Raw genomic sequence first — 230,686 nt, 5'->3', positions numbered from 1 at the left:
AGGTCGCGGCTTACGCCTGGCAGGAGCCGGGCGGCGGCGATTCGATCGCGATCTGCGGTCTTGCCGGCGGAGCGGTGGTCTGGTTGCTGGCGCGCCGCAACCAGGCAAGTCGTTGGGACGTCGCTGTCCTGGCGTGTTACGTCGGCGCGTTGACGGGATGGGGATTCCTGGGCATCCGAGCCGCCGCGGTGGGAGCGGTCACCGCCGCCGTGGCGTTGTACGTCAACCGACGCATCGCACTCGCCGCCGCCGCGGTCTGCGCGACGGCGCTGGCGGCCCACGCCGATCTGCACGGCGTGTCCCTGCTGTCGGGGATGGCGATCGGGTTGCTCCTCCTGGTGATCCGCGTCGGCCCGCCGCGGGCGGGACGCGCGGCAGGCCGGTGTCGAGGCGCTGTCTAATTCCGCGTGACCTGGATCGGCCGCATCATCTCGTTGTCCTCGTGATCCAGGATGTGGCAATGCATGACGTAGCGGCCAGGCAGATCGAACCGCGCCGCCACCCGAGTCGTCTCCCCCGGGTACACGAGCACGGTGTCCTTGCGACCGGTCTCCCACGGCTCCGGTGGCCGGGGCACTCCGTTGGCGCGGCGCCGGTCGACGACCTGGAACTGCACCTGATGGATGTGGATCGGGTGCGCGTCGTGGGTGAAATTGGTGAGCTCCCAGACCTCGGTGGTGTTGACGGCAGGTGACTCGGTGACGGCCGCGCCCCACCCCAGCGGCTGGGGGCTCCCATCCGGTCTGACCGTGCCGAGCATCGCGCCGATCATCGCCTGCTGGTAGTAACGGGATGTCGTCTCGTTGAGCGAGATCCTCCAGGTACGCGCGGCCGCGCCCAGCGGCTGTGCGGCGGGCAGGCGCAGCTGGGCCGGCTCCACACTGGTGTCTGGCGATCTCCGCGGCGCCACCACGAATTTCATCATCTGTCCGGTGGTGGTCGGATCGGCCGGCGCCGTCCCCGGCACCCCGCTGAACGCCCGGTCCGGACCCTCATTGATCAGGTAGAGCTCGCTGCCCGCGCGTACGCCGGTGAAGTCGACGATCAGGTCGGCCCGTTCGGCCGGGGCACACAGCACCTGTCCCAACCGTACCGGCCTGGGCAGGAAGCCGCCGTCCGCGCCGATCTGCCAGCAGGACAGCGCCGCCGGCGCCGGCCGGGCGGCGAGCGGGTTGGCGGCGATCTTGAGCAGCAGGGTCCGCGCGTTGCAGGCGTTGAGCACCCGGAACCGGTAGCGGCGGGCTTCGACCGTCAGCACCGGCCAGCTACAGCCGTTGACCACCATCACGGCGCCGAAGGTCTGCGGATTCCACAGTGGAGGGACATCGCTGAACGGCACGAACCGGGCGCCCGGCGGAATGTCCGCCGCGAATCCCCGTGTCGGCGGGAAGAAGAGCGAGCCGTCCGGGGCGAAGGAGCGGTCCTGGAACACCAGCACGATCTCGTGTGGGCCGGCGGGCAGCACACCGGCCGGCAGATCATGCCGGCCGCCGCGAACGACGTAGCAGCCGGACAGCCCGGCGTACTGGTTCAGTCTGGTCATCCCCAGCGTGTGGTCGTGATACCACAGCATTGTCGCGGGCTGGTCGTTGGCGTACTGGAAGACGGCGGTTCCGGGACGCCACCGCACGCGCAGCCGCTCGGCCGCCTCGTCGCGGTGCGCGTCGTAGTAGGAGCCGATTCGCGCGTATCCGGGCGGGATGTCCGAGGCTTGGGGCAGGTACCAGGCCGAGGGGTAGCCGTCGCTGTCTTGGGTGCTGTGTCCACCGTGCAGGTGCGTGACGATCGGCACGGGTCCCCGGTAGTCGGGCGGCGTCGTCGCGAACATCGGGTGCGTGTCCCGGTCCGACCGGCCGCCCGCTGGGTTGGCCCAGTGCAGGGTCTGGTCGACGGGAAGTAGGTGTGGCAGGTAGTGCCTGTGGCGGTCGACGAGGCGGTTCACCCAGCTGACCCGCACCGGACGCCCGTTGTGCGCCTCGATGGTGAAGCCCGGGCTGTGTGCCGTCTTTGGGCGATTGGCTGATCCGTAGCCCCACACGGTGGTGCTGGGAAAGCCCTGAGGGAGTACTTGTTGCCTGAACTGCCACACGTTGATGGCGTAGCCGTCGACGTCTCGGGTGGCCCAGGAACGGGGCATGGTGGGCAGAACAGGCAATGGGGTGACGTACTTGGGGATCCTCGCCGGGTCGAGCAGGCCGCTGTTGTCGTCGCTGGCCAGCAGCGGCGTTGTCGTCGCCGTGGAGGTGGAGGTCACGCCGATGGACAGTGACGCGGCGACAGCGCTTCCCAGTTTCACCGCTCTGAGCACGGATCTCCTGCCGAGCTGGTTGGCGGTGGCGTCGTCAGCTGGCAGTGGTTGGTCCGGTTCATCCATGGGGCCTGCTCGGTCCTCTGTCTCGCGGATTGATCGCTGAGTCGTCGGCGGGTCCTTGAGGGCGGGTGAGGTCAGGCTTCACTACGCGCGAGTCACATCCAGCGTTCGATGACATCGACACAGCACGACTGAGACCCCACCCGACGACCTCGTGCATGGGAGGGATCACGACCGGGTGTCGACGATCTTGGTGTAGGTCGTGCCGCCCTCCTTGCCGACCGTCGAGCGACAGGTCTGTCCATCCCGATGATCGCCGGGTTGGTGACTGAGGTGGGCTCGGTCTGGTGTTGGGGGCGCCCGGTCGTGGCCGGTTGTCGGGCGAGCGCATGACACGTTCTCCTGTGAACGTGCCGGACTCCGTGAAATCACGGTGCAAGGCGGTGGTCGGAGCGGTCAACAAGTTTCGGCCCGCGAAATGGTCCATGCCACATATTTCTTCCTACGAAACGATTATCCACCATCACACCCGGCTGCTAGCGTCTGCCAAAGGCCCCGTCGGAGCTCATTTTCCTTAACTCGAAAGGTCTTCCATGTCCGTGTCAGACGAGCTCGCCTTCAGCGACGTGTTCCCCATCACGAATCCGCAGCCCAAGCCACGCGACACCGGGCTCACCGAGGTGCGCACCGCTGCCCGGTCGCTGTCCGACATCCGCGGTTACACGGACACGCTTGCCCCGTACCTCGACAGTGTCAAGTGGACGGTCGGCACTCAGCGCCTGCTGCGCCGCGAGCAGGTCAGCGAGATCAACTCATACCTGCACGAGCACCAGATCGAGGTCTCCAGCGGCGGCATGATCGAGACGGTCATGCCGTACGGGGCGAAGGCGATTCGCCGGTACCTGGAGCAGTCCAAGGAGTTGGGGTTCGACATCATCGAGATCTCCTCCGCGATGGTGGCGATCTCCGTGGAGGACAAGTGCCGGATCGTCAAGGAGGTCCTGGACGTCGGGCTCAAGCCCAAGCCCGAGGTGACCGCGTGGACGCCCGGTGATCGCGGCGTGGTGAGCACGGACAAGGCCGTCCGAGAGACCGAGATGGTGCTGGCAGCGGGCGCCTGGAAGGTGATGGTCGAGGAGGACGGGATCTTCAGCACCGCCAACACCGGCGATCCCAGGGAGAAGTGGAACCAGGACCTCGCATGGCGGCTGGCGACGCGAATCCCGCAGGAGTTCCTCTACTGGGAAGCCAGCTCCCTGGACATCGTGATGTGGTTGATCAACAGCTTCGGACCGGACGTCAACCTCTTCGGCGGCGACGAGCACCTCGGGTACATCTCGTCATTCCGCGCCGGTGCGTTCGTGCTGAACACCGCGGCGATGCGCGACTGACCACCGACATGGCCATCGTCCAGACCAATGCCGGCACCATCCGTGGTGAACGGGATGCCGGTCTGCACGTCTTCCGTGGGATTCCCTACGGGGAGCCACCCACTGGTCCGCACAGGTTCCTCCCGCCTGAGCCACGCAGGCCATGGCCCGGGGTGCGGGACTGCGTGCGATTCGGCCCGTCCTGTCCCCAGGATGAGGTTCCCCCGGTAGCTCGGAGACTTTCAAACATGGTCCGATAGGGTCTGAAGGGAGTCATCCGTGGCAGCACCGAAGAAGTACCCCGACGAGCTCAGGGCCCGCGCGGTCCGGCTGTACCGGGAGTCGGATCCGAAGCCGGTGATCCGCCGGTTGGCCGAACAGCTCGGCGTGCACCCCGAGGCGGTGCGCAACTGGATCCGCCAGGACGAGGCCGACCGCGGCGAGCGGGACGACCGGCCCACGACCAGCGAGTCAGAGGAACTGCGCCGGCTGCGGCGGGAGAACGCGGAACTCAAGCGTGCCAACGAGATCCTTAAGGCCGCGAGCGCTTTTTTCGCCTCGGAACTCGACCCGACCCGGCGACGGTCGTGAAGCTCGTGGGTCAGCTTCGTGGCCGCTTCGGGGTCGAGCCCGTCCTCCGGGTCCTCGGCGTCGCCTCGTCCACCTACTACGGCTGGCTACGCCGCCAGGCCGACCCGTCGCCGCGTCAGCGGCAGGACCAGGCGCTGGTCGCCGAGATCGTCGGCATCCACACCACCTCCGGCGGCACCTACGGCAGCCCGCGAGTACACGCGACGCTGCGCCGGCGCGGGGTTCGGGTGTCCCGCAAGCGGGTGGAGCGGCTGATGCGCGCCCACGAACTGCAGGGCGCGTTCCTGCGTAAGAAGTGGCGCATCCCCTCGACCCGGCGGGATCCTCGGGCCACACCGGCGCCGGACCTGGTCAACCGGGACTTCACCGCCTCGGCGCCGGACCGGCTGTGGGTCGCCGACGCCACCCGCATCCCAACCGGTGCGGGCGCGTTCTGGCTGGCCGCGGTCCGTGACGCGTTCTCCAATCGAATCGTGGGCTGGAAGACCAGCGACCGTTGCGATACCAATCTGGTGCTGGGAGCGTTGGAGTACGCGATCTGGTCGCGCGACGTGCGAGACGGCCAGTTGATCCACCACAGCGACCGCGGCTCGACCTACACGTCGTTCCGGTTCGCGCAACGCTTGGCGGACAACGGGATTCTGCCGTCGATGGGCTCGGTGGGTGACTCCTACGACAACGCGTTGATGGAAAACTTCTTCTCCACGCTGAAGATCGAGTTGGTGTATCGGCACTCGTGGCGCACCCGCGAGGAGGCCGAGAACGCGATCTTCGGCTATGTCGACGGCTGGTACAACACCGACCGTATCCAGAAGCAGCTCGGCTGGCTCAGCCCTGACGAGTACGAAGCCGCCTGGCACACCACCCAAACCGGACACGGCGAGCCATCTATGATCCCTGGGACCTCGACAAGAGCCAGGTAACCAATCCCTCCGAGATTTCGGGGGAACCTCAGGACCCGATGTCGGAAACCGAGCCTGGCCATCCACGCCAGGACGCCCCAGGCGTGGATGGCCAGGCTCGGTTGGCCGGCTGTCGAACAATGGCAGAGCGAGGACTGCCTCACGCTCAACGTCTGGACACCGGCCCTCGGCCCGACGTCCAGACCGGTGCTCGTTCGGTTCCACGGCGGCGGATTCCGAGCGTGGTCGAGTTCGGCGCCGTCGTACCACGGCGCCGAACTGAGCCGGTACGGCGACGTCGTTGTGGTGACGGTGAACCACCGCCTCGGCGTGCTGGGGTATCTCTACCTCGGCGACGGCCCCGGTGTTCGTCTACGTCGTCGCGTGGGGCAGTGCGGCCGAAGACGGCTGGATCAAAGCGGTGCACACGATCGACGTGCCGCTGACCATGCGCACCGCCAAGGCAGCGGCGCCGTGGATCGCCGACGCGCACGATCACCGGAAGCTGACCGAACGGATGAGCCGGGCCTGGCTCGCCTTCGCCCACACCGGCGATCCGCACGAACCCGTCAACCCGCCGTGGCCGCCGTTCACCTCGGCCCATCGGCACACGATGATCTTCGACATCGAGCCCTACGTCGCCGAGGATCCGTTCGGCGACTCCGTCGTGTTCCCAGCCTGAACACGACGGACGTCAGGCGAGGTGCGACAGGCGGCCGGCGCCCTGGACCTGAGGCGGCAGCAGCGCGCTGATCTCCGCGGCCGTCCGCACTACCTCAGGCGCCAGCCGCCCTTCCAACTCGGGCAGGCTCACGCGCTGCACCGAGACGGACAGGTTCACCGACGCGACCGGGTGCCCCGTGGTGTCCAGGATCGGCGCCCCGACCGACCGGTGCTCGATGGTCGTGCCCTGGTCGTTGAGGGAGTATCCGCGCGCTCGAGTCGCCGCCAGCTCGGCGGCCAGCCGGTCCTTCCGCACCGATTTCCCGGTGAGGCGCGCGGGTTTGGCGGCACGGACGATCTCGGCGACCACGTCCGGCTCCTCCCACGCCAGGATCGCGCGCCCAAGGGAGGAGATGGTGGCGGGCATCCTGCTGCCGATATAGGTGGTCGTGCTCGGGTAGGACAACGAGGGCACGCGAGCGACGACCACCACCTCCGGTCCGGTCGGGATGGCGAGCTTGATGGTCTCGTCGGTCCGGTCCCGCAGCGCGACCAGGTAAGGTTCGGCGAGCTCCGGCAAAGTCATCGCCGACAGGGTCGCCAGGCCGACGGACAAGGCCCGCGGGCCCAACCGGTATCCCTTGGTGCTCGGATTGCGCACCAGGTAGCCGGCCTCGATCAGGGTGAACCCGATCCGCAGCGCGCTGGGTTGCGTGACCCCGGCGGCCTCGGCCACGTCCCGAAGCGCAAGCTCTCGCCGGTGCGGGCCGAACGCGTCCAGCACCGCCAGGCCCCGCGCCAGCGCGGTGATGCGGTACTCGGGCCGTTTGTCGGTTCCCTTGGCGGGCCTGCCCATGCTCTGCTCCTCCGTAGCCGCCACGCCATTTCTTTGTGCGCAACGGCGTGGCGCTATGTGTATCCCAGTGTAGTGGCCTGGGCGCGTCGGGGGCATGGCTGCGCAGGCACAAACGCAGTCAAGGAGTGGCGGTCCACCGCGTCAAATAGTTTCGCAGGACGAAATACCTCACCGGGCCGGGTGAATGCGATTGCCCGCGCGGGTTGTTCGGCGGGGCGCCTGTTTCGGCAGGCGTAACGAGTCGACCGAGCGATCTTCGTGGTGTTACGTTCTGCGCCATCGACCAGATCTCTTTGACAGGTGTTCCATGGCCTCTGTGAGTGGTCCTCAGGAGAAGCGACCCCAGCGGGAGCGCAACCTCATCCCCGACGTCGAAGGACCGATCACTGGGGGACGCCACGGCCGGCCGTTCGCCAGCTGGCCCGATCAGTTGGGTGACTTGGCGGCGCTCGGCTACCGCGAGGAGGAGTACTTCGTCTCGGGTGAGGCACAACGGTTCGAGGCGGTGGGCGATCTCGGCTCGGACGGGCGGTGGACCGTGCGTCGCACAGCCGCGGCGGCCTACCGAACACGGATTCTCGTGCGGCGCCCCGAGGACCCGGCCCGGTTCAACGGCACTGCTGTCGTCGAATGGGTGAACGTGTCGAGCGGGTTCGAGATCCCGTTCCTGCAGACGACGGGAATCCTGGACGGGTTCGCGTACGTCTCCGTCTCGGCGCAGCCGGTCGGGGTGCACGGCTTCGCCCACGATTCGCAGGGACTCGTCGCGTGGGACCCGGACCGTTACGGCTGCCTGCACATCGCCGACGAGTCACTGTCCTACGACATCTTCACCCAGGTCGGCCGGCTTCTGCGCGCCGCGGGGACCGCGCCGTTGGGCGGGTTTCCGGCGCGCAGGCTGATCGCGACGGGCGGGTCACAGTCGGGCTCACGCCTGGTGGCTTACCTCAACGCGATCCAGACGGGGGAAGGCATGTTCGACGCCGTTGTGCCGATGCTGGTGGCGGGCCGTGGCTCCGACTTCCTCGCCGACACCGCGCACCACGATCCACGGGATCGTTCCGCTGCCCGACGCGGCCAGGGTTCGCGTGCGGTCACCACCCAGGTTCGCGACGACCTGACCACACCGGTGATCATGGTCAACACGGAGTCCGAGGCGCAGATGAACCACCCGGTGCGCCGCGATGACTCCCCGTCCTTCCGTTACTGGGAAGTGGCCGGCGCCACGCACGGCCCGCGCAGGCAAATGGAGCTGTACATGGCGGTTGCACGGCGCGACGGGATCGCCGTTCCCGGCCCGGCGCGGCGGAAGGGCAGTCTCGTGGACTGGCTGCCGGTCGCCGACGCAGTGCTCCACCAGGTCCACGAGTGGATCAACGGCGGCGAGCCGCCGCTGTTGCAGCCGCGGTTCGAGATGACGACCGGGCCCGACGGCAAGCCGGAGTTCGTGCGGGACTCGCACGGGCTCGTCGTGGGCGGCGTTCGCCAGCCCGAAATCGAGGTTCCCCTTGCGCGCAACGGAGGCGACGTGACCTCCGGGGCTGGTGGATTCCACGAGCCGTTCTCCGCCGACGAGCTGCGGGCGCTGTACCCCTCCCGCGAGGACTATCTCGCCCGGGTGCGCAAGGCCGCGGCCGCGGCCCGCGAGCGCGGCGTGATCCTTCCCGCGCGGGCGGACGCCTGCGTTGCGGAGGCGGAAGGCGCACCAGTGCCCCCGCAATGAGTCCATTGCGGGGGCACCGCCACGTTTCCCTCGGCTGTCGGCCGCCGGACCTGTTCCCCGGCGGCCGACATCGTGGCATCAGCCCTGGGCGCGCGGGCCCTTCTCAGCGTCGGCCAGGTACTCCTGGCCGCACACCGGCAGCAGCAGCCCGCTCATCTGGCAGTCGTCCACGGCCGCCCGGACAGCGTCGACGTAGTGCTCGTCGGTCGGATACAACGTGCGCAACTGCTCCTGGGTGAACGGCTTGCGCACACCGGACACGGGGTTGCTCACGGTCTCGAAAGTCGCCGTCGGGACCGCGATCTCGGGCATCCGCACCCCGCCGAGAGCATTGCCGTGCGCGTCAGTCACAATCGCCCGAGGGTCGGTGCCGCGCAACAACCGGGGCTGCCGCTGCAACGGCGCCCCACCACCGATCCAGTCCACCATCGTCACCGCCGCGGCCTCCATGATCGGCATGAAACGCACCATCCGCTGCGCCGACCCACCGAAGCTGAAGGGATCCACGACCCCGTCCCGCGCCGAGATGTCGCCCCGATAGCCGGTGTCACAGGCGGACCCGTGCACCGTGCCAGCGACCTCCCACACCCGCAGCCATGCACTGTCCGGCTGCGGCTGGACCCGGAACATGCGGGCCTCCGTCTCGGACAGCACAATGAGCACCGGGACCTCGACGTCGTCCCGGATCGTGGTGTTCACGATCCGGGAGTAGAACCGGCGATTGTAGTCCTCTTTGGACTCTCCGGGGATGATCTCCGGGTTGTGGAGCTCGCTGCCACCGCCCACCAACACGCAGGGCATGAACCCGGAGAAGAACCCGGCCAGCGGGTGCACGGCGTTGATATAGGTGGCCAGCCGCGCGGCCGACTGCGACTCGCCGGTGGCAATGCAGTGCCGCACGTCCAGCCCTGGCAGCGGATCCGCGCCGGTCCGCGACCTCGCCGAGGCGAGCGCGCGGGCGACCTGAGTGAAGATGTCGTAGGAGTAGCCGTCACCGGGGATGTGCAGCGACCCGTACCGCTCCGGGTCCCACCTCGTCAGGCCCGTGTCCGGGTAGCGGTCGAGGCCTTCGATCCCCATCTTCTGGGCGGAGATCGCGGCGTAGGCGAATCCGGACTTGTAGAAGCGCTCGTTCACGGCGTTGGAGATGTCGATGAACGCGGACACGTTGGTCCACTCGCACAGCACGATGCCATTGAACTTCGCCGGGTCCTTGGGCCGGTGCACGACCACCCTGGTCCTGTAGTCGGTGTGTCCGTCGGGCACCACCCGCCATTTCCCGTCGGCCGACAGCTCTCCGACCGGCCGGTACATCTCGGCCACGCCGGAGACGAAGTACTCCTCCTCGACATAGCCGTGCTTGTCCAGCCCGTCACCGAAGAATCCGCCGAACACCTGATCGCGCCGGCCCCCGGTGACCGGACCTTCCACATGCGCCACTGAATGCCCTCTTCCCGTTGGGGCGGCGCCCGACGACGTGCCAGGCGCCGCCTCCGCGACACCTCACGCTCGGGCACATCCCCCGACAGCGTCAAAATCTTTCGCCGTACGTAACGGTCGGATCCGCCGCCGTTTCTTCTGCCGAGACGATTTGACAAGATCCGCGACCTGACGGACCGGTAGAACTAGATGCGCCTGGCGGATTCGCGCACACGGCGCCGCCGCAGAACGAGCAGTACGAGCGCCGCGGTGCTGATCAGGCCCGAGGCGCTGAACAACAGCGGGGTTTGCCAGTCCGATGGCGGCTGCTGTTCGGCTGCCGGCTTCGGCGGCGCGGGCGTGGTATAGCCGGACAGCTTCAGCGTCGGGGCGGGAAACTCGTCCGATGAGTTCGGTTGGTCCCAGTCCACGACGGTGCCGTCGGAGTAGGTCTGGTGCGCGGCGAAGGCGATCGACGGCTGGTCCGGCAGCATCGCGGCCCGAACGGTGAAGTCCGCGGCCTGGTCCGGCCCGATCGCATCGCGGGCGTCGGCCGTCCACACGATCTCGCCGGCGCCCTGCCGCACGGTCCAGCCCGGCTTGGGGTCCACCGAGCTCACGGTGACGCCGGAGGGGATGCGCACCGACACCCGGACCGTGGTCGCCACCTCCTTTTCGCTGGGCACCCGGAAATCCAGCGTCGCCGGTTGGCCGGCCACCGCCTGCGGCGCGGACACGCGCACGTGCGCTGCGGCGGTGCCGGCGGCGAGCAGCATCAGCGTGACGACGCCGCAGGCGGTCAGCACGGAACGCATGTCAGCAGCAGCAATCGCAGTAGAAGAGATCGGCCGCGGTCACGGCCTGCGCGTCGTCGGCGGTGGACACCGGCCGCTCGGTGCCGCCGATCGGCACGATCGCCACCGACGTGCCGTCGAACTGCGCGAACGCCAGCACCTGCGGCGCGTTGCCATTGCCGTCGGTCGCGAACGTGACGACCTTGGTCCGGGTGCCGTCGGCGGCCATACCGTAGGCCTGGTAGGTGGTGCTCGGCCGCAGTCCCCGTGCCTGCAGATCGATCATGTCCAGGCCGGCGACCGGTCGGATCGTCGCCTCCAGGGCGCGCCCCTTGACCGGGTCCATCGTGTCGCCGGGCGTGCCGTCGGGCAGCGTGGTCGGCACGTTGTGCGCCTGCTGTCCCAGTCCCTGACGGCCGAGATTCGGGGCGCCACCGTTCGGCGCCGCGTCGGGCACGTACACCAGCGCCTGCGGCTCCTGCCCGACCGCGATCGTGTCGATCACCTTGTTCGTCGCGGTGTCCACGACGTCGACCGCATCCGACTTCTCCAGACCGATGTACAGACGGCTGCCATCACCGCTGGGCCACACGCCGTGCGGGGCGTGGCCGTTGTCCTGGATGGCGCCGACCAGCGCCGGGTTGCCGCTGGATCGCTTGTACACCACCGTCTTGTCGAGTCCACCGACCGTGACGTAGGCGTACTGGCCAGCGAAGTTCGGGTGGTTGGTGTCCGGCCCGGTCTTCAGTACCGTCTTCACCTTGCGGTGCACCAGGTCCACGACCGTGGTCAGCCCGGCTCGCTTGTGCGGCACCCACAACTCGGCGCCGTCCGGTGAGATCGCCAGGTCGGAGGAGAACGCGTCGCCCAGGCCGGTGATGTGGTCGACGACGCGGTGCGACGCGACGTCCACGACGGTGATCTCGGCCTCGGTCAGGTGGTTGACGTAGGCCAGTTTCCCGTCCGGGCTCATGACCACTTTGGACGGATTGGCGCCCACGTTCAGGTCCGTGACAACACCGCCGTGCACCGCGTCCACGATCGTCACGGTGTCCCGGCCCCGGTCGGCGACCCAGAACTGCTTGCCGTCGCGGGTGAACCAGCCCTCGTGCGAGGCCCGGCCGACGTCGGTGTGGTTGAGCACCTTGTTGGTCGCGGTGTCGACAATGTCCACGGTGTCACTGCCGATGCTGACCACGGCCAACTTGCGGTGGTCGTCGGAGAACGCCAGGCCGTGCACGTTCTCGTCGCCGAGGTACTGCGGGTTCAGCGTGGTGGACAGCCGCTGGGCGCCCAGCGCGATGGTGCCCAGCACCTTGTCCGTGGACGGGTCGATCACCGTGACGGTGTTGGACGTCTGGTCCGCGGTGTACACGCGGTCGCGGGAACTGACCGGGATCGGCGTGCTGCGCACCGGCTGCGGCTGGGCCGCCGACTGAGCGGTGGCCGCGCCTGCGGCCAGCAGCGCCGCGCCGGCCGCGGCGACCGCTAGCGCACCGCCCGCGATCAGGCCGATTCGGTTGACACGCATAAGGTTTTCCTCCTGTTGATGGGCGTGCGGCAGCGCCGGGCCTGCCGGTCCGGTGCCGTGTCGGTGTGGGATCAGCCGGTGGTCGGCGGGGAGACGGGGATCCGGGCGACCGGTGTGGCCCCCGTACCGTCCATGATCAGCAAGGTCGCGATGGCGTCCCGGTTCATGGACGTGACCATGCGGGTGTGCACGGGCTGGCCGGTCGGTGACTGCACGCTGCCGGCCGGCGCGCGGCGACCGGTGGCGTCCTCGGTCACCATGTCGTAGCTGCGGCCCGGTTCCAGACCGGACAGCGCGACCGGCACTTCGGTGCCCCACGAGTGCTGGATCATCGAGCCGTCCCGGCTCAGCGCCACCACGCTGGCCGGCCCGGACGCCGGCAGCGTCGTCGGGAGGATCACGATCGCGGCAATGGCCGCCGCGGCGGCCAGGCCGAGCGCGGCCCGGCGACGGTTTCGACGCCGCCGCGCCGTCGCGACCTGCCGGCCGATGCGGGCGCCAAGGTCCGGCGACGGTCCGGGCAGGTCGTCGTGTGGCGGCCGCCATCCGGCCTCGGCCACCGCCGGGTCGGCGCGCCCGAGCACGTCGGCGATCTCGGCGATCTCCCGGCGCTCCCGGCCGCACTCGTCGCACTCGGCCAGGTGCCGGTTCAACCGCCAGGGCAGCGGCTGGCCGAGCATCAGCAGTTCGGTCATCTCCGCGCGTGCCTCGCGGCAGCTCACGCTTGCCATCCGTGCTCCTCAAGGATCAGCCGCAGTGCGCGGACCCCGTAGTACAGCCGACTGCGCACCGTGGAGGCTGGCAGTCGCAGCTGCCGGCTCAGCTCGGCACAGCTACGGCCGTTGAAGTGGACCTCGACCACGGTCTGGCGGTGCTCTGGACTGAGCCCCTCCAGCGCCTCGCTGACCTGGATGCTGGTCAGCAGCCGGTCGACCGGGTCGTCGTTCGACGGCTCGGTCGCGGCGCCGGCCGAGGCGTGTCCCGCGCGCCGCCGCGCCGCGTCGGAAACGACGTTGCGGGCGATCGCGAACAGCCAGGTGCGCAGTGAGCCCCGCTCGGGATCGAACCGGCGGGCCGCCTGCCAGGCCTTGACGAAGGTCTCCTGCACGACGTCCTCGGCGAGCTGCCGGTCGTCGAGCGCGCCAAGCGCGAAGCCGAACAACTCGCCCGCGTAACGCTCATACGCCTGCTGGACGTGCCGCTCGGTCCGCAGCGACTCCGGCACCACTCGCTCCGGGTCTCGGGACCACAGCCTGCGCACCGCCACGTGACGTTCCCTGTCCTCGTCCACTTACTTACGCAGGGGGATACCGAACAGACAGCCGGTATCGACGAACCCACAGTGTGTGACACCGAACACACAGTCTATTGGTGACCCGCCAAGACAGACAGCCCACTCGCGGGATGGCGGGTCGACGCCGCCGGAATGCCTGAAAACGATTACCGGCGGATGGACGCCGTAGACTGCGCCTAGTCTCATGGGAAAGCGCTTACCAAGGGAGTCTGGTGTCGACTGTGCTGAGCGATCGGATCGGGCTGTGCTCGGTGACCTTCCGCGCGATGCCGGCCGGGCAGGTGGCGCAGGACGCTGCCGCAGCCGGACTGCGCATCGTCGAATGGGGCGCCGACGTGCACGCGCCGCCGCACTCGGCGGACGACCTGCGCCGGGTGCGTGAGCAGACCTCCGCAGCCGGCTTGACGACCTGTTCCTACGGCTCGTACTGGCGCGCCGGCCGGGACAGCGCCGAGGAACTCGATGCCCTGACAGCGGCCGCGTGCACACTCGGCGCGGCGCGGATCAGGGTGTGGGCCGGTGTCGAAGGCTCCGCCGACGCCTCCCGGTCGACACGCTCGCGCGTGACCGCGTCCCTTCGCGAGGCGGCGACGATCGCGGCCGCCCGGGGACGCTCGCTCGCGCTGGAGTTCCACTCCGGAACGCTGGCGGACAGGCCGGAGGCGGCGCTGCGGCTGCTTGACGACGTGGGGCACGACGCGCTGTCCACCTACTGGCAGCCCCCGGTCGACGAACCGGACCACCGCGCGCTGCGCGGCCTGAGCCTGATGCTCGATCGCGTGAGCGCGATCCACGTCTTCTCGTGGTGGCCGGGGCAAACCCGGCTACCTCTGCGCGAACGCGAGCGGTTGTGGCGGCCGGCGCTCGAACTCGTCGCGCAGGCCCGGCCGGTCGACCTCCTGCTCGAGTTCGTCCCGGACGACGACCCAGCCGTGCTGGCCCGGGAGGCCGGGGATCTGTCGCGCTGGCTCGGATCGTGAGCGGGAAACAGGTCGTTGTTTCCAGGCTCAGACCCGGGCCAGCCAACCGCGCAGCAGGGCACAGAACTCGGCCGGTCGCTCTTGGCGCAGGTAGTGGCTGCCGACCGCGCCGTCAGCCAGGTACATCGAGTGGTACAGCTGCGCGAGCACTCGACCGTCGGCACCGTAGGCCGGCGCGTCCATTACCGGTCAATCCACTGTGGCGAGCAGGAGGCAGGTGAGTTCGCCAGCGGCGTCGCGCGCTTCGAAGCCGGTGAGCGTGATCCCCTCCTCAGGGACCGGAAACGCCATCACATTCGCGCCGGACTGCTGGTCGGCGACACCGTTGAACCAGTTTCCCTTCCTGGCAAGGGCTTCCTCGGTTAGGATCGTTCTCTCGACGTTGAGGATGAAGCCGCTCTTTTCGGCGCCGTTGAACGCCCAGTGCGGGAGCGTCGCCCGCGATGCTCGTTCGTCCCACAAGCAGGCGTAATTGTCAATCTCCATGTAATCATCGTATCCCTCGTCCCATTCGGCCCCGACTATCCTTTCGGGCTCGACAATCGGCATGACGAGTGTGGTCGCACGATATTCCACACTGTCCTCGTTCCGGTATGCGCGGCTTCCAACGTAAACGGGGTACACGCCGACGGGCACATCATGGACAAACGGAGCGTCTCCCGAAAGCTCGGGTGTCATCCAGCCCACCGTGCCGTCGACCACAACGAGGTCTCCGGCATAGTCGAACCACTCAGCCCCAGCGGCCCCACCTCCCGTGAGCTCAGTGCACAGCGGTCCACCGACATGCCACACGAGTTGGTCTATTTCTGCACTCATGGAATGTGATCCTCTCAACCAGGAAGGTGATGTCACGAAATTGAAAAGCTCGCCCGGACACCTACATAGCCGATTGCAAACGGCGGCGCAACACGTGGATATCGCGAAATACGTCCGGTTCGGTCTCGGACGTGGCGTCCATCATGCGCTTCGCGCCGCGCGTCGGTGTCGACCTCCCACTGCGAGCCTGTGCGCGGGCCGCACGGCCGTCCCGTGCAGTTCGTCGGCGTGCGTCACGGCAGCTGATCATGACAGCGGACGTGCGAGATCCACGTGAGACACACTGGTCACGGATCTGGCCCAGCTACCCGGAATGCGGTTGTCGGCCGAGGGACATCCCGGCGAGCATGGCCACATGCGGCACACCCGGCTCGGCTCGTCCGGCCTGCGCGTCTCCCGGATCTGCCTCGGCATGATGAGCTACGGCGCTCCCCCGGAAGCCGACTGGATGCTCGACGAGCAGGCCGCGGAGCCGATCGTGCGGCGCGCGGTAGACGCCGGCGTCACCTTCTTCGACACCGCCGACATGTACTCCGACGGCGCCAGCGAGGAGCTGACCGGCCGCCTGCTACGCAAGCTGTTCGCCCGCCGCGAGGACTACGTGCTGGCTACCAAGGTCTACTGGCCAACCGGCCCCGGCCCCAACGACCGCGGCCTGTCCCGCAAGCACATCACGGACGCCATCGACGCCTCGCTGCGCCGGCTTGGCACGGACCACGTCGACCTGTACCAGATCCACCGCTGGGACTACGAGACACCGATCGAGGAAACCATGGCCGCGCTGGATGACATTGTGCGGTCAGGGAAAGCACGCTACATCGGCGCGTCCGCCACCTACGCCTGGCAGCTCACCAAGGCGCAGTACACCGCCCGGCGGGGCGGCTGGACCAGGTTCGTGTCCATGCAGAACCGCTACAACCTGGCCTACCGGGAAGAGGAACGGGAGATGATCCCCTGCTGCCTCGACCAGCAGGTCGGCGTCCTGCCGTACAGCCCGCTGGCCCAAGGGCTGCTGGCCGGGAACCGGGACCGGTCCGGCCGGCACACCGCCCGCGCCCGTCGCTCCCGCGCCACCGACCACGACGAGATGGACTTCGAGGTGGTCAACGCCCTGCGCGCGGTCGCCGACCAGCGAGGCCTCCCACCGGCCCAGATCGCGCTGGCCTGGCTGCTCGGCAAACCCGGTGTCAGCGCGCCGGTTGTGGGCGCGACCAAGCTGGCGCACCTGGACGACGCGGTCGCGGCCGTGGAGGTGACGCTGACCGACGAGGAGGTCGCCATCCTGGAGGCCCCGTACCGGCCCCATCCGATCCTGGGCCACTCCTAGAGCCTTGGGGAGCCGAGGACGGCGCACAACATCTGTCCACCGCGGACGCTGGACTTGGTCGCACTCACCGAAGCGTTCCGGAAGCCAAGTGCGGCTCGGAGAGCAGATCCCGGCCGGGCGCCATTTACGCAACGCAGGCGGGTTGTCCTTCCCGCGGCACCGCCACGCCCAGGTCCCGCCATCGACGTTGAGTCATCGAACCGATCACCGCCAGCAGCAGGATCAGGCCCGCGACAGGAAAGAACGGGATCGGCCCGAACCGGTCGACCACGAACGCGCCGAATGCGACGGAGACCGGGAAGATGCCGAAACCGGCCAGCAGCAACAGGCCCATGACCCGGCCGAGCAGGTTCGGCGGCGCCCAGCGCTGGAGCGCGGTGATCATGACTACGTTGGCCATGCCGTTGAACAGCCCGTAGCCGAACAGTCCGACCCCCACAGCGATCGCACCGCCCAGGTAGGGCGTGACGGCGATCATGCTCGCCTCCGCGAGGCACACCGCCGAGCAGAGGACCGCCGGTCGCCGAGGCCGACTCAGCTGGGCGGCGCCCAGGGTTCCCAGCAGGGCGCCTGCTCCCAGCGCGGCGATCAGACCGCCGAAACCGACCGCTCCGGTGTTGAGCGGGCCGTGCGCCAGCGCTGGGACGGCGACCTCGCTGAGCCCACCGGTGCCGAAGTTGCCGGCCAGCGTGACCACGAGAACCACCAGCAGCGCCGGCTCCCCTCGGAGCAACTGGCGCAGCGTCGTCCTGGCCGGGACGGCGTTGCCGGAATCCGCTGCCGGGGCGGGCGTCGAACGGCGTTTGGCCGACCGAATGCGGGCGAGTGAGAGCGCCGAGAGCGCGAAGGTCGCCGCGTTGACCACGAACGCGGCTGCGATGCCGAGCGATCCCACGACGACGCTGGCAACCGCGGGCCCGATCAGCAGAGCGAGTTGGGTGCCGCCGGCGGTGAGCGCGTTGCCGGCCGGTAGTTCCCGGTCCGGTAGCAGGGTCGGCGCGATCACGAACGACGCGGGGAGGAACAGCCCTTGCCCGGCGCCGAGCACGATCGCGATGGGCACCAGCGACTCAGCCCGTGCCGGACCGAGCAGCGCGACGACCGCCAGCGCGGCCGCGCCGACCGTGCGCACGACGTCCGAGGCCATCATCACGGTCCACGGCCGCCACCGGTCGCTCGCCGCGCCGCCGAACGCCATCAGCACGGTGCGAGGCAGGCCGTAGGCGACCAGCACGGTGCCCAACAGCAGAGTCCCGCCGCGCTCGGCCAACACGTACCAGGGCAGGGCGACCGCATAGCAGGCGTCGCCGATGTTCGAGGCGAGTTGCCCGGAAACCAGATATTGGAAGTCGCGGTGGCGCAACGGCGCCAGGCTGCGCGTCATCCGCATCGCGTCGAAACCTCCGCTGATCTCTCGGAACTTCTCGACGGCCGCAATGGCCAGACAATCCGGCACACCGGGACAGTATTGCCACTGGCCATCGCTTCGCCACCGGCCGTTCGGGCACATCGGCGTGCAACCACGATTGTTCGTTCGAGCAGGCGTTTACGGGAACTCGATTGGTCACGAGGGCAGACCTCTGCCCGGCCGCCGACGGCCGGATGTATTTGTGACCGACGCAAGTACGATCGGCCGAGATCCCGTCACCGGTGCAGTGACGGTTGGGGCGAAAGAATTTCGACACGGACTGGAGCACAGATTGAGCACGGCTATCCAACACGGGCCGATCGCTGTGGTCGGTATCGGCTGTCGATTTCCCGGCGGAGTCACCGGTCCCGACAGCTTCTGGGACCTGCTGACCAGTCGGGTCGATGCGATCGGACCGGTGCCACCGGACCGATGGGACGTCGAGCGCCTGTTCGCCACGGACCACCGCGTGCCGGGCCGGATCACGATGCGCGAGGGCGGGTTCCTCGACCGGGTGGACGCGTTCGACGCCGGATTCTTCGGCCTCTCCCGCCAGGTGGCCGCCCAACTCGACCCGCAGCAGCGACTTCTGCTCGAGGTCGCCTGGGAGACGTGCGAGGACGCCGGCATCCCGATGGCGGATCTCGCCGGCGTGCGCACCGGCGTGTTCGTCGGCGCCAGCAGCCAGGACTACGCGCAGATCCAGACCGCGGCGGGCGAGGGCGAGGCGATGGGGGCGCACGCCGCCACCGGCATGTCCACCAGCCTGTTGGCCAACCGGATCTCGCACGCCTTCGACCTGCGCGGGCCGAGCATGGTGATCGACACCGCCTGCTCCTCCGCGCTGGTCGCGACGCACTCGGCCTGCCAGAGCATCTGGGCGGGCGAAGTCGACGCGGCGCTGACCGGTGGGGTCAACCTCATCCTCACACCCGGTTTCGGGGTGGCGCTGAGCCAGGCCGGCATGCTCGCGGCCGACGGCCGGTGCAAGGCGTTCTCGGCCGCCGCCGACGGCTTCGGCCGCGGCGAGGGGGCCGGGCTGGTGCTGCTCAAGCCGCTGGCGCACGCCCAGCGCGACGGGGACCGGATCTACGCCGTCATCCGGGGCACCGCGGTCAACCAGGACGGGCACACCCTCGGCATCTCGCTGCCGAGCGGCCCGGCCCAGCGGTCCAATGTGGACACCGCGTTGCGGGTGGCCGGGATCGACGCGGCCGAGGTCGGTTATGTGGAGGCGCACGGCACCGGAACCGCGGTCGGCGACCCGGTGGAGGCGACCGCCCTGGCCGCCGTGCTCGGCAACGGCCGGTCGGCCGACCGGCCGTTGCTGGTCGGCTCGGTCAAGACGAACATCGGCCATCTCGAGGCGGCGGCCGGGATCGCCGGCCTGATCAAGGCGGTGCTCGCGGTCGGCCGCCGCCAGGTGCCGGCCAACCTGCACTTCGACGAACCGAACCCCGAGATCGACTTCACCGGTCTCGGCCTGCGCGTGCCGACCGCGCTCACCCCGTGGCCCGAGCACCTGCCGACTGCGGTGGCCAGCGTCAACTCGTTCGGTTTCGGCGGCACCAATGCCAACGTGGTGTTGGCTGAAGCCCCGCCGGTTCCCACGGCCGGCCCCGGTCGGGTGGACAACCGTCCGGCGCTGCTCACGTTCAGCGCCCGCAGCGAGACCGCGCTGCGCCGACTCGCGGCCGTGTACGCGGACCGACTGACCGGTTCCGAGCTACCCGGCGGGGACCTGGAAGGGTTGGCCGTGCTGCTGGCTCGCCGGCGCGGTCACCACGGGCACCGGCTGGCGGTGGTGGCCGTCGACGCGGCGGACGCCGTCACCAAGCTCCGTGGCTACGCCGACGGCGACACCCGCCCCGGCGTGTTCGCCGGCGCACCGACCGGCCGCCCGGCCGGCAAACTCGGCTTTCTGTTCAACGGACAGGGCCCGCAGTGGTGGGCGATGGCCCGGTCGCTGATCGAGACCGACGAGGTGTTCCGGTCGACCGTGCTCCGGTGTGACGAACTGGCCCGCCCCCACCTGGGCTGGTCCGTGCTGGACGCGCTGCTGGCCGACGAGTCGGGCAGCCGGGTCAACGAGACCTTCTGCCTGCAGCCGACCGTGTTCGCGGTCCAGGTCGCGCTGGCCGAGTTGTGGCGCAGCCAGGGCGTCAGCCCGGACGGCGTGCTCGGCCACAGCGTCGGTGAGTACGCCGCCGCCTATCTCAGCGGTGCGGTCGATCTGCCGTCGGCGGTGCGCCTGATCTGCCGCCGGGCGCTGGTGCATTCCCGTGCCGACGGCCGCGGCGGCATGATGTTCGTCGCGCTCGGCGCCGACGCGGCGCGGAAGGTGTGCGCCGAGACCGGGAACCAGGTCTGCGTGGCGGCCGAGAACAGCCCGCGCGGGTCGACGCTGTCCGGCTCGCACCCGGAGTTGGACCGGGTGGCCACCCTGCTCGAACAGCGCGGTGTGTTCGCGCGCAAGCTGCGCGTCGCGTGTCCCTGCCACAGCCCACAGATGGACCCGCTGCGCGAGGAGCTGGTCGGTGAACTCGCCGGTGTCGCCGGCGAGCCGACCACGATCCCGATGTACTCCAGCGTGCACGCCCGTCGGATCGCCGGCGGCGAACTGGACACGGACTACTGGTGGCGCAATTTCCGCCAGCCGGTGCTCTTCGAGGGCGCGCTGCGGGCCATGCTGGACGACGGCTACGACGCGTTCGTCGAACTCAGCCCGCATCCGGTGTTGCTCAACGCGGTCCGCGAGATCCTCGACGACACCGGGCACGCGGCGGTCGCCGTCGGTTCGCTCCAGCGCGGCGGCGACGACCGGGTGCGCCTGCTCGAGTCGCTCGGCGCGCTCTACGCGGCGGGCCGGGAGGTCGACTGGACCCGCCGGCACCCCGGCCCGGTCCCGGCGGCGGCGTTGCCCGGCCCGGTGTGGCAGCACGAAGCGCACTGGAACGAGACGCCGACCGCGCGGGCCCGGCGCACCGGCGGCCAGCCGCACCCGATGCTCAAGCCGGTCGACGCGGCCCGGCCGACCTGGGAGATCCGCTGGGACGACCACCGCCTGGCCTGGGTACGCCAGCACGAGCTGTTCGGCACGGTCATCGTGCCGGGCGCCGCGTACCTGGAGGCCGCGCTGGCCGCCGCCCGCGAACACCTCGACGCCCCGGCCGCGCTGGAGTTCGTGGACTTCGAGCGGTCCTGCGCGCTCCAGCCGGACGACGTGCAGATCGGCCGGATCGAGCTGGACCCCGAGGACGGCACCTTCGAGCTGCACCACCGCTCGTTCAACGGGGACACGTGGGCACGCACGGTGCGCGGCCGCTACCACCGCGAGCCGGCGCGCGACCACCGGGTCGACCTCGACGCGGTCCGGCGGCGATGCGCCACCCGACACTCGCACGATCAGGTGTACGAGGCGTTCAGCGCGTGCGGCTACGTGTACGGACCCGCGTTCCGCGGCATGACCGAGCTGCGCACCGGCGAGGGCGAAACCCTGGTCGACCTTCTCGTGCCGAACGAACTCGCGGCCACGCTCAAGCACTACGTGCTGCACCCGGCGCTGCTCGACGTCTGTATCCAGACCGCCGTGCTGGACGGCAATGCCCGCCGGGCCGCCGATCTGATCCCGGTCAACTACGTGCCGTCCGGAGTGGACGCCGTGCGGGTGTATAGCGACGGCACACCGGCCCACGCCCACGTCCGGGTGCACACCAGGGACGCGTACGCCCTCCACGCGGACATCGCTGTGCTGGACGCCGACGGCGTCGTGCTGGCCGAGCTGATCGGCATGCGTGGCGCCCCGGTGCCGCGGCCGGAGAACCCGGACGGCGCGGTCCAGGACCACTTCTACCGGATGCGCTGGCGTTCCTCGGTCCGCCCGCCGACGAGCGCGGTCACCCTCGGCGCCGAGGCCGCGGTGGCCGAACTGCGTCTGTTTCCCGCCGCTCTGGCCGGCGACAGCTCGCAGTACCGGGCCGACCTGCGCGAGCTCTGCGCCGCGTACCTGGCCGACTGCTTCGCCGGCTTCGGCGCCGAGCTGGCCACCGGCCGCACGATCGCGGTCGACGACCTGGTGGGGCTGCTCCCGCTCTACCGCCCGGCGGCGGCGGGCTTCCTGCGCTTCCTGGCCGACGGCGGGATCCTGGCCCACCGCGAGGACGGCTCGTTCCGGGTGCTGTGCGACGTCGCCCCCGACCACGCCGTCCACTGGGCACGGATGGTGGCGGCCTACCCCGACTCGCTCGGCGAACTGCGCCTGCTCAACAAGACCGCGAGCCACCTGCATGCTGTGCTGACCGGCACGACAGACCCGCTCCAGCTGCTGTTCCCCGAGGGCGACCACGGCGAAGCCGAGCGGTTCTTCCAGACCTCCAAGGCGGTCCGCTTCCACAACGACGTCGTCCGGCAGGCCCTTGAGCGGATCTCGGCCGCCGCGACGCCCGGCCGCACCCTGCGCATCCTGGAGATCGGCGCCGGCACCGGCGGTCTGACCGCGGCTGTGCTCCCCGTGCTGCCGCCGGGGCGCACCGAATACGTGTTCACCGACATCTCAGCCGCGTTCACCGAGCGGGCCCGGGACCGCTTCCGCGACTTCCCGTTCGTCGAGTACCAGGTGCTCGACCTGGACCGCGACCCCGTCGACCAGGGCTTCCAGCCGCACTCGTTCGACCTCGTCCTCGCGTCCGACGTCGTGCACGCCACGCCCGAACTGCGCCGCACGCTCGGCTCGCTGCGCGGCCTGCTCGCTCCCGGCGGTCTGCTCGTGCTGGCCGAGGTGATGCCCGGCCGGATCTGGGCCGACCTGACGTTCGGCCTGACCAAGGGCTGGTGGTCGTTCACCGACCGGGACGTGCGCACCACCGGCCCGCTGCTCAGCGCCGACCAGTGGGTCGAGCTCCTGCGTGACGGAGGATTCTCCGAAGTCGCCGCGGTCGAGGACCGGACCGGCAACGACACCGCCCCGCACACGGTCCTGTTCGCCACCGGACCGTCGATCGGCCGGCCCGCCTCGCCGCCGGCGCCGCCGGCCGCCGACTGGGCGATCCTCGGCGACGACGCCGCGCTCGCCGCCGCGCTGGCCGTCCGGGTCCGCGAGCATGGTGGCCGCGCCCGGATCGTCCCGCCCGGCGATCCGGTCGATTTCGGCGACCTGCGGCCGTCTCACGTCGTCCAGTTGTGGAACACCGGCGACAGCGACGCCGCCGACCCCGGCGCCGTGATCCAGGACCGCTGCGTCGAGCTGGCCGATGTGGTTCGGGCGTTGCGGGCCGTTCCGGTCGAGCAGAGCCCCCGGTTCGTGCTGGTCTCCAAGGGCGCGCACAGCCTGCACGGCGAGCCGGTCCGGCTCGGTGGTACGTCGGCGTGGGGCATCGGCATGGCCGCCCGGCTGGAGCTGCCGCACACCCGCGCCGTGATGATCGACCTGGATGCGACCGCCGGCGGCGATCTCGACCAACTGTGGGCGCAGCTGTGCCTGGACGACGGCGAGTACGAGATCGCGCTGCGGTCGGGCGAACGGTACGTGCGCCGCATCGTCCGGCACCCGGCCTCGGCGGTGCTCGACCGGGTCGACGCCCGCACGCTGCCCGAGGACCACGCGCACACCCTGGTGACCGACCACCCTGGCCAGCTGGACGAGCTGCGGTGGGCGGCCGAGCCTCGGAGGACCCCCGCTGCGGGTGAGGTCGAGATCGAGGTCGACGCAGTCGGCCTGAACTTCCGCGATGTGCTGGTCGCGCTGGGCCGGATGCCGTCGACAGCCGGCGGCCGCGGGCTGCGGATGGGCGCCGAGTGCGTCGGCCGCGTCACCAGGACCGGCACCGGCGTCACCGGGCTGCGGGTCGGCGACGAGGTGGTCGCGGTCGACGCGGCGATGAGCACGCTCTGCTCGCACGTCACCGTGAACGCGACGTGTGTGGCGGTCAAGCCGGCTCGGCTGTCCACCGCCGAAGCGGCCACGGTTCCACTGGTGTTCCTCACCGCCGCGATCGGACTCGGCCGGCTCGCCGCGCTGCGCCCCGGCGAGCGGGTGCTGATCCACTCCGGCGCCGGCGGGGTCGGGCTGGCCGCGATCCAACTCGCCAAGGAACTCGGGGCGGAGGTGCTGGCTACCGCGGGCAGCCCGGAGAAACGGGAGCTGCTGCGCTCGCTGGGCGTCAAGCACGTGTTCGACTCGCGCTCGCTGCGCTTCGCCGACGAGGTTCGGGCGGTAACCGACGGCGCCGGGGTCGACGTCGTGCTCAGCGCGGTCGGCAGCGAGGCGACGGCACGCAGCATCGCCTGTCTGGCACCGTACGGAAGGTTCGTCGAGATCGGGCAGCGCGACCTGCGGGCCGACCGGCGGCTCGGGTTGCGGCCGTTCACCCGCAACCTGTCCTACGCCAGTTTCGACCTGCAGCAGATGATCGCCGAGCGGCCGGCCGTGGTCGCCGAGGAACTGCGGGCGCTGCTGGCCCGGTTCGAGGACGGGACGCTGCGGCCGCTGCCGCACCGGGTCTACCACCCGTCGCAGGTCCGGGCCGCCTTCCGGCACCTCGCCGCCGGCGAGCACATCGGCAAGCTGGTGCTGGCGATGAGCGAGCGCGACCTGCCGGTGACGCCGCTCCCGCCGCCCGGTCCGGAGCGGTTCGCCGGCACCTGGCTGGTCACCGGCGGCCTCGCCGGCATCGGCCTCGAACTGGCCGGCCGACTCGCCGAGGCCGGGGTCCGGCACCTGGTGCTGGTGGGCCGCCGCGCGCTGCCGAGCCCCGGGACCGAGGAAGCGCTCGACCGCCTGCGCGCGGCCGGCGTCGAAGTGCTGGCCGAGGCGGTCGACGTGACGTCGGCGTCCCAGGTCGACGCGCTGATCGCCCGGATCGACCGGGAGTTGCCGCCCCTGCGGGGTGTCCTGCACTGCGCGATGGTCATCGACGACGGCCCGTTCACCGAACTGGAAGAACGCCGGTTCCGCAGGGTTCTCGAACCCAAGGTGCGCGGCGCCTGGAACCTCGATCGGGCCACCGCCGGTCACGACCTCGACGCGTTCGTGCTGTTCTCGTCGACCACCTCGCTGCTCGGCAACGCCGGCCAGGCCAACTACGCCGCCGCCAACGCGTTCCTCGACCAGTTCGCCGAGTACCGCGCCGCGCTCGGCCGTCCGGTGCTGACCGTCAACTGGGGAGCCATCCACGGGGCCGGCTACCTGACCCGCAACGAGCACGCCGCGCGGGCGCTGGCCGCGTCCGGGGTCGGCCACCTCACCACGGACCAGGTGTTCGAGGCGATGCGGTCGCTGTGGCGCGGTGGCTCGCCCCGGGTCGGCGTCACCAAGGTCGACTTCGCCCGGATCATCCGCCACTTCGGCCTGGACGCCGACCACGAGCACCGGTACGCCGAGGTGCTGGCCGGCGACGAGCTGGGCCGGCGGACCGACGCCGACGGGCGGTCGACCGTCCAGCGGCTGCGGGCGTTGGACCGTGACGCCCAGGTCGAGCTGCTCACCGCTCGGATCAAAGCCAGGTGCGCGGCCCTGCTCGGCGTGCCCGAGCCGGAACTGCCGCCGGACGCGCCGCTGACCAGCATGCACATGGACTCGCTGCTCGCGGTCGAGATCAGTTCGTGGATCGAACGGGAACTGGGCGTCACCGTCACGACGATGACGATGATGCGCGGCCCGAGCGTCACCGAGCTGACCGCGCTCGTGCTGGACGGCCTCGATCTCGGCCCGGAGGCCGAAGCCGCCACCCGCACCACGGCGGAGCCGGCGCCCGTGGTCGCCGTCCGACCGGTTCCCGAGCGGCGCCCGGAGGCACCCGACGTCGACGACGAGCCGATCCCGCTCACGGAGCTCCAGGAGGCGTACCTGGTCGGCCGGTTCGACGGCCTCGGCCTCGGCGGCGTGTCCAGCCACGCGTACGGCGAGTACACGATGGCCGAGCTCGACGCGAACAGGGCGATCGTGGCCTGGGACGAGATCGTGCGCCGGCACGCGGCCCTGCGGATGGTCGCCACCCTGGACGGTCGGCAGCGTGAGATCACGCCGACCGCCGCCTGGCAGGTGCAGGTCGACGACCTGCGTGACGATCCGGCGGCGGCGGAGAAGGTCGCGGCCACCCGGGCGCGGATGTCCTGCCAGGTGCTGGACGCCTACCGCGGGCCGTTGTTCGAGTTGCGACTCACGCTGCTGCCCGGCGAGGTGCGCGTCCACGTCAGCTTCGACCTGCTCATGCTGGACGCGCAGAGCATCTTCGTGGTGATCCACGAATGGGGCCTGCGGTACCGGGGGCTCTCGCTGCCGCCGGCCGCGCCGGCCGAGGCGTTCCGGACTTTCGCCAGGGATCGGCGGCGTCGGCTCGACGAGATCGCCAACGGGCCGGACCGGGCCCTGCTGGCCCGGTTGGCCGACGAGTTGCCGCCACCGCCGAAGCTGCCGCTGGCGCTGGATCCCGAAACCGTGCGCCGCCCCGAGTTCACCCGGCGCACCGCCGTGCTCGACCAGGCGGACTGGCGGCGGCTGCGCGACGCCGCGGCGGCCCGGGGAATCACCGTGTCCTCGCTGTTCGGCGCCGCTTTCACCAGCGTGATCGGCCGGTTCAGCGGTGACGCCCCGTTCACCCTCGGCGTGCCCGCCTTCGATGGCCCGCAGGTCGGCCTGTCCGCCCCGGCGATCGGCGAGTTCACCAGCGTGCTGCTGGTCGCGTCGCGGCCGGGGCCCGGTGCGTTCGAGGACTACCTGCGGACGTTCCAGACCTCGTTGCTGTTCGCGCTGGAGCACCGCGAGCTGGGCAGCGTGACGGTGCGCCGGCAGCGGTCGAGGTCGCAGGGCCGACCGCGGCTGCCGGAGTCGGTGGCCCCTGTCGTGTTCACCAGCATGCTGGACAAGGACATCGGCAAGATGGACTGGCTGGGCCGCCGCCTGCACGGCCTGTCGCAGACCCCGCAGGTGTGGCTGGACCACCAGGCCATGCGCTGGGGCGACGACGCGGTGCTGACCTGGGACTCGGTGGACGCGTTGTTCCCCGACGGGCTGCTCGACGAGATGTTCGACGCGTACCTGTCGCTGTTGCGCGGCCTGGCCGCCCGTAGCGACTGGACCGCTGATCCGGCGACGCTGAGCCGGCCGGAGCCGGTGCACGTCACCGAGTCGCCGCGCCTGCACGACCTGGTGCTGGCTCGGGCCGCGGTGAGCCCGAACGCGATCGCGATCCGCACCGACGGGCGATCGTTGAGCTACCAGGAGGTCGCGGACGCGGCGGAGAAGGTGGCGGCGGCGCTGATCTCGGTCGGCCTGTGCGCCGGCGACATGGTCGCGGTCGGCCTGCGCACCGGCTGGGAGCAGACCGCCGCGGTGCTCGGCGTGGTTCGGGCCGGCGGCGTCTACGTCCCGGTCGACCCGACCGCGCCGACCGGGCGGCTGGAGTTGCAGCTGCGCGACAGCACCGCGAGGTTCGCGCTGACCAGCCGGGCCACCGCGGGCAACTGGCCGTCCGGCGTCCGGCTCATCGAGTTCGAGGACGTGCTGGCCAGCGGTTCGGCCGTGGTCAGGGAGCCCGGCACCACCAGTGCTGACCTGGCGTACCTGATCTACACCTCGGGCTCGACCGGGCGGCCGAAGGGCGTCGCGATGGAGCACGGCGCGGCGGTCAACACGATCACCGACATCAACGAGCGGTTCACCGTGGGGCCCGCCGACCGGCTGCTCGCGCTCACCCCGCTCACCTTCGACCTGTCGGTGTACGACGTGTTCGGCACCCTGTCGGCGGGGGCGAGCCTGGTCGTGCCGAGGGCCGAGCACCGTTCCGACCCGAAGCACTGGGCCGACCTCATGGTCCGGCACGAGGTGACGATGTGGAACTCGGTGCCCGCCCTGCTGCGACTGCTCACCGAGACGACCGGCGAGGACATGGACTGGGCCGCCCGGCTCAGCCTGATCATGCTCAGCGGCGACTGGATACCGGTCGAGCTGGCCCGGCGGCTGCGCGGGCGGCTCCCGCACACCCGGCTGATCAGCCTCGGTGGGGCCACCGAGGCGGCGATCTGGTCGGTGCTGCACGAGGTCGAGCAGGTCGATCCGACGTGGCACAGCATCCCCTACGGCAAGGCGATGCGCGGCCAGGGCGCGGTCGTGCTGACCGAACGGCTCGAACCGGCGCCGCCGGGCACCGCCGGCCCGCTGTTCCTGTCCGGCGCCGGACTGGCCCGCGGCTACTGGGGCGACGACGAGCGGACCCGGCGCAGCTTCCCGTTGCGGCCCGGCACCGGCGAACGGCTCTACCGCACCGGTGACCTGGCCAAGGTCGGCCCGGACGGGGTGCTCGAACTACTAGGTCGGGAGGACCAGCAGATGAAGATCCAGGGCCACCGGATCGAGCCCGGTGAGATCGAGAGCGCGCTGGCGCGGCTCGGCGGGGTCCGCGACGCGGTCGTCGGCGCCGAGGGCGCGCGCGACCAGGACCGCCGGCTCGTCGCGGTGGTCCGGTCCCGTCCCGGCGCGGTGCTCGACCCGACCCGACTGCGGGCCGAGCTGGCCGGGGAGTTGCCCCGTTACCTGGTGCCGGATCTGATCAGAGTGGTCGAGGACTACCCGCTCACCGCGAACGGCAAGGTCGACCGGGGCGCCCTGTTCGGCGAGGGGCCCGCACCCTTGGCTGCCGGGACCGACGTGGCCGACAGGGTGAACTCGGTCCTGACAGCGGTGCTCGCCGGCACCGAACTGGACACTGGTGATCTGTCCCGGATCGACTTCGGCGCCGTGGGGTTGACGTCGATGCACCTGATCCGCATCGCGAACGGCCTGTCCTCGGAGTTCGGCTCCCACCCCAGTCTCGAGATGCTGTACGAGATGCGCTCGGTCGACGACCTGGCCGCTTTCTACGCCGGCGACGCCCCCGCTCCGACCGAGGAACCGGCGCCGCAACCGGTGCTGTTCGACGCGGAGGCTCGGGAGGAGGCCAAGGAGCAGGCTCGCCGCCGGCACGCCACGCAGCAGGCCGGCATCGGCCTGCCAGCCGGCGCCGCCCCGGACCATCGCCGGCGCAGCGTGCGCAAGTTCAGCGGATCCAAGATCCGGCTGGACGCGTTCGGCGGACTGCTCACCCAGCTGCGGCAGTGGACCGAGGAGGGCGTCGTTCGGCGGGCTTGGGGCTCGGCCTCGGGCATCTACCCGGTCGACGTCTACGTCCAGGTGCACAACGCCGGGGTGAGCGCCCTCGCCGACGGCGTCTACCGGTACTCCCCCGATGAACACCAGCTCGTTCCGGTCAGCGACGCGCCGCTGGTGCAGGCCGGGCACCACCGCACCAGCGTCAACCGGGAAGCGCACGAGACCGCCGGATTCGCGCTCTTCCTGGTCGCCGACACCGCCGCCCTCGAGCAGCTCTACGGCGAACGGGCCGAGCCGTTCTGCCTGCTCGAAGCGGGCGCGATGGCCCAACTGCTGACCACGGCGGCGGCCGACCACGGCATCGACACCTGCCAGATCGGCATGGTCGACTTCCGGGACGCCAAGGCGGCGCTCGGCCTCGGGGAGAGCGAGAAGCTGCTCTGCACGATTCTCGGCGGTTCACAATGACCCTGTTGGCGCCGCCGGAAGCGTTGGACGTCACGGTCCAACAGCGCTCGCTGTTGACGGCCAGCACTCGGCTGGCCGCCGAGAACCGGGCCAACACCATCGCCCAGTACGTCGAGATCCACGGCCCGTTGGACGCGCGGGCCCTGGAGGCGGCGGCCCAGCACGTGATCGCGCAGACCGACGCGTTGCGGGTCCGGTTCGTCGAGCGGGACCTCGTCCCCAGGCAGGAGATCCTGCCTCGGCTGCGGTGGCGGCTCCCGGTGGTGGACGTGTCCGGCGCCAGCGATCCCGAAGCCGCCGCAGCGGAGTGGGCGGACGCGGAGCACCGCGCACCCATCCGGCCCGGCGACTCCCCGCTGTTCTCCACCGCGCTGCTCCGGCTCGGCGCGGACCACTTCCGGTGGTACCTGCGGTTCCTGCCGATGGTGATGGACGCCTTCAGCGCGGGTCTGCTGCTGCACCGGGTGGCCGAGGTGTACGCGGCCATCCGCGCCGGCGCGGAACCCGGCCCCAACCCGTTCCGCCCACTCAAGGCACTGCACGAGGAACTGGCGGACTACCGGGCGTCCGGCCAGTACGCCGAGGACCGGGCGTACTGGCGCCGCCGCCTGGCCGACGCGCCGGCGCCGGTGCGCCTCGGGTCCGACCGAGCCGACGCCGAGGCGACGACCGGCATCGGACTGCAACCGCCGGCTCCGCACCGGATCAACGCCATCGCGCAAGCCGCCGGGACGGCTTGGCCGGACCTGATCCTGGCGGTGGTCGCCGCCCATGTCGCTCGTGAGCGGGCCGCCGAGGTCGTGACCCTGACTGTGCCGGTGTCCAACCGGTTGACCCCGCTCGCCCGGAGCGTGCCGACGTACCTGGCCAACCGGTACCTGCTGACCGTGCCGGTGGGGCCCGACACGACGTTCCACCACCTGCTCCGCCGGACAGCCGAGGACAACCGGGCGGATGTGGCGCACCAGCGCCTGCCCTGCGAGCAGGTTCTCGCCGACCTCGGTGATCGGGGCACGCTGTACGGCGGGGGCGATCCGAGCGTGAACATCACGCCGTTCCACACCGAACTCACGCTGCCCGGCTGCACCACGGCGGTGCACCAGCACCGGCGCATGGGCGCCACGGGTTTCGACCTTTTCGCAGCCGGCGCCCCGGACGCGTCCGGACTGCGGATCAGTCTCGTGATGCTGGCCGCCCCTGGGGACCGACATCTCGTGCTGGCACAGGAGGAACGTCTCATGCGGCTGTTGGCGTGGGTCGTCGACCACCCGAACCGGCCCCTGCGTGAAGCAGGGACGCCATGAGCGGCCGGCAGTTGCTGGTGGGACTCGTGGGCGCGGGACGGCAGGGGCGAGTCCTCGCTCGTGCCCTCCGCGAGGTGGCCAGCGTCCAACTGGCCGCGGTGGTGGATCCACGAATCGAATCGGCGTGGCGCATCGCCACCGAGTGGAAGCTGTCGGGTAGCGCGGTTCACCTGTCTGTCTCCGAGTGCGGCTCGTCCGGCGTGCACGCCTGGATCATCGCCACGCCGCCGAGCTCGCACCTGACTAACCTCACCGAGCTGTTGCGGCTGCGGACTCCGCCGAAGGCGGTGCTCTGCGAGAAACCAGCGGCGTGGTCCCTCCATGACGTCGCACGGATGGCCCAGCTGGCCGAGCACGCCGGCGTGCACCTGCAGTTCGGGCTGCACCTGCTGGCCGCCATACCGCCCCCTGTGCTGTCCTGGCTCGACGGCGGCGGCCTCGGCGACCTCGTCGAGGTGTCGGGCGAGTGGCTCCGGGCCGACGGTGATCCCGACTGGGGGCACTTTCGCGACGTCGACTGTCCGGGCTCGGCCTTCGATCTGGGCCCGCACCTGCTCGGGGTGATCTTGCCCGTGCTCGGACAGCGGTCACCGGTCCGTGCCGTCACGACGAAGATGACCTCCTCCCCCACAACGCCGCCGCTCGGCGCCGGGCCGCTCCATCGCGACTCCTCGACCGAGATGGAGCTGTACCAGCTCCGGCCCGGCGGATACGACCTGGCCGGCCGGGTGTCCATCGCGTGGTCCGGCGGATCCGGCACCGGACTCACGATTCGGCTTGGTGGCACCGAAGGCGTCTTCACGATGCGGTTGGACGAAAGAGGCGGTGACGCCGTGGTGCGCGTGCGGCTGGACGGTCGATCGGCGCGGGCCGCTGGGGTGGCCGGAACGTGGGAGACGCCGGTGCGGGACTGCTACCGGCGACAGCTGAAAAACCTTGTGACGGTCGCGGACACAGGTGCGGCGGACTGCGTGCCGCCTGGGGCGCGCGTCGACGCCGCCGTGGCGAGCACGCGACTGATCACCGCTGCCTACCGGTCGGCCAACCAGGGAGGTGAGCTGGTCTCATGGTGAGCACCCCGGCCGAGAACTTGCTTGCGACATCGGCGATTCTCACCGCGGCGAGGCGGTTCGACGTCGTTCGGGAGTCGATCGCGCCGCCGGACCGGGATTCCGTCCTGCTGCGTGTGACGCGAACTGGCGTCTGCTCGGGTGATGTCGACCGGTGGCGGCTCGGTGCACCGCCCCTACCGGTCCGTCTCGGGCACGAAGTCGAGGCGGTGGTGTGCGCCGTCGGAGAGAACGCACCCGTGGACCTCTCGGGCCGGCGCGTGACGGCCTGGGTCCCCGGCGGCGGTTTCGCCCAGTACGTGTCGGCGGAGTCGGCGCACGTCGTCGCCCTGGAACCCGGGGTCGACGGCGTGTTGGTCGAGCCGTTGGCGTGCTGCCTCAACGCATGGTCCTGCCTGCCCGCGGTCACCGGCGAGACGGTCGTGGTCGTCGGGGCCGGGTTCATGGGCGAACTCATGACCCGGCTCCTCGACATGAGCTGGTTCGCACAGGTCCTCCAGGTCGGACGCGGGCTGTCGGAACGCGGATCCGTTGTCGGCGCCCGAGCCGGCACCGTGGACGAGGTGGACGCCCAGGAGGCCGTCAGGCAGCTGACCGGTGGCCGAGGTGCGGACGTGGTCGTCGAACTGACCGGGACCCAGTCCGGCCTCGACCTCGCCGGCCGCCTGGTGCGGCGAGAGGGAGTGCTCGTCATCGGGGGCTATCACCAGGACGGCCGCCGGAGCGTGGACCTCGGGGCGTGGAACTACGAGGCCATCCGCATCGTGAACGCCCACTTCCGCGACACCGGGCGCGTGGTCGCCGCCATGCGCTGGGCCACGAACCTGCTCGCCCGGTCCGCCATCGGCCTCGGCGACCTGTTCACCCACCACATCCACCTGGACGACCTGAACGCGGGATTCGAAAACCTCGACGAGCTACGGGGAAGCTACCGAAAGGGCGTTCTGGTCGTGCCGGACCGCTGACGGCTGCGTCAGTCGTGCGCGGGTTGTCTCCGTTCGTCCGCGGTTGTTTCCGCGGCGATGCGGCTCAGCGGGTAGATCAGTCGCAGCAGCGGGCCGGTCATCACGGTGGTGAGCACGGCCATGACCACCATCAGTGAGTACAGTTCGCCGTCCAGCACACCGAGTTGTAGGCCGACGGTCAGGATGACCAACTCGGTGAGGCCACGCGTGTTCATGAGGGTGGCCAGGGCCGCGGCCTGGCGTGGCGGGATGCGGCAGGAGCGGGCGGTGGCGAAGGTGCCCACGAGCTTCCCGCCGACCGCGGCGACCAGGATCAGGGCGAAAACCGTCAGCATCGAGGCGTCCACATGGGACAGATCGACGCCCAGGCCGGCGACCACGAAGTAGACGGGCAGCAGCAGCGCGCTCGGCAGCTGCTCGACCCTGGCCCGCAGGTCGGCGCGGAACCGTCCGAGCCCGTCCTTCGGCACGAGCAAGCCGAAGAAGAACGCGCCGAAGATGAAGTGCAGGCCCATCCATTCGGTCAGCGCACCCGACACGAGCGCGCCGCCCGCCATCACGACGAGCACCCAGTGGTCGAGCCCGCCGTCACCCTGGCGGGCGACGACCAGACGGCGCACCAGCGGCCGCACGACGGCGACCATCAGCACTGCGTACGGGACCAACAGCAGCAGGTGCCAACCGGTCTGACCGCTGCCGCTGACCAGCATCACCACGACCGCCAGCAACGACCAAGCGAGCAGATCGCCCAGCGCCGCCGCGCTCAGCGCCAGGCCGCCCACACTGGTCCGGCTCATGTGACGGTCGTTGATGATCCTGGCCAGCACGGGAAAGGCGGTGACGGCCATGGCCGCGCCGAGGAACAACACGAAGCCCAACTGCTGGCCGTGGGCGTGCTCGGGAGCAAGGACCACGGCCAGCAGGCAACCCAGGCCGAACGGCAGCACCATCGCGCCGAGTGCGACGGTGACGGCGACCCGCCGCCGCCCGCCCAGTGTCGCCGGCTCGAAGTCCAGGCCGACGACGAACATGAACAACGCCACGCCGACGTCGGCGAGCGCGGTCAACAACGGCCGGACGTCGGCGGGGAACAGCGCGCCGGAGATCGCCCCGTGCACGAACGTCGGCCCGAGGAGGATGCCGGCGAGGATCTCACCGACCACCGCTGGTTGGTCGAATCGCCGGGCCAGCATGCCCAGGGCGCGGGCCAGCAGGGCGATCAGGGCGAGGTCGGCGAACAGGCCGACGATCTGGTGGGAGGACACAGTCACCTGCTCGGGTTCTCGATGTGAGGTGTGCTCGTCGACCCGGCGTCCCGGGGCCGCCGGTCAGCCGCCGGCGACCGCCGGGAGGATCATGATGGTCGCGTTCTCCGTGACCGGCGCCTGTAGGCCGCCGGCGTAGCGGACGTCGTCGTCATCGATGTAGATGTTGACGAAGCGGTTCAGCGCGCCCTCGGTGACCAGGCGACCGGAGATGCCGCGGTACCGCGATTCCAGGTCGTCGATCACCTCGGCGATCGTGTCGCCCGTGGCCTCGACGGTGCGCTGGCCGCCGCTGTAACGGCGCAGGACGGTTGGCACGACGACCTTGACGGACATGGGAGTCTCCTCAGCTCGGACAACAACTGGCGGGTCGGACAACAGCTGGTGGGTCTAGCGCGCGAAGGCGGGCCATGGCCGGAGGTCGCGCTCGGGGAGCCACTGACCGCCGATGTGGGCGTACCTCAGCTGCGGCCCTCGCGCGGACAGCACGTGCAACGCACCCACCAGGCGCTCCACGTCCTCGACCGTGTTCCCCAGGCCGAGGCTGGCGCGGACGGCCCGCTGGTGCGCCGATCCCGCCCGCAGCAGCAGCCGGCCGGTGGCGATGTGCGCGCAGAACGCCCCCTCCCGCACCCCGATCCCGTACTCGGCGGAGAGCGCGGCCGCCAGCAGACCCGGATCCTGGCGTTCGACCGCGAAGCTGACGACCCCGACGCGCGGCGCCCCGAACAGGCTCAGCTCGGCCAGCCCGGGCACCGTGGCCAGCCCGTTTCGCAGCTGTCGCAGCAGTTCGGCCTCATGGGCCCCGATCGCGTCCCGGTGCGCCGTCAGCGCCCGACAGGCTGCCGCCAGCGCGTGCACGCCGACCACGTTGGGCGATCCCGCCTCGTGCCGGTCGGGGACATCCGACCAGGAGATCGTCAGCTCGTGGGGCTGCTGGGTCACCTGGGCGGTGGCGCCGCCACCCACCAGGTACGGCTCGGCGGACCGCAGCCAGTCCGCCGGGCCGATCAGGGCCCCGGCGCCGAACGGCGCGTACACCTTGTGGCCGGACAGCACCACATAGTCGACCTGCCACGCCGTGATGTCGATCGGACGGTGCGGCGCGAGCTGCGCCGCGTCCAGCACGACCCGGGCGCCGTGCCGCCGGGCGACCGCCGCCAGTTCGGCGACCGGCCACAGCTCACCCGTCACGTTGGACGCGCCGGTGAGCACCACCACACGGGGGCCGGCGGGGGCCGCGGCGAGGGCCGTGTCGAGCACCCCGACCGTGTCGTCGACCGACGTCGGGGTCTGTAGCCGGATGGTTCCGGGGTTGCGCCAGGGCAGCATGGCCGCGTGGTGCTCGGTGTCGAACACGACCACCGTCGTGGCTTCCGGCAATGAGTGGGCCAGCAGGTTCAACGCGTCCGTGGTGTTGCGGGTGAACACCACGGACGCCGTGGCCGGGGCGCCGACGAATGCCCGCAGCACCTGCCGGGCCGACTCGTACACGCGGCTGGAGACCTGGGAGGCGAAGCCAGAGCCCCGGTGAACGCTGGCATACCAGGGCAGCAGCTCGTTGACCGCGTCCTGGACCGCGCTCAGGCAGGGGGTGCTGGCGGCGTGGTCCAGGTTCGCGTACCGGATCAGCTCGCCGCTCGCCAGCGGCACGAGCAGGTCGGCGCCGACGACCGGCGGGATCGAGGGGGACGTGCGTGACGGCTGGGTGATCGAGGCGAGTTCCATGTCAGACCAGGCCGCCGTTCGCCCGGATCACCTGGCCGTTGACCCATCGACCCTGGGGGCCTGTGAGGAACGCGATGACGTCCGCGATGTCCATCGGGTGGCCGATCCGTCCGAGCGGCACCTGCTTGGCCAGGGCCTCGATCTCCTCGTTGGACCGGTTGCGCAGGAACAGTTCCGTGGCCGTCGGGCCGGGGGCGACCGAGTTGACGGTGACCTCGCGGCCGGCGAGTTCGCGGGCGAGTTCGCGGGTCAGCGACTCGACCGCGATCTTGCAGGCGTTGTAGAGCGCCTGCCCGGGCACGCCCAGCGCCGCCGCGGAACTGGACAGCGTGACGATGGACCCGCCCGCGCGCACCTGGGTCGCGGCCAGCCGCAGCACGTTGACGGCGCCGCGCAGGTTGACGTCGACGACGCGGGCGAAACTCGCCTCGTCGACGCCGGCCAACGGACCCCGCTTCGCCGCGTGTGCTCCGGGGCAGACCACGACCACGTCGACGCCGCCGAAGTTCTGCTCGGCCGCGTCGAACGTCTCCTCGACCTCCCGCGGATCCGCGACGTCGCCGCGGACCGTGATGGCCCGCGCCCCGGTTTCCTCGATCTCGCCGGCTACTTTCCCCGCGGCCGCCGTGTCCTGGACGAAACCGACGACCACGTCGTGTCCGGCCAGCGCCAGTCGGTGGGCGACCCGGGTGCCGATGCCTCCCGAGCCGCCGAAGACAATCGCCGTCATCCCCGCTCACCGTCCCGGATCTCGGTCAGCGCGGCCCGGCCGTGTTCGGCCCAACGACCGCCGTCGGCGCCGTCGAAGCGCTGCTCGTACGACGTGAGGTACTGAACGCGGTCCGACACCGGATCGTCCGGCCGGTTCAGGAACGGCAGGTCGGAGCCGACCATGTAGCGGATCGCCAGCAGCGGGACCGGGCTGCGCAGCGGCCGGAAGTCCGGGTTGTGCAGGCCGCCCTGGTCGCTGGCGGGATGGAACTTGCCGATCATCAGGCCGGCCGCCACGAAGTCGGCCTTCAGCCGGCGGTGCGTCTCGTCCACCATGGCCGGCGCGTCCTGCTCGCTGACGTCCGGCAGGATGACCAGGATCGCCTTCTCCAGCGACTCCGGGCCGGAGACCGGTTCCATCTCCAGGAAGACCTGGCGGAACCGGGCGATCACGGCGTCCACGTCCTCGTCCGTGCGTCCCGCGGTGTGCACGACGGTCAAGGCGATGCGCTGCAGGCCCATGGCCTTCGGCAGGTACGGGCACACCGACCCGCCGCGGCCGAGTTCCGGGTTGGGCCGCATCAGGAACTCGTGGCACCACCGGTCGACTTGTCGCAGGACGGGCAGATCCACGCCCAGGAGCTCGATGTCCCGGTCCCGGTAGAGCGGCGGCATCGGGTTGGCGGTTGTCATCGCGGGTCACCTCCGTGCGACCACGTCACCGAGAGTTCGCTGATCGAATGGGTCACCATGCTGGGATTCCAGGGCACCTGCCCGGCGGGCAGCGCCAGGGCGAGGTCGGGCAGTCCGCGCACCACCGCGCCGAGCGCCTCCTGGATCTGCACCCGCGCGAGCGGCCCGCCGACGCAGTAGTGCGGGCCCCGGCCGAACGACATGTTGCCGGTGTCCGGCCGGTGGATGTCGAAGGTCTCCGGGTCGTGGAACCTGGTGGCGTCGTGGTTCGCCGACGAGATCAGCGGCATGACCCCCTCGCCGGCCCGGATCACGCCGGAGGGCAGCGGCACGTCTTCCAGCGCGAAGCGCAGGAAGCCGACGTCCGCCGGGAAGTCGTAGCGCAGGATCTCCTCGACGGCGCCGGGCAGCAGCTCCGGCTCGGCCACCAGCGCCCGGTACTGCCCGGGATGCCGCAACAGCGTGAACATCCCGCGCCCGATGGTGGTCATGGTCGTCTCGTAACCGGCCAGCAGCAGGGAACGGACGGTGTCGCACAGCTCGTCCTCGGTGAGCCGGTCGTTGTCGACACTCGCGCCGATCATGGCGTCGAGCAGGTCGTCATGTGGTTCACGCCGGTGCTCGGCGATGAGTTCGCGCAGGTAGGCGAAGAACTCGTCCTTGCCCTTGGCCCGCGCGTCGGCCAGGTCGTCGCCGATGCTCATGGCCAGCGACGACCACTCGCGGAACTGGTCGAGGTCGCCGCCGGCCACGCCCAGGATCTCGGCGATGACGCGGATCGGCAGCGGCTCCGCGACCGCCGCGACGAGGTCGCCGGGCGGGCCGGCGACCCGCATCCCGGCCACCAGTTCGTCGGCGAGTTGGCGGATCCGCGGCCGCCACGACTCGATGGCGCGGGGCGTGAACGCGCGGCTGAGGATGCCGCGCACCCGGCTGTGCCGCGGCGGATCCATGTTGATCAGGGTGTCGTGGTCGTCGGACATGTCGGCGCCGGACTGCAGCCGGGGACAGCCCGGCTTGCTCAGGTCCCGGCTGAACCGGGGGTCGGCCAACACCGCCGCCACGTCGTCGTGGCGAACGGCGAGGCGGACGACGTCCCCGCTGGGCAGCGTGACGGAGCCGAGCGGATCGTGCTTGCGCCGGTGCGCGCAACTACGCGGCACCCGGCCGAACTCCTCGTCGGGAAAGGGAAAGCGCTCATGGACGGACGTCATCACGCACCTCCTCACTCGAACGTGAGCAGCGGAACGTCCCACAGGTCCGCGTCGACCGGGCGGCGCATCTGCGGCGAGTCCACCTCGACGACCAGCATCTCGGTCAGGTACTGGACCTTCGCGTTGATCAGGTGGCTGGAGAACGCCGCCGCGGCCAGCTGCTTGAGGCCCACGGTGACGTGCACGTGCGGCACGATGTCCTGCCGCTCCGGGTCCCAGGAGAAGGTGCCGCAGCCCATGGCCTCGACCTTCTCCAGGTACACCGGCAGCCGCACCGGGGCCTCCGGGTCCTCGACGCGGGCGCAGGTGCCGGCGATCTCCGTCTCGTGGAACGCGGCCAGGAACATCGGCAGGTAGCCCTGCCGCACCTCGTTCTCCCGGCAGAACCGGGACAGCGTGGCGAAGAAGTCCTCGCCGTGGTCGAAGTTCACGCCGAAGTGCCGGCCTGTCTTCAGTTCGTGGGTACGCATGCGGAAGTCCTCTCAGGACAGTCGGGTCAGCGGCCCCGGCGTGAACCGCCGGTGCACGTACAGCAGCGGGGCGCCGTCGACCTGCTCGACGTGGCGGACCTCGCCGAACACCACGGCCTTGTCCCCCACGGTCAGCAGGCCGCTCACCTGGCACTCGGCGACCGCGAACGCGTCCTCGTCGAGCCGGGGCATGCCGGAGGCCGAGGTGCGCCAGGACACCTGGCGGAACCGGTCGGCCACGGCGGAGGAGAACACCTCCGCGGCGTGTCGCGCCCCGTCGTGCAACAGGTTGACCGCGAAGCCGCCCTGGGCCGAGACGGCCTCCAGCGTGCTGCTGCCGACGCGCAGGCAGACCAGCAGCGTCGGCGGCCGCAGCGTCACGCTGGTGACCGACGAGCAGGTCATGCCGCGCGGCGTGCCGTCCGGGTGCATGCCCGTCACGACGGCGACGCCGGTCGGAAAGGCGCTCATCAGATCGCGGAAGCGCTGCTCCCGTGGGTCGGTCGTCATGACACGCGGTGCAGCCGCCGCAGGAACTCCTGGTGTGTCGGCAGGGCGTCGATCGCCTCCTGCTGCTTGCGCCGGACCTCGGCGAACAGCTGCCCCGCCATGGCGACGGACTCGGGCTTGTAGTTGAGCACCGGCAGCTTGGTGCGCGGCAGCACGCCGAGGCCGGCGAGGATGCAGTAGTAGCTGCCGTTGGTCCAGAAGTTGCGGAACTCGGCCTCGAAGTTGCCGTAGTAGCTGTTCTCGTCGGTGATCGGCGGGTTCACCGCCAGGCCGGCGCGGTAGGTCTCGACCTTCTCGCGGATGCCCTCGGCCAGCGTCAGCTCCTTGTTCGCCCGCCAGAACGGCGTGTCCGTGCGGGGCGAGAAGTAGTAGTGCGCCTGCAGGAAGTCCCGCGTGTCGTCGAACATCTCCTCGATCTCGCGGTTGAACCGGTCCACCAGCACCGAGTCGAAGTTGCGGTCGGGGAAGTGCTTGGCAAGCATGTGGATCGCCGCGTAGATGAAGTAGATGCCGCTGGACTCCAGCGGTTCCACGAAGCAGGACGCCAGCCCGATGCTCACGCAGTTGCGCACCCAGGCGCGGCGGTTGCGGCCGACCCGGAAGCGGATGTTGTTGAAGGTGGTCTGCTCCGGGTCGAGTCCCCACAGCCGGCTGAAGTCCAGCGTGGCCTGGTCCCGGTCGGTGAAGGTGCTGGAGAAGACGTAGCCGCTGCCGAAGCGGCCGAGCATCGGGATCTTCCAGGTCCAGCCGGCGGGCATGGCGATCGACGAGGTGTAGGGCTCCACACCGTCGCGTTCGTCGTCGTGCGGCACGGCCGTGGCCACCGCGCTGTCGCACAGCAGGTGGTCGCTCATGTCGACGAACGGCTCGCCCATCGCCTGGTTGATGAGCAGCCCGCGGAAGCCGGAGCAGTCGACGAAGAGGTCGCCCTCCAGCAGCCGCCCGGATTTCGTCCGCAGTGCGGTGATGAAACCGCGGTCGTCGGTGAGCACCTCGGTCATCTCGTCCTCGACGTGCTCGACGCCCTGCTTGCCGACGGCGAACCTGCGCAGGAAGTCGGCGACCAGCTGGGCGTCGAAGTGCCACGCGTAGTTGGCCTGCTTGGTGTCGTCCAGCAGCCGCGGCGCCCGCTTGGCGTCCATCATCGCGGGCTCGACGAAGCACGAGTAGTCGAACGGCTCGGTCGTCTCGCCCTCGAGTGTGCTGGCCGCCCAGTAGTGCGACAGCGGGATGTTGTCGGCCTCGCGCAGCAGGCCGAACGGGTGGTGGAAGACGTCGGGCCGGCCGTCGACGGTGCGCGGCCGCGGCGAGCCCGACCCCGGCGTGCGCCAGTTGATGAACTTGACCGCCATCTTGAAGCTGGCGTTGCACTCGCGCATCCACTCCTCCTCGGCGATGCCGAGGTAGTCGAAGAACGCGCGCTGCAGGTTCGGCACGGTGGCCTCGCCGACGCCGATCCGCGGAATGCCGGGCGCTTCGAGCACGACGATCCGGACCGTCCGCTGCAGCGCCTTGCCGAGGTACGAGGCGGTCATCCAGCCGGCGGTTCCGCCGCCCAGGATGACCACGGTCTTGATCCGGGTGTCCATTCGTTCTCCTTGCTCGACAGGTGTTCGGGGGACGCGTCAGGACGTGAGCAGCCCACGGGCGCCCAGGTCCGCGACAACCGCCTCGGTGAGGCCGGCGGCGCGGGCCGCGGCCGGCGACAGGGAGACGGGGATGCTCTGCTCGAACCGGAAGACGTCCTCGGGGTCGTACCGCCGCTTGACCTCCATCAGCCGGGGCAGGCTCGCGCCGTAGTAGGCGTGCAGCCAGTCGGTGAGATCGCGGTCGGGGCTGTTGACGTACGCGCCGCCGGTCATGAACGGCCGCAGCTCGTCGCGGATCCCGGCCAGCCAGCCGAGTTGCTCGGCGTCGTGCTCGGCGCCGTGCCAGTGGCCCAGGTATTCCACGCAGAACAGCGCGTCGCGGTGCGCGAAGGCGGACCGCTTCGCCAGGTCGGCGCCGAGGACGGCGCCGCCGAGCCCGTAGAAGCTGGTCTTCACGCCGTCCGGCGCGGCGCGGTGGTGGCGCTCCAGGATCTTCAGCGCCTCGGCGTCCAGCGGACCGGCGGCCAGCGCGGGCACGAACTTGGCCCGGATCGACGGCACCCGCTGGCTGAACTGGCCGACGCTGTTGATGTAGGCGGTTTCCCGGACCGTGTGCTCCGCGGGCGGGCACTGCTCGAACAGCGGGCGGGCGAGCGACTCCCACTCGGCGCTCGTGCCCTCGAACAGCACGGCCATGCGGCCGCCGCCGGTGCCCGGGGAGAAGAGCGAGAACCGCGCGTTCACGCGTTGGTCGACCTCGACGGCCCAGTGCTGCCAGCGGTCGAGCGCGGTGATGGCGTTGTCGAAGTTCCAGGCGGCCGTCACCAACGTGACGTCCCCGATCGGCCGGGTGTGGAAGGTGTAGGACGTGGCCACGCCGAAATTGCCGCCGCCACCGCCGCGGCAGGCCCACATCAGGTCGGGGTGGGTGTCGTCGTTGACCTCCAGCACCTCGCCGTCGGCGTCGACCATGGTCAGGCCGACCAGGCTGTCCACGAGCATGCCCCGCGAGCGCACCAGCATTCCGACGCCACCGCCGAGCACGTGGCCGCCGATGCGGATGTCCGGGCACACCCCGGCCGGGATGGTCACCCCGGCCGCCCACAGTCCGGAGTAGACGTCGCCGAGCAGGGTGCCGGCGGCGACCGTGCCCCGGGTGCGGTCGTCGTCGACGGTCACCCCGGTCAGTCGGGACAGGTCGATCACGTAGCCGTCGTCGAGCACGCTGAAGCCCTCGACGTTGTGGCCACCGGAGCGGATCCGGAAGGGCACCCCGTCGTCGCGGGCGGCCCGCACCGCGCCGGCGACCTCGGCGACGTCCGCCGGGTAGAGCACCGCCAGCGGCCGGCAGTCGAACCGCTCGTTCCAGATTCGTCGAGCCTGGTCGTAGCCGGGGTCGGCGGCCGTGACGGTCGCGGCTACGCGCTGGGAACGCGACATGAGAAGTTCCTTCGCCAGGTCAGAAGAAGCGCATGTTCAGCTCGGCGAGCGGGGACGGCTCGTCCCCCGGCGCCCGGTAGGCGCCGTAGGTGTGGGCGATGCCGCCGCAGCGGCTCTCCAGGTAGCAGATGATGTTGAGCGGCCAGCCCGCGCTGCGGAACAGGTACTCGTCCATCCGGCTGGGCCGTTCGCTGAGGTTCTGCACGCCCCGCTCGTGCCGCGGGCCGATCCGGTGCCAGTCCGGGTGCAGGTGGATCGAGCCGAGCAGTTCCAGGCCCTCGTCCTCGAACTGGCGGGCCACCCGCAGCAGATCCTGGGCGTCACACCAGAATCCGCGCCGGCCGTCGTCGTACTGGGGGCCGAACTGAGGGACGATCGTCTCCTTGAACTCCTCCAGCGGCACCGGATCGACGGCCCGCACGTTGCCGGCGAAGGCCAACCGCCGCAGTTCCATCGCGTCGCCGTCGACGACGACGCCGCCGAGCAGCCCGAAACTGTTGGGGCGGTGCAGGGTGTCGGTGCCGACCGATTCGCGGCCCATGCGGTATTCCTTGTGCGCGTCCTCGAGGTAGTCGTCGAAGAAGGTGCTGTCCGCGAGCACCACGTCGAGGTCGTTGAGCACAACCACGCCGTCGGCCATGAGTCCTCCTCGTCAGTTGCTGGGTTGCTGTCCGGGGTGTCCGTCAGCGGAGCTTCTCCGCCAGGTCGAGGAAGCGGTCGTTCTCGTCGGCGAGGCCGACGGTCACCCGGACCCCCTCGCCCGGGAACGGCCGGGTCACCACGCCACCGGCCAGGCACTGGTCGGCGAAGCCCGCGCTGTCCGGGCCGAGCGGCAGCCACACGAAGTTCGCCTGCGACGACGGCACGTCGTAGCCGAGTTCGCGCAGGCGGGAGGTCATCCGGTCGCGCTCGGCCACCGTGCGGCGGGCCCGGCGGGTGACCTCGACGACCTCGCCCAGCGCGGCGACGGCGGCCTCCTGCGCGATCGTCGCGACGCTGAACGGTGTCTGCGTCTTGCGGACCTGCCGGATCACCTCGGGTGCGCCGAGGCAGTAGCCGACGCGAAGGCCGGCCAGGGCGTAGGCCTTGGAGAAGGTGCGCAGCACCACGACATTGGGCCGCTCACCGAACAGGTCGACGGCGTCCGGGACCAGCGCCGGGTCGGCGTACTCGCGGTAGGCCTCGTCGACGACCACCAGGACGTCGTCGGGAACCGCCGCCACGAACCGCCGCAGATCGTCCGCCCCGACCGCGGTTCCGGTCGGGTTGTTGGGATTGCAGACGAAGACCAGTCGGGTTCGCGGGGTCACCGCGGCGAGCATGGCGTCCAGATCGAGCGTGTCCCGGCGCAGCGGGACCCGGACGGCCGTGCCGCCGGCGACCGCGGTGAGCAACGGGTACGCCTCGAACGAGCGCCAGCCGAAGATCACCTCGTCGCCCGGCCCGACCACGGCGTGCAGCAGCTGGCCGCACACCTCGGTGGAGCCGGCGCCGACCGCGATCCGGTCCGCGGCGACACCGTGGTGCGCCGCGAGCGCGTCGACGAGCGCGCCGCAGGTCATGTCGGGGTAGCGGAACGCGGCCGCCGTCGTGCCGGCCAGCCGGGCGGCGACGGCCGGCAGCAGCCCGTACGGGCACTCGTTGCTGGCGAGCAGGGCGGCGCCGGGGATCTTGCGGCCCGCCACGTAGGAAGGGAGGCCGATCAGGGACGGCCGGATACGCGGAACCATCGGCGTGCTCCTCCGGATGGTCGATACGGTTCAGAGGTCGATCCGGAGCCCGTTCTGGGCCAGCCAGAAGTTGAGGTCGATCACCATCTCGACGTTGATCCGGGTGATCGTGGTCGAGCTCTCCCCCACCGGGCCGGCCAGCAGCGCGCGCACCGCCGAGGCATCCAGCAGTGGCCGCACCGGCGCGTCCGGATCGGCCATGATCTCGGCCAGCGCGGCGCGCAATGCCCTGGCGTAAGCCGGATCCTGCGTGGCCGGGTAGGGGCTCTTGGTGCGGGCGAGCACCCCCGGGGGCAGGAGGTCCCTGGTGGCGGCCCGCAACACGCTCTTCTCGCGCCCGTCGAACGTCTTGATCCACCAGGGCGTGTTGAACATGTACTCGACCAGCCGGTGGTCGCAGAACGGCACCCGCACCTCCAGCCCGTGCGCCATGCTCAGCCGGTCCTTGCGGTCGAGCAGCATGGTCACGAACCGGGTCAGGTGCAGGTAGGAGACTTCCCGCATGCGGCGCTCGTGCGGCTGCTCGTGCGGCAGCCGCGGCACCTCGCGCAGCGCCTCGGCGTAGCGGTCCCGCTCGTAGGCGACGACGTCGAGTTGCTTGCGCAGCGCGGGGTCGAACAGATCGTCCGGGCGCTGCTCCCGCATCATCACGTGCAGCCAGGGAAAGGTCGGGGCGTTGACGGCCGCCGGCAGGTGGAACCAGGCGTAGCCGCCGAAGACCTCGTCGGCCGCCTCACCGGACAGGGCCACCGTCGAGTGCCCCTGGATCGCCTGGAACAGCAGGTGCAGCGAGGTGTTCATGTCGCCACTGAACTGCGGGTACTCCCAGGCCCGCACGACCTCGGCGCGCACCTTGGGATCGCTGATGCCGGCGACGTCCAGCGGCAGGTCGGTGTGGTCGCTGCCCAGGTGCGCCGCCGCCTCGGCGACGTACGGCGCGTCTGCCGACTCGCGCATCCCGTCCGGCTGGAACGTGCCGGCGAGATCGGTGAAGTCCACCGCGAAGGACCGGATCGGCTGATGCCGGCCGGCCAGCGCGGTGATGGCCGTGGAGTCGAGACCACCGGACAGCAGCGTGCACAGCGGAACGTCGGACACCAGCTGCCGCGCCACGATGTCCTCGAGCAGACCGCGCACCGTGCGCACGGTCGTGGCCACGTCGTCGGTGTGCTCACGGGCCTCCAGCTGCCAGTACCGGCGCAGGCGGGCGCCGGTCCGCCCGACCCGCAGCACATGCCCGGGCGGCAGTTCCCGCATGCCCTGGTAGAGCGAGATTCCCGGAGTCTGCGCGATGGTCAGGATCTCGCGCAGGCCGTCCGCGCCGACCGCGCGGTCCACCAGCGGATTGGCCAGGATCGCCTTCGGTTCGGACCCGAAGATCACGCCGCCGTCCGGGAGCGGGTAGTAGAACAGCGGCTTGATTCCCATCCGGTCGCGGACGAGCACGAGCTCCTTGGTCCGGACGTCCCACACGGCGAAGGCGAACATGCCGTTCAGCCGCTCGGCGACGCCGTCGCCCCACTCGAGATATCCCCGCAGCACGACCTCGGTGTCGCTCGACGTGGTGAACCGCTGTCCGCGGGACTCCAGTTCCGAACGCAGCTCGCGGAAGTTGTAGACCTCGCCGCTGTAGGTGAGCACCGCGGCGCCCTCGGCCCGCATGGGCTGACGGCCGCCGGCGATGTCGATGACCGCCAGTCGCCGATGGCACAGCACCGCCTCCGGCGAGGACCAGACTCCCGCGTCGTCGGGGCCGCGCAACGTCATGGTCGCGGACATCGCCGACACGGTCTCCCGTTCGTCGAGCAGGTTCCTGCTGAAGTCCACCCAGCCGGCAATACCACACATGTGTATCCCCCAGTGTGAGTGAAATGGTCGGACCGGCGGCGGGAACCACCAAGGAAAACAATTCGACCGCCCGGTCGCGGCTTCGGTGACAAGTCAAACAGGGGCGAAGTCGCATGGTCAAGGCAAACAACTACCGATCGACGCGCCCCAAATACGGAGATATCAGGGAATGGACTACGTAGATGGCGATCCGAATCTCCGTAGCCCGCCGTCCCACCTGCGTGACCGTAGCGACCGAGGCGACCAACGGGCGATTCCCGCTACGCCCGTCCGGCGGCGATTGTCGAACTCGTCGAAACTCCGTCCAGAGACGGCTCAGCCACGTATCGACAGTACGTGGCTGAGCCTGCTGGTCGGCCGTAACGTGCGGATGGAACGGGTGTGGTCGAAGGGCGGGCACGGTCTGTTCCTCGGCCGAGCTCGAGCACGGATGCCCGGAACGGGCTCGTGAAACTGGGGGTCGGGGTTGCGCTGCACTGGCGGGGGCCGGAGGTCGGGGACGCCATCGATGATCATGCCCGTCGTCGACACCGGGCCGTGCGGCTCGCGTGCGCCGCTTCGACGGTCGACGCCGCGACTTCGGCGGGTTCGCGTCAGCAGAAGATGAGACGTGGTTGGTCATCCATCTCGCCGGCCGCCCGCTTCGCGGTCCATCGGGTCGGCGACCGAGCCGGGCCGTAGGCCGGGAAGGGCACTTGTATGCTGCCGCTCGACGCGCGGAGCGGTCATCACGACCGGAACCAGACGTGGGACAGGATTCACCGCGCCGCGACCGAAGGCACCGACCCCGACGCCGTGCTCCTGGTGGGCGAGCCCGGCATCGGCAAGTCGACCGTCTGGTCCAGTGCGGTTGCCGCCGCCCGTTCCTCGGGGGCCTGCGTGCTGTCCACGACCGCCGCGGAGGCGGAGTCGTCCATGCCCTACGTGGTCCTCGGCGATCTGCTGGCGCCGGTGGCGGACCGGGTGTTCCCGACGCTGCCCGAACCCCAGCGCGAAGCCCTTGAAGTGGTGCTGCTCCGCGTCCCCGACCTGCCTCGCAGCCCGTCCGTGCGCCTGATCGCCATGGCGCTGCAGACCGCCCTGACCAGCTGCGAGGGGCCGCGCGTGTTCCTCGCCATCGACGACCTGCAATGGGTCGACCCGGAAAGCCAGGCCGTGCTCGCGTTCGCCCTGCGGCGCGCCGCCGACGCCCCGATCCGGACGCTGATGACCATGCGGATCAGCGGCCCCTTCGACTGGCGCATGGAGCCCCCGCCGACCAACGCCCTGGTCGACGTGTTCCGGCCGGACCAGTGGCTCACCTTCGGCCCGATGACGCCGCCCGCGGTCCGGACCATGATCAAGGACCGGCTCGGCATCACGTTCTCACTGCGGGACAGCGAACTGATCTGTGAGGCCACGATGGGCAATCCGGCGTGGGCCGTCGAACTGGCCGGCGTGTGGGCCCGCGACCAGCACCGGCCCGGCGCGCCGGTGCCCGCCCCCGGTTCGCTGCACGCCATGATGATCACCCGGGTCAGAGCGCTGGAACCCGATGTCATCGACGCGCTCTGCGTGGTGTCCGCACTCGGGCGGCCCACCGTGCGGTCCGCGGTGCGAGCGCTCGACGGGCTGGTCGCCGAGCCGGCCCGCGCACTCGACCGGGCGGTCACGCAGGGGGTCGTCGACGCGGTGGAGCCGGGCCGGCTCGCCGCCCGCCCGCTGCTGTCCGACGCCGCCCTGCAGGTCGTCTCGCCCGGACGGCAGCACGAGTTGTTCATGCGGCTCGTCGAGATAGCCGAGTCACCGGAGGCCAAGGCGCACTACATGGCGCGCACGGTCGACGACAGCACCCCGGACGAGATCCGCGGCGAAGTGGCCACGGCCTTCGACGCGGTCGTCGAGAACGCCCGCAGCCGCGGCGCCATCGGGCACGCGGCCCGCCTCGCCGAACAGGCGCTGCGGCTCACCGCCCCGAGCGCGCCCGAGCTGGATCGCCGTCGTATCACCACGGCCCGGCTGCACACCGAATGCGCCAACTTCGATCGGGCCCTCAAGGTGATGGAGCCCGTCGACATCGCCGCGCTGCCGACCCCCTTGTTGGAGCTCGCGCTGCCGACGACGGCGGCGGTGCGCTACCTGGTCTCCGGCCCCGACGCCGCCCGCGCCCTGATAGCCGGCGTGGCGGCGCGGCACGACCCCGACCCCCGCCGCCTCGCCCTGCTGCACACGCTGCTCGCGGACCGCTTCTACGGCGACTTCCCCCGCCGGCACCAGCACGCCCGCGACGCCCTGCACCACGCCCAGCAGGTCGGCCTGGACGGCTTCGGCACCTACCGGGCCTGCCTGCAACTCATCGAGGTCCAGGCCGACTCGGGCGACGGGCTGGACCGGGAGCTCGTGCGGCGGGCGCTGGGCATCGCGGAGAACCTGCCCGAGGTGGCCGCGCCGTTCTCGGTCGACATCTACCTGGCCCGGGCGCTGATCATCACCGACGACATGCAGGGCGCCCGGCTGGTGCTGGCCGACTCGTTGGACAACGCCCGCCGGATCGCCGACGACATGCGCATCGCGGTGCTGTCCATGGCGCTCGCGGAGGCGGCGCTGCTGGCCGGGGACGCCAAGGCCGCGGCGGCCGCGCTGGCCGAGAGCGACGAGGCCGCCGCGTGGATCCGCGGCGAACCCACCCACAAGGCGCTGCTGCGCGGCCGGCTGCTGCTCGCCGACGGCCACGCCGACCAGGTGGAGACGATGATGACGGAGTTGGCCTGGACCGGCTCCGCGCACCGGACCCGGAGGATGGCCGCCGACTACCTCTTCGGCATGATCGCCGCCCAGCGCGGCGACCACGACCACGCGGTGGTCCTGCTCCGGCAGGCGCTCGACTCGGCCGAGTCCTTCGGCCACCACGACACCGGCGCCCGGTTCCGCGTCGACACCGACCTGGGCGAGCAGCTGATCCACGCCGGCCGGTTGCCCGAGGCCGCCGCCATCGGCCACCGGCTGCTCGCCGCCGGGGAACAGGGCAACCGGTGCACGCTGCGCGGCATCGGGCACCGGTTGCTGGGTCTGTGCGCGGCGGCCGAGGGCGACGCCGACACCGCGTGCGGCCGGCTGACCGCGGCGGTGGCCGAGCACGCGCACAGCCACCTCCGCCCGGAACTGGGCCGCAGCCTGCTGGCCCGAGCCCGCTTCGACCTCAACCGCCCGCACCTGCGGCCACGCGCGATGGACGATCTGAGACGAGCCGCGGCGATCTTCACCGACGTCGGACTCGGCCACTGGCACCGCGAGGTCCGCACCGAACTGGAGCACGCCACCCGCACGGAGTCCACCACGTCGTTGCTGACGGCCTCGGAACGCCGTGTCGTCCAGGCCATCCTGGACGGCGCGACCAACCGCGACGCGGCCGAGTCACTGCACCTGGGCATCCGGACGGTGGAAAGCCACCTGGCGGCGGCCTACCGCAAGCTGGGCGTCCACTCACGCCGCGACCTGCGCGCCATGTTCGACTCCGGGGAAGGCGCCCCCTGGTAGTGCGGGCTCAGCCGCGTGCCACCGACACCGGCCTGGGTTCTCGCCCGGCGATGTCGACGAGCCGGGTCAACCGCTCCTGGGTAGGCGTGCCGGGAACCGCCTGCATCGTGCACAGACGCTGCCCCGACCGGCGGCTCACCATCAGCGCGAAGTCGAGGTCCAGCCGGCCGACGCGATCGCCCAGCACGCTCACGATCGCCCAGGATCTCGACACCCGGTGGTCGTCCCACAGCCGCTTGAACTCCGCGCTCGCGGCGCGGAGCTCGGCCACCAACGCCGTCGAGGCCGCGTCGTAGCCACGCTGAGCCACGATCACCCGCAGGTAGCCGACGTGACTGCGCCCGATGGCCTCCTGCTGCTCCGCCGAGTTCACCACCCGCCGCCGGCCCGGCCCGAACCAGCGCCAGAACAGGTTGCCCTCCCAGCCCGGCAGTCCGGCGACGAGACCGAACACCGCTGTGTACAACTTGTTCTGCGCCACGATGGTGGCCAGGTCGTCGGTGATGACCGCGGGGCAGGTCCCGTCCAGCGCCCGCATGATCGTCAGCAGCCCCGAATCGATGCCACAGTCCGGCACCGCCCTGGGCATGGCGTGCCCGGCCAGCAGGTAGAGGTAGGAGCGCTCGTCGACGTCCAGCCGCAACGCCCGCGCCAGCCCGGCGAGGATCGCCGCCGAGGGCTGCGGGCCACGCCCCTGCTCCAGCCGTTCGTAGTAGGTCGTCGACATCGCCGCCAACCGCGCGACCTCGTCCCGACGCAACCCCGGCGTCCGACGCCGTTGACCGGCCGGCAGCCCCACCATCTCCGGCGACAGCGCCTCGCGTCGCCGTCGGAGGAAATCGGCCAGCGCTTCCCGCGTGGTCGCCGCGGCCTGCTCCCGCATCGGCTACACCACCCCACCCAGGCGACACGACACCCACACCGGCGCGACGCCCGATGGACGGACCAGGAATACGAGGCCACGCGAATTGCTGGCGATTGACATACCGAAAGTACTCACAATGACGTCACCAACCCTGCGTAACAAACGGTGACAGACAGCAGTGCATATCGCTTGCCGTCAGCCGCCGCCGATTCGCACCGCACCAACGCTCCACATTTCATAAAGCACGGAAAAGGCCGCTCACACCCTAGTCGGCAACGGTCACGTCCCGGTCGCCGCCTGGTCGCTGGACAGTCTCGCCGAACCTGTGGCACTGTCGCCCGGCTCATGCTTGGACCCGACGAACAGCCCGGCCGTGCGAAGGGGAAGCATTTCGTGCACGAAAGATGGGTATTCCGTCTGCTGGGGCCCCTGGAGGTCCGGTGCGATGGTATCGCGATTCCCGTCACGGCGGCCAAGCAGCGGGTCCTGATCGCGGTGCTGACGCTCGCGGCCGGTGAACCGGTGCCGGTGGAGCGGCTGATCACGTGCCTGTGGGGTGATCGGACTCCGCACAGTGCGCGCAACACCCTGCAGAACTACGTGCTGCGGCTGCGCCGCGTCCTTCGAGTCGATGCCGAACCGAGCCCGCTGGTCAGCTCGGCCGCCGGGTATCGCCTCGCGGTGCCGGCCGACGCGGTCGACGTGCACCGGTTCCGGTCCGCGGTGAGCTCCGCCCAGTCCACGGCGTTGACCGGCCAACCGGAGTCGGCCGCGATGCTGCTGGACGAGGCGTTGGCGCTGTGGCGCGGGGAGCCGTTGGCGGACGTGCCGAGCGACGTGCTGCGCCGCGAGGTGGCGCCGGGGCTGGTCGAGCAGCGGCTGGCCGCCCTGGAACAGCGTATCGACCTCGATCTGGACCGTGGCTGTCACGCCGGACGGATCACCGAACTGATGGCGATGACCACCGAGCACCCGTTGCGGGAACGGATGTGGGCGCAGCTGATGCTCGCCCTGGACCGGTCCGGGCGGACGGCCGAGGCACTGGATGCCTACCGCCGGGCCAGCAGGATTCTCGGCGAGGAGTTGGGCATCAACCCGGGGCCGGAGTTGCAGCGGTTGCACCAGGCGGTGCTGACCAACAGGCCCACCGGCCCGGCACCCGAGCCCACCAGGCAACTCAGGCCTGCGCCACGCGTGGTGCCGCGGCAACTTCCGCCGCCCAGCGCGCATTTTGTCGGCCGCGCGCGGGAGGTCCGCCACCTCGGCGCCCAAGTGACGGCGTTGAGCGGTTCGCCGCTGATGGTGATCACAGCGATCGTCGGCACCGCCGGGATCGGCAAGACCGCGCTGGCGCTGCACTGGGGACATCTGCACGCCGACCAGTTCCCCGACGGCCAGCTGTACGTCAACCTGCGCGGCTTCGACCCCGCCGGCGACCCGCTGTCCCCCATGACCGCGCTGTTCCGGTTCCTGACCGCGCTGGGTGTGCCCGAGCAGAGCGTCCCGGCGGACCCGGACGAGCAGATCGCGCTCTACCGCACCCAACTGGCCCGACGGCGAATGCTGATCGTCCTGGACAACGCCCGCGACACCAACCAGGTGCGGCCGCTGCTGCCCGGCGCACCCGGCTGCCTGGTGCTGGTCACCAGCCGCGACCAGCTGACCAGCCTGGTCGCCCTGGACGGCGCCGTGCCGCTGACCCTGGACCTGCTCAGCCAGGACGAAGCCCGCGACCTGCTGATCCGCCGTCTGGGCCGGGACCGCGTCGCCCGCGAACAGACCGCCGTCGACGAGCTGATCCACCGCTGCGCCCGACTACCGCTGGCCCTGAACATCGCCGCGGCGCATGCCGCCCTGCAGCCGAACCGGCCGCTGGCCGCCTTCGTCACCGACCTGCGCGACACCGGCCACCCGTTGGACGCGCTGACCACCGGCGACGCCACCGCGGACGTCCGCGCGGTGTTCTCCTGGTCCTACCGCACCCTCACCCCGACGACAGCCCGCGTCTTCCGGCTGATCGGCCTGCATCCCGGCCCGGACGTCAGCCTTCTCACGACCGCCAGTCTGGTCGGCCACGATCTCGACACGACCCGCCACGCCCTGGCCGAGCTGACCCGCGCACACCTGATCACCGAACACTCCCCGGGCCGACACGTCCTGCACGACCTGCTGCGCGTGTACACCGCCGAACTGGTCCGCCTCCACGACACCGACGCCGAGCAGCAGGCCGCGCTGCGACGGGTGGTCGACCTCTACGCTCAGACCGGCTACAGCGCCGGGCGTCTCCTGACCCCGCACCGTACGCCGATCAGGCTCGAACCAGCCTCCGGCGCGCAGCCCCAGCCGTTGGCCGACGCATCGGCCGCGCTGGTGTGGCTCGACGCGGAGTACGCCGGTCTGATGGCCGCCCAGCAGGTCGCCGTCACCCACGCCTGGCACGGCCTCGTGTGGCAGATCGCGTGGTCGCTGAACACCTACCAGGTCCGACGAGGCCACCGCCACGACCACGTCGTCGTGTGGCAGGCCGCGCTGGACGCCACCGCCCACCTGACCGACCCCCGCGCCGCCATGTTTGCCCACCGGCGCCTGGGCAGTGCGCTCGCCGATCTGGGACGCCACGGCGAGGCGATCGCGTACCTGCACCGGGCCCTTGCCCTGGCCGAGGAACACCACGACATCGACCAGCAGTTCGAGACCCACCGCGTGCTCGGCTGGGCTTGGCGGAGCCAGGACAACTACCCGCGGGCTCTGGAGCACGGCACCCGCCTCGTGGACCTCAGCCGCACGCTCGGCGAGCCGGCGCGGGAGGCGGCAGCCCTCAACCAGAGGGGGTACTACCTGGCCCAGCTGGGCGACTTCGACGCGGCCCGCACCCACTGCGAGGCCGCCCTCGCGATACAGCGAAGCCTCGACGGCGTCGCGGGCGATGCCGCGACGCTGGACAGTCTGGGCTACATCGCCCACCACAGTGGCCGTCACCGGCAGGCCGTCGAGTACTACCAGGAGGCACTTTCCCGGTACCGCGATCGCGGCCACGACGTCCTTGTCTCCGAGATCCACGAGAAACTCGGCGACGCGCATGCCGCCCTCGGCGAACACGAGCAGGCCCGCGCGCAGTGGCGAAAGGCGCTGGAACTGTTCCGGCAGCAAGGACGCGACCAGGACGCCGACCGCGTCCAGCGACAACTCGACCACTGACATCGAAGCCGCTCCAGCCTGCGCATCACCTCACTTGCGGTGCTCCGGTAAGGCGATGAGGGTGCGGAACGTCTCGCGGCCACGGTGGTCGAGCAGCGGTAGGGCGCGGCCGACGGCGAACTGGTGGAAGTGCGGCGAGTCCAGGTGGGCCGCGAAGGCGTTCTCGTCGGTGTAGACCTCGAAGATCCCGAAACGCGTCGGGTCGGCGGGATCGTGGTACGGGATGTAGGCGAGATTGCCCGGCTCCATGCGCGTGTGTGCGGCGAGTTCGCGCAGCGCCGCGGCTACCTCGGGCTCAACGTCGGCACGCGCGATCCAGGTTGCGCTGACGACGTAGTTCACCGAACCGCACCCCTGTCAGCGTGACGGTCCGACATGATCCGGGGGCGGATGAACTGGGGCTTGCCGGGTGGCGGCGCCAGCAGGACGTCCACCGCATCGGCGCAGTCGTACGGGCCGGCGAGGATCGGTGACGGGTCGAGTGAGCCGTCCGCGATCAGCGCCAGCACGTCCGGGACCAGGGGCGTGGCGTGCGGCGGGCCGGTCACGAGGGTGATGCCGGTGGCGTAGAGGGAGAAGTAAGGGAGCGGGACGTCGCCGAAGTAGATCGATCGGATGACGCAGGTGCCGCCCGGCCGGGTCGACAGCAGCGCGCAGCGGAAGCCGGCCTTGTTGGCCGAGGCATCGACCACCAGGTCGAAATCCCCGTCGACGCGGTCGGGATACTCGGCGAGAGCGAGCGCCGTCGCCCCCAGTTCGGCGGCCTTTGCCAGGCGCCCGGCGTCGGTGTCGGCGTACGTCACGGCCGCGGCTCGCAGAGTTCGGGCACACAGGACGGTCAGCAGGCCGAGACTGGCGGTGCCGCCGACGACGAGCACGCTTGCCGCCGGGTCCGCGCGCAGCACGGGCGCGACGGCACGGAACGCGTCGGTCAGGTTGTCGGCCGACGAGGCGGCCACGCGCGGGTCAACCGTCGCGGGTAGCGCCACGAGGTTGTGCGCGGCCCACGGCACCCGGACGACCTCGTCGAACAGGCCGCCCCACTTTCCTCCTGCCGTGGTGCCGTACGAAGCCAACCGCGGGACCGAACTGCAGGTGCCGGGCAACCCGCGCAGGCAGTTCACGCACCCCCCGCAGCTGATGTGCCACGGAATCACCACGAGATCACCGGGCGCCAACGACCCGGCATCGTCGCCGACCTCGAGCACCTCACCGACCGCTTCATGCCCGAGCGCGAACGGCGGCTCGAACGGCGATCCTCCGGCCACGATGCGGCGGTCCAGGTCGCACGTCGCGGACACGATCGGGCGCACCAGCGCGTCCTGGTCGTCATGCAGCCGCGGCGACGGCACGTCCCGCCATTCGAGGGCGGACGGCCCGGTGACCACCAAGCTCTCCATTGAACGGCTTCCAATCTCTAGAAATATCTCTCTAGAGAGAGCACTCTAGAAGGTGCGTCCGCTAGTTTCAACGCATGGCCCGGGTCGTGCACGACACCGCCGCGCTCCTCGACGCGGCGGTAGGTCTGCTGGTCTCAGGCAGCGTCGCCGACATCACCATGGCCGGCCTCATCCGCGCCGCCGGGGTCTCAAGCGGGTCGGTCTATCACCGGTTCCCGGACCGTGCCGCGCTGCTCGGAGCTGTCTGGAACCGCGCCGTCGAGGGCTACCACGCCGGTGCCTATGCGCTCTTCGACGGCGACCCACGCACCGCCGCCACGCAGCTCGCGCGCTACACGGTCGCGTGGTGCGCCGCGAACCCCGGCGAGGCCCAAGTGCTGCTCGCCGGGCCAACGGCGTTCCTGCCACTGGAATGGCCCGCCGCGCTGCAGCAGTCGCGAGAGGCCGAGCAGGCGCGTTGGGACACCCATCTCAGACACCTGCTTCGCGACCTGCGCACAACAACCGGTCGAGACATGGCTGAGCTCCTGCTGCTTGTCGTGGACCTCCCGTACGCGGCCGTACGCCGTTACCTCTCGACACGCTCGACCATTCCCGCCGATCTCCCGGCCACCGTCGCAGGCATCCTCGACGCGTCACTCGCGCCCGACAGGCACAGACGCAACGGAGCGCGTGGTAGCGCGGACCGTGGCGGAGCAGGTCGCGGCAAGGCCTAGGAACAAGGATGACGGTCGCAGCGCCGACACCGCGGAGACTGGCGAGGACCGCAGGAGGGTGAGGTCCGGCCGCTCAGCGCCGCGTGATGCGGTGGAGCCGCAACGCGAGCTGGACTTCCAACGCCTGCTCGGGTTCCCGCCAGCGCGGCCCCAGCAGCGCGGTGACGCGTTCCAGCCGCTGGGTCACCGTGTTCACGTGGACGTGCAGCACATCCTTGGCACGGTTGAGATTGCCGCCGCAGTCGAAGTAGGCGTGCAGGGTCGTGATCAGCTCAGAGCCGCGCTGGGCGTCGTAGTCCAGCACCGATCCGAGCGTGCGGTGCACGTAGCCGTCGACGTCGGCGCGGTCGCCCAGCAGCACGCCGACAAAGCCCAGCCCGGCGAGGTCCGCGCCCCGGCCGGTGTACCCGAGTTCGAGCAACGCCCGCAGGCAGCGCTCGGCCTCGCCGTGCGCGGCCGCCAGTTCGGCCGGCCCGGCGGTCGGTCCGGCCGCGCCGACGGTGACGGGCCGGTCGAGGGCGTCGCCGAGCTGGCGGGCGAGCTGATCGGCCAGCCCCGCCGGATCGGCGTCGGGAACCAGCAGCACCAACCGGTCGGCGTGGGTGCCGATCAGGCTGGTGCGCGGCACCCGGGCGGCCGCCGCGGTGGCCAGGCGGTGCCGCGACTCCTGCGCCGCGTGCGCGACGACGACCACATGCGGCGCGGTGAGGTCGACACCGAGTCGCTTGCCACGGGCGATCAGGCCGCCGGGATCACGATCCGGTGCGGTGAGCAGGTCGGTGACGAGTTCGCCGCGCACGCGGTCCTCGGTCTCGGCCACCGACTGCCGCAGTAGGAGTAGCAGCGCGGTGACGACGCTGGCGCGCTCGAACAGCCGCCGGTCGGCGTCGCCGAGTTCGCGGTGGCCGGTCAACGTGATGCTGCCCAGCGGTTTCGGGCCGGCGAGCACGGCGCAGACCCAGATCCCGTTGTGGGCCACGGCCCGTCCGCTGGTCCGCGACTCCTCGACGAGGCGCACCGGCTGCGTCATCGGGTCCGCGCCGACGCGCGCGAGTTCGGCGCCGCTCACGTCGTGCACGACGATGCCGCCATGCAGCACCTCGGCGAGCGCGGTCGCCACCTGCACCACATCGCCGCCGCGCAGCACCAGGTCGGACAGCCGGTCGTGGGCGTCCTCGGCACGACGCATGGCCTCGTTGTGCCGCCGGATGGTCTCGTGCGCGGACCTGGCCTCCTCCATGCGCTGCGCGGCGTCCAGTGCGATGGCTGCATGGTCGGCCAGCGAGCCGAGCAGCGACACCTCGGCGGTGGTGAACTCCCGGGGCGCGCGGTCTGCGGCGTACAGCACGCCGAGGACCCGGCTACCTAGTTGCAGCGGCACGCCGAGGATGGCGACCAGGCCTTCGTCCTGCACGGCGGCGTCGATCGCCTCGGTGTGGTCGAACCGAGGATCGGGCAGGTATTCGGTGGTGGCGTACGGTCGCGCCGTCTGACCGACCAGGCCGCCGAGCCCCTCCCCCATGCCGAGGATGACCTGCTGGAACAGGGCGGACGTGCAGCCCTCGGTGACCCGCATGTAGGTGCCGCCCGCGGCGGCGTCGTTGAGGCTGAGATAGGCGACGTGGGTGTGCAGCAGCATCCGGGCCCGGTGCACGATGGCTCGCAGCACGCCGTCGGTGTCACGCAGCTTCGCCAGGTCGCTGGCGGTGTCGAACAGGGCGGCCAGCTCCGCCTCCCGGCGGCGGTGCTGGGTAAGCGTGGCGCGGATCCGCAGCGCGGCCTCGGCGGCCCGCTCGACCTCCGCCAGCTCCTCGTGGCTCAAGCCGGCGCGGCTGGCCGAGGTGGCGACATGCGCGAACTGCTCGGCCGAGCCGCCTCGGTCGAGCAGTTCGAGCAACCGCCACAGAGCCTCCATCCCGTCAGGACTCTACGTCCTCCAGCGAGCCGCCGGTGGTCTCCCGCGACAGCGCCACCGCGAGCACCGAGACGGCCGCGCCGGCCGCGACGTAGATCGCGATCGGCGTCGCGGAGGCGAACGCCGCCAGCAGCGCGGTGGCGATGAGCGGCGCGAGGCCACCGGCCAGAATGGACGCGAGCTGGTAGCCGATCGAGGATCCCGAGTACCGCACCCTGGTGCCGAACAGTTCCGAGAAGAACGCCGCCTGCGGCCCGTACATCGCCCCGTGCAGCACCAGCGCCACCGTGGTGGCCCCGATGATCGCGCCGGTCGAGCGGCTGCCGAGCAGCGCGAAGAACACGAACACCCAGACCGCCATGCCGATGGCCCCGAACAGGTACACCGGGCGGCGGCCGATGCGGTCGGACACCGCGCCCCACAACGGAATCGCCACCAGCTCCACCGCGGATCCGATCAGCACCGCACTCAGTGCGGTCTGCTTGGGCAGCTTCAGCGTCTCCACGACGTACACGAGGATGAAGGAGGTGATCACGTAGTACGAGATGTTCTCGCCCATCCGCGCGCCCATCGCCACCAGCACCTCACGCCACTGCGTCCGCAGCACGGTGACGATGGGCATCCGCTCCACGCCCTCAGCGGCCCGCGAGGCGGCGGCCTGGAACACCGGCGTCTCCGAGACCCGCACCCGGATCCACAGTCCGATCGCGACCAACACACCGGACAGCAGGAACGGGATGCGCCAGCCCCAGGACACGAAGTCCTGTTCGGACTGCACGGCCGCCAGCACCGCGAGCACCGCCGTGGCCAACAGGTTGCCGCCCGGCGCGCCGGCCTGCGGCCACGAAGCCCAGAAACCTCGATGCTTGGCGCTGCCGTGTTCCGCGACGATCAGCACGGAACCGCCCCACTCACCGCCGAGTGCGAAGCCCTGCACCAGCCGCAGCGCCGTGAGCAGCAGGGGCGCGCCGATGCCGATCGAGGTGTAGCCGGGCAGCAGGCCCATCAGGAACGTCGCGCCGCCCATCATCAGCAGGCTCAGCACCAGCAGCCGCTTGCGGCCGAGCCGGTCGCCGAAGTGCCCGAACACCAGGCCGCCGAGCGGGCGGGCGCCGAAGCCGATGGCGTAGGTGGCGAACGCCAGCAGCGTGCCGGTGAGCGGGTCGGCGGTCGGGAAGAAGACCTTGTTGAACACCAGTGCCGCGGCGGAGCCGTAGAGGAAGAAGTCGTACCACTCCACGGTGGTGCCGATCAGGCTGGCGGTGACAACGCGGGCGATTCGTTCTCTGGACGGGGACAGGGTCTGGGTCATCGTTGACTCACGCTTTCCGGTCGGCGGGCAGAGGTCAGGAGGCGGTCCAGCCGCCGTCGACGGGCAGGCTGGCGCCGGTGAGGTGGCCGGCGTGCTCCCCGCACAGCCAGGTGACCAGCGCGGCCACGTCCCGCGGCTCGATCAGCCGCTTGATCGCCGGGCGCTGCAGCAGGATGTCGGTGAGCACCCGGTCGGGGTCGATGCCGTGGGTGGCGGCCTGGTCGGCGAGCTGGCCCTCCACCAGCGGCGTGCGCACGTACCCGGGCGCGACGCAGTTGCTGGTCACGCCGTGCGGCGCTGCCTCAAGGGCGATCACCTTGCTCAGCCCCTCCAGGCCGTGCTTGGCCGCCACGTAGGCCGCCTTGAACGGGCTGGCGCGCACGCCGTGCACGCTGGAGATGTTGACGATCCGGCCCCAGCGGTTGGCGTACATGTGCGGCAGGCAGCGCCGGGCCAGCAGGAACGGCGCGGTGACCATCAGCCGCTGGATGTGCGCGAACCGCTCCGGCGGGAACTCGTGCACCGGCGCGACCGTCTGGATGCCGGCGTTGTTGACCAGGATGTCGACGTCCGACGGCAGCTCGTCGATGCGGGCAGGGTCGGCGAGGTCCACGACGTGCGCGGTGCCGCCCACGACGCCGGCGACCTCCTCGGCGGCGCGGGCGTCGATGTCGACCACCAGCACCTTGGCGCCGGCCCGCGCCAGGTCCTCGGCGCAGGCCCGGCCGATGCCGCTGCCGCCGCCCGTGACCAGGGCGGTTCGGCCGGCGAGTGGGCTTGTCATGGTCGACCACCGTAGGCAGTGATCCGACATCTGAACATGTGTGCCACAACCATGCCGAGCGATGACTTTGTGGCGCGTTGCCCCATGCGCGTCGAAATGGGGCGGCATGTGGCCGTCCCACACCGCGTTGGTGTCGATGCTGGTCCGCTGGGACATGGTCCGGGTCCGGTCGGCGGTCCTAGCGTTGGTCGGCGAACCGTCCACGCGTCGGAAAGGTGCAACGATGCATCCCCTGCCTGCCGATCGTGCCCCGTCCGTCCGTCGTATGTCGTCGATCCGCCGAACACTGGCCTGGGCGGCCGCGGTGCTGGTGGTGACCGGCTCCGCCGTGGCCGTCACTGGCGCAGCCGGTTCCGGCGCGGCAGCGCCGGCCGGATCGTTCAGCCAGGTGACCAACTTCGGCTCCAACCCGGGCCGCCTGTCGATGTACAGCTATCTGCCGGCTGGACTGCCGTCGAACGCGCCGCTGGTGGTGGCACTGCACGGCTGCACGCAGAGCGCCGCGGACTACTACCAGCACTCGGGCTGGGCGCAGTACGCCGACCAGTGGGGCTTTGCCGTGGTGTTCCCGCAGCAGAGCTCGTCGAACAACCCGCAGAGCTGCTTCGACTGGTACACGCCGTCGGACGACGGGCGGGGCCAGGGCGAGGCGGAGTCGATCCACGAGATGGTGTCGTACGCCCAGTCCAGCTACCACGTCGACGCCAAGCGCATCTACGTCACCGGGTTGTCGGCCGGCGGCGGCATGACGTCGAACCTGTTGGCCGACTACCCGGACGTGTTCGCCGGCGGCGCGATCGACTCCGGCCTGCCGGCGCAGTGCGCGACGAGCCTGGTGCAGGCGACGAACTGCCAGTACAGCAACCAGAACAAGACGCCGGCACAGTGGGGCGACCTGGTCCGCGCCGCCGATCCCGGCTACGCAGGACCGTGGCCGCGCGTCGCCATCTGGCAAGGCACCGCGGACACAACCGTGTCGCCGGTGAACGCCACCGAGGAGCGGGACCAGTGGACGAACGTCTGGGGCATCAGCCAGACGCCGTCCAGCACACGGACGCTCGGCGGCGGCACCACCGAGAGCGTCTACAACGACCCGCAGGGACAGCCCGCAATCGAGCTGTACTCGGTTTCCGGCATGGCCCACGGCCTGGCTGTGCATCCGGGCAGCGGCGCGGACAACTGCGGCAGCACCGGCACGTACTACCTGGACTACATCTGCTCGACCTACTACACGGCACTGTTCTGGGGGCTGAACAACGGTGGTGGCACCCCGCCCCCGACGACGACCACCACCAACCCGCCCGTGCAGTGCTTCACAGACAACAACTACGCTCACACCGTGGCTGGGCGCGCCTACCAGAGCGGCGGCTACGCCTACGCCGTCGGCTCGAACGACGCCATGGGGTTGTGGAACGTCGCCGTGATCACCAGCCTGTCCGAGACCTCGCCCGGGTACTACGCCGTCGTGCCGTCCTGTTGACGCGACGGCACGCCTACGGCTTCCGCAACCCGGAGACAAGCAACGGGGCGGGCCCCTCACTCAACGGCCACGCGCATACCCCGCAGTTCGTATGCGGCGATGTCCTCCTTGAAGGCGACCCGGGGCGGGGCGACCATGTGGATCCCTGTGACGGCAAGGAGTTTGTGGAGAAATATGTCGGTTTCGAGGATCGCTATGTGGGAGCCGGGGCATTTGTGGTGGCCGTCGCCGAAGGCGAGGCCGGCGCTGGCGCCGCCGTCGGCCATGGTTCGGTCTGGGCAGAGGTCGAGTGGTTGGTCGCCGACCACGACGGGGTCGAGGTTGGCGGTGTCGATCTGGATGTGCACCAGGGCGTCTTTGGGGAGGTCGACGTCGGGCAGGCGGATCTCGGTTGTGGTGCGGCGGCGTAGTTGGGCGATCACGGGTTCCAGCCGGATGATCTCGTGCAGGACTGCCACGCGTTCCGGTTCCGCCGAGGTGAGGTACTTCGCACGCAGCGCGTCGTCGGTGAACATGTGCCAGGCCGCCAGGACGATGAATTCGCGCGTCGTGACCATGCCGGCGGCGGCGAACGTGAGGCATTCGCCGAGGATCTCCGTGCTCCTGCAGCCTTCGTCGAGCAGATGTGAGATCAGATCGTCCCGACGGCGGGCCTTGCGGGCCTTGACCGCGGGGCGGACGTCGTTGAAGTAGATCCGCGACCAGTTCGCGATCTGCCGGCAGAACCAGTAGATCCCGTGGAAGCTGGTGAATCCCGGGCGGCCGAACTTCTCCGGGAAGAAGCGTTCCAAACGGCGCTGGATGCCGGGTTTGCTCTCGGTCATGCCGATCACGGCGGATGTCACGTCGATCGCCAGTTTGAAGCTGAGGTCGGCCAGCTCGACCGAGCCGGCCGCGCGCAAGCGAGCGATCTGGGCGTCCGCGACCCTCTCCATGATCTCGCGGTAGGCCTCGTCGACGCGGCGCGGCGTGAAGAAGCGGGCGGTCTGGCGGCGGTGTTCGCGGTGCTCCGGTCCGTCGCGGTAGAGGACAGGGCGTCGGATGCTGGACGGCATCTTGTCCACGGTTTCGATGCCCAGGCCGGCCTGCACGGTGCCGGCGGCGCGAAGCAGTGCGCGGCCGGCCGGGTAGCCGGTGACCCGCCACACACCGTTCGCGTCCTGCCTGACCGGGCAACCGACCTCGGTGTCGCCTCGTTCCACCTTGCGAGCGACCACCTGTCCTCCCCTCGAACGCGGCCGCCTCAAGCATGGTCGGCACGACAGGTGGATGGCATCGCCCATTCCCGCGACATCGGTGGCCGGTGCCGTTGAGCGTGAAGTAGCGCAGCGGCAAGCCATCCCGACCGGGTCAGTGGGCGGCGGTCCATTCGGCCACCGTGGTGACGTCGGCCTGGAGGGGGAACACCTTCTCGGTGAGCACGCGGTGCACCTCGGGATCGCCGTCCAGGCAGCCGTCGGCCAGCACCGTGAGGCCGAAGTCCAGGTCAGCGGCCTGACGCAGGGTGGACAGCACCACGCCGCTGGTGGCGATGCCGGTCAGCACGAGGTGATCGATCTCGCCGGCCCGCAGGACCATGTCCAGATCGCTGCCGGCGAAGGCGCTGACGCGCCGCTTGGTCACGACGGTCTCGCCGGCTTCGGGAGCCACGTCCGGATGGATCTGCATGGCCTCGCCACCGCCCGCCGGCTTGGTGGTGGCGAGCGCGCCGAACATCTTGTTGCGCGGGCTGACCTCGGAATACTCCGGGCGGAACCCGACAACGACGTAGATCACTGGCACGTTGCTGGCCCGCGCACCGGCGACCGCCTCGCGCAGGCGCGGAAGGTAGGCGGGATCCGGGTACCGCGCGACCACCGCGCGTTGGACATCCATGACAAGGAGGGCCGGGTTGGTCATTCGCGTCCTTCGAACGAGTCAAGTCATCGAGTGATTACTTAGCTAAGCTACCCGGATCGCGAGCTATGTCAACACGCGATTACTTGTCGCGCTATGCTGCGACCGGCGAACGTGCGGCGTGGGAGGTCACCGGTGGCCGAGGGCAGGACCGACGAGGCCGAGCACAGGCGCCGGAACGCCGGGGCGACGCGCCAGGCGCTGCTGGAGGCCGGTCGTCACCGGTTCCTCCGCCTGGGGTACAGCCGTACGACCCTGCGCGACGTCGCCGCGGACGCCGGCGTCAACCTGGCGCTGATCAAACGCTACTTCGGCTCGAAGGAGGGCCTGTTCAAGGCGGCGCTGGCCGGCACGTCCCGATTCCTGAACGCGTCGGGCGACGAAGCCCCCCGGGACCGGGCCGCCCTCGCCGAGGCGCTCGGCCAACAGCTGGCATCCGGCACGTGGGCGGAGCTCGGCGAGCACCCGGTGCTGATGTTGTTGCGCGTCTCCGGCGACGAACGGGTCGACGGCCTACGCAGGCAGGCCCTCGAGGACTTCAGCCGACGGGTGCTCGACGCCGCCGGCTCGCCGGCAGAACTGGACGGGCGAGAACGCCTGCTGCGCGCGGAACTCCTGGTCGCCCTTGGCGTCGGCGTCGCCGTCGTGCGGTCCGCCGTCGGCCTGCAGCCCCTGCGCGACGCCACCTCCGAGGATCTGGTCGGCCCGCTGCGCGACGTCATCGACGCCCTGCTGCCACCGCCGCGATCGGCTACGAGTTGTTGAGGTAGGTCAGCACCGCCACCACCCGACGGTGTCCGCTGTCGGTGGGCGGCAGGCCGAGCTTGGCGAAGACGTTGCCGATGTGCTTGTGCACGGACCGTTCGGTGATCACGAGGGTGGCGGCGATGGTGGTGTTGTCGTGGCCCTCGGCCATCAGCTCAAGCACCTCGCGCTCGCGGGGCGTGAGCGAGTCCAGCGGCGAGTTCCGGCGGCGGGTCAACAGCTCGGTGACCACCTCCGGGTCGAGCGCGGTGCCGCCGGCGGCGACCCGGTCCAGCGCCTCCAGGAACTCGTCGACCCGGCCGACCCGGTCCTTGAGCAGGTAGCCGACGCCGCTCGCGCCGCCGCCCAGCAGCTCGGCGGCGTAGGTCTGCTCGACGTACTGGGAGAGCACGAGCACCGGCAGACCGGGGATCTGCTCGCGCGCCGCCAACGCCGCCCGCAGCCCCTCGTCCCGAAAGCCCGGCGGCATACGGACGTCGAGCACCGCGGCGTCGGGACGGTGCGTGAGCAGCGCGGGCAAGACCTCCGGGCCGCTCGTCGCCACGGCCGCCACGTCATGGCCGGCCGAGGTGAGCAGCAACACCAACCCCTCCCGCAGCAGGGTGTTGTCCTCGGCGATCACCACACGCACGGCAACTCCACCTCGATCGTCGTCGGCCCACCGGCCGGGCTGGTCACAGTCATCGTGCCGTCCAGGGCGGCGACCCGGCGGCGCATACCCAGCAGCCCGGAGCCATCGGCGCCCTCGGCCTCGGCGCCGCCACGGCCCTCGTCGCGCACCCACACCCGCAGGCCGACATCCGTTCGCGCCAAGCGGACCTCGGCCCGGTCGACGCCACTGTGCTTCGCCGCGTTGGTCAGCGCCTCGGCCACGACGAAGTAGGCGGCGGCCTCGACCGCGGCCGGTGCGCGCAGCCCGTCGTCGTCCCCGTCCACATCGACGGTCAGCCCGCTGCCGGCCGCCAGCGCCCGGACGGCGCCGACCAGGCCGCGGTCGGTGAGGATCGGCGGGTGGATGCCGCGCACCACGTGCCGTAGCTCCGTCAGCGCCTCCTCGGCCTGAGCCTGGGCGTCGTCCAGCAGCTTGCGACCAGCCGCCGGGTCCTTCTCGTACGCGCGTTTGGCCAGGCCGATCCGCATAGACATGGACACCAGCCGGGCCTGCACGCCGTCGTGCAGATCCCGCTCGATCCGCCGCAGCTCGGCGCCGTGCGCGGCGACCGCACCGGCCCGGGTCTCGGCCAACTCCCGGACACGCTCGGCCAGCCGGGCCTTCGGCGGCGGCTTGAGCAACGCCGTCGACCAAGCGGCGTCGAGATCGGCCAGCCGGCTGATCAGCGGCAGCACCACCGCCCGCCGTCGCAGCAGACCGCAGCCGACTCCGTCCACGAGCAGGCCGAGCAGCCACAGCGGCACCGCGAGCACACCCAGCGGGCCGTATCCGTAGTAGGCAAGCATCCAGCGCAGGTCGCCGTAGGTGCAGGGATCGCGGACCGCCGCGCGCAGACTCTCCCGCAGCGGCCCGGGAATGGCCAGGTAGGCCTCGGGGATCGGCCGGCCGGTCCACTCCCCCACCTGACGGCGTTTGGTCCCGGCGATCTTGCGGACCAGCAGCACCGTCTCGGGCACCGCGCCGATCCCGATCACCACCATGGCGCCGGCGGCCGCCAGCAGCAGCATCGTGATGAACACGTACGTGGCCAACGCCAGCCCAGCGGCCCTGGCCAGGTGGGCGGTGGCCCGGCCCGACTGCCACACCGTCTCGCGCATGCCGCAAAGGCTATGCGTCCGTCCGCCCGCCCGCGCCCAGGCGGGCGCCACCACCGTGGTGTAGCGGGCTACACCACGCGTTCGGGTGCGCGCTCCCTCGTTCCGGCCGGCCGCCGGCGGCATCGTTGTCGACATCGCGGATACACCGACCGTCCGGAAAGGACCGTCCCATGAAGACGCTGGTCTCCTCGCTGCTCGGGTTCGCCTTCGTGTTCGGCCTGCTCGGCACGCTGTCCGTCGGCCGGCTGATCCCCGACCCCACCGAGCAGACCATGGCCAGCGTCACCATGGTGCTGGTCTCGCTGGTGGCCGGCTCGCTGCTGGCCCGTCGGGAGCCGGTCAAGTCGTTCCTGGCCTCCCGGCCGGTGCTGTGGTTCCTGTTCCTGTTCAACGTGACCGCGGGCGTCCTGGTCTACCTGTTCGTCGGCGGCGCCCAGGGACTGATGACCGCGATCGGGCTCGGCGTCGTCGGCCTTGGCGCCGGCTCCGGCCTCGTGCTGCGCCGCCGGCCGGTCTGACCTCCGCCCCACGAACCCTCGGGAGAGAACATGAACACCCCTGCCAGCGTTCTGATCGTCGGCGCGTCGGCGGCCGGCCTGTCCACCGCGGAGTCGTTGCGGCGCCAGGGTTATCGCGGCCGGCTGACGCTGCTGGGCGGCGAGCCGCACCTGCCCTACGACCGGCCGCCGCTGTCCAAGCAGGTCCTGTCCGGACAGTGGGCGCCCGAGCGGGCGCAGCTGCGGCCACCGGCCGCACTGTCCGACCTGGACGCGGACTTCGTGCTCGGCGATCCGGCCGTCGGCCTGGACGCCGCGACGCACACCGTGCGGACCGCGTCGGGAAACACGCTCCAGGCCGAGGCGATCGTGCTCGCCACCGGCGTCCGTCCCCGCACCCTGCCGGAATCGGCCGAGCTGGCCGGCGTCCACGTGCTGCGGACCCTCGACGACACCCTCGCCCTCCAACTGGACCTGCTGCGGTCCAAGCGACTCGTGGTCATGGGCGAGGGTGTGCTCGGCGCCGAGATCGCCGCGACGGCCCGCACGCTGGGCCTCGACGTCACCATGGTCGGCCCGCAGCCGGCGCCGATGTTCAGCCAGCTGGGTCCGATGGTCTCGGGCCTGCTCGCCGACGTGCACACCGAGCACGGCGTCCACCTTCGGCTCGGCACGGGTGTCACCGGGCTGACCGGCCGACGGGGCCGCGTCGCCGGAGTGCGCCTGGACACCGGCGAGGAGCTGCCCGCGGACGTCGTCGTGGTGGCGATCGGCGGCATCCCGAACACCGACTGGCTGGCGGGCAGCGGCCTGGCGTTGGACAACGGTGTGGTGTGCGACTCCCGCTGCCGTGCCGCGGAAGGGATCTACGCGGTCGGCGACGTCGCCCGCTGGCCCCACCGGGATGTCCTGCTACGGCTGGAGAATCGCACCAATGCCACCGAGCAGGCCGCCGTCGCGGCCGCCAACATCCTCGGCGCCGACCAGCCCTACACGCCCATTCCCCACTTCTGGACCGACCAGTTCGACACCAAGATCCAGGTCCACGGCACGCTCCCGGCCGACGCCGACGTGACCATTGTGGACGGTGACGTGGCGAACCGTCGTTTCGTGGCGCGGCACAGCGTGGCCGGCCGGGCCGTCGGCTTCGTCGGCTGGAACATGCCGAAGCAGACTCGCCTGCGCCGTCAGGAGATCGTCGACCTACAGCTGGCGAATCACTAGGAGGAAGTCATGAAGGTGAGCATCGACCAGAGCAAGTGCGTCGCCGCCGGATCGTGTGTGGCCGCCGCGGCCGCCGTGTTCGACCAGCGCGACGAGGACGGCATCGTCGTCCTGCTCAACGCCTCGCCACCCGCCGACCTGGCCGACGACGTCCGACAGGCCGCGGCGGTCTGCCCCGCGATGGCCATCACCGTCGAAGACTGACTGTCCGAAGGAGAAGGACATGACCGACGCACTGATCGACTTCCCGTCCGCCCGGACCGCCGGCTGCCCGTTCGCCCCGCCGGCCGACCAGCGTGCGACCGCGGCCGTGCGACCGCTGTCGAAGGCGCGGATCTGGGACGGCAGCACACACTGGTTCGTCACCGGCCACGCCGAGCAGCGAGCCGTGCTGTCCGACCCGCGGGTCAGCATGGACGAGAGGCGCCCCGGCTTCCCGCACCAGAACCTGAACATGGCGGAGAACCTCGACCACCGGCCGCCGACCATCTTCAACACCGACGCCCCTGAGCACTCCCGGTTCCGCCGGCTGATGACGCCGCCGTTCACCGTCAAGCGCGTCGAGGCGCTGCGGCCGGGGATCCAGCGGTTCACCGACGAGCTCATCGACACGATGCTCGCCGGCCCGAAACCGGCCGACCTCGTGCAGGCGCTGGCGTTGCCGCTGCCGACGTTCATGATCAGCGAAATGCTCGGCGTGCCCTACACCGACCACGACTTCTTCCAGCGGCACGCCGTGGTCGCCGTGGACCGCAACGCCACTGCTGAGGAGGGCGCTCACTCCGGCGCGGAACTCGGCGGCTACCTCGCCCAGCTGATCGCGCAGCGGGTCGAGTCGCCGGGCGAGGGCTGGGTGTCCGACATCGCCGAGAAGGTTCGCGCCGGCGAGGTCACCGTGGCCGAGGCCGCGCAGATGGGCGTGGTGCTGTTGATCGCCGGGCACGAGACCAGCGCGAACATGATCGCGCTGGGCACCCTGGCGCTGCTGCAGAACCCCGAGCAGCTGGCCGTGTTCCGGGACAGCGAGGACCCGGCGGTCATCGCCGGCGCCGTCGAGGAGATGCTGCGCTACCTGTCCATCGCCCAGCACGGGCTGCGCCGCATCGCCACCGAGGACATCGAGATCGGCGGCGAGGTGATCCGCGCCGGCGACGGCATCATCGTGCCGCTGCCCATCGCCAACTGGGACCAGCGGGTGTTCCCCGAGCCCGAAAAGCTCGACCTGCACCGGCAGGCCCGCGCGCACCACGCCTTCGGCTTCGGCATCCACCAGTGCGTCGGCCAGCAGCTGGCCCGGGCCGAGCTGCAGATCGTCTACGGCACGCTGTACCGCCGCGTCCCGACCCTGGCGCTGGCCACCGACCTGGACCGGATCGAGTACAAGACCGACCACTTCGCCTACGGCGTCACCGCGCTGCCGGTCACCTGGTGACCACGGGAAGGAGACATGTCATGAGCAACGAGCTGTCCGGCAAGGTCGCGATCATCACCGGCGGCGCGTCCGGCATCGGCCGCGCCTCGGCCGAGACGTTCCTGGCCGAGGGCGCGCGGGTGGTCATCGCCGACATCAACCGCGAGCTCGGCGAGTCCGTCGCCGCGGAGCTCGGCGCCGACGTGCTGTTCAAGCACACCGACGTCGCCGACTCCGACCAGCTGGCCGACCTGGTCGCCTGCACCGTGCAGCGCTTCGGCGGCCTGCACGTCATGTTCAACAACGCCGGCATCCCCACCGCCATGCGCGGCAACTTCCTGGACGACGACTTCGCCGACTTCGACCGCATCATGGCCGTCGACCTGCTCGGCGTCATCCGCGGCACCCAGCACGCCGCCCGGCACATGGCCGCCAACGGCGGCGGCTCGATCATCAACACCACCTCGATCGGCGGCGTCCAGGGCGGCACCGGCGAGCTGGCCTACCGGGCCGCCAAGGCCGGCGTCATCCACTTCACCAAGTGCGCCGCCATCGACCTCGGCCGCTACCAGGTCCGGGTCAACACCATCGCGCCCGGCGCCATCCCCACTCCCATCCTGGGCACCGCCACCGCCCACCTCCCCGACAGCGAGTCCGCGGTGCGTCAGCTCCGGGCGGTCATGAAGGCCATCCGCCCGCTGGACCGGGAGGGCTCCCCCGCCGACATCGCCCAGGCCGCCGTCTACCTGGCCAGTGACCGGTCCGCGTACGTCACCGGAATCGTGCTGCCGGTCGACGGCGGAATCACCGCCGGCCTGGCCGGCAACGCCATGGACGCCATCGAGCGGGAGCAGACCGGCGCATCGGCCTGATCCCGGTCATCGGCCCGGTCGCGGCAGTCAGCCGCGGCCGGGCCGATGACGCCGCTGCTGGTGGCAAGGCCACGTTCCGGCGGTTGGCCGGAAGTCGCACCAGCGTGTCCGCATCCCGCACGGTCCCGGCCGATCAGGCCGTGGACCGGTGATCGTGCCGGCGGATCTGGTACACGCCGTGCGTGGTCGCCACCGTCATGCCGTCCGCGTCGACCAGTTCGGCGTACAGGTCGAAGTCGGCCTTGCCGTGTTCCTCGGCCGTCGCGAGCGTCTCGGCGATCTCCGCCTCGGACAGCGACGCGGTGGCGCGGACGGTGCTGCGGGCCGGCCGGCGGAACTTGATCTGCACCTCCTTGACGATCGGCACGTACTTCTCGGCGTCGAAGGTCACCATGGCGATGGCGCCGCCGAGCACCTCCGCGACGGTGAACAGCACGCCGGCGTACATGGTTCCGACGTGGTTGGTGTTGCCGTCGACGCCGACCACGCCCACGACGTGTCCGGGGCACAGGTCGACGACGCGAACGCCCATGCGATCGGCGATCGGGATGGTGGCGGACAGGATGGTGTTGCCGAGCTCGGTCATGTCGGTCATGGCGTCCCCTGTCGATCTTGCCGGCGACGTCACGGTGATCTCGCCGGCGGCGCGGTGGATAGCGGGCACTGTCGGGGACCGGCGCCGCCGGGGCAACCGGGCTCGGTAGCCGGATTCAGGCTCCGGGCCGGTTCGCGGTCGGGATCGTGATCGGGGTGTACGTCGGCGAGGTGCCGTTGTTGAGGTAGAGCATCGCCACGCCGCGCACGAACTGGTCGAACAGGTAGAAGTCGACGGGCATGACGGGCGACGTCGCCTCCCGGAACGCGACGTAGGCCGGCCAGCCGACCCTGATCGCGGCCGCCGCCACGTAGTCGCGCGGTAACCCGAGCCAGTCACCGATCTCGTCGCTGAGCACGTAACGCACGTACTCGTTGACGAATCCGTTGGCGACCCCCAGGCTGGCCTGCCCGATCAGGCCGAGCAACGTGCGGGCCAGTTCCACGCCCTCGGGTGTCGGGGCGAGGATCGGTGTCAGGACCTGCGCCGACTGCGCTTCCGCGGCGGCCCAGCTCTGGGGGATGAACTCGTCCCGCACGCCGAGCAGGTGCAGCGCGACCTGCCAGCTGTGCAGGAAGGCGTCCTCGTCGGCGGCCGACATCGGGACGTTCCAGTCGCGCAGCCTCCGGTGCGTGTAGGTGCCCAGGCTGTGGAACGTGACCAGGATGTCGCCGTTGCTGATCGGGATCTTCTCGTCGGTGACCGCCTGCCAGTGCGAGGACTTCGGCAGCAGGTGGCGCACCGCGGCGTGCACCAGCCGTGTTTTGGTTGCGGTGACCACGAAGTGGCCAGCGGGGTCGAAGGCGTTGAGCGCGGCCAGGTCGTAGCCGAACGTGAACGTCTTGGCCGCGCGGGCCTTCATGTCGGCCCCGCCCGCCGAGTAGTAGACGTTCCGGGCCTCCCTCGGGATCACCGTGCTCATGATCCCGCTGCCCAGGCTGTACAACATGAACAGGTAGCTGCTCATGCGCCGGTTGAAGTCGGCGGCGAGCTTCAACTTGGCGGGATCGGCCCAGGCGGGCAGGGTGCCGGCCTGCCGCAGGTATGCGGTGAGGTCGGCCGGCAGGCCGCTGGGCAGCGGGTCGCTGTTGTTCACCCACGACTGCATCGCGGTGTTGATCGCCGGCACCTGTCCCTTGTCGAGCAGTGCGGCCATCAGCGGGTCCGTGGCGTCGTCCCAGACCCACCACGGGTCGGCGCCCGTGCCGGCGCCGGCCACTGACGCCGCCGGTGACCACGCCCAGGCCGGGGCGGTGCCCGCCACGCCGACGAGACCCAGCGCGGCACCGAGCGACAGGACACTTCGCCTACTGAGATTGCCCATTTACTTACCTAGCTTCCCTGGTAGGTGTGTAAGAGGCTTTCATCCTGCATCTGCTGTGCTACCAGCGGAGTCACCCGCCTTGAACCTTGTCCGCTTGCGAGATTTCTCGTTAACATAGCGAGGCCGGTCGACCGCCGGCAAGGGCATCTCCATCCCGATCCGGTCCGCCACTCCAGAGGAGCCCGCATGACCAGGGACCAGGGCCTGGCGCAAACCGCCCCGAAGACGAGCAACCGACCCGCGTGGGTCACCGAGCAGGTGCTCGCGCGGTGGTGCGACTGGGTACGGCAGGACGTGAGCCGGCACAACGGCACCGCGCCGGAGCCGGTGACCGCGGTCGCGCCGTGCGACCTGTCGCCGATCGCGCCGGTCCCCACCTGTGCCCCGGAGGACGTCGTGGCCGCTGTCGCCGACGGCCGGGCGGCTCAGCGGGAGTGGGTGGGAACGTCGATCGCCCGCCGTGGCCAAGTTGTGCTCGCCTTCCACGATCTGCTGCTGGCGCGGCAGGACCAGGTCCTCGACCTGATCCAGTGGGAGACGGGCAAGGCGCGCTACCACGCCTGGCAGGAGGTGGCCCAGGTGGCGGCGATCGCCCGGCACTACGCGCGTCGCGCGCGACGCTATCTGGCCACCCGCCACGTGCGAGGGATGGTGCCCGGCCTGACGAAGGTCAAGGAGACGCGGGTGCCGAAGGGCGTCGTCGGCATCGTCTCCCCCTGGAACTATCCGCTCTACCTCGGGGTCGGCGACGTGCTGCCCGCGCTCCTGGCCGGCAATGCCGTGGTGTCGAAGGCCGATTCCCAGACCGCGCTGACCATGTTGTGGACTCGTGCCCTCGTGGCCGAGGCGGGCCTGCCACCCGATCTGTGGCAGATCGTGACCGGTTCGGGGTCCGTGGTGGGGACCGCCCTGGTCGACGCCGTCGACTTCGTCGGGTTCACCGGGTCCACCGCCACCGGCCGCACGGTGGCGGCCCGGGCCGCAGGGCGGCTGGTCGGGGCATCCCTCGAACTCGGCGGCAAGAACCCGCTCATCGTGCGCGAGGACGCCGACATCGCCGCCGCGGCGGCCGGCACGGTGGTGGCCGCCTTCGCCAACACCGGCCAGATGTGCATCCATGTCGAACGCGTCTACGCGCACGAGAAGGTCTACGACGCGTTCCGCGACGAGCTCGTGCGGGCAACCCGGGCGCTGCGACTCGGACATGCCTACGACTACTCGGCGGACGTCGGCCCGCTGGCCTCCGCGGCACAACTGGCGGCCGTCGAGACACACGTCGACGACGCGGTGGGCAAGGGGGCGACCGTGCTCGCCGGCGGCCGCGGCCGTCCCGACCTAGGCCCGCTCTGCTACGAGCCGACGATCCTCGAGGGCGTCACGCCCGAAATGGCCGTCTGCGCGGAGGAGACCTTCGGCCCGGTGGTCGCGCTGCACCCGTTCGCCACCGACGACGACGCCATTTCCCTTGCCAACCAAGGGACCTACGGTCTGTCCGCGTCGATCTGGTCGAGCGACAGCCGGGCCGCCGACCGGATGGCGGCGCTGATCCGCGCCGGCTCGGTCAACATCAACGACGGCGCGGCGGCAGCGGCCGGCAGCATCGAGGCCGGCATGGGCGGCATGGGCGACAGCGGGCTCGGCCGCCGGCACGGGGCCGAAGGCATCCTCAAGTACACCGAAAGCCAGACGATCGCCCGGCAGCGACTCATGCCGCTCGGCCCGTCGCCGAAGACGTCCGTGGCCGGTTTCGTCCGCCGCACCAACCGACAACTGGCGCTGCTGCGCCGTCTTGGCCTGCGATGAGCAGCGACAGGGCGCGAGTGATGGGAGTCCCGATGGCCAGTGCGATCTCGACCGGACGATCCCTCTACGAGGAGGACCACGAACTCCTGCGCGACACGGTCCGCGCCTTCGTCGACAAGCACGCCGCACCCCACGCCGAGCGATGGCGGGCGGAGGGCAAGGTCGACCGCGCGCTCTTCGAGGAGGCCGCGCGGGCCGGCATCCTCGGCTTCACCATTTCCGAGGAGTACGGCGGTGGCGGCATCACCGACTACCGCTTCAACGCGGTGATCGGCGAGGAGTTCGCACGCAACCCCGTTTCGGACGGCCTGGCCGGCGTCGCGCTGTCCAACGACATCGTCATCCCCTACTTCACCGACCTGACCAACGACGAGCAGAAGGCCCGCTGGCTGCCCGGCATCGCGGCCGGAAAGCTCATCGTCGCGGTCGCGATGACCGAGCCGGGAACGGGCAGCGACCTGGCCGGCATCGCCACCACCGCTGTTCGCGACGGCGCGGACTACGTGGTCAACGGCAGCAAGGTCTTCATCTCCAACGGCCAGAACGCCGACCTCGTCGTCACCGCCGTCCGGACCGGCCCGGACCCGCACCGCGGCATCAGCCTGCTGGTCGTCGAAGCCGATCGCCCCGGCTTCGCGCGCGGCCGCAACCTGGAGAAGATCGGCCTGCACGCCCAGGACACCAGCGAGCTCTTCTTCCAGGACGTCCGGGTGCCCGCCGCCAACCTGCTCGGCGAGGAAGGGTCGGGCTTCCTCGGTCTGATGCGCAATCTGCCCCAGGAGCGGATCTCGATCGCCGCCAACGCCGTGGCTTCCGCGGAGGGCGTGCTGGCGCGCACCCTGGACTACGTCAAGCAGCGCAAGGCGTTCGGCCAGCCGATCGGCTCCTTCCAGAACACGCGCTTCGAACTGGCCGAGATGGTCACCGCCGTCCGGGTGAGCCGGAGCTACATCGATGATCTGCTCGCCAAGCACGTCCGCGGCGAACTCAGCGCCGCGGACGCCGCGGCGGCCAAGTTCTGGACCACGGAGCAGTACGTCGGCATCGTCGGACGGTGCCTGCAACTGCACGGCGGTTACGGCTACATGCTCGAATACCGCATCGCCCACGACTACCTCGACTCGCGCATCTCCACCATCTACGGCGGCACCACGGAGATCATGAAGGAGATCGTCGGCCGCGACCTGGGCCTGTAGGCGGCGGGCGTGGTCCACACGCCCGCCGGCCTTGAGCCCGACTCAGATCCGTTCCCGCGCCTGCTTCTCGTCCTGGGCGCGCAGCAGGCTCTTGAGCACCTTTCCGCCCGCGTTGCGGGGAAGTCCGGGGACCGGCACGAGGTCCTTGGGCATCTTGAAGGAGGCGAGCTTCCCGTCGAGGAAACCGGTCAGCTCGGCCAGGGACAGGTCGGCCGCGACGGTGACGAACGCGACCGGCACCTGGCCCCAGCGCTCGTCGGTCCGGCCGATCACGGCAACCTCCAGCACCGACGGGTGCTCGGCGATGACGTTCTCCAGTTCGGCGCAGTAGATGTTCTCGCCGCCACTGATGATCATGTCCTTCTTGCGGTCGACCACCCAGACGAAGCCCTCGTCGTCCTGCCGGACCAGGTCGCCGGAATGGAACCAGCCGCCGGCGAAGGCGGCCGCGGTCTCCGCCGGCTTGTTCCAGTACCCCCGGGTCACGGTCGGCCCGCGGTAGACGATCTCGCCCACCTCGCCCACGGCCACGTCGTTCATGAACTCGTCGACCACACGGCACTGCACGGTCGGAATCGGCCGGCCCACGGAGCCGAGCTTGCGCAGCGAGTCCTCCCCGCGCAGCACGCACGTGATCGGCGAGGTCTCGGTCTGGCCGAACACAGCCACGTTCAGGGCCTCAGGAAAGCTCGCCGCCATGGCCCGCAGCGTCGTGTCGCTCGCCGGCGCGGCGCCCCAGCTGATGACCCGCAGCTTCAGGTCACGCTTCTCGATGTCCGGCTGGGCGCAGATCGAATCCCACTGCTGCGGAACGTTGAACACCACGGTGGCGTCCTCGCGTTCGTAGGCGTCCAGCACGGCCCGCGGGTCGAAGGCGCCCAGTGGGTGGATCACGACCGTGCCGCCGACCAGGAAGTTCGCCACGATCGAGCCCAGGCCCGCGATGTGGAAGAAGGGCGCGGTCAGGAAACCGACATCGGAGTCGTCGAAGATCTCCATGGCCCGGACGCAGGTGATCGCCTGCACCTGGAGATTCCGGTGGGACAGCAGCACTCCCTTGGGCCGGCCGGTGGTGCCCGAGGTGTACATGATCAGCGCCGTGGACTCCTCGCTGACGTCGGGCAGCTCCATCGGCGCGTGGGCGGCCAGGAACTCCTCGTACGGCACGACGTCTTCGGTCACGTCGGACTCGCCGATGACGACCACCGTGCCGATCGACGAGGCGGTCGGCACGGCCCGCAGCAACGGCAGCAGCTGCGCGTCGACGACGACGGCCGACGGCGTGCAGTCGGCCAGGATGTAGTCGAGTTCCAGCGGCGCGAGCCGGAAACTGAGCGGAACGGCCATGGCTCCCAAGCTGTTCGCCGCGAACACGCTCTCCACGAACCAGGGGTGGTTGAGGGTGAGGGTCGCCACGCGATCCCCTTCGGCGACACCTCGGTCGGCGAGCGCGGCGGCCAGCTGCAACGACCGCCGCGACAACTGCGCCCAGGTCGTGGTCTTCCCGAGGTGCCGCAGCGCCGGCTTGTCCGGCCGCATCATCGCGTGGGTGGCCGCCTGCGCCATCCAGTGCTGCCGGAAGGACCAGGCGGGAGCCGCGTCGGTCGACATGGACCACTCCTCAGGGTGCCGGACAAGTGAAGGTCGGACACGTCATTATGAGAGGGAACGAAGCAGCTTGAGAAGGGCTATGTTAATGGAAAGTCACAGTGGTTCACGGACCGGGCCGGCGGGCGGGCTGGTCCCGGGACGCGGGTCGTCTCATGATTGACTGGCAGGCATGGCCCTGTTCCCGCGTACGCCCGCCGGGGTGTTGACGTGACCGCCGAGCCGACCGCGGCCGTCCGGCCACGCAACCGCCGGCAGCTCATCGTCGACGCGGCCGGTCGCGTCTTCAGCAAGCGCGGCTACCACGCCGCGTCCATGGAGGAGATCGCGTCCGGCGTCGGCATCACCGCGGCCGCGCTGTACCGGCACTTTCCGAACAAGTACGCGCTGTTCGCCGAGTGCACGAACGCCATGGCCGACGGCCTCGTCGCCGCGCTCGAGGAGGTGCCGCCGGCCGGGGCCCTCGCCGACGTGCTCGCCGCCGTCGCCCGGGTCACCGTCGCCCATCGAGAGTCGGGCGGCGTGTACCGGTGGGAGGCCCGTTACCTCAACCGCGAGGATCGCCGGGTCCTCCGGGCGAAGTTCGGGAAGGTGGTCGAGCGGGTCGCCGAAACGGTGCGACGTGAGTACCAGGTGCCCGACGAGCACCTGCGAGCCGCGGCGGCCCTCGGCGCGATCGGGTCCATCACGATGCATCACACCTCGATCGCCCAACGCCGGGCCGAGGACCTGCTGGTGGCGTCGGCCGTGCGTGTGGTCGCAACCGATCCGGCGGCGGCCGTCGGCAGTGCGCGCCTGGTCGAGCTTCCCGCCCAGCCCGTGCCGCGGACCCGGCGCGCCGAGATTCTCGCGGCCGCCATCCCCCTGTTCGAGCGGGACGGGTTCGTCAACGTCACGAACGGCCGGATCGCCGAGGCCGTGGGACTGACCCAGTCCGCGCTCTACCGCTATTTCCCGGGCAAGGTCGACATCCTGGCGGCCGCCTGCCTCCAGGCGGCCGCGCTGTTGGCCCAGGCGGTGGAACAGAACCTGCGGGGCGTGACCGGTCCGTATGAGGCCGTCGTCGCGCTGGCCGGGACCTACGTGGCCTACAGCTTCGGGCACACCGCGCTCACCAGCGTCGCCGACGCCGAACTCGTCGGCCTGCCCGCCGACCTGCAACGGCCCCTGGTCATCGCGCAGCGTGAGCACATCGCCGTCTGGGAGCAGCAACTCCGGCTGGCCCGCCCGGACCTCGATCCGCGCCAGGCCCGAGTGCTGGTGCACGCCGGATTCGGCGTCGTCGTCGAGGCCGGCCGCCGCCTGCGGTGGCAGGACAGCCTCGCCAACCGTGACACCGTCACCGCCCTGCTCGTGGCCGCCCTCGGTCTCTAGCACTCCAGCGAGGTCCATCCGGCCTGGAATCAACCATCCAGGGCATCGAGTTGACGCTGTACTCGGTCGGCCTCGTCGTCGCGACCTTGCCGCCGGTACAGCTCCAACGCCTCCCGCCACACCGACCGGGCCTGCTCGTCCTCGCCGAGCGCGGCATGAGGGTGGCCAAGAGCATCGAGGGTGGTGGCAGCGTAGTGAATGTTGCTGAGGGTGCGGCGAAGGGCGAGGGCTTGCCGATAGTGGCCGATGGCCTCTTGATGGTGGCCGCTGTGGTGGTCGATGTAGCCGAGGCTTTCCAGGGCGGCCCCCTCGCCCTCAAGGTTGTGGTGGTCCCGGTGGGTGGCAAGGGCTTCCTGACAGCAATCACGCGCGGTGTCGTAGTCACCTAGCCGGGCTGCGTACCAGCCCATGTCGTTGAGCGCATTGGCTTTCCCCACCGGTCGGTCGAGCATGCGGTGGAGGTCCAGGGCACGGGTAGCGTGTTCCAGAGCTCCTTGATCGTCTCCCTGGTGTGCCCGCGCCCACGCGAGCATGCGGTGAATGTGGGCTTGGTGATCGGTGTCGTGATGCTCCTCGGCCAGCGCGAGAGCTTGCTGCAGATGCTCGATCCCCTCCTGGTGACGCCCCAGGTCCACGTGTACCTGGCCGAGGTACCAGTGCGCGCGGATGCGGATGGCGGGGTCGGGGAGGTGCGCAGAGGCATCCAGCGCGGCCCGCCAGACGGCGAGCCGGTCGTGGCGAAGCCCTTGTCGGAGGTGAAAGGTGGTCAAGGCCCACGCCAGTTGCCACACCGCGGAGTGCCAGGTGTGGGCGGCGGCGGTGTATTGGGCGGCGAGCAAGGCTGGATGTTCGGCGTCGAACCAGGCCATCGCTGCGGGAATGTCGGACAGTGGCTGGAGTCGGACACCAAGGACGGGTAGGGCTAGCTGGATCGGCGGTCGGTTGGAGTTCAGGAGGCGGTCGGCGGTGTGGGCGGTATGGGTGTAGAAGTCCAGGACTCGTCGCAGTGCTGTCTCCCTCGTCTGGTCATCCAGGTCGTTGGCGGTGGTGATGGCGTAGGCGCGGATCAGGTCGTGCATGGCGTAGCGGTCGCGGGCGTGGCGGTTCAGCAGCGACGCCGCCACCAGCTCCCTCAGCACCGTCCGCACCTCCGTCATTCCCAGTCCGGTGAGGCTGGCGGTGGCGGGTAGTCCGATGTCAGGGCCGGGGGCGATGCCGAGCAGGGCGAACACCGTGCGCTGCTGGGTGGTCAGGCCGCGGACGGACCAGGACAGCACGGCGGGCAGGCTGGCAGTCGGGTCGGCGTCGTCGAGTGCGACCAGGTCGGCGTCCCGGAGTTCGGTGGTGAACTCGGCCAGCGGCAGGTCGGGGTGGGCCTGGGCGCGGCTGGCGATGATGCTCAACGCCAACGGATAACGTCCGCACAGGCGGATCAGTTCGGCGACCGCGTCCGGCTCGGCTGCCACCCGCGCATGCCCCAGGCGCTGGGCGAGAAGAGCATGTGCCTCGGCGTCGGTGAGAACGTCCAGGTTCAGGTGGCGGGCCCCGTACCGGGTGACCAGCGGGGTGAGGATGATGCGGCTGGTCACGATCACGGTGCACGAGGGTGTGCCGGGTAGCAGCGGGATGACTTGGTCGGGGGCGGCGGCGTTGTCGAGCACGATGAGCATGCGTCGGCCGGCGATCTGGCTGCGGTAGCGGGCGGTGTGCTCGGCCAGGCCGCCGCTGACGCGTGCGGGGTCAATGCCCAGGGCGTCGAGGAAGCCGCGGACCGCGGTCAAGGGATCGAGCGAGGTGCTGTCAGGGCTGAAGCCGCGTAGGTCGGCGAACAGGTGTCCGTCGGGGAAGCGGTCAGCGTGGGTGTGGGCCCAGTGCAGGGCGAGCCAGGTTTTGCCGATCCCGCCGGCCCCGGCGAGTGCGGAGATCAGCACGGTGTTTCCGTCGGTGATGTCCAGAGCCGCGAGTTCGTTGCTGCGGCCGGTGAATCCCGCGGGTGCCGGGGGCAGTTGGCGCGGCGTCACCTTCGGCGCGGCGGGGATGGTCAACGTCGGGTCCGCAGTCAGGATCTGCTGGTGCAGCTGTTGAAGCCCGGGGTTGGGATCGGTGCCGAGTTGGTCGACCAGCTCCCCGCGGAGGTGGCGGTAGTGGTGGAGCGCGTCGGCTTGGCGGCCCGAGCGGTACAGCGCGAGCATCACCTGGCCGGCAAGGCGTTCGTCCAACGGGTGTTGCGCCGCGTGGGCGATGAGGTCGGCCAGTAGTTCGGTGTGGCGTCCGCAGCGCAACGCGGCGTCGGTGCGGTCCAACTCCGCGGTACGACGCTCCGCCGCCAGCGTCGTTCGCACCGAGGCCAGCCAGGGGCTGTCCAGATCCGCGAAGGCCATCCCGCGCCACAGGGCCAGGGCTTCGTCGAACAGTGCCAGGGCCTGGTTGTCGTCGGTCGAGGCCCCAGCCTGGGTGATCAGCTGACGGAACCGGTGCAGGTCCACCGTTGCCTCGTCGACGCTGAGCAGGTAGCCGGCGGAGCGCCGGTGCAGGGACACGTCCGGCAGGGCTGCCAGGACCGCGCGCAGTCGGGAAACGTAGCTGTACAAGGCATCGCGACCGCGTTGGGGAAGATGCTCGCCCCAGACGTGGTCCACGAACTGATCGACGGGCACAGGATGGTTGGCCTGCACCAGCAAGACGGCCAACACGGCGCGTTGCCTGGTGTGGCCGAGGTCGACGGGGTGACCGTCGTCGAGTGCTTCGACGGTGCCCAACACGCGGAACTCCGCAGCCACCACTTCCCCCACGCCGGATCGGCTCTCCCCGTGTCGGCTTAGCAGACCGGACCACCGGTTTCAAGCTTTCCCGAAGGTTCCGCGAGGGTTGCGAGCGCACCGTCGTGCCGTGCCAGAGCAACACCAAGGTCTCACAGGCAAGGGAGAAGAACGGTGATCATGAGACGGATGGCGGTCTTGGCCGCGACGGTTGCGGCGATGGCCGGCACGGTGCTGACGCTGCCGGCGGCGGCCAGCGCGTCGACCGCGGTGGCGACGCCGTACGTGAACAACCCGTCGCAGTGCCAGGGCGGCGCCGATCCCGGGTGGTTCTGCGCGTACTCCGGCCAGAACTTCACCGGTCAGAGCATCGGCATGTACGACTGCGCGAACTACCTGATTCCGTGGACCAGCAAGGGATCGTGGGACAACGAGCAGACCCCCGGCACCCGGCCGTGGCTGTACTGGGCCAATGGCGCGACCGCCTGGCACATGCCGGCCGCCGCCTCGTACCAGAAGACGAACGTGGACTGGGCGCCGGTCGCCTCGATCACGAACTGCTGAGCAACCCGTCCGGGCTGGTTGTCCTCCGCGCGACGCCCGCGCGGAGGACAACACCGATCTTCCTCAGGCGATGGAGAAAATTGTGATCACGAAACGATTTGCCGTGTCGGTCTCGATAGCCGCCATGCTGATGTCGCTGCCGGCTGTGGCCGGCGCGGCGCCGGCGCGAATCGAGCCCTCCATGGTCAACCTGCCGCAGTGCCAGGGAGGAGCCGCTCCCGGGTGGTTCTGCGCGTACTCGGGTCCGAACCTCACCGGTGACGACATCGGCGTATACGGCTGTGGGAACCTCCCGATCCCGTGGTTGAGCGCAGGTTCCTTCGACAACAACATGCTCGGCACCCGTCCGGTGATCTACTTCGTCGACGGTAGACCCCCATGGCGTCTGCCGGCCGGCGAACAACGTGGCAACATCGACTGGGCGGCCGTCGCCATGATCACCACCTGCTGACCCGCGCCGGCGTCGTCCGAAAGACCCTCGCCAACACCGTACGCACCGCCGTCCGGGCCGTCGGTGTGGGCGGCCAGCCCGAGCATCTCCGCCACGCTCGCCGCCCAGCTGCCGACGCTGGCTGCGCGCGATGAGCCGGCGCAGCCTGGTCAGTCCGGCGCTCTACCTCGTGACGGCACTGGTCGCTCTGGTCAACGCGCCGGCGTCGTTGGCGCTCGACGCCACCACGGCGATCTACTTCGCCCTGCTGCCGGGTTCCGTGCCTCGTGCGTGACTGCCGGGCAAGGACGAACCCACATTCGTGCAGGAGCCTTGACCGTCCGGACGGCTGCCCGCGACGGTAGGAGAGCGCTCTCCCACCTGCCGGTCACCGGTCCTCCAACCGAGCCGGCAGCCCAGAGAGCGCTCTCCCGCCCGTCAAGACGATCGGAGTCCCCCGTGAGCACACCTCTTGGCCGCCGCACGACGGCCCGAGCCGGCGTCGCCGCCGCGACGGTGCTGTGCGCCGTCCTGGGCACGTCGGCCCTCGCGCACGCCGACAACGCGGGCGGTGTGGCGATCGACCTCGGCGGCGCCGGCGGCGACGGTTTCGTGGCCGACACCTACTGGTCCGGCGGCAGCGCCGACACCATGCCCACCGGCACTCCCAGCCTGCCCAACTTCGGGGGCACCGTCACGCACCCGCTGCCCGCCGGCATCTGGGACACCTCACGGGTCGGCGAGTTCACCTACACCATCCCGGGCCTGCAGGCCGGCGCCGGCTACGAGGCCCGCCTGTACTTCCTCGACTGGTACTTCAAGCACCCCGGACAGCGCGAGTTCGACGTCACCGTCAACGGCTCGAAGGTGCTCACCAACTTCGACATCATCGCCGCCGCCATCGCCCGCGGCGCCGACGGCCAGGAGGCGTTCGGCGTCGAGAAGGACTTCCCGGTCACCGCCGACGCCACCGGCACGGTGACCATCGCGTTCACCCGCGACGCCGTCGACCAGCCCCAGGTCAACGCGATCGCCCTGGTGCCGGCGACCTCCTGAGCCGGCGCACGCCCCGGCGGCGGGCCAGCACATGCCACCGCCGGGGCGGAACCGTTGTCCGCACGAACCCGACCAGTCGACCGTGCCGGCAAGCGCGTTCGCCGACTACGGCGCCACGCCCGCGAGCGTGATGTGGTTCGACAACTGGGGTCGCCGAGCCGCGTTCCCCGTGGCCACGGCCGAGGCGCTCTGGCGGCGGAATGTCCTTCCGCACTTCACCTGGGAGCAATGGGATCCAGCACTTGCGCTGACCGACCCCGGCCAAATCAGGTTGGACGCCATCACGAGTGGGCAGTGGGACGACTACATCGCCGCTCGCGGCCGCGAGTTCGCGCGGTACGGCGGCCCCCTGATCGTGCGCTGGGGCCACGAGTTCAACGGAAACTGGTGCCCCTGGGCAGTCGCCACCAACAACCAGAACCCGCGGGCCTACCGTCGCGTGCACGACATCGTGTGCGCCCAGGGCGCTCGCGACGTCCAGTGGTGCTGGGCCTACAACAACGGACCGAGCCCCGCCGCCGACTGGAACGACGAGGCGCTCGCCTACCCGGGCGGCGCGTACGTGGACTGGATCGGGATCGACAAGGAGGAACGCTGGTCGCTCACCCCGGGCCTGCCTGGGCTCCGGGAGCTCGTCGGCGCCGGTGACCACGGGCGACCGCGGCCGGCCGTGCGGCAGCCGCGGTGCCGCGAACCTTCCGGCCACTGCCCGAGCCCGCACCCGAAGCAGCGCAACCGGCGTTCCGGTCGAAGAAGTAGTCCTTCTCCCCGGTCGTGGACTGTCACGCAACTGGCGACAGGACCCGAGCGTCCTAATCCACGGTCTGTGGACGGGGCACAAGGGGCGGGAGCAGAGTTGAACGGGCTTGAGACGGCGGCGGCTGACGGTCACGACCGACCCGTGAGAGGCCGGCTTTGGTTGCCAGCCCTGGTGAATCTCGGCCTCGGGGTGCTCGCCATGGCACCGCTCCACCTGGCCCGGTGGCTCGTGGTCAACTACCTGCCGATGGACTGCAAGAGCGTCGAGGACGTGGCCAGACGGGACCTGGTCAACTGCGACTACACCACCCTCGACCACGCGGGGGTGGTGATGTTCGCGGCGGTCGTCACCGGGGCCCTGCTTCTCGTGCTGGCGTTGACAATCGACGTGCTTCTACCCCTGCGCCGCGGTAGGCGTCTCGGCGCCTGGCTCGGCATGGCGTTGCTGATCCCGGTCCCGTTCGTGGTGTGGCTGTGCCTGACGTGACGAGCTAGCCATGCCTGGTCAGGTCGCGGACTCGATCCGGGCCACCAGTTCACGCACGGCGGCGAGGGTTTCGTCCGGGTGGTCGACCTGCACGTTGTGCGTGGTGCCGGGCCAGCTCAGCAGCGATGCGCCGAGGGCGGTGGCAAGTCGGGCATGGGCTTGCCGGACAGGGTGGTCCGGCTTGCGGTCCGCAGTGATCAACACGCTCGGGAGTCGCGGCAGTTCGGATTCGTGGAAGTCGGCGGACAGCCGGGTGAGGCCGCGGACCGCGCGATCCAGCGTCGGGTAGTCGAGGTCGCAGGTCCGGTCGAGGGCGGCCGCGCAGTCCGGTCGCAGCCGCAGGTCGCGCATCGTCCGTTTGACGGACGCCCGGGTGAGTGCGGTGAGCACCTTGTGCACCGGTCGGATCTTCGCCAGCGGCCCGATGACGCGCACGGCGCGTTCCACCCGCGCGGACAAGCGCGGATCGTTGATCGGGGTCGGATCGAGCATGACGATGCCGGCGACGTTCTCGGGGTGGTCGCGGGCCAGGAGCAGGGCCACCGCCCCGCCCAAGCTCTGCCCGACCACGACCACCGGGCCGCAACCCAGTTCGTTGATCAGCGCGTTCAGGTGGGACGCGGCCGTGGCGAGACTCCCTGGCGTGGCCGAGGTTCCGGTGCCGGGACGGTCGTGCACGACGACGCGGCAGCCGGGATCGGCGACGAGCCCTTCGGGCAGCCCCGGAAAGAAGCCGTCACAGGACTCGGCGCCGCCGGGCAGCAGCAGCACCGGCTGTCCGGCGGCGCCGTGCACACGAACTCCATCGATCGGCATGGGCACTCCTCGGCTGCAGGACGCTAAAGACTTGATTGAACGTCAATCACCAGCGTGATTGTACTACAATCTCAAGCCTGATAGGTCCCCACCTCCGTGTATCGTGATCAGTCAGAGGTGGGCACCAGGTGGATCGAGGGAACATGACCGCATCGTCCGTCAGGTCGGCCGAAGCGCGGACCGCGCCGGAGCGCGTCGCGGCGATCCTTCGTGACGAGCTGTTGGACGGGGCCCATCCGGTCGGCACCCGCTTCCGCGAGGAGGACCTCGCCGAGCGCTTCGACGTCGGTCGCAACACGATCCGCTCGGGCCTGCGGCTGCTCGTCGAGCGTGGACTGGTGGTCCACGAGCGGAATCGAGGCGCTGTCGTCCCGCCGCTGAGCCGGCGACGCATCGACGAGGTGTTCGACTACCGCAAAGTGCTCGAGCTCGGCGCCCTGCGGATGGCGCTGGACGCGAGCGCCGACTTCGGCCCGGTGCTGGCCCAGGTGGAACAGCTCGAGTCGCTGGCCGAGCGGACTCCGAGCCCGCCCTGGCGGGAGTTGACCGAGGCGCACAGCGCCATCCACCGCTCGATCGTCGCGGCGGCGGGCAACCAGCACCTGGTGGACAGCTACCAGCGCTGCGAGGACGAGATCCGCCTGCTGCTCACGTTCGTTCGGCCCGACTTCGACGCCGCCCGGCTGGCCACGGTCCACCGGGACCTGGTCGAGCAGCTCCAGCAGGGCGGACAGGCCGCGGTCGACGCCCTCACCACGGACATCGACCAGGCGGGCCGGGCCGCGCTGCTGACCGCGCTGCGGCGGGCCGAGGAAAGCGCGCGACTGCTCGGCCGCTGACCGAGCATCGGATCAGCGCAGACCAGCGGGCGCGACGAGGCCTCGCAACCAGAACCGATGTCCGTTCAGGCACCGCGTCGAGGCGGAGCCGTGCCCTCCTGGCCATTCCGCCGACGGTCGGCGGCGGGCAACGTCGGCGTGAGCACTGTTCGGCACTGCTGAGGGAGTCGGATGCACGCCAGGAATCGGGAGGGCGACCAGGCGTCGCAGGCGCGCCGGCCCAAGCAGACGGAAAGTTCCCGGCCGGCCGCCACGACGTCCGAGGAAGCGATGCTGGCGTTGCAGCGGTCCATCGGCAACGCCGCCGTCGCCCGGCTGATCACCGCACAACCGCACAGCTGCGCCGACGGCTGCAGCCATGCCCAGCCCGTGCAGCGCTCCACCGTGCCGGACGTGCTGCGCTCGGCCGGCCGGCCCCTCGACGCGCCGTTGCGAGCGGAGATGGAGGACCGGATGGGCGTGGACTTCTCCGACGTGCGCCTGCACACCGGCCCAGCCGCCCAGCGCTCCGCCACCGAGATCGGTGCTCGCGCCTACACCTCGGGCAGCCACATCGTCGCCGGCACCGGCGGTCTCGACAAGCACACCCTGGCGCACGAGCTCACCCACGTCATCCAGCAACGCTCGGGTCAGGTCGCCGGCACCGACCAGGGTGACGGACTGCGGATCTCCGACCCCGGTGACCGGTTCGAACGGGAGGCCGAGGCGAACGCCACCCGTGTCCTGGCCGGGTCGCCCCGGCACGACGAGACCCCGCGCCAGGCGACGGAACCCGCTACCGGCAGTGTGCAGCGAGCCGTGGACGAGGAGCAGGCCGTTCGTCCCAAGGTCCTTGTCGTCTCGGACGTGAGCGGCAACGGCCTCGGCGGGGTGCCGGTGTTCAACATGGAGCTGATCAAGGGCCTCACCGTCAACCACGACGTGACGATGCTGACCGCGGACGAGGCGGTCAACCACGACACCGAGCGGAAATCCGCGGAACACGGTGGCGCCCAGGTGGTGAACGACCAGCCGCCGGTGCGCGCCGACGATCCGACGAAGCGGGTCGAGGGCCGGCTCCACCTTGTCTCGATGGCGAGGCAACGACCCGGCGATTACGGGCTGCCCTCGAAGCCGGACTCGTTCGACGTCATCATCGGGCACTCCCGGTTCTCCGGTCCCGGCGCCAAAGCCATCCGGGACGCGTGGTACCCCCAGGCGCGGCTGGTCCATTTCCTGCACACCAGCCCGGTCCGCCTGGACAAGATCAAGGAGCGGCCGGACAAGGGCAAGCACAACGCCGACATCGAACGCGGGGTGATGCAGCATTCCGACCTCGTCGTGGGGGTGGGACCGCTGCTCACGGCGGAGGCCGAGCGGCTTTCGAAGCAGATCCTGCGTTCCCCGGCCGTGCACGAGTTGGTGCCCGGCACCGATCCGAAGGCGATCAGGGAGCACACCGAACCAGCTCCGCCCCACCAGCCGGGGCTGCGGCTGCCGCGGCCGGTGGTCAGGCTCCTGCTCACCGGCCGCGCCACGGACGTGATCAAGGGGGTCGACGCCGCGGTCCAGGCGGTCGGCATTCTGCGCCGGTTGGGCCTGCGTATCCACCTCACCATCCGCGGTGGCCCCGATCCGAACACGGATGCGGCGAAGCACCAGGAGTTTCAGAACCGTGTCAAGCTGCTGGGGCGGGGCATGGTCACCGTGAAGCCGTTCACGCCGAACGCGGCCGAACTGGACGCCGACCGGGCGAACGCGGACGCCTTGATCATGCCGTCCCTGCACGAGGGCTTCGGGCTGGTCGCGACGGAGGCAGCCGGCATCCCGGTGATGGTCAACGACGAGAGCGGCGCCGCCGAGTTCCTGTCCCGGTTCGAGGAGTTCGGGCAGCCCAACCCGATGGTCGTCCCGGCACCGTACGAGATCGACCCGGCGAGCGGCCGGGAAACCGAGGACGGGACCAAGGACCGAGCTTACGCGTGGGCCAGTGCGATCAAACGACTGTCGAACACCCTGGCCGACCGCCGTGAGGACGCTGGGCAGCTCCAGCGCCTGCTGAGCCGGTACACCTGGCAGCACGCCGCCGACGCCCTGATCGCGGCCGCGATGGCGGCCACACCGGGCGCGACCCGGCCAGGCACCGGGGTGAGCCCCAACCGTGGGCCGATCACCCGTCAGGGACCGGACGGCACGGTGATCGAGGAGCAGGCCCACCGAGCCGACTGGACGCCGGACGAGTACTGGGACGGCACCACCACGCGGCCGCTGCCCGACCGGCAGACCGACGAGGAACGTGCGGCGCGGCTGCGGAACCTGCGGTACAAGGGAATCCTGTGGGAACACCCCTGAACTGATCATGCGGCCACGCCCGTGGGCATGTTCGACTGCCACTGGCGTTCACACGGTGGTTCACCGGGCGACGGGCAACAGGTCGAGTTCGGGCCATTCGTCGCCCGGCAGGGTGGCCATCAGCACGCGTGGCGTGTCGAGCAGGGCCGCCGGCCATTCGCGCTGGATCTTGGGGACCAGCGGTGAGCGAAGGTGCGCCTCGACCGCCTCGTCCCGGTGGCCTTCCAGCAGGTAGAAGACGCCGGGGTCGTCGACGTCGCGGGACCACCGGAACCACAAGTTGCCGGCCTCCGCTCGGGTCGCCTCGGTGAACTCGGCGACGAGGTCGAGCCAGCGGTCGGCCCATTCCGGGCGCACGGCGAACCGGATCGTGATGGCCAGCATTGATTGTCTCCCAACGGAAAGCGGTCGGTGATCGGGCGAGCATAGGGCGGTCCGGGCGCCGGGCTCGCGGTCGCGTCCCGCTCAGCGGGACAAAAAGTCACCGGCTGGTGACTTGGCCGCTAGCGTGGTCACCAGTTGGTGACTTGAAGGGAGGCGGCCATGCCCGCTACCGAAGTTGTGGTCGTCGGCGGCGGTCCGACCGGCATGGCCCTGGCCGGCGATCTGGCCCGGGCCGGCCGGCAGGTGACCGTGCTGGAGCGGTGGCCCGACGTCAATCCGTCGAGCCGGGCGTTCGCGGTGCAGGCCCGAACGCTGGAGGTACTAGACAGCCGCGGGCTGGCGGATCCGTTGCTGGACAAAGGAATCATCACCGACGCGGTGCGACTGTTCGGCGGCGCGACGCTGGATCTCAGCCGGCTGCCTTCACGCTACCGGGGCGTGCTGATCACCCCGCAGACCAACGTCGACCGAGCACTGGAGGGCTATGCCCGCGCGCAGGGCGCGACCGTCCTGCGCGGCGCGGAGGTGACGGACCTGGTGCAGGATGCCGACGGCGTCAGCGTGATCGCGCGCCCCAAGAACGGCGGCGAACCGACGGTCTGGCGGGCCCGGTACGTGGTCGGCGCGGACGGCGCGCACAGCCGGGTGCGAGAGCTGGCGGGGATCGGATTCCCGGGCGAGTCGGTGCTGAGTTCGGTTGTGCTGGCCGACGTGCGCCTGGACCGCGGCCCGACCGAGGGTGGCCTGACCATGGCCAGCACTGGCGAAGTGTTCGGCTTTCTCGCGCCCTACGGCGACACCGGCTGGTTCCGTTCGATGACATGGGACCGCCGCCATCAGCTGCCCGACGACGCGCCGGTCGACCCGGCGGAGGTGGGCGACGTGCTCGGGCGCGCCCTCGGCAGGGACGTCGGCGTCGCCGAGATCAGCTGGAAGTCCCGGTTCCACTGCGAGGAACGGCAGGCCGAACGCTACCGCGCCGGGCGGGTGTTGCTCGCCGGCGACGCCGCGCACGTGCATTCACCGATGGGCGGGCAGGGCCTCAACACCGGCGTCCAGGACGCCGTGAACCTGGCCTGGAAGCTCGCCCTCGCGCTGACCGGCGCGCCGGAGTCCATTGTGGACACTTATCACGCCGAGCGGTATCCGGTCGGCCGGGACGTGCTGGCCCGCAGCGGCGCGATGATGCGCGCGATCACGCAGGCCACCGGGCCCAGGCGCAGCCTCCAGAACCTGCTCGCCCCGCGGCTGCTGGGCATCCGCCGCGTCTCGGACGCCATGGCCGCCGGCTTCGCCGGCGTGACGCTGCGCTATCCGCGGCGCCGGAACGAACACCCGCTGGTCGGCACGCGGGCGACCGAGATTCCCTTGCGTGGACAGCGGTTGACCGTGCTGCAACGCGAACCGGGGTTCGTGCTCGTCCGCGAGTCCGGAGCACGACGGCTCGACACCGACCTGATCCAGGCCGAACGCGCCGATCGCGGACCCGCGGTTCTGGTGCGGCCGGACGGCTACATCGCCTGGGCCGGATCGAGCGCCGCCACCGGTCGCGATGGGTGGCGGACCACGCTGACCGCGTGGACCGGCGACGGCCAGCGGGCGGTCACCGGGCGGTGACCTACGATCGGTCCATGGCACGGACGCGCGACGCCGACGCGACCCGCGCGGACATCCTCGCGGCCGCGCGCATTCGGTTCGGCACCGACGGGTACGACCGGACGACGCTGCGGGCGATCGCCGCCGATGTCGGCGTCGACCACGCGCTCGTGTTCCGGTACTTCGGCAGCAAGCAGGACCTGTTCGCCGCGGCCGTGGACTTCACGGTGGACTTCGCCGACCTCAGCGCGGTGGCTCCCGAGGACTTGGCCGCGGCCCTGATTCCCCGCTTCGTCGCCGTCTGGGAGGACGAGGGCACCTTTCTCGCTCTGCTGCGCGCGGCCATGAGCAGCCCGGTCGCCGCCGAGACGATGCGGACCGTGTTCGGCACGCAGGTCGCCCCTGCCTTCGCCGCGGCCACCACGGACCATCCGCTCGAACGTGCCGCCCTGCTCGGCGCGTTCATGCTCGGACTCGCCACCAGCCGCTACGTGCTACGCACCCCGGGCATTGCCGAGATGGACCACGCCGAGCTCACCGCCTGGATCGGCCCGGTGGTCAGCCAGCTGCTCACCGGACCGGCGCCGGTGGACCGTCCTCTTTGTTGAGTCGGGTTGTTGGAGTTGACCATGTCGCCGCGTTGGGCGCCGGGACCGAGGCATTTTCCGTACTGCGTCACGACTACGCCTCCTCGTCCTTCGGCTACGCGCTCGACGGCGAACTGGTCACCGGATTCGAGCCAGAACCACATCTCACGGACAAACCACCCCGAGGCCGGAAAGTCCGCCATGCCTGTCGGGTCGGGTGGCCGTGTGTGCCGAGCTTCAGCTGAAGCTCCCCCACCCACGCGCACGGTGAGCCCTCGCTACCACGATTCCGCTATACCCTGTTGCTCGACGTCCCCGAGTCGGGGCTCGGGCAAGCGGGACGGGTCATCCCAGAGCAGGCTGAGATGGTTGCCGCAGTGGTCGTCCGCGGCGCCCACGGTGTCGGCCTCCTTGCGGGCTCGTTGCACTGCCTCGGGAAGTCGAGACAACGGCGTCGTTCGGACGAGCTCGGCCAGCTGGCTGTGGTCGGCGTGATCGCCTCTGCACCAGACCACGGCTGGCACGCCGGCCCAAATCGCGGCGCCCAGCACGGAGTCCGCGGCGAAGTGTTCCGGTGGCGGTGTGCCGTGCCATGCGACGCACACTGGTAGGTCGTTGGAAAGTTCGCTGTGGAGGTGCTGCGGGTCGCGGCCGTCCTCCTCGGTGATCCATCGGACGGCCGCGTCCGGGTGCAGGCCGCTGTGCTCCTGCAGCCAGCGCCACTTCGCGCGCCACTGCTGACGCAGTGGCAGCGACGTCGTGCGCAGACGATCCAGGCTGCGCACGACCACCGGGTAGTAGAAGCCGAGCCGGCTGCGGTACGGCGTGCCGGAGGTGATCAGCCACTTGTCCACGGGCGTCACCAGCAGGCGGTGCGGCAGAATGAACTCCACCATCGGCTCCACGGTGCCCGGCACCAGCAGGCTGTCGCAGTCCAGCAGCGCGCGGTCGAGGACGTCCGGGATCTCCTCCAGCGTGTACGAGTGGTCGTCACGTGCCAGCAGCTGGCTGTCGGTGTCCAGCCACAGCCACACCGACACCTGGAACCGGTTGTGGTCCAGGCCGTCCTCCTCGACTTGCACCAGCAGCGAGGCACGCCCGCCGGGCTTGCTGGTGTGGAAGTGCGCGCTCTCCCGCGCCGCGGCCAGCAGCTGCGGCGGCAGTCCGCAGCGCCACACCACGTCCGCGTTCCAGCGCCGCAACGCCTGCGCCGTCTGACCGCGACCGTCCACAGCGGCCGCGAGGTACTCCACGAACACCAGCAGCGGCGGCAGCTGTCCCGGCGGCGTCATCATGTTGACGAGCTCGTCCACCACGCCCAGCAAGTCATTCGGGGCCGACTCGACTTCCAGTGCGTGCGGCCCCATGGCCGCCCGATACAAGCTGGTCAAGTCCACCTCGGACGTCAGCGGCGCCAGCAGCTTGCGCAGGTCCGCGCGCTCGGCGGCGTGCAGGATCTCCAGCGGGATGTGCGCGGCCACCAGTTCCGCCGCCTCGTCCACGCGGTAGTGGCCCGGGCTGATCAGCCGCAACGCGTCCACCAACTTGCGCAGGCCCCCATAATGCCGCTGGCACTCCTCAATCAGCGCGATCGTGTACAGCCGGTCGCTCGCCTGCATCGGCACTTCGAAGCTGGGGCCCAGCCGGTTGCGCAACTCGGACACGAGCAGGCCACGGGTGCTCGGATCGTGCAGGTCCTCCACCTCGAGCAACAGCGCCACCAACCGGTTGCGCACGGGTTCCGGCAGCTGCGGGCGGCCGGCTAAGCTGCCTCCGAAGGATTCCGGCTGTGCCTTGAAGCCTCCGAGGGATCCTGGCTGTGCCTTGCGGACGAGGCCTGAGAGGGTCCGAACGGTCAAATCCCTGACCGGCCCGCCGATGGACACGTCGGTGTCCGGCACTGCCGGCACGATGCGATGGTGACGGTGGCCGCCTACGGTCCAGCTCAGTTCGACCAGTGGCGGGGATGTCGCGGGCACGGTGATTACCGCGTGACGGTCATCGAGCTTGCGGACATCGGGTGATAGGAAGCGCACCCCGTTCGTCCCGGTCGCGAGCGCGACCCGGACGTTTGCGTGGCCTGTCTCGTGGCGTGGCACCAACCATGAGAGATCGTCGGGCAGAGCGTGACTTCCCGGCCGGACGCGGCCGATCGGGATGCCGGTGCGCAGCGTCGTCGCGACTTCGATCTGATGGCCGAGCGGGCTGCCGGTGATCTCCTCCGGCAGCCGCGTCCACGCCTGGGTGACCCAGCGAGCCACCTTCATGCCGCCGTCGGCGTGCGTCACCATGGCCTTCAGCACTGGACGCAGATGCGCTTCGAGGTCGTGGCCACCCGCGACCCACAGCCACACGAGGTCTTCCTCGTGTCGCAGCGTTGAAGGCCAGTTCTGGTGCAGCCGGGCCACCAGTGCACGTGCCCGCCGCCCCAACTCCGGTTGGCCGGCCAGCTGGCGTCGCAGCACGGCGATCGCGTCCGGGTCGAACACCACACCCGTCGCATTGCGGGTCAGCACGATCGGACTGAACCACAGCGCAGCCTCAGCTGCGATCGGCGCTGTCGGCGCCAGCAGAAGCCTGGCATGGCGCAACAGGGCGGGTTCGATCCGAACCGCCAACGACAGAGCGCGGGCGAGTTCGGGGAATCCACCGCACGGCGAACGCCGGACCAGGTCGGCGCCGCGGTCAAGGTCGGCCATGACGGCCTCCGGGGTCGTTCAGGTCGTCCCACCGAACGACCCGCATCAACGGCGTGTCCGGTAGAGCGGATGGGGAGAGCACGACCAGCCACCCACCATGGTCGGCAACCGTCCGAGCGACCGCTTGCCATTCGACAGGGTTGAACCTGCTCTGCACGCCGATGACGACCACCAGCGCGCCCAGTCCGGGGGGCCGCCAGTCTCGAGACGCGCCAGTGAACGGATCGGGGTCGATGCCGAGCAACGGGGTGCCCACGAACGTGTGCAGCTCACTGCCGTCCGGCCCGACCACTTCGAGTAACCGGTCGATGAAGAACGCGACGTCGTGCTGGTAGGGCTGCATTCCCTCGCCGTGGTCGACGAGGATTTGGACCAACGACGCCGGCCGGCGCGGCGCGAGTAGCGGCAGCGGATCGATGGCCCGTGCCTGGGCCAGGCAGTCGACCACGCCCCGTACATCCAGGACCCGCCGCTGACCGTCCACGGTGACCAGGTCAATCATCGATGCACGCACCAGCATCGGATCCACCGGCGGCGGCACCGGGTTCTCCAGAACCGCCTGCGTGGGCACGGCCAGTGCCGGCAGGAGATCGAGCCAGTCCGGTTGCCGCGCCGGCTCGACGGTCGCTTCGCCGATGAAAGGCTGAAAGGGGCCGAGCACCGGATCTGGTTCGGGCTCCGCACCATCGTCGGACGGCGACCACAACGCGTCACCCGAGGGTTCGGGCGGCGCCGTGCGAGCGAACGGCCGCTCCTCCGCCATGTCGTAGCGTGATGCGGGCGACGGCGCGATCAAGCCGAGCAGGTCGAGGACTTCGGCGATGTCCTCGCGGCTCGACGCGCCGAGGCGGGTGATCGCCGCGAGGGCGTCCGCGAACGATATCTCGCCACGGTCGTCAGCCGAGGAGGTCATGGCTCGCCTCCTCGGGCAGCTGCGGGTCCTTCCACAGCGCCGCCTCCATGATCGAGAGCCATGCCGGTTCGCCGGGGCGCACCCCGAGCCGCAGACAGGCCCGAACGGTGTCGACGTATTCCGCGGTGGAGGGCACCCGCCGGCCCAATCGGGTCGCCGCCCGCCGCAGTCGGTGGAAGACGGCGGCCACCTCCTCGTAGAGGGCATCCGATCGGACACCGAAGTGGGCCCGAGCCACGGAGACGAAGAACTCCGTCGAGTCTGGCGCCAGATGCAGGTGCACGCAGCGCCGCACGAACGCCGGCGGCAGGCGCCGCTCCCCGTTGCTGGTGATCACCACCAGCACCTCGTTGCGGGCCGTCACCCGGACGTCGCCGAACGCGGTGAAGGCCCGTTGGTCCAGCGGTTCGAGCAGGTCGTTGGGCAGGTCCGGGTCGGCCTTGTCGATCTCGTCGAGCAGCACGACGGTGTGGTGGACGTCGCCGGACACGCCCTGGCGCGGATCGCTCAATCCGACGCCCGGGTCGATCCCACCGCCATGGCCGCGCCGCACCGCCGACTCGGCGTCGAAGGCCCACCACAGCACGCCCGGCCGTAGATATGCCCAGTCCGGCCCCAGCCGCTGGACCTGCGCGTCGGCGAGTCGGCGGACGAGGTCAGCGCCGCAGGTTAGGTCGGCCAGCTCGGTTCGTGAGGTGAAGACGTGCTCGAGGTAGACCCAGCCCAGCTCGGCCGCCACGCCGCGAGCAAGGCTCGATTTCCCCGATCCGGGCGGCCCGGTGACCAGCAGCGGGCGGCCGACCGCCATGGCGACGTTGACCGCGTTGACGGCCCGCCGCTCGGAGAACCGGTAGACGGGCCGGTCCACCTGCGGGTTCCCGGTGACGTTCGTGAGGTCGACGTCGGTCGTTGCCGGCGCGAACAGCGGGCGGTCGAACATCTTCGGTCCCCTCGGTTGTCACCAGAACCCGTTGGCGGTGTTGAGCGTTTCCCACGCGGCGTCGAAGTCCTCGCACACCTGGTGTTCGGTGGTCTTGGCCAGTTCAGGGAGCACCCACCGGGTGCCGACGACGTCTCGGACGGCGTCTCCGTGCGGGACGAAGTAGATGAAGCTGATCCGGGCGAAGCGGCGTCTGAGCTCGGCGACCACCTCACCGTCGGGCATGGGCAGCGCCACATGCACTCGACTGCCGGATTGACTCAGCCGCCGGTCCACCTCCGCGTCACTCAACGGCGGCGAGCCTGGACTGTGCAGCCGTTCCCGGAACACAGTGCGCAACTCGGCGGCGATGTCCTCGACGGAGTCGCCCGCGGTGATCGCGTTGAGCACGAACACGCGCGGCGGCCGGTCCGGCAGGTGCGCGGCCGACATGTAGTGCTGCAGCACCGGAATCGGTCGTTGGCAGTGTATGGCCAGGTCGGTGTCGGCCAGGAACCCGGACGCCGCGTCCAGGTCCACCCACAGCGGCGCGACCAGTTCGATGATCCGCCGGATGTCCTCGGTGGGGAACGCCTGTCCCAGCTTGGTCAGCGTGCCGGCGATCCGTGAGAGCATCGGCGGCGGCTGGCGCAGCATCCACCGGCCGATCGCCTCGGCCAACGCCCCGTGGTGGTCGTCCAGGTCCAGCGGCAGGCTCCCGCCGTCCAGATCCTCCCAGAGCAGACGACACCGGGTCAGCGGCGCCTTGGCCAGGAGTTGGGCGATGTCCGCGACCAACACGTCGAACGGTGACGGCGCCAGGTCGACGCCCAGCGCGCGCAGGTGTCGCTGGACCGCAGCCGCGCAGCCGACGATGTCGTCCGCCGTGAGCAGTTGGTAGCGGGTCAGGTCGAGGGGCGCCCACGGCGCGAGCGAGCGCAACTTCTGGTCGGTGACGTCGTCCAGCAACACCGGCACCACGGGAAACCGCGGATTGCGCTCACGGCGCCAGGTGAGGATGGTCGCTTCCTTGAGGACCCACCAGCTGTCCAACGCGTCCTGGGTCAACAGGATCACGGCGGCGTCGCAGTGCGCGAGCATCGCGTTGATCCGTGACCGCCAGTCGTCACCGCAGGTGATCTTGTCCCGATCGTGGAGCACGTCGACCGCGTCCTGGCCGGCGCCGAGCGCGGTGACGAACTCCTCAAGTCGGCGGCGCGCCCGCTCCGAGTGCGAGCTGTGGCTGACGAACAGCCGCGCCATCCGCGATCCCATAACCAACGCACGATACGACACCACTGCGGGCCCGCGACCCCGTTTGGCGTTCCGATTCGCCGAATCCGACCCAGCGGCGGGAAGTCCGCCATCAACGGCGACGATCCTGCGATAATTCCCGTCCACCAGCGAGACCCTGCTTCCGACCAAGACGGCGGTGACCTTGTATGGCCGACCCCCAGTCCAACGGCGCTCTGGACGTCGCTGATCTACCTGGCCTGTTCCAGGCGGCGGACGGTGCCTCGGGACAGGAACAGCGGAGCTACTTCCGTTCGACGGCGTTACGCCTGGGCCTGGCGGTGCTCGCGGCGACCAGCGGCGCGGTGACGCTGGAAGTCCAATCGCGCGGGATCGACGCCGCGGCCATCGTGACCACCTTGGCATTCGTCGGTGTGCTTGTCGTCGACGTGTTCGAACTGCAGACCAGGCCGGGTGTCGGCTGGTATCAGGGCCGGGCGCTCGCCGAGTCGGTGAAGACGCTGGCCTGGAGGTATGCCGTCGGCGGCGCGCCGTTCCCGGTCGACCTCCCGCCGGAGGAGACCGAGAACCGTTTCCTGCACCGGCTCGAGTCGTTGCTGCGTGACCTGCCGGCCGTCGTCACCGCACCCAGCCGTGCCCCGGCGATCACCACCGCCATGCGCGACCTGCGCGCACGTAGTCTTGCCGAACGCCGGCAGGCCTACCTGACCGGCCGGATCCACGATCAGCAGAACTGGTACGTCACTCGCGCCGACCAACACGGCCGTCGCGCCAACCGGCTGCAGACGGCTGGGCTGCTGCTGGAGATTCTCGGTGTCGCGGCCGCGCTCTGCGAGGTCCTGCGCATCGTGACGTTCGATCTGGCCGGGATCATCGCGGCGACGATCGCGGCGCTCGCCGCCTGGATGGCCGGCAAACAGTACCGGGCCAACGCGACGGCATACACGCTGGCCAGCCACGAACTCGCGATCATCCACGCCCGTCTCGAACTGCCCGTTCCGGAAGCAGAGTGGAGCGAACTGGTCGCCGACGCCGAAGCCGCCATCAGCCGGGAGCACACCACCTGGCGCGCGTCCCATCGGCATTGAGCCACGTGTGCACGACGTCGACTTCTCTCACTCGCAAGCAGTCCTCCTTGGCGCGGCGCACTACACCAACGGCCTGCCCGACATGCCCGCCGCGCAACAGAGTCTGCATGCGGTGCGGAGCACGCTGATCGGACCCCGATGCGGATGGCCGAGTTCTCGGGTCACGGTGTTCGAGGATCCCGCCGACCACAGGACACCACACATCACCTGGTTGCTGAGTGAAGCAACCGATGCGGTGGTGTTCTACTACGCCGGCCACGGGGTGTTCCTGGAGGGCGGCCGCCTGGGTTTGGCGTTGGCCGACAAGGTGTTGAGGTTCGACGACCTGCGGCCCGCACTGCGCGCCCGAGCGGTGCTGGTCATCCTGGATTGCTGCTTCTCGGACGTCGGTGAGTTCGCCGATATCACCGAGTTGGCGGACCAAGTCGAACGAGCCACCCGTTCGGACGATGCGGTCACGCTGGCGTTCAGCCTGGCCAGTCGGGAGGCGGTGTACGACGACCGCGCGGATGGCTTGACCTACTTCACCAAGGCCGTCGTGGAGACGGTCCACCACGGCTTGCCGGGAATCGGCGCCACACTGTCGGTCGCCGACATCCACCGCGCCGCGGCGGATCAACTGGCGGGTCTGGACCTCGCTGCCGGCGCGCTTCGCCCGGACCCGGTTCAACTGGACGGGAAACCCGCCGGCCAGTTGGCATTTGCCAGCAACGCGCCGTCGCCGCTCCCGGAACACCGGGAGGGCCCAAAGCCACCGGTGGCCAGGAGGGACGAGCTGTTGGCGATCTTCGAGACGCACGCGCCGCAGCGGGTCTCCGTGACCGCCAATCTGCTGTTGGCGGTGGCCGCGGGCGTGTTCGGCTGGGACGCCTGTGCCCTTGCGGTGTCACGGAGCTGGGAGTGGGCGCTGATGGGGATCATGCTGTTCGGGATGACCCTCGGCGAGATCCACGTGCCGTGGTGGGGACGCGCGGCACTGACCGACGAGGGGCTCGTACTGCACCGAGGTCCGGGCCTGGCCGCACGGGTACGGGCCCCCTGGTCCGGCATTGCCGCCGTGCTGTGGCGGGACGTCGCGGTCGAGCGGGTGGTGATCGGGCGGTTGCCGCAGGGCCGCACCCGGGTCACGCTACACATGTCGCCGGAGACCGCGGCCAAGGTGTGGGAATCGGTCCCGTTCAAGGGATATGCCCACTATCGCTACGGGTTCGGCCAGGCCAGGTACCGGGACATGGGTGTCTCCTGGCCGCTGGGCGATGTCGACACGCCGGTCGAGGACGTGGCGACCGCGTTCCGGGCGAGCCTGCCGGAGGACGCCGCGATCGTCGCGGTGCCGGACGACGTCCCGGCGCCCGCCTACCCGCGCCCCCGTGTCTGGGCCGCGGTGATCTCCATCCTGTTCTTCGGCGGCGTCGCCACCCTCCTGGCGCTCCTTGGCTGACGTCTGCGCACCCTGCGGCGTAGCGAAACGATCGCCGTCGCGGCGCGACCGAACCACCGACACACAGAGAAAACAAGGACAAAGGCCACCACCATCCCCACCATCATGACCACGCCGGCACCGGCGCCGATGACCATCCGCACCGGGGCCGCCAGCAGCCACGGCCACCCGTCGAGCACCAGGTCGTCCGGATTGGCGATGAGTGAGCTGGCCCCGATGAACGCGCCGAAGCCGGACAGGGACATGGCCAGCTGCGCCCACGTGACATCCATCGGCGACCCGCGCTCCGGTCGCGGCTCGTCCGGCTGGACGGCCGGCGGCGCGCCGAAGACGGCGTCGTGGGCCACGACCACCTCCCTGACCAACGCCAGCAACCTCGCGATGTGTTCGGCGTGGCCGGGCAGGCGCACCGCCCGCGGCCCGACGTGCAGGGTGAGGTGGTCCGCGGTCACGGTGCCGGCGGCGAGTTCCAAATAGGAGATGAATATCTGGCCGCCGTCGTGTCCGATGTGGACGGCCCGGTCGGTGAGCCACACGCCGGCGACGCCGAAGTCCGACCGGCTGCGCAGCAGCGCGATCACCGGATCGACCGCCACCCACCCGTCCGCCCCGTCGGTCACCACCCACGCGTCCCGATGGGACACCCTGGGCGCGATCCGCAGCTTCACCCGGAACGGACCGGGAAAAGACGGGGGCGCCGCCAGCAGTCTGTCGCGAATGGCCATCGCCCGGCGTTCCAGGAACGCGTCCGAGCTCGGCGCGCCGTCCCGCGCCGAGAAGACCTGTCGGCCACCGACCCACAACCGATAGTCGTTCGCGTCGACCAGCAGCCGGGCGACCGGCCCTCGCCGGCCCAGCCGGAACTGCCGGTCCAGGCATCGCGGGCCACGGCCGACGACCCGCCGCTTCACCAGGACCGCGGCGCGATCACCACGATACGACCGGTACTCGACAGTGTGGCGCTTGCGGCCGTCGCTGACCCAGAGCAGGAACTCCACGCCACCGGTGCGAGCGCGCCGCGCACGCCAACTGGTGTCCGCCGACGATGCCGGCATTGTGCGCTGCCGCCAGCGCCATACCGTGAACCGGCGCCGAATACCGTTGGCCTGCGCGGTGATCCTGGTTCGGCAACCGCGGAGCACCTTGAGTGTCCACGCGACGAGGCGGCCCGGCTGGGCGACGCCCGCGCTGGCATATACGGGCGCCAGCGCATGGGACAGCGTGCTGCCGACCCAGTTGCGTGGGCTGGCCGGCACCTCGCCGCCGTCCAGATGACACAGGTGGGGCGTCCAGTCCGGCTGGAACCAGATCACCGCCTTGGTGTAGGTGTTGGCCCCGATCGCGTGTGTCGCACCGGTCGGTGTGTAGTCCGGCAGGCCACCCCGGAACTCGGAGCCCACCGACTCCCGGAAGTCCCGGTACTGCCTGCTGTCCCTGCTGACCAGCAGGATCACCTCGGTCGGCCGGTCGCGGGCGACGATCTGCTTGACCTCCCAGAGCAGGTTCGGGCCTGGACCGGCCGCCAGCACGACGAGGTTCGCTCGCTTGAGCGCGGCCAGCACCTGCTTCTGCCAGTCCTCGTCCGAGGCGAAGTGGCGCTCCGCGCCAGCCTGGGGCAGCGTCTCACCCGGCCGTCCGAGCGCCACCATCCGGCCGAACGGGGCGAGCGCGCCGGCGATCTGCTCCTCCTCGGTCCGTGTGCTGCCGCCGTAGTCGATGGCCTGCGGGCCGCTCTGCTGATGGGCGAACCCCTCGTCGTCGGAGAAGGAGCGCAGGAACAGCACGATGCGCTGGTCCTCGGGCAGGTCGTCGAGCCCGGTCAGCACCCTCGCCAGGTGACGGCGCCCGGCGCGTGCGGCGGTCCGCCCGAACCCCAGCAGGATCCAGCCCAACGCGCCGTAGACCAACGCCCTTGCCGGCGACGCGGCGGTCTGATCGAACCACGGCAGGTGGTCCTGTCCGGCGCGGGACTGGTCGGCCAGCAGGATCAACAGGCCGAGCACCGCCGTCGGCCAGCCGACCAGCCGCAGCACCCGGCCCCGCGCCGCGGACTGCCGGACCTCGGTGGCCGGCCGCGGCTCGGTCGGTCGGGCCTGTTCGGCAACCATGGCCCGCAATGTAGGAGACGGCGGGCCAGGTCCGCTGGACAACGGCGGTGAGGTCAGCCGTTTGCCGGCACACCGCACAGGAAAGCCGTTAGGGTGGCCACGGCTCGTTGCGGATCAGGGTCGAGGGGGCACCGGTGAGCCAACCAGAGCAGGTGGCGCAGTACAACGCGTTCATCTCCTACAGCCATGGCAGCGACGGCGATTTCGCGCCCGGTTTTCAGCGCCGGCTGGAAGCGTTTGCCCGCAAGGGGCGCAGCGCGCGTGCACTTCGGGTGTTCCGTGACGACGCGAACCTCGCCGCCAACCCTGACCTGTGGCACAGCATCGAGGCAGCTCTGTCCACTTCGGAATGGCTGGTGCTGCTGGCCTCGCCACGGGCGGCAGATTCGCCCTGGGTGGGCCGGGAAATCGAGTGGTGGCTGCGGCACCGCTCGCCCGAGCGCATTCTGATCGGTCTCACCGCCGGTGACCTGGACTGGGACGCCACAGCCGGTGACTTCGCCGCCCGCAGCACCGCTGTCCACCCGGCACTGCGCGGCTGCCTGCGCAGCGAGCCGCGGTGGATCGATCTGCGTGGACTGCGGGAACTGGCCAAGCCCGACGATGACGATCCCCGGGTGCAGGAAGCGCTCGCGGAGTTCGCCGCGCCACTGCGTGGGGTCGAGAAGGACGAACTGATCGGGGAACATCTTCGCTGGAAGCGGCGCGACCGGCGGCGGATCCGGACCGCACTGGCTGTGTTCGTGGTGCTCTTCCTAGTCGCCTCGGTGGCCGGGGTGGTCGCCGTCCAGCAGGGCCAGCGCGCCACCGCGCAGGCTCAGGTCGCCACTGCCCGGTTGCTCGCGGCCACGGCCGTCAAGGACTCCCCGACAGACGCGGCCCTGGCCCGGCTACTGGCCGCCGAGGGCTACCGCATGGAGCGCGACTCGCAAACCGTGGCGGCGCTGTTCCAGACCGTCAACGACAACCCCGACCTGGTCCGCCAGCACACGTTCCCCGCGCCCGTCACCGCACTCACGGCGTCGACCGGCGGAATCGCGCTCGCCGGTACCGCCGACGGCCGACTGATCCGCTGGGACCCGGCGAAGGGAACCACTTCGGAAGGGCGGCTCGGCACCGTCCCGGTGACGGATGTCGCGGTCAGTGCGGACGGCGCCGTGGCCGCCGCTACCGATGGGCAACGGGCGGCGCTCTGGCGGGTGGGTTCGGCGCCGGTCCTCCTCGACCAGGACCAACCGGCACACGTCGCGGTCTCCCCGAAGGGCACGACCGTCGTAGTTCTGAACTCGCCCACGGCTCAGCCCCACCGCCTGGCCACCTTCACTGCCCCGACCGGGTCACGACGTGGAAGCACCGAGCTTTCGGACCCGTACTGGGACGGAGTCGGCTTCCCCGACGAACAGACCATCGCGGTGACCAGCGGCGCGGGGAAATGGCTGCGCCTGCGGCTTGCGGACCTCGCGGTCACGGTCCGGCAAGAGGAGCAGATGGCCCCCACCAGCATGGGCATCTCCGCCACTTCGGACGACGGTTCCTTCACCGGCTTCCTGGCCGGCTGGGCGATGGTCTTCGGCACAGCCACCGACCAGACCGAACCCGGAATCTCCGCGGTCGCGGGCGCCTACACGCCCAACGTCCTGGCAATCCGCCGTGACGGCAAGGAGATCGCCCAGGGCGGCGGTGGTCACCTCTGGTTGTCCGAGGTCGCCGGAATGAACGACAACCGCGGCAACAGGGAACTGGTCGGCGCCGGAGGCGCCGAGCACGTCGCCTTCGTCGGCGACTCGAAGCGGCTGATCACGTCCAAGGGCGCCACCGTGTCGGTCTGGGATCCAGATCAGCGGCCTCGGCTGCGGCTGGACACCAGCAACCTGAATGTCCCCGACACCTCCGCCGCTAGCGGCCCCATCCGCATGGCGGTGTCACCCGACGGCACGCGGGCGCTGCTCGTCGGTGACGGCGGAGATGTGCTGCTGCACAATCTTCGGGGCGGGCCTGACGCCGGTGTCACTGTGACAAGCCCGCAGCGGGACGTCTTTCCCGCCTTCCTGGCCGACGGCACGCCGGCATTGATCGGGAAGGTCGGCTGCGGGCTGTACGCGGTCCGGGGTACCGGCACCGAGAAGTTGCTCAGTGGCCAGGGCGTGGCCAACCTCGCCGCGAGAATCACGTCCGACGGCCAGAATCTCGTGTGTGTCAGCGCATACGGCGGGATGTCGGTGCGCCGACTGAGCGACGGCGAGTACATCTACAGTCATGCCAGCCAGGACCAACTCCTGACAAAAAGCTCCGGCAATGTCGAGGTCGGCCTGGCTGCGATCAGCGACGACGGTCGGTATGCGGCGTGGATCGCGGGAAAGGACAACGGCGGCGGGCAACTGACCGTGGTGGACAGCCAGGAGAAGCGGACCACGACTGTCCCCGGCATTTCCAAGACGGTCGATTTCGCCGGCGACCGGCTCCTTGTCTCGCACGCCGACGGTTCCCTGGACGTCCGGGATCCCTCGGGCAACTTGATCCGCACAATCCCGGGCGGCGTCGACTTCGCCAGCCCGATGAGTTGGGTCCCAGGCTCGCCGTATGTCGGCCGGGTACGCAACGACGGCACCGTCGCAGTCATCAACATCGACGACGGGACAACGCTCGGTGTGCTGCAGTTGGCCCAGGTGAAGGTCACGTTCGCCACCGCGCCCTGGTATGCCACCGCCGTCACCGGGGTAGGCGCGACCGGCGAGCTGCTCACCGCGAACCCCGGGGGCTCCGTCGCTCGATGGGCAGCCAGCGAACAGTCATGGCTCACGCGGGCGTGCCAGTTCGCCGGGCGGGATCTCCAACCCGAGGAATGGCGTGATGTGACGGGGGCCGACGCCCCGGCCGATCTGCGCTGTCAACGGTGACACGGCCGCAGAATCATTGCCGACAGGCGAGATCATCCGGCGGTGAGTCGTTCACTTGTCCGCGCCACTCGTCCACGGTGAGGTCCCGGCCCGCGGTGGCGCAGGCCAGCCGGACCCAAGCACCAGGGTCGAGTTGCCAGCGGACAATCGCGCCGTCCGCCGATGCGCTGACCAGCTCCCGCCCGTCCTGGCTGGCCGCGACCGCCGTGGAGTCCCAGGCGGGTTGTCCGGTTGAGCGGATGGGAAAGGGCAGTGGGAAGGAGCCCAGCGCCGCGCCCGTGTCGCTGTTCCACAGCTCCACGGTGCCCAGGTCGTTCAGACGGGCGACAAGCCGGCCGCCGGGTATCGCCGTGATCACCGGGGTGTAGCCGGCGTCCGCCGGGATCGTGCGTACGAGCTGAGTTCCGGCGGTGTTCCACACTTCCAGGCTGTTGTCGGAACGGGTGACCAGCAGACGGTCGTCAGCCGCCGCGACCGACAGCGCGGCGGAACCGGGCAGCGCGTGTTGCTGGCCGGTCGCGGTGTCCACGACATGGACGACGCTGTCCGAGCCGACCAGGTAGACGGTGGTCAGGTCGGCGCTGATGGCGGCGTAGTTGCGCGTGCCGAAGCTGTTGGCGCCGATCTGCTGTTGGCCACCACCGACACTGGTCAGCACCGCACCGTCGGACATTCGCCGGACCTGGATGTCGCCATGGTCGCTGACCACCACTACGCGCTGGCCATCCGGGGACACTCGAGCGGCGACGGGTGTGTTGGCGTTCGGCGTGTGCCATGCACCCTGGAACTGCCCAGCGGACCACTGGACAGCGCTGTAGCCGGCATCGCTCGCGGAGCCGATCAGCAGCAGTCGGCTGCCGTCCGGACTCCACACCGGAACCGCGTCGGTGAACGGGGCGGTGACCATCACCGCGGGTGGGGATGCGCCGACGTTCTCGACGACGAAGTTTCCCTTGCTGCTCGTCAGCGGGCTGTCGGTGTAGTCACCGGACAGCGCGATGTGCGTGCCGTCCGGCGAGACGCTGATCAACGGCTGGTCGCCGGCGTTGGACGTGTCCGTCGCGTCCACGGCCGGGCCGGTGGTGACACGGGATGTCTGATCGAGATCCCAGAACATCAGCGTCGAGCCGCTCGCTGAGACGAGCTGGTGACTTCCGCCGACAAACGTGATCGCGTCGACGTTGCCGGTTCCGGACAGCTGCTGCGCCGGGTTCTCGCTGTCCCCGCTCGTGGAAGCGACGTAGAGCGCGCCACCACCGGAAACAGCCACCTCCTTCCCGTCGGTGCTCACAGCGAACCGGTCCGGATACGCCAACGGCACCGCCGCGGTTGGGTTCGGGCTATTGCTGGAGCCAGCCGGAGGGCTGGTCTGGTCGGCGATCACGTTCACGGTGTCGTACTTTGCCCACACCGAATAGCCGGCATCGGCTGAAAAGCCACAGCAGTAGTAGGCATCGCTTGGTGTTCCCAGTTGCGCGCCGCTGTCAGTGACCGTCAGCGAGGCCACCGACAGGTGGCTCCAGGAGCCGGCGCCATTCGCAGTGTTCAGGGTGGTGTCGTCCGGCAGGCCGATCGCGAACCATGCGGGGTCTGCCGCGGTGCTGCGGAGAACGTGACCGGTGGCGCCGTCGAGGACGAGCAACTTCCCATCGCCGGACGCGCTCTGCTGGATGGCCGCGATCGTGTTCCCCGATGGCGAGATGGCCAGAAGCTTGTGCTGCTGCGGCAGCGAATCCGACGGCAGAACCTGGGGAATCGGCAGCACGACCGGTTGCGCGCCGTTGTCGCCGTTCCAGATGAAGATCTTGCTGGCGTCAGACGCGACGATCCGCCGGCCGGTGCCGTCGACGGCGATTCCAGTGATCTTTGCGGTGCCCACGCGCACTTGGCTGATGGCGTCATGGTCCAGATCCCAGCGGAGCAACCGGCCGTCATTTGTCCCCGCCACCACCACGCGCGCTGTGCTTGCCCCTGCCACTACTCCCATCTGCGCGCCGATCGGCAGCATCCGCACCAGATGCGGGCTCGCCGTGACAGCCTGGAACAGCGCGGAACGGGTCTGTGCGTCGTCATCCATGCGGTAGGCGGCCACCGCGTACAACTGCGCGAGATCAAAGTGGTTGCTGAGGTCTGACACCGCCAGTGCGGCCAGTTGCCGTGCTGTCGCCACCCGCGCCTGGTTCTGCGCGTTGTTCCGCTGGCTGACCGCGATCAGGGCCGCCACAACGGCGATCACCAGGAGGATGGCCAGGGTGGTCACGCCACCCCGGGCCAGCCGCATCGTGCGGCGATGTTGTCGGATGTGCTCGCCGACCAGGAGGTCCTTGGGGGTGTGCCGGATTGCCGCGGCGACGTCCGCCACGCAGTCCCGCAGTCTCGGGTTGTTCCGGTCGACGTTGGTGGTGTCCCGCAGCCACCGCAGGTCCACCCACCGTGGCTCCTCGGACAGCGTGCCCCGCAGTGCCGGCGGCAGCGAGTTCGTGACAGACCAGTCGACATCCGATCCCTGTTCGTCCCAGGCCAGTTCGCCGCCGGTGAGGACGATCAGCAGGCTCTGCGGCGAGCGATTGGTCAGCCACCACTGCACTTCACGGTCCACCCACGGGGATCCCGCCGCGTCCGGGGACGCCATCAACAGGAACCAGTCCGACCGGGCCAGCGCCTGTTCGATCGATGTCCACAGCCCGGGGTTCGCCGTCAGGCTGGCGTTGTCCCGGAACACCCGTAAGGAGCGAGTTTGGTACCACGGTTTGGCGAACCGCTCCAACTCGCGCTGAAAGGTCGGTGCGAGGACACCGTCCAATGCGTGGCTGTACGACATGAAGGCGTCGTATGTGGTCGGGCTGGCGGCCACCGGACCTCCCCCTCTGCCTCCGTCGGCCATGCCCGCCATGATTGATCATTTCGAGGCGATGTCAATCCACCAATGCGGTCGTCGCGGTGTGTCGCTTGGTGTTCCAGGAGCCAGACCACCGCAAATGCGGGACAACCGCCCGCTGCCGCGTGTCACCATGGTTCATGGCTCGCGTGTACGTCTCGTCGACCTTCATCGACCTGGAGGAGCACCGCGAGGCGGTACGCACCTCCATACGGCGGATGGGACACGAAGACGTCGCCATGGAGTACTACGTGGCGGAAGACAAGCGGCCCGTGGACAAGTGTTTGGCCGATGTGCGTTCAGCTGATCTCTACGTGGTGGTCATGGCGTGGCGGTACGGGTTCGTCCCCGATGGGCACGGCGCGTCGATAACCGAACTGGAATACCGGGCGGCTGTCGAGGCGGACGTGCCGGTTCTCGCGTTCGTGCTCTCCGAGGAGCACCCATGGCCGCCCAAGCTGATGGAGCACAGCCCCGATGTCGTCAGGTTCCGCGACGAGTTGCTCGACGCGCACGTGGGTGGGGTGTTCACCAGCACGGACGACTTGGCCCGGCGGGTGAGCGAGGCGCTGCATCAGTGGGGCGAACTGTCCGCTCCGTCCGTGGACTGGGGCGTGTACAGGCAGGCGATCGTGGAGCACTACCGGTGGGTGCGGCTGTCCGTGATCGCCGGCGCGCACGAGAAGCGGTTGGCGAGGATTCCGCTGACCGACGTGTTCGTGCCGCAACAGGTGGCGCTGGGCCGTCCCGACTACGACCTGCCACAGGACCTCGTGGAGTCCTCCGATGCGCTGCACGTCATCGGGCGCGCCGCACGTCAAGTCGTGCTGGGCGGACCGGGTAGCGGGAAGAGCACCTTGTTCCACGTCACCATGCTTGCCCTCTGCGATCCGGCCGCCTCAGAGGACCGCGTGCCCGTCTTCTTGACCGGACACCAGGTCCCGCTGCTCGTCGAGCTCCGTCAGTACGTGCTCAGCGGCAGTGCGGATTTCGTCGCCTACCTCATCGACACGACGATGGCGACACTCGGCGTGCGGTTGGACGAGGACACCGTGGTGGACCTGCTCCTGGACGGCGAGGCCGTGGTGCTGTTCGACGGTCTGGACGAGATCTTCGAGAGATCCAAGCGTGGTCGGGTGGTCGACCAGTTCCGCGCCTTCGTGCGGAGGTTCCCACGGGCGAGCGTCGTGGTGTCGTCCCGGATCGTCGGCTACGACGAGACGGAACTGGGCCTCGCCGGCTTCGAACACCACACACTGCTGGATTTCGGGCTTCGCGAGGTGCGCGAGTTCGTCCCCCGCTGGTACGAGCACTACACCGTCCAGGGCGAGGACCGGGATGCCAACGGCCTGATCAGGCGCATCACCGACAATCCGCGCCTGCTCGAACTGGCCGGCAACCCGTTGCTGCTGACGATGATGGCGGTCATCTACAAGCACTACGACCTGCCGGAACGACGCTGGCAGCTCTACGCCCGCTGCATCGGCGTGCTGTTGGAGGACTGGGACGTCAAACGGAAGAAGATCGACACCAAGGAGTTGCTCCGGCTCGACTTCGTCGTAGGCGCTGACCAGAAGGCCGAGATCCTGCACCGGGTCGCGGTGCTCATGCTGACGGTCGACGCCACTGATGGCGTCCGGGAGCTGAACGCCATTCAGTACAAGCCCTTGCGCGACACGGTCGCGGCATACCTGGTGTCGCAGTACGACCGGTCCTCCGGCGAAGGACGCGCTCTGGCGACCGAGATCGTGAACCACCTGCGCGAACGCACCTACGTTCTGGCCGAGACCGGTGACGGCGTCTTCGGATTCGTCCATCGGACGTTCATGGAGTACTTCGCCGCGAGCCAGGTCCTGGCGGAGTTCAACCGTCGCAAGGCCGACTACCGGTGGCTGACCGACGAGGTGTACGGCAGGTACGCGCACGACGATCGCTGGCGGGAGCCGTTGCTGCTGCTGTCGGGAATGCTCGCCGGCCAGGGCTCCCCGATCCGTGAGATCGTCGACGCACTGGAACGACTGCCCAACGGCCTGGTGTTCGCTGGGTGGTGTCTGGCCGAGACCGGACAGATCCGCCCCGAGGACCGGCGTTGGGCGTCTCAACTCCTGAGCCGTGTCGTGGCGGCGATCCGGCACGCCGAACCGAGTCACCGCGGCATCGCCGGCGATGTGGACCGTCTGATCGCCGCGTTCAGCCGCTTGGTCGTGTTCACACCCGTTTCGGACGAGGTTCACGCACAGATCGAGATGCTGACCGACTCCAGGTCACCGACCGAACGGGTCGTAGGCTGGCAGCTCAATGTCGCGTTCGGCTCTCGTAACGAGCGGCGCAGGACCGCGATCGCCGGGCTCGAGCACCGCGACGCGGCCATCCGCCAGGCGGCAATCTCCGTTTTCGAACGAGACTGGGCCGGAGACGAGGACGTCTTTCGCGCTTTCCTGCACGTGCTGCACCAGGACCGCAGCACCAAGGTTCGTGAGTTCGTGCTCGTGGCCTTGCACCGCGGATGGCCGCGCAGGCGGATAGTCCTGGAGACGCTGCGCTCCCGGACCGGTCGCGACACGTCCACCTCGCACCTCGCTTGGCTGGCCACGCACCTGGCCACACACTGGGCAGGGGACGCTGTGGCCTGCGAGCTCGTGCTGGAACTCACCCGCCACCCCACCACGGACGAGTGGAGTTCGCAGCGGGCGGCGCTACGCGCAGCTGTTGCGGATGCGCTGGTTGACGGCTGGGCACGGACGGAGGACCTGTGGGACATCCTCAACGACAAGGCAAGGGAAGATGACCTCTCTGTGGCAGGTACCGCTGTCCGCGTGATGCTCAGGGTCAACCGGGAGGGGACGCTCGAATCCCTTTCCCCCTTCGGGCTGCGATCAATCAAGGACGTCCTACCGTACGTGGTGGAGGGATTCACCCGGGATCCACATATCGTAGGCTGGTTGCTCGACCTCGCCTACGACGTGGACATCAAAGATGAACTCGCCCGACTTCTCGTACGGGCCGCGACGCGCGACCCGGACTGCGAGCTGGTACTCCACGCACTGACGTCGATCAAACAACGATCGACGTCGAGGGCGCTCGCGAAGGAAATCCTGGGTGCTGTCGCCTCAAGACATCATCGCCGTGCCGCTGCAAGAAGCAAACGCGACGAAGAGCACTGGATCCACGCGGTGCACGCAGCATCAGTGCTGACGGCTGACGCCGCGACGACGTACTGGTCCAAGCATCAACATCAATTGGCCGCATTGAGCAACGCCTTACTCTCCGCGATTCGATCGGATGACGCCGTCGCCCTTGCCGGACTGATCCAGCTGGTCCGGTCAGTGCTCAAACCAAGTCTGGTCGGTACCGACTTCCAGGCTCTGCGCACCGCGCTGAGCCGAGCGGAAGAGGTGTTCGCCGGCCGGGCGAACGAGCTCGACGTGCCCTCACCGCCAGAAGGCGGACACCGCGGCGGCACAAGCATGCGCCCTCGCAAGGCAATCCCGTGATGGAGGCATCGACGCCGCCCTCCGGTCCAAGGCCAGGGCGGTGGCGGCGACACTCGCCGAGGAGGACGGCCCCGGTCAGGTGCTGCGCGTCGTCGAACGCGTCACGAGTACACGGTGACGACGTCCTGGCCGGTTTCCGCGGCCATGTGCAGGATGTCGTTCACCAGCTCCAGCATCTCCTCCGATTCCGGGTCGTCCGCGTCGGCCAGCGGCTCGTCGCCGGCCTCGTCCAGCGCGGCGACGGCGGCGGCCACCTCGTCCCGGGTCAGCCAGCCCATCGACGGGTAGCCCGACCACTGCGTGCCGGCCAGCGGCCGCTCCACCAGGTGGGCGGCCGCGTCCCGGCCGATCAGGCCGCCGAGCACCTCATCGACGAAGTGGTCGCGGAACCACTCGCCGCCCGCGGAGCTGTGGTCCACGGCGTCCACGGGCGCGCCGAGCTCGCGGAGGTATTCGACCGCGCGCTTGGCGACGACCTCGGTGTCGCCCTTGTCGCCCTGCTCCTCAAGCCGCGCGGTCAGCTCGTCGAGCGGGGCCGTGTAGAACGCCAACGTGTAGCTCATCGGATCCGTCCAGTGCGTCGGGTCAGTGCTGTTCACCGTAGCCGTGCTTGACCTTGACCACAGCGTGGTCCTGCGGATTGAGCGCGGTGCCCACCGGCGTGTACTTCACGGTGCCGTTGGTCTGGGCGTCGAGGATCGTCTGGCCGATGTGGTTGCGGCCGTCGGGGATCTTGGAGTGGGTCATGGAGTGCGCGACGTCGGTCAGGTAGCGCTGGCTGCCCTGGTCCATGCGCATGGGATTGGCCACCCGGTCCGCGTGCGGCCGCAGCTCACCGGTGGTGTGGTCGTACTTCTGCACCCGGCCGTCGACGTCGCCGCCGGTCAGCTCGGAGGTGCCGCCCTTGGCCTCCACCACGTGCAGGTTCCGACCGTCCCAGTGCACGACGTCGGAGACGTTGGCGCCGTTGAAGGCCACCGCGTCCGGCCACGGTTTGCCGGCCTCCATCTTGTACTTCTCCGGGTCGAGCGGGTTGGCCCGGCTGGCGGTGGTCATGCCGATGTTGTCGTTGCCGGTGGTCTTCTTCAGGTAGTCCACCGCCCCGGCCTCACCCATGGCCTCGGAGGTGTTCTTCTTCTGCTTGGACGTGGCCTCGAGGTCGGCGAGGGTCTCCTTGTGCTTGTCGACGGCCTCGTGCTGGAGGTCGGGGTTGACGGTGTCGCCGGCCTTGTAGGTCCTGGGTGTCCTGGTGGAACCGGTGGCGGCGGCGTTGCCCGCGTCGTCGGCGGCCCGCGGGCGCCTCCTGCCGGTCTGGGCCTCGTCGCCGGAGCCGCAGCCCTCGTCGGGGGTCAAACCCAGCGGATCCTTTGCCGCCAAGGGGTTTGCGACGTACGCGGCCGGGTTGGGGGCCGGTTCCAGGCCGAGCGGGTCCTGGCTGAGGTAGCGGCCGGTGGTCGGGTCGTAGTACCGGAAGACGTTGTAGTGCAGACCGGTCTCGTCGTCGCGGTACTGGCCGGGGAAGCGCAGCGGGGTGGGGCCGGCCGGGCCGGCGCCCCAGAGTGTGGTCGTCGCCTGCCAGGCCACATCGCCCCGCTCGTCGAAGAGCCGGGTCGGCGATCCCAGCTGATCGGCGACGATCGTGTAGGACCGGTCCTCCTCCTGTTGGACCAACGGCCGGTCGTCGTCGGGATGGTGGTGCCAGGTCGTCACCCGCCGGCCGGCCCCGTCGATCCGGATCTGCTCGACCAGCACCGTGCCGTCCCAGACGAATTCCACCCGCTCGTCGGAACCGACCCGCTCCTTGGCGATCCGCCGCCCGAGCGGGTCGTACCGGTATGCCCACCGGGTGCCGTCGGGGGTGGTCACGCCGGTCATCCGGTCCAGCGCGTCCCAGCTGTAGCGCCAGCTGTCGGCGCCGCGGCGGCGAGTCACCAGCCGGCCCTGGGCGTCGTGCTCGAACTGCTCGTCACCGGCGCTGACCAGCGTGTTTCCGTCGTACCGCAGGGTGTTGTCGCCGGTGGCGACGAGGTTGCCGGCGATGTCGTAGCGGTAGCGCTCGATGCGGTCCGGCGCGGTGACCTCGGTGACGCGGCCGCCGGCGTCCAGGTCGTATCGCACGGATCCGCCGACGGCGTCGCGGGTTCCGACCAGCTTGCCGTCGGCGCGATAGTCGTAGGACTGGTGGTGCACCTGCCGGTCGGCGACCTCGACGGCCTGGCCGGTCAGCCGCCGGTCGGCGTCGTAGGACTGCCGGACCGTGACGGTGTCGTCGACGATCCGGGTGGTCTCGTGGCCGGCCTCGTCGTGCTCGAACCGCAGCGCGTGCTGGCCGACGGCGAGCGCCGTCGGGTTGCCGTCGGCGTCGAAGGACCACTGGCTGGCCACGCCGGCCGGGGTTTCCCGGCGGATCCAGCGGTCCTGCGGGTCGTAGGCGAAGGAAACCGTGTGGTCGTTGACGGTGTGCGCGACGACCCGGCCGTGGTCATCGCGCTCCACCCGGACGACGGCGTCGTCATTGGCGGCCTCGACGAGCCGGCCGACCGGGTCGTAGCGGTAGCGGGTGGTCTCGGTCGGGGTGCGCCGCTCGGTGACGGCCCCGAGGGCGTCGTAGCCGTACTCGACGACCTCGTTGGCGCCGTTGACCGAGCGGATCAGCTGCCCGGCGGCGTCGTAGGCGTAGTGGAAGCGGCGGCCGTCGAAGTCGGTCTCGTGCACCAGCCGGCCGGCGGCGTCGTGGTGGTAACGCCAGGTCCGGCCGTGCGGGCCGGTGACCTCGGTGAGTCGCAACTCGTGGTCGTACTTGAACGTCGTGCGGGCGCCGGTCTCGTCCACCACGGCGGTGAGCTGGTCGAACGGCCCGTACTCGCGCCTGGTGACCCGTCCGAGCACGCCGACGTGCTCCAGCTCGTTGCCTTCGCCGTCGTACGACCAGCGCTCGTTGCCGGCGGGTCCGGCCCGCCAGGCCGGCTGGCCATCGACCGTCCAGCCGAACCGGGTCTGCCGGCCGAACGCGTCGTTGGTGAACCTCGGTCGGCCGAACAGGTCCAAAGTGGACCGATCTGGCGTGCGCGCGACGGTCGGCGACGCTTCGCCACCGGACCCAAGGTCCTGGATGCCGCCGACACCGATCGGATCGGTCAACGGATCCGGCCCGGTGCTGGCGTCGTAGGTGCGCCGCCAGCCGTCGACCTCAATGGTCAGCCCGCCATCGGCCTCGCGGTGCAGGGTCACCCGGCTGCCGTCCGGGCGGATCACCGCGGTCGGGTCGTCGTCGGTCTCGTACTCGAAGCGGGTGGTGCGGCCGAGCGGGTCGGTGCGCGACAGCAGGCGGTGGTGCCGGTCCCATTCGGACACGGTGATCTTGCCGAACTGGTCCGTCTCGCGGGCGACCTGGCCGGACTCGGTGAACTCGTAGGTGGTGCTGTGCCCCAGCGAATCGGTGAAGGTGGTGCTGCGGTCGCCGTAAGCGAAACGGGAGTCGAGGAAGCCGCCCGAGCCGACGGTCCGCGCGCAGCGGCCGTTCTCGTCGTAGACGTATCGATACCAGGTGCCGTTGCGGTCGTCCCAGCCGCTGAGCCTCCCGTCGGCGGCATAGGCGAAACGCGTCGACCGGCCGGACGAGTTGGTCAGTGTGGTGAGCCGGCCGCGGTCGTCGTAGCCGTAGCGCAGCACCAGCACGTCCATGTCGTCGCCGAGCACGTGCAACTCGGTGACACGGTTCTCCGTGGCGAGCAAGCCGATCCGGTACCCGGCCGAGTGCCGGATGCCGACCGGCGCACCGTCGGCGTAGTCGAAGTCGACGCGGTTGCCGTCGTTGTCGCTGACGGCGCTGATCCGCACCACGCCGGCGTCTGTCGGGCCGGCGAAGTGCAGCTGGCGGCCGGTCTCCGGCACGGTGATCCGGTAGTCGCCCTCGCCGGTGTCGGTGGCCAGCGGCCAGCGCGGGCCGGAGATCGGCACCACGTCCGCGCCGGGCGCGGGATGCGGGTAGCAGAGGATCATGCCGTCCGGCGCGAAGTAGCAGACGCCATCCCGGTCCACCTCCACCCGTTGGTCCACGGTGGACGGCCAGGACGGGCCGAACCAGCCGCCCGCGGTGTAGGACGACAGATACGTGCGCTCGAACACCAGCGCGAGCGGCTCCGGCAGGGTCACGTCGCGTTGCCGGATGATCACCGTGCCGGTCGCCGCGTCCACCGGGTCGGTCAGGCACTTCTTCTTGGCGCCGGGCAGCGAGCTGTCCGTCGGCTTGGGCGGGCGGTTCTTGCCGTTCGGCGGCACGCCCTTCGGCGGCGAGCCCTGGTGGCCGCTCGCGTCGACCTTCGGCGGCTCCTTGCCCTTGCCGCCCTTGCCACCGGCGCCCACCGACTTCGGCGTCCGCTCGCCACCGGAGCCGGGGAGCTTCTTCGTCCTGTCCTCGGGATGGTGCTTGAGCAGGCCGTCGCGGCCCTTGAGGTCGGCGTCTTCGTGCAGGTCACCGGTCTTGCCGAGGTTCTCCCCCGCCTTGCCGGCGACCCGGCCACCCTCCTTGAACACCTTGCCGGTGACCTCCACGCCGCGGCCCATCGCCTTGGCCACCACCGCGCCGACGCCGGACCGGTCGCCGCTGGCGTGCTGCACCAGGTCCTGCCCGGCCGTCTCCAGCTTCTGACCACCCTGCGCGATCTTCTCGCCGAACTCGGACAGCTTGCCGCCCGAGCGCCGTAAGTGATCCGGATTCGTCTCGATCTTGCTCAAGGCCGGCCTCCCCGAAGTCCCGCACCACTTGTATCAGGTGCGGCCGGGCGGCACCGGCGAACACCGGTCCGGGCAGCTCTGAACCGGTCAGGCGGACCCACCGAGCCGCCTGGTCGCCAGGTGGACGACGGACATCGGCACACTCACGCACAGGCCGATCACGCACTGACGACCGTCGCCAGCATCCAGATGCCGGCAACGAGGAACGCGGCCGTGAACGCCAGCCACCAGGCCCCGAGCCGGCGCAGGCCGGTCATACCGTCGGTGACGGGGACGTCCGGGCACTGCTCCCGCACTTGCCGTAAGGGAAGATCGGCCTTGTCGCCCAGCCTTCATCCACAGTGGACGGCGTCGTGAAGTCCGAAAGGGACTTTCGGGCCGAGGCGTGAATGATCGGGCAGTGCCTCGCCGTCGAACTCTCCCCCACCACCGGCCGATGAAACTTTCCTCGGGCATCCCCAGCTCAGCCGGTCAGCGGCCACCGAGTTGTTGAGGGTGGACCACGTGGGCGTCACGCTGCTTGGCACCACTGACAGAGGAGTGACATGGACGCGTTACGCCGCAGGGCATCCGCTCGGCGTCTGGCCGCGGTCCTCGCCGCGCTGGGCGGTCTCGTGCTCGCGGCGATCGTCGTGCCGAACGCCCAGGCAACCAGCGACACATCGACGCCGTCGTGCCAGGTCGCGGACCAGGTCAACCAGTGGGCCGGCGGATTCACCTCCACGATCACGGTGACCAACAACGGCCCGGCCATCGCCGCCTGGACGGTGACCTGGACGTTCGGCGGCGACCAGCACGTGACGTCGGCCTGGTCGGCGCAGGTGACCCAGTCCGGAACTGCGGTCACCGCGACCAACGAGTCCTACGACGGCGCGGTGCCCACCGGAGGCTCCGTGAGTTTCGGTTTCCAGGCAACGAATTCCGGCGCCAACGACACGCCGGTCGACTTCGCGGTCAACGGGCAGCGCTGCGACGGCGGCACCCCGCCGACGTCCACGACCACCACCACGACCACGCCGGTCGGCTCCGGTTGCTCCTCCCCCACCGCGATCCGCTGTGACGGTTTCGAGGACCAGACCGGCCCGGCGCCATCGGGCCGGTGGAGCACGGTGACCCCCAACTGCTCCGGCGCCGGCACGGCGGCGATCGCCACCGCGACCGCCCACGCCGGCACGCATTCCCTGCAGGTCAACGGCGTTGACGGGTACTGCAACCACGTGTTCGTCGACGACACGGCAGACCCGCCGGCCGCGAGCCCGACCTGGTACGTGCGGTTCTGGATCAGGCACACCACGGCGCTGCCCACCGGTCACGTGACGTTCCTGGCGATGAACGACGGCGCGGCCGGGAACACCGACCTCCGGCTCGGCGGTCAGAACGGCGCCCTGATGTGGAACCGCCAGTCCGACGACGCCACGCTGCCCGACCAGAGCCCCGCCGGCGTCGCGCAGAGTGTGCCGCTGCCCGTCAACGCCTGGACGTGCGTGGAGTTCTCCGTCAGCGGGACCGACGGCCAGATCCACACCTGGGTGAACGGGTCCGCGGTGCCCGGTCTGACCGAGGACGGCGTGCCCACCCCGAACATCGACGACCAGTGGCTGGGGCGCACCTGGCGGCCGAGGCTGACCGACCTGAAGCTGGGCTGGGAAAGCTATGGCGGCGGCGGGTCCGACGGACTCTGGTTCGACGACGTGGCCCTCGGCACCAGCCGGATCGGCTGCGGCTGACCGGGACAGCAGCGGAGTTCGACGATCTACTCGTCCGCTGCATGAAAGCTTCACCTAGACGTCGAGCACGAGGCGCGGTGAGCAGGAGCGGGACACGCAGATCATCATCGTGTCGTTCACGGCCCGCTCCTCGTCGGTCAGCACCGAGTCGCGGTGGTCCGGCGTGCCGGACAGCACCGTCGTCTCGCACGTGCCGCACGTTCCTTCCCGGCACGACGACAGCACTGACACGCCCGATCGTTCGACGACATCGAGGATCGACCGGTCGGCCGGCACCCGCAGGACGGCACCGGTCCGCGCCAGCTCGACGTCGAACTCCTGGCGCGGCCCGTCGAGCGCCCCGGTCCTCGGCGCGAACCGTTCGAGGTGCAGCGCGCCGGCGCCGCGGTGCTGTTCGACCGCGGCGAGCAGGGGGTCGGGCCCGCAGCAGTAGACGGCGGTGTCGCCGTCGGGCTCGGCGAGAAACGCCGGCAGGTCGAGCAGGCCGTGTTCGTCCTGCGGCCGGATCTCGACGTTGCCGGGATGGCGCCGTGCCAGTTCCTCCCGGAACGCCATGGACGACCGGGTTCGGCCGCCGTAGAGCAGCCGCCAGTCCCGGCCCGCCGCCGCGACCTCCGCGACCATCGGCAGGATCGGCGTGATGCCGATGCCGCCCGCGACGAACAGGTAGCGCTTCGCCTCGACGAGCGGGAAGTGGTTGCGTGGGCCTTGAACTTCGACCCGGTGGCCGGCGGCGAGAACGTCGTGCACGTGCCGCGAGCCGCCCCGCCCCGACGGCTCGCGCAGCACAGCGACCCGCATGATCGAGGTGTCGCGCGGGTCGCCGCACAGGGAGTACTGGCGGACCAGATCACCCAGGACCAGATCGACATGGGCGCCCGGCGTCCAGGCCGGCAACGGGTGGCCGTCGGGATGCCGCAGCGTCAGGAGCACCACACCGTCGGCGATCGGTTCCTTGCTGTCGAGCAGGAGTCTCACGACACGTGCCTCGCGGAATGATCGAGGAGCCACTCCCACATCTCGACAGGATCGTCGAATTCGCGCTCAGCCGAGCAGTGGCACACCGCGCGGAGACGATCAGTGCCCGGCACCCAGTGCACCCGGACCACGCGGTCGCCCGAAGGCGCGGTCATGACGTCGTGAGCAGTCGCTGGAGCAGCCGCCGCGCGGCGAGCCCGCCGGTGTCGATATTGATCGACAGTTCCTGGTAGCCCGCCGGCTCGGTCGCGATGACCTGCTCGAGCACGTTCAGCGCCTCGACGTCCTGCAGCACGACCGTGCGGTTGCTCTCGGCCAGGAACGTCGAGACCTCCTCGTCGCCGAGCGCGAAATCCCTGGCCACGCACCAGAAGTCGTGCGTGGAGTGTTCGGTCTCCGGCGTGATGGCGTATACCACCTCGACGTGGAACGCGTCCGGGTCGGCGCCGTCCGGGCCTGGCACGGATCCGACCGGCGCGATGCGGCTGTGCAACTGGTAGAGGCACGGCGGCGTGTACTCGATGTCCTGCCAGCGCGCGATCCGGCCCCGCAGGCCGGTCGACTTCGCGTAGAACGGCGGACATTCCGCGTCGTCGATGTGCCGCGAGACGTAGACCACGCCGGCGTCCTCGTCGACCGTGGTCGTGATCGGGGTGGCGGCGACCTCCGGCGTGCCGATGTGCCCGCCGTGCAGGTACGTCTCGTGGGACAGGTCCAGCAGGTTGTCGACCAGCAGGGAGTACCTGGCCCGCAACGGTTCCATGCCGGCGACGGTCGTGTGGTCCGGCGAGACGAGCCACGGCGCGCGGGGGATCCGCGACGCGTCCGCCTTGACCCGATCGCCGATGAAGACCCACACGAACGAGTCCTGCTCCACGACCGGGTAGGGCAGCAGCCGCGCGGTGCGCGGGATGCGGCTCTGCCCCGGCACGGCGACGCACTTGCCGCTCGCGTCGTAGGTGAAACCGTGGTAGCCGCACACCACCTGGTCGTCGACGAGCCGGGAAGGGGCCTGTGACAGGGGGAAACGCCGGTGCACGCACCGGTCCGGCATAGCGGTCACCGCTCCGTCGCGGGTGCGCCAGAACAGGATCGGTTCCCCGCAGATGGTGCGGCTGAACAGGTCGTGCCCGATCTCGGCGCCGTAGGCGGCGACGTACCACTGGTCGCGCGGGATTCTCGTCATCACCAGCTCCTCTCCGACAGGGGGAGTCACAGGCTGACCGAGACCACCGCTCGTTCCGTAGTGGGCTTTCCGGAAAATGGAAGCCTTCAGCCGGGCAGGGCGCGCGAGATGGCCTGCGCGCTGGTGCGCACGAGCCACGCCAGCGCGCGGGGCGTGGCGCTGCCGTGGTGCACGACCAGCGACACCGCCGCGACGACCTCGTCGCGCGCGTCGCGGATCGGCGCGCCGACCGACAGGGCGTCCATCGTGACCTGGCGGTCGCTGACCGAGAAGCCCTTCGACCGGACGTCGGCCAGCATCCGGCGCAGCTGCGTCGGATCGGTGACGGTTTTGCTCGTGTACCGTTCGAACGGGCCGCCGAGCACCTCTTCCTGCACCTCGACCGGCGCGTGCGCGAGCAGGACCAGGCCGACGCCGGTTGCGGTCAGGGCGAACCGGCCGCCCACGCGGGTGAGCACCGGCACCGCACCCGAGCCGGCGAGCCGCTCCACGAAGACGAGCTCCATGCCCACCCTGACGGCGAGCTGCGAGTTCTCCCCGGTGCTTCGGGACAGGTCCTCCAGGTACGGCAGAGCGACCTCACGCAGGCCCGGACCGCGCGGCGCGAGCGAGCCGAGCTCCCACAACCGCAACCCGATGCGGTACAACCCGTCGTCACCGCGCTCGACAGCGCCCCACGCGCAGAGCTCGTGCATCAGCCGGTGCGCCGTCGACAACGGCATGTGCGCCCGCCGTGCGAGCTCGCTCAGCGACAGCTCGCGGTGCTGCGGGTCGAACGCGTCGAGAAGCTGGAGCGCACGGCCGATCACCGGCCCGGTGGGGCCTGTGGGATGCCCCCGCGTCAACGCGCTCAGCTCCGTCCGGTCAGCACCGGGCGAGACAGCTCCACCCCGAACGGCGCGGCGCCGTCGATCCGCGCCGCCAGGAGTTCGACGGCGCGCCTGCCCAGGTCCTCGGCCGGCACGTGCACCGAGGACACCTTGGGCTCGGTCCGCCGCGCCACTTCGTCCGGGCACACCGCGACCACGTCGACCGACGAGCGCGCGCCGGCCACCACGGCCGGCAGCGCGGCTTCGTTGTGCACGACAATCCCGGTGATCTCGCTGTGCTCGGCCAGCAGCCGCTTCGCCGCCAGGCCGTCGGACTCGCAGGCCCGCACCACGAAATTCACTCCCCGGCGCAGGGCCGCCGCACTGAAACCGGCGACGCCTCGCTCGGCGTAGCCGGTGCGCCGCTCGTAGACCGCACGCGGCGCGCCCAGCAACGCGATGTCCAGGTGTCCACGGTCGGCCAGGTGGTCGACGCACATCGCGTACGCGGCCGAGAAGCCCAGGTCGACGCAGCTCAGGCCGCTCGGATCCGTCGGCACGCCGATCAGCACCGACGGTGTCGGAGACGACCGCAGCGCCGGGACTCGCGGGTCGTCCATCTCGACGTCCATCACCACCAGGCCGGCCACCGATTCGGCGGCGCGCAGCACGCCGTCCGCACCCTCGTCGGCGGTGATCACCAGGACGTCCCGGTCGCGCCGGCGCGAGGTGTCCACGACCGCGCGGACGAATCGCATCGCGACGGCCACATTGACGCCCCCACGCAGCGGCAGCAGAACGCCGATGGCGCCGACCGCGGCGGACGACGGCATTCCGCCGCGCGGCCGGTAGCCGAGCGACCGAATGCTCCCCCAGACCCGGTCGGCGGTTTCCTCCGATATCGCGCGCTTGCCGGTCAGCACATACGACACCGTGCTCGGCGCCACCCCGGCATGGCGGGCGACGTCGGCGATCGTGACCACCAACCCACGTTACAGACCACCGACCACGGCGACAAGCGGTTCACAATTGACGAGCCGATCGGCGGACACGTCGAACACAATTCGACGCATTTCATCGAATGACATCGAAAGTTGACATTCGACGAACACGCCCACAACACTTGTTCACACATCCGGATGCGATTCACATTCGCAGAAACTGCTCATCCCATCCTGCTGGAAAAGAGGGTTTCCATGTCCGCAACGCTTCGGCGAAAGGTCGCGCTCGCCCTGCTGCCCGCGTGCGCCGCCTTCGCCGTGAACCTGCTCGCAGGCACCGCACAGGCCGCCACGTCCACACTGGAGGGCTATGGCGCGGGCACGACCGGCGGCGCCGGCGGCACCACGACCACCGTCAGCTCGCTGTCCACCTTCACCGCGGCGGTCAAGGGAGACGCCGCCAAAACCGTGCGGGTGTCCGGCACCATCAGCCTGTCCGGCCAGGTCAAGGTCGGCTCCAACACCACCGTCGTCGGCGTCGGCGCGGCCTCCGGTTTCACCGGCGGCGGGCTCGAACTGGACGGCGTGCACAACGTGATCCTGCAGGACCTGCGGATCAGCAAGGCGGTCGGCACCGACGCCATCACCATCATCCGCGGCGCCAACCACGTCTGGGTGGACCACGACGACCTGTCCTCGGACCTGTCCCACGGCAAGGACTACTACGACGGCCTGGTGGACATCACCCATGCCGCCGACTACATCACGCTGTCCTGGAACCACTTCCACGACCACTACAAGGTCTCCCTGGTCGGCCACTCGGACAGCAACGCCGCCGAGGACACCGGGCACCTGCACGTGACGTACGCGCACAACTGGTTCAGCAACGTCAACTCCCGGCTGCCCAGCGTGCGGTTCGGCACGGCGCACGTCTACGACAACTACTTCCAGAACGTCTCCGACAGCGCGGTGCACTCGCGGATGAACGCGCAGACCCTGGTGCAGAACAACGTCTTCCGCGACACGAAGACCGCCGTCACCACCACGGGCGACAGCAAGGTCGACGGCTACGCCAACCTCTCCGGCAACGACCTGGGCGGCGGGGCCACCGACATCACCCGCACCGGCAGCTTCACCACGCCGCCGTACAGCTTCACTCTCACGCCGACCTCGTCGGTGGTCAGCTCGGTCACCGCGGGCGCCGGCACCGGCGTCGTCGGCTGATCTCCCCGGAAGGCAACAGCAATGAAGCTGTTCATGGCCGCGCTCACGGCCGCTGCCCTGCTCTCCCCACACGCCACCGACCCCGGCCACCAGCCTCTTCCCGGCAAGGACGGCTGGGCCAACGGCACGACGGGCGGTTCCGCCGCCGCCACCGGTCACGTCACCACGGTCACCACCCGCGACCAGCTGGCCGCCGCGGTGTCCGGTGACACGCCGAAGATCGTCTACGTCCAGGGCGTCATCGACGCCAACACCGACTCGTCGGGCCGGCCGCTGTCCTGCCAGGACTACGCCACGGGAGGCTACACACTGGCCGGCTACCTCAAGGCGTACGACCCGGCGACCTGGGGCCGGGGCAAGGTGCCGTCCGGTCCGCTGGAAAGCGCCCGTGCGGCGTCGGAGTCCAGGCAGGCGGCCCGCGTGCAGATCAGGGTCGGCGCGAACACGACGATCGTCGGCGTCGGCACGACCGCCCGGCTGCTCGGCGCCAACCTGGTCGTCAAGAGCGACAACGTGATCATCCGCAACCTCACCCTCGCCAACGCCTTCGACTGCTTCCCCCAGTGGGATCCCACCGACGGCAGCACGGGCAACTGGAACTCGTTGTTCGACAACGTCTCCCTGCAGGGTGCGACGCACGTGTGGGTCGACCACAACACGTTCACCGACGCGCCGTACCCGGACAGCCAGGAGCCGACGTACTTCGGGCGGCCGTTCCAGCAGCACGACGGGCAGCTGGACCTGACCGACGCGACCGACCTGGTCACGGTCGAGCAGAACGTGTTCACCCAGCACGACAAGACCATGCTGGTCGGCAACTCGGACAGCAAGACGTCCGACGCCGGGCACCTGCGGATCACCGTGCACCACAACGTGTTCGACGGGGTGCAGGAACGCGCGCCCCGGGTCCGCTTCGGCGAGGTGCACGTGTACGACAACCTCTACCGGTCCGGCGCCGGCTTCGACTACAGCCTCGGCGTCGGCAAGCAGTCGCAGATCTACGCCCAGAACAACAACTTCCAGTTCAGTGGCGTGACCGCGGCCGACGCTCTGCACAACTGGGGTGGCACCGGCATCCACGCCACCGGCAGCGTGGTCAACGGCAAGGACGTCGACGTCGTGGCAGCGTTCAACGCGGCGAATCCCGCCACACCGCTGGCCACGACGGTCAACTGGACGCCGACGCTCTACATCGGACTCCAACCGGCCTCGGCGCTGCCCGCGCAGTTGCCCGGCAGCGCCGGCGCGGGCCATCTCGGCTGACGGACCGCCGTCCCGCCAGAGGTGCCGGTGCGCCCCCACCGGCGCACCGGCACCCTTACCCGGAAGGACACCCGCGGCGTGAGCAGAGCCAGATGGACGCCGTACCTGCTGATAGCGCCGACGGTGCTGCTGATGGCCGTGTTCCTGGCCTACCCCGTCGGCAGCGTCGCGTACTACAGCCTCCAGCACTACAACGCCACCCGCAGTTGGGCCAACGGCTTCGCCGGCCTGGACAACTTCCGGCAGATGCTGCTGCACGACCCGCTGTTCTGGCAGAGCCTGGGGTTCAGCGCGCAGTGGGTGGTCGTCGAGGTCGGGCTGCAACTGCTGTTCGGCCTGACGCTCGCGCTGATCGTGAACGAGACGTTCGTCGGCCGTGGCCTGGCCCGCGCCCTGGTGTTCTCGCCGTGGGCGGTGTCCGGCGTGCTGACCACCGGCATCTGGATCCTGATCTACAACCCGTCCACCGGCGTCTTCCAGCAGTTGGCGTCCTGGGGCCTCGGCGACCAGGGCACCTCCGTGCTCGGCGACCCGTCCACCGTCTTCCCTGCCACGGTGGTCGCGGAGCTGTGGCGCGGGGTGCCCTTCTTCGCCATCCTGCTGCTCGCCGACCTACAGGGCATTCCCGGTGAATTGTACGAGGCGGCCGCGGTGGACGGCGCGACCCGGTGGCAGCGGTTCCGCATGGTGACCCTGCCGCACCTGCGTGACGCCATCGTGCTGTCGACCCTGCTGCGGGCGGTGTGGGAGTTCAACAACGTCGACCTGCTCTACACGCTCACCGGCGGCGGCCCGGCGGACCAGACCACGACGCTGCCGCTGTACGTGGCGCGCAAGGCGGTCGACTCGCACGACTTCGGCTACGGCTCGGCGCTGACCACCGCGGGCTTCGTCGTGCTGCTGTTCTTCTCCGTGCTGTACCTGCGGCTGTCCAAGTTCGACCGGAGGTGAGGATGCACGACAAGCAGGGCCGGGCCGTCCGGCTGTTCCTGCCGCTCGGCGCCTATCTGGTGGTCACGCTGGTGCCGTTCTACTGGATGCTGGTGTTCGCGTTCCGGCCGACCGGGTCGACCGCGCTGGTGCCGTGGCCGATCACGCTGGACCACTTCCGCACCGTGTGGACGGATCTCGGCTTCGCCGTGTTCTTCCGCAACAGCCTGATCGTCGCGGTCGGCACCCTGGTCGTGGTCAGCGTGTTCGCGCTGATGGGCGGCTACGCGCTGGCACGGTTCGCCTTCCGGGGCAGGCGGGCGTTCCTGCTGGCCCTGCTGTGCTCCCAGTTCGTGCCCGGCGCGATGGTGCTCATCCCGCTGTTCCTGGTGTTCAAGGCGGCACACCTGCTCAACAGCCTGCCGGGGCTGGTGATCGCGGACAGCGCGTTCCAGCTGCCGCTGGCGCTGATCCTGATGAGCGGCTTCGTCCGGGGTGTGCCCGTCGACCTGGAGGAGGCCGCGATGGTGGACGGGTGCGGCCGGCTGCGCGCGTTCCTCGCGGTGGTGCTGCCGCAGCTGCGGCCGGCGCTGGTGGCGGTCGGCTCGTTCGCGTTCATCGGCGCCTGGAACAACTTCCTGTTCGCACTCATGTTCTCCGGCCGCCAGGACAGGTTCACGCTGCCGGTCGGGCTGAGCTACACGCTCGGCGAGTTCAACGTGGACTTCGGCGCGCTCGCCGCCGGCGGTGTGGTCGCGGCGGTGCCCGTGGTGGCGGTGTTCGCGGTGATCCAGCGATTCCTGATGCAGGGACTGACGGCGGGAGCGGTGAAGGGATGAGCGGAGTCAAGACGATCGCACTGGTCCTGGCGTGCGCGCTGGCGATGGCCGCGTGCGGCGACGACGGTGGTGGCGGCGCCGAGACGATCACGTTCTGGGACAACAACGGCGGGCCGGCCCGCACGCCGGTCCTCCAGCACCTGATCGCCGAGTTCGAGCGGGCCAACCCCGATGTCCACGTCGAGTACGTCGGCATCCCCAGTTCCTCGGTGCAGCAGAAGTACGACACCGCGATCGCCGGCGGCGCCACACCCGACGTCGGCGGCATCACCACCTCGTACCTGGCCGACCTGGTCGGCCAGGACGCGCTGGAACCGCTGGACGACCGGCTGTCCGCCAGTCCCCTGCACGACAAGCTGCTGCCCGATCTGGTCGACGACGTCCGCAAGGCCAGCAGTGACCACAAGCTGTACGAGCTGCCGTCCTCGGCGAACCTGGACGTCATCTGGTACCGCAAGGACTGGTTCGCCCGGGCCGGGCTCCAACCACCGTCCACATGGGACGATCTGCTGACCGACGCGGCCGCGTTGACCGACAAGGCCACGAACCGGTACGGATACACCATCCGTGGTGGCGGTGGCTCGGTGTTCCAACTGCTCAGCGAGGCGTACGCCTACTCCGGCGTGCCGAGCTTCTTCACCGCGAACGGCACGAGCACCACCGCCGACCCCGGCAATGTCGACCTCGTGGGCAAGGTCGCCGCGCTGTACGGCAAGGCGACGCCGACCGCGGACGTCAACAACGGCTACACCCAGATGGTCGCCGAGTTCATCGGCGGCTCGGTGGCGATGATGCACCACAACCTCGGCTCGTCCGGCGACCTGCTGAAGGCGCTGGGTCCGGACAAGGTCGGCGCGATCCCGCTGCCCGTGGGCCCGTCCGGCAAGCGCACCGTGGTGCCCAATCCCACCGACGGCTTCGGCGTGTTCAAGGCCAGCGAGCACAAGGACGCGGCCTGGCGGTTCGTCCAGTTCCTGCTGTCCCGCGACAGCAACAGCTACTGGAACCAGCAGGTCGGGCAGATCCCGGCCAACACCGACGTGTACGGCGACAGCTGGCTGCGCGCCGACCAGCCGGTCGAGATGGCGCTCGGTGTGCTGCGCGCCAAGGACACCGTCATGGCGTCCGCGCCCTTCGCCCTGCCGCAGTTCTCCGCCATCACCAAGGCCGACAGCGAACCCCTGTACCAGAAGGTGCTGCTCGGCACCATGTCCGCCGCCGACTTCCTGCGCAAACTCGCCGACGAGCTCACCGCGGCCGAGCGCGACCGGCGTTCGCACAACGGATAGGAACCTTCGCCGATGCTGATCGAAGCAGTGGTCGTCCGAGTCTTCACCACAACGGCGCACACCGCCGTCGACGACGCGGGGCACCGCCATCCGGCGCCTGAGCACGAGGTGCGGGCCGCGCTGTTGGAGATCACCGACCAGGACGGCCGCACCGGATACTGTCAGGTGCAGCCGGATCACCTGCGGGAACCGGTGCTGTCCGAGCACATCAGGCCGGTGCTGATCGGCCGTGACCCGTGGCAGCGCGAGCGCATCTGGCAGGCGCTGTCCCGGCGCCAGCGCGGCGCGCACGGCGGCCTGACCGACCGTGCGCTCGGCTACGTGGACCAGGCGTTGTGGGACCTGCTCGGACGCCGGGCCGGACTCCCGGTGTGGAAGCTGCTCGGCGGCGCCCGCGACCGCGTTCCGGCCTACGCGAGCACGATGTGCGGCGACGAGACACCCGGCGGGCTGAGCTGCCCGGAGGATTACGCGGCGTTCGCCGAGCGACTGGTCAAGCGCGGCTACCGAGGGATCAAGCTGCACACCTGGATGCCGCCCGTGCCGTTCGCCCCGGACGTCCGGCTGGACATCAGGACGTGCGCCGCGGTCCGCGAGGCCGTCGGTCCGGACATCGCGCTGATGCTGGACGCCAACCACTGGTATCGCCGCACCGAGGCACTCGAGCTCGGGCGGGCCCTGGAGCGGCTGGACTTCTCCTGGTACGAGGAGCCGATGGACGAGGCGTCGCTCAGCTCGTACCGGTGGCTCGCACAGCAACTGGCGGTACCGGTGATCGGACCGGAAACCGCCGGCGGCAAGCATCTCGTCCGCGCCGAGTGGATCAGGGCCGGCGCATGCGACATCCTCCGGGCCGGTGTCGACGACTGCGGCGGCATCGGCGCCACGCTCAAGGCAGTGCACCTGGCCGAGGCCTTCAACATCGACTGCGAGATCCACGGCAACGGTTCCGGCAATCTCGCGGTCCTCGGCGCCAGCGACAACCCCCGCTGGTACGAACGGGGCCTCCTGCATCCCCATGTGGACTTCGACCAGGCGCCGCCGCACCGGAACACGATCATCGACACCCTGGACGTCGACGGCACGGTCGCCATGCCGACGGCACCAGGGCTCGGCGACGACTGGAACATCGCACACATCGCCGAGCACACCATCGACACCTGGTGATCGAGACGCTCGGTGGTGGCCGGTGCTCCGGGAGCACCGGCCACTCGGCTCTACACCGAGGAGCACACGGTGCCGTTGAGGGAGAACACGGTCGGCGCCGGGGCCGCCCCGGTATCCGTCCCGTTGAAACCGAGCGACACCGACGTACCGGCGGCGATGGTGCGGTTCCAGTCGGCGTTGGCCACGGTCACCTGTTGGCCGGTCTGGCTCCAGGTTCCGTTCCAACCGGACTGCACCGCCTCGCCCGGGTCCGGCCAGGCGAACGTGAGGTTCCACCCGTTCACCGCGGTGGTGGCTCGGTTGGTGACGGTGATGCTGCCGCCGAACCCGCCGTTCCAGCTGCTGGTGACCTCGTAGTGCACGGCGCAACTGCTGTTGGCCGGTGGTGGCACCGTGAAGGTCACCGGCGGAGACGGCAGCGAGGCGTTGCCGTGAGTGTCGACAGCGACGACGTTGTAGGTGTAGCTCGTGCCGATCGTCAGGCCGGTCAAGTTGACCGACGTGCCGGTGGTCGTGGTGGCCAGCGAGGTGCCCGAGTACACGTCGTAGCGCGCGATCGGGTAGCTTCCCGCGGTCGCCGCCGGCCAGCTCAGCACGGCGCTGCCAGAGGTCAGGTTCGACACCGTCGGCTGGCCGGGAGCACCCGGCGCTGTGGTGCCGGTCCCGCCGCTGCCCGGCACCTGCACCACAGTCAGCGAGTACGGCGCGACGGTGACCGACGTCGCTGACGGCTGGGTGGTGCTGGTGATCGACGTGCCGTTGTTGGCCAGCGTGAACACAGTTGGTGATCCCGAGGGCGTGAAGTTGTTGTAGTTCAGGCCGACCGAGTAAGTGGTGCTCGGATCCTCGTTGTCTATCAGCACGTCCAGGCTGCCGTTCGCCCGGCGCACCGCGTGCGTGCGCACCAACGCGTTCGCCGACGAGGACGTGACCATCTGATCACCCGGCGAGCCCAGCTTCGACAGCATCTGGATCGCGTAGTAGGGCGAGAACGGGGTGTTCACCGCCGGCTCGGTCACACCGCTTCCATTGCCGCCACTGGAGAAGATGCCCTGGTCGCCGTAGTCCTGCGCGCCGTTGACCACGCTCGGAGTGCCGGGGCCGTTGTGCTCGTTCCACCAGTCCACATTGGTGACGCCGTGCTCCAGCCAGCTCATGTACATGTCCGCGCCGAACAGGGCTGCCGGCTGGGTGTCGAGGTCGATCGTGGAGTTGGTCTCGGTGACGACGATCTTCACGCCGGCCGGGTCCACCCCGGCGTACTGCCTGATCTGCGAACGCACGGTGGACATGACGCCGGGGATGTCGTCGGGGTCGGTCAGCATCCCGGCCGTGCTGGAGCCGCCCGGATAGTAGTGCATGATCACACAGTCGGTCTTCGCGCCGAGCGTGGACAACACGGTCTGGTTCCAGGGCTGCGGACTCGTGGTCGTGTTGGTGACACCGTCCGGCCAGAATCCGGGCGTGGTCAGCACCGCGCACACATGGATGTTCGGGCTCGCCGCCTTCATCGCCGTGATGTACTTCAGCACGGTGTTCGCGTACGTGGACGGCCCGCAGTTGTAGGTCTGCGCGGGCTCGCTGCCGATGGTCACCGGTTTGCCCGAGGCGTCGGTGCAATGGCTGTCCGCCTCCCAGTTGGCGCCGTAGGTCCCGTTGCCGTAGACCTCGTTGCCCACTTCCCAGTAGGTGATCCCGTAGTTGTTGGTGACGTCGGCCTCACGCACCCACGCCTGCGCCAGCGCATCCGTGCCGGTGCCGTAGTTGACCGTGATGATCGGGTTCGTTCCCGTGGCCTGCGCGGTCTTCATGAAGTCGGCGAAACTCGTGTTGGGCGCGTCGTATCCGCCCTGGGCCACGTTGGTCTGCCAGTTGTAGATGTCCGCGTAGGAACCGCCGGGATAGCGCAGCGCCGTGATGCCGGCGGCCTTGACGAGTCCGCGGATCGCCGGGTCGTTCATGTGTCCGTCGTAGACGGCGGTGTTCAGGCCGATCGCATTCGACGGTATCGCCCCGAGTCCGCCGGTCGCGTTGACGGAAACCGTGGTGCTGGCCGTCGTCCCGGCGGCGGTCGGACCCGCGAGGCCGGCGGCAGCGACGACCATCACGACCAGCCCGGCGACACCGCGGATCCACTTGGTGCTGCTGTGCATTCGCCACACCCCTTTCAGTCGCTCGCCGTGGTGCACACGGTTCCGTTGAGCGTGAACGCGATGGGCGGCACGTTCGGCCCGGAGTAGCTGGCGACGAACCCGGCGTTCACAGCGGCGTTCGGCGCCAGCGACCCGGCGCCAGTGACGACGACGTTGGTCCCGTTCTGGGTCCACGTGCCGTTCCAGCCGCTGCTGACCTGTTGGAACGGGGTCGGCCAGGTGAAGGCCAGCGTCCAGCCGTCGAGCGTGGCCGTGCCGGTGTTGGTGATGTCGACACTGCCGACGAACCCGCTGGCCCAGTCGTTCGTGTCGGCGTACCGCACCGAGCACGTGCTCTGGGCGGGCGCGGTCGTCGTGAAGGTGAGCGGCGGCGACGACCAGGACACCGCGCCGGCACCGTTACGGGCCAACACGTTCACCGTGTACCGGGTACCCGGATTGAGATTGCCGACGGCCAGGGAAGTGCCGGTCGTCTCCCCCAACTCCTCGCTGATGGCGCCGACCTGGCGGTAGACCTCGTACTTCAGGCCGGTGCCGGACGCCGGCCAGGAGATCGTCGCGGTGCGGTCGGTCACCGCGCCGGCGGAAGGCTGCGCCGGGGCAGCGGGCTGTCCGGTGGTTGGCGCGGCCGGATGCAGCAGCACAATGGTCAACGAGTACGGCGGCAACGTCTGGTTGGTCGCCGTGCCGGCGGAGGTCGTGGTGATGGCGCTCGCGCCGTTGGTGAACGTCGAAACTGTCGGCGCGGCGTTCGACGGCGTGTACCCGGCGTAGTCGATGGCGACGGTCCGGGCGTTGTCCGGGTCCTTGTTCACCAGCAGGAGCGCAAGGTCGCCGTTGGCGCGGCGGACGGCGTACGCGTTGACCGACGGCTGATCGCTGCCGGCGGTCACGAACTGGTCGCCGGGACGGGCGAAGGAGCCGATCATGGACAGCCCGTAGTAGGGCGCGAAGGGCGTGTTCAACGCCGGCTCGCACGCGCCGTTGACACAGGTTGCGCTGGACAGCAGCCCGGAGTCGCCGTAGTCGGTCTGACCAGCCACTGTGGACACTGTCGTGGGCCCGTTGTGGGTGTCCCACCAGTCGACCGTGAACACGCCGTTGGCCAGCAGGCTGGCATAGGTCTCGGCGGCGAACAGCGCGCCGGGCTGGGTGTCCATGCCGACGGCGGTGTTGGTCTCGGTCAGCGCGATGCCGATGTCCCGGCCGCCGGCGTACCGGCCGATCTCCTGCCGTACCAGGTAGATCATGTCGTCGACCTGGTCAGGGCGGCTCAGTTCGTCGGCCGCGGTCGGGCCGGACGGGTACCAGTGCAGGACGACGAAGTCGATGTGCGACGCGGCGATCGACAGCACGGTCTGGTTCCACGTCGCCGAGTCGCCGCTGCCGACCAGGCCGTCCGGCCAGTTCGCCGGGGTGGTGAGCACCGCCCCGATCTTGATCGTCGGGTCGACGGCCTTCATCGCCTCCGAGTACGCCACCACTCCGTTGGCGTAGGCGGTGGGACTCTTGTCGGCGTGCTGGTCGGTCTCCCAGTCGGAGCCGTAGTGGCCGTTGCCGTACAGCTCGTTGCCGATCTCCCAGTACTTCGCCCCGTATCCCTTGGTGACGTTGGCGTACCGCACCCAGTCAGCGGCTTCCTGCGGTGTGCCGCTGCCGTAGTCGGCGATGATGATCGGCTGGGCGCCGGCACGGTGCACGCCGCCCATGAACGTGTCGAAGTCGGTGTTCGGTGCGACGTAGCCGCCGGGGGCGGTGTTGTCCCGCCAGTGGTAGATGTCGCCGTAGGAACCGCCCGGATAGCGCATCATCCCGACGCCGGCCTTGGCGTACAGGTCGGCCACCGGGTCCGTGCCCAGTTGGCTGTCCCACACCGCGTGGTTCACGCCGACGGCGGTGTCCGACACGGTCGCCAGCCCTGCGCGGGCATTGACCGTCACTGTTGCCGACGGGTCGGCCGCGGCCGGCGCGGCGGCGAGCAGGCCCGCGCCGAGCACCGCTGCCGCCGCGATTAGACGGAATCGTCGCGTTGCCAACAAGATCACCATCCCCACCGAAGACCGGATCCGCTGTGCGGGGCCGAGGAAAGCACCGCCGCGACAACACCGTCAACCAGCGAAACCGTCGCCCGGCGTCACGGCGGAAACTTTCACGCCGACCGCCCCCAAACTTGACAGCGTGGCCGCCGGCGCTCGCAGAATCAGCGCATGCACAAGGGTGTCGTGTCCCGACTGACCTCGATCGCCGCGCTCGCGGCGGGGCTGCTGGCCGGCCCGGCCTCGGCCGCGTCCGTGACCGGCAACGCCACGTACTTCGCCGGCCTCGGCTCGCCCTATGGCGGCTGTGGGCTGCCGCAGTCCGAGCTGGACAGTCAGAACTTCTTGGCGCTCAACGTGTTCAACACACCGGGCGACTACGGCTGGCACCAGCGTCCGATCCCGGCGTCGATGTCGAACATCATCGGCTCGTTCGACAACGGCCACAACTGCGGCCGTTACGTCCAAGTGACGATCGGCGACTACTGCACCGGCACCAACGATGGCGCGCCGGGACAACCCTTCTGCCGCAACGGGTCGTGGGTGTCCGACAAGTACGACGGCGCGACGCTCACCATGCTCGTGGCGGACAGCTGCGCCGACTCCAACGCGTGGTGCCGGGACGATCCGAACCACCTGGACCTCGCGCAGAACTCACTCAACCTGTTCGCCAAGGGCGGCCAGCCGGTCGGCGACCTGTATCCGAACCACTGGAACAACCGTCACATCAGCTGGCAGTTCGTGCCGGCGCCGAGCTACGCCGGCGACATCCGCGTCGGTTTCATCCAGTCAGCGCAACCCTACTGGCCAGTGATCGCGATTTCCCATCTGCCGAACGGGATCCACGGCGTGCAGTACTACTCCAACGGCGCATGGCACGCCGCCACCATGGACTCCGACATGGGCCAGGACTACCAGATCGCGCCCACCACCACGTCGCCGTCGCAGGGCACGCAGTACGAGATCCGAGTCGTCGACGCGTCGGACGCGCCCTTGGCCGACGGCCGGACCTATCAGTTCTCGCTGCCCTCGTCCTGCGCCAACGGCTGCGGCCCGGCCTACACCGCGGTCACGTACACGACGTCGTGAGCGAACGTTCCTTCCTTGCCCACCATAAAATTTGCGGCAACGTGGATCTTCTTCGTTGAGGGTCGGGCGATGCGGGGCTGGACCGCACCACCGATCCGGGAGCCGGCTGGCTGAATCCGCTTCCCCTCTCCCCCTCAATTGAGGTAGATCCAAGGTCGGAGGAAGCGGGATAGTTTACGGAGTCAACTTGACGGGTGGGTCAGATGACTCGATGGCAACCGCTTCCTGCTGGTGTCGCGCCGCAGGTACGGCACCTGGTGGACCGACTGCGGGAGCTGAAGGACCAGGCCGACATCAGCACGGTGGCGCTGGCGCGGAAGACTGCTTACAGCAGGTCCTCGTGGGCGCGATGCCTCAACGGGCAGGTGGTGCCGCCCGGATCCGTCATAGCGAGATTCGGCGAGGTGGCCGGGTTGTCCGGGGACGATCTGGCGCGACTGCTGGCGTTGTGGGAGTTGGCCGAGCACGCGGAGGCCGAACCTCTGCCGCCCCAGGAACTCGAGCCCGCGACGGTGGTGCTGCCGCGGCGACTGACAGGCGTATGGCGGCAGCATCGGTGGGCACGGATCGTCGCGGTCGCCGGCACCGCTGCCGCGACAGCGGCCGTGGTCGGGGTTGTGGTGTGGCAGACCACCGGTAGCCCGCCGTCGCCGCCCGCAGCGCGGGTGGCAGTGGCGCCGGCCGGATATTCCTGCGACTACACGAGCCGCGACAGCATGTGGTACGCCGGGCACAGCACGACCTCGACCCACTTGGTCGTGCTCAACTCCGGGGGCCAGGACGTCGTCGAGGTGCAGTGCCTGCTCAAGCACCACGGCATGGATCCCGGTCGGATCGACGGCCTGTTCGGGGAACACACCGAGCAGGCCGTCAAACACCTCCAGAGCGCTGCCAACGCAGCGGCCGACGGGAAAGTGGGCCCGCAGACCTGGGCCCTGCTGCGCACATGACCAGGCGGTGGCGGCCGCTGCCGGACTCGCCGGCCCCGGGAGTCTCCTATCTGGCGGAAGTGCTGCGGGAGTTCGAGGATCGCTCCGCGCTGAGCCCCAATGCGGGGTCGCGCCATGAGTGACAGGAGCCACGTGCCGGACGAGGACGACGATCACGTACGCAACGAGGTGGGAGCCGTCGACGGACCGGCGGTGCTGGCCGGCAACATCCATGGTGGCGTGAACATCCACCACCACGGCACGATTCGCCGGTGGTATCGAGACCCGGCTTTGATGCTGCCCGCGGTCGTCACGATCATCGCCGCGATCATCGCGCTCGTCCCGTACCTCTTCCCCCACCAGGCGCCCGACGGCCTGGGCACCGGTAAATACGTCGACCCCGAGCAATGCCAGACGCTGACCTGGCCCGGGCCCGAGACGCCGGTGGAACCGCAACAGGTCCGAGCCAAAGAAGGCATGGCCGGCAACGGATTCCTCCGACAGACACCGTGCTGGCGGGCACAAACACCTGAACTGTCCGCCCCGTTCACGCCGGAGAGCGGAATCTCGGTGCTCTGCTCGGTCAACGCCGACAACGTGTACGACACCAACGGAATACCGCGTTACGGCTGGTACCTGGTCGCCGACCCGACCCAGCCAGGCAGGACATTGGGCTGGACACCCCAATGGCCCTACACGGCGCCCGCACACGACGTCCCGACCTGCGGCCCACACCCGTCGTCGGCGTTTCCACTGGTCACCATCGCCGCCGCAGCTCTGGCATGTCTCGCAGCAGCTCTCCTCGCTGTAGCGATCGGACGAAGGCGCCGCGCCATCAGAACCGGCCGCCGCCAATGAGCTGGCAGGATTGTTCGCGGCCCACACCGACGCCGCGTCGGGCTCCACATCAGAGGCGGACTCGTGATCGACGCACCCGACTTCGGCCAACACGTCCAAACGGGTCGTCGTCAATGTGCTGACATGGTTCACCACACTCCATTGGCGGTGCGCGGCACGCACGGGTGACACGCGACCGAGCGATGACGTTACCGACCGCAAGGAATATCTCGGTGTCCGTCACCGAGTAGTGGACCGTCGGCGGACCTGGACAGACTCTTTCACCCTCGGTGCGAGATCAGTACGTTTGGTAGTCGCACATCGATTTTCGTTGACATGCAATGAGTTCCGCCCCGCACGCACCGGTACTCGGGGTGCGCGTGACACCCGCCGCTGTGTGCGACCTGACCAAGGAGGAACAGTGACACGGACCCGTCTCCGGGGTACCGCGCTGGGGGTTGTCACCATTTTCGCGTTAGCGACCGTTCTTCCCGCGCCGGCTTCGGCTCAACCACGACAACAACCTGTCGAGTGGACCGCCCTGGGAGATTCCTACACCGCCGGCGTCTTCGTCGGCGACCCGCAACCACCCCTGGGAAGTTCGGACCGCGACGGCTGCGACCGCACCACCAATTCCTACCCTGACGTCGTCAACAGGGCGTTCGAGGCCGACCCGCCGGCGGGGCGACCGGTGAACCTGACCAACGTCAGTTGCGGCAACGCCACCATCACCGAGATCGCGGCGGACCGGCAGATTCCGATCAGCCCGGTTCAGCCACCCGGCGACGGCTGGCCCAGTGTGGCCCCACAGGTGAACCGCGCAGGCATCGGCGCCCAGACCGACGTCATCACGATCGGGGTCGGCGGGAACAGCCTGCCCGTCGGGAAGATCGTGCCCGCCTGTCTGTTCGCGGGCATCGGCCAGCCCGACGAGGCAACCCCGTGCCGCGACGCCTATGAGGCGGGCGGCCCGTTCCTCGACCCCGAATCGATCTACGACAAGTACGACAGGATCACCCGGCAGTACGCGGCCATGCTGCGTGCCGTGCACCAGACGGCGCCCCACGCCAAGGTGATCACGGTCGGCTACCCGACGATCTTTCCCGACGACCCCACCACCTGTGATCGCAGGGACACGACTGAACTCGCTGCCCAGATCAAGGGCTTCGGGCTGGTCTCGGTCACCCACGGGGACATCGCCTGGCTCAACGAGGTGATCACGCACCTGAACGCGATCATTCGCGCCGTCACGGAACTGGCCGGTGACACCTACGTCGACACTGCCACGTCCAGCAAGGGACACGACGTGTGCCAGCCCTCCAGTGTGAAGTGGGTGGAGGGAATCTGCGGCCACGCCAGGGAGTACTGGCCGACGGAACTGGAACTCGGGCCTCTGACGTTGGAGTGCTCCGGCGGCACCCGCGCCACGATTGTGCATCCCAATGCCGCCGGCCACGCCAAGACCGCCGCCCGGGTCGAGACCACTATCCGCGCAGCGCTGAACTGACACTGCCACTGACACGGCGGCCACGTGCGGCGAGTTCGCCTACCGCTGACCATTGCTCGTCGAACATCACGGTCGGCCACCGCGGCAATGCGGTGGCCGACCGCCCCACATCAGCCGTCACGATCGTCATCCGACAAGGCCCGCCTGATGCATCTCGACTTGACGCATACCGATATGGGCATATGATGGCGGGCATGGCACGGGCAGCGACGACGTCGGACGTCTTCAACGCGATCGCCGAGCCGCAGCGCCGGCAGATCCTGATGCTGCTGCGGGCCGGCGAGCGACCGGTGACCGAGTTGGCGCAGGAGCTCGGGATGACCCAGCCGGGAGCGTCCAAACACCTGCGGGTGCTCCGGGAGGTCGGGCTGGTGCGGGACCGCAAGGCCGGCAAGCAGCGCCTGTACGGCCTGGACGCCCGCGGGCTGCGACCGGTCCACGAGTGGACCGGCGGGTTCGAGCGGTTCTGGAACGACAGCTTCGACCGGCTCGACGCGTACGTGCAGGAGCTCAAGCAGGCAAGACAGGAGAACTAGCTGATGAGCACGACGGGACCAGGAGCGCCGGCGCGGTCCGCGACCGCCGACCGCGAGATCGTGATCTCCCGGGTCATCGACGCCCCACCAGAGCTGGTGTTCGAGGCGTTCACCGCGGTGCGGCACCTGTCGCAGTGGTGGGGACCAGAAGGGTTCACCACGACCACGCTGGCGTTCGAGTTCCGTGTCGGCGGGGAGTGGGAGTTCGTGATGCACGGACCGGACGGGACAGACTACCCGGAGTGGATCTCTTGGACCGAGATCGCCCCGCCGGAGCGGATCGCGCTGCGCCACGGTGAGTCCCGCGACGACCCGAACACCTTCGAGGCGGTCCTGACGTTCGCGCCCGACGGTGCGGCGACCCGGATCGAGATGCGCACGGTGTTCCCCACCAAGCAACTGCGCGACCAGGCGGTCGAGAAGTACCACGCGATCGAGGGCGGCCAGCAGACCCTGAACAACCTGGCCGCCTACGTCACCGAGATCGTCCGGACGGGAGCGCAGAGCTGATGGCCGGCACGGTGTTCTTCAGCGTGTCGATGTCGCTGGACGGGTTCATCGCCCCCGGGTCCACGGCGGAGTTGATGGGGCAGCAGTGGATGGAGTTGCAGCAGTGGGTCTTCCCGCTGCGGTTCTTCCGGGAGAACCTGAAGCTCGGCGAGGGTGGCGAGGAAGGCCGCGACAACGACATCGTGCGGGAGACGTTCGAACGCACCGGCGCGAGCGTGATGGGCAAGCGCATGTTCGACGCCGGCGAGCAGGCGTGGCCGGAGGAGGCGCCGTTCCACACGCCGGTCTTCGTCGTGACGCACGAGAAGCGTGATCCCTGGCAACGGCCGGGTGGGACCACGTTCCACTTCGTCAACGACGGCATCGAGTCCGCGCTCGACCAGGCCCGCGAGGCCGCCGGCGACCGGGACGTCCGCATCGCGGGCGGCGGCGCGACGATCCTGGAGTACGTGAACGCCGGCCTGATCGACGAGTTCACGATCGCGCTCTCCCCCGTGCTGTTCGGCTCCGGAATCCGCCTGTTCGAGGGCGTGGACGCGGGCCGCGTGGCCCTGGAGCCGGTCCGCGCGGAGCCGACACACCGGGTGACCCACCTGACCTACGCCATCCGGGAGCGGTAACTGTCTCTCCCCCGCCGAGGCCTCGACGCTCTGAGCGTCAGGAAGGGCGACCGTTCGGGCCGCGATCTCCCTCCGAGAGGGACCTCATGGCGTTGTCGCGGGCGCGAGCAGCCGCCGACGATCATGCTCAAGCCCGGCCGGCCGGTCGTCGACGGCTCCTAGATCGTCCCCAGCCACTCCAGGACCAGCCGCGCGGTCTCGGCGACGTGTTCCCCAGCCAGCATGCTGAAGTGGTCGCCCGCCGTCTCCACGGTCCGGGAATGCGGCGTGTGTGGCGCCCGCACCGGTCGTACGCCGTCGGCGAGGCGGCTGGCGGCGTGCACCGCGAGCACCGGGGCCGAGAGTGTGCCCGGCTCCCAGCCGGCGGTGTGGTCGCCGTAGTGGACCATCGCCGACAGGCCGGCGGAGGTCACCGCGCGGAGGCCGGGCTGCTCGTACATGGCGGCCATCAGGTTGGGCATGAAGGTGTCGCCCAGTGCGGCCCCCGGCTGGTAGGTGTCCAGCAGCACCAAGGCATGCGGGGCCCGGCCCCGGTCGGCCAGCACGCGGGCGATCTCCTGCGCCAGCAGGCCGCCGGACGAGTGGCCGACCAGCACGATCGGGGAGCCGTGCCGTTCGAGCAGGTTCTCGGCATGCCCGGCCAGCAACGCCTCACGGCTGGCGACCAGCGGCTCCGTGTCGGCGAAACCGGGCGTGCCGAGAACGTCGACCGTGTGCGAGCCACGGAACTGGGCCGCGAACCGGGCGTAGACGTCGGGGCCGGTCAGGGGCGTGAGCGGGGCGACACACACCAACGGGACGCCCGGACCATCGACGGCGAGCCGGGAGAAGGTGCTCGCGCCGTCTGGTCCGGTGATCACCGGCCGGTTCGTGGCTACTGCCCGCAGCAGGTTCAAGGCCCGTGCGGTGTCGCCGTCGGCGAACGCCGTACGGCACAGCTGTCCGACCAGATCGGTCTCGACCGGTCGCGGCTGCTCCGCAGCGGGTTCGCGGAGCGCCGCCAGGTGCTCGGCCAAGGCGGCCGGGGTCGGGTGGTCGAACACCAGCGTCGACGGCAGCCGCAGCCCGGTGGCCCTGCTCAGCCGGTTGCGCAGCTCCACGGCGGTCAGCGAGTCGAATCCGCTTGCACCGAAGGAGGTCTGCGGGTCAATCTCGTCCACAGTGGAGTGTCCGAGCACCACCGCCGTGGTCGACCGCACCAGCGTGAGCAGGTCCGTCTCGGCCGGAGCGGTGCTGCGCCGAGCCGGCCGGACGAGTCCGCGCAGCAACGGCGGCACCTCCGCCCCTCGCAACGCCGCCAGGTCCAGCGGCGCCGCCACCACGTGGCCGTGCGGCAGCCGCGTCGCCGCGTCGAACAACGCGAGCCCGTCACGCTCGGACAACGCCGTCAGGCCCGCCCGTGTGATCCGCGCACGGTCCCGCTCGCCCAGGTCTGTCGTCATCTCACTGGCCACATCCCACAACCCCCACCCGATCGACAGTCCCGGCAGGCCGGCCGCGCGGCGGTGCTGGGCCAACGCATCGAGCACCGCGTTGGCCGCCGCGTAACTGCCCTGCCCCGGCCCGCCGAACGTGCCCGCGACCGAGGAGAACAACACGAACGCCGCCAGGTCCCGGTCCTTGGTCAGCTCGTGCAGGTGCAAGGCCCCGTCCACCTTCGGGCCAAACACCTTCCGCACGCGGTCGCCCGTCAACGCCTCCAACATCCCGTCATCCAGCACCCCAGCCGCGTGCACCACGGCGCTTGGCGGGTGCTCGTCCAACAACGCCGCCAACGCCGCCCGGTCGGTGACGTCGCACGACGCCACCACCACCTCCGCACCAAGCTCGGCCAACTCCGCCCGCAGGCCGTCGGCTCCCGGCGTGTCCGCGCCCCGACGACCGGCCAGCACCAGCCGCCGCACACCACGGCTGTGGGCCAGATGCCGAGCCACCGCCGCCCCGATGCCGGTCAGCCCGCCGGTGATCAGCACAGTGCTGTCCGGTCCCCACGGCTCAGTGGCCGCTCCACCGTCGAGGGCCCACTGCCCGGTGGCTTCACCGGCCGGGATTGCCAGGTTCGTCTGGTTGGATGGATTCGGGGGCTGCTCAGTTCCGCGCGCCGTTCGCGCCAGCCGCGGAGCCAGGGCCTTGCCATCGCGCACGGCCAGCTGCGGCTCGTCAGCGGCCAGCGCCGAGACGAGCAGGTCGGTGGTGAGCGTGCCATCGGATTCGATGAGGACGAACCGCCCGGGATGCTCGGACTGGGCGGCACGGAGCAGACCCCACACGGCGGCCGCCTCGACGTGGGGACACTCGGCCGCCACCGCACCGTTGGTCACGACGATGAGCCGGGAATGGTCGTCGGCCAGCCACTGTTGGGCCAGGTCGAGCACACGAACGGCGGCGTCCAGGGCCGAGCTGGCACCGACCGGGACGATCAGATCCACCTCAGGACCGACGGTGTCCACACTGGCGTGCACATCCAGCCCCAGTCCGAGAGCGTCCGTCCCCAGCACGGCGAGCGCGCCAGCGGGCGCGGCGGCCGGCAGCGGCGTCTCGGTCCAGTCGAGGCGGAACAAGGAATCGGTGCGGAGTTCGGCGGCATCGAAGGCCCGCACGGACATCGCCCCGGCGGACAACACCAACTCCCCCGCCTCGTTGACGGCCGTCAGCGCGATGGCGTGGTCGGCGACAGGGGTGAGCCGGACCCGTAGCGTCGTTGCCCCGGTTCGGTGCAAGGTCACGTCATTCCACGCGAACGGCAGCGCAATAGCGGCCACGGTGGACAATCCGACGGCATGGATGGCCGCATCCACCAGCGCGGGATGCACGCCATATCGGCCCGGTTCACCCGGTAGCACGGCCTCGGCGTACACGTCGTCGCCGGAGCGCCATGCGGCCCGCAGGCCCTGGAACAGCGGCCCGTACTCGTAACCACGGTCGGCCAGCTGCTCGTAGAACCCGTCCAGATCAACGGATTCCGCCCCGGCCGGCAGCCACTCGAAGGCCGGCACGGCGGCTGGTTCGTCGGACAGGGTGGCACTGGCGTGCCGCACCCAGCCGTCGGGGCTCTGGGCGTAGACGCTGAGCGCACGGCGACCGTCCTCTTCAGCGGCCGCGACCACCTGGAGCCTGACCTCGCCGGTTTCCGGCACCAGCAACGGTTGTTCGAGCAACAGCTCGTCGACCCGCCGGCAACCCAGTTCCTCCCCCGCCCGCAACGCGAGGTCCAGTAGACCGGTGCCGGGCATCAACACAGCGCCGTGCACGGCGTGATCGGCCAGCCAGGGATGGGTTCGCCGGGACAGCGAGCTGGTGAACACGGTCTCGCCGGTGTGGGCCATCTCCTGCGGCAGCCCCAGCAGCGGGTGCGTCTGGCCGGTCGGGCGGGTGCCGCCGGGCATCAGCCAGTGCCGCTGCCGCTGGAAGGCATAGGTGGGCAGATCCACGTGCCGGCCGGTCAGCAGCGGATTCCAGTCCACCGACACGCCGGCCACGTGCAGCGCACCGGCCGAGAGCAGGAACCGGCGTAGGTCGCCGTCGTTGCGGCGCAAGGTCTCCACGACCGAACCGGCATCCGTTGCCGCGGCGAGCACTGGATGCGGGCTGACCTCGACAAAGGTGGAGATGCCGTCGCGGGCCAGTGCTTGCACGGCGTCATGGAAGCGGACCGTCTGACGGAGGTTGCGGTACCAGTAGTCGCCACCGAAGTCGGCGGTGTCGATCCGATCGCCGGACACCGTGGAGTAGAAGGGAATCGACGGCACGCCCGGCTGAAGTCCACTGAGCCGCCGGGACATCTCGTCGCGGACCGGCTCGACGAACGGGCTGTGCGAGGCGTACTGGATCGGCACGCGGCGGGCCCGGGGATGCTCGGCCAGCACCGCCGCCAACGCCGCCTCGTCGCCGGCGACCACGGTGACGGTCGCACTGTTGACAGCGGCGACGGTCAGTCCCGGGGTCTGAATCCGCTCCACGGGCGCCGGCACGAAAACCAGGCCACCGCAGTCGGTTCCGAGCAGGTCCATGAGGATCTTGCCGCGTTCGCACACCACCCGGGCACCGTCCTCAAGGGACAGTGCACCGGCGATCACGGCCGCGGCGATCTCGCCCTGCGAATGACCGACCACCGCGGCCGGCACGACGCCCACGCCGGCCCACAGGCGGGCCAGCGCGATCATCATCGCGAACAGCGCCGGCTGCACGACGTCATCGCGTTCCAGCGCCGCCGAATCGTCCAGGACCTCGCGCAGCTTCCAGTCCACGTACGGGGTGAACGCCGCTTCGCACTCGGCCATCGCGTCAGCGAAGACCGCCGACTGGTCCATCAGCTCCCGCCCCATGCCGGCCCACTGCGCGCCCTGGCCGGGAAAGATGAAAGCCACCCGCTCCGACGCGGACGCCGGGCCGCCGACCACGATGGCGTCATCAAGCTCGTCCGCGGCCAGCTTGTCGAGCAGTTCCACGCCCTGCGCCGAACTTCCCGTGACCAGGACCGCGCGGTGGTCGAAACGGGTGCGCGAGTTGTTCAGGGTAAAGGCGACATCTCCCGGGGCGATGTCCTGAACGGCGAGGTGTGCACGCAGGCGGGCCGCCTGGGCCCGCAGCGCCGCCGGCGTCCGACCGGACAGAACCCAAGGCACTGTGCCTTTGCCGCGCGTTCCGCGCGGGGCGAGGTCGCTCGGATCCGCCCTCTTCGCCTTGTCCGAAAAAATCGCTGGAAAGACGCGATTTTCCCGGCCCGCGGCTCCAGAGGACGGCGCGACCTCGCGGGAACTCGATGACTCCTCGACGATCACGTGCGCGTTGGTGCCGCTCATCCCGAACGCCGACACCCCAGCCCGCCGCGGCCGGCCCACCTCAGGCCACGACCGCCGTTCCGTCAACAACCGCACCGAACCCGCCGACCAGTCCACATGAGACGACGGCGCGTCGACGTGCAGAGTTGCCGCCAACTCCCTACGCCGCAACGACTCCACCATCTTGATCACACCAACCAGCCCCGCAGCCGACTGTGTGTGACCAAAATTGGACTTCGCCGACCCCAACCACAACGGCTCGACCCGATCCTGCCCATAGGCGGCCAGCAACGCCTCCGCCTCGATCGGATCACCCAACGCCGTCCCCGTGCCATGCGCCTCAACCACATCCACATCGGACGGACGCAAGCCGGCGTCGGCCAAAGCTTGCCGGATCACCCGCTCCTGGGCCGGACCACTGGGTGCCGTCAATCCGTTGGAGGCGCCATCCTGGTTGACGGCGGAACCGGCGACCACTGCCAACACGGGATGCCCCAACCGGCGAGCATCCGACAGCCGCTCCACCAACACCACCGCACAGCCCTCACCCCAGCCAGTGCCGTCAGCGGCCTCGGCAAACGCCTTGCACCGCCCATCCCGCGCCAGTCCCCGCTGACGGCTGAACTCCAGGAAGCCCACTGGCGTGGCCAAAGCGCTGACCCCGGCGACAACCGCGAGCGAGCAGTCCCCCTTGGCCAGCGACGCGATGGCCAAGTGCAGCGCCACCAGCGAGGACGAGCAAGCGGTGTCGACGGTGAGGGCGGGACCACGCAAGCCGAAGGTGTATGCCACTCGGCCAGAAACCACACTCGATGCCGTCGAGGTGATGAGGTAGCCCTCGGCCTCGTCCACGTTGTCGTCGAGCAGGCTGCCGTAGTCGGCCCCCGAGCATCCGACGAACACGCCCGTTTTGCTGTCCCGCAAGGAGGACGGGGTCAGGCTGGCCCGCTCGAACACCTCCCACGTGCCTTCCAACACCATCCGCTGTTGCGGGTCCATCGTCCGCGCCTCGCGCGGCGACACACCAAACAGGGCGGCGTCGAAGTCAGCCAGCCCGTCGACGAAGTACCCCTGGCGGGCATAGGTCTTGCCCTTGGCGTCCGGGTCGGGGTCGTACAGCGCGTCCACGTCCCAGCCGCGGTCGGCGGGGAACTCCGACACCAAGTCCCGCCCGGAGACGACCCGGTCCCACAGGTCCGCCGGCGACTCGACGCCGCCGGGCAGCCGGCAGCTCATCGCCACGATGGCGATGGGCTCCCGCGCCCCGCGCAGCTGGGTCAGCTCGCGGGACAGCCGCTCGTTGTCCTTGACGGCGGCCCGCAGCGCCTGCACCAGCCGCTGGTCAGCACCACTCACGACGGATCACACCTTCCGGGCCTCGGGGCCACGCAGCGCGCGGGCCACCAAGCTGTCCAGATCGAGGTCGTCGACGTCCAGATCGTCGTCGACCGGCGCGGGGAACAGGTCGTCCAGCAGCTTGGCCACCAGCGCCCGCGGTGTCGGATGGCTGAACACGGCGGTCGCCGACAGCCGCACGCCAGTGGTGGCGTTGATCCGGTTGCGCAGCTCGACCGCGCTCAGCGAGTCGAAGCCCAGGTCGCGGAACGGCCGGTCGAGCTCCACCTGGGCCGCCGAGCCGTGGCCGAGCACCGCGGCGACCTCGGTACGCACGAGGTCGGTCAGCATCGTTTCCCGTTCGGCCACCGGCACATCCGCCAGCGACAGCGTGATCGAGCGGGCGGCCCGACGCTGTGTCCGGGTGCCGACCAGGCCACGCCACAGGTGCGGCAGGTCGTCCATCGCCCGCAGCTCCTGCTCGTCCACGTCGATCGGCAGCAGCAGCGCCTCGTCCCGGCGAAGCGCGGCGTCCAGCATCGCCAGCGCCCGTCGGGTCGACAGCGGCCGCACACCCCGGCGGGACATGCGCTCCGCGTGCCCCTTGGTCATGGCGCTGAGCTCGGCCCACATGCCCCACGCCAGCGACACGGCGGGCAGCCCCTGGGCGTGACGCCAGGCGGCGAAGGCGTCGAGGTAGGCGTTCGCCGCGGCGTAGTTGGCCTGGCCGGCGCTGCCCACGACACCGGCGGCCGAGGAGAACAGCACGAACGCGGCGAGCTCGGCGTGCCCGGTCAGCTCGTGCAGGTTGCGGGCGCCGTCGGCCTTCGGCCGCCAGACCGTGCTCAGCCGGCTCGGGGTGAGCGCGTCCACCAGGCCGTCGTCCAGGACGCCGGCAGTGTGGAACACCGCGGTCAGCGGATGCTCGGCCGGCACGTCCGCCAGCACGCGGGCGAGCGCGTCCCGGTCGGCGACATCGCAGGCGGCAGTGGTGACATGCGCGCCCTGCGCGGCCAGCTCGGCTGCCAGCTCGGGGATTTCGCCCCGGCGGCTGAGCAGCAGGAGGTGTCGCACGCCGTGCTCGGCGACCAGGTGTCGCGCGACCAGGCCGGCGATGGTGCCGCTGGCCCCGGTGATCAACACTGTGCCGTCGGTGTCCAGCCGCCGGTCGGTCCGCGCCCCGCCGCGCCGCCCGATCCGGGGCACGAAGACCTCGCCGGCACGGATCGCGAACTGCGGCTCCCCGGTGCCCACCGCGGACGGCAGGACGGGAATCGCGTCGTCGGTGATGTCGGCCAGCACGAAGCGGCCCGGGTGCTCGGCCTGGGCCGACCGGACCAGGCCCCAGATCGCCGCCGCCTCCGGGTTGGGCGCGTGTGTCCCGTCCACCGAGACCGCGCCGGTCGTGAGAATGACGAGCGTCCGCTCCGGCTCGGCCAACTCCGCCTGCACCACGGCCAACGCCTCGGTCACGTCCGCCGGGCACGCCGTGCCGAACCCGGTGGCGACCTCGTCCAGCGTCGCGCTGATCCACTCCAGGTGCAGGAGTTTGGCGCCGTCCGCATCCAGCGCGCCGGCCGACACCGGCCGCGTCACGAGGCGGTCCACCGAGGCCACGGCCGCCCCGCTGTCGTCGGCCAGCAGCACCGAGAAGTCGCCCGACTCGTCCACGTCGACCCGGACCCGCAGTTTGCTGGCGCCCACTGCATGGATGGACACGCCTTCCCACGAGAACGGCAGGCGGCTCTCGCTCGCGCCGGCGAACGCGACCTGGATCGCCGAGTCGAACAGCGGCGGGTGCAGCAGGTACGGCCCGTCCGGCTCGGGCAGGCTGACCTCGGCCCACAGTGTGGAGCCGGCCCGCCAGGCGGACCGCAGGCCCTGGAAGTCGGCCCCGTAGTGGAAGCCGAGATCGGTCAGCCGCTCGTAGAAGCCAGTGAGGTCAAGGGGTTCCGCGTCGCGCGGCGGCCAGTCGGCCAGGCCCGTCTCGGCCGCGCGCTCGATCGTCACCGTGCCGCTGGCGTGTTGCAGCCACTCCCCGTCGGCTGTGCGGGCGTGGATGGTGACCGGCCGTCGGTCGCTCTCGACCGGACCGAGGAACAGCTGCACCTCGGCGGTGTCGTTCTCGTTCAGCACCAACGGGTTGTGCAGGGTCAATTCCTCGATGCGGGAGTAGCTGTCGCCGGCCCGCACGACCAGTTCGACAAGGACCACGCCCGGCACCAGGACCGCGCCCTGCACGACGTGCCCGGCCAGCCAGGGCTGCGCGGCCAGGGACAGCTTCGTGGTAACGAGTGTGCCGTTACCTCCGGCCAGCTCGGTGACCTCCAGCTTGCCGCCCTGCGGCCCCAGCCAGTGCCGCTCGCGCTGGAACGCGTAGGTGGGCAGCGAAACCCGCTGCCCACCGGGGAAAACCGGCGTCCAGTCGATGTCGAAGCCGGCGACGTGCAGGCGGCCGATCGCGGCCAGCAGCGTCTCCGCCTCCGGCCGGTCCCTGCGCAGCGCCGGCACGAACGTGCCCTCCGGCAGCGACCCATCGGCCAGCGCGGACAGCACCGCGTCGGGGCCCAGTTCGAGGAAGTGACGAACGCCGAGCTCGCCGAGCCGGCGGACGCCGTCGGCGTACCGCACCGGCCGGCGCACCTGGGTCACCCAGTACTCGGCCGTGGTGACGTCGCCGTCGGCGATGATCGGGACGGTCGGCGGGCGGAACGTGAGTCCGGCGATCTCGGCGCGGAACTCGTCGAGCATCGGGTCCATCAGCGGCGAGTGGAAGGCGTGGCTGACGGTGAGCCGCCCCGCCTTGCCCGGGAAGCGGTCGGCAACGGCCAGCACGGCGTCTTCCGTGCCGGCGATGACTACGGTGGACGGACCGTTCACGGCGGCGATCTCCACGCCCGGTGTCAGCAATGGCGTGACCTCGTCCTCGCCGCCCCGCAACGACACCATCGCGCCGCCGGCCGGCAGCGCCTGCATCAGCCGGGCCCGGGCCCGCACCAGACGGCACGCGTCGGGCAGGTCCAGCACGCCGGCGACGTGCGCGGCGGCGACCTCGCCGATGGAGTGGCCGATCAGGTGGGTCGGGCGGACGCCCCAGGACTCGATCAGTCGGTACAGCGCGACTTCCAGCGCGAACAAGGCCGGCTGAGCGTTGCCGGTCTGGTCGAGGTCCACGTCCGCATCGAGACCGCCCAACTTGGTGGCGACCTCGTCGTACGCGGCGGCGAAGACCGGGAACCGTTGATGCAGCTCACGTCCCATGCCGGCGCGTTGTGCGCCCTGACCAGTGAACTGCACGGCCAGCAGTGACGGCGACCCCGCCGGCTCGGTGCTGGCAACAGCGGCCAACCGGGCGCGGAAGTCGTCATGGTCCCGGCCGACGACCACGGCCCGGTATTCGAGGTGAGAACGGGTGGTCGCGAGCGAGAAGCCGACATCGACCGGGTTGTCCTTGACATCGGCCAGCTTCGCCGCCTGAGCCCGCAGCGCCTCCGGAGTGCGGGCCGACAGCACCCACGGCACCGCGCTTTCTCCGCCCGCGACGGGCGGGACGAGGTCGCTCGGATCCGGCGCGACCTCGCGGGAGCTCGGCACCTCCTCGATGATCACGTGCGCGTTCGTGCCGCTCATCCCGAACGCCGACACCCCAGCCCGCCGCGGCCGGTCCGCCTCAGGCCACGACCGTCCCTCCGTCAACAACCGGACCGCACCAGCCGACCAGTCCACATGAGACGAAGGCTCATTAACATGCAACGTCGCCGCCAACTCCCGGCGACGCAGCGACTCCACCATCTTGATCACACCAACCAGCCCCGCAGCCGACTGTGTGTGACCAAAATTGGACTTCGCCGACCCCAACCACAACGGCTCGACCCGATCCTGCCCATAGGCGGCCAGCAACGCCTCCGCCTCGATCGGATCGCCCAGTGCCGTCCCCGTGCCATGCGCCTCCACAACGTCCACATCAGACGGATGAAGCCCAGCATCGGCCAACGCCTGCCCGATCACCCGCTCCTGCGCCGGGCCGCTGGGCGCGGCCATGCCGTTGGAAGCGCCGTCCTGGTTCACCGCCGAACCGGCGACCACCGCCAACACCGGATGCCCCAGCCGTCGAGCATCCGACAGGCGCTCCACCAACACCACCGCACAGCCCTCACCCCAGCCGGTGCCGTCGGCGTCGTCGGAGAATGCCTTGCACCGGCCGTCGTGGGCCAACCCGCCGAGGTGGGCGAACTCGGTGATCACCCGGGGCGTCGCCAGCGCGCTCACCCCGCCCACCACCGCGAGCGAGCATTCCTTGCGCCGCAACGAAGCACACGCCAGGTGCAGCGCCACCAGCGAGGACGAGCACACCGTGTCCACGGTGACGGCCGGCCCGTGCAGACCGAAGGTGTACGCCACGCGCCCGGACACCACGCTGGAGGACGTGGAGGTGATCAGAAAGCCGGCGGAGTCGACCGGGTTGCCGTCGAGCAGGGCCGTGTAGTCCGCGGCCCCGGAGCCGATGAACACGCCGGTCTTGCTGCCACGCAACGAGAACGGGGCCAGCCCGGCGCGTTCGAACAGCTGCCAGGTGGTCTCCAGGACCAGCCGCTGCTGCGGGTCCATCGTGCGGGCTTCACGGGGTGAGATGCCGAACAGGGTCGCGTCGAAGCCGGCCAGGCCGTCAACGAAGTGCCCCTTGCCGGTGATGCTGCCCCAGCCCCGGTCGGCCGGGAAGTCGGACAGCACGTCCTGCCCGGCGGCGACCCGGTCCCACAGGTCCTCCGGCGACTCGACGCCGCCGGGCAGCCGGCAGCTCGCCGCCACGATGGCGATCGGCTCCCGCGCCCCGCCGGCCCGGGCCAGGTCGGCCTTCAGGCGCTCGTTCTCCTTGACGGACGCGCGCAGGGCCCGCACCAGCCGCTCGTCGGCATCGCTCACCACAACCACACCCTTCGGTTCTCAGCCCCACACGACCGGCAGCGACTCGACGCCGCGCACCAACTGGCCCTTGCGCCACGGCACTTCGTCGGCCGGCACGGCCAGCCGCAGATCGGGGAAACGGCGCGGCAGCACGGTCAGCACGGTGCGCAGCTCCAGCCGGGCCAGGTGGGCGCCGAGGCAGAAGTGCGTGCCGTGGCCGAAAGCGATGTGCGGATTGGGCATGCGGTCGAAGTCGACCTCGTCGGGCCGGTCGAACACCGACGCGTCCCGGTTGCCGGAGGTGGGCTGCAACACCACCGCGTCGCCCGCGCGGATGGTGACGTCGCCGAGCCGGAAATCCTCGGTGGCAATGCGGGTGAACAGCCCGGTGGCGGCGATGGGCAGCGTACGCAGCAGCTCTTCCACCGCCGACGGCAGGATGTCCGGCTCAGCCAGCAGCCGCTCCCACAGCTCCCGGTTGGCCAGCAGGTGGAACACGAAGTTGCCGATGGCGTTGGCGGTCGTCTCATAGCCGGCGATCAGCAGCGCGATGCCGAAGGAGATCAGCTCGACCTCGTCCAGCCGGCCTTCCTCGTCGCGGGCCTGGATCAGCCGGGTGATCAGGTCCTCCGCCGGCTCGGCCTCGCGCCGTGTGACCAGTTCCTTGAAGTAGCCCCACAATTCGGTGCGAGCCCGCTGGATGGCGGCGATCTCGCCGTTCATGCCGATGAGAGTGGTGACCCAGTGCCGGATGCGGTCGGAGTCCTTGTAGGGCACGCCCAGCATCTCGCAGATGACCTGGGTCGGCATCGGCCACGACAGCGCGGCGGCCAGGTCGCCGGGCGAGCCCTGGACTTCCATGTCGTCCAGCAGCCGTTCGACGACCTGCTCGACCTTGCCGGCCAGGCGGTCGATCTGGCGGGCGTTGAAGGCCTGGGTGGCCAGCCGGCGCAGCCGGGTGTGCTCCGGCGGGTCGGCGGTGAGCAGTGAGATCGGCGACTCCGGCTCGGGCCGGCTGCGCGGCACGTCCCGGCCGACCGCGGCGGTCCGGCTCAGCCGCTGGTCGACCAGCGCGGCCTTGATGTCGTCGTAGCGGGTGACCAGCCAGGCCGTGCCGCCGTAGGGCATGCGCACCCGGGTGATCGGCTCGTGCTCGCGCAGCACGGCGTAGGTCGGGTCCATGTCCAGCCGGCAGGCCGGGCTGAACGGGTAGTCGCGCACCTCGGTCACGAAAGCTCCTGGTGTGTAGGGGATCAGGCGTCGCGCAGGGCGTGCGCCACGAGGCTGTCGACGTCGAGCGCGTCGACGTCCAGCGGCCCGTCCTCGGCCTCCGGCGCGGCGTCCGCGGGGAACAGGTCGTCCATCAGCTTGGCCACCAACGCCCGCGGCGTCGGATGGCTGAACACCGCCGTCGCCGACAACCGCACGCCGGTCGCGGCGTTGACGCGGTTGCGCAGCTCCACCGCACTCAGCGAATCGAAGCCCAGGTCGCGGAACGGCCGGTCGATGTCGACCCGGTCATCGCGGCCGAGAACCTTCGCGGTGTGCCCGAGCACCAGATCAGTCAGCACAGCAACCCGTTCCCCAGCCGGCACATCGGCCAGCGACCGGGTCACGACCTGGGCCGTGGGCCGATAGGTCCGCATCGGCAGCAGGCCCCGCCACAGCCGCGGCAGATCGTCCATGTCCCGCAGCACGGCCAGGTCGACGTCCATCGGCAGCAGCAGCGGCTCGTCGGTCCGCAGCGCCGCGTCCAGCAGGGCGAGCGCGTCGGCGGCGGCCATCGGGCGCACCCCGCGTCGTACGGTGCGGTCGTACGCGTCCTCGGTCATGATCTCGCTGCGGTCGGCCCACAGGCCCCAGGCCAGGGACCGGGCCGGCAGGCCCTCGCTGCGGCGCACGGAGGCCAGGGCATCCAGGTAGGTGTTGGCGGCGGCGTAGTTTCCCTGTCCGGCGTTGCCCAGCACGCCGGCGGCCGAGGAGAACAGCACGAACTCGGCGAGCTCGGCGTCCCCGGTCAGCTCGTGCAGGTGGCGAGCGCCGTCGGCCTTGGCCCGCCACACCCGGTTCAGGCGCTCCGGGGTCAGGGAGTCGACCAGGCCGTCGTCCAGCACGCCGGCGGCGTGGAACACACCGGTGAGCGGATGCGCGGCCGGAATCGAGGCCAGCGCGGCGGAAAGCGCGTCGCGATCGCCCACATCGCAGGCCAGCGCCGTGACGTGTGCGCCCTGTGCGGCGAGATCGGCTGCCAGCTCGGGAACTTCGCCGCGGCGGCTGAGCAGCAACAAGTGCCGCACTCCATGCTCGGCGACCAGGTGCCGCGCGACCAGGCCACCGACGGTGCCGCTGGCCCCGGTGACCAGCACGGTTCCGTTGAGGGATCGGGCACTCCCGGTCGCCTCGGTGCGGGCCAGCCGAGGCGCGAAGGCCTGACCGCCGCGCACGGCCAACTGCGGCTCGCCTTCGGTCGTCAATGCCTCGCCGTCGGTGTCCACCAACAGGAACCGGCCGGGGTGCTCGGACTGGGCGGACCGGACCAGGCCCCAGATCGCAGCGGCGTCCGGATTCGGCGCGGTCCCGTCGACCGTGACCGCGTTCCGGGTGACGACCGCCAGCGGACCTTCCTTCGCCAGCCAGCGCTGGACGTCCGACAGCGCGTCGGCCACCGAGGTGGGCCGGCACACGGGAACCTCCGTCGCGGTCGCCTCCACCGGGATCCAGTCCAGCCGGAACAGCGTGCCCACGGCTCGGGTCAGGGCCGTGCCCACGGGCCGGGACGCGAGGCGGTCCACGGAGGCGACCGGCGCGCCGGACTCGTCGGCGAGCAGCAATGAGAGGTCGCCGTCGGCGGAGATCCGGATCCGCACCCGGAGCGCGCTCGCGCCGACGGCGTGGACCGCCACGCCTTCCCACACGAAGGGCAGGCGGTTCTCTTCACTGTCCATAATGGACGCGTGGATGGCGGCGTCGAACAGCGCCGGGTGCAGCAGGTACGGACCGTCCTGCTCGGGCAGCGACACCTCGGCCCACAAGGTGTCGCCGTCACGCCAAGCGGCGCGCAGGCCTTGGAAGTCGGGGCCGTACTCCAGCCCACGGGCGGCCAACTCGTCGTAGTAGCGCGAGAGGTCGAGCGGGGTACCAGCTGGTGGCCACGTGTCCAGGTGGTCGGCCGGCACCGACGCGGCGGTCAGCGTGCCGCTGGCGTGCAGGGACCACTCGTCCGCGCCCGACCGGGAGTGGATCGTCACCGAGCGGCGATCCCCGTCCGCAGCCCCGACGAGCACCTGCACCGGCACGGCGTGGTGGGCCGGAATCACCAACGGCTGGTGCAACGTCAGCTCTTCCACGCGGGGAGCGCCGACCTCGTCACCGGCCCGCACGGCCATCTCCACGAAGGCGACGCCCGGCAGCAGGACTGTGCCCGACACGGCATGGCCGGCCAGCCACGGCTGCGCGGCCAGCGAAACTTCGGCGGTGAACAGGGTGTCGCCGCCAGCGAGGTCGATGCTGGTCAGCGCGCCGCCGACGGGATCGAGCCAGTAGCGCTGTCGCTGGAAGGCGTAGGTCGGCAACTCGACGGCCGGCCCGCTGACCACGCCGAGCGCCGGCGTCCAGTCGACGGCCACGCCACGGACATGGGCCTCGCCGAGAGCGCGCAGCACCCGGCGCGGGCCGCCGTCGTCGCGGCGGAGCGTGGCCAGGACGATGCCGTTGTCCACCAGGTCCTGGAGGCTCGCCGACAGCACCGGGTGGCCGCTGACCTCGATGAACGTGCCGAAGCCCTGCTCGGCCAACGCCGTCACGGCGAGGTCGAGCCGGACCGTCTCGCGCACGTTCCGATACCAGTACTCGGCATCCAGCTCCGTGCCGGGCATGATCCGCCCGGTCACCGTGGACATGAACGACACCGTGCCGCCTTGCGGGCGCAGCGGCTCGAACGCCGCCAGCAGTTCGTCCCGGATGGCTTCCATGTGCGGGGAGTGCGAGGCGAAGGCGGCGGCCACCCGGCGGGTGTTGTCCGGGAACTCCGCCACCAGCGCGTCCAGCTCCTCGTCCCGGCCGGAGACCACGCACGAGGACGGGCCGTTGACGGCGGCGATGTGCCAGCGGTCCCGCACCCGCTCGGCCGGCAGCGTGACCGCGACCATGCCGCCCTGCCTCGGCAACGACCGCGCGGCGATGCGGCTGCGCAGGCAGATCACGCGTGCACCGTCCTCAAGGGACAGTGCACCGGCGACCACGGCCGCCGCGATCTCCCCCTGGGAGTGGCCCACCACGGCCGCCGGCTGCACGCCGTACGCCCGCCACACCTCGGCCAGCGACACCATGACCGCCCACAGGACCGGTTGCAGCACCTCGACGTCGGCCAGTGCATCCTGATCGCCAAGCACGTCGGTGACCGACCAGTCCACAAAGGACTTCAGGGCCTGCTCGCACTCGGCCAGCCGCGCCGCGAACACCGGTGACGATGCCAGCAGCTCCCGCCCCATGCCCACCCACTGGGTGCCCTGGCCCGGGAAGACGAACGCGACCTGGCCGGGCTGCCCGACCACGCCGGTCACCACCTGGGGCAGCGGCTCCCCGTCAGCCAGCGACGCCAGCCCCTCGGTCAGCTCGTCACGGTCGGCGCCAAGCACCACCGCCCGGTGCGTGATGGCTGAACGAGTCATGGCCAGCGCATGCCCGATCGCGGCCGGCGCCCCGGGAACGTCCAGCAGTACACGCGCTTGAGCCCGCAGGCCCTGCTCCCCCTTGCCCGACACCAGCCACGGCAAGACCTCCGGCGCGTCTGCGACGGTGGTCTCGGCGGCGGCCGGCGGTTCCTCCAGGATCACGTGGGCGTTGGTGCCGGACACGCCGAACGAGGACACCGCCGCGCGGCGCGGACGATCGGGCGAGACCGGCCAGTCGGCGGCGTCAGTGAGCAGGTCCACCGCACCGGCCGACCAGTTCACGTGCGGGGTCGGCTCGTCCACGTGCAGGGTGCGGGGCATCCGGCCGTGCCGCAGGGCCTGCACGAGCTTGATCACGCCGCCGACACCGGCGGCGGCCTGGGTGTGGCCGATGTTGGACTTCAGGGAGCCCAGCCGCACCGGAGTCTCCCGGTCCTGGCCGTACGTGGCGATGATCGCCTGCGCCTCGATCGGGTCGCCCAGCGTGGTGCCGGTGCCATGCGCCTCGACCAGATCGACGTCCGAAGTGGACAGACGGGCGGCCGCGAGGGCCTGCCGGATCACGCGCTGCTGGGACAGGCCGTTCGGGGCGGTCAGGCCGTTGGACGCGCCGTCCGAGTTGACCGCCGTCCCGCGCACGACCGCGAGCACCCGACGGCCGGCGGCCTGGGCCTCGCTCAGCCGCTGGAGCACGAGTAGTGCAACGCCCTCGGCGAAGCCGGTCCCGTCGGCCGCAGCGGCGAACGCCTTGCACCGCCCGTCGGCGGCCAGGCCCTGCTGCCGGGCGATCTCCACGAACACTGACGGCGAGGCCATCACCGACACACCGCCGGCCAGCGCCAACGTGCATTCGCCGCGGTGCAGGGCGGTCACCGCCGAGTGCAGGGCCACCAGCGAGGACGAACAGGCCGTGTCCACGGTCAGCGACGGCCCCTCCAGGCCGAGGGCGTAGGACACCCGACCCGAGATAACGCTTGAAGCGTTACCGATGATGAGTTCCTCGGCGTGGTCGGCGAGCCCGTCGTAGCCCTGGTAGTAGGCGCCGACGTACACGCCGGTGCGGCTGCCCCGCAGCGAGGACGGGCCGATGCCGGCGTGCTCCAGCGCCTCCCACGCGCTCTCCAGCACCAGGCGCTGCTGCGGGTCCATGGTGCGGGCCTCGCGCGGCGAGATGCCGAAGAAGTCGGCGTCGAACTCGGCCACGCCGTCCAGGAAGCCGCCATGCCCGTCCTCGGGCCAGCCGCGCTCGACCGGGAACGGCCCGATGGCGTCACGGCCCTCGTCGACCAGGTCCCACAGCTGGTCAGGGCCATGCACGCCGCCGGGAAACCGGCAGGCCATGCCGACGATAGCGACCGGCTCGCCCTCCAGCTCCCGCACGCGGGCCCGGGCCCGGGACAGGTCGGCGGTCACCAGCTTCAGGTACTCGCGGAGCTTGTTCTCGTCAGCCATCTGGCGCTACCTGCCCATTTCCTGGTGGATGAAGTCGAACAGTTCCTCGTCGGTCGCCTCGTCCAGCCCGGCCAGCACCGCCGCGCCACCACCGCCGCCGACCCGGCCCAGGACGGCCTGCACGCGGTCGAGGACCCGGGCCCGGGCCGACTCGTCGACCTCACCCAGCCCGGCCTCGATCTCGTCCAACTGGCGGAGCAGGTCCTCCGGCGTCACGCCGCCGCCCAGCGTCGACAGCAGGTGCTCGGCGAGCGCCACCGGGGTCGGGTGCTCGAACACGAGCGTCACCGGCAGCGTCAGCCCGGTGGCCGCGCCCAGCCGGTTGCGCAGCTCCACCGACAGCAGCGAGTCGAAGCCCAGCGAGGCGAACGCCAGGTCGGGCTCGATCTCCTCGGCCGAGCCGTGCTTGAGCACGGCCGCCACGTCCGAGCGGACCTGGGCCAGCAGCAGCGCCCGCCGCTCGGCGGCGCCGGCCCGGGCCAGCCGCCCGGGCAGCCCGCCGTCTCCGGCCGTGGCGACCGGCTGCGCGATGTTCGCCGCCGGTAGGTCGGACAGCAGGGCGCTGGTGCCGACCGCGCCGGGCCCGGCCAGGAACCGGTCCCAGTGGATGTCGAACACCGCGACGGTGGTGTCGTCCCGGTTGAGCGCGGTCTCCAGGGCCCGCAGCGCGGGGGCCGGGCTCAGCGGCACCAATCCCAGGCGGGACAACCGTTCCTCACCGACGACGTGCGTGGCCATGCCCTCGCCGGCCCACGGTCCCCACGCCACCGACAGGGCGTGCTCGCCGGCCGCCCGGCGCTCGGTCGCAACCGCGTCCAACATGGCGTTGGCCGCCGCGTAGTTGCCGAGGCCGACGCCGCCGACCGTGCCCGACACCGAGGAGAACAGCACGAACGCGTCCAGTCCCAGGTCACGGGTGAGCCGGTCCAGCACCTGCGCGCCGCGGACCTTGGCGTGAAAGGCGGTCTGGAACCGTTGCGGCGTCAAAGAATCCAGCACGCCGTCGTCGAGAGCCGCGGCAAGATGGAACACCGAGGTCGGCGGGTACTGGGCGAGCAGGTCGGCCACGGCCGCCTCGTCACCGATGTCGCAGGCGCGCACCACGATCTTGTCGCTCGCCGCGCACAGTTCACGGTCCAGTCCGCTGCGGTTGACCACGACGACCCGTTCCGCGCCGTTGTTGGCGGCCCAGCGGGCCACGTGCTGGCCGAGGCCGCCGGTGCCGCCGGTGACCAGCACGGTGCCGCTCGGCCGCCAGGACCGGACCGGCGCGGTCGGCTCGGCCGGCACGAGCCGGCGGCCGAACGCCCCATCGGCCCGCACCGCGACCTGGTTCTCCGTCCGGTCGGCGAGCAGGCCACGCAGGGCCGCCGCCGCCCGTTCGTCGAGCTTGTCGGGCAGTTCGACCAAGCCGCCCCAGCGCTGCGGCGACTCCATGGCCACCACGCGCCCGAGGCCCCACACGCCGGCCTGGTCGACGCTCGGGGCGTCGCCCCGCGTGCCGCACCACAACGGCGCGGTCAGACCGGCGTCGCCAAGAGCTTGGGCCAGCATCGCCACCCGCTCCGGACTGTCCAAAAGGGACAACACGCCGTCGAGAGGACGCAATCCAGCGACCAGGGCAGCGAATTCGTGCCGATCGGCCGGTCCAGGCACGGCGGTCGTGTGCTCACCCAGCGCCTCGGCCACCGCCTCCGCCCAGTCGTCCTCGTCACCGACGACCAGCCACGATCCCCCAACGGCCGGCGCCGGCTCGGGCAGCCGCGCCCAGGACACCCGGTAGCGCCAGGACTCCTGGCTCGGCTGCTCGCCCTCGACCCAGAACCGCTTGCGCTGGAACGGATACGTGGGCAAGTCGACCGGCTCGGCGTCCGGGTACAACGGTGTCCAGTCCACGGGAACGCCGTGCACGTGCGCGGCGGCGAGCGCGCGGTGGAAGCCGGCTGGGCCACCGTCGTCGCGGCGCAGCGACCCGAGCGCCGCAACCGGTACAGAGCCGGCGGTCTCCGTCACGCCGACGGTCAGCACCGGGTGGGGGCTGATCTCCACGAAGACCCGGTGCCCGGCCTCGATCAGCACCTCCGTGGCGGCGGCGAACCGCACGGTCTCGCGCAGATTGGTGTACCAGTACGCGGCGTCCATCCCGGCGGTGTCGATCCAGTCGCCGGTCACCGTGGACACGAAGGGCACCGCCGAGGCTCGGGGCCGGACCGGGGCGAGGTCGGCGAGCAACCGCTCCCGCAGCCGCTCCACGTGAGCGGAATGCGAGGCGTAGTCCACGTCGACGCGCCGGCCCCGCACGCCGGTGGCCAGCAAGGCGTCCAGCGCTTCGACATCACCGGAGACGACCAGTGTGCGCGGGCCGTTCACCGCGGCGAGGTGCACCCGGTCCAGCGGTACGTCCTCGACGGGCATGGTCACCGCCGCCATGCCGCCCGTGCCGGCAAGGCCGTCGGCAATGGCCTTGCTGCGCAAGCAAACCACACGGGCCGCGTCCTCCAGCGACAGCGCCCCGGCCACGCACGCGGCGGCGATCTCCCCCTGCGAGTGCCCCACCACCGCCGCCGGCACGACGCCGTGCGAGGCCCACACCGCCGCCAGCGACACCATGACCGCGAACAGCACCGGCTGCACGACGTCGACCCGGGCATAGTCGCCGGCTTCCACGACGTCCCACAGGGACCAGTCCACGAACGGCGCGAAAGCCTTGGCACAGTCCCGCATCCGGTCAGCGAACACCGGCGACGAAGCCAGCAGCTCCTGGGCCATGCCGCCCCATTGCGCACCCTGGCCCGGGAAGACGAACACCGCCTCACGTCGTTCGGTCGCGACACCGGTGACCAGCTCCTGGGACTCCTCACCTCGCGCCAGGGCCGCGAGCGCATCCGGCCCGAGGCACACCGCCTGGTGCTCGAACGCGGAACGCGTTGTGACAAGCGAGAAAGCCACGTCCCGAGAGTCGGCGGTCACTGTCCCGAGCTGCCGCGCCTGCGCCCGCAGCGCGTCGGCTGACCGTGCGGACAACACCCACGGCGGCGAGTCATCAGACGGCTCTCGGGACGACGCTGCCTCCGCGACCTCCTCCAGGATCAGGTGCACGTTGGTGCCGGAGACGCCGAACGACGACACACCGGCCCGCCGGGGCCGCCCGGTCTCCGGCCAGGGCTCCGACTCGGTCAGCACCGACACCGCACCGGATTCCCAGTCCACCAACGAAGAAGGCTGGTCGACGTGCAGGGTTCGGGGCAGCACCCCGTGCCGCATCGCCTGCACCATCTTGATCACACCGCCGACGCCGGCCGCCGCTGCCGTGTGCCCGATGTTGGACTTCAGCGAGCCCAGCCGGAGCGGGGTCTCCCGGTCCTGGCCGTAGGTGGCGATGATTCCCTGTGCCTCGATCGGGTCGCCCAGGGTGGTGCCGGTCCCATGCGCCTCGACAACGTCCACATCGGATGGTCGCAGGCCGGCGTTGGCCAGCGCCTGGCGGATCACCCGCTGCTGGGACGGCCCGTTCGGCGCGGCCAGGCCGTTGGACGCGCCGTCCTGGTTGATCGCGGAGCCGCGGATCACGGCCAGCACCCGGTGCCGGTTGCGCCGCGCGGCCGACAGCCGCTCCAGCACCACCACGCCGACGCCCTCGGCCCAGCCGGTGCCGTCGGCGTCGTCGGAGAACGCCTTGCACCGCCCGTCGGCGGCCAACCCGTTCTGCTTGGAGAACTCCTCGTAGGCAAAGGGAGTGGCCATCACCGCGACACCACCGGCCAGCGCCAGCGTGGACTCCCCCGACCGCACGGACGCGGCGGCCATGTGCAGCGCCACCAGCGAGGACGAGCAGGCGGTGTCGACGGTGAGTGCCGGGCCCTCCAGGCCGAGGGTGTAGGCCACTCGTCCGGAGATCACGCTGGCCGCCCGGCCGGTGAGCACGAACCCGCCGAGGTCGGCGTTCTTGCCGGTCGCGGCGAGCAGGTAGTCCTGCTGCGAGGCGCCGATGAACACGCCGGTCGCGGTGCGCTTCAGCGATGCCGGGTCGATCCGGGCGTCCTCCAGCGACTGCCATGCCGTCTCCAGCACCAGCCGCTGCTGGGGATCCATGGCCAGCGCCTCGCGTGGCGAGATGCCGAAGAAGCCGGCGTCGAAATCGCCGGCGTCGTAGAGGAATCCGCCCTTGGTGCTGCTGCTGGCGGCCCGCAGCCCGGCGAGGTCCCAGTTGCGGTCGTCGGGCAACTCGGAGATGGCGTCGACCTCGTCCCGCACCAGTTCCCACAGCTGCTCGGGCGACGCCACCCCGCCGGGGTAGCGGCAGGCCATGCCGATGATGACCACCGGGTCGTCGTCGGCGGCCACGGTGCGGCGGACCACGTCGCCGCTCGACGCGGCAGCCAGGTGATCGGCCAGTTCGTCCGGGGTCGGGTAGTCGAACGCCAGTGTGGCCGGGAGGTTCTGCCCGGTGGCGGTGCTGAGGGCCTTGCGCAGCTGCACGGCCGTGACGGAGTCCAGGCCGAGGTCGGCGAACGCTTTGTCCGGCGTGATGGCCGCGGCCGAGGAGTAGCCGAGCACGGCGGCGACATGGCTGCGCACCAACTCCCGCATGGAGCGGTCCGACGAGACGGCGACCGGCTCGCTGACAGCCTGCCGGGCCCAGAACCGTTGACGCTGGAAGGCATAGGTCGGCAGCGCAACCGCGTGCGCGTCAGGGAAACACGGCGTCCAGTCCACGGCGATGCCGCTGGTGTGGGCGACGGCCAGCGATCGCAGGAACCGGTCCAGGCCGCCGTCGTCGCGGCGCAGCGACCCGGTGGTGGTTGCCTCGCCGCCGAGGGCGTCGACGGTCTGCTCCACCCCGAACAGCAGCACCGGGTGCGGGCTGATCTCGACGAAAACGGTGTGACCGTCGGCGTGCAGGGCGCGGATGGCGTCTTCGAACCGCACCGGCCGGCGCAGGTTCGTGTACCAGTACGCGGCGTCCAAGTCGCCGGCACCGATCCACTCGCCGGTGACCGTGGACAGCATCGGCACGCCGGCCGCCTCGGGTGTCACACCGTCAAGCACGTCGAGCAGCCGCTCGCGCATGACCTCCACGTGCACGGAGTGCGAGGCGTAGTCCACGCCGATGGCCCGCGCCAGTTCAGTGCTGGCAACGAATTCCGCGACGGCGTCGGCGTCACCTGAGACCACAGTGGACTGTGGACCGTTGTAGGCCGCGATGTCGAGCCGCTCGCCGTGCACCTGGTCTGCCGGCAACGCCACGGACGCCATGCCGCCCTTGCCGGCCAGCGTCTCGGCGATCGCCTTGCTCCGCAGGCACACCACCCGTGCACCGTCGGCCAGCGACAGCGCACCGGCGACGACCGCGGCAGCGATCTCCCCCTGCGAATGCCCGACCACGGCTGCGGGCTCGACCCCGTGCGAGCGCCAGAGTTCCGCCAGCGACACCATCACCGCGAACAGCACCGGCTGCACGACGTCGACCTGGTCCAGGTCACCGGACGCCACGACCTCCGGCAGCGACCAGTCCACGTACGGGGCGAAAGCCTCGGCGCAGTCGCGCATCCGCGCCGCGAACACAGGAGACGTCGCCGACAGCTCCCGCCCCATGCCGACCCACTGCGCGCCCTGCCCGGGAAACACGAACACCGGCCGCGACTGCCGGGGCGCGGTTCCCGTGACGACGTCGGGCGACGGCTCGCCGGCGGCCAACGCCCGCAGGCCGTCCTCGCCGAACGCCACGGCCCGGTGCGTCAACGCGGCGCGGGTGGTGGCCAGCGAGAGGCCGATGTCCAACGGAGACTGATCGTCCAGATGGGCTGTCAGGCATGCGGCTTGTGCTGCCAACGCTTCCGCCGACTGCGCGGACAACACCCACGGAACGGTGCCGCCGCCAGGAGTGGGCTCCAACGTCTCCTCGGGCACGGATTCCAGCACCACGTGGGCGTTGGTGCCGGAGATGCCGAACGACGAGACGCCGGCCCGGCGCGGCTGGTCGGTGGCCGGCCAGCCCACCGGGTCGGTGAGCAACCGAACCGCGCCGGCCTCCCAGTCCACATGGGACGATGGCGCACCGACGTGTAGCGTCGGCGGCAACGTTCCGTGCCGCATGGCCATGATCATCTTGAGCACGCCGCCGACGCCGGCCGCCGCCTGGGTGTGGCCGACGTTGGACTTCAACGACCCCAACCACAACGGCCGTTCCCGGTCCTGGCCGTACGCGGCCAGCAGCGCCTGCGCCTCGATCGGGTCACCCAGCACCGTACCCGTGCCATGCGCCTCGACAACGTCCACGTCGGACGGTTGCAGCCCGGCGGCGGCCAGCGCGGCGGCGATGACCTTGCGCTGGGCGGCGCCGTTGGGCGCGGTCAGGCCGTTGGACTCGCCGTCGGAGTTGATCGCCGACCCCCGGACCACGGCATACACGCGGTGGCCGTTGCGGCGCGCGTCGGACAGCCGCTCCAGCACCAACAGCCCGACGCCCTCGGCGAAGCCGGTGCCGTCGGCCTCATCGGCGAACGCCTTGCACCGGCCGTCCGGCGCGAGACCGCCCATCCGGGACATCTCCACGAATGTGGCCGGCGTCGGCATCACAGTGACGCCACCGGCCAGGGCCAGCGCACACTCCCGGGATCGCAGCGCCTGCCCGGCCAGATGCATCGCCACCAACGAGGACGAGCACGCGGTGTCCACGGTCAGCGTCGGCCCCTGCAAGCCCAGCACGTACGCGATGCGGCCAGACATAACGCTTGAGGAGTTACCTGGGCCGGACAGCGCGGCCGGGTCCTCCTCCAGCACCGACAGGTAGTCGGTGTGCATGCCGCCGACGAACACGCCGGTGTCGCTGCCGCGCAGCGCCGTCGGATCCAGCCCGGCCTGCTCCAGCGCCTCCCACGAGGTCTCCAGGCCGATGCGCTGCTGCGGGTCCATGGCCAGCGCCTCGCTGGGCGAGATGCCGAAGAAGCCGGCGTCGAACTCGGCCGCGTCCAGCAGGAATCCGCCCCGGTCGGTGGCCGAGTCGACGACGCCCCAGCCCCGGTCGGCCGGGAACGAGGTGATGGCGTCGCCGCCGCTGGACACCAGGTCCCACAGCTGGTCCGGGCCGGTCACGCCGCCCGGGTAGCGGCAGGCCATGCCGACCACGGCGATCGGCTCGGCGGCCTGGCCCAGCTGGGCGCGGGCGGTCCGCAGCTCGGAGGTGACTTCCTTGAGCAGGTGCCGGAGTTTGTCCTCGGTGCTGGTCATGAGATCCCGAACTCCTTGCTGAGCAGGTCGAACATCTCCTCGTCGCTGGCCGCCCCGATGTCCTCGGCCACCACCGGCCGGTCGGGCGCGGCGTCGGCCGGGGCCAGCAGCGTGGTGATGTGGCGGGCCAGCGCCTCCGGCGACGGGTGTTCGAACACGACGGTCGGGGCCAGCCGCAGCCCGGTCAGCGCGTTCAGCCGGTTGCGCAGGTCCACCGAGGTGAGCGAGTCGAAGCCGAGATCCTTGAACGGCTGCCCGGGCCTGACCGTGGCAGCCCGTAGTCCGAGCACCCCCGCCACTTCCGCGCACACCGCGGACAGCACGAGCGCGAGTTGGTCGTCCGGGCGCAGCGAAGGCAACCGGCCGAGCAGGTCCTTGCCGGCGGTGGCGGCCGCACGACGTCCGGCCGACGGCACAAGGCCACGGAGCACGTGCGGCACGGTGCGGTGCGCGCGCAGCGTCGCGACGTCCACCCGCAACGCCACCACGGCGGGGTCGGCAACGCCCATCGCCACGTCGTAGTAGGCAAGCCCGTGGTCGGCGGTCAGCGCGGGCAACCCCGTGCCGGCAATGCGGTCCAGGTCGCGCCGGGTGAGGGCGTCGGCCATGCCGGCCCCGATCCCCCACAGGCCCCAGGCGATGGACAGCGCCGGCAGTCCCTGGGCCTGGCGGTGCACCGCGAGCGCGTCGAGGAAGGTGTTCGCCGCCGCGTAGGCGGCCTGGCCGGCGTTGCCGACAATGCCGGTGCCCGAGGAGAAGAGAACGAACGCGGCGAGGTCGTGGTCCCGGGTCAGCTCGTGCAGGTGCCACGCGGCGTCAGCCTTGGGGCGCAACACAGTCGCGACGCGGTCGGCGTCCAACGACTCGATGAGGCCGTCGTCGACCACGCCGGCCGCGTGGATGACGGCGGTTAGCGGCCGCCCCTCGACCAGCGCCCGCACCTGGTCCCGGTCGCTGACGTCGCAGGTGGCGACCTCGGCCTTGGCCCCGAGCGCGGCCAGATCGGCGACCAGATCGTCGCCGCCGCCGTGTCGGGCGGCCAGCAGCAGGTTCCGCACGCCGTGCCGGGTGACGAGGTGCTTCACCAGCAGCCGGCCGACACCGCCAGTGCCGCCGGTGACCAGGACCGTGCCGTCGGGGTCCCACTGCCGCGGCATGGTCAGCACGACCTTGCCGACGTGCCGGGCCTGGCTGATGTGCCGGAAGGCGTCCCGCGCGTGCCGCACGTCCCAGGTGGTGACGGGCAGCGGGCGCAGCGCCCCGGACCGGAACAGGCCCAGCAGCTCGGCCAGCCGCACGCGGATCTCGGCCGGCGGCAGCTCGGCCAGGTCGAACGCGCGGTAGGCGACGCCGTCGGGAACCTCGGTGCGGATGTCGGTCTTGCCCATCTCGGCGAACCTGCCGCCGCGCGGCAGCAGCCGCAGCGAGGCGTCCACGAACTCGCCGGCCAGCGAGTTCAGCACCACGTCCACGCCGCGACCGCCGGTCTCGGCCAGGAACGCCTGCTCGAAGTCGAGGGTGCGGGAGGAGGCGATGCGCTCCGGCGGCACGCCCATCTCTTGTAGGACAACGTGTTTACGCTCGCTGGCGGTCGCGTACACCTCGACGCCCCAGTGCTGCGCCAGCTGGATCGCCGCCATGCCGACGCCGCCGGCACCGGCGTGCACCAGCAGCGACTCGCCGTGCTTGAGACCCATGAGGTCGTGCAGGCCGTAGTAGGCGGTCAGGAACACCAGCGGCACGGTCGCCGCCTGCTCGAACGTCCAGCCGTCCGGGATCGGCGCCAGCAGGCGGTGATCGGTGACGGCCAACGGCCCGAACGCCCCGTCGCACATGCCGAACACGCGGTCGCCGGGGCGCAGGTCGACGCCGGGGCCAACCTCGACGACCACGCCCGCGGCTTCAGAGCCCATCGGCGTGGCTTCGCGGCGGTTCATGCCCAGCGCGTCGAAGACGTCGCGGAAGTTCACGCCGGCCGCCCGAACGGCCAGCCGCACTTGGCCTTCCGTCAAAGCGGCGGTGGCTTCGGGGGCGGCGATGAGGGCGAGGTCGGCGAGGCTGCCGGCGTTGGTGGTGTCCAGCCGCCACGGCGTGGCGGTCGGCTGGAGTTCGTCGAGTACGGTCAGGCGAGCCAAGAACAGCTGCCCACCGCGCAGCGCGACCTGCGGCTCGTCGCACGCAACGGCCTGGGCGACAACCTCTTCGTCCGGTAGCTCGTCGGTGTCCAGCAACACGAACCTGCCCGGCAGCTCCGACTGGGCGGTGCGGATGAAGCCGCGCGCGGCGGCGAGCACCGGGTCCACGTCGTCCCCCGGCTCGACCGCGACGGCGTTGCGCGTCACCAGCACCAGCGGCGTGTCCGAGGTGCGCGCCTGCACGAGGTCGAGCACCTGCGCCACGACCGCGTGTGTTGCTGTCGCGACATCGCCCGCTGGTGTTTCCAGCACAAGTACTTCGTGCTCGGTCCGGTCCAGCACCGCCGGGCCGGCCAGCTGCCAGCTCAGCCGGAACAGTGGCTGCTCCCGGGTCTGCCGGCCGCCGGCGGGGCGCACCGTCAGCGATTCGACGGACAGCACCGGCAGGCCGGCGGCGTCGACGACATCCAGCGTCACGGTGTCGTCACCGATGCGCCGCAGCCGGGCGCGGACTGTCTCCGCGCCGTGGGCGTGCAGGCGGACACCGCTCCACAGGAACGGCAATCCCTTGGCCACGCCCGTGTGCTCGGCGGCGTGCAACACGGCGTCCAGCAGCGCCGGGTGCAGTCCGAAGGCTTCGCGCTGCACGGTTTCCGGCAGCACCACCTCGGCGTACACGTCGGCACCGTCGGTCCACACCGCCCGCAGGCCCCGGAAGCCGGGCCCGTAGTCGAAGCCGGCGGCGCGGAGCTGGTCGTAGCCGCCGGACAGGTCGACGGCAGCCGTGTCAGCCGGCGGCCACTCCTGCGCCGTCGGCGCGCCCTCGTGCTCGTCGCTCAGCACGCCGGAGGCGTGGCGGGTCCAGGAACCGTCCACACGGGACAGAAACGCCAACGAGCGTCGGCCAGCCTCCAACGGGCCCAGCTCCAAGCGGATCTGCACGTCGTTGTTGACGGGTAGCGGCGCTTCCAGCACCAGTTCCTCGACACGGTGCAGGCCGACCTGATCACCGGCGCGGATGGCCAACTCCAGGAACGCCGTGCCGGGCAGCACCGGCGTGCCGCCGATGGCGTGGTCCGCCAGCCACGGATGTCCTTGTACGGACAGCGTGCCGGTGAACACGCCTGTGCCGGACTCGGGCAGCTCGATGTACGCCGTGAGCAACGGGTGGTTGGTGGCGTCGAAGCCGGGGGCGGTGACCGCCCCGGCGCGCGGCCAGAACCGTTCGCGCTGGAACGGGTAGGTCGGCAGCTCCACCTCGTGTGCACCGGTCAGCGCCGGGCGCAGGTCGACGGAAACGCCATGCGCGTGAGCGGTGCCCAGCGCCCGCAGGAACCGGTCCAAGCCGCCGTCGCCACGGCTGAGGGTGCCCGTCGCCGGCACCGGGGCCATCTGCTGGATGTCGCCCAGCAGCAAGGTGTGCGGGCTCATCTCCAGGAACATCACGTCGCCGAGGGCCAGCAGCTCGCGCGTGGCCTGCTCGAACCGCACCGGCTGGCGCAGGTTCCGGTACCAGTACTCGGCGTCCAGGTCGGCGGTGCCCAGCACGCCGCCGGTGACCGTGGAGTAGAAGGGAATCCGGCCCGAGCGGGCGGTGATCGGCGTGAGCACCTCGATCAGCCGGTCACGGACCGGCTCGACCTGGGAGCTGTGCGAGGCGTAGTCCATCGGGATCCGCTTGGCCCGCGGGTGCGCCGCCAGCACGGCCGCCAACACCTGCTCGTCACCGGCGACAACTGTCGACTCTGGACCGTTGTACGCGGCGATCTCCACGCCCTCGACGCAGATCCGGTCCGCCGCCTCCGGCACCGCCACCACGCCGCTGGTGCCGGACAGGGCGTCGGCGATCAGCCGGCTGCGCCGCACCACTGCCTTGGCCGCCTCCGGCAGCGCGAGCGCACCGGCGACACAGGCCGCCGCGTACTCGCCGAGGGAGTGTCCGACGACCGCCACCGGCTCGACGCCGTGCGCCCGCCACAGCGCCGCCAGCGACACCATGACCGCGAACAGCACCGGCTGCACGACATCCGCGCGGCGCAACGCATCCTCGTCGTTCAGCATCTGCCGTAGCGACCAGCCGGCCTCCTGCCGCAGGATGTCCTCGAACTCGGCCATCGCCTCGGCGAACACCGGCGCGGCGTCGATCAGCTCCAGCGCCATGCCAACCCAGTGCGACCCCTGGCCGGGGAACACGAACACCGGCTTCAGCTCCGCGCTCCGGACGGCGGATGCGCCCTCGGCCACCGCGCGCAGGCCTGCCACGGCGGTGTCGCGGTCGGCCGCGACCACGGCGGCGCGATGCTCGAAGTGCGTGCGGGAAACCGCCAGGGACAAGGCAACATCGGCCAGGTCGGCGACCGCCAGGTGGTCGGCCACGCGCGCGGCTTGGTCGCGCAGCGCCTGCGGTGTACGGCCGCTGACCAGGAGAACAGCGGGGCGGTCAGCGGCAGGGCGCTCGTCCGCGCTTTCCACCTCCGGCGCGGCTTCCAGCACCACGTGCGCATTAGTGCCGGACAGCCCGAACGACGACACCGCCGCGCGGCGGGCGCGGCCGGTTTCGGGCCACGGCGACGGCTCGGTGAGCAGCCGCACGGCACCGACCGACCAGTCCACCTGCGTGGTGGGGGTGCCGACATGCAGGGTGCGCGGCAGCACGCCGTGGCGCATCGCCTCCACCATCTTGATCACGCCGCCGACGCCGGCCGCGGCCTGGGCGTGGCCGATGTTGGACTTCAGGGATCCGAGCCACAGTGGACGGTCCCGGTCCTGGCCGTAAGTGGCCAGCAAAGCCTGCGCCTCGATCGGGTCGCCGAGCTTGGTGCCGGTGCCGTGCGCCTCGACAACGTCCACATCGGACGCTCGCAGCCCGGCGTTTGCCAGTGCCTGCCAGATCACCTGCTGTTGGGCGGGACCACTGGGCGCGGTCAGGCCGTTGGAGGCGCCGTCGGAGTTGACGGCGGTGCCGCGCACCAGGGCGAGCACCCGGTGCCCGTGCCGGCGCGCGTCGGACAGCCGCTCCAGCACCAGCACGCCGACGCCCTCGGACCAGGTGGTGCCGCCGGCGTCGTCGGAGAACGACTTGCACCGGCCGTCGGCGGCGAGTCCGCCCTGCTCGTCGAAATCCTCGAACTCGGCGGGAGTGGTCATCACCACCACGCCACCCGCCAGCGCCAGCGAGCACTCGCCCGCGCGCAGCGAGCGCACGGCGTGGTGCAGGGCCACTAGCGAGGAGGAGCAGGCGGTGTCCACGGTGACGGCGGGACCGTGGACACCGAGCACGTACGACAACCGCCCTGACAGCACGGCAGCTGAGGTGCCGATGCCGACATAGCCAGCGACATCGTCGGCGGTGTGCTGGAGGACGGTGGCGTAGTCCTGGGTGCAGGTGCCGACGAACGTGCCGGCGTCGCTGCCGCGCAGCGTGGACGGCGTGATGCCCGCGCGCTCCAAGGCTTCCCACGCGGTCTCCAACAGCAGGCGCTGCTGCGGATCCATCGCCACTGCCTCACGCGGCGAGATCCCGAAGAAGGCCGCGTCGAAGCGGTCGATGTCGTCGAGGAAGCCGCCGGTCGGCCGGAACGGCCAGCCGCGCTCGACCGGCGCCTCGCCCACGGCGTCGACGCCGCCGTCCACGAGGTCCCACAGGTCGGCCGGGCTCGCCACGCCGCCGGGGTAGCGGCACGCCATACCGACGATGGCGACCGGCTCGGTGTTGCGGGCCAGCAGCGCCCGCGTGCGCCGCAGGTCGGCGGTGACCCGGTTGAGGTAGTCGCGGAGCTTTTCCTCGTTCACTGGCCGTACCCCCTCGGGTGGATCGCGTCCCAGGTCACGGGCAGGCTGACGGGGCCGCCCATCGGGGTGCCGTACTTGAACTCGATGTGCTCGAACGGCTCCGCCAGCCGCAGCGTGGGGATCCGGCGGGTCAGTGTGTCGAGCGTGGCGATCAGCTCCAGCCGGGCCAACTGCTGTGCCACGCACTGGTGCGCGCCGTCGCCGAAGCCGATGTGCGGGTTGCGTTCGCGGCGCAGGTCCAGCACTTCCGGGTCGGTGAACCGGCTCGGGTCGTGGTTGGCCGCGTGCGCGCCGGCGATGACGTACTCGCCGGCGGCAATCGGCACACCGCCGATCTCGGTGTCCACAGTGGCCACTCGCAACGTTCCACTGCCGTTGGACAGGTAGCGGACGATTTCCTCGACAGCGCCCGGAATCAACGTCGGATCGTCGCGCAGGGCGGTGAACTCGGCGTGGCGTTCCAGCAGCAGCACCAGCGCGTAGCTGAGCGTGGTGGCCATGGTGTCCAGCCCGGCCAGCACGAAGCCGACGATCATGTTGACCAGCTCGGTCTCGGTCAGCGGCTGGTCACCGGCCTGCGCGCGTTCGATGAGCACGCTCACCACGTCCTCGCCGGGCTCGTCCCGCCGGGCCTGCACCAGGGCCCGCACCGACCCGGTCACCGCGATCATGGCATCCAGAAAGGTCTTTCGGTCCACGGTGTCGTCGAACAGCGTCTCGGCGGCCTGCTGGAACAGCACGTGCTCCTCGGCCGGCACGTCGATCAGCGTGGCCAGCACCGTGCTCGCCACCGGGCGGGAGTACGCGACGTGCAGGTCCACGGGTCCGGCGGCCAGCGTGTCCACCTGGTCGTTCACGATGTCCTGCACCATGACCCGGAACTGCTCGATCCGCCTCGGCGTGGTGATGGCCGGCGCGAGGACCCGCCGGTAGCGCAGGTGCTCGGCGCCGTCGAGACGGTGGAACGCGCCCTCGACCATGGGGGCGTCCGGCGGCTGGTTGGCCAGCACGTGCCCGAACTGGCCGGAGCGGCTGCTGAACCGGTGCGAGTCGCGCAGCACCTCCTGCACCTGGTCGTAGCCGGTGACCAGCCACGCCTCGATGCCGGTGGGGCACAGCACCTTCGCCACCGGCGACTGCTCGCGCAGCTCGGTCATGGCGGTGGACGGCCGGTACGGGCACTCCCCCGCGCGGCGCAGCGGCAGCGGCCGGACCTCGGCACTGGACGACTCCACAGGTGCTCCCATCACAGGCCCTCAAATTCCCGGTCGATCAGGTCGAACAGCTCCTCCGTGGACACCGAGGCGGGGTCGAACGCCTCGCCGACGGCATCGGCCGGCTCGTCCACGCGTGCGAGCAGGGCGGTCAGCTGCGCCCGCACCCGCGCCCGGTCGGCGCGGTCCTCCAGCGCGGCGGGCAGGCCCGCGGCGACCTCGTCCAGCCGTCGCAGCACGGCGTCGGCCGGCCGGGCCTCGGCGCTGAGGCGGTCCAGCAGGTGCGTGGCCAGTGCCCGTGGTGTCGGGCAGTCGTAGGCGGCGGTGGCCGGCAGCACAATGCCGGTCGCCGCGGCGAGGCGGTCGCGCATCCGAACCGCCGCAAGCGAGTCCATGCCGAAGTCCTTGAACGGGCGGTCGGCGGCCAGTTCGGTGTGGCCTGGCAGGACGAAGCCGAGTTCCCGGCGCACCAACGCAAGGATCAGGTCCGGCCGCTCGTCCTCGGGCGTGGCCGCCAGCTCGTCGGCCAGCCCCGGCACCGCCGCCCCCGCCGTCAGCGTGACCGCACCGGTGTCGCTGAGCCAGTACGTGCGCCGGTCGAACGCGTAGGTAGGCAGCGACACCGAGCGCCCGCCGGCCAACAGCGGCGTGAAGTCCACGTCTACGCCCCGCACGTGCAGCTCGGCCAGCGCAGTGAGCGCCGCCGACTCCTCGTCGCCGTCACGGCCGAGCAGTGGCACTGCGTCACCGCCAATGAGCGCCGACAGCGACCGGTCTGGGCCCGCTTCCAGGAACGTCCGAACACCGTTGGCCCGCAACGTGTCCACCGCGTCGGCGAACAGCACCGGTCGGCGGGCGTGTTCCACCCAGTACGCGGGGCTCGCCAACTCCTCGTCGATCCGCTTGCCGGTCACCGTCGACACCACGGGGATCGCCGCCGGGTGGGCCTTGAGGTCGGCGGCGACCGCCGCCAGGTCGTGCAGCACTGGGTCGACCAGCGGCGAGTGGAAGGCGTGGCTGACCCGCAACTGCTTGCCCCGCAAGCCGGTCAGCGTCTCGCGCACGGCCGGTTCAGGCCCGGCGACCACCACCGAGGACGGCCCGTTCACCGCCGCGACCACCACCGACGGCGGCAGCAGCGGCTCCACTTCGGACAGTGCTGCCTCGACGGCCGCCATGGCCCCGCCCGGCGGCAGCTGCTGCATCAGGCGTCCCCGCTCGGCCACCAGTCGCGCCGCGTCCGGCAGCGACAGCACACCGGCCACGTGGGCGGCGGCGATCTCCCCCACCGAGTGGCCGGCGACGAAGTCCGGCCGCACCCCGAACGACTCGATCAGGCGGAACAGCGCCACTTCCAGGGCGAACAACGCCGGCTGCGCGTACTCGGTGCGAGCCAGCAATTCGCCGTCGCCCATGGCCGCCGCGACGGCGTCGGGCAGGTGGTGCAACACCTCGCGTAGCGCCGCGTCGAACACCGGGAACCGACGTGCGAGCGCCGCGCCCATGCCGGGCCGCTGGCTGCCCTGGCCGGCGAACACCACCGCCAGGCCACCCTCGTCGGCCCGGCCAAGGACCAGGCCCGGTGCCCCTTCCCCAGCGGCCAGCGCAGTCAACCCAGCGCCGTGCTCGGCGGCCAGGACCACGGCCCGGTGCTCGAAGGCAGTGCGCTCAGTGGCGAGCGACCAGCCGACGTCGACGGGGTCGGCGTCCACGGCGGCGAGGCGACGAGCCTGGCCACGCAAGGCGGCTTCACTGCGCGCAGACAGCAGCCACGGCACGACACCCGCGGCGCCGGTACCGTTGGGGGACTCTGAGCCCTGTTCCAGCACCACATGCGCGTTGGTGCCGGAGATACCGAACGACGACACGCCCGCGCGGCGGGGTCGACCCGTCTCAGGCCACGGCGTGGCGGTCACGGCGGGACGCACCCCGGACCAGGACACCGCCGTGGCCGGCGCGGACACGTGCAGCGTCGCCGGCAGCACGCCGTGCCGCATGGCCAGCACCATCTTGATCACGCCGGCGACGCCGGCGGCAGCTTGGGTGTGGCCGATGTTGGACTTCACCGAACCGATCAGCAGCGGCTCCGGCCGGTCCGCGCCGCCGTAGACGGCTTGCAGCGCCTGGGCTTCGATCGGGTCGCCCAGCCTGGTGCCGGTGCCATGCGCCTCAACAACGTCCACATCGGACGGTGCCAGCCCGCCACGGCGCAGCGCCCGGCGGATCACCCGCTGCTGGGCGCGGCCGTTGGGCGCGGTCAGTCCGTTGGAGGCGCCATCGGAGTTGATCGCCGAACCCCGCACCACGGCCAGGATGCGCCGGCCGTCGCGCAGCGCCGCCGACCGCCGCTGAAGCACCAGCACCCCGACGCCCTCGGCGAATCCGGTGCCGTCGGCGTCGTCGGAAAATGCCTTGCAGCGACCGTCGGCGGCCAAGCCGCCCTGCCGCGCGAACTCGGCCAGCACGCCGTCATCCGGCATCACGGTCACGCCGCCGGCCACTGCCAGCGCGCACTCCCCCGCGCGCACCGCTGCTGCGGCCAGGTGCAACGCCACCAGCGAGGACGAGCAAGCGGTGTCCACGGTCAGCGACGGACCGGTGAAGCCCAGGGCGTAGGCGATCCGCCCGGACAGCACGCTGCCAAGGGTGCCGGTCAGCGACGGCGGCACCGGCGACGCGGCGGCATGCCGCAGGCGGGGCCCGTACTCGGCGACCATGCCGCCGACGAACACGCCCATGTCGGTGCCGCGCAGCCGGCGGGGGTCGATGCCGGCGTCCTCGACGCCGGCCCACGTGGTCTCCAGCAGCAGGCGCTGCTGCGGGTCCATGGTCAGCGCCTCGTCGGCGGAGATGTCGAAGAACGCGGCGTCGAAATCGCCGGCGTCGGCCAGGAATCCGCCCTGCCAGTGGTCGGAGGCCCAACCCCGGTTGGCCGGCGGCGTGGTGATCGCGTCGGTCTCGTCCACCAGCAACTGCCACAGCGCTGCCGGCGAATCGACGCCGCCGGGCAGCCGGCAGGCCATGCCAACGATCACCACCGGGTCGTCATCGGCCGGCGCGGCAACGGTTTCCGTCTCGCCATCGGACTCGCCGAGCAGCAGCCCCCGCACGTGCTCGGCGAGCGCCGCCGGCGTGGGGTGGTCGAAGACGACGGTGAGCGGCAGGTCCAGTTCGGTGCTGGCGTTGACCCGGTGCCGCAGCTCCACGGCCGTCACGGAGTCGAAGCCCAGGTCCTGGAAGGTGGCGGCGCGGTGCCGGGCGGTGAGCTCGGGCAGCCCGAGCACGGCGGCGACGTGGCCGTCCACCACCGCCGTGGGATCGAAGGCCATGGCACCGGCCGGCGCATCGGCCGGGTCCGGCAGCGGAATCACTGTCGCATCGGCGAACAGACAGGAGAAGTCGGCGTCGAGGCCTCGCACGCGGAGCTCGGCCAGCGCGGTGAGCAGCGCCTCGTCGTCACGGAAGTTGCGGCGCAGCAAGGGAACCACTCGCTGCCGCGCCTGGTCGCCGAGTACGCCGTGGACCATCGCGGTCAGGGTGCCGCCCGGCCCCACCTCCAGGAAGGTGGTGACGCCGAGGTCCAGCATGGTCTCCACGACGGAGGCGAACAGCACGGGCTGCTCGAAGTGCCGACCCCAGTGCTCGCCGACATCCAGGGCGTGGTCGATGAGGCCGCCGGTCACTGAGGACACGAACGGCAGCGTGGGCGGCGCGCAGTCGACCGCGCCCAGGTTGCCGGTGAAGTGCGTGACGGTGCGGTGCAGGTACGGGGTGTGGAACGGGTTGTCCACCAGCACGCGCCGCGACCGCGCGGAGAACCGCTCAGCCAGGTCGGCGGCCACGCGCTCCAGGGAGTCGTCCGGGCCGGCGACCACGAGCGACCGCGGGCCGTTGAACCCGGCGATGTGCACGTCCTCGCTCAGCACGGCGGTGACCTCGGCCAGCGTGGCTTGCACGGCCAGCATTCCGCCGGGCGGGGCCAGCTGCTCGATGGCCAGCGCGCGGGCGACGATCAGCCGGCACATGTCGGCCACGCCGACCATGCCGGCCACGCAGGCGGCGACGTCCTCGCCGCCGGAGTACCCGCCGACGACGTCCGGCCGCACGCCGAACTCCGCCAGCAGCGCGACCAGCGCGTACTCCACGGCGAACATGGCCGCGTGGGCGTAGCGGGGCTGCTTGAGCAGATCGCCGGAGATGTCCTGCCCACTGAACACGACCTGCTGCATGGGCACGTCCAGCAGCGGCGCGAACTGCGTCGCCACCTCGTCGAAGGCCTTGGCGTACGCGGGAAAGCGCTCGTACAGCGGGCGGCACATGTCCAGCCGGTGCGAGCCCTGGCCCGGGAAGACGAACGCCAGCTTGCCGTCGGCGTGGCCGGACCCGGTGACCACCTCGGCGGCGGGCACGCGGTGCGTGAGCTTGCGTAGCGACCGCGCGGCGTCGGCGGGGTGCTCGCCGGCCAGCACGACCGCGCGGTGCGGACCGGGGCCGGCCGCCGCCAGCAACGAACGGCCGACGTCGGCGACGCGAACCTCAGCGCCGTCGAGGTGCCGGGCCAGCGCCACGGCGTAGCGGTCGACGTCGGCGGCGGTGCGTCCGGTCAGCAGCAGCGGCAGCGCGGTCACAGCACACCTCCCGTGACGACGGACGGGCGGCGGGACGCGCGCAGGGCCGTGACGAGCTCGGTACCGGCGGCCAAGCCGTCCGCGAAGGCCAGCACGCCGTCGAGGTCGCGGGTCTGCCGCGCGCCGCCGATCACGTGGTGCGGCAGGCCGGCGGCGCGCACCAGATCGACCAGCGGGGAGGCGTTGACCTGGCCGGCGGCGATCACAACGGTGTCGGCCGGGGCAGTCCGCAGTTGGCCCTGGGCGTCGGTGTAGTTCACGCAGTCCTCGTCGATACGGTTGACGGCGACCCCGGAGACCACCTCGACTGCGTTGCGGCGCAACGCCTCCAGGGTCACCCAGCGGGTCGACCGGCCCAGTGCCGACGCGAGCCGGTCACTGCGGTGCAAGATCGTGACGGAGCGGGTGTTGTTGTCGTGGGCCGCGTAGTGGGCGACGTCCACGGCGACACCGCCGCCCCCGATGACCACGACGTCGCCGTGCAGCGCGCCGGGCTCGAAGGCGGCCGGGTAGGTCAGCACGTGCGACCGATGCGTGCCGGGGATGTCCACCGCGCGCGGCGTGACGCCGGTGGCCAGCACCAGGCCGTCGAAGCCGCGCAGCAGGTCGATGTCGGCCGACGTCACCGAGCGGTTCAGTCGCACTATGACGCCCAGCCGGTCCAGCTCGGCTGCCAAGTGCGCCACGACGTCGTGGTAGTCCTCCTTGCCGGGAACCCTTGCGGCGAGCCGGAATTGGCCACCGAGCCGTTCGCACGCCTCGAACAGCTCAACGTGGCAGTCGGCTTCGGCCAGGGTGAGCGCGGCCTGGAGGCCGGCCGGACCGCCGCCGACCACCGCCACCGAACGCCGCGTGCGCAACTGGATCCGGGGAAAGCCGAGTTCGCGGCCGGCGCGGGGGTTGACCAGGCAGCTGACTTCCTGGTGGAACAGGGATCGGTCGATGCACGCCTGGTTGCACCCGATGCAGACCATGCTGCCCCGGCCGGCACGGCCCCGGGCGATCAGCTCCGGGTCGGCCAGGAACGGCCGCGCCATGGACACCAGGTGCACGCGGCCGCCGGCCAGCACCGCTTCGGCCTGCGCCAGCCGGTTGATCCGCACGCCGGCGATCACCGGCACGGGCACCGCCTGCGTAACCCGCTCGGCCACCGGCGTCCACGCGGCCGGCGGCACCGTGGCCTGCACGGTCGGCACCGGCGACTCGTGCCAGCCGATGCCGACGTCGAGCGCGTCCGCCCCGGCCTCGACCAGTCCACGGCCGAAGGCCAGCGCCTCGTCCCGATCAACGCCGCCGGGCATCAGGTCGTCGCCGGTGAAGCGCACGATCACCGGAAAGTCCTGGCGCACAACGGCTCGCACGCGGCGCGTCACCTCGACGCCGAACCGGGCCCGCCGCACCGGATCGCCACCCCACTCGTCGTCACGGCAGTTGGTCAGCGGCGACAGGAACTGGTCGACCAGGTAGCCCTCCGAGCCCATCACCTCGACGGCGTCGAACTCCAGCCGCTGCGCCAGCTCCGCGCCCGCAGCGAACTCGTCAACGACGCGACCCACCTCCACAGTGGACAGTTCGCGGGGTTCGCACCGGGAAAGCCGGCTGTAGACCGGCGAAGGAGCCACCGGCCGCACTCCGAAGGCCGACTCCACCGCGTACCGGCCGGCGTGGAACAGCTGCAACGCGATGAGCCCGCCCGCCTCGTGCACCGTGTCCACGACCCGGCGCAGCCGGCGCTGGAACGCGCGGTCGGTCAGCACGCCGTAACGCGCGCCGCCGGCGCCGGCCCGGCTGACCGCCGCGCCACCGGTGACGATCAGGCCCGCGCCGCCGCGCACGCGCTCGGCGTAGAACGCGGCCAGCGCGGCACCGTCGTCGTCCCGGGCCTCCAGCCCCAGGTGCATCGGGCCCATCACCACACGGTGCGGCAGCGCGAGCGTCCCGATCCGCCCGGGCTGGAAGACGTGGCGCAGCTCCAGGGTCATCAGGGCACCAGCGGGGGCGTCAGGTCGGCGGTGTACGGCGGGGCCGCCACGGACAGGCCGCCGTCGACCACCAGCGTCTGCCCGGTGATGTAGGTGGCGGCCGGCGAGAGCAGGAACGCCACCGTGTCGGCCACCTCGGCCAGCGTGCCCGGCCGGCCCAGCGGGATCTTCGACAGCACGGTCTCGATCGGCGCCATGCCCGGCACGCCGTAGAAGTAGTCCAGCGAGTCGGACTGGATCAGGCCGCCGCTCACGCCGTTCACGGTGATGCCGCGCCCGGCGAACTCCACCGCCATGTAGCGGACCATCGCCTCCACCGCGGCCTTGGCCGAGCCCAGCGCGGCGTAGGTCGGGTAGGCGTGCGTGCTGCCGTAGCTGGACAGCGCCACCACGCGGCCGCCGCCGGCCATCAGCCCCACGGCGCGCTGCGTGCCCAGCACGAAGGCGCGCACGTTCATCGCGTACGAGCGGTCCAGGTGGTGCAGCCGCAGGTCCATGATCGGCTTGAACGCGCTGGCCGCCGCGTTGCAGACGAAGTTGTCCAGCCGGCCGAACTCGTCGGCCACGAAGTCGAACAGCCGCTCGATGTCCTCGGGCAGCTCCACGTCGGCGGCCACCGTGACGGCCCGGCCGCCGGCCTGCTCGACCAGCTGCTTGGTCTGCTCGGCGAGGTCGGCGTTCTTCTTGTAGTTCACCACCACCGTGCCGCCCTGCCGGCCCAGCGTCTGCGCCAGCTGCCGGCCGATGCCCCGCGACGCGCCGGTGATCAGCGTGACCGCGCACCGCGGCACCTCGCTTGCGCTCGGTGTCCGCGTTCGCGGACGCTCTGCGCTGAATGATTCGCTCGCAAGCTCGCTCATGCCAACACCTCCCGGGCGATCACGGTCTTCTGGATCTCGTTGGTGCCCTCCTCGAAGCGCTGCGCCCGGGCGTCCCGGTACACGCGCTCGATCGGGCTGCTCTCCCAGAAGCCGATGCCGCCGTGCGCCTGCAAAGCCTTGTCGGTGACACGGCTGAGCATGTCGACGGCGTTGAGCTTGGCCATCGACGACAGCGTGGCGGCCGAGTCGTCGCCGGCGGTCCACTGCCGCGCCGCGTGCAGCGTGAGCTGGCGGGCGGCCTCGATGTCGGTGGCGTTCTCGGCCAGGGCAAAGGAAATCGCCTGCCGCGAGGACAGCGGCTTGCCGAAGGTGACTCGGCCCTTGGCGTGAGCCACGGCCAGTTCCTGGGCCCGCCGGGCCAGGCCGACGCAGGTCATCGCCACCGAGATCCGGCTGGGCGTGAGGAAGCCGCCCAGCGCCACGTCCAGGCCCTGCCCGACCTCGCCGAGCCGGTTGGCCACCGGCACCGGCGCGTGGTCGAACACCAGGTGTGCGTGGTCGGTGCCGCGCACGCCCATGGTGTTGGACATCGACCGCACCAGCACGCCCGGGGTGTCGCGGGGCACCATCAGCGCCACCGTGCCGTCCTTGCCGATCGTGCCCTCGATCCGGGCGAACAGCAGCCAGTAGTCGCAGTGCACGCCGAAGGTGATCAGGTGCTTCTCGCCGGACAGGTAGTAGGTGTCGCCCTCCTGCTTGACGCTGCACCGCAGGTCCGCGCCGGTGCCGGCGGTCGGCTCGGTGAGCGTGAAGGCGACCACCCGGTCCCCGGCGATGGCCGGCAGCACGAAGCGGTTGCGCTGCTCGGCGGTGGCGAACTGGTCGATGGCCCGCCACACCCCGTTGTGCACGTGGACGATCATCCGCAGTGAGGCGTGCGACATCGAGAACAGCTCGACCAGTTCCAGGTAGCGCGGGAAGTCCAGGCCCCGGCCGCCGTACTCCACCGGGGCGGCCAGGCTCAGGTAACCCCGCTCGCGCAGCTCCTGCCGCAGCCCCGCGGGCACCTCGCCGGTGCGCTCGATCTGCTCCGCGTACCGCTCGCCGGGGCCGCGGACGAAGTCCTCGACCTCCTCGGCCAGCGCGCGGAAGGCCGTCTCGTCCATGCTCACGATCCATCCTCGGTGTCGATCAGCTGACGGATTCGGTCGCGCAGAAGGAACTTCTGCACCTTGCCGGTGGGATTGCGCGGCAGCGCCGGCACTTTCTCCAGCCGTTCCGGCCAGTACGGCTTGGCCACCTGGCGGGAGTCCAGGAACCGGCGCATCTCGGCCAGGTCGAACTCCTCGCCGGCCACCGCGAACAGGCAGGCCCGCTCGCCCAAGCGCGGGTCGGGCATGGCCACCACGGCCGCTTCGCGCACGGCGGGGTGGGTGTGCAGCAGCTGCTCGATCTCGGCCACCGGCACCTTCTCGCCACCCCGGTTGACGATGTCCTTGACCCGGCCGTTGATCCGCACGTAGCCGGAGTCGTCGATGACCGCGAGGTCGCCGGTGCGGTACCAGCCGTCCGGGGTCAGCGCCTCGTCCGTCCACTCCGGACGGTCCAGGTAGCCGATGAACGCACACGGCCCGTTGACCTCGAAGTTGCCCTGCTGGCCCGACGGCAGCGGGTTGCCTTCGTCGTCGGTGACCCGCAGCCGGATGCCGCGCAGCGCCCGGCCGTCGGTGCCCCAGGTTTTGGCCGGCTCGTCGCCGGGCGCGGACAGCGAGCCCAGGCAGGTCTCGGTGGAGCCCCAGGCCCCGCAGACGGCCGCGCCCAGCGTGCGGGTGGCCCGCTCGGCCAGGCCACGGGGCACGGCAGCGCCGGTGGCCACGAAGATTCGCAGGTCGGTGGGCTCGTCGCCGGTCTGCTCGACGGCGTCCACGAGGTCGCTGAGGAACGGGGTGGCGGCCTGCACGAAGGTGCCGCGGTGCCGGCGCAGCAGGGCCAGCGCGGTGCGGCCGTCCCACACCGGCTGGAGGATCACCGGCGCGCCCAGCACCAGCGCGACCCACATGCCATAGAGGAAGCCGGTCTGGTGGGCCAGCGGTGACGGCACGAACACCCGGTCCTCGACAGTCAGCCCGAGGTGGCGGATCTCCATCGCGGCGGCCCGGGTCAGGGTGCTCATCCGATGCAGCACGCCCTTCGGCTCGCCCGAGGTGCCGGACGTGAACAGGAGCTGCGCCGGGCCCTCCACGGCCGCGCGCCGGCGGTCGATCGCGGCCGGGTCGGGTGTGACGGCCTCAACCGCCGCCGCGAAGTCCTTCTGCCCCGGGACATCCGTGCCACCAATGACCAGAACATGTTCCACGGCCAAGGTTTTCTCACCGGCCAGCAGCTCGGCGATCTCGGCCGGGTAGTCACGACCGCGGAACTCCCGTGGCACCACCAACACCCGGGCTCCGGACTTGGCCAGCATGAACGTGGTCTCGCGGCGGCGCAGCATCGGCATCAGCGGGCAGCTGACCGCGCCGATGCGGGCCACCGCCAGCGCCAGCGCGACGAACTCGGCCTGGTTGGGCAGCTGGTAGGCGACGGGCTCCCCCGGCGCGACGCCGAGATCCAGCAGCAGCGCGGCGATCCGGTCCACCTGCTCGTCCAGCTCACGCCAGGTCAGCACCCGCTCCACGCCGTCGATCCCCGCGTCGATCACAGCGGTCCCGTCCGGCTGCTGCTCGGCCAGCCGGCGCAGCCGGGTCCCGATCGGCACAGCGGCGGCCTTCGACGGCGTGGGCACGGCCTGCTCGCGGCGGGGCCGGGTCGCGCGGCCGGTGGCCACCGACATGGCCAGCCCGATGTTGCCCATCTCCTCCGGGAAACGCGGGTAGGAGATGCGGTACGCGGTGGGGAAGGTCAGCCGGGTCTCGCCCTCGGCGGCGGTGCCGGCCACGGCCAGCGCCATCAGCACCCGGTGGTCGTTGAACGACGACAGGTCCGCGCCGGTGAGCCGGTCCACGCCGTGGCAGCGCAACTGCTCGCCCTCCTGCTCCAGACGGGCGCCCATCCGGTTGAGCTGGAGCATCGCGGCGACCCGGTCGGACTCCTTGAGCCGGACGTGCGCCACGTTGTCGAAAACCGTTGTGCCGTCGGCCACCGCGCCCAGCACGGACAGCACCGGCAGCATGTCCGGCACCGACCGGCAGTCCACTGTGGCCGGTGCGAGCCGGATGCCGTCGTGGCGCACCCGGACCATGCCGGTGGCCGGGTCGGCGGTCATCGGCAGGCCCATGTCGGCGACGATCTGGAGCAGGTCGGCCTCGGGGTGGTCGACCTCGGTGGCCGGCGCCGCCGGCAGGCCGCGGAACAGCACGTCGCTGGGGTGCAGGGCGGTCGCCGCCAGCCCGAAGGCGGCCGCGCCGATGTCCGGCGGCAGCGTCACGGTGGCCGGATGGGGCTGCTGGTTTCCCTCGATCTCGTAGCGGCGGCCGTCCGGCGACACCTCGACGTGCAGGCCGAACTCCCGCATCATCCGGACCGTCAGATCGACGTACGAACGTTCGTTGAACTCGCCCTCGACCGTGATGACGCTCGGTCCGGTGGAAAAAGGGGCAAGGATCAGCAGTCCGGATATCCACTGGGACAGCGTTCCCTTTATGCTCACGCGTCCGCCGGTCGGACGCCGAGGCGTCACGGCCACCGGCGGGCATCCGGTCGGCGCCGACAACTCGACGCCCATCTGCGTGAGAGCCGCCAGCAGCGGCCGTATCGGACGGCGTTGGAAATAGCGCTGTCCCACAATCGTAACCGGCGACTCCGCCAGGCTGGCCAGCCCGGTGAGGAAGTAGAGAGTGGTGCCGGAACTGCCGACGGAGATCTCCGACCGGCGCGGCGCGTACCGGCCGCCGTGCACGACGTAGTCGTTGCCGTCCACCTCGACCCGCACGCCCAGGCCGCGCAGGGCGGCGATGGTGTGCCGGACGTGCCCGGCGGCGGACAGCCCGACCAGCCGGCTCACCCCCGGGGCCAGTGAGGCGAGAATCAGCCCGCGGTGCGCGTGGTACTTGGAGGTGGGCACCGCCAGCTCTCCCCCGATCCGGTCGGGGGCCTGTTTCACGACCAGGCGCATTCCGCTCCTCGCATTTGCATTCCCCAGGCGAAGTATTCACACTTCGCGATTCGACGAAGATCCGAGGCAACACCGCCCGGACAGCACGGGAAAGAACCGTTGACCACTACCGAACGCGACTGAGGCAACCCTAGACACGATTCAGAGCGGCTGTAAACAACGTCCGAGTTATGATTGCCATCGACGGCAGTGATACCTCGCGGAGGCCGCCGGAACTGCTACGCTCGCCGTGACCACCGGGTCAATACCGGCGTGAATCCACGCCGCACGTTCGGGCCATTCACCGGCGCCACCCCCGATTGCCGCGCCGCCTCCCGACAAGGACGACGCAGTGACCCCACCTGAGCTCACCCAGCCGTACGAGGACCTGCGTGTCCACCGCACCGTCGCACTGCCGACGCCCCGCCGGCTGCGCAACCGACTGCCGCTCACCTACGACCGGGCGACCACGGTGGCCCGCGCCCGCAAACAGGTCGCCGACGTGGTGGCCGGCCGGGACCGCCGGCTGCTGGTCGTGGTGGGGCCGTGTTCGGTGCACGATCCGGCCGCTGCCCTCGACTACGCGCTTTTGTTGCACGAAAAGGCCGAGCTGTTCCGCGACCGGCTGCTGGTGGTGATGCGGGCCTATCTGGAGAAGCCCCGGTCCACGGTGGGCTGGAAGGGCCTGATCAACGACCCGCGGCTGGACGGCTCCGGCGACATGGCCGCCGGCCTGCACGCCGCCCGCGCCCTGCTGCTGGACCTGGTCGGCGTCGGGCTGCCGGTGGCGGTGGAGTTCCTGGAGCCCATCACGCCGCAGTACATCGCCGACACCGTCAGCTGGGGCGCGATCGGGGCCCGCACGGTGGAGAGCCAGGTGCACCGCCAGCTCGCGTCCGGGCTGCCGATGCCGGTGGGCATGAAGAATCGCCCGGACGGCCGGCTGCATCCGGCCGTGGACGCGTGCGCGGCGGCGGCGCGGCCGCACGCGTACCCGAGCATCGACGACAACGGCCGCCCCGCCGTGGTGCACACCCGCGGCAACACCGACTGCCATCTGGTGCTGCGCGGCGGCGACGGGCACACCAACTACGACGCCATGCACGTGGCGGCCGCGACGACGCTGCTTGCCGAGGCCGGTCTGCCGCCGCGGGTGGTGGTGGACTGCTCGCACGGCAACAGCGGCAAGGACCACCTGCGCCAGCCGCACGTGGCCGAGGACGTGGCCCGCCAACTGGCCGACGGGCAACACGGCATCGCCGGCGTGATGCTGGAGAGCTTCCTGGTGCCCGGCCGGCAGAACCACTGCCCCGGCACGCCGCTCACCTACGGCCAGTCCATCACCGACGCCTGCATGGGCTGGGACACCACGGTCGACGTGCTGGCCATGCTGGCCGCCGCCGTCCGCACCCGCTGACCACACCGGAGGACCCCGCACGATGGCGACCGACACCGCCGACCTGAGCCGACCGTCCACCAGCTGGGCCGAGCAGCTGACCGCGGAGCTGATGGCGAACGACGAGCAGCTGCGCGCGCTGCGGCCACGGGACCAGGTGACCGCCGCCATGCACCGGCCGGGCCTGCGGCTGGCGCAGGTGGTGGCCGAGGCGATGACCGGTTACGCGGACCGGCCGGCGCTGGCCGAGCGGGCCACCGAGCTGGTCACCGATCCGCTCACCGGCCGCGCCACCCGACGGCTGCTGCCCCGGTTCGAGACCACCACCTACGGCGAGCTGTGGTCGCGGGTGCGCGCGGTCGCGGCAGCCTGGCGCCATCACCCAACCGATCCGCTGCGCGCCGGCGACTTCGTCGCCACGCTGGGGTTCACCAGTGCCGACTACACCACCGTGGATCTGGCTTGCGTGCACGAGGGCCTGGTCAGCGTGCCGCTGCCGGCCGGCTCGTCAGCCGCACGACTGCGCCCGATCCTGGACGAGACAGCGGTGTCGATCCTCGCCACCAGCGTCGACCAACTGCCGGTCGCGGTCGAGGCGGCGGTCGCCGGCGAGCACGTGCGACAGGTGCTGGTATTCGACCACCACGCCGTTGTCGACGACCACCGGGACGCCGTGCGCGCCGCCCGGCAACGGCTGGCCGCCGCGGACCGGGTCATCGTGCTGGAGACGCTGACCGAGGTCATCGAGCGCGGCGACCGGCTACCAGCGGTGGAACCGCACGTCCCCCAGCCCGGCGAGGACCCGCTGACCACACTGGTCTACACCTCCGGCAGCACCGGCACGCCCAAGGGCGCGATGTACCCGGAGAGCCTGGTGCGCGGGCACTGGCTGCGGTTCCGGCCCGGCTCGGCCGACCTCGCCGTGGTGCGCCTCAACTACCTGCCGATGAGCCACCTCACCGGGCGGACCTGGCTGCTGGAGACGTTCACCGCCGGCGGGGTCAACCACTTCGCGGCCCGCGCCGACCTGTCCACGTTGTTCGAGGACATCGGCCTGGCCCGGCCGGTCGACCTGTTCTTCATCCCCCGGCTGTGCGACCTGCTGTGGCAGCACCACCGCGACACCGACCCCGCCGAGATCCGGGGCACCCTGCTCGGCGGGCGGATCGTGCGCGCGGCCTTCGGCTCCGCGCCGCTCGCCCCCGAGATGGGCGCGTTCGTCGAATCCTGCCTCGGCGTCCGTCTGCACAACGGCTACGGCTCCACCGAGGCCGGCGCGGTGGTCGTGGACGGGCGAGTGGCCCGGCCGCTGGTGCTCGACTACAAGCTGGTGGACGTGCCGGAGCTGGGCTACTTCGGCACCGACCAGCCGCATCCGCGCGGCGAGCTGCTGGTCCGGACCAGGTCGATGATCCCCGGCTACTTCCGGCGGCCCGAGCTGAACACGGAGGTCTTCGACGCGGACGGCTTCTTCCGCACCGGCGACATCATGGCCGAGACCGGCCCGGATCAGCTGCGCTACCTGGACCGCAGGTCCAGCGTGATCAAGCTGTCGCAGGGCGAGTTCGTCGCGGTGTCCCGGCTGGAGCTGCTGTACGCCACCAGCCCGCTGGTCGATCAGCTCTTCTTGTACGGCAACAGTGAACGCGCCCATCTGCTGGCGGTGGTGGTGCCCGCCGAGTCGTCGTCGGGCGACATCCTGGCGTCGCTGCGGGAGATCGCCCGGGAGCACGGCCTCAACGCCTACGAGATCCCACGGGACGTGGTCGTGGCGACCGAGCCGTTCAGCGTGGCCAACGGGTTGCTATCGGACATGCGCAAGCCGCTGCGGCCCCGCCTGGCCGAACGCTATGGCCCGCAACTGGAGCAGCTGTACGAGGAGCTGGCCGCGCGCGAGGACAGCGAGCTGGCGGCCCTGCGGGCCGCCGGCCCGGACCAGCTGGTGTTCCCGGCGGTGTGCCGCGCCGCGCGGGCGCTGCTGGCCGGCGACCAGCCGCTGACGTCGCGGACCCGATTCACCGACCTCGGCGGGGATTCCCTGGCCGCGCTGACCTTCGCCACCACGCTGACGGACGTCTTCCAGACGCCGGTCCCGGTCGCCGCGGTGCTCGACCCGACCGGTGACCTCGGTCAACTGGCCCAGCTGATCGAGGCAGCGGCGACCCGCCCCACTGTCGCCTCGGTGCACGGCCCAGACGTCACCTCGGTGCGTGCCGCCGACCTGACCCTGGACAAGTTCATCGACCCCGAAATCCTTGACGCCGCAAGCACTCTGCCGCGCGTGGACGGTGAACCCCGGACAGTGCTGCTCACCGGCGCCACCGGCTTCCTCGGGCGATTCCTGTGCCTGGAGTGGCTGGAACGCTTGTCCGCCAACGGCGGCAGGCTGATCTGCCTCGTCCGCGGCGACGCCGCTCGGCTCACGGCCGTCTTCGACAGCGACCCCGAGTCGGCCGCGCGGTTCCAACGGCTGCTGGGCAGTGCGGAGATCGTCACCGGCGATGTCGGCGCGCCGGATCTCGGCCTGGCGCCGCAGGAGTGGCGGCGGCTGGCCGAGACCGTCGACCTGATCGTGCACCCGGCGGCCCTGGTCAACCACGTGCTGCCGTACGACCAGCTGTTCGGCCCGAACGTCGTCGGCGCCGCCGAAGTCATCCGGCTCGCGCTGACCGCCCGCCGCAAGCCGGTCGACTTCGTCTCGACCGCGGCCGTGGCCGACGGCCAGCCCGTGCCGCCCGAGGAGGACGGCGACATCCGTGTCACCAGTCCGGCACGGGAGCTGAACTCCGCCTACGCCAACGGTTACGCCACCAGCAAGTGGGCGGCCGAGGTGCTGCTGCGCGAGGCCCACGACCGGTGCGGGCTGCCGGTGACGGTGTTCCGCTCGGGCCTGATCCTGGCCCACAGCCGGTATGCCGGCCAGCTCAACGTGCCGGATGTGTTCACCCGACTGGTGCTCAGCCTGCTCGCGACCGGCATCGCCCCCGATTCCTTCTACAGTGGCGACGGCGGGCACTTCGACGGTCTGCCGGTGGACTTCACCGCTCGGGCGATCACCGCGCTGAGCACACGAACCACCGGTCACCGAACGTTCCACGTGCTCAATCCACACGAAGACGGCATTTCCCTGGACACCGTCGTGGACTGGCTGTCCGCCGGCCGCCCGATCCGACGGATCCCCGACTTCGCCGAGTGGACGGTCCGGTTCGAGGCGGCACTGCGCGGCCTGCCGGATCGCGTGGCCCACCAGTCATTGTTGCCGCTACGGCAAGCCTTCGCCGAACCCGCCGCGCCGACGCCCGGCTCCGGCCTGCCGGCCGACCGCTTCCATGAAGCGGTGCTGGCCGCCGGGATCGGCGACATCCCGCCCTTGTCGGCGGATCTGATCGCCAAGTACGTCACGGACCTGGGGTCACTGTTGCGGTGAGGCGTCTTCGAGTTCCGCCGCCATCTCGACCAGTTGGGCGCGCAGCCACATGTGGTCCGGCTCGGCGACGTGCTTGGGGTGCCAGAACATCGTCTCGTCCACCGGGAACGAGTCGCCGTCCAGCGCGACCTCGCGCAGCCCGCAGGCCGCGCCGTACCGCCGGAACAGCCGGGACGGCACCACCGCCACCAGGTCGGTGCCGACGACCAGGTGCATCGCGGTGGTCATGTAGCCGGCGCCGGAGAACAGCCGCGGAACCGGGCGGCCGCCGAACTCGGGCGGCGGCGCCACCGCCGGGCCCAGGTGCGGCAGGGTCTGCAGCTCCTCCACCGCGATGCGGTCGCCGATGTCGCGGTTGTCTTTGTCCACGACGACAACAAAGTGGTCGAGGAACAGCGGCTGCTGCTGGTAGCCACCCACCTCGACGTGCACCAGCGCGCACGGCGCCACCACCAGGTCGCACTCGATGCGCCGCAGCAGCGACCCCATCCCCCGGCGCGGCGTCACGACCTCCAGCCGGACGTGCGGGGCTTCCTCGGCCAGCCGCACCAGCAGCGGCTTGAGCAGCACCGTGGTGACGTAGTCGCTGGTGACCAGGCTGAACACCCGGTGCGTCGAGGCCGGGTCGAACGGGGCGTGCTTGTTCATCACCGCGTGCATGCCGTCCACGACCTCGTTCACCTGCGTCACCAGCGAAGCCGCCAGCGGCGTCAACCTGAGCTCACGGCCGTCGCGGACCAGCAGCGGATCGTCGAAGTGCCGGCGCAGCTTGGCCAGCGAAGCGCTCATCGCGGGCTGCCCCACGTTGGTTCGCTCCGCCGCACGAGTGACGTTCGCCTCCATCAGCAGCGCCTGCAACGGAATGAGCAGGTTGAAGTCGATCCGGCGCAGCGACGCCGAGCCCTGCTCGCCTGGTTGGTCGGGCATGCTCCTCCTCGGCCGAGATCGGTGTACATAATGGCCTACGCACCGGACCAGCCTGAGGACCAGATCGGCCATGACCTCGCCAGACCTGCTCAACATGGACCTGAACCTGTTGGTGCCGCTGCACGCCCTGCTGGTCGAGCGCAACGTCACCCGCGCCGCCGACCGGGTGTCGGTCACCCAGGCGGCGATGAGCGCCTCGCTGGCCAAGCTGCGCCGGCTGCTGGATGATCCGCTGCTGGTCCGCGACGGCGACCAGTTCGCCCTCACCCCGCTGGCGGAGTCGCTGCAGGCGCCGGTGATGGACGTGCTGGCGATGATCCGGGCGACCCTGGGCCGCGCGGCCAGCTTCGACCCGACCGCCGACAGCCGGGAGTTCACCGTGATGGCCAGCGACTACGCCGTGCTGGTGCTGGTCCGCGACCTGGTGCGGCGGCTGGCCGCCGTCGCGCCGCGGGTGCGGCTCATCGTGCTGCCGCTGCAGGTCGAACGGATCGACCTGGTCCGCCGCGGGCAGTGCGACCTGATGCTGTGCTCGCCGGCCACCGCGGGCGACGGGGCCTCGGGTTTTCCCAACGTCGAACTGCTCACCGACGAGTTCACCGGCGTCGTGGCCGCCGACCATCCCGACGTCGCCGACCGGCTGACCGCCGAGCAGGCCTCGACCCTGCCGTACGTGCACGTGGCCGGGTTCCCGGCGCTGCCGGCGACCCGGCGTCCGGTCGCCACCGTGGAGACCTTCGCCTGCGCCGCGCACCTGCTGACCGGCACCCGGATGTTCACCCTCGGGCAGCGGCGGCTGCTGGCCACCTTCGGCCCCGGCGTCGGACTGCGCGCCGTCGACCTGCCCGCTCCGGTGCCGCCCGACGTCCAGGCCGTGTACTGGCACCCGCGCTTCTCCGGCGATCCCGCCCACCAGTGGCTGCGCTCGATGCTGCTGGAGCGGGTCGGACGGTAAGGACGGGCAGCCGGTCCGGGCCCTTTCGGCCACGCCCGCCGCCACGGCCTTCCCCCGGGACGGCCGCGCCCGGTGGTATGCCACACCGGACACTCGTGAACCGCTGGGGGTTCCCCGTGACGTTCGACCTGAATCTGCTCATCCCGTTGCACGCGCTGCTCAACGAGCGCAACGTGACCAAGGCCGCCGAGCGGGCCTCCGTCGGGCAGCCGGCGATGAGCGCGTCGCTGGCCAAGCTGCGGCGCTACTTCAACGACCCGCTGCTGGTGCGCGAGGGCCGGGGCATGGCCCTCACCCCGGTGGCTGTGTCCCTGCTGGGGCCCGTCGACGACATCATCACCCGGATCAGCGACACCGTCAGCCTCAACGCTCGGTTCGAGCCCAGCGCACAGCGACGGCAGTTCACGGTCGCCGCCAGCGACTACGCCAGCATCATCCTGCTGCGCCCGTTGCTGGCTGAGCTCCAGCGCGACTCGATCGACGTCGAGCTGCGGATCGCCTCGCTGGCCAAGGGTTTCACCGAAGGACTGCGCAAGAGCCAGTACGACCTGGTGATCTGGCCGCCCGCGCTGCCGCACGAGGAGCTGGACAAGTTCAGCAGCCAGCTGCTGTTCAGCGACAGCTTCGTCGCCGTGGTCGACCGGGACAACCCCGACGTCGGCGACGTTCTCACCGCAAAGCAGCTGCGCACCATTCCGTACGTGCAGATCGAGGCGCAGAGCACCACCCTGGCCGACGTCCGGCTCAAGGAGTTGCACACGCCGCCCAACGTGGCCGTCACCACCGAGAACTTCACCAGCGCCGCCTGCCTCGTCGCCGGCACACGGATGACCACCGTGATCCCCAAGCGCCTGCACGCAACCGTGGGCGCCCCCATCGGTCTGCGCGCCGTGGATCTCGAAACGCCGATGCCGCCGCTGATCGAGGCCATGTACTGGCATCCCCAGAACACCGCCAACGCCGCCAACCGCTGGCTGCGTGAGCAGATCCGCCGGATCTCGCTGACCCTGGAGTGACTCCTCGCCGCCGGAGGCGCCGGCGCTGAGATCGTGCGACGGGTTCTGGCACGCTTTCCGGACAGCGTGCCAGAACTACTTTTCGCGTGTCGCCAACGTCGCCTATACGTACAGGTCGGATTCGACACGCTTGAGGTGATGGCGAGCCAGTGCCAGATTCGCCACCTCCCTCTCCAACACCAGATACAGAAACAGTGAATTCTTCGACTTCACGGCGTCCATCAGCCGAATCAGGTGGTACTGCCGGTGCAGCGTGATCAGAATATCCTCGATGCTGTCACTGAGCGCGAGCGTGGACATCGTCCGAAGCTCCGACCGAACGACTTCAGTGTTACCGGCCGCCGCGAGTTCCAGGTTCAGCCAGTCGCCCCCACCACTGACACCGAGCGACATCCCGCTTTCATAGTCAACCAATGCGACGCCCACAGCGCCGGCAATGGACATACATTCCTTCAATGCCGTGTCAATGTTCACCAATCGCCACTTCCCTCAATCAACCGAGGATCGAGGCAGCGCAGCACGTCAGCCCGCACCTCGACCGCATACCGACACACATCCACACGAACCACGCCATGAACGAAAGCGAAAACCAAAGGACGAGCGCGAGCACGAAGCCTCAGCCGGCCCCGAACTCGATTTTCCACGCTCGACAATCACATCCCAGAGGTGACTCCACGTAAAGTCGGGGCTACAGAACCTGAAGTGAATCCGGCAAGCCGGTCACACAATCACGTTTACCCTAACATCGAGAGAGTCGCCGCTGACGTTACTTCCCACCTACGCATTACACGATCGGGTGAATCATTCGAGGACGACCCACACCGCTCCGCCAATGGCTTTGGACAGCACCTCAGATCAGGCGCAGGTTCTCCGTACACAATAAGCAGCAAGGGCCATGCCCACGCTTCCAGGGGGCATGAACCCAGATCGACATCAACTGCACACAGAAAATGGACGAGCGCAAGACGGGATCGGCTCGCTATTGCGGGCCTATCATCGCACCGATGCGGTTCTCGTGTTCCGACGGCTCCTTCCTCCGAATGTCCGTGGGCGAGAGACCGGCTTGATCACCTACGCCGAAGCACAGCTTGAGACGGCGGCCGCCAGAACCGTCATGACGTCGACTCCATCGGTCGCACGAGGAGCACCCGACGTCAGACGCCTTCCAGGGCAACAGGTCGCGGTCATGACTGACAGGCATCACAGTCATCCGCAGTTCGAGTTCGCGGCGACCAGCACGCCCTGGCGCACCCAACACACGATGCCCGCGCCGTTGACTGCCCGATCCAGCAGTACCGCCTCGAACCCGCCCGTCATCCGCACACCCCTTGCCACCAGCAGGCACGCAGGCACCCGCCGACGCGACCGCTCGAAAACCTTTAGACTTAAGGACTTTTGCAAGTCTTCCGTTGCGCGAACCTATCACAGTCACGGGTGAACGTCGACGCCCAAGTCGTCGCACGATCAGCCTTGACCAGTGCACGAGGGCAACGGCATGCCGCGGACCACCAGACCTTCACGGGCGCGGAGGCCGTTGGCACGCAGGAAAATCAGCGAAATCGGCGCGGTCGCCACCCACGAGGTGGCCGACCGCCGACAGGGTGGGGAGGCGCCGGCGAGCCGGCCGAGTTCGGCACGCGACGCGAAAGGACAGACGCCGCTCACACTCCCGAAGCGTGCCAAGTCTTCCCGGAGCACGCGGAGTTGGCGCTTGCCCGGTGGCGCGACCTGCGACGCGGGCGCGGTTGAGTCAGGCCGGGCGACAACACGGAATCCAGACGTAGCAACACAAACAGTCGAACCGGGGTCATGGTCCAGGTCTCGGCCCGCTCCGTCGTGTCGAGCTGGAGCGGCGAGCTCTCCGCGAACAGATCGACGCCGGCTTCCGATCCAGGCCGCGCTCAGGCGGAACGACAAGATCCAGGGCGAACGGCCCAGCTCAGGCTGAAACGTGAGGATTCCACGACGAGCGCCTCGCGCGACCTGCTACGCCGAGCGATTCGCGCACCATCCGGCCAAGGTCATCCCGCCGGACGCTCTGACCACACGCTGGATGGCACTCGGCGGAGTGATCAACGGCACCGGCGAGCCATCTGACCTGACCAGCGAACACCTGGCCACCGCCCACATATCGACTTTGGGCACGGCACAGGATGAACCGCTACTTGTCCGATCCGCCTTTCCTTTCCATCACGTCAGATCGCCGACGCCATTCACAGCCGTCCACCTCCGGGACACAGAGGCTGTGCGTACGCCACGCTTCCAGGTGACCGAAGATAGCCGTACGCCACTCACGACGTTACCGCCAGTGGATCGACCCGCGAGCACCACCTGACTAGTTCACTCCATCGAGTGATCCGATCTACCGTCGCGTAACGGGACGGCAGTCGCGAAGTATTCGACCTGTGACGTTGTCACACCCGCCGAGGAAGTCGCGGCGCATACGCGAAGCAATTTCATGAAGCCCGGGCCGCGTCAGCTCGACAACAGCGCTCGAACACCACAGGGCGTTGTCCGATGCCAACTGGCCGGATATGCGTGCCGGCTTCACGGAGGTGCAGGGAAAGGGAGCCAGTTCCGCCGCGCACACGGGCAGTCGCTCGTGCGCGGCCCGTTGGGCGAGGTGCCGGGACCACATCTTGGCGCGTTTGAAGGAGTGCGGTGACTGACGGTGCGCGAGCTCGCTATCGACCGGAATTCGAGCAACTGGCACATTTGCTGGCCGGGTGCCGAGCAGAGACGCTCACCGGGTCCATACGAGTGGTCGGGATGCCGGGCGCGGTCTTTCATCTGCGAGATGGCGCGCTTGTCGCGGTGGACAGCCCGGGAGCGCCCGGTGCGGACGCGCTGCTGTTGAATTCGGGAAGAATCAGTGAGTCGGATTGGACTGCCGCCCTACGCAGCGGCGCGGAGGCACGCTCGCATCGGGCCGAGCTCGTTGCGGGAGGCAGCATCAAATCCATCGAGCTTCGCGTCATTTCGGTGATGGCCGCCCAGGACGGCACCTTCTCGGCCTACGCGGGCAGGATCGAGCGCTACGTCGTCACCACCGACCGGCTCGACGTCCTGTTGCCGGTGAGCAACGGCATCGACGTCGACTGGCTGATTCGCGAGACCTCGCGGCGGCTGGACGCGCTGGCCTCGCTGCGCGTCCCGGTGTCGCCCTTCCGGGACCGGGTGGCGCCGGCGCCGGGAGTCGACCCGTCCGTGGGGGACCTGCCCACGCTGCGGCGGCAGATTCTCTCGGTCGCCGACGGCCGACGCAGCGCCCGGGACATCGCCTTCCTGATCGGCCGCAGCGTCTACTCGGTGACGGTGGAGATCTCGCGGATGCTCGGCGAGCGACTGCTGCAGAGCGTCCTGACCACGCCGCTGGTCATCCCCGCCACCGTGCGGACCGCGGCGCCGCGCGCGCAGCCCAAGCCGCAGCCGGCGTCGGCCGATGAGGGCGACGCCGCGCGGCCGGCCCTGCCGCAGCGGAGCCCTGGGGCCAGCGGCATCACCGAGGAGCAACTGGGATCCACGTCGCCCGGCTGGCGGCTGTTGCCGCTGTGGCGCAGACGCATAAGAGCCGGCCCACAAGCGTCGGAAACGACCGAAAGTCTCTACGAACCAGAAAGGAAAGACCTTGGACCATGACGCGCTCGGCCTCCAACTGCACGCGTTACGGGAAAAGGTGGCCGGAGTCACGGACACTGTGATCGCCGCGGCCGACGGCCTGCTCATCGCCGCCGACGCCGCACGCGTTCTCGATCTTGACTGCATTTCCGCACTGGCCGCCGCCGATCTCGGACTCGCCCGAAGAACCACTGCCGCTACCAGCCAGGGCAGCTTTCGTCATACGGTCGTCCGCGGCAGTGGCGGATGCATGGCCCTGTATGCCGTCGGCAACGGCGCGCTGATTACCGTACTCGGCGACGAAGGTCTGGACATCGGACGTCTACACATCGAAGCCCAGCCCGTGATCGAGCGCATCGGCTCGATTCTTTCGGCGCGCTGACCACAGCAAGGCCAAGCGGCACAGGCCCTGACAGTCTTGACCAAACCAAACAAGCGAAGAAGAGGAAATTGAACAACATAGGGAAGAGCCACCGTGGCATGTCGGATCAGGTGACCGCCATGGTCAAGCAACTGCGGAAGGAGGTGCCGGACTGCCTGGCCTCCGGCGTCGTCGACATGGCGACCGGAATGCTGCTGACCTACGAGACCACCGACAGCCACCCCACCGAGGTGCTCGACCTGTTAGCGGGCGCCACACTCGATCTGTTCCAGGGCCGCACTGTCACGATGATCGAGGACATCTTCAAGGAACGGCGTGGCATCGCCAGTACCGAGCACTACTTCCAGGAGATCCTGGTCAACAGCAGCAACCTGACCCACCTGTTCGTCCGGAACAACCAGCACGACGACGTCGTCGCCGTCGTGGTGTGCCCGAAATCGGTGAACATCGGCATGCTGTTCGCCGCGACCAGGAGGGTGATCAAGGAAGCCCACGCGTTCTAGGGGGTGGCGTGGCGTGCGGTGGTCCGCCGGTCCGGTCTGGGCCACCGCGCTCTCCGCCGACCTGGTCACGCCGACGGCGGCGCCTCGGGGCACAGGGGGCGGAGTCCTTCCGCCTTGGGGCTGGGACGAGAGACCTGGAAGACATGGCGGGCGGCTTTGTCCTGCCGCCTCCCCCGTCGGCCTCGGTCTCGGCGACCACACCGGCAACTCCGGCCGTCGGCGTGCTCGCGTGCCGGCGATCGGCGTCACGATCGTGGGCTACAACGACCACGTGCTCATTGCCCGCGTTCGCCGCGTCGAGCGGACCCGAACGCCGGTGCGTTTCGCGATCCGGACATCGCCGGCGCGATGCGGCCAGCCAACCGGGACCCGGCGAGATAGCGTGACAGGTGCTCATATTGCGAGGATGCGACGGAAGAACACGACTGGTCGACGACGTCCCAGTGGATGATCGAAACAGCCCGGGTCGGCCATGCGCAGTTCGTCGTGGACGCGTGCCAGCCGCACCTGCCGCAGGTAGCTCATCGGCGACATGGTGACGTGCTGTTGGAATCCCTGCTGCAACCTGCGCACGCTGACACGGGCGACATCCGCGAGCGCGGCAGCGGTGAACGGGTAGGCCGGCTCGGCCTCAATGGCGTCGATCGCACGCTTGACCGGGGCCGGCCGGCACGGCGGAGCTGGCCGGGTCAGCGTCTCGTGGTAGGAGTGGTCCACAGCCAGCAGCAGCCCGGTGATCAGAGCCTCCTGCAACCGGCCGGCCACCACGGGATGACGGACCAACGCGTGCGAGTTGTGTGCGTCCGCGGCGACGATTTTGGCCAATTCAGCCCAGCTGCGCCCAGCACCGCTGGTGACGTCCAGCTGTGGAGCCAGCTGCGGCGGTGTGCTCACCGGAGCGTCCACGAGCCGTTCGAGTTGAGTGTGCAGCGCGGCACTGTCGATCTTGACCGCAAGCATCCGGCAGCCGCTGTTCCACCGGTCCACCACGGTGTCGCCGAAGCCTGGCGCTCGGCTGAAGCAGGTCTACGACGGGGGTGTGGAAGTTCTGGGAGATGACGCGTCGCACCTCGTCGGGATCGGTGGTGCGGTGGATGAGCGGGCGGGCAAGTTCGGCACGAAGCGCGTCATTCATGAAACCCGTTCCCCTCGACGCGGATCCTGGGGTTCGCCTAGTCCAGCGCGCCGCTGGCGCTGTCGGGCTCGCTAGCTGCTTGCTGCGCGGCCAGCGCCGGCTTGTGGCCGACCTCGGCCTCCAGGCGCAGCCGCTCCACCATGTGCGGGTAGTGCAGCTCGAAGGCCGGCCGCTCGGAGCGGATCCGGGGCAGCGAAGTGAAGTTGTGCCGCGGCGGCGGGCAGGAGGTCGCCCACTCCAGCGAGTTGCAGTAGCCCCACGGGTCGTCCACCTCGACGACCTCGCCGTAACGGTAGCTGCGGAACACGTTCCAGATGAACGGCAGCGTGGACGCGCCCAGGATGTACGCGCCGATGGTGGAGATCGTGTTCAGCGTGGTGAAGCCGTCGCTGGCCAGGTAGTCGGCGTACCGGCGGGGCATGCCCTCCGCGCCCAGCCAGTGCTGCACCAGGAAGGTGGTGTGGAAGCCGATGAACGTGGTCCAGAAGTGCAGCTTGCCCAGGCCCTCGTCCATCATCCGGCCGGTGATCTTCGGGAACCAGAAGTAGATGCCCGCGTAGGTGGCGAACACGATGGTGCCGAACAGCACGTAGTGGAAGTGCGCCACCACGAAGTACGAGTCGGACACGTGGAAGTCGATGGCCGGCGCGGCCAGCAGCACGCCGGTCAGACCGCCGAACAGGAAGGTGATCAGGAAGCCGACGCTGAACAGCATCGGCGTCTCGAAGGTCAGCTGCCCCTTCCACATGGTGCCGATCCAGTTGAAGAACTTCACCCCGGTCGGAACCGCGATCAGGAAGGTCATGAACGAGAAGAACGGCAGCAGCACGGCGCCGGTGGCGTACATGTGGTGCGCCCACACCGTCACCGACAGGGCCGCGATGCCCAGCGTGGCGTAGATCAGGCCCTTGTAGCCGAACAGCGGCTTGCGGCTGAACACCGGGAAGATCTCGGACACGATCCCGAAGAACGGCAGCGCGACGATGTAGACCTCGGGATGGCCGAAGAACCAGAACAGGTGCTGCCAGAGGATGACGCCGCCGTTCTGCGGATCGAACACGTGCGCGCCCAGATGCCGGTCGGCCAGCAGGCCGAACAGGGCCGCGGTCAGGATCGGAAACACGATCAAGACCAGAATGCTCGTGACCAGGATGTTCCAGGTGAAGATCGGCATCCGGAACATCGTCATACCCGGCGCCCGCAGGCACACCACCGTGGTGATCATGTTCACCGCGCCGAGGATCGTGCCCAGACCACCGAGAACGAGGCCGGTGATCCACAGGTCCGCGCCGACGCCGGGGGAGTGCACCATGTCGGACAGCGGGGTGTAGGCGAACCAGCCGAAGTCGGCCGCGCCGCCCGGGGTCAGGAAGCCGGCGACCACGATCGTGCCGCCGAACAGGTAGGCCCAGTAGGCGAACGCGTTGAGCCGCGGGAAGGCCACGTCCGGCGAGCCGATCTGCAGCGGCAGCACGAAGTTGGCGAAGCCGAACACGATCGGGGTCGCGTACAGCAGCAGCATGATCGTGCCGTGCATCGTGAACAGCTGGTTGAACTGCTCCTGCGAGAGGAACTGCAGGCCCGGCTGGGCCAGCTCGGTGCGCATGAGCAGGGCCATCGCGCCGCCGACCATGAAGAAGGCGAACGACGTGACCAGGTACATGATCCCGATCTGCTTGTGGTCGGTCGTGTGGAACAACCGCAGCAGTGCGGATCCCTTGACCGTCGTTCGCGTCGGATAGGGACGCGTAGCGACCGGCTGCGGTACAACGGCGGCCATTGCCTACCTCCTGGGCCCGCGAGTCGGGTGAGATGCGTTCGATGTGTGCGGGTGCTGCGGGGCGCAGGGCTCCGCCGACGGTCAGGGCGTCTCGACCAGTCGGTGGGTCAGCGCGTTCAACTCGTCGACCAGCTCGGTCGGCAACTTGTCGCCGATCGTGTCGAACCAGTCCCTGATGTGCGGCAGTTCGGCCCACCACTGTGTGCGGTCGGCCGCGATCGCGGCCCGGACGTCCTCGACCGGGGCGTCCAGGCCGGACAGTTCCAGGGCGGCCGCGGTGGGCACATAGCCGATCGGGGTCACCACGGCGGACGCGGTGCCCTCGATGCGTTCGACGACCCACCGCAGGACGCGGGAGTTCTCGCCGAATCCGGGCCACAGCAGGCGTCCGTCCTCGCCGCGGCGGAACCAGTTGACGAGGAAGATCGTCGGCAGCGCGTCCGACCGCGTGCCCATGTCGATCCAGTGCCGCAGGTAGTCACCGACGTGGTAGCCGAGGAACGGCAGCATCGCCATCGGGTTCCGGCGCACAACGCCCGGATCGCCAGCCCCACCGGAGCTGGTCTCGCTGGACAGCGTGGCGCCGAGGAACACGCCGTGCTGCCAGTCGCGGGACTCGGTGACCAGCGGCACCGTGGTGGCGCGACGGCCACCGAACAAGATCGCCGAGATCGGCACGCCCTCCGGGTCGTCCCACTCCGGCGCCAGGACCGGGCACTGCCGCATCGGCGTGCAGTAGCGGGAATCGACATGGGTGAACACGGTGTTGCCCTGGTCGATGGTGCGCACCGCGTTGGGCTTGGTCGTGTGGTTGGTGCCCGGTGCGACGTCGAAGAACCCGCACCCGGGGTTGACCGCATACAGGCGGCCATCGGCCCCGAACCACAGCCAGGCGATGTCGTCGCCGAGTATCTCGACCTTCCAGCCCGGGATGGTGGGCTCCAGCATCGCCAGGGTGGTCGTGCCGCAGCCCGCCGGGAACGCGGCTGCGACGTAGTAGACCTTGTCCTGTGCGGTCGTCAGTTTGAGGACCAGCATGTGCTCGGCCAGCCAGCCCTCGTCGCGGGCCAGCACCGAGGCGATCCGCAACGCATGACACTCCTTGCCCAGCAGCGCGTTGCCGCCGTAGCCGGAGCCGTAGCTCCAGATCATGCGTTCCTCGGGGAAGTGGCTGATGTACTTGGTGTTGTCGCACGGCCACGGGACATCGGGCTGGCCAGGGGCCAACGGGGCGCCCACCGAGTGCAGGCACCGCACGAAGTCGCGCTCGGCGCCGCTGTCGTCGATGAACGCGTCCAGCGCCGCCGTTCCCATCCGGGTCAGCAGCCGCATCGACACGACGGCGTACGCCGAGTCGGTGATCTCCACGCCCAGCTTGGGGTTGTCGCCGCCGAGTGGGCCGAGGCAGAACGGGATCACGTACATCGTGCGACCGCGCATCGCGCCGCGGAACTGCTCGGTCAAGATGATCTTCATGTCGACCGGGTCCATCCAGTTGTTGGTGGGCCCGGCATCGGCGGGATCGCGGGAACAGACGAACGTGCGGTCCGCGGCCCGCGCCGCGTCCGCGGGGTCGGACACCGCCCGGAAAGAGTTCGACTTCGCCGTCAGCGGCACCAGGGTGCCCGCCTCGACCAGTTGGCCGGTGAGCTGGTCCCATTCCTGGTCCGAGCCGTCACACCACACCACCTGTTCGGGCGTGGTCAGCTCGGCCACCTCGCGCACCCACGCCAGCAGGCGACCGTGGGTGGTAGGCGCCCGGCCCAGGCCGGGGTCGGTGATGGTCATCGGGTCTCCTCGTGAGTGGCCAGCGCGTGAGCGGCCAGGCGGATCACCATGGGAGTGAGATCGGGATCGAACGGGTCGGGCAGACGACGGCCAAGCGCGGTGCACACGGCCAGCGCGTGCGCGCAGGCGTGGAACGTGCGGGCGTCAGGCCGCGCGGCCGGGGTCTGCCACAGCGCCCACAGCAGGCCGGGCAACGCGAGCAACGGCTGCGCCGGATCGTCCACGGTGATCAGCGCTGGCCGGCCACGTCCAGCGTTCGGTTCCAGGAGGAAGCTGCTCCCTCCGAACGGGTCGAACACGGCGTCGGCGCCGCGGGCGATCCGCCGCAGGGGAAAACTCTGCGCGTCGGCCCCGTGCCAGCTGATGATCTCGCCGAGGCCGGCGGCCACCAGCACCGGGCGCAAGCTGGGGATCGCCGTGGGCTCGACGATCACCACCCGCGCGGCGCCGGGCTGCGTGCCGGTCTGGATGAGCAGGGCAAGGAGTTGTCCGGCCAACGCCACGGCGGTCATTTCCTCACGAGTGAGGCAGGGAATGGCCCACTCGGCGGACAGGCCGGCCTGCAGCCGGCGGGCGCAGTCCTGGTCGGCGCCGGCGAGATAGACCGCTTCGGCGTCCGTCGGTAGTTGCCGCTCGGCCTCGGCGACCGACAGGACCACGACGTCGAGGCCAGCAAGCCCACCAGTGAACGCGGGGTCCTGGTCGGGCGCATCGACGACAACGGCGACACGCGGCGCGGGCGCCGGCGCTGGGCCGCGCTCCGCTCGGGCGGCGGTCACCGGTCCTCCTCACCCAGCTGGGCCAGGACATCCGGGGCCACCCACCCGTCGATGTCGATGCCGTGCTGGCCAGCGAGTTCCACGAGGTCGGCCAGCCGTCCCGAATGAAGCCCGGCCTCGTAGGGGTAGCCGGCTTCCCATGCCGCCCGCAGCGCCTGTTGCGCGTCCCGGACCCGGCCGCGCAGCACCGCGACGAACTCACTCACCGATCCCGACCCTTCGTTGGCTCTCGGCGGGCACCCCGCCACGTGAGTAATCCATAGTCTTCGCAGTTAAAGATACGCGCAAGTCTTCAACCGCGAGACGTGGGGTACGCCGAGATCGGGTCACCGCGGCCAGCGGTGGCGGTCCGCGCGCGAATGACCGCGACCGGACACGGTGCGCGATGCGGTGACGGCAAACCCTTGTGCGGCATCATGGTCGCCCGGTCTGGCCCACCCTCGCGGGAGGAACACCTTGACGATCACCGGCCTCGCTGTCGACCCGGACGGCACGGTCACCCCGGTAGCGGCCAAGCGACTGCTTGTGCGGCAGGCAGCTCGCGCGGCGACCGGCGACAGTGCCTCCGTGCAACAGTTGGTCGGTGGCACCGGCGGCGTGAACGCGGTCGCGTACGTCGACGAGGAAGGGTATGCCCGTGGCCTCGTGCCCAACGACCCTGGCTCCCGCATCGCGTGGGCCTGGGACATGATCGGCTACGGGCAGCGACTCCTCGGCGCGGTCGTGTTCTTCGGCTGGGACGCCCGATGCAAGGTCGCACTCGATCTTCCCCAGGAGTTCGCCGACGCGGTGCACCGCGTGACCGGGGCGGGTCCTCGACGCTGAGCTTGTCAGCGCGCTCCGGCCTCGCTCCGGGGAAGGCGGCAGGCGTCAGGTCCGCCCGGTCAGCGGCCGTGACCCGCACGCACGATCATGACCGGAACCGTCGCGCGATGCATCAGCGCGCGGGGAACCGCTCCCCGCACCAGACCGGTGCCACGGCTCCGGCCGCCGCAGCCGACCACGACCAGTTGGGCGCTCTGGCCGATATCGAGCAGACACCGAGCGGCCCGCCGGGTGGTGAGCACGCGCATCACCCGCACCTGGGGGTATCGCTGCTGCCAGCCCGAGAGCCACTGGGCGAGCAGTTGGTCCTGCTTGGCCTCGATGTCCGTCCATGCGCCGCCCATCGCCGCGGCGATGTCGACGTCGGCGGGCTTCGGCCGCCAGGCGTGCACGGCGATCAGGGTCTCCGCACGGGCCGCGGCCTGGTCGAAGGCGTGCCCGATGGCGAGATCGCTCACCGTCGACCCGGTCACACCGACCACCACGGGCCCGGATTCCCGTGGTTGATCACGCACGACGACCACGGGGCAGCGACTGCCGGTGGCCAAGGCCAGCGCGGTCGATCCGAGCGGCAGGCCGGAGAACCTGCTCTGTCCGCCGGCTCCCATCACTACGAGCCCGGCGGTGTGGGACTCCTCCAGCAGCCCGGCCACAGGGTCGACAGGGTGTTTGCGGACGGTCAGTCGCACCGGGGGCGCCGTCTCGTGTGCGATGGCGGCGGCCACCCAGAGGTGCTGCCACACCTGTTCGCGCTGCGGCTCGTCCACCGGACTGTCATGTCCCGGCTGCGGCCGCTGCGCGTGCACCAGCCGCAGCAATACCCGCCGCCGTAACGCTTCGGCGGCGGCCCAGCGCACTGCGTGCAGCGAAGGTGTCAAGCCGTCCACACACGCCACGATCGGCTGGCTGCCGAGGTCGCTGCTCATACCGTTCTCCAGGGACTACAAGTCGTTGCCGGCGTAGGAGAGGTTGAAACTCTTGTTGGCCAACGGGAAGTCCGGGACGATCGTGTCGGCCAACGCGACCGGCAGCGCCGGCCAGTTGACGAAGCTGGGGTCGACGATCTTCACCCGGCTCACAGCGCCGTTGTCGGCGAGTTCGACCCGGTGCACGATCGTGCCGCGCCATCCCTCGACGATCCCCACTCCGGTCCCCGAGACCGTCGGGCCCGCAGTCGCGTCGCCGCCGTCGGCGCCATCGAGCAGGACGGTGATCATCGCGACGGACTCCTGGATCTCGCCGGCGCGGACGAGGAACCGGGACAGCACGTCGCCATCGGTGTGGCTCTGGACGGTGGGGGGCAACGGCGGACTCAGAAACGGGTGGTCGTGGCGGGCGTCCAGGTTCAGTCCGCTGGCGCGGGCGACATAGCCGAGCACGCCGAGGTCCGCGGCCTGAGCCAGGGTGAGCACGGCGGTGCCGGTGAACCGGTCGTTGACCACGCTGTGCTCCACCGCGAGCGCGACCACCTCGGCGACGTCGGAGCCGATCGCCGCCAGTGCGCCGGGGTCAGGCGGCCGCATCAGCGTGGTGGAGCCGGGCCGAATCGCGCCGCGCAGCAGCCGGTGACCGGTCACCCCGTCGTTGATTCGGAGCAGTTGTTCCCGGATCCGCTGGGCGTGGGCGTTGAGGATGCCGTGTCCGACGTCGTTGCACAGCGCGCCGATATCGGTGACATGGTTGTAGAGCCGTTCCAGCTCCAGCAGGATCGCGCGGCTCCTGCGGACCGCGGTCGGCACCGGGATGCCGAGGGCGTCCTCGACGGCCAGGCAGAACGCCAGGGTGTGGCCGACGGCGGTGTCGCCACTGATCCGTTCGGCCAGCTCGACGGCCTGGTCGGCACGCCGGCCCTGGAACAGTTTCTCGATGCCCTTGTGCACGAACCACAAGCGGGCCTTGAGGTTGAGGATCGTCTCGCCGACCACGGAGAACCGGAAGTGGCCCGGTTCGATCATGCCGGCGTGCACCGGCCCGACCGGGATCTCGTACACGCCAGGGCCCTCGACGGTGCGGAACGGGTACGGGCCGTCGACGTCGCCGAACGCGGGCGGGTCGCCGGCGTCGGACAGCATCGGGTACCAGCCTTTCGGCCAGTGGAAGTGCCGGACGAGACGTCGGGGCAACGGGTGGTCGTCGGGGACGATCCCGTACAGGTCGCGCATCTCGCGTTCGAACCGCCCGGCCGGGAACGAGATCCCGGCCAGGCTCGGCACGTGCGGCGACTCGCGGTCCAGCGGCAGGTGCAGCTCGACCCGATGGTCGGTGGCGGCGTCGGTGAACAAGTACACCGCGCGGAGTTGGTCGCCGTCGTCGTGGCCGGCGATCAACGCCACCCGATAGCCGGCGTCCAGCAGCGCCAGTGCGAGGCCGGGCAACTCGTCCGGGGCGATGGTCCGGGCGGTGCGGCGGTGCCCGACGAGGTCGCCGAAGGCGCGTGTCCCACGGGTGTCGGTCATGGCGCTCCCGTCACGATGGTGGCAGCCGAGTGCAGTAGGTCGGTCAATGGCCCGGTGGTAACCCCGAGTGCCGCACACCCGCCCAGCCCCACGAGCAGGGCGGTCGCGGTGAGGGCCGGGAGCCGGGGCGTGGTCGTGGCCGCGCCGGGGCCTTCAGGCGCGGCGCCGAGCAGCATGCGGCTGGTGTGGGTGACCAGGGCGGCGGCGATGATCAGCACGAGCAGCAGGGCCACGCCGGTGGCCCAGCCCAGTCCCGAGGCGAATCCGGCGCGGGCGATCCCGAGTTCGCTGGCGAACACGCTGAACGGCGGCAGCCCGATCAGCGCGAGCACGCCGAACCCGAGGCACCCGGCCAGCAACGGCTGGCGGGCCGCCAACCCGCGGACCTCGTTTATCCGGCTGGTGCCAGTGGTCTGCAAAACCCTTCCAGCACCAAGGAACAACACTCCCTTGGCCAAGCCGTGGCCCAGGATGTGCAGCAACACAGCGGCCACGGCCAGCGGGCTGCCGACGGCGGCACCCAACGCGAGCAGGCCCATGTGCTCGATGCTGGAGTAGGCCAGCATCCGTTTGTAATCGCGTTGGGCCACGATGAGCGATGCGGCCAGGACGAGGGAGGCCAACGCCATCACCACCAGCAGGGCGCCAGCGAACCCGGTGCCCAGCGCGACGTCGGAGATCGCCTTCACGCGCAGTATCGCGTAGAAGGCGACCGACAGCAGCACCCCGGACATCAGCGCGGACACCGGCGCTGGGGCCTGGGAATGCGCGTCGGGCAGCCAGGCGTGCAGCGGCGCGAGCCCGGCCTTCGTGCCGAACCCGATCACCAGCAGCGCCACCGCGATCCGAGTCACGCCGGGATCCAGCGTGTGGGCGGTGGCGACCAGCCTGGTCCAGTCCAGGCCCGCTGCGCCCGGAGCGTGCCGGGCGGCGTAGTCGAGCAGCAGTGTGCCCAACAGGGCCAGGGCGATGCCGGTCGAGCAGATCACCACGTACTTCCACGCGGCCTCGACCGCCGACCGGGTGCGGCGCTGTCCGACCAGGAACGCGGTGACGATGGTGGTGGCTTCGACAGCGATCCACAGCACTCCCAGGTCGGCGGCCAGCACCGCCAGGGCCATCGCAGCCAGGAACGCCTGCACGAGCAGGCTGTGCCGGGTCGCCGTGCGCGGGCCGGCTCGACCAGCCTGGATCTCCACGGCCAAGTGGGCCGGGGTGGCCACGGTGGCCAGCAGCCCGACCGCGCCGATCACTATCACCATGAACGCCGACAGGGCATCGACGCGCACCAGGCCGGCCAGCGCGGTGTACGGGCCGTTCGTGGCGACCTCGACGGCGGCGCCGATCGCCGCAACCAACACCAGCCCGGCGCTGACGGCGCCGAGCCATGCCGTGGCCGGCCGCCACCCGGCAACCAAGTACACCAAGGCCCCCAGCACCGGCACCACGACCGGGGAGAGCATCAGCACCGTGATCATCAGTCGTGCAACTCCCGCAACTCGTCCAGGTCGGTGTCGCCGAAGGTCTCCTGCATCCGGCTGGCCAGGATCTGCAGCACCAACACCGCCAACAACACGTCCAGCGACACGCCCAGCTCGACGATCAACGTGACGCCGGCGGTGGTCAGGAATCCGACCGTGGTGATGCCGTTGTCCATCAACAGGAATCCCACCAGCTGCGACAGTGCGCGGCGGCGGGTGACCAGCACGAAGAACCCGATCAGCACCACGGTGACGCCGACCGGGACCGCGCGGGTGGCCGGCGAGGGCTCGAGTGCGACCAGCGGCTGCGAAACGGCGTAGGCCAACAGGGTCAGCAACGCGGCGGCCAACAGCGAGGCGGCGACATTGACCAGCGGCCGAGTCTCCCGCCGCCCCGGCCCACCCCGTGCCAGGGCCCGCCGCAGCAGCCAAGGAAGCACACCCGCGCGTAGCACCAGAACACCCACCGCCACCCCACCGAGCTCGGTGGATCCCTCGTGCGCGGCCAGCACCCCGACCAGAGCGGCCAGCGCGAGTCCCTGCGCGGCGAACACTCCGATGATCACGCCCAGTTCGCGACGCCACAGCACCAGCACCGCGGTCAGCAACAGCCCGCCGCAAGCCAGATCCAGCAGCTGGACGTAGGTGGTGTCACTCACGATGACGACGAGCTCCTTGTCAGGCCAGAAAAAACGACGCCGCGACCGCGAGCAGCGCGAGCAGGAACGAGCCGGCGAGCAACTCCGGCACCCGGAACAGGCGCAGCTTGGCCAGGAACACCTCACCGATCGCCAGCAGGGCGCCCAGCAGCGTGACCTTGACGGCGACCGCGACGACGCCGCCGAGTACGGGCAGCGGGCTGGTGGTGGTGGCGATGCCCCACGGGAGAAACAGATTCGCCAGCAGCCCGAGGAACACGCTCAGCCGCATCGCCGACGCCAGTTCGACCAGTGCCAGGTCGGGGCCGGCGTACTCCAGCACCATCGCTTCGTGCACCATGGTCAGCTCCAGGTGCGTGGACGGGTTGTCCACCGGCAGCCGTCCGGTCTCGGCGACGATCACCACGATCAGGGCGACCGCGGCGAGCAGGCTGACCGGGGAGATCACCCGGGACGGGTCGTGCAGTGTCGAGGACACGATCGCGGCCAGGTTGGTCGATCCCACCCGCACCGACAACGCGAAGATCGCGACCAGCAGGGTCGGCTCGACCAGCGCGATGATGGTCATCTCGCGGCTGGCACCCATGCCACCGAACGCCGTGCCGGTGTCCAGGCCGGCCAGCGCCAGCGCCACGGTGCCCGCCGCCAGCAGCGCCACCACCGCGAACAGGTCCGCGACCGGATCCAGGGCGGAATCCGTGGTGACGAACGGGACCACGACCGCGACCACCACCGTGGTGGCCGCCAACACCAACGGGGCGAGCCGAAACACCGCACTGGTGCCACGGGGCGTGATCGGCTCCTTGCCGAACAGCTTGCGCAGATCGCGCCACGGCTGCCCGATCCCGGCCCCGGCCCGGCCTTCCAGCCTCGCCCGGACCTGGCGCATGACCCCGACCAGGACCGGAGATCCGGCCACGATCACGAGCGGCTGCACCACCCCGCCGACAACACCCAACGCGCTCACCGGGCTGTCTCCCGCCGTTCGGCATGGTCCGCGGCTGCCAGCAGCGCGGCGGCAGCCGCACGAGCGCCGGCCGGGGACAGCCGCACCATGGTCGTCGTGCCCCAGGTCGTCAACGCTCGGGCGGTCAGGGCGACCCGCTGCTGGTCAGGTTGGCTAGCCACGATCAGGCCGTCGCTGTCGTCGTCAATGAATGTCCACAGTGGACCAGATGGCAGGTGCTCATCCGGCGCGGGTAGCCGCACGATCACTGTGCCGTCGCCGTTGTCGGTGCTCATCGGGTCACCACCAGGAGGATCAGCAGTCCGCACACGGTGTAGAAGCCGTAGCCGAGATAGCGGTGCACGCTGCCGGTCGCCAGCCGCCGCCCCACCGAACCCCACGCGGCGATCACCGTCAGCACTGGCCGGTAGAACCGGCGTTCGATCCGGTCGGGCACCCGCCGCCGGTACTCGACAGCCTCCACCAGGTACCTGGACTCCCGGCTGTGCGTGACATCCACGTCGGTCTCCGGTTGCAGCACATCGTCGAAGACCCGTTGCAGGGGCTCGGCGAAGGAGGTCGCCGTGTACTCCATCCGCGCCGACAGCGGGCCGGCTCCGCAGTCCCACAACCGTGCCTCGCGCCGGGCTCGCCGCGCCGCGACCGCCCGCAGCACTCCCAGCACCAGCGCGATCGCCACGACCAACGCGATGGCCAGCATCAGCGGCGACAACGAGCCGGCCACCCCGACCAGCCGGACCGTCACCGCGTCGGCCCGCGCGGGACTGAACACGCCGGCCACGTGGCTGGCCACCGAGCCGATCGCCGGCAGCGCGAGCGTAGGCAGCAGGGCCAGCGCCACACAGGCCAAGCCCGCGATGCCCATCCCGGCCAGCATGCTGACCGGGCTCTCCACAGCGTTCTGGGCGTCGACACTGCGTGGGCGGGCCAGAAACCCGACGCCGAACGCCTTGACGAAGGTCGCCACCGCCAGGCCGGCGGTCAATGCCACCGCGGCGACTGCCAGCGGCATCGCGATCGCGGTCATCACCCCGGACGCGGGCAGCCCGTGGATCAGCGCTTGCAGCAGCAGCCATTCGCTGACGAACGCCGTGCCCGGTGGTAGCGCGGAGGCAGCCAGCGCACCGAGTGCGAACGCCGCCGTCGTCGCACGCATCGAGGTCCGCAGTCCGCCCAGCGCATCCAGGTCCCGACACCCCGTGCCGTGCAGCACCGATCCCGCCGACAGGAACAGGACCGTCTTGAACGCGGAGTGGTTGACCACGTGCAACAGCCCGGCGGCCAGCGCAAGGCCGGCGAGCACACGGTCTCCGCCCGATGCGAACATCCCGGCGGCGGCGATCCCGACCAGCACCAGCCCCATGTTCTCGGTGGTCGAGTAGCCCAGCAGCCGCTTCAGATCGGTGCTCATCGCGGCCTGCAGGATGCCGTAGATCGCCGACACCGCACCGAGTCCGAGCACCACCGCCCACCACCAGCGCTGGCCGCCGCCGAGCAGGTCGAACCCGACCCGCACGATCCCGTACACGCCGAGGTTGACCATGGCCGCCGACATCAGCGCGGACACGTGACTGGGCGCTTCCGGGTGCGCCCGCGGCAGCCAGGCGTGCAGCGGCACGATCCCCGCCTTGGATCCGAACCCGACCAGGGTCAACAGGAACACCGCCGCGGCCACCGCGGGTGGCAGGTTCCGGCCGGCGGCCCGCAGCACGGAGAACGAATCCCCCGACGCGTGCGCGGCCAGCACCAGCAGTCCGATCAGGATCGCCATCAGCCCCAGGTGCGTCATCACCGCGTACCACCGGCCCGCCTCAGCGACCTCGGGCCGACGCTTGTGCTCGGCCACCACCAGCAGCAGCGAGAACAGCGCCATCAGTTCCCAGCACACCAGCAGCGCGCCCACGCTGGCCGCCGAGACCACCAGCAGCATGGCCACCACGAACAACGGGAACATCGCTTGCGCCAACCGACTGTTGCCGGTGTGGCGGGCGTAGCCGATGCCGTAGACGCCGGCCGCGACCGCGACCCCGCCGGTGACCGCCAGGAACAGCCCGCCCAGTCCGTCCACGGTGACCACGACGCCCGACAGCGGCAGCAGTGCCGGCAGGGCAAGGGAAAACGTGATGCCGGACAACGCGCACACGCCGGCCGCCACCCCGGCCGCGCCGCAGACTGCCGTGCCCACACCGGTCACCGCGGCGCGCATCCGTTGCGGCACGACGAGCGCGGCCACCGCAGCAAGCAGTCCGACGGCCACGGCAACACCGAGACCGACACCTGTGGAGTTCATCGGCCGGTCAGCTTCCGCAACGCCTCGGTGATCGCCTCCGGGCGGGGCGGGCAGCCGGCGATCTCCATGTCGACCGGGATCACCTCGTGCACGGCGCCGGCCACCCCGTAGGCGCCGGCGAACACACCGCAGTTGCGGGCACAGTCCCCCACCGCGACGACAACCTTCGGCGCGGGAACCGCCTCGTAGGTGCGGCGTAGCGGCTCGGCCATGTTCCGGGTCACCGGGCCGGTCACCAGCAGGGCGTCGGCGTGCCGCGGCGAGGCCACCAACCGGGCCCCGTAGCGTTCGGCGTCGTGGACGGGCCCGAAGGCGGAGCCGATCTCCACCTCGCAGCCGTTGCAGGAGCCGGCGTCCACATGCCGGACCTGCACCGAACCGGCGAAGGCTCGACCGTCTGATGTCGGCCGCTCCGGCGAGGGTTCGGCGACCCGCCCGGTTCGGCGGATCTTGCGCCACAGCCTCAGCAACTCCCAGCTCCTATCGTGGTGGATTCGGGAGCGGTCACCCCGCCGGGCGGACAGTGCGGAGGGCGGCGGGATGACCGCGGCTCACCTTTCCCCGGCTGCCGTGTCCGGTCCTGGCCGGGCTGTCGAACCGGCCGGCGCACGCAGGTCTTCCAGCAGTTCCACTTGACCGGACAGCACTCCGGTCAGGATGCGCCGGGCGACCACCAGTAGTTCGGCCACGTGCGGGCTGGTCAGCGAGTAGTAGACGGTCGAGCCTGCCTTGCGGTTGAGCACGAGACCAGCGCGGCGCAGCACGGCAAGCTGCTGGGACAGGTTGGCCGCCTCGATGCCGACTTCGGGCAGCATCGCCGCGACCGTGTGCTCGCGCTGGCTGAGCAGCTCCAGCACCCGGATCCGGGCCGGATGCCCCAGCGTCTTGAAGAACTCCGCCTTGAGTTGGTAGAGGGGTCTGCTCATCGGCGCCCCTTCTCGCCGGGCGGCGCCGTGATCTCCGCGTTGCGACCGTTCGTCGTCGTCATCCAGCATTCCTCCCGTGCCGGCCTCCCCTGGGCGGCGGACTCACATCCACACTGTCGCACGGTTCAGCAGTTGCGAATGTTAGCAACTGCCAGAACATATAGGCAACGAGGGTCACGCGCGGCGACGTGAACCGGACGGGAGCCAGTACTGGCCACTCGTCACCGGCCGTGCCGAAGTCCGACGCGCTCACATGGCCGTCGCCGCTGCCGGCCACAGATCGAGGCAAGCCTCGCGCATCATGCTAGTTGCGAAAGTCTTCAAGCGTTGAGATGATGAGCGCCTTCAGGCAGGACGGGGAGGACAGTGAGCGCGTTCGTCACCACCTTGCGCACGCAGGTCGACCTCGCCGAGCAGGCCCTCGAACAGGCCCGCCGGGACGCCAACAGGGACCAGCTGCACCGGCACAGCGCTCGGTTGCTGGATCTGCTGGAACGCGCTGCGACGCACGGCATCGACACGACGGACTGGGTGCCGCCCGAGATGGTGTCCCTGGCGTCGACCGCGGCCGGAAACGGGTCCTGACGCCGGCGAACGACACGACCCGCGCGGGGTCATGATCAAGGGGTTGCGCGGGTCATCGACCGCTTCGCTCACCGGACAGCACCCGCGCGACCATCCGACTCACGGTCGGCGTCAGTTCGGGATCGTTCAGGTCAGGCAGCCACCGGGTGTTCTCGGTGCGGGCGGCCAACGCGTACGCGCAGGCGCGGAGGACGTCGAAGTCCGCGGTCGCGCCAGGTTTCGCCTGCAGTGCCCGCAGAAGACCGGGTAACGCGAGCAGCGGGTACGCCGGATCATCCGCGGCGATCAGGGGCGGCTGCCCCTCTTGCGAGCTCGGCTCGACTATGGGGACGCCGCCGCTGACCGGATCGATCACCGCGTCGGCGTGGTATGTGATGCGGCGCAACGGGTAGCTCAACGCGTCGGTCGGCTCCCAGGACACGATGTCTCCGATCCCGACGGCCAGCAGCAACGGGCACAGCGTCGGGATGGCGGTCGACTCGACGATCACCACCCGTGCCGACGCGGCCCGTCGGCCGACCCGGGCCAACAGGACCAGCAGCCGCCCGGCCAGCCCAACCGCGGTCATTTCCTCTCGGGTTACGCACGGGACGCCCCATACAGCGCCGAACTCGGCCTTCAGCCGCCTGGCCCGCGCCTGGTCCAGACCGCAGAGATAGACCGCGTCGACATCCCGCGGCCGCACGGCCGGCGTCGCCGAGCCAACCTCACCGCCGACCAGGTGGAGCCCGGAGATGTCGGCGGGGATGTCGGCCGCGGAGTCTCCGATCGCCAATACCCGCATTCGGCGTCGGCGCACGAGGATCACCCGTTCTCCTCGATGACCGAAGCGACGATCTCCGCATCGGCCCAGCCGTGGACGCCGACGCCGCGCTGGCGATCGACAGTCAGCAAGTCGCCCACCCGCCAAGCCGGCCCCACCTCAAGCCGGGCATCCAGGACGCGCTCGCGCAGCGTCGCGCCGAACTCACCCATCGAACGTGGCCCCTCCCAGACTCTCCCCGCACCCACGATCAATACTCTGCGCAACTAAAGATAATTGCAACTCTTCCCGACGTGACGTTCAGCGCTCGACCGCCGCGGAGCGCTCGCCGGCGTCGGCGAGGATGACGTTGTTGTCGACCAGGCGGAGAAGTCCTGGGCGATCGGAGCCACGAGCGCGACGGGCAGCCGATCCGGCCGCGCACAAGCTGTGTCCGGCGACCGCGTTGGCGATCCGCGGCAACCACTGACTCAAGCAGCCGCCGAGCGGACGGTCACCCTGTTGACCTGGCCGAAGGGACACCGGCTGCCGCGGGTCACCGGCTCCGCGTTCCGGAGGCGGGTGAATCCGTCGGACCGCCGGACACGGTGGTCTTGAGGTCTTCCAGCAGCTCCATCTGCCCCGCCAGCACCCCGGTCAGGATCGACCGGGCCACCGCGAGCAACTCGGCCACCTGCGGGCTGGTGAGCGAGTAGTAGACGTTCGAGCCTTCCTTTCGAGTGACCACCAGACCAGCCCGGCGCAGCACCGCCAGCTGCTGGGACAGGTTCGCGGCCTCGATGCCGACCTCGGGCAGCATCTCGGCGACCGCGTGCTCGCGCTGGCTGAGCAACTCCAGCACCCTGATCCGCGCCGGATGCCCCAACGTCTTGAAGAACTCGGCCTTCAGCTGGTACAGCGGCCTGCTCACGCCGACCACCCCGCCCTCGTCGTCATTCCGCGATCCTCCCCTGTCCCGCGACCGAAGGATCGAACACACTCAATTCCGACGGGCTCCACAGTTGCAGATCTTAGCAAGTCGTCACCGCGTCGGTGCTGCGAGAAGGCTGCTGAGCTGCGCACCTGGTAGGCGACGCCGCGCACGACCGGCATGACGGCGCCGCCGGCCGTGACGTCGCCTGCACGCGGATCTCTACGCGGGTGCGGGCAAGGTGTCGAAAACGGCCTGCGCTCGACGGGCCAGATCGAGGAGTTCCCGGTCACGGCCATGTGCGCCGTCGATCTCGATCCCGACCGGCAAGCCGTTCGCGGCCAGGCCGATGGGGATGCTGACGCCCGGCAAACCCGCTCCACTGGCGGGAACAGTGTTCTTCGCGAGGAGCAGATCACTGACCTCTTCACCCGCGATCGTGAACCTGGACCTGTGTTCGATCAACGGCGCGGTGCACGGTGTCGTTGGGAAGAGCAGTGCGTCGAACCCGCCGTGAACGAACACCTCGCCGAGTCGGCGCTGGAGTTCGGGCCGATCGACGGACAGCGTCGCGTCATAGGTCTCCGGAGAAATAAATCCCCGCCCGCCCGGCAGGACGAGATCACCCCATACTTCCCTGAGCTCCGACTTGAGGCCGTAGTAGATGTGGTCAAAGGAAACCGGGAAGTTGTTTTGACGAAGGAACGCCGAAACCGCTTCCCTTGTCTCACGAAAGAAGATGTTCCACGTCAATCGATCCGCGATCAGCGAAAAGTCCTCACCGAGGTCGATTTCGACGACGTCAGCGCCGGCGTCCCGTAGACGCTGAAGCGCGTCCTTGAAATGCGCTTCGGTTTCAGGATCAACCAACTCGAGGTACTGCCTTGGCGCATAGGCGAATTTCGCTCCCTTCAGGTCGGAACGACGGGAGGAGACAGCGCCCGCCTCCTTGGTGACGATCTGATCGATCAGCGCGCAGTCCTCGACGGTGCGCGCCAGGACGCCCGCCGTGTCGAGGGTGTGGGAGATCGGCGCGATCCCGCCGCCCGGCCACCGACCCGTCGTCGGTTTGAAGCCGACCACGCCGCACAGTGACGCGGGCACCCTGATCGAGCCAACCGTGTCGCCCCCCAGTGCGGCAGGCACGATCCGAGCCGCGACCGACGCCGCGGAGCCGCTCGAAGATCCCCCCGACACATGGCCACGGCCGTAGGGGTTCTTCACCTGTCCGTAGCGCCTGTTGTCTCCGGTCAACCCGAAGGACATCTCAACGAGATTGTTCTTGCCGAAGACCACACCGCCGGCGCCTTTGATCGCGGCGACAACATCGGCGTCGTCAACCGGCTCATGGCTTTCCAGTATTTCCATGCCGAGCGTCGTGCGAAGTCCACGCGTCACATAGCTGTCCTTCACACCGATCGGGACGCCGAGAAGAGGCGCAGTGGATCCCGCGGCGCGCGCCTTGTCCGCCTCCCTGGCCGCAGCCAGCACCGCGGATTCGTCAATGGTGATGAATGAGTTCAGATCAGCATGTTCCCGCGCCCGCCGCAGAAGTTCGGCCGAGTACGACTCGGCGGTGATATCGCCGTCACGAATCGCGGCCGCCGCTGCCGCGACGCCGAGTTCGGCCGGTTCGCGGGTACCCGCCGTCGACACCACGCCGACAGCAGCATTCTCGTCGTTCACCATTGCCTCACAATTGTCAGGTCTCCCGTAAAAAATGGCATGGATCCGCGCACCGCGAAGAGTGGCGAGGGTGGCCGTCCGCGCGGCGCGCCAGTCAGAGGTCGCGCAGTGTACGAAGCCTCCACGAAGTACAACGATCGTTCTACTTCAACCTAACAGGCGCTCGGCCAGAAGTAAACCGATCGCTATACTTGCGGCGTGGAAGCGAGTGCGGCGACGGCCGGTGCGCCCAGGGGTGGCCGCGGGGCGCGCGAGCGCATCCTGCGTGCCGCGGCCGAACTGTTCGCGAGCGATGGCATACACGCCACCGGCATCGCGAAGCTGACGGACGTAGCGCACGTGTCGACACGGACGCTCTATCAACACTTTCCGAGCAAGGAGGCTCTGATCGCCGCGTACCTGCGGCATATCGAGTCAGAAGGGACGGCACTCGGCGAGACAGCGCTGGAGCGCGGCGACCTCGGCGCGCGGGAGCGTCTGCTCCGACTGTTCGCCGAACGCCCGGCCGTCTCGCCTCCGGCGAAGGTCGTACGTGGCTGCCCCTTGCACAACGCCGCCGTCGAAGCGGCCGGGTCGCTGCCCGAAGCCGCGGCAGTGGTTGAGCGGCACAAACGGGAGTTCACCGCGCGTGTGATCGAAACCGCCGCCGAAGCGGGCGCGAACGAGCCCGACACCCTGGGCCGACAGCTCGTCGTGCTGTTCGAGGGCGCCCGCGCGCTGTCCACCTCGCTCAACGACGTGCAGCCGCTTCAGGACGCCGAAGAGCTGGCCACAACGCTGATCGACCAAGCGGTTGGACGTGCCTGACGTCGTCACCGATCGACGGTGCCCGTCATTCCCCGCGCTACGGCTCGGGATTCAGGGAGTGTCCACACCGGACGGACTATCCGCACGGCATGATCAAGCGAGGCAGACTGGAGTGAACCTGCGGTATCCTGATGTCGAGCTGTCACCGCTCGAACCAACGGGCAGAGCAGGATCGGAATGACGACACGCAGCAGTTGGGAAGCCGCTCCCTGCCCGATCGCGCGCGGCGCCGACGTTCTCGGTGATCCGTGGACGCTGCTCATCCTCCGCCAGGCGATGCTCGGGCACACTCGTTTCGACCAGTTGCGCGACGAGATCGGCATCTCCGACAACATTCTCGCGGCCCGGCTGCGGCGACTGGTCGCGGCCGGCCTGTTCGAGCGGGTCCCCTACCGCGACGAGCGCGGCCGAGCCCGGCAGGAGTACCGGCTGACCGCGGCTGGCCTGGACACGCTCCCCGTGCTGCATGCCCTTGCCGCCTGGGGCGACAAGCACACCCGGGCCGACAATGCCGGCGAGCCGCTCCAGATCATTCACCAGAAGTGCGGAAACCCGGTCAGCGCCGGCAATCGCTGCGCGCACTGCCGACGCACGGTCAAGCCCGCGGAGATCGCCTGGCTGCGACCGTGGCTCGACACAGAGCCGACCGCCCTGGCGCCGGCCGTCGCCCCCGAGAGCTGACCGGCGGCAACTACATCACGGTGCCGAACCGACACCTGACGCAGGGCTCTCGACCGGAATAGGTGTCGGCGGCGCGGGGCGCTTGAGAGTGAAGCCCGTGGCCGCGGTGGCGAGGGCGAGGACGCCGGCGATCGCCCACGCCCACCGGAACTCGAGGGCCGAGCGCGCGTCCACCCGCGCCCCCACCACCGCGACGAGCACGGCGACGCCGACCGTCGAGGAGATCTGACGTACCGAATTGACCAATCCGGACCCGGTGGCCGAGCGATGCGCGGGCAGCGCGTGAACGCCGGCCGCCACCAGGGTTCCCATCGCCAGGCCGACACCGATGCCACCGAGAACCACGCTGGGCAACAGGTCTCGGAGATAGTCCGGAACGGTGGACACGAAGAACACCCGCCACCCCATCGCGGCGGCGAAGAAGATTCCGCCCGCGACGACGAGCGGACCGTGTCCGAACCGGTGCGCCGCCCGAGCCGTGAGCGCGGTGACGACGGGCACCAGCACCGGTCCCGGCACCAGCGCGACGCCGGTGACCAGCGGACTCCAGTTCCAGACCTGCTGGCACCACAACACGTTCGAGAGCAGCATCATCGCGAACGCGGTGCCGAACAAGAGCGTGCCCGCGCTGGAGGCCCCGAAGCTCGGCAACCGCAGCAGGTGCAGCTCCAGCAGCGGGCGTTGGTGCCGGGTGGAGCGAAGGACGAACCAGGCGGCCGCGGCCACGGCGAGCGCGAACAGACCGATCGTGCGACCGGACACCCAACCCCAGGTGGGCGCCTGGACCAGCGCACCGGAGAACGCTGCGACCGCGGCCATCACCAGCGCCGCCCCGACCAGATCGGGCAGACGGCCGGTCTCGTGGCGTGGCGAGCGCGGCAGCACGGCCCGGCCGGCCAGCACCGTCGCGACGCCGATCGGAAGATTGACGACGAACACCCAACGCCAGTCGAGCTGCACCAGGAAACCGCCGAGCACCGGCCCGGACGCGGCGGCCAGGCCGCCCACTGCCGCCCACGCACGGGTCGCAGCCGTGCGGCGCTCGACCGGCACGACGGCCAGCAGCAGCGCCAGCGAGTTCGGCAGCTGCGCCGCCGCACCCGCGGCCTGGACGACCCGCGCCACCACCAGCACACCCAACGACGGCGCGAGCGCACACGCGACGGACGCCAGCGTGAACAGGACCACCCCGCCCAGGAACACCGGTCGCTGGCCGAGTCGGTCGCCCAGGCGTCCGCCGATGACGAGCAACGCCGCGAGCGTGATCGCGTAGGCGTTGAGGACCCACGACAGGTCGCCCAACGCGTCCGAGGCGCCGAACTCCCGGCCCATGGCCGGCAGCGCGACGTTGACGATCCACAAGTCCAGATTGGTCATGAACACGGCGAGCACGACAACCAGCGCGGCGAGGCGGTTGTCGCGCAGGCGAGGCGGCGTGCGGGACATGAGCTCATGCTAAGCAGCTTGACTTGCATTATGCAAGCCATCTCAATCACGACGCCGACCTGCGACCATAGCCTCGCCACCAGTCATCCTGTCGGTCCACAGTAGACCTCAGGCTGGACCGGAACCGGTCGAGCGCCCTGCGGATGCCGGCCCGGCCTCGCACCGGCCGGTCGCTACCGCCGGCCGTAAGCCCGCAGGTAGTCGGCGAAACGCTCGTCGACCTCCTCGCCGGTGAGCCCGAAGTCCGACAGCAGGTAGCGATGTGCCGGCCGGCGCTGGCCGGAGGTGTTGTCCACGTGCATGGCCGTCATCGCGGCTTCCGCGCGGTCGGTCAGCGCGAGCCCGAAATGCGCGTAGATCCCTTGCACGGTGCCGATCGGATCGCTCACCAGGTCCTGGTAGCGCACGTCGAAGAACTGAGCCGGGTCGTGGTTCGCGCGGGCGGCGGTGAAGCGGTCCAGGCCCCGTGCCCACAACTCGAACTGATCCCGCCCCAGGACTTCGCCGTCGAACACGGTCGACCAGCCGGCGCTCGCCTGCTGGTTCAGACTGCACACCGACGCGATGGCCACCCGCGGATCCCGGTGCGTCTGGATCACCAGCGCGTCCGGGTACACGGCCAGCAGGGCATCGAGGGCGAACAGATGGCTGGGATTCTTCAGCACCCACCGGCGATCGCGGTCGCGCAGCCCGATCAGCTGGAGATTGCGCCGGTGCCGACGGTAGGCGCCGGTCCAGTCCTGGCCGTCCAGCCAGGCCGAGTAGGTCGGCAGGTGGGCCAGGCACTCGTACGAGATCGACCGCGTCGACTGTCGCAGCAGCTGCCAGCATTCCTCCACCTCGTCGGCGGACATGTAGTGCAGCCCCATGAACTCCGGATGCTCCACGTGGTGCCGGCGGTAGTTCTGCTCGATCGCCTGGAACACCGGGTTTTCCGCCCAGGTCTCCCGCGGCGGACGGGGCTGCGGCGCCTCGGTGAGCCACACCTGCAGGCCCTGGTGCGCCGGATCCGCGCTGAGCAGGCGGTGCAGCGCGGTGGTGCCGGTGCGCGGCAGACCGGTCACGAAGATCGGCCGCTCGACCGGCGTCTCAGTGTGCTCCGGGTACTGCTGCCACGCGGCCTCGCTGAGCAGCCTGGCCACCAGCGCGCCGCGGAGGAAGCCGCGCGCCACCTTGTTGCCCAACGGGGTCAACCCGCCATCGCGCGCATAGGACTCCAGCAGCACCGCGAGTCCGTCGCGGTAGTCGTCGTCACCGAACTCGGCAAGTCCGGTGATCTTGGTCGCCGAGGCGTGCAGGTCCTCGACCGTGCCGACGTTGTCCCGTCCGACAATCATCGCCTCAGCCCAGCATCCGGTCGGCGACGGCGGCCCGGCGCGCGGCGATCCGCGCCGCGTACTCCTGCGGCGTGACCCGCGACCGCTCGTGAAACGGCAGCCGGTCCGGGAGTTCGTCCACCCGCACCACCTCCACCTCGGGGCCGTCCGCACGGGTGAGCTTCCTGGACAGTCGCTGCCAGCGGATCTGGAGGTATCCGCGAGCGTGGCCGGTGCACTCCAGCCAGTTGGCCAGCCCGGGATCGCGTTCGGCGACGACGAACCGGATCCGGCCGTCCGGGTCGATCCGGGCCTGGTCGGCGGTGAGGCTGGTCTGGTGGTTGATGTAGTCCAGCGACACGTACCACATGCTGCCGAGTTGGAAGCCCTGGTACGGCGCCTCCGACGCCGGCACGGTGACGATCATGGCCTGGTCGTCGGCGAGCTCGTAGTGCCCGACCGAGGAGAACTGCGTGCTCAGCCCGCCCGGGGTGGCCCGCGGCTCGGTCATCGTGTTGACCGGCAGCTTGAGGTAGAACCACTCGGGGAAGGCCAGAAACGTCCGCAGCCGGCTGAGCAGGATCTTCCCGGCGACGCCGTACCTTTTGGCGAGCACGTCCTGGCTCAGCGGCGGCGGCGCGTCGACCGCGCCGGCCCGGTGGATGCGGATCACGCCGGGCTGCTCGGCGCCCCAGTCGCTGAACACCTCGCGCACGATGAGCATCGCCGAACCGGGTCCGAGCGTGAAATGGTTCGGGCCGGCGTCCGGCTTGGCCGGGCCGAACCGCAACTCGAAGGCGCCGTCCGCGCCGATCTCGAAGGCCCGGTCGTCGAACGCCGTCAGGCTGTCGGGGACGTCGATCGGCGTGTAGTCCCCGTTGAGCACCTGGAAGCTGAGGTCGGCGGTGCTCCCCCGCCGGCCGGTCACCACGTACTCGCGGTCGTCGCGCAGGTAGGAGTGGAAGTACAGGGTGTCCGGGTTGTCCAGGCCCAGCTTGGTGTACGGGCCGGTGGACCGGACGAAGAACGGGAAGTCGCGCTGGTAGGCCCAGGCCAGTTGCAGCGACGCCCGGATGCTGCCGGCGAGGTAGTCGTAGCCCTCGACGAGGTCCTGCTCGGTCCGGATGTGTTGGGCTTCGGCGATGACTTTCTCGGCCTCGACGACGGCGTCCGCGAACGGCTGGGTGAGCACGGGCGGCTCCTTGACGCCTCGGGCGCATCGGTACAAATATGAACCGATGCGGTACATATCTGGGCATGGCCAGGCTAGAACGCGTTCTAGGAGTTGGCAATGGTGACCCGGCGGTCGCCACCGACCGACCGGGTGGTCGCGGTGCTGGACTTCCTGGTCGCCCACCCGGGCGAGCGCTTCGGCCTGTCCGAACTCGCCCGCGGCGTCGGGCTGGCCAAGCCGACCTGCCTGGGCATCGTGACCTCGCTGACCCGCGGCGGCTATCTCGTGCACGACCCGGCGACCAAGGCCTACGGGCTGGGGCCGGCGCTGATCGCCGCGGGACGGTTGGCCCGCAACGACTTCACGGCGGCGGCGCTGGCCCGGCGCCAACTCGCCGACCTGAGTGCACGCTACGACACGGTGTGCACGGCGTCCGCGGTGGTCGGCGAGCAGATCATGGTGTTGGAGCGCACCGGGCCCGCACGGGCCGCCGCCACTGTCAAGGTCGGCCAGACCTACCCGTTCGCGCCGCCGGTCGGGCTGATGTACGTGCTCTGGGGCGGCGACCGGGCACTCGGCGACTGGCTCTCCCGGCCGCCGACGCTGCCGTCCCGAACCGACCGCGCGCACCTTCGCCGGGTCGTCGACGAGGGCCGCGAACGCGGCTATCTGGTGGAAAGCCTGTCCCCCGAAGGAATGCGACTGCACTCGCTGATGGCCGGCGTCGCCGCGTACGACCTGCCGGCGCGGGTGCGCGAACTGGTCGGCGAGATGGTCTCCAGCCTCGGCGAGCGGGTCTACCTCGGAGCGGACCTGGCCGCCCGGCGCAAGCATCCCGTGAGCCTGATCGCGGCGCCGACGTTCGACGCCGACGGCGCCCAGGAACTCGTGCTCACCCTGTACGTCGGCGGCGCCCTCACCGGAGCCGAGATCGCGCGGCGCGGCAACGCACTCGCCGCCGCGGCCGACGCGGTCACCGAGCAGGTCAGCGGGCGGCGGCCCACCGGTTGGCGGTGAGCCTGAAGCCCGGCAGATCCGTCAGCGCGAACATCGCCTCGTAGGTCCGGTCGTAGCCAGTGTGGCTGATCCGCCACACGCCGTCCGCGTCACGCCGGTAGCGGTCCTCGTAGAACGCCGCACCCTGGATCACGACCTGACGCTCGGTCGCGATCACGGTGTCCAGCAGGTTCCAGGTCCCCGTCGCCTCGTCGCCGTCGATGTCGATCTCGGGCTGACCGGCGAAGTGCACGGTGATGACCTCCGGCCCGAGCCGGCGGCTCATGAACGTGACGATCTCCTCTCGTCCGGCCAATGACAGCCGGTCCCCGTAGACCGGTGTGCCGTAGTCGGCCGTGGCGTCCACGGCCAGCGTGAGGGCGAACTCCTCCCAGCGCTTGAGGTCGAGGCTGCGCAGGTAGCGGTGTTTGAGCCGACGGATCTCCTCGATCGCGACCAGGTCCATCACGGTCCTCCTCTGCCTCTCAGTGGCGCCGTCCAGGTTGCGCCATCGGTTGACCGAGAACAAGAACCTGTTCTAATTTCCTTCCGACGGGAAGGGCGGGTCGATCGTGACCACTGCATACGAGCTGTCCCCGCTGCGAATGTTGGAAGCCGAGTCGGTGCACGTGCTGCGCGAGGTCGCGGCGACCTTCGAGCGCCCGGCGCTGCTGTTCTCCGGCGGCAAGGACTCCGTGGTGCTGCTTCACTTGGCGGCCAAGGCTTTCTGGCCGGCGCCCGTGCCGTTCCCGGTCATGCACGTGGACACCGGGCACAACTTCGGCGAGGTGATCGAGTTCCGGGACCGCGCGGTGGCGCGCTTCGGCGTGCGCCTCGTGGTCGCCTCCGTGCAGGACGACATCGACGCCGGCCGGGCCGTCGAGGAGACCGGGCCGCGGGCCAGCCGAAACCGGCTGCAGACCGTGACACTGCTGCGGGGCATCGCCGAGCACGGCTTCGACGCCGCGTTCGGCGGCGCGCGGCGCGACGAGGAGAAGGCACGCGCCAAGGAAAGGGTGTTCAGCTTCCGCGACGAGTTCGGCCAGTGGGATCCACGCAACCAGCGCCCCGAACTGTGGAACCTGTACAACGGGGCGCACCGCAAGGGCGAGCACATCCGCGTCTTCCCACTGTCCAACTGGACCGAACTGGACATCTGGCGGTACATCCGGGCCGAGCGCGTCGACCTGCCGTCGATCTACTACGCCCACCGGCGTCCCGTGTTCCATCGGGACGGCATGTTGTTGGCAAACACCAGGTTCGTCACCCTGCTCGACGGCGAGGAGCCGTTCGAGGCATCGGTGCGGTTCCGCACCGTGGGCGACGCCACGTGCACCGGGTGCGTGGAATCCACCGCCGGCACGGTCGACGAGGTGATCGCCGAGGTCGCCGCCAGCCGGCTCACCGAGCGCGGCGCGACCCGCGCCGACGACCGGATATCCGAGGCCGGTATGGAGGATCGCAAGAAGGAGGGGTACTTCTGATGTTACGGCTGGCCACCGCGGGCAGCGTCGACGACGGGAAGTCCACCCTGATCGGCCGGCTGCTGCACGACTCGAAAGCCATCCTCGCCGACCAGCTCGCCGCGGTGGAGCGGACCAGTCGCGAGCGCGGCGAGGAGGAGCTGAACCTGGCGCTGCTCACCGACGGGCTGCGGGCCGAACGCGAACAGGGCATCACCATCGACGTGGCCTACCGCTACCTCGTCACGCCCCGACGAAAGATCATCATCGCGGACACGCCGGGACACGTCCAGTACACCCGGAACATGGTCACCGGGGCCTCGACCGCGGACCTGGCGCTGATCCTGGTCGACGCGCGCAAGGGCGTGGTCGAGCAGTCCCGGCGGCACGCGTTCATCGCCAGCCTGCTCGGCGTGGCGCATCTGGTGCTGTGCGTGAACAAGATGGACCTCGTCGACTGGTCGGCCGAGCGGTTCGAGGAGATCCGCGCGGAGTTCCGCCGGTTCGCGATGAAACTCAACGTGGCCGACCTGGCGTTCGTGCCCGTCTCCGCGCTGCACGGCGACAACGTCGTGCAGCGCAGCGCGAACATGCCCTGGTACGAGGGAACCTCACTGCTGCACCACCTGGAGGAGGTGCACGTCGCCTCGGACCGCAATCTCATCGACGCGCGGCTTCCCGTCCAGTACGTGATCCGCGCGCGGGACTTCCGTGGCTATGCCGGCACTGTGGCCGGCGGGGTGCTCAAACCGGGCGACGAGGTGGTGGTGCTGCCGGCCGGCCACACCTCACGGGTGCGATCGGTCCAGGGTCCGGGCGGTGATCCGGTCGACGAGGCGTTCCCGCCCCAGGCGGTCACGGTGCAGCTCGACGACGAGCTCGACGTGGCGCGCGGCGACCTGATCTGCCGGCCGCACAACAGGCCGCACGTCGGCCAGGAGATCGACGCCATGGTCTGCTGGCTCACCGAGCGGTCCACACTGACTCCCGGCGCTCGCTACACGTTGCGGCACACCACACGCTCGGTCCGGGCGCAGGTGCTCGAACTGGTCTACCGCATCGACGTCAACACCCTGCACCGCGACGAGACGGCGGAATCGCTGTCACTCAACGAGATCGGCCGGGTGCGGCTGCGCACGCAGACGCCGCTGCTGTTCGACTCCTACCGCCGCAACCGGTCGACCGGCAGCTTCATCCTCGTCGACGACGCGACCAACAACACGGTGGCGGCCGGCATGATCTCCGAGCCGAGCACGTCCGTCGTCTGGCATCCCGCCGCCGTCCGCCGGTCCGACCGCGCCTGGCCGGGAATGACCTTATGGCTCACCGGACTGTCGGCATCGGGCAAGTCCACGATCGCCACCGAGGTGGAGCGCCGCCTGGTCGCCGCCGGCCGCCCGGCCTACCTGCTCGACGGGGACAACCTCCGCCACGGCCTCAATGCCGACCTGGGCTTCAGCGCCCGTGACCGGGCCGAGAACGTCCGGCGGGTCGGCGAAGTGGCCCAACTGTTCGCCGACGCCGGTGTGGTCGCGATCGTCTCGCTGATCAGTCCGTACCGCGCCGACCGCGACCTGGTGCGGGCCCGGCACGCGGCCGCCGGGCTCGCCTTCCACGAAGTGTTCGTCGACACGCCCGTCGAGGTCTGCGAGGCCCGCGATCCCAAGGGCATGTACGCGCGGGCCAGGTCCGGACAGATCAAGGGCTTCACCGGGATCGACGCGCCCTATGAGGTGCCGGGCGATCCCGCGCTGGTGCTGCGGCCCGGCGACGGCGACCCGGCGGCGCTGGCCGCCAGGGTGCTCGAACTGCTCGACCGGGACCGCTAGGTCACAGATCCGGCAGGCCGAACTCCAGGTTGGGCGTCTGCAGGCCGCCGTCGACCTCGATCACCTTGCCGGTCACGTAGCCGCCGGCGGGTGAGGCCAGATGGACCACCATGGCGGCGATGTCGTCGGCGTCACCGATGACGTGCAGCGGCGTGGCCGCTTCCATCTTCGCCCGCAGCTCGGGATTGCCGACCACGACGTCCAGCGCCGACGTCGCCACCGACCCGACTGCGATGGCGTTGACGCGGACCCGCGGCGCGAGATCGGCCGCCGCCAGGCGCGTGTAGTGCGCCAGCGCCGCCTTCGCCGTGCCGTAGGCCGCGAAGCCCCGTCCGGCGACCCGGCCCATCACCGAGGAGATGTTCACGATCGCGCCGCCGCCGTTGGCCAGCATCGACGGCACGGCCGCGACGGTCAGGGCGTGCGCGGTCGACACGTTGAAGCGGAACGCTTCTTCGAGGAATTCGACGCTCGTGTCCAGCAGCGGCCGCGGATAGGTGCCGCCCACGTTGTTCACCACGATGTCGAGCCGGCCCAGCGCCTCCACCGCGGTACCGGCCAGTGCCGCGGCCGCTTGGGGATCGCTGAGATCGGCCGGCACGACGTGTGCCTTCCGCCCGGCCTGCTCGATCCGCGCCGCCACGTCGTGCAGCTCGTCCTCCGTGCGGGAGGAGATCACCACATCCGCGCCCGCCTCGGCCAGCGCCACCGCCGTCGCCGCGCCGATGCCGCGCCCGGCGCCGGTCACCACCGCGACCCTGTCCGTCACCCGCAACCGATCGAAGATCACCACTGAACTGTAACAGGTTCTAGTTTTGACCGGGAGTGCTCAACGGCGCGCGTTCGACGCGGGGTCCCTGTTCGGTCCACAGTAGACAATTCCCGGCACGCTCAGTCGAGCCCCGTGCGCCCCTCGGCCCAGTACGCCTTGCCCTTGATCTCGGCGGGCCGCCGCGGCCAGTTCCGCGAGTCGCGGCGGATCTCGTGCACCGTCTTGGCGTTCCCGGTCACGACGAGATCGAACGACTCGTCCGGAGCCGCCGCGCGGACATGAGCCAGCAGCGACTGGCGGTCGGCCGTCTTGGGCACCACGACGCTGGACCGGTCGAGCCCTCGCGACACGAGCATCGCCGAGACGGCACTCGGCTCGGACGCCTCGAAGACATGGTCGACGCGAGAGGTGACTGTCCTGAGCGCGACCGCCAGGGCGATGCTCGACTCGTCGCCGACGAACACGACGCGGTCGAGCCCTCGGAGGTCGATCGACTTGCGGGGACCGAAGACATCGCACGTGGCCCCGGCCGCCACGCCGCGGAACCACTCGGCGGCCGGACCGTCGGCGTGGGTGCAGGCGATGAGCTCCGTCGTGTCGCCATCCCAGCGGATCGGGGTGTAGGTGCGCAACTTCAAGGTTCCGCGCTGGGTCCGGATCTGCACCTTCGCCCCGGGTATCCAGTCAGCACCACGGAAGGCATCGGCCCGCAGTTCGACGCGAACGAATCCGGGTGCGCACGGTTCGGCGACCGTCACCTCCGCGGTGTGCAGGAACGCGCTGCTGGCCACGTCGACCAGACGCTCAGAGAGAGTGGGCACGGGTTCTCCAGGGGATTCGAACGGCGGGATGATCACTCGGTCGTGATGACAAGTTTGCCGCCCTTGGGTGTGCGGTCGCGCTCGAGCTCCGTCAACGCCGGGATCGCCTCGCCGAGCGGCACGGTGCGGGCGACCGGCAGCCGCAGTGCGCCCTTCCCGGCAGCCTGTGCGACCGCGTCGAGATCCTCCGTGACGGCTTTCGCGACGAGCACCTGATACGGCCCCGGCAGGGCACTTCTCGCGAACTTCGCCGGCGTGGGGGTGATGTCGATGATGCGGCCGCCAGGCTTGAGCAAGGTCTGCGCCGCCTTGATCGGCAGCGTGCCGGCGGTGTCGAAGACGACGTCGAACCGCCCCGCGAGTTCCGTCGCGTCGAAGTCGAACTCGACGATCGGGGCGACACCGAGGTCGCGCGCCTCCCGCATGGCGGAACCGCGGCAACTACCGCTCACCGAAGCACCGTGTGCGAGGGCGATCTGCGCGGCGGATCGGCCGACGCCGCCGAGGCAGCCGTGGATGAAGACGGCCTGCCCGGCGTGCACCTTGCTGGTACTGACCATGGCCTGGTAGGCGGTGAGCCCGACAATGGGGAGCGCGGCGGCCTCCTCCCAGGACAGGCTCGCCGGCTTCGCCACGACCGCCTTCTCCTCGGCGACAACCATCTCGGCGAACGCTCCGGACGCCTTCATGCCCGCCCCGCCGAGCACTTCGTCGCCGATCCCGAACCGAGTGACGCCGACGCCGACCGCCACCACGACGCCCGCGAAGTCGTGGCCCAGGCCGCGCGGGAACCGCCGACCGGTCACGATCTTCATCGCGCCGTTGCGGATCTGCCAGTCCATCGGGTTCGCAGCCGCCGCCTTCACGCGGACCAGCACCTCGCCGGGGCCGGGCCGCGCCGGCTCGAAGTCCTCCAACCGCAGCACCTCGGGACCGCCGTACTGGTGGTACTGGATGCGCTTCATCGTCGTCATGACCGAGCCCTCCCTTAGCGATGTCATCAGGTGACATCACCGTAGCACGCCGATGTCACCTGATGACATCACTTCGGGCGTCGACCGCCGCCGGCACTAAACTCGCGGCATGGGACGTTGGGAGCCTGGAGCCAGTGGCCGACTGCGCGAGGCCGCGCTGGCCCTATACCTCGAACACGGCTTCGAGCAGACCATGGTCGCCGACATCGCCGACCGGGCCGGCGTGAGCGCCCGCACCTTCTTCCGCCACTTCGCCGACAAGCGCGAGGTCCTCTTCGACGGATCGGCCGAACTGGCCGAGAAGTCGCTGGCCGCGCTGGAGGCCGCGCCGGCCACGGCGTCGGCACTGGAGCTCGTGGCGACCGCGCTGGACGCCGCGGCCGACATGATCGAACGTGACGGCGACCTGGCGCGCAAGCGGCACACGGTGATCATGGCCAACGCCGATCTCCGGGAACGCGAACTGATCAAGCTCGCGCACATGACGGCCGCGCTCGCCGACGGGCTGCGACGCCGCGGCGTCGGCGACACCGAGGCCAGCCTGGCCGCCGAGGCCGGCGCCGCGGTCTACCGGGTCGCCTTCCAACGATGGGTCGACGCCGCCGGCGACCTCGACCTGCGTGACGCCATCCGCCAGTCCTTCACCCAACTCCGCACCCTGACCGCCGCCGGCTGATACCGCACGGCTCGGTTACCCGAATCGGGCCGCGACGGTGGACAGATCGGGAGTGACGGCACCGCGCGGCACCTGGCGCCCGAACCGGATTCATCCCTAGGTCACCGTGACATAGCGTTCGATCCTAGGTTACGGTGACCTAGGGGTGGGTGGAGATCCCGCTCCGGCTCAAGACCCCGCGTGTCCACACCGCGGAACCACCACTGGAGGGACTGCCATGACCACCACCGAGTCCCGGCCGCAGCTGCCGTTCAGGCGGGCCAACGCGATCGACCTGGCGCCGCTGTACGCGGTGCTGCTTCGTGAGACCGCTCCGGTCGAGGTGCTGACGCCCGCGGGTGACCCCGCGTGGCTGGTCACCCGGTTCGAACAGTGCCGCGAGTTGTTCTCCGACCCGCGCTTCGGCCGCTCGCACCCAGCCCCCGAGCAGGCGTCCAGGATCTCCGACGCGGCCGTGCTCAACGGCCCGAGCGGCGAGTACGACGACGAGGAGGCCCGCAACAAGCGGATGCGGTCGCTGCTGGTGCCGGCGTTCTCCGCCAGCCGCATGCGCAAGCTGTCCGACCATGTCCAGGAGCTGGTCGACGCCCGCATCGACGAGATGACCGCCGCGCACGACGCCGACCCCTCACAGCCGGTCGACCTGCACGCGCTGCTCTCACTGCCGCTGCCGGTGCTGGTGATCTGCGAGCTGTTGGGCGTGCCGTACGAGGACCGCGACTACTTCCACGACCTGTCCACCCGGCTCGGCCGGATGGACATCGGCGCCGAGGCCCAGGCCGCCGCCGACGAGCTGCGCGAGTACATGCGCCGGCTGGCCGACCAGAAGCGGGCCGACCCACAGGCCGACGTGATGACGGACATGGTGAAGGCCCAGGCCGAGGACCCTTCGTTCAGCGAGCAGGACATGGCGCGACTGGCCGCCGGCCTGCTGTTCGCCGGGCACGAGACCACCATGACCCGCATCGACATGGGCACCGTGTTCCTGCTGTCCGACCTCGACCGCCGCGACCGGTTCGCCGCCGACCCCGACGGGCTCGCACAGTCCACTGTGGAGGAAGTGCTGCGGTACACCTCGCTCGGCGACCTCGGGCTGCTGCGCTACGCCCGCGAGGACGTCGAGGTCGAAGGCGTCACCATCAAGCGCGGCGACTGCGTGCTGCTGTCGTCCAACGCGGCCAACCGGGACCCGTCCGTGTTCACCGACCCTGACGAGTTCGACCCCACCCGCTCCCCCAACATCCACCTGGCCTTCGGACACGGCATGCACTTCTGCATCGGCGCCAGCCTGGCCCGCACCGAGCTGAAGATCGCCCTGTCCACCCTGTTCCGCCGCCTCCCCACCCTCCGCCTGGCCGTCGCCCCCGACGACCTGGAGATCCGCCCCGGCTCCCTCACCGGCGGTCTGGTGTCGCTGCCCGTCACCTGGTGACGTCGTGAGCGGGTGGGCCGGCGTGCCCACCCGCTCGGGTGTCGAAGGCTTGGCGGGCAACGCTGCTGTGGATCCATGGCGGCGGACACGTGATGGGCGCGGCGGCCATCGACGAGACGCGTGTCGCCATCGGCGTACCAGTCCCCCGGCCTCGGCACGGTCACAGGCCCGACAGGGAGGGCCGGGCCTGCGACCGTCGATACGTGAGCTCGGGTCGACGTGCTGGCGGGCTAGCTGTAGGTGATGTCCCAGTTGCGGCCGTCGTAGATCGCGAGGGCCGCGGTCTCGCCGTCCTTGAACTGGATCCGCACCGGAACCGTCAACTGCGCAATGTTCATCACCGTGCTGGTGGTGTACTTGCCGAAGGCGATCCAGTAGAGCGGACTGGGCGAAAAGTCGACATTCATGTTCGAGCCCGTCGGAACGACGAACGTGCCGAATCCCGACATGCCGACACCCACGGATCCAGAGTTGGGCGTACCCGCCTTGGGAACCGTCTGGTCCTCGAAGACATGCAGACTGGACCCCTTGTAGGGCGTCGTCTTCGAGAAGACGTAACCGTCATCGACGTAGGAGAGGGTGACGCCGTTGTTCTGCGTGAGGTCGGCGGGAATGATCTGCCCCGCACTGAACTTCGTTCCCGGCGCGAGGGTTCCCTGCTGCCCCCAGATGAAGTTGTAGTCCAAGCCCCAGAGGAACGTGACACTGGTACCCGCATGACAGGTCTTCGTCATCCAGGCCAGGGTCACCGCGTCGTCCCCCAGCGTGGGATCCTCCTGAAATATGATGGCCTGATAGCCTTCCAGCAGCGAATCATTGAAGATTTTGACGGAGTAGTCCACCTTGTTCGGTTGCACCGCCGCCATGTTCTGCCGAGTGCCCGTGGCCGCGTTCGCGACGTTGGCCAGGCTTGTGCCGAGCAATGCCGAGCCGAGGGTGGCCCCCAGGGCGACAAGGCCCTGCCGCCGACTGATTCTGAACTCTTCCATCTGTCCTCCCCGTCCACCAACGTCCACGGCGGGCAACCGCGGAAGCGGCCCGACACCGACCGTGCTCAACGGGTGTGCCGTGCGCCGACGCAAGGCTCCGGCACGGGACTTGAACGAAACCTTGCAGTTTTCTTGCCGCGCAAGTGGACGCGCGCCACTGCACCGAGGATACGAACCACGAGTCGGTGCCAGGTCTAAGGGCTCACGCGTACGCCGGCGGCCACCAGTTCCGCCCGAGCCCGTCCGGCCAGCAGCCGGGCGCCGCTCAGCTCAGCCAGTTTCAGTGCGGCGCCAAGGATGTCCAGGCCGGTCTGGAGATCGCCGGCTTCGCGGACGGCGAGCCCCCATTCGTACTTGGCCCAGGCCAGTTCCAGCCGCGCGGGCGAGGGCTCCAGCACAGCCACCGCCTCCGCCAGCAGCGCACGCGCCTCGGTGCCGTCGGAGACCGCGCCAAGGCAGCGCAGAGCGGTGCCGATCACCCGGGCGGTGCCCCACCGATACGCCGCGTCCAACTCCTCGGTGGCCAGCTGTCGGGCTTGTTCCCGCTGTCCGAGAGCGGCGCAGATCCGTGCGGCCAGGGTCCGCCACGGGGTTGCCACCGGGGTGCCGAGCCCTTCCTGCCGCTCAAAACCCCCGTAGGCCAGCAGGAGGGCCAGCGCGCCGCTGAGATCTCCCCGCTCCGCCTGCACCCGGCCCGCACTGACCAACACCGGCGCCCATCGCACTGACTCGTCGGTGGCCCCCTTGGCGTGCTGGTCCAGGATGTCGGCGGCCGCGGCCGGGTCGCCGAGTTCGACCAGTGACTCGACCGCGACGGTCACCAGTGAAAGCCGGGCTCGCAGATCGGTGCGCAGCGCGCCGTCGAACCGTGGGGTGAGGGGGATTCGCTCGCCCCGCCGCCATTCCACGTTCACCAACCCCGCCACGGCTTGGGCGGACGCGACGGTCGCCCCGCACCGACCGGCCAGCTCCCGCATCTGGTCGTACCGCAGGGCGGCATCGTCGAGCCGGTCGGTGAGCGTGTACCCGAGGCCGGCAACCCCCAGCACGTACGTCGCCCGCGCATCGGCGGCCAGTTCACCACGCAGCCCACGGTCGAGGAGATCGTTCACGGTCGCCGCGTCGCCCTCGCCGATCATCGCGGGCGTTGCCAGCGCCAGCAGCACGGCCCGCTGCCCCGGGGTGTCGCCCGGAATGCCAAGAGCACGGAGCCGCTCCGCCCATACGCGGGCCTTCGGCAGGGTTGCCGGCCGCTCGTACCCGACGAGCACGAGCTGCGCCTGTACGCGCCACCACTGTTCCCGGAGCAGCGTGTCCGAGCCGGCCTGCGTCGCGAGGTCGGCCACCGCGCGCTCAAGCACGTCCATCGCCTGCTCGTGCCGGTAGGCGGCGAACAGGGCATCGGCCAGCAGACTCGCGGCCCGCCCCCGGGTCAGCGGATCGGTCAGCCTGGGCAGGGCCAGCGCCAACCGCCGCGCTGCCGCGTCCGGGTCGGACAGCATCTCGTCGGCGCCCAGGTCCAGGATGACGTCGCCGCGCTGCTTCGTTGAGGTCGGCTCCCTCAGGGCACGCCGCAGGTACCTCGTGCCCGTTTCCGGCAGTCCTCGGCCTCGGGCCGCCCGGGCCGCCTCGCGCAGGACCTCAACCCGCCACTGCCCGGGGCCTGGGTCGGCGAGCAGCAGATGCGTTGCCACCTGTTCGGGCGGCGCGCCGTCGGCGTACAGCAGTTCCGCCGCGCGGGCGTGCCCGGCGGCCAGTTCGGTGGGAGTGATGGCGGTTTCGGCGAGTATGGAGCGGATCGATGGGTGGCTGAATCGCGCGGCGCCGTCGGGAGCGACTACGCCGATCCGTCGCAACCGGTCGGCGTGGTCACGGCTTTCGGCATCGCTCAGGCCGCTCAGGGCTGCCGCCAGCGGCCAGTCGGCGTCGTCGCCCAGCACCACCAGGGACTGTGCGAGACGGCGGGTCGCTTCGTCCTGTGTAGACAGTCGCTGGACGGCGGACTCCGCCACCCGGGCCACATCCTCGGCCGCTGGCCTGACCTCGTGCTCACCCAGCACCTGAAGAAGTTCAGCGCCAGCGACCACCGAGATGACCGGGTCGGCCGTGCCGGTGTACGCCTCAGTCAGACGTTCGTGCCGCTTCGGCGGTTCGAGGCCCCTACCCGTGAGGGCACCGCCGTCCGTCGGCAGACCAGCGTCCGAACGCAGCATTTCCTCATGAGCCCGCCTCAGCGGCGCGGACGGGTCGATACCCAACTGCTCGGCGAGCTCTGCCCGGAGCCTGGCATAGATGTCGAGCGCCTCACCAGTACGCCCCGCCGCGCGCATCGCCCTCATCAACGTGGCGGCCAGTGGCTCATGCAGCGGATGCTGGATGAGCATCCCGGTCAGCGTGTCGATCACCGCGGCCGGGCCGAACACCGAGAGCTCGGCCTCGGCCCACTCCACGACAGCGTCGACGCGTTGCCCCTGCCACGCCTGCCGGACCGCGTCGGCCCACTCGCCCGGCATCGCCGCCAGCGGGGTGCCACTCCACTGCGCCAGCGCGGCCCGCAGCAGCTCAGTCCGGGTGCGGACGTCCTGGTGCGGCTGGCGTGCCTCAACCACCAGACGCCGGAACCGGTGGACGTCCACCGTGTCCTCCGCGACGTCGAGCACGTACCCGTGTGTGCGACGAAGCAGCACAGCCGAGCCGTCGCCGGCGGCGAGGATCCTCCGCAGCCGGGCGATATAGACATAAAGCGCGTCCCGCACCCGGGCGGGCGGCGCATCGCCCCAGACCCTGTCGACGAGCGTGTCCATCAGCACCAGCCGGCCGGCGTCGGCGGCAAGCACCGCGAGGATGCCTCGCTGCCGCGGCGGCCCCAACGGGATCGACCGACCCGACACCTCGGCCTCGATCGAACCCAACAGCCTGAACTCCACCGACCCCCCGACCGCGATCGTTTGACGTCGGCCAGCGCCCCCAAATGATGGATGAGCCTGGTCTTCATGGCCAAAGCACAGCAACGCGTCGCCGGCCGCGCCAGCCGAACCAGGCTACAGCCGCGCATATCGCTGTCAATCAGCCGATGGCGAGGCGCCGACCCGCACATCGACCAGGTCGCCGGGTTTCGATCAATTCGACAGATCCACGGTCGGCTCCGCGAGGTCCCCAGGGGCCCAGTAAGACCAACGAGTTCGCCGAACAGTCCAAGAACCCCACAGCGGACCGGACCCGCCACACACACGTTCTAATCCTCAGGTATGACAAAACCGTAGCTTCGAGGCTGACGGCAGCGTAGGGCTCGCCGGCGAGAATCACCGAGGTGATCTTCGGAACCAGAGTCATCGCCGTCGCCTGCGTCGTCGCCGCGACAGCCGCGGCCGTGCCCGCCACGGCAGACGCCGCCCGCGCCGCGCTGGACTGGCAGCCTTGCGGCAACAACGCCCGGTGCGCGACGTTGACCGTCCCGCTCGACTGGTCCCAGCCGCACGGCGCGCAGATCAGCCTTGCGCTGTCCCGGGTCAACGCCGCCGATCCGAGCAAGCGGGTCGGCACGCTCCTGATCAACCCGGGCGGTCCCGGCGGCGCGGGCGCGGAGTCGATCGAGTACGGGGCCGACGGGCTCCCCCAGCAGCTGCGGGACCGGTTCGACCTGGTCGGCTTCGACCCGCGTGGGGTCGGCCACAGCGTGCCTGCCGTGACGTGTTCGCAGCCGGTGTTCGACCCCACGGTCACCCAGTTCCCGACCACCCAGGCTCAGTTCGACCAGCTCGTCGCCCACAACCGCGCCGTCGGCGCGGACTGCCTGCGCAAGACCGGCCCGCTGCTCG

At 70.4% G+C, this 230,686-nt stretch carries 163 protein-coding genes and 5 pseudogenes (2 of these 168 only partly in view); 72 read left to right on the top strand and 96 right to left on the bottom strand.

The window, feature by feature from the left end; genetic code table 11:
- Positions 1-401, top strand: partial view of a rhomboid family intramembrane serine protease gene (locus JJ691_RS10470; RefSeq protein WP_211768583.1) — the 3' portion only. It extends 241 nt beyond the left edge of the window; only the last 401 of its 642 coding nucleotides appear in the window; its start codon lies beyond the left edge, outside the window; the stop codon is at positions 399-401.
- Here JJ691_RS10470 and JJ691_RS10465 read toward each other — a convergent pair.
- Complete coding sequence (locus tag JJ691_RS10465) at positions 398-2,374, bottom strand: multicopper oxidase family protein (protein ID WP_211768582.1); 1,977 nt, start codon at positions 2,372-2,374, stop codon at positions 398-400. The two genes, JJ691_RS10470 and JJ691_RS10465, sit on opposite strands and share 4 nt — an antisense overlap.
- Before the next feature lie 530 nt (positions 2,375-2,904).
- On the opposite strand from JJ691_RS10465, the gene JJ691_RS10460 reads away from it, so the two are divergent.
- The 6 genes and pseudogenes from JJ691_RS10460 to JJ691_RS52160 all read left to right on the top strand — a co-directional run bounded on the left by JJ691_RS10460 (position 2,905) and on the right by JJ691_RS52160 (position 5,856).
- The gene (locus JJ691_RS10460) at positions 2,905-3,702 is read left to right on the top strand and encodes a phosphosulfolactate synthase (protein ID WP_211768581.1); all 798 of its coding nucleotides are present in this window, start codon (positions 2,905-2,907) and stop codon (positions 3,700-3,702) included.
- Positions 3,703-3,710: 8 nt separating this feature from the next.
- Positions 3,711-3,941, top strand: coding sequence for a carboxylesterase family protein (locus tag JJ691_RS10455; RefSeq protein ID WP_211768580.1), 231 nt, complete (start codon positions 3,711-3,713; stop codon positions 3,939-3,941).
- Positions 3,942-3,960: 19 nt separating this feature from the next.
- Entirely contained in the window at positions 3,961-4,272 is a 312-nt protein-coding gene (locus JJ691_RS10450; protein ID WP_211768579.1) for a transposase, read from the top strand.
- Between the two features lie 5 nt (positions 4,273-4,277).
- Complete coding sequence (locus JJ691_RS10445; RefSeq protein ID WP_211768578.1) at positions 4,278-5,195, top strand: IS3 family transposase; 918 nt, start codon at positions 4,278-4,280, stop codon at positions 5,193-5,195.
- An 87-nt stretch (positions 5,196-5,282) separates the two neighbouring features.
- Positions 5,283-5,519, top strand: a pseudogene (locus JJ691_RS52165) (carboxylesterase family protein); the annotation flags it as partial.
- A gap of 19 nt (positions 5,520-5,538) precedes the next feature.
- Complete coding sequence (locus tag JJ691_RS52160) at positions 5,539-5,856, top strand: carboxylesterase family protein (RefSeq protein ID WP_249227815.1); 318 nt, start codon at positions 5,539-5,541, stop codon at positions 5,854-5,856.
- A gap of 12 nt (positions 5,857-5,868) precedes the next feature.
- Here JJ691_RS52160 and JJ691_RS10435 read toward each other — a convergent pair whose 3' ends face one another.
- Positions 5,869-6,693: an IclR family transcriptional regulator gene (locus JJ691_RS10435; protein ID WP_211768576.1), complete on the bottom strand. Its 825-nt coding sequence runs from the start codon at positions 6,691-6,693 to the stop codon at positions 5,869-5,871.
- Positions 6,694-6,877: 184 nt separating this feature from the next.
- On the opposite strand from JJ691_RS10435, the gene JJ691_RS10430 reads away from it, so the two are divergent.
- Positions 6,878-8,416, top strand: coding sequence for an alpha/beta hydrolase domain-containing protein (locus JJ691_RS10430; protein WP_306291360.1), 1,539 nt, complete (start codon positions 6,878-6,880; stop codon positions 8,414-8,416).
- A 78-nt stretch (positions 8,417-8,494) separates the two neighbouring features.
- Here the strand turns inward: JJ691_RS10430 and JJ691_RS10425 are convergent, their stop codons facing one another.
- From JJ691_RS10425 to JJ691_RS10405, 5 genes are all read right to left on the bottom strand, one after another.
- A complete protein-coding gene (locus JJ691_RS10425; RefSeq protein ID WP_211768574.1) occupies positions 8,495-9,847 on the bottom strand; it encodes an alpha/beta hydrolase domain-containing protein in 1,353 nt (450 codons plus the stop codon).
- A 194-nt stretch (positions 9,848-10,041) separates the two neighbouring features.
- Positions 10,042-10,650 carry a YcnI family copper-binding membrane protein gene (locus JJ691_RS10420; RefSeq protein WP_211768573.1) on the bottom strand — a complete coding sequence of 203 codons (609 nt, stop codon included), beginning with the start codon at positions 10,648-10,650 and terminating at the stop codon, positions 10,042-10,044.
- 1 nt (position 10,651) lies between these two features.
- Entirely contained in the window at positions 10,652-12,160 is a 1,509-nt protein-coding gene (locus tag JJ691_RS10415; RefSeq protein ID WP_211768572.1) for a beta-propeller fold lactonase family protein, read from the bottom strand.
- A 71-nt stretch (positions 12,161-12,231) separates the two neighbouring features.
- Positions 12,232-12,891, bottom strand: a complete 660-nt coding sequence (locus JJ691_RS10410; RefSeq protein WP_211768571.1) for a hypothetical protein — start codon at positions 12,889-12,891, stop codon at positions 12,232-12,234.
- Entirely contained in the window at positions 12,879-13,427 is a 549-nt protein-coding gene (locus JJ691_RS10405) for a sigma-70 family RNA polymerase sigma factor (protein ID WP_211768570.1), read from the bottom strand. Before JJ691_RS10405 ends, JJ691_RS10410 begins: the two co-directional genes overlap by 13 nt.
- A gap of 239 nt (positions 13,428-13,666) precedes the next feature.
- Between JJ691_RS10405 and JJ691_RS10400 the strand changes: the two genes are divergently transcribed.
- Positions 13,667-14,434: a sugar phosphate isomerase/epimerase family protein gene (locus tag JJ691_RS10400; RefSeq protein ID WP_249227814.1), complete on the top strand. Its 768-nt coding sequence runs from the start codon at positions 13,667-13,669 to the stop codon at positions 14,432-14,434.
- A 27-nt stretch (positions 14,435-14,461) separates the two neighbouring features.
- Here JJ691_RS10400 and JJ691_RS10395 read toward each other — a convergent pair whose 3' ends face one another.
- Both JJ691_RS10395 and JJ691_RS10390 read right to left on the bottom strand, forming a co-directional pair.
- The gene (locus JJ691_RS10395) at positions 14,462-14,617 is read right to left on the bottom strand and encodes a hypothetical protein (protein WP_211768569.1); all 156 of its coding nucleotides are present in this window, start codon (positions 14,615-14,617) and stop codon (positions 14,462-14,464) included.
- A 6-nt stretch (positions 14,618-14,623) separates the two neighbouring features.
- Positions 14,624-15,250: a hypothetical protein gene (locus JJ691_RS10390; RefSeq protein ID WP_211768568.1), complete on the bottom strand. Its 627-nt coding sequence runs from the start codon at positions 15,248-15,250 to the stop codon at positions 14,624-14,626.
- A 355-nt stretch (positions 15,251-15,605) separates the two neighbouring features.
- Here JJ691_RS10390 and JJ691_RS10385 point away from each other — a divergent pair, with 355 nt between their 5' ends.
- On the top strand, positions 15,606-16,577 hold the full coding sequence (locus JJ691_RS10385; protein ID WP_211768567.1) for an aldo/keto reductase: 972 nt from the start codon (positions 15,606-15,608) through the stop codon (positions 16,575-16,577).
- A 124-nt stretch (positions 16,578-16,701) separates the two neighbouring features.
- On the opposite strand, the gene JJ691_RS10380 is transcribed toward JJ691_RS10385, so the two are convergent.
- The gene (locus JJ691_RS10380) at positions 16,702-18,033 is read right to left on the bottom strand and encodes an MFS transporter (protein ID WP_211768566.1); all 1,332 of its coding nucleotides are present in this window, start codon (positions 18,031-18,033) and stop codon (positions 16,702-16,704) included.
- On the opposite strand from JJ691_RS10380, the gene JJ691_RS10375 reads away from it, so the two are divergent.
- Genes JJ691_RS10375 through JJ691_RS10360 form a run of 4 tightly spaced genes read left to right on the top strand, consistent with a single transcriptional unit; the run spans position 18,014 to position 32,875 of the window.
- A complete protein-coding gene (locus tag JJ691_RS10375) occupies positions 18,014-29,536 on the top strand; it encodes a non-ribosomal peptide synthetase/type I polyketide synthase (RefSeq protein WP_249227813.1) in 11,523 nt (3,840 codons plus the stop codon). The two genes, JJ691_RS10380 and JJ691_RS10375, sit on opposite strands and share 20 nt — an antisense overlap.
- A 5-nt stretch (positions 29,537-29,541) precedes the next feature.
- Complete coding sequence (locus tag JJ691_RS10370) at positions 29,542-30,840, top strand: condensation domain-containing protein (RefSeq protein ID WP_211768564.1); 1,299 nt, start codon at positions 29,542-29,544, stop codon at positions 30,838-30,840.
- Positions 30,837-31,913, top strand: coding sequence for a Gfo/Idh/MocA family protein (locus tag JJ691_RS10365; RefSeq protein ID WP_211768563.1), 1,077 nt, complete (start codon positions 30,837-30,839; stop codon positions 31,911-31,913). The genes JJ691_RS10370 and JJ691_RS10365 overlap by 4 nt, the downstream gene beginning before the upstream one ends.
- Positions 31,907-32,875, top strand: a complete 969-nt coding sequence (locus tag JJ691_RS10360; RefSeq protein WP_211768562.1) for a zinc-binding dehydrogenase — start codon at positions 31,907-31,909, stop codon at positions 32,873-32,875. Before JJ691_RS10365 ends, JJ691_RS10360 begins: the two co-directional genes overlap by 7 nt.
- A gap of 8 nt (positions 32,876-32,883) precedes the next feature.
- Here JJ691_RS10360 and JJ691_RS10355 read toward each other — a convergent pair whose 3' ends face one another.
- The 13 genes from JJ691_RS10355 to asnB form a co-directional block, all read right to left on the bottom strand.
- The gene (locus JJ691_RS10355; protein ID WP_211768561.1) at positions 32,884-34,140 is read right to left on the bottom strand and encodes a cation:proton antiporter domain-containing protein; all 1,257 of its coding nucleotides are present in this window, start codon (positions 34,138-34,140) and stop codon (positions 32,884-32,886) included.
- Positions 34,141-34,203: 63 nt separating this feature from the next.
- The gene (locus JJ691_RS10350; protein ID WP_211768560.1) at positions 34,204-34,476 is read right to left on the bottom strand and encodes a MoaD/ThiS family protein; all 273 of its coding nucleotides are present in this window, start codon (positions 34,474-34,476) and stop codon (positions 34,204-34,206) included.
- Positions 34,477-34,530: 54 nt separating this feature from the next.
- Positions 34,531-35,868: an aminotransferase class V-fold PLP-dependent enzyme gene (locus JJ691_RS10345; protein ID WP_211768559.1), complete on the bottom strand. Its 1,338-nt coding sequence runs from the start codon at positions 35,866-35,868 to the stop codon at positions 34,531-34,533.
- Between the two features lies 1 nt (position 35,869).
- Positions 35,870-36,598, bottom strand: a complete 729-nt coding sequence (locus JJ691_RS10340) for an SDR family oxidoreductase (protein WP_211768558.1) — start codon at positions 36,596-36,598, stop codon at positions 35,870-35,872.
- Complete coding sequence (locus JJ691_RS10335) at positions 36,595-37,272, bottom strand: DUF6875 domain-containing protein (RefSeq protein WP_211768557.1); 678 nt, start codon at positions 37,270-37,272, stop codon at positions 36,595-36,597. Before JJ691_RS10335 ends, JJ691_RS10340 begins: the two co-directional genes overlap by 4 nt.
- Complete coding sequence (locus JJ691_RS10330) at positions 37,269-38,486, bottom strand: cytochrome P450 (RefSeq protein ID WP_211768556.1); 1,218 nt, start codon at positions 38,484-38,486, stop codon at positions 37,269-37,271. Before JJ691_RS10330 ends, JJ691_RS10335 begins: the two co-directional genes overlap by 4 nt.
- 11 nt (positions 38,487-38,497) lie before the next feature.
- Positions 38,498-38,956: a PPC domain-containing DNA-binding protein gene (locus tag JJ691_RS10325; RefSeq protein ID WP_211768555.1), complete on the bottom strand. Its 459-nt coding sequence runs from the start codon at positions 38,954-38,956 to the stop codon at positions 38,498-38,500.
- A 12-nt stretch (positions 38,957-38,968) separates the two neighbouring features.
- Positions 38,969-39,466 carry a flavin reductase family protein gene (locus JJ691_RS10320; protein ID WP_211768554.1) on the bottom strand — a complete coding sequence of 166 codons (498 nt, stop codon included), beginning with the start codon at positions 39,464-39,466 and terminating at the stop codon, positions 38,969-38,971.
- A complete protein-coding gene (locus JJ691_RS10315; protein WP_211768553.1) occupies positions 39,463-41,055 on the bottom strand; it encodes a tryptophan halogenase family protein in 1,593 nt (530 codons plus the stop codon). The genes JJ691_RS10320 and JJ691_RS10315 overlap by 4 nt, the downstream gene beginning before the upstream one ends.
- A 36-nt stretch (positions 41,056-41,091) precedes the next feature.
- A complete protein-coding gene (locus JJ691_RS10310; RefSeq protein WP_211768552.1) occupies positions 41,092-42,495 on the bottom strand; it encodes an FAD-binding oxidoreductase in 1,404 nt (467 codons plus the stop codon).
- Between the two features lie 19 nt (positions 42,496-42,514).
- On the bottom strand, positions 42,515-43,135 hold the full coding sequence (locus tag JJ691_RS10305) for a hypothetical protein (protein ID WP_211768551.1): 621 nt from the start codon (positions 43,133-43,135) through the stop codon (positions 42,515-42,517).
- A 43-nt stretch (positions 43,136-43,178) separates the two neighbouring features.
- A complete protein-coding gene (gene hisC, locus JJ691_RS10300) occupies positions 43,179-44,225 on the bottom strand; it encodes a histidinol-phosphate transaminase (protein WP_211768550.1) in 1,047 nt (348 codons plus the stop codon).
- Positions 44,226-44,255: 30 nt separating this feature from the next.
- A complete protein-coding gene (gene asnB, locus JJ691_RS10295) occupies positions 44,256-46,073 on the bottom strand; it encodes an asparagine synthase (glutamine-hydrolyzing) (protein WP_211768549.1) in 1,818 nt (605 codons plus the stop codon).
- Positions 46,074-46,772: 699 nt separating this feature from the next.
- Here asnB and JJ691_RS10290 point away from each other — a divergent pair.
- Positions 46,773-49,589, top strand: coding sequence for an AAA family ATPase (locus tag JJ691_RS10290; RefSeq protein WP_211768548.1), 2,817 nt, complete (start codon positions 46,773-46,775; stop codon positions 49,587-49,589).
- Between the two features lie 7 nt (positions 49,590-49,596).
- On the opposite strand, the gene JJ691_RS10285 is transcribed toward JJ691_RS10290, so the two are convergent.
- Positions 49,597-50,472 (bottom strand): helix-turn-helix transcriptional regulator, encoded by an 876-nt coding sequence (locus JJ691_RS10285; protein WP_211768547.1) that lies wholly within the window; start codon positions 50,470-50,472, stop codon positions 49,597-49,599.
- Between the two features lie 375 nt (positions 50,473-50,847).
- Between JJ691_RS10285 and JJ691_RS10280 the strand changes: the two genes are divergently transcribed.
- Positions 50,848-53,652: an AfsR/SARP family transcriptional regulator gene (locus JJ691_RS10280; RefSeq protein ID WP_211768546.1), complete on the top strand. Its 2,805-nt coding sequence runs from the start codon at positions 50,848-50,850 to the stop codon at positions 53,650-53,652.
- Between the two features lie 30 nt (positions 53,653-53,682).
- On the opposite strand, the gene JJ691_RS10275 is transcribed toward JJ691_RS10280, so the two are convergent.
- On the bottom strand, positions 53,683-53,994 hold the full coding sequence (locus JJ691_RS10275) for a putative quinol monooxygenase (RefSeq protein WP_211768545.1): 312 nt from the start codon (positions 53,992-53,994) through the stop codon (positions 53,683-53,685).
- Positions 53,991-55,052 carry a zinc-dependent alcohol dehydrogenase gene (locus JJ691_RS10270; protein ID WP_211768544.1) on the bottom strand — a complete coding sequence of 354 codons (1,062 nt, stop codon included), beginning with the start codon at positions 55,050-55,052 and terminating at the stop codon, positions 53,991-53,993. The genes JJ691_RS10275 and JJ691_RS10270 overlap by 4 nt, the downstream gene beginning before the upstream one ends.
- Positions 55,053-55,126: 74 nt before the next feature.
- Here JJ691_RS10270 and JJ691_RS10265 point away from each other — a divergent pair, with 74 nt between their 5' ends.
- Entirely contained in the window at positions 55,127-55,768 is a 642-nt protein-coding gene (locus JJ691_RS10265) for a TetR/AcrR family transcriptional regulator (protein ID WP_211768543.1), read from the top strand.
- Positions 55,769-55,841: 73 nt separating this feature from the next.
- Here the strand turns inward: JJ691_RS10265 and JJ691_RS10260 are convergent, their stop codons facing one another.
- Genes JJ691_RS10260 through JJ691_RS10250 form a run of 3 tightly spaced genes read right to left on the bottom strand, consistent with a single transcriptional unit; the run spans position 55,842 to position 59,779 of the window.
- Positions 55,842-57,683 carry a helix-turn-helix domain-containing protein gene (locus tag JJ691_RS10260; RefSeq protein WP_211768542.1) on the bottom strand — a complete coding sequence of 614 codons (1,842 nt, stop codon included), beginning with the start codon at positions 57,681-57,683 and terminating at the stop codon, positions 55,842-55,844.
- 4 nt (positions 57,684-57,687) lie between these two features.
- Positions 57,688-58,995 (bottom strand): MFS transporter, encoded by a 1,308-nt coding sequence (locus JJ691_RS10255; RefSeq protein ID WP_211768541.1) that lies wholly within the window; start codon positions 58,993-58,995, stop codon positions 57,688-57,690.
- A 34-nt stretch (positions 58,996-59,029) separates the two neighbouring features.
- Complete coding sequence (locus JJ691_RS10250) at positions 59,030-59,779, bottom strand: 3-hydroxybutyrate dehydrogenase (protein WP_211768540.1); 750 nt, start codon at positions 59,777-59,779, stop codon at positions 59,030-59,032.
- Between the two features lie 223 nt (positions 59,780-60,002).
- Between JJ691_RS10250 and JJ691_RS10245 the strand changes: the two genes are divergently transcribed.
- Positions 60,003-61,259: an extracellular catalytic domain type 1 short-chain-length polyhydroxyalkanoate depolymerase gene (locus JJ691_RS10245; protein ID WP_249227811.1), complete on the top strand. Its 1,257-nt coding sequence runs from the start codon at positions 60,003-60,005 to the stop codon at positions 61,257-61,259.
- Positions 61,260-61,315: 56 nt separating this feature from the next.
- Here the strand turns inward: JJ691_RS10245 and JJ691_RS10240 are convergent, their stop codons facing one another.
- A complete protein-coding gene (locus JJ691_RS10240) occupies positions 61,316-62,476 on the bottom strand; it encodes a cytochrome P450 (RefSeq protein ID WP_249227810.1) in 1,161 nt (386 codons plus the stop codon).
- A gap of 133 nt (positions 62,477-62,609) precedes the next feature.
- Positions 62,610-63,158, bottom strand: coding sequence for a cysteine hydrolase family protein (locus JJ691_RS10235; protein WP_249227809.1), 549 nt, complete (start codon positions 63,156-63,158; stop codon positions 62,610-62,612).
- A gap of 132 nt (positions 63,159-63,290) precedes the next feature.
- Here JJ691_RS10235 and JJ691_RS10230 point away from each other — a divergent pair, with 132 nt between their 5' ends.
- A complete protein-coding gene (locus JJ691_RS10230) occupies positions 63,291-63,920 on the top strand; it encodes a TetR/AcrR family transcriptional regulator (protein WP_211768538.1) in 630 nt (209 codons plus the stop codon).
- Here JJ691_RS10230 and JJ691_RS10225 read toward each other — a convergent pair.
- Both JJ691_RS10225 and JJ691_RS10220 read right to left on the bottom strand, forming a co-directional pair.
- On the bottom strand, positions 63,907-64,551 hold the full coding sequence (locus tag JJ691_RS10225) for a LuxR C-terminal-related transcriptional regulator (RefSeq protein WP_211768537.1): 645 nt from the start codon (positions 64,549-64,551) through the stop codon (positions 63,907-63,909). The two genes, JJ691_RS10230 and JJ691_RS10225, sit on opposite strands and share 14 nt — an antisense overlap.
- Positions 64,539-65,690: a sensor histidine kinase gene (locus tag JJ691_RS10220; RefSeq protein WP_211768536.1), complete on the bottom strand. Its 1,152-nt coding sequence runs from the start codon at positions 65,688-65,690 to the stop codon at positions 64,539-64,541. The genes JJ691_RS10225 and JJ691_RS10220 overlap by 13 nt, the downstream gene beginning before the upstream one ends.
- 170 nt (positions 65,691-65,860) lie before the next feature.
- Between JJ691_RS10220 and JJ691_RS10215 the strand changes: the two genes are divergently transcribed.
- Genes JJ691_RS10215 through JJ691_RS10195 form a run of 5 tightly spaced genes read left to right on the top strand, consistent with a single transcriptional unit; the run spans position 65,861 to position 69,694 of the window.
- On the top strand, positions 65,861-66,208 hold the full coding sequence (locus tag JJ691_RS10215; RefSeq protein ID WP_211768535.1) for a hypothetical protein: 348 nt from the start codon (positions 65,861-65,863) through the stop codon (positions 66,206-66,208).
- A gap of 30 nt (positions 66,209-66,238) precedes the next feature.
- Positions 66,239-67,411, top strand: coding sequence for an NAD(P)/FAD-dependent oxidoreductase (locus tag JJ691_RS10210; protein ID WP_211768534.1), 1,173 nt, complete (start codon positions 66,239-66,241; stop codon positions 67,409-67,411).
- Positions 67,412-67,420: 9 nt separating this feature from the next.
- Entirely contained in the window at positions 67,421-67,615 is a 195-nt protein-coding gene (locus JJ691_RS10205) for a ferredoxin (protein WP_211768533.1), read from the top strand.
- Between the two features lie 19 nt (positions 67,616-67,634).
- A complete protein-coding gene (locus JJ691_RS10200) occupies positions 67,635-68,843 on the top strand; it encodes a cytochrome P450 (RefSeq protein ID WP_211768532.1) in 1,209 nt (402 codons plus the stop codon).
- Between the two features lie 20 nt (positions 68,844-68,863).
- Entirely contained in the window at positions 68,864-69,694 is an 831-nt protein-coding gene (locus JJ691_RS10195; protein WP_211768531.1) for an SDR family NAD(P)-dependent oxidoreductase, read from the top strand.
- Positions 69,695-69,827: 133 nt separating this feature from the next.
- On the opposite strand, the gene JJ691_RS10190 is transcribed toward JJ691_RS10195, so the two are convergent.
- The gene (locus JJ691_RS10190) at positions 69,828-70,289 is read right to left on the bottom strand and encodes a YiiD C-terminal domain-containing protein (protein ID WP_211768530.1); all 462 of its coding nucleotides are present in this window, start codon (positions 70,287-70,289) and stop codon (positions 69,828-69,830) included.
- Positions 70,290-70,404: 115 nt separating this feature from the next.
- The gene (locus JJ691_RS10185; RefSeq protein WP_211768529.1) at positions 70,405-71,613 is read right to left on the bottom strand and encodes an oxygenase MpaB family protein; all 1,209 of its coding nucleotides are present in this window, start codon (positions 71,611-71,613) and stop codon (positions 70,405-70,407) included.
- A 186-nt stretch (positions 71,614-71,799) separates the two neighbouring features.
- Here JJ691_RS10185 and JJ691_RS10180 point away from each other — a divergent pair, with 186 nt between their 5' ends.
- Complete coding sequence (locus JJ691_RS10180; protein ID WP_211768528.1) at positions 71,800-73,416, top strand: succinic semialdehyde dehydrogenase; 1,617 nt, start codon at positions 71,800-71,802, stop codon at positions 73,414-73,416.
- A 32-nt stretch (positions 73,417-73,448) separates the two neighbouring features.
- Positions 73,449-74,612 carry an acyl-CoA dehydrogenase family protein gene (locus JJ691_RS10175; RefSeq protein WP_211768527.1) on the top strand — a complete coding sequence of 388 codons (1,164 nt, stop codon included), beginning with the start codon at positions 73,449-73,451 and terminating at the stop codon, positions 74,610-74,612.
- Between the two features lie 42 nt (positions 74,613-74,654).
- On the opposite strand, the gene JJ691_RS10170 is transcribed toward JJ691_RS10175, so the two are convergent.
- Entirely contained in the window at positions 74,655-76,223 is a 1,569-nt protein-coding gene (locus tag JJ691_RS10170) for an AMP-binding protein (RefSeq protein ID WP_211768526.1), read from the bottom strand.
- Between the two features lie 207 nt (positions 76,224-76,430).
- Here JJ691_RS10170 and JJ691_RS10165 point away from each other — a divergent pair, with 207 nt between their 5' ends.
- The gene (locus JJ691_RS10165) at positions 76,431-77,594 is read left to right on the top strand and encodes a TetR/AcrR family transcriptional regulator (protein WP_211768525.1); all 1,164 of its coding nucleotides are present in this window, start codon (positions 76,431-76,433) and stop codon (positions 77,592-77,594) included.
- 29 nt (positions 77,595-77,623) lie between these two features.
- Here the strand turns inward: JJ691_RS10165 and JJ691_RS10160 are convergent, their stop codons facing one another.
- The gene (locus JJ691_RS10160; RefSeq protein ID WP_249227808.1) at positions 77,624-80,386 is read right to left on the bottom strand and encodes an AfsR/SARP family transcriptional regulator; all 2,763 of its coding nucleotides are present in this window, start codon (positions 80,384-80,386) and stop codon (positions 77,624-77,626) included.
- Positions 80,387-80,542: 156 nt separating this feature from the next.
- Between JJ691_RS10160 and JJ691_RS10155 the strand changes: the two genes are divergently transcribed.
- From JJ691_RS10155 to JJ691_RS10135, 5 genes are all read left to right on the top strand, one after another.
- The gene (locus JJ691_RS10155; protein ID WP_211768524.1) at positions 80,543-80,917 is read left to right on the top strand and encodes a hypothetical protein; all 375 of its coding nucleotides are present in this window, start codon (positions 80,543-80,545) and stop codon (positions 80,915-80,917) included.
- Positions 80,918-80,999: 82 nt separating this feature from the next.
- The gene (locus JJ691_RS10150; RefSeq protein ID WP_211768523.1) at positions 81,000-81,368 is read left to right on the top strand and encodes a hypothetical protein; all 369 of its coding nucleotides are present in this window, start codon (positions 81,000-81,002) and stop codon (positions 81,366-81,368) included.
- A 130-nt stretch (positions 81,369-81,498) separates the two neighbouring features.
- Entirely contained in the window at positions 81,499-81,642 is a 144-nt protein-coding gene (locus tag JJ691_RS10145; RefSeq protein ID WP_211768522.1) for a hypothetical protein, read from the top strand.
- A 164-nt stretch (positions 81,643-81,806) separates the two neighbouring features.
- Positions 81,807-82,403 carry a malectin domain-containing carbohydrate-binding protein gene (locus tag JJ691_RS10140; RefSeq protein ID WP_211768521.1) on the top strand — a complete coding sequence of 199 codons (597 nt, stop codon included), beginning with the start codon at positions 81,807-81,809 and terminating at the stop codon, positions 82,401-82,403.
- An 82-nt stretch (positions 82,404-82,485) separates the two neighbouring features.
- The gene (locus JJ691_RS10135; protein WP_211768520.1) at positions 82,486-83,649 is read left to right on the top strand and encodes a glycosyl hydrolase; all 1,164 of its coding nucleotides are present in this window, start codon (positions 82,486-82,488) and stop codon (positions 83,647-83,649) included.
- 18 nt (positions 83,650-83,667) lie between these two features.
- On the opposite strand, the gene JJ691_RS10130 is transcribed toward JJ691_RS10135, so the two are convergent.
- Positions 83,668-84,465 carry an alpha/beta fold hydrolase gene (locus JJ691_RS10130; RefSeq protein ID WP_211768519.1) on the bottom strand — a complete coding sequence of 266 codons (798 nt, stop codon included), beginning with the start codon at positions 84,463-84,465 and terminating at the stop codon, positions 83,668-83,670.
- Positions 84,466-84,608: 143 nt separating this feature from the next.
- Between JJ691_RS10130 and JJ691_RS10125 the strand changes: the two genes are divergently transcribed.
- Together JJ691_RS10125 and JJ691_RS10120 are read left to right on the top strand one after the other, a co-directional pair.
- Positions 84,609-85,304, top strand: coding sequence for a GntR family transcriptional regulator (locus tag JJ691_RS10125; protein WP_211768518.1), 696 nt, complete (start codon positions 84,609-84,611; stop codon positions 85,302-85,304).
- A gap of 171 nt (positions 85,305-85,475) precedes the next feature.
- Positions 85,476-87,635, top strand: a complete 2,160-nt coding sequence (locus JJ691_RS10120) for an eCIS core domain-containing protein (RefSeq protein WP_211768517.1) — start codon at positions 85,476-85,478, stop codon at positions 87,633-87,635.
- Between the two features lie 60 nt (positions 87,636-87,695).
- On the opposite strand, the gene JJ691_RS10115 is transcribed toward JJ691_RS10120, so the two are convergent.
- Positions 87,696-88,019 (bottom strand): putative quinol monooxygenase, encoded by a 324-nt coding sequence (locus JJ691_RS10115; RefSeq protein WP_211768516.1) that lies wholly within the window; start codon positions 88,017-88,019, stop codon positions 87,696-87,698.
- Positions 88,020-88,178: 159 nt separating this feature from the next.
- Here JJ691_RS10115 and JJ691_RS10110 point away from each other — a divergent pair, with 159 nt between their 5' ends.
- Together JJ691_RS10110 and JJ691_RS10105 are read left to right on the top strand one after the other, a co-directional pair.
- Positions 88,179-89,636 (top strand): FAD-dependent monooxygenase, encoded by a 1,458-nt coding sequence (locus JJ691_RS10110; protein WP_211768515.1) that lies wholly within the window; start codon positions 88,179-88,181, stop codon positions 89,634-89,636.
- Positions 89,637-89,650: 14 nt separating this feature from the next.
- Positions 89,651-90,223, top strand: a complete 573-nt coding sequence (locus JJ691_RS10105; protein ID WP_211768514.1) for a TetR/AcrR family transcriptional regulator — start codon at positions 89,651-89,653, stop codon at positions 90,221-90,223.
- Positions 90,224-90,480: 257 nt separating this feature from the next.
- Here JJ691_RS10105 and JJ691_RS10100 read toward each other — a convergent pair whose 3' ends face one another.
- From JJ691_RS10100 to JJ691_RS10085, 4 genes are read right to left on the bottom strand one after another with little or no spacing between them, the layout of a single operon-like run.
- Complete coding sequence (locus JJ691_RS10100; protein WP_211768513.1) at positions 90,481-92,901, bottom strand: VMAP-C domain-containing protein; 2,421 nt, start codon at positions 92,899-92,901, stop codon at positions 90,481-90,483.
- Positions 92,888-93,814 carry a hypothetical protein gene (locus JJ691_RS10095; RefSeq protein WP_211768512.1) on the bottom strand — a complete coding sequence of 309 codons (927 nt, stop codon included), beginning with the start codon at positions 93,812-93,814 and terminating at the stop codon, positions 92,888-92,890. Before JJ691_RS10095 ends, JJ691_RS10100 begins: the two co-directional genes overlap by 14 nt.
- Positions 93,798-94,754 carry an AAA family ATPase gene (locus JJ691_RS10090; RefSeq protein WP_211768511.1) on the bottom strand — a complete coding sequence of 319 codons (957 nt, stop codon included), beginning with the start codon at positions 94,752-94,754 and terminating at the stop codon, positions 93,798-93,800. The genes JJ691_RS10095 and JJ691_RS10090 overlap by 17 nt, the downstream gene beginning before the upstream one ends.
- 18 nt (positions 94,755-94,772) lie before the next feature.
- Positions 94,773-95,996: a toll/interleukin-1 receptor domain-containing protein gene (locus tag JJ691_RS10085; protein ID WP_211768510.1), complete on the bottom strand. Its 1,224-nt coding sequence runs from the start codon at positions 95,994-95,996 to the stop codon at positions 94,773-94,775.
- A 179-nt stretch (positions 95,997-96,175) separates the two neighbouring features.
- Between JJ691_RS10085 and JJ691_RS10080 the strand changes: the two genes are divergently transcribed.
- Positions 96,176-97,075: a DUF4231 domain-containing protein gene (locus JJ691_RS10080; RefSeq protein ID WP_211768509.1), complete on the top strand. Its 900-nt coding sequence runs from the start codon at positions 96,176-96,178 to the stop codon at positions 97,073-97,075.
- A 7-nt stretch (positions 97,076-97,082) separates the two neighbouring features.
- Positions 97,083-98,516 carry a caspase family protein gene (locus JJ691_RS10075; protein WP_211768508.1) on the top strand — a complete coding sequence of 478 codons (1,434 nt, stop codon included), beginning with the start codon at positions 97,083-97,085 and terminating at the stop codon, positions 98,514-98,516.
- Here JJ691_RS10075 and JJ691_RS10070 read toward each other — a convergent pair.
- On the bottom strand, positions 98,432-100,624 hold the full coding sequence (locus JJ691_RS10070; RefSeq protein ID WP_211768507.1) for a hypothetical protein: 2,193 nt from the start codon (positions 100,622-100,624) through the stop codon (positions 98,432-98,434). The two genes, JJ691_RS10075 and JJ691_RS10070, sit on opposite strands and share 85 nt — an antisense overlap.
- A 134-nt stretch (positions 100,625-100,758) precedes the next feature.
- On the opposite strand from JJ691_RS10070, the gene JJ691_RS10065 reads away from it, so the two are divergent.
- Entirely contained in the window at positions 100,759-103,521 is a 2,763-nt protein-coding gene (locus JJ691_RS10065) for a toll/interleukin-1 receptor domain-containing protein (protein WP_211768506.1), read from the top strand.
- Between the two features lie 13 nt (positions 103,522-103,534).
- Here JJ691_RS10065 and JJ691_RS10060 read toward each other — a convergent pair whose 3' ends face one another.
- On the bottom strand, positions 103,535-105,883 hold the full coding sequence (locus JJ691_RS10060) for a WD40 repeat domain-containing protein (RefSeq protein WP_249227807.1): 2,349 nt from the start codon (positions 105,881-105,883) through the stop codon (positions 103,535-103,537).
- 590 nt (positions 105,884-106,473) lie between these two features.
- Between JJ691_RS10060 and JJ691_RS10055 the strand changes: the two genes are divergently transcribed.
- The gene (locus JJ691_RS10055; RefSeq protein WP_249228210.1) at positions 106,474-109,893 is read left to right on the top strand and encodes a DUF4062 domain-containing protein; all 3,420 of its coding nucleotides are present in this window, start codon (positions 106,474-106,476) and stop codon (positions 109,891-109,893) included.
- Between the two features lie 101 nt (positions 109,894-109,994).
- Here JJ691_RS10055 and JJ691_RS10050 read toward each other — a convergent pair whose 3' ends face one another.
- From JJ691_RS10050 to JJ691_RS10040, 3 genes are all read right to left on the bottom strand, one after another.
- Positions 109,995-110,492 (bottom strand): hypothetical protein, encoded by a 498-nt coding sequence (locus tag JJ691_RS10050; protein ID WP_211768503.1) that lies wholly within the window; start codon positions 110,490-110,492, stop codon positions 109,995-109,997.
- Entirely contained in the window at positions 110,479-114,630 is a 4,152-nt protein-coding gene (locus JJ691_RS10045; protein ID WP_211768502.1) for a DUF6531 domain-containing protein, read from the bottom strand. Before JJ691_RS10045 ends, JJ691_RS10050 begins: the two co-directional genes overlap by 14 nt.
- A 158-nt stretch (positions 114,631-114,788) precedes the next feature.
- The gene (locus JJ691_RS10040) at positions 114,789-114,926 is read right to left on the bottom strand and encodes a hypothetical protein (RefSeq protein ID WP_211768501.1); all 138 of its coding nucleotides are present in this window, start codon (positions 114,924-114,926) and stop codon (positions 114,789-114,791) included.
- A 249-nt stretch (positions 114,927-115,175) separates the two neighbouring features.
- Between JJ691_RS10040 and JJ691_RS10035 the strand changes: the two genes are divergently transcribed.
- Entirely contained in the window at positions 115,176-116,357 is a 1,182-nt protein-coding gene (locus JJ691_RS10035; RefSeq protein WP_211768500.1) for a cellulose-binding domain-containing protein, read from the top strand.
- A 54-nt stretch (positions 116,358-116,411) separates the two neighbouring features.
- On the opposite strand, the gene JJ691_RS10030 is transcribed toward JJ691_RS10035, so the two are convergent.
- From JJ691_RS10030 to JJ691_RS10015, 4 genes are all read right to left on the bottom strand, one after another.
- On the bottom strand, positions 116,412-117,335 hold the full coding sequence (locus JJ691_RS10030; RefSeq protein WP_211768499.1) for a PDR/VanB family oxidoreductase: 924 nt from the start codon (positions 117,333-117,335) through the stop codon (positions 116,412-116,414).
- Positions 117,336-117,486: 151 nt separating this feature from the next.
- Complete coding sequence (locus tag JJ691_RS10025) at positions 117,487-118,521, bottom strand: aromatic ring-hydroxylating dioxygenase subunit alpha (protein ID WP_211768498.1); 1,035 nt, start codon at positions 118,519-118,521, stop codon at positions 117,487-117,489.
- Between the two features lie 86 nt (positions 118,522-118,607).
- Complete coding sequence (locus JJ691_RS10020) at positions 118,608-119,330, bottom strand: IclR family transcriptional regulator (RefSeq protein WP_211768497.1); 723 nt, start codon at positions 119,328-119,330, stop codon at positions 118,608-118,610.
- Between the two features lie 41 nt (positions 119,331-119,371).
- Positions 119,372-120,313 carry a LacI family DNA-binding transcriptional regulator gene (locus JJ691_RS10015; RefSeq protein ID WP_211768496.1) on the bottom strand — a complete coding sequence of 314 codons (942 nt, stop codon included), beginning with the start codon at positions 120,311-120,313 and terminating at the stop codon, positions 119,372-119,374.
- 213 nt (positions 120,314-120,526) lie between these two features.
- Here JJ691_RS10015 and JJ691_RS10010 point away from each other — a divergent pair, with 213 nt between their 5' ends.
- From JJ691_RS10010 to JJ691_RS09985, 6 genes are all read left to right on the top strand, one after another.
- Positions 120,527-121,495, top strand: coding sequence for a pectate lyase family protein (locus JJ691_RS10010; RefSeq protein WP_211768495.1), 969 nt, complete (start codon positions 120,527-120,529; stop codon positions 121,493-121,495).
- Positions 121,496-121,516: 21 nt separating this feature from the next.
- The gene (locus JJ691_RS10005) at positions 121,517-122,758 is read left to right on the top strand and encodes a pectate lyase family protein (protein ID WP_211768494.1); all 1,242 of its coding nucleotides are present in this window, start codon (positions 121,517-121,519) and stop codon (positions 122,756-122,758) included.
- A gap of 78 nt (positions 122,759-122,836) precedes the next feature.
- A complete protein-coding gene (locus JJ691_RS10000) occupies positions 122,837-123,709 on the top strand; it encodes a carbohydrate ABC transporter permease (RefSeq protein ID WP_249227806.1) in 873 nt (290 codons plus the stop codon).
- Positions 123,710-123,711: 2 nt separating this feature from the next.
- Positions 123,712-124,527: a carbohydrate ABC transporter permease gene (locus tag JJ691_RS09995; protein WP_211768493.1), complete on the top strand. Its 816-nt coding sequence runs from the start codon at positions 123,712-123,714 to the stop codon at positions 124,525-124,527.
- The gene (locus JJ691_RS09990; RefSeq protein ID WP_249227805.1) at positions 124,524-125,816 is read left to right on the top strand and encodes an ABC transporter substrate-binding protein; all 1,293 of its coding nucleotides are present in this window, start codon (positions 124,524-124,526) and stop codon (positions 125,814-125,816) included. Before JJ691_RS09995 ends, JJ691_RS09990 begins: the two co-directional genes overlap by 4 nt.
- A gap of 12 nt (positions 125,817-125,828) precedes the next feature.
- Complete coding sequence (locus tag JJ691_RS09985; RefSeq protein WP_249227804.1) at positions 125,829-126,983, top strand: enolase C-terminal domain-like protein; 1,155 nt, start codon at positions 125,829-125,831, stop codon at positions 126,981-126,983.
- 50 nt (positions 126,984-127,033) lie between these two features.
- Here the strand turns inward: JJ691_RS09985 and JJ691_RS09980 are convergent, their stop codons facing one another.
- Both JJ691_RS09980 and JJ691_RS09975 read right to left on the bottom strand, forming a co-directional pair.
- Positions 127,034-129,136 (bottom strand): cellulose binding domain-containing protein, encoded by a 2,103-nt coding sequence (locus tag JJ691_RS09980; protein WP_211768492.1) that lies wholly within the window; start codon positions 129,134-129,136, stop codon positions 127,034-127,036.
- Positions 129,137-129,150: 14 nt separating this feature from the next.
- The gene (locus tag JJ691_RS09975; protein ID WP_249227803.1) at positions 129,151-131,133 is read right to left on the bottom strand and encodes a cellulose binding domain-containing protein; all 1,983 of its coding nucleotides are present in this window, start codon (positions 131,131-131,133) and stop codon (positions 129,151-129,153) included.
- 210 nt (positions 131,134-131,343) lie between these two features.
- On the opposite strand from JJ691_RS09975, the gene JJ691_RS09970 reads away from it, so the two are divergent.
- The 8 genes from JJ691_RS09970 to JJ691_RS09940 all read left to right on the top strand — a co-directional run bounded on the left by JJ691_RS09970 (position 131,344) and on the right by JJ691_RS09940 (position 137,200).
- The gene (locus JJ691_RS09970) at positions 131,344-132,261 is read left to right on the top strand and encodes a hypothetical protein (protein WP_211768491.1); all 918 of its coding nucleotides are present in this window, start codon (positions 131,344-131,346) and stop codon (positions 132,259-132,261) included.
- Between the two features lie 203 nt (positions 132,262-132,464).
- The gene (locus JJ691_RS09965; RefSeq protein ID WP_211768490.1) at positions 132,465-133,211 is read left to right on the top strand and encodes a peptidoglycan-binding protein; all 747 of its coding nucleotides are present in this window, start codon (positions 132,465-132,467) and stop codon (positions 133,209-133,211) included.
- On the top strand, positions 133,208-133,333 hold the full coding sequence (locus JJ691_RS52910) for a hypothetical protein (RefSeq protein ID WP_256449379.1): 126 nt from the start codon (positions 133,208-133,210) through the stop codon (positions 133,331-133,333). Before JJ691_RS09965 ends, JJ691_RS52910 begins: the two co-directional genes overlap by 4 nt.
- Before the next feature lie 10 nt (positions 133,334-133,343).
- Positions 133,344-134,048, top strand: a complete 705-nt coding sequence (locus JJ691_RS09960; protein WP_211768489.1) for a hypothetical protein — start codon at positions 133,344-133,346, stop codon at positions 134,046-134,048.
- Between the two features lie 400 nt (positions 134,049-134,448).
- Positions 134,449-135,534, top strand: coding sequence for an SGNH/GDSL hydrolase family protein (locus tag JJ691_RS09955; protein ID WP_211768488.1), 1,086 nt, complete (start codon positions 134,449-134,451; stop codon positions 135,532-135,534).
- 194 nt (positions 135,535-135,728) lie between these two features.
- Entirely contained in the window at positions 135,729-136,070 is a 342-nt protein-coding gene (locus JJ691_RS09950; RefSeq protein ID WP_211768487.1) for an ArsR/SmtB family transcription factor, read from the top strand.
- A 3-nt stretch (positions 136,071-136,073) separates the two neighbouring features.
- Entirely contained in the window at positions 136,074-136,580 is a 507-nt protein-coding gene (locus JJ691_RS09945; protein ID WP_211768486.1) for an SRPBCC family protein, read from the top strand.
- Entirely contained in the window at positions 136,580-137,200 is a 621-nt protein-coding gene (locus JJ691_RS09940) for a dihydrofolate reductase family protein (RefSeq protein ID WP_211768485.1), read from the top strand. The genes JJ691_RS09945 and JJ691_RS09940 overlap by 1 nt, the downstream gene beginning before the upstream one ends.
- A 158-nt stretch (positions 137,201-137,358) precedes the next feature.
- Here the strand turns inward: JJ691_RS09940 and JJ691_RS53295 are convergent, their stop codons facing one another.
- From JJ691_RS53295 to aroA, 13 genes and pseudogenes are all read right to left on the bottom strand, one after another.
- Positions 137,359-138,642, bottom strand: a complete 1,284-nt coding sequence (locus tag JJ691_RS53295) for a thioesterase domain-containing protein (protein ID WP_442912770.1) — start codon at positions 138,640-138,642, stop codon at positions 137,359-137,361.
- A gap of 24 nt (positions 138,643-138,666) precedes the next feature.
- Positions 138,667-140,541 (bottom strand): annotated as a pseudogene (locus tag JJ691_RS53290) (type I polyketide synthase); the annotation flags it as partial.
- Between the two features lie 135 nt (positions 140,542-140,676).
- A pseudogene (locus JJ691_RS53285) lies at positions 140,677-148,140 on the bottom strand (SDR family NAD(P)-dependent oxidoreductase); the annotation flags it as partial.
- Between the two features lie 120 nt (positions 148,141-148,260).
- A complete protein-coding gene (locus JJ691_RS09925; protein ID WP_249227802.1) occupies positions 148,261-149,451 on the bottom strand; it encodes a cytochrome P450 in 1,191 nt (396 codons plus the stop codon).
- 23 nt (positions 149,452-149,474) lie between these two features.
- Positions 149,475-154,337: pseudogene (locus JJ691_RS09920) on the bottom strand (type I polyketide synthase); the annotation flags it as partial.
- 15 nt (positions 154,338-154,352) lie between these two features.
- Positions 154,353-161,441 carry an SDR family NAD(P)-dependent oxidoreductase gene (locus tag JJ691_RS09915; RefSeq protein WP_442912769.1) on the bottom strand — a complete coding sequence of 2,363 codons (7,089 nt, stop codon included), beginning with the start codon at positions 161,439-161,441 and terminating at the stop codon, positions 154,353-154,355.
- A gap of 131 nt (positions 161,442-161,572) precedes the next feature.
- Positions 161,573-167,497: pseudogene (locus JJ691_RS09910) on the bottom strand (SDR family NAD(P)-dependent oxidoreductase); the annotation flags it as partial.
- A gap of 2 nt (positions 167,498-167,499) precedes the next feature.
- Positions 167,500-168,738 carry a cytochrome P450 gene (locus JJ691_RS09905; RefSeq protein ID WP_211768479.1) on the bottom strand — a complete coding sequence of 413 codons (1,239 nt, stop codon included), beginning with the start codon at positions 168,736-168,738 and terminating at the stop codon, positions 167,500-167,502.
- Positions 168,739-168,749: 11 nt separating this feature from the next.
- Positions 168,750-173,345, bottom strand: coding sequence for a type I polyketide synthase (locus JJ691_RS09900; RefSeq protein WP_211768478.1), 4,596 nt, complete (start codon positions 173,343-173,345; stop codon positions 168,750-168,752).
- Complete coding sequence (locus JJ691_RS09895) at positions 173,342-175,327, bottom strand: oxidoreductase (protein WP_211768477.1); 1,986 nt, start codon at positions 175,325-175,327, stop codon at positions 173,342-173,344. The genes JJ691_RS09900 and JJ691_RS09895 overlap by 4 nt, the downstream gene beginning before the upstream one ends.
- Complete coding sequence (locus tag JJ691_RS09890) at positions 175,327-176,187, bottom strand: SDR family oxidoreductase (protein WP_211768476.1); 861 nt, start codon at positions 176,185-176,187, stop codon at positions 175,327-175,329. The genes JJ691_RS09895 and JJ691_RS09890 overlap by 1 nt, the downstream gene beginning before the upstream one ends.
- On the bottom strand, positions 176,184-177,314 hold the full coding sequence (locus JJ691_RS09885) for an acyl-CoA dehydrogenase family protein (protein ID WP_211771381.1): 1,131 nt from the start codon (positions 177,312-177,314) through the stop codon (positions 176,184-176,186). The genes JJ691_RS09890 and JJ691_RS09885 overlap by 4 nt, the downstream gene beginning before the upstream one ends.
- Before the next feature lie 2 nt (positions 177,315-177,316).
- A complete protein-coding gene (aroA, locus tag JJ691_RS09880; RefSeq protein WP_211768475.1) occupies positions 177,317-180,259 on the bottom strand; it encodes a 3-phosphoshikimate 1-carboxyvinyltransferase in 2,943 nt (980 codons plus the stop codon).
- A gap of 331 nt (positions 180,260-180,590) precedes the next feature.
- Between aroA and JJ691_RS09875 the strand changes: the two genes are divergently transcribed.
- Together JJ691_RS09875 and car are read left to right on the top strand one after the other, a co-directional pair.
- The gene (locus tag JJ691_RS09875) at positions 180,591-181,655 is read left to right on the top strand and encodes a 3-deoxy-7-phosphoheptulonate synthase (RefSeq protein WP_211768474.1); all 1,065 of its coding nucleotides are present in this window, start codon (positions 180,591-180,593) and stop codon (positions 181,653-181,655) included.
- A 22-nt stretch (positions 181,656-181,677) separates the two neighbouring features.
- Positions 181,678-185,061 carry a carboxylic acid reductase gene (car, locus tag JJ691_RS09870; RefSeq protein ID WP_249227801.1) on the top strand — a complete coding sequence of 1,128 codons (3,384 nt, stop codon included), beginning with the start codon at positions 181,678-181,680 and terminating at the stop codon, positions 185,059-185,061.
- Here car and JJ691_RS09865 read toward each other — a convergent pair.
- On the bottom strand, positions 185,047-185,988 hold the full coding sequence (locus tag JJ691_RS09865; protein ID WP_211768473.1) for a LysR family transcriptional regulator: 942 nt from the start codon (positions 185,986-185,988) through the stop codon (positions 185,047-185,049). The genes car and JJ691_RS09865 overlap by 15 nt on opposite strands.
- Positions 185,989-186,058: 70 nt before the next feature.
- On the opposite strand from JJ691_RS09865, the gene JJ691_RS09860 reads away from it, so the two are divergent.
- Positions 186,059-186,943, top strand: a complete 885-nt coding sequence (locus tag JJ691_RS09860; RefSeq protein ID WP_211768472.1) for a LysR family transcriptional regulator — start codon at positions 186,059-186,061, stop codon at positions 186,941-186,943.
- Positions 186,944-187,059: 116 nt separating this feature from the next.
- Positions 187,060-187,959 carry a LysR family transcriptional regulator gene (locus JJ691_RS09855; RefSeq protein WP_211768471.1) on the top strand — a complete coding sequence of 300 codons (900 nt, stop codon included), beginning with the start codon at positions 187,060-187,062 and terminating at the stop codon, positions 187,957-187,959.
- 102 nt (positions 187,960-188,061) lie between these two features.
- Here JJ691_RS09855 and JJ691_RS09850 read toward each other — a convergent pair whose 3' ends face one another.
- Positions 188,062-188,433, bottom strand: a complete 372-nt coding sequence (locus JJ691_RS09850; protein WP_211768470.1) for a hypothetical protein — start codon at positions 188,431-188,433, stop codon at positions 188,062-188,064.
- 2,187 nt (positions 188,434-190,620) lie between these two features.
- Between JJ691_RS09850 and JJ691_RS09845 the strand changes: the two genes are divergently transcribed.
- The 3 genes from JJ691_RS09845 to JJ691_RS09835 all read left to right on the top strand — a co-directional run bounded on the left by JJ691_RS09845 (position 190,621) and on the right by JJ691_RS09835 (position 192,462).
- Positions 190,621-191,598 (top strand): hypothetical protein, encoded by a 978-nt coding sequence (locus tag JJ691_RS09845; protein ID WP_211768469.1) that lies wholly within the window; start codon positions 190,621-190,623, stop codon positions 191,596-191,598.
- Positions 191,588-191,959: a roadblock/LC7 domain-containing protein gene (locus JJ691_RS09840; protein WP_211768468.1), complete on the top strand. Its 372-nt coding sequence runs from the start codon at positions 191,588-191,590 to the stop codon at positions 191,957-191,959. The genes JJ691_RS09845 and JJ691_RS09840 overlap by 11 nt, the downstream gene beginning before the upstream one ends.
- A 119-nt stretch (positions 191,960-192,078) precedes the next feature.
- Positions 192,079-192,462: a hypothetical protein gene (locus tag JJ691_RS09835; RefSeq protein ID WP_249227800.1), complete on the top strand. Its 384-nt coding sequence runs from the start codon at positions 192,079-192,081 to the stop codon at positions 192,460-192,462.
- Between the two features lie 393 nt (positions 192,463-192,855).
- On the opposite strand, the gene JJ691_RS09830 is transcribed toward JJ691_RS09835, so the two are convergent.
- From JJ691_RS09830 to JJ691_RS09810, 5 genes are all read right to left on the bottom strand, one after another.
- Entirely contained in the window at positions 192,856-193,449 is a 594-nt protein-coding gene (locus JJ691_RS09830; protein ID WP_256449378.1) for a helix-turn-helix domain-containing protein, read from the bottom strand.
- A gap of 185 nt (positions 193,450-193,634) precedes the next feature.
- Positions 193,635-195,377, bottom strand: a complete 1,743-nt coding sequence (gene ctaD / locus JJ691_RS09825) for an aa3-type cytochrome oxidase subunit I (protein WP_211768465.1) — start codon at positions 195,375-195,377, stop codon at positions 193,635-193,637.
- An 81-nt stretch (positions 195,378-195,458) separates the two neighbouring features.
- Positions 195,459-197,165, bottom strand: a complete 1,707-nt coding sequence (locus JJ691_RS09820) for a phosphoenolpyruvate carboxykinase (GTP) (RefSeq protein WP_211768464.1) — start codon at positions 197,163-197,165, stop codon at positions 195,459-195,461.
- Complete coding sequence (locus tag JJ691_RS09815; RefSeq protein ID WP_211768463.1) at positions 197,162-197,944, bottom strand: hypothetical protein; 783 nt, start codon at positions 197,942-197,944, stop codon at positions 197,162-197,164. Before JJ691_RS09815 ends, JJ691_RS09820 begins: the two co-directional genes overlap by 4 nt.
- Positions 197,941-198,150, bottom strand: a complete 210-nt coding sequence (locus JJ691_RS09810; RefSeq protein ID WP_211768462.1) for a hypothetical protein — start codon at positions 198,148-198,150, stop codon at positions 197,941-197,943. Before JJ691_RS09810 ends, JJ691_RS09815 begins: the two co-directional genes overlap by 4 nt.
- A gap of 250 nt (positions 198,151-198,400) precedes the next feature.
- On the opposite strand from JJ691_RS09810, the gene JJ691_RS09805 reads away from it, so the two are divergent.
- A complete protein-coding gene (locus tag JJ691_RS09805) occupies positions 198,401-198,769 on the top strand; it encodes a hypothetical protein (protein ID WP_211768461.1) in 369 nt (122 codons plus the stop codon).
- A gap of 59 nt (positions 198,770-198,828) precedes the next feature.
- Here the strand turns inward: JJ691_RS09805 and JJ691_RS09800 are convergent, their stop codons facing one another.
- From JJ691_RS09800 to JJ691_RS09760, 9 genes are all read right to left on the bottom strand, one after another.
- Complete coding sequence (locus tag JJ691_RS09800; protein ID WP_211768460.1) at positions 198,829-199,695, bottom strand: universal stress protein; 867 nt, start codon at positions 199,693-199,695, stop codon at positions 198,829-198,831.
- Positions 199,696-199,710: 15 nt separating this feature from the next.
- Positions 199,711-201,225: a hydrogenase large subunit gene (locus tag JJ691_RS09795; RefSeq protein WP_211768459.1), complete on the bottom strand. Its 1,515-nt coding sequence runs from the start codon at positions 201,223-201,225 to the stop codon at positions 199,711-199,713.
- The gene (locus JJ691_RS09790; RefSeq protein WP_211768458.1) at positions 201,222-202,703 is read right to left on the bottom strand and encodes a proton-conducting transporter transmembrane domain-containing protein; all 1,482 of its coding nucleotides are present in this window, start codon (positions 202,701-202,703) and stop codon (positions 201,222-201,224) included. Before JJ691_RS09790 ends, JJ691_RS09795 begins: the two co-directional genes overlap by 4 nt.
- Complete coding sequence (locus JJ691_RS09785) at positions 202,703-203,365, bottom strand: hypothetical protein (RefSeq protein ID WP_211768457.1); 663 nt, start codon at positions 203,363-203,365, stop codon at positions 202,703-202,705. Before JJ691_RS09785 ends, JJ691_RS09790 begins: the two co-directional genes overlap by 1 nt.
- A 19-nt stretch (positions 203,366-203,384) precedes the next feature.
- Positions 203,385-204,332, bottom strand: a complete 948-nt coding sequence (locus JJ691_RS09780; RefSeq protein WP_211768456.1) for a respiratory chain complex I subunit 1 family protein — start codon at positions 204,330-204,332, stop codon at positions 203,385-203,387.
- Positions 204,329-204,607, bottom strand: a complete 279-nt coding sequence (locus JJ691_RS09775) for a hypothetical protein (protein ID WP_211768455.1) — start codon at positions 204,605-204,607, stop codon at positions 204,329-204,331. Before JJ691_RS09775 ends, JJ691_RS09780 begins: the two co-directional genes overlap by 4 nt.
- A complete protein-coding gene (locus JJ691_RS09770) occupies positions 204,604-206,622 on the bottom strand; it encodes a proton-conducting transporter transmembrane domain-containing protein (protein ID WP_211768454.1) in 2,019 nt (672 codons plus the stop codon). Before JJ691_RS09770 ends, JJ691_RS09775 begins: the two co-directional genes overlap by 4 nt.
- Positions 206,619-207,092 carry an NADH-quinone oxidoreductase subunit B family protein gene (locus JJ691_RS09765; RefSeq protein WP_211768453.1) on the bottom strand — a complete coding sequence of 158 codons (474 nt, stop codon included), beginning with the start codon at positions 207,090-207,092 and terminating at the stop codon, positions 206,619-206,621. The genes JJ691_RS09770 and JJ691_RS09765 overlap by 4 nt, the downstream gene beginning before the upstream one ends.
- 81 nt (positions 207,093-207,173) lie before the next feature.
- On the bottom strand, positions 207,174-207,548 hold the full coding sequence (locus JJ691_RS09760; protein WP_211768452.1) for an ArsR/SmtB family transcription factor: 375 nt from the start codon (positions 207,546-207,548) through the stop codon (positions 207,174-207,176).
- 366 nt (positions 207,549-207,914) lie between these two features.
- Between JJ691_RS09760 and JJ691_RS09755 the strand changes: the two genes are divergently transcribed.
- Positions 207,915-208,133 (top strand): hypothetical protein, encoded by a 219-nt coding sequence (locus JJ691_RS09755; RefSeq protein WP_211768451.1) that lies wholly within the window; start codon positions 207,915-207,917, stop codon positions 208,131-208,133.
- A gap of 52 nt (positions 208,134-208,185) precedes the next feature.
- Here the strand turns inward: JJ691_RS09755 and JJ691_RS09750 are convergent, their stop codons facing one another.
- The 4 genes from JJ691_RS09750 to JJ691_RS09735 all read right to left on the bottom strand — a co-directional run bounded on the left by JJ691_RS09750 (position 208,186) and on the right by JJ691_RS09735 (position 211,495).
- On the bottom strand, positions 208,186-208,941 hold the full coding sequence (locus JJ691_RS09750) for a hypothetical protein (RefSeq protein WP_211768450.1): 756 nt from the start codon (positions 208,939-208,941) through the stop codon (positions 208,186-208,188).
- Positions 208,938-209,108 carry a hypothetical protein gene (locus JJ691_RS09745; RefSeq protein WP_211768449.1) on the bottom strand — a complete coding sequence of 57 codons (171 nt, stop codon included), beginning with the start codon at positions 209,106-209,108 and terminating at the stop codon, positions 208,938-208,940. Before JJ691_RS09745 ends, JJ691_RS09750 begins: the two co-directional genes overlap by 4 nt.
- Positions 209,109-209,431: 323 nt before the next feature.
- Complete coding sequence (locus tag JJ691_RS09740) at positions 209,432-209,806, bottom strand: ArsR/SmtB family transcription factor (protein ID WP_211768448.1); 375 nt, start codon at positions 209,804-209,806, stop codon at positions 209,432-209,434.
- Between the two features lie 222 nt (positions 209,807-210,028).
- Positions 210,029-211,495, bottom strand: coding sequence for an amidase family protein (locus JJ691_RS09735; protein WP_211768447.1), 1,467 nt, complete (start codon positions 211,493-211,495; stop codon positions 210,029-210,031).
- Between the two features lie 195 nt (positions 211,496-211,690).
- Here JJ691_RS09735 and JJ691_RS09730 point away from each other — a divergent pair, with 195 nt between their 5' ends.
- Complete coding sequence (locus tag JJ691_RS09730; protein WP_211768446.1) at positions 211,691-212,299, top strand: TetR/AcrR family transcriptional regulator; 609 nt, start codon at positions 211,691-211,693, stop codon at positions 212,297-212,299.
- 177 nt (positions 212,300-212,476) lie between these two features.
- A complete protein-coding gene (locus JJ691_RS09725; protein ID WP_211768445.1) occupies positions 212,477-212,980 on the top strand; it encodes a winged helix-turn-helix transcriptional regulator in 504 nt (167 codons plus the stop codon).
- Positions 212,981-212,995: 15 nt separating this feature from the next.
- Here JJ691_RS09725 and JJ691_RS09720 read toward each other — a convergent pair whose 3' ends face one another.
- From JJ691_RS09720 to JJ691_RS09710, 3 genes are all read right to left on the bottom strand, one after another.
- The gene (locus JJ691_RS09720; RefSeq protein WP_211768444.1) at positions 212,996-214,426 is read right to left on the bottom strand and encodes an MFS transporter; all 1,431 of its coding nucleotides are present in this window, start codon (positions 214,424-214,426) and stop codon (positions 212,996-212,998) included.
- Between the two features lie 173 nt (positions 214,427-214,599).
- Entirely contained in the window at positions 214,600-215,763 is a 1,164-nt protein-coding gene (locus tag JJ691_RS09715; RefSeq protein ID WP_211768443.1) for a sulfotransferase family protein, read from the bottom strand.
- A 4-nt stretch (positions 215,764-215,767) separates the two neighbouring features.
- Complete coding sequence (locus tag JJ691_RS09710) at positions 215,768-216,934, bottom strand: hypothetical protein (RefSeq protein ID WP_211768442.1); 1,167 nt, start codon at positions 216,932-216,934, stop codon at positions 215,768-215,770.
- A gap of 99 nt (positions 216,935-217,033) precedes the next feature.
- Here JJ691_RS09710 and JJ691_RS09705 point away from each other — a divergent pair, with 99 nt between their 5' ends.
- Positions 217,034-217,933, top strand: a complete 900-nt coding sequence (locus tag JJ691_RS09705; RefSeq protein ID WP_306291359.1) for a helix-turn-helix domain-containing protein — start codon at positions 217,034-217,036, stop codon at positions 217,931-217,933.
- Here JJ691_RS09705 and JJ691_RS09700 read toward each other — a convergent pair.
- On the bottom strand, positions 217,902-218,378 hold the full coding sequence (locus tag JJ691_RS09700) for a nuclear transport factor 2 family protein (RefSeq protein ID WP_211768441.1): 477 nt from the start codon (positions 218,376-218,378) through the stop codon (positions 217,902-217,904). The genes JJ691_RS09705 and JJ691_RS09700 overlap by 32 nt on opposite strands.
- 106 nt (positions 218,379-218,484) lie before the next feature.
- Between JJ691_RS09700 and cysD the strand changes: the two genes are divergently transcribed.
- A complete protein-coding gene (cysD, locus tag JJ691_RS09695) occupies positions 218,485-219,396 on the top strand; it encodes a sulfate adenylyltransferase subunit CysD (RefSeq protein WP_442912719.1) in 912 nt (303 codons plus the stop codon).
- Positions 219,396-221,204 (top strand): adenylyl-sulfate kinase, encoded by a 1,809-nt coding sequence (cysC, locus tag JJ691_RS09690; protein ID WP_211768440.1) that lies wholly within the window; start codon positions 219,396-219,398, stop codon positions 221,202-221,204. Before cysD ends, cysC begins: the two co-directional genes overlap by 1 nt.
- Position 221,205: 1 nt before the next feature.
- Here the strand turns inward: cysC and JJ691_RS09685 are convergent, their stop codons facing one another.
- The 3 genes from JJ691_RS09685 to JJ691_RS09675 all read right to left on the bottom strand — a co-directional run bounded on the left by JJ691_RS09685 (position 221,206) and on the right by JJ691_RS09675 (position 223,771).
- Positions 221,206-221,994, bottom strand: coding sequence for an SDR family oxidoreductase (locus JJ691_RS09685; RefSeq protein WP_211768439.1), 789 nt, complete (start codon positions 221,992-221,994; stop codon positions 221,206-221,208).
- Positions 221,995-222,095: 101 nt separating this feature from the next.
- The gene (locus tag JJ691_RS09680) at positions 222,096-222,797 is read right to left on the bottom strand and encodes a siderophore-interacting protein (RefSeq protein WP_211768438.1); all 702 of its coding nucleotides are present in this window, start codon (positions 222,795-222,797) and stop codon (positions 222,096-222,098) included.
- A 32-nt stretch (positions 222,798-222,829) separates the two neighbouring features.
- Entirely contained in the window at positions 222,830-223,771 is a 942-nt protein-coding gene (locus tag JJ691_RS09675) for an NADP-dependent oxidoreductase (protein ID WP_211768437.1), read from the bottom strand.
- 109 nt (positions 223,772-223,880) lie between these two features.
- Here JJ691_RS09675 and JJ691_RS09670 point away from each other — a divergent pair, with 109 nt between their 5' ends.
- On the top strand, positions 223,881-224,447 hold the full coding sequence (locus JJ691_RS09670) for a TetR/AcrR family transcriptional regulator (protein ID WP_211768436.1): 567 nt from the start codon (positions 223,881-223,883) through the stop codon (positions 224,445-224,447).
- 217 nt (positions 224,448-224,664) lie between these two features.
- Positions 224,665-225,879, top strand: coding sequence for a cytochrome P450 (locus JJ691_RS09665; protein ID WP_211768435.1), 1,215 nt, complete (start codon positions 224,665-224,667; stop codon positions 225,877-225,879).
- 230 nt (positions 225,880-226,109) lie between these two features.
- Here JJ691_RS09665 and JJ691_RS09660 read toward each other — a convergent pair whose 3' ends face one another.
- On the bottom strand, positions 226,110-226,868 hold the full coding sequence (locus JJ691_RS09660) for a hypothetical protein (RefSeq protein WP_249227799.1): 759 nt from the start codon (positions 226,866-226,868) through the stop codon (positions 226,110-226,112).
- A gap of 194 nt (positions 226,869-227,062) precedes the next feature.
- On the bottom strand, positions 227,063-229,780 hold the full coding sequence (locus JJ691_RS09655) for an AfsR/SARP family transcriptional regulator (protein ID WP_211768434.1): 2,718 nt from the start codon (positions 229,778-229,780) through the stop codon (positions 227,063-227,065).
- 398 nt (positions 229,781-230,178) lie between these two features.
- On the opposite strand from JJ691_RS09655, the gene JJ691_RS09650 reads away from it, so the two are divergent.
- Positions 230,179-230,686 carry the 5' end (the start) of an alpha/beta hydrolase gene (locus tag JJ691_RS09650; RefSeq protein ID WP_249227798.1) on the top strand. 941 nt of this gene lie beyond the right edge of the window, so the window shows 508 of its 1,449 coding nt (coding positions 1-508); the start codon lies at positions 230,179-230,181; its stop codon lies beyond the right edge, outside the window.

The sequence above is a fragment of the Kutzneria sp. CA-103260 genome (assembly GCF_018263855.1).
GTDB lineage: Bacteria > Actinomycetota > Actinomycetes > Mycobacteriales > Pseudonocardiaceae > Kutzneria.
Note: the sequence above shows the minus strand (reverse complement) of the source record. Positions and strands in the feature narration are given on the sequence as shown.

Coding starts and splice junctions, on each gene's coding strand:
- JJ691_RS10465 (WP_211768582.1), bottom strand. CDS start 2,374: ATGGATGAACCGGACCAACCACTGCCAGCTGACGACGCCACCGCCAAC.
- JJ691_RS10460 (WP_211768581.1), top strand. CDS start 2,905: ATGTCCGTGTCAGACGAGCTCGCCTTCAGCGACGTGTTCCCCATCACG.
- JJ691_RS10455 (WP_211768580.1), top strand. CDS start 3,711: ATGGCCATCGTCCAGACCAATGCCGGCACCATCCGTGGTGAACGGGAT.
- JJ691_RS10435 (WP_211768576.1), bottom strand. CDS start 6,693: ATGGGCAGGCCCGCCAAGGGAACCGACAAACGGCCCGAGTACCGCATC.
- JJ691_RS10430 (WP_306291360.1), top strand. CDS start 6,878: ATGCGATTGCCCGCGCGGGTTGTTCGGCGGGGCGCCTGTTTCGGCAGG.
- JJ691_RS10420 (WP_211768573.1), bottom strand. CDS start 10,650: ATGCGTTCCGTGCTGACCGCCTGCGGCGTCGTCACGCTGATGCTGCTC.
- JJ691_RS10415 (WP_211768572.1), bottom strand. CDS start 12,160: ATGCGTGTCAACCGAATCGGCCTGATCGCGGGCGGTGCGCTAGCGGTC.
- JJ691_RS10410 (WP_211768571.1), bottom strand. CDS start 12,891: ATGGCAAGCGTGAGCTGCCGCGAGGCACGCGCGGAGATGACCGAACTG.
- JJ691_RS10395 (WP_211768569.1), bottom strand. CDS start 14,617: ATGGACGCGCCGGCCTACGGTGCCGACGGTCGAGTGCTCGCGCAGCTG.
- JJ691_RS10390 (WP_211768568.1), bottom strand. CDS start 15,250: ATGAGTGCAGAAATAGACCAACTCGTGTGGCATGTCGGTGGACCGCTG.
- JJ691_RS10385 (WP_211768567.1), top strand. CDS start 15,606: ATGCGGCACACCCGGCTCGGCTCGTCCGGCCTGCGCGTCTCCCGGATC.
- JJ691_RS10375 (WP_249227813.1), top strand. CDS start 18,014: ATGGCCAGACAATCCGGCACACCGGGACAGTATTGCCACTGGCCATCG.
- JJ691_RS10365 (WP_211768563.1), top strand. CDS start 30,837: ATGAGCGGCCGGCAGTTGCTGGTGGGACTCGTGGGCGCGGGACGGCAG.
- JJ691_RS10360 (WP_211768562.1), top strand. CDS start 31,907: ATGGTGAGCACCCCGGCCGAGAACTTGCTTGCGACATCGGCGATTCTC.
- JJ691_RS10350 (WP_211768560.1), bottom strand. CDS start 34,476: ATGTCCGTCAAGGTCGTCGTGCCAACCGTCCTGCGCCGTTACAGCGGC.
- JJ691_RS10345 (WP_211768559.1), bottom strand. CDS start 35,868: ATGGAACTCGCCTCGATCACCCAGCCGTCACGCACGTCCCCCTCGATC.
- JJ691_RS10340 (WP_211768558.1), bottom strand. CDS start 36,598: ATGACGGCGATTGTCTTCGGCGGCTCGGGAGGCATCGGCACCCGGGTC.
- JJ691_RS10335 (WP_211768557.1), bottom strand. CDS start 37,272: ATGACAACCGCCAACCCGATGCCGCCGCTCTACCGGGACCGGGACATC.
- JJ691_RS10330 (WP_211768556.1), bottom strand. CDS start 38,486: ATGACGTCCGTCCATGAGCGCTTTCCCTTTCCCGACGAGGAGTTCGGC.
- JJ691_RS10325 (WP_211768555.1), bottom strand. CDS start 38,956: ATGCGTACCCACGAACTGAAGACAGGCCGGCACTTCGGCGTGAACTTC.
- JJ691_RS10320 (WP_211768554.1), bottom strand. CDS start 39,466: ATGACGACCGACCCACGGGAGCAGCGCTTCCGCGATCTGATGAGCGCC.
- JJ691_RS10315 (WP_211768553.1), bottom strand. CDS start 41,055: ATGGACACCCGGATCAAGACCGTGGTCATCCTGGGCGGCGGAACCGCC.
- JJ691_RS10310 (WP_211768552.1), bottom strand. CDS start 42,495: ATGTCGCGTTCCCAGCGCGTAGCCGCGACCGTCACGGCCGCCGACCCC.
- JJ691_RS10305 (WP_211768551.1), bottom strand. CDS start 43,135: ATGGCCGACGGCGTGGTTGTGCTCAACGACCTCGACGTGGTGCTCGCG.
- hisC (WP_211768550.1), bottom strand. CDS start 44,225: ATGGTTCCGCGTATCCGGCCGTCCCTGATCGGCCTCCCTTCCTACGTG.
- asnB (WP_211768549.1), bottom strand. CDS start 46,073: ATGTGTGGTATTGCCGGCTGGGTGGACTTCAGCAGGAACCTGCTCGAC.
- JJ691_RS10290 (WP_211768548.1), top strand. CDS start 46,773: ATGCTGCCGCTCGACGCGCGGAGCGGTCATCACGACCGGAACCAGACG.
- JJ691_RS10285 (WP_211768547.1), bottom strand. CDS start 50,472: ATGCGGGAGCAGGCCGCGGCGACCACGCGGGAAGCGCTGGCCGATTTC.
- JJ691_RS10270 (WP_211768544.1), bottom strand. CDS start 55,052: ATGGAGAGCTTGGTGGTCACCGGGCCGTCCGCCCTCGAATGGCGGGAC.
- JJ691_RS10265 (WP_211768543.1), top strand. CDS start 55,127: ATGGCCCGGGTCGTGCACGACACCGCCGCGCTCCTCGACGCGGCGGTA.
- JJ691_RS10260 (WP_211768542.1), bottom strand. CDS start 57,683: ATGGAGGCTCTGTGGCGGTTGCTCGAACTGCTCGACCGAGGCGGCTCG.
- JJ691_RS10255 (WP_211768541.1), bottom strand. CDS start 58,995: ATGACCCAGACCCTGTCCCCGTCCAGAGAACGAATCGCCCGCGTTGTC.
- JJ691_RS10250 (WP_211768540.1), bottom strand. CDS start 59,779: ATGACAAGCCCACTCGCCGGCCGAACCGCCCTGGTCACGGGCGGCGGC.
- JJ691_RS10245 (WP_249227811.1), top strand. CDS start 60,003: ATGCATCCCCTGCCTGCCGATCGTGCCCCGTCCGTCCGTCGTATGTCG.
- JJ691_RS10235 (WP_249227809.1), bottom strand. CDS start 63,158: ATGACCAACCCGGCCCTCCTTGTCATGGATGTCCAACGCGCGGTGGTC.
- JJ691_RS10220 (WP_211768536.1), bottom strand. CDS start 65,690: ATGCGCGAGACGGTGTGGCAGTCGGGCCGGGCCACCGCCCACCTGGCC.
- JJ691_RS10215 (WP_211768535.1), top strand. CDS start 65,861: ATGAAGACGCTGGTCTCCTCGCTGCTCGGGTTCGCCTTCGTGTTCGGC.
- JJ691_RS10210 (WP_211768534.1), top strand. CDS start 66,239: ATGAACACCCCTGCCAGCGTTCTGATCGTCGGCGCGTCGGCGGCCGGC.
- JJ691_RS10205 (WP_211768533.1), top strand. CDS start 67,421: ATGAAGGTGAGCATCGACCAGAGCAAGTGCGTCGCCGCCGGATCGTGT.
- JJ691_RS10200 (WP_211768532.1), top strand. CDS start 67,635: ATGACCGACGCACTGATCGACTTCCCGTCCGCCCGGACCGCCGGCTGC.
- JJ691_RS10195 (WP_211768531.1), top strand. CDS start 68,864: ATGAGCAACGAGCTGTCCGGCAAGGTCGCGATCATCACCGGCGGCGCG.
- JJ691_RS10190 (WP_211768530.1), bottom strand. CDS start 70,289: ATGACCGACATGACCGAGCTCGGCAACACCATCCTGTCCGCCACCATC.
- JJ691_RS10185 (WP_211768529.1), bottom strand. CDS start 71,613: ATGGGCAATCTCAGTAGGCGAAGTGTCCTGTCGCTCGGTGCCGCGCTG.
- JJ691_RS10180 (WP_211768528.1), top strand. CDS start 71,800: ATGACCAGGGACCAGGGCCTGGCGCAAACCGCCCCGAAGACGAGCAAC.
- JJ691_RS10175 (WP_211768527.1), top strand. CDS start 73,449: ATGGCCAGTGCGATCTCGACCGGACGATCCCTCTACGAGGAGGACCAC.
- JJ691_RS10170 (WP_211768526.1), bottom strand. CDS start 76,223: ATGTCGACCGACGCGGCTCCCGCCTGGTCCTTCCGGCAGCACTGGATG.
- JJ691_RS10155 (WP_211768524.1), top strand. CDS start 80,543: ATGGCGGTCTTGGCCGCGACGGTTGCGGCGATGGCCGGCACGGTGCTG.
- JJ691_RS10145 (WP_211768522.1), top strand. CDS start 81,499: ATGAGCCGGCGCAGCCTGGTCAGTCCGGCGCTCTACCTCGTGACGGCA.
- JJ691_RS10130 (WP_211768519.1), bottom strand. CDS start 84,465: ATGCCGATCGATGGAGTTCGTGTGCACGGCGCCGCCGGACAGCCGGTG.
- JJ691_RS10125 (WP_211768518.1), top strand. CDS start 84,609: ATGACCGCATCGTCCGTCAGGTCGGCCGAAGCGCGGACCGCGCCGGAG.
- JJ691_RS10120 (WP_211768517.1), top strand. CDS start 85,476: ATGCACGCCAGGAATCGGGAGGGCGACCAGGCGTCGCAGGCGCGCCGG.
- JJ691_RS10115 (WP_211768516.1), bottom strand. CDS start 88,019: ATGCTGGCCATCACGATCCGGTTCGCCGTGCGCCCGGAATGGGCCGAC.
- JJ691_RS10110 (WP_211768515.1), top strand. CDS start 88,179: ATGCCCGCTACCGAAGTTGTGGTCGTCGGCGGCGGTCCGACCGGCATG.
- JJ691_RS10105 (WP_211768514.1), top strand. CDS start 89,651: ATGGCACGGACGCGCGACGCCGACGCGACCCGCGCGGACATCCTCGCG.
- JJ691_RS10100 (WP_211768513.1), bottom strand. CDS start 92,901: ATGGCCGACCTTGACCGCGGCGCCGACCTGGTCCGGCGTTCGCCGTGC.
- JJ691_RS10095 (WP_211768512.1), bottom strand. CDS start 93,814: ATGACCTCCTCGGCTGACGACCGTGGCGAGATATCGTTCGCGGACGCC.
- JJ691_RS10090 (WP_211768511.1), bottom strand. CDS start 94,754: ATGTTCGACCGCCCGCTGTTCGCGCCGGCAACGACCGACGTCGACCTC.
- JJ691_RS10085 (WP_211768510.1), bottom strand. CDS start 95,996: ATGGCGCGGCTGTTCGTCAGCCACAGCTCGCACTCGGAGCGGGCGCGC.
- JJ691_RS10080 (WP_211768509.1), top strand. CDS start 96,176: ATGGCCGACCCCCAGTCCAACGGCGCTCTGGACGTCGCTGATCTACCT.
- JJ691_RS10070 (WP_211768507.1), bottom strand. CDS start 100,624: ATGGTTGCCGAACAGGCCCGACCGACCGAGCCGCGGCCGGCCACCGAG.
- JJ691_RS10035 (WP_211768500.1), top strand. CDS start 115,176: ATGGACGCGTTACGCCGCAGGGCATCCGCTCGGCGTCTGGCCGCGGTC.
- JJ691_RS10025 (WP_211768498.1), bottom strand. CDS start 118,521: ATGACGAGAATCCCGCGCGACCAGTGGTACGTCGCCGCCTACGGCGCC.
- JJ691_RS10010 (WP_211768495.1), top strand. CDS start 120,527: ATGTCCGCAACGCTTCGGCGAAAGGTCGCGCTCGCCCTGCTGCCCGCG.
- JJ691_RS10005 (WP_211768494.1), top strand. CDS start 121,517: ATGAAGCTGTTCATGGCCGCGCTCACGGCCGCTGCCCTGCTCTCCCCA.
- JJ691_RS09995 (WP_211768493.1), top strand. CDS start 123,712: ATGCACGACAAGCAGGGCCGGGCCGTCCGGCTGTTCCTGCCGCTCGGC.
- JJ691_RS09990 (WP_249227805.1), top strand. CDS start 124,524: ATGAGCGGAGTCAAGACGATCGCACTGGTCCTGGCGTGCGCGCTGGCG.
- JJ691_RS09985 (WP_249227804.1), top strand. CDS start 125,829: ATGCTGATCGAAGCAGTGGTCGTCCGAGTCTTCACCACAACGGCGCAC.
- JJ691_RS09980 (WP_211768492.1), bottom strand. CDS start 129,136: ATGCACAGCAGCACCAAGTGGATCCGCGGTGTCGCCGGGCTGGTCGTG.
- JJ691_RS09970 (WP_211768491.1), top strand. CDS start 131,344: ATGCACAAGGGTGTCGTGTCCCGACTGACCTCGATCGCCGCGCTCGCG.
- JJ691_RS09965 (WP_211768490.1), top strand. CDS start 132,465: ATGACTCGATGGCAACCGCTTCCTGCTGGTGTCGCGCCGCAGGTACGG.
- JJ691_RS52910 (WP_256449379.1), top strand. CDS start 133,208: ATGACCAGGCGGTGGCGGCCGCTGCCGGACTCGCCGGCCCCGGGAGTC.
- JJ691_RS09950 (WP_211768487.1), top strand. CDS start 135,729: ATGGCACGGGCAGCGACGACGTCGGACGTCTTCAACGCGATCGCCGAG.
- JJ691_RS09945 (WP_211768486.1), top strand. CDS start 136,074: ATGAGCACGACGGGACCAGGAGCGCCGGCGCGGTCCGCGACCGCCGAC.
- JJ691_RS09940 (WP_211768485.1), top strand. CDS start 136,580: ATGGCCGGCACGGTGTTCTTCAGCGTGTCGATGTCGCTGGACGGGTTC.
- JJ691_RS53295 (WP_442912770.1), bottom strand. CDS start 138,642: ATGACGACAGACCTGGGCGAGCGGGACCGTGCGCGGATCACACGGGCG.
- JJ691_RS09895 (WP_211768477.1), bottom strand. CDS start 175,327: ATGACCCTGGAGCTGCGCCACGTCTTCCAGCCCGGGCGGATCGGGACG.
- JJ691_RS09890 (WP_211768476.1), bottom strand. CDS start 176,187: ATGAGCGAGCTTGCGAGCGAATCATTCAGCGCAGAGCGTCCGCGAACG.
- JJ691_RS09885 (WP_211771381.1), bottom strand. CDS start 177,314: ATGGACGAGACGGCCTTCCGCGCGCTGGCCGAGGAGGTCGAGGACTTC.
- aroA (WP_211768475.1), bottom strand. CDS start 180,259: ATGCGCCTGGTCGTGAAACAGGCCCCCGACCGGATCGGGGGAGAGCTG.
- car (WP_249227801.1), top strand. CDS start 181,678: ATGGCGACCGACACCGCCGACCTGAGCCGACCGTCCACCAGCTGGGCC.
- JJ691_RS09865 (WP_211768473.1), bottom strand. CDS start 185,988: ATGCCCGACCAACCAGGCGAGCAGGGCTCGGCGTCGCTGCGCCGGATC.
- JJ691_RS09860 (WP_211768472.1), top strand. CDS start 186,059: ATGACCTCGCCAGACCTGCTCAACATGGACCTGAACCTGTTGGTGCCG.
- JJ691_RS09835 (WP_249227800.1), top strand. CDS start 192,079: ATGGTCAAGCAACTGCGGAAGGAGGTGCCGGACTGCCTGGCCTCCGGC.
- ctaD (WP_211768465.1), bottom strand. CDS start 195,377: ATGGCCGCCGTTGTACCGCAGCCGGTCGCTACGCGTCCCTATCCGACG.
- JJ691_RS09820 (WP_211768464.1), bottom strand. CDS start 197,165: ATGACCATCACCGACCCCGGCCTGGGCCGGGCGCCTACCACCCACGGT.
- JJ691_RS09800 (WP_211768460.1), bottom strand. CDS start 199,695: ATGAGCAGCGACCTCGGCAGCCAGCCGATCGTGGCGTGTGTGGACGGC.
- JJ691_RS09795 (WP_211768459.1), bottom strand. CDS start 201,225: ATGACCGACACCCGTGGGACACGCGCCTTCGGCGACCTCGTCGGGCAC.
- JJ691_RS09790 (WP_211768458.1), bottom strand. CDS start 202,703: ATGATCACGGTGCTGATGCTCTCCCCGGTCGTGGTGCCGGTGCTGGGG.
- JJ691_RS09775 (WP_211768455.1), bottom strand. CDS start 204,607: ATGAGCACCGACAACGGCGACGGCACAGTGATCGTGCGGCTACCCGCG.
- JJ691_RS09770 (WP_211768454.1), bottom strand. CDS start 206,622: ATGAACTCCACAGGTGTCGGTCTCGGTGTTGCCGTGGCCGTCGGACTG.
- JJ691_RS09760 (WP_211768452.1), bottom strand. CDS start 207,548: ATGAGCAGACCCCTCTACCAACTCAAGGCGGAGTTCTTCAAGACGCTG.
- JJ691_RS09745 (WP_211768449.1), bottom strand. CDS start 209,108: ATGGGTGAGTTCGGCGCGACGCTGCGCGAGCGCGTCCTGGATGCCCGG.
- JJ691_RS09735 (WP_211768447.1), bottom strand. CDS start 211,495: ATGGTGAACGACGAGAATGCTGCTGTCGGCGTGGTGTCGACGGCGGGT.
- JJ691_RS09725 (WP_211768445.1), top strand. CDS start 212,477: ATGACGACACGCAGCAGTTGGGAAGCCGCTCCCTGCCCGATCGCGCGC.
- JJ691_RS09720 (WP_211768444.1), bottom strand. CDS start 214,426: ATGTCCCGCACGCCGCCTCGCCTGCGCGACAACCGCCTCGCCGCGCTG.
- JJ691_RS09715 (WP_211768443.1), bottom strand. CDS start 215,763: ATGATTGTCGGACGGGACAACGTCGGCACGGTCGAGGACCTGCACGCC.
- JJ691_RS09705 (WP_306291359.1), top strand. CDS start 217,034: ATGGTGACCCGGCGGTCGCCACCGACCGACCGGGTGGTCGCGGTGCTG.
- JJ691_RS09700 (WP_211768441.1), bottom strand. CDS start 218,378: ATGGACCTGGTCGCGATCGAGGAGATCCGTCGGCTCAAACACCGCTAC.
- cysC (WP_211768440.1), top strand. CDS start 219,396: ATGTTACGGCTGGCCACCGCGGGCAGCGTCGACGACGGGAAGTCCACC.
- JJ691_RS09675 (WP_211768437.1), bottom strand. CDS start 223,771: ATGACGACGATGAAGCGCATCCAGTACCACCAGTACGGCGGTCCCGAG.
- JJ691_RS09670 (WP_211768436.1), top strand. CDS start 223,881: ATGGGACGTTGGGAGCCTGGAGCCAGTGGCCGACTGCGCGAGGCCGCG.
- JJ691_RS09665 (WP_211768435.1), top strand. CDS start 224,665: ATGACCACCACCGAGTCCCGGCCGCAGCTGCCGTTCAGGCGGGCCAAC.
- JJ691_RS09660 (WP_249227799.1), bottom strand. CDS start 226,868: ATGGAAGAGTTCAGAATCAGTCGGCGGCAGGGCCTTGTCGCCCTGGGG.